171 protein-coding genes, 1 tRNA gene and 4 pseudogenes (2 of these 176 only partly in view) are annotated in these 230,686 nt (G+C 71.6%); 75 read left to right on the top strand and 101 right to left on the bottom strand.

Going from position 1 to position 230,686, the window contains the following annotated elements:
* On the top strand, positions 1-433 hold the 3' portion of the coding sequence (snpA, locus tag HCC61_RS01865) for a snapalysin (RefSeq protein ID WP_169133427.1). 233 nt of this gene lie to the left of the window's left edge; 433 of the gene's 666 nt are visible here — the last part of the coding sequence; its start codon lies off the left edge, out of view; the stop codon is at positions 431-433.
* 524 nt (positions 434-957) lie between these two features.
* Here snpA and pepN read toward each other — a convergent pair.
* The gene (pepN, locus tag HCC61_RS01860) at positions 958-3,540 is read right to left on the bottom strand and encodes an aminopeptidase N (RefSeq protein ID WP_169133426.1); all 2,583 of its coding nucleotides are present in this window, start codon (positions 3,538-3,540) and stop codon (positions 958-960) included.
* Between the two features lie 390 nt (positions 3,541-3,930).
* On the opposite strand from pepN, the gene HCC61_RS01855 reads away from it, so the two are divergent.
* From HCC61_RS01855 to HCC61_RS01845, 3 genes are all read left to right on the top strand, one after another.
* Positions 3,931-5,676 carry a TIGR03767 family metallophosphoesterase gene (locus HCC61_RS01855; protein ID WP_169133425.1) on the top strand — a complete coding sequence of 582 codons (1,746 nt, stop codon included), beginning with the start codon at positions 3,931-3,933 and terminating at the stop codon, positions 5,674-5,676.
* Positions 5,677-6,675: 999 nt separating this feature from the next.
* Positions 6,676-7,773 carry a DMT family transporter gene (locus tag HCC61_RS31140; RefSeq protein ID WP_346776978.1) on the top strand — a complete coding sequence of 366 codons (1,098 nt, stop codon included), beginning with the start codon at positions 6,676-6,678 and terminating at the stop codon, positions 7,771-7,773.
* A gap of 9 nt (positions 7,774-7,782) precedes the next feature.
* Complete coding sequence (locus tag HCC61_RS01845) at positions 7,783-8,928, top strand: serine hydrolase domain-containing protein (protein ID WP_169133424.1); 1,146 nt, start codon at positions 7,783-7,785, stop codon at positions 8,926-8,928.
* 108 nt (positions 8,929-9,036) lie between these two features.
* Here HCC61_RS01845 and HCC61_RS01840 read toward each other — a convergent pair whose 3' ends face one another.
* The 3 genes from HCC61_RS01840 to HCC61_RS01830 all read right to left on the bottom strand — a co-directional run bounded on the left by HCC61_RS01840 (position 9,037) and on the right by HCC61_RS01830 (position 11,046).
* Positions 9,037-10,164 (bottom strand): hypothetical protein, encoded by a 1,128-nt coding sequence (locus HCC61_RS01840; protein ID WP_169133423.1) that lies wholly within the window; start codon positions 10,162-10,164, stop codon positions 9,037-9,039.
* 153 nt (positions 10,165-10,317) lie between these two features.
* A complete protein-coding gene (locus HCC61_RS01835; protein WP_169133422.1) occupies positions 10,318-10,575 on the bottom strand; it encodes a hypothetical protein in 258 nt (85 codons plus the stop codon).
* Positions 10,576-10,752: 177 nt separating this feature from the next.
* The gene (locus HCC61_RS01830; RefSeq protein WP_169133421.1) at positions 10,753-11,046 is read right to left on the bottom strand and encodes a hypothetical protein; all 294 of its coding nucleotides are present in this window, start codon (positions 11,044-11,046) and stop codon (positions 10,753-10,755) included.
* Positions 11,047-11,760: 714 nt separating this feature from the next.
* Here HCC61_RS01830 and HCC61_RS01825 point away from each other — a divergent pair.
* On the top strand, positions 11,761-15,126 hold the full coding sequence (locus tag HCC61_RS01825; protein WP_346776977.1) for a beta-N-acetylglucosaminidase domain-containing protein: 3,366 nt from the start codon (positions 11,761-11,763) through the stop codon (positions 15,124-15,126).
* Positions 15,127-15,247: 121 nt separating this feature from the next.
* Here the strand turns inward: HCC61_RS01825 and HCC61_RS01820 are convergent, their stop codons facing one another.
* Positions 15,248-15,787, bottom strand: a complete 540-nt coding sequence (locus tag HCC61_RS01820) for an HNH endonuclease (protein WP_055485022.1) — start codon at positions 15,785-15,787, stop codon at positions 15,248-15,250.
* Between the two features lie 423 nt (positions 15,788-16,210).
* Here HCC61_RS01820 and HCC61_RS01815 point away from each other — a divergent pair, with 423 nt between their 5' ends.
* From HCC61_RS01815 to HCC61_RS01800, 4 genes are all read left to right on the top strand, one after another.
* On the top strand, positions 16,211-17,356 hold the full coding sequence (locus HCC61_RS01815) for a mechanosensitive ion channel family protein (RefSeq protein ID WP_346777014.1): 1,146 nt from the start codon (positions 16,211-16,213) through the stop codon (positions 17,354-17,356).
* A 240-nt stretch (positions 17,357-17,596) separates the two neighbouring features.
* Complete coding sequence (locus HCC61_RS01810) at positions 17,597-18,907, top strand: ROK family transcriptional regulator (protein WP_169133419.1); 1,311 nt, start codon at positions 17,597-17,599, stop codon at positions 18,905-18,907.
* A 184-nt stretch (positions 18,908-19,091) separates the two neighbouring features.
* Complete coding sequence (locus tag HCC61_RS01805; protein WP_169133418.1) at positions 19,092-20,432, top strand: 6-phospho-beta-glucosidase; 1,341 nt, start codon at positions 19,092-19,094, stop codon at positions 20,430-20,432.
* The gene (locus tag HCC61_RS01800) at positions 20,423-21,559 is read left to right on the top strand and encodes a BadF/BadG/BcrA/BcrD ATPase family protein (RefSeq protein ID WP_169133417.1); all 1,137 of its coding nucleotides are present in this window, start codon (positions 20,423-20,425) and stop codon (positions 21,557-21,559) included. The genes HCC61_RS01805 and HCC61_RS01800 overlap by 10 nt, the downstream gene beginning before the upstream one ends.
* A 58-nt stretch (positions 21,560-21,617) precedes the next feature.
* Here the strand turns inward: HCC61_RS01800 and HCC61_RS31405 are convergent, their stop codons facing one another.
* The 6 genes from HCC61_RS31405 to HCC61_RS01770 all read right to left on the bottom strand — a co-directional run bounded on the left by HCC61_RS31405 (position 21,618) and on the right by HCC61_RS01770 (position 30,691).
* A complete protein-coding gene (locus HCC61_RS31405; RefSeq protein ID WP_346776976.1) occupies positions 21,618-22,343 on the bottom strand; it encodes an FHA domain-containing protein in 726 nt (241 codons plus the stop codon).
* A 1,056-nt stretch (positions 22,344-23,399) separates the two neighbouring features.
* Positions 23,400-24,836 (bottom strand): VWA domain-containing protein, encoded by a 1,437-nt coding sequence (locus tag HCC61_RS01790; RefSeq protein WP_169133415.1) that lies wholly within the window; start codon positions 24,834-24,836, stop codon positions 23,400-23,402.
* 141 nt (positions 24,837-24,977) lie between these two features.
* Positions 24,978-26,513, bottom strand: a complete 1,536-nt coding sequence (locus tag HCC61_RS01785; RefSeq protein ID WP_206321934.1) for a PP2C family serine/threonine-protein phosphatase — start codon at positions 26,511-26,513, stop codon at positions 24,978-24,980.
* 229 nt (positions 26,514-26,742) lie between these two features.
* Entirely contained in the window at positions 26,743-28,077 is a 1,335-nt protein-coding gene (locus HCC61_RS01780; RefSeq protein ID WP_169133413.1) for a hypothetical protein, read from the bottom strand.
* Between the two features lie 644 nt (positions 28,078-28,721).
* The gene (locus HCC61_RS01775; protein WP_169133412.1) at positions 28,722-29,456 is read right to left on the bottom strand and encodes a sulfite exporter TauE/SafE family protein; all 735 of its coding nucleotides are present in this window, start codon (positions 29,454-29,456) and stop codon (positions 28,722-28,724) included.
* 227 nt (positions 29,457-29,683) lie between these two features.
* A complete protein-coding gene (locus HCC61_RS01770) occupies positions 29,684-30,691 on the bottom strand; it encodes a methyltransferase domain-containing protein (RefSeq protein WP_169133411.1) in 1,008 nt (335 codons plus the stop codon).
* Positions 30,692-30,831: 140 nt separating this feature from the next.
* On the opposite strand from HCC61_RS01770, the gene HCC61_RS01765 reads away from it, so the two are divergent.
* Positions 30,832-31,236 (top strand): globin, encoded by a 405-nt coding sequence (locus tag HCC61_RS01765; protein WP_169133410.1) that lies wholly within the window; start codon positions 30,832-30,834, stop codon positions 31,234-31,236.
* A gap of 234 nt (positions 31,237-31,470) precedes the next feature.
* Here the strand turns inward: HCC61_RS01765 and HCC61_RS01760 are convergent, their stop codons facing one another.
* The 7 genes from HCC61_RS01760 to HCC61_RS01730 all read right to left on the bottom strand — a co-directional run bounded on the left by HCC61_RS01760 (position 31,471) and on the right by HCC61_RS01730 (position 41,387).
* The gene (locus HCC61_RS01760; protein WP_169133409.1) at positions 31,471-32,148 is read right to left on the bottom strand and encodes a hypothetical protein; all 678 of its coding nucleotides are present in this window, start codon (positions 32,146-32,148) and stop codon (positions 31,471-31,473) included.
* Entirely contained in the window at positions 32,114-32,563 is a 450-nt protein-coding gene (locus HCC61_RS01755) for a thioesterase family protein (protein WP_346776975.1), read from the bottom strand. The genes HCC61_RS01760 and HCC61_RS01755 overlap by 35 nt, the downstream gene beginning before the upstream one ends.
* A 19-nt stretch (positions 32,564-32,582) precedes the next feature.
* The gene (ettA, locus tag HCC61_RS01750; protein ID WP_169133408.1) at positions 32,583-34,247 is read right to left on the bottom strand and encodes an energy-dependent translational throttle protein EttA; all 1,665 of its coding nucleotides are present in this window, start codon (positions 34,245-34,247) and stop codon (positions 32,583-32,585) included.
* 219 nt (positions 34,248-34,466) lie between these two features.
* The gene (locus tag HCC61_RS01745; RefSeq protein ID WP_169133407.1) at positions 34,467-36,011 is read right to left on the bottom strand and encodes a thioester domain-containing protein; all 1,545 of its coding nucleotides are present in this window, start codon (positions 36,009-36,011) and stop codon (positions 34,467-34,469) included.
* Between the two features lie 211 nt (positions 36,012-36,222).
* Positions 36,223-36,834 carry a single-stranded DNA-binding protein gene (locus HCC61_RS01740; RefSeq protein ID WP_169133406.1) on the bottom strand — a complete coding sequence of 204 codons (612 nt, stop codon included), beginning with the start codon at positions 36,832-36,834 and terminating at the stop codon, positions 36,223-36,225.
* A 201-nt stretch (positions 36,835-37,035) separates the two neighbouring features.
* The gene (locus HCC61_RS01735; RefSeq protein ID WP_169133405.1) at positions 37,036-39,630 is read right to left on the bottom strand and encodes a GTPase; all 2,595 of its coding nucleotides are present in this window, start codon (positions 39,628-39,630) and stop codon (positions 37,036-37,038) included.
* Between the two features lie 5 nt (positions 39,631-39,635).
* Positions 39,636-41,387, bottom strand: coding sequence for a dynamin family protein (locus HCC61_RS01730; RefSeq protein ID WP_169133404.1), 1,752 nt, complete (start codon positions 41,385-41,387; stop codon positions 39,636-39,638).
* 340 nt (positions 41,388-41,727) lie between these two features.
* Between HCC61_RS01730 and HCC61_RS01725 the strand changes: the two genes are divergently transcribed.
* A tRNA-Arg gene (locus HCC61_RS01725) sits at positions 41,728-41,800 on the top strand.
* A gap of 514 nt (positions 41,801-42,314) precedes the next feature.
* Here the strand turns inward: HCC61_RS01725 and HCC61_RS01720 are convergent.
* From HCC61_RS01720 to HCC61_RS01655, 14 genes and pseudogenes are all read right to left on the bottom strand, one after another.
* Positions 42,315-42,671, bottom strand: a pseudogene (locus HCC61_RS01720) (transposase); the annotation flags it as partial.
* A gap of 87 nt (positions 42,672-42,758) precedes the next feature.
* Entirely contained in the window at positions 42,759-43,583 is an 825-nt protein-coding gene (locus tag HCC61_RS01715) for a sugar phosphate isomerase/epimerase (protein ID WP_346776974.1), read from the bottom strand.
* Entirely contained in the window at positions 43,580-44,704 is a 1,125-nt protein-coding gene (locus HCC61_RS01710; RefSeq protein ID WP_346777013.1) for a dihydrodipicolinate synthase family protein, read from the bottom strand. Before HCC61_RS01710 ends, HCC61_RS01715 begins: the two co-directional genes overlap by 4 nt.
* Positions 44,705-44,813: 109 nt before the next feature.
* On the bottom strand, positions 44,814-45,869 hold the full coding sequence (locus tag HCC61_RS01705; protein ID WP_169133402.1) for a 2,3-butanediol dehydrogenase: 1,056 nt from the start codon (positions 45,867-45,869) through the stop codon (positions 44,814-44,816).
* Positions 45,870-45,932: 63 nt separating this feature from the next.
* On the bottom strand, positions 45,933-46,946 hold the full coding sequence (locus HCC61_RS01700) for an aldo/keto reductase (protein ID WP_169133401.1): 1,014 nt from the start codon (positions 46,944-46,946) through the stop codon (positions 45,933-45,935).
* An 86-nt stretch (positions 46,947-47,032) separates the two neighbouring features.
* Complete coding sequence (locus tag HCC61_RS01695) at positions 47,033-48,031, bottom strand: ABC transporter permease (RefSeq protein ID WP_169133400.1); 999 nt, start codon at positions 48,029-48,031, stop codon at positions 47,033-47,035.
* A 1-nt stretch (position 48,032) separates the two neighbouring features.
* Positions 48,033-49,550 carry a sugar ABC transporter ATP-binding protein gene (locus HCC61_RS01690; RefSeq protein WP_169133399.1) on the bottom strand — a complete coding sequence of 506 codons (1,518 nt, stop codon included), beginning with the start codon at positions 49,548-49,550 and terminating at the stop codon, positions 48,033-48,035.
* On the bottom strand, positions 49,547-50,590 hold the full coding sequence (locus HCC61_RS01685) for an ABC transporter permease (protein ID WP_169133398.1): 1,044 nt from the start codon (positions 50,588-50,590) through the stop codon (positions 49,547-49,549). Before HCC61_RS01685 ends, HCC61_RS01690 begins: the two co-directional genes overlap by 4 nt.
* Positions 50,587-51,687 (bottom strand): sugar ABC transporter substrate-binding protein, encoded by a 1,101-nt coding sequence (locus HCC61_RS01680; RefSeq protein WP_169133397.1) that lies wholly within the window; start codon positions 51,685-51,687, stop codon positions 50,587-50,589. Before HCC61_RS01680 ends, HCC61_RS01685 begins: the two co-directional genes overlap by 4 nt.
* Positions 51,688-51,749: 62 nt before the next feature.
* The gene (locus tag HCC61_RS01675; protein WP_169133396.1) at positions 51,750-52,910 is read right to left on the bottom strand and encodes an acyl-CoA dehydrogenase family protein; all 1,161 of its coding nucleotides are present in this window, start codon (positions 52,908-52,910) and stop codon (positions 51,750-51,752) included.
* A gap of 47 nt (positions 52,911-52,957) precedes the next feature.
* Positions 52,958-54,475 (bottom strand): CoA-transferase, encoded by a 1,518-nt coding sequence (locus HCC61_RS01670; RefSeq protein WP_169133395.1) that lies wholly within the window; start codon positions 54,473-54,475, stop codon positions 52,958-52,960.
* Between the two features lie 26 nt (positions 54,476-54,501).
* A complete protein-coding gene (locus HCC61_RS01665) occupies positions 54,502-55,260 on the bottom strand; it encodes an SDR family oxidoreductase (protein WP_169133394.1) in 759 nt (252 codons plus the stop codon).
* Positions 55,261-55,717: 457 nt separating this feature from the next.
* The gene (locus HCC61_RS01660; RefSeq protein ID WP_169133393.1) at positions 55,718-56,551 is read right to left on the bottom strand and encodes an aldo/keto reductase; all 834 of its coding nucleotides are present in this window, start codon (positions 56,549-56,551) and stop codon (positions 55,718-55,720) included.
* 402 nt (positions 56,552-56,953) lie between these two features.
* The gene (locus HCC61_RS01655; RefSeq protein ID WP_206321931.1) at positions 56,954-57,946 is read right to left on the bottom strand and encodes a LacI family DNA-binding transcriptional regulator; all 993 of its coding nucleotides are present in this window, start codon (positions 57,944-57,946) and stop codon (positions 56,954-56,956) included.
* A 445-nt stretch (positions 57,947-58,391) separates the two neighbouring features.
* On the opposite strand from HCC61_RS01655, the gene HCC61_RS01650 reads away from it, so the two are divergent.
* Positions 58,392-59,897, top strand: coding sequence for an aldehyde dehydrogenase family protein (locus HCC61_RS01650; RefSeq protein ID WP_169133391.1), 1,506 nt, complete (start codon positions 58,392-58,394; stop codon positions 59,895-59,897).
* A gap of 136 nt (positions 59,898-60,033) precedes the next feature.
* Positions 60,034-61,650 (top strand): GMC family oxidoreductase N-terminal domain-containing protein, encoded by a 1,617-nt coding sequence (locus tag HCC61_RS31400; protein ID WP_169133390.1) that lies wholly within the window; start codon positions 60,034-60,036, stop codon positions 61,648-61,650.
* Between the two features lie 297 nt (positions 61,651-61,947).
* Here the strand turns inward: HCC61_RS31400 and HCC61_RS01640 are convergent, their stop codons facing one another.
* Positions 61,948-62,535, bottom strand: coding sequence for an NAD(P)H-dependent oxidoreductase (locus HCC61_RS01640; RefSeq protein WP_169133389.1), 588 nt, complete (start codon positions 62,533-62,535; stop codon positions 61,948-61,950).
* An 87-nt stretch (positions 62,536-62,622) separates the two neighbouring features.
* Between HCC61_RS01640 and HCC61_RS01635 the strand changes: the two genes are divergently transcribed.
* Complete coding sequence (locus HCC61_RS01635) at positions 62,623-63,111, top strand: MarR family transcriptional regulator (protein ID WP_169133388.1); 489 nt, start codon at positions 62,623-62,625, stop codon at positions 63,109-63,111.
* Between the two features lie 165 nt (positions 63,112-63,276).
* On the opposite strand, the gene HCC61_RS01630 is transcribed toward HCC61_RS01635, so the two are convergent.
* On the bottom strand, positions 63,277-64,014 hold the full coding sequence (locus HCC61_RS01630; RefSeq protein WP_169133387.1) for an SDR family oxidoreductase: 738 nt from the start codon (positions 64,012-64,014) through the stop codon (positions 63,277-63,279).
* A 586-nt stretch (positions 64,015-64,600) separates the two neighbouring features.
* Complete coding sequence (locus tag HCC61_RS01625; RefSeq protein WP_169133386.1) at positions 64,601-65,935, bottom strand: alpha/beta fold hydrolase; 1,335 nt, start codon at positions 65,933-65,935, stop codon at positions 64,601-64,603.
* A gap of 67 nt (positions 65,936-66,002) precedes the next feature.
* Here HCC61_RS01625 and HCC61_RS01620 point away from each other — a divergent pair, with 67 nt between their 5' ends.
* Complete coding sequence (locus HCC61_RS01620) at positions 66,003-66,620, top strand: TetR-like C-terminal domain-containing protein (RefSeq protein WP_169133385.1); 618 nt, start codon at positions 66,003-66,005, stop codon at positions 66,618-66,620.
* Between the two features lie 73 nt (positions 66,621-66,693).
* Positions 66,694-66,926: pseudogene (locus HCC61_RS30400) on the top strand (VOC family protein); the annotation flags it as partial.
* A gap of 70 nt (positions 66,927-66,996) precedes the next feature.
* Here HCC61_RS30400 and HCC61_RS01610 read toward each other — a convergent pair.
* Together HCC61_RS01610 and HCC61_RS01605 are read right to left on the bottom strand one after the other, a co-directional pair.
* Positions 66,997-67,617 (bottom strand): potassium channel family protein, encoded by a 621-nt coding sequence (locus HCC61_RS01610; protein WP_169133384.1) that lies wholly within the window; start codon positions 67,615-67,617, stop codon positions 66,997-66,999.
* Positions 67,618-68,014: 397 nt separating this feature from the next.
* A complete protein-coding gene (locus HCC61_RS01605; RefSeq protein WP_169133383.1) occupies positions 68,015-68,980 on the bottom strand; it encodes an alpha/beta fold hydrolase in 966 nt (321 codons plus the stop codon).
* Between the two features lie 198 nt (positions 68,981-69,178).
* Here HCC61_RS01605 and HCC61_RS01600 point away from each other — a divergent pair, with 198 nt between their 5' ends.
* Entirely contained in the window at positions 69,179-70,108 is a 930-nt protein-coding gene (locus tag HCC61_RS01600; protein ID WP_169133382.1) for an AraC family transcriptional regulator, read from the top strand.
* 19 nt (positions 70,109-70,127) lie between these two features.
* On the opposite strand, the gene HCC61_RS01595 is transcribed toward HCC61_RS01600, so the two are convergent.
* On the bottom strand, positions 70,128-71,411 hold the full coding sequence (locus HCC61_RS01595; protein ID WP_169133381.1) for a PAS domain S-box protein: 1,284 nt from the start codon (positions 71,409-71,411) through the stop codon (positions 70,128-70,130).
* Positions 71,412-71,829: 418 nt separating this feature from the next.
* On the opposite strand from HCC61_RS01595, the gene HCC61_RS01590 reads away from it, so the two are divergent.
* The 3 genes from HCC61_RS01590 to HCC61_RS01580 are packed head-to-tail and all read left to right on the top strand — an operon-like array spanning position 71,830 to position 76,933.
* Positions 71,830-73,326 (top strand): ATP-grasp domain-containing protein, encoded by a 1,497-nt coding sequence (locus HCC61_RS01590; protein WP_169133380.1) that lies wholly within the window; start codon positions 71,830-71,832, stop codon positions 73,324-73,326.
* Entirely contained in the window at positions 73,323-75,335 is a 2,013-nt protein-coding gene (locus tag HCC61_RS01585; protein WP_169133379.1) for a PEP/pyruvate-binding domain-containing protein, read from the top strand. Before HCC61_RS01590 ends, HCC61_RS01585 begins: the two co-directional genes overlap by 4 nt.
* On the top strand, positions 75,332-76,933 hold the full coding sequence (locus HCC61_RS01580) for an MFS transporter (protein ID WP_346776973.1): 1,602 nt from the start codon (positions 75,332-75,334) through the stop codon (positions 76,931-76,933). The genes HCC61_RS01585 and HCC61_RS01580 overlap by 4 nt, the downstream gene beginning before the upstream one ends.
* A gap of 151 nt (positions 76,934-77,084) precedes the next feature.
* On the opposite strand, the gene HCC61_RS01575 is transcribed toward HCC61_RS01580, so the two are convergent.
* Positions 77,085-77,729, bottom strand: a complete 645-nt coding sequence (locus HCC61_RS01575; RefSeq protein WP_169133378.1) for an HAD family hydrolase — start codon at positions 77,727-77,729, stop codon at positions 77,085-77,087.
* Between the two features lie 362 nt (positions 77,730-78,091).
* Here HCC61_RS01575 and HCC61_RS01570 point away from each other — a divergent pair, with 362 nt between their 5' ends.
* From HCC61_RS01570 to HCC61_RS01545, 6 genes are all read left to right on the top strand, one after another.
* Entirely contained in the window at positions 78,092-79,339 is a 1,248-nt protein-coding gene (locus tag HCC61_RS01570; RefSeq protein WP_346776972.1) for a PP2C family protein-serine/threonine phosphatase, read from the top strand.
* Positions 79,340-79,502: 163 nt separating this feature from the next.
* On the top strand, positions 79,503-80,042 hold the full coding sequence (locus tag HCC61_RS01565; RefSeq protein ID WP_346776971.1) for a sigma-70 family RNA polymerase sigma factor: 540 nt from the start codon (positions 79,503-79,505) through the stop codon (positions 80,040-80,042).
* On the top strand, positions 80,039-80,863 hold the full coding sequence (locus HCC61_RS01560; protein WP_169133377.1) for a zf-HC2 domain-containing protein: 825 nt from the start codon (positions 80,039-80,041) through the stop codon (positions 80,861-80,863). The genes HCC61_RS01565 and HCC61_RS01560 overlap by 4 nt, the downstream gene beginning before the upstream one ends.
* A 20-nt stretch (positions 80,864-80,883) precedes the next feature.
* The gene (locus tag HCC61_RS01555) at positions 80,884-81,693 is read left to right on the top strand and encodes an ABC transporter ATP-binding protein (protein ID WP_169133819.1); all 810 of its coding nucleotides are present in this window, start codon (positions 80,884-80,886) and stop codon (positions 81,691-81,693) included.
* Positions 81,690-83,072, top strand: a complete 1,383-nt coding sequence (locus HCC61_RS01550) for a hypothetical protein (RefSeq protein ID WP_169133376.1) — start codon at positions 81,690-81,692, stop codon at positions 83,070-83,072. The genes HCC61_RS01555 and HCC61_RS01550 overlap by 4 nt, the downstream gene beginning before the upstream one ends.
* Positions 83,069-83,644 (top strand): hypothetical protein, encoded by a 576-nt coding sequence (locus tag HCC61_RS01545; protein WP_169133375.1) that lies wholly within the window; start codon positions 83,069-83,071, stop codon positions 83,642-83,644. The genes HCC61_RS01550 and HCC61_RS01545 overlap by 4 nt, the downstream gene beginning before the upstream one ends.
* A 134-nt stretch (positions 83,645-83,778) precedes the next feature.
* Here the strand turns inward: HCC61_RS01545 and HCC61_RS01540 are convergent, their stop codons facing one another.
* The 8 genes from HCC61_RS01540 to HCC61_RS01505 all read right to left on the bottom strand — a co-directional run bounded on the left by HCC61_RS01540 (position 83,779) and on the right by HCC61_RS01505 (position 93,340).
* The gene (locus HCC61_RS01540; RefSeq protein WP_169133374.1) at positions 83,779-85,284 is read right to left on the bottom strand and encodes a DEAD/DEAH box helicase; all 1,506 of its coding nucleotides are present in this window, start codon (positions 85,282-85,284) and stop codon (positions 83,779-83,781) included.
* A 336-nt stretch (positions 85,285-85,620) separates the two neighbouring features.
* The gene (locus tag HCC61_RS01535) at positions 85,621-85,824 is read right to left on the bottom strand and encodes a cold-shock protein (protein WP_169133373.1); all 204 of its coding nucleotides are present in this window, start codon (positions 85,822-85,824) and stop codon (positions 85,621-85,623) included.
* 341 nt (positions 85,825-86,165) lie between these two features.
* A complete protein-coding gene (locus tag HCC61_RS01530; protein ID WP_169133372.1) occupies positions 86,166-86,516 on the bottom strand; it encodes a MerR family transcriptional regulator in 351 nt (116 codons plus the stop codon).
* Between the two features lie 565 nt (positions 86,517-87,081).
* The gene (locus HCC61_RS01525; protein WP_169133371.1) at positions 87,082-88,992 is read right to left on the bottom strand and encodes a transglycosylase domain-containing protein; all 1,911 of its coding nucleotides are present in this window, start codon (positions 88,990-88,992) and stop codon (positions 87,082-87,084) included.
* A gap of 69 nt (positions 88,993-89,061) precedes the next feature.
* Positions 89,062-90,606, bottom strand: coding sequence for a HAMP domain-containing sensor histidine kinase (locus HCC61_RS01520; RefSeq protein ID WP_346776970.1), 1,545 nt, complete (start codon positions 90,604-90,606; stop codon positions 89,062-89,064).
* An 80-nt stretch (positions 90,607-90,686) separates the two neighbouring features.
* Entirely contained in the window at positions 90,687-91,481 is a 795-nt protein-coding gene (gene cseB, locus HCC61_RS01515; protein ID WP_169133369.1) for a two-component system response regulator CseB, read from the bottom strand.
* Positions 91,478-92,170, bottom strand: coding sequence for a hypothetical protein (locus HCC61_RS01510; protein WP_169133368.1), 693 nt, complete (start codon positions 92,168-92,170; stop codon positions 91,478-91,480). The genes cseB and HCC61_RS01510 overlap by 4 nt, the downstream gene beginning before the upstream one ends.
* A 444-nt stretch (positions 92,171-92,614) precedes the next feature.
* Positions 92,615-93,340, bottom strand: a complete 726-nt coding sequence (locus HCC61_RS01505) for an SIP domain-containing protein (protein ID WP_169133367.1) — start codon at positions 93,338-93,340, stop codon at positions 92,615-92,617.
* 148 nt (positions 93,341-93,488) lie between these two features.
* Between HCC61_RS01505 and HCC61_RS01500 the strand changes: the two genes are divergently transcribed.
* The gene (locus HCC61_RS01500; RefSeq protein ID WP_169133366.1) at positions 93,489-94,184 is read left to right on the top strand and encodes a DUF2470 domain-containing protein; all 696 of its coding nucleotides are present in this window, start codon (positions 93,489-93,491) and stop codon (positions 94,182-94,184) included.
* 163 nt (positions 94,185-94,347) lie between these two features.
* On the opposite strand, the gene HCC61_RS01495 is transcribed toward HCC61_RS01500, so the two are convergent.
* The 10 genes from HCC61_RS01495 to HCC61_RS01450 all read right to left on the bottom strand — a co-directional run bounded on the left by HCC61_RS01495 (position 94,348) and on the right by HCC61_RS01450 (position 108,894).
* Positions 94,348-96,363: a cellulase family glycosylhydrolase gene (locus HCC61_RS01495; RefSeq protein WP_169133365.1), complete on the bottom strand. Its 2,016-nt coding sequence runs from the start codon at positions 96,361-96,363 to the stop codon at positions 94,348-94,350.
* 114 nt (positions 96,364-96,477) lie between these two features.
* A complete protein-coding gene (locus tag HCC61_RS01490) occupies positions 96,478-97,452 on the bottom strand; it encodes an LLM class flavin-dependent oxidoreductase (RefSeq protein WP_346776969.1) in 975 nt (324 codons plus the stop codon).
* A 64-nt stretch (positions 97,453-97,516) separates the two neighbouring features.
* Entirely contained in the window at positions 97,517-97,717 is a 201-nt protein-coding gene (locus HCC61_RS01485; protein WP_169133364.1) for a hypothetical protein, read from the bottom strand.
* A 70-nt stretch (positions 97,718-97,787) separates the two neighbouring features.
* Positions 97,788-100,622: a type 2 lanthipeptide synthetase LanM gene (lanM, locus tag HCC61_RS01480; RefSeq protein ID WP_169133363.1), complete on the bottom strand. Its 2,835-nt coding sequence runs from the start codon at positions 100,620-100,622 to the stop codon at positions 97,788-97,790.
* The gene (locus tag HCC61_RS01475) at positions 100,619-102,802 is read right to left on the bottom strand and encodes a peptidase domain-containing ABC transporter (protein WP_240968345.1); all 2,184 of its coding nucleotides are present in this window, start codon (positions 102,800-102,802) and stop codon (positions 100,619-100,621) included. Before HCC61_RS01475 ends, lanM begins: the two co-directional genes overlap by 4 nt.
* Before the next feature lie 2 nt (positions 102,803-102,804).
* On the bottom strand, positions 102,805-105,951 hold the full coding sequence (locus HCC61_RS01470) for a type 2 lanthipeptide synthetase LanM family protein (RefSeq protein WP_169133362.1): 3,147 nt from the start codon (positions 105,949-105,951) through the stop codon (positions 102,805-102,807).
* Between the two features lie 139 nt (positions 105,952-106,090).
* Entirely contained in the window at positions 106,091-106,246 is a 156-nt protein-coding gene (locus HCC61_RS01465) for a class II lanthipeptide, LchA2/BrtA2 family (protein WP_169133361.1), read from the bottom strand.
* A gap of 58 nt (positions 106,247-106,304) precedes the next feature.
* Complete coding sequence (locus tag HCC61_RS30395; RefSeq protein WP_241058427.1) at positions 106,305-106,469, bottom strand: plantaricin C family lantibiotic; 165 nt, start codon at positions 106,467-106,469, stop codon at positions 106,305-106,307.
* 734 nt (positions 106,470-107,203) lie between these two features.
* Entirely contained in the window at positions 107,204-107,977 is a 774-nt protein-coding gene (locus HCC61_RS01455; RefSeq protein ID WP_169133359.1) for an ABC transporter permease subunit, read from the bottom strand.
* Between the two features lie 2 nt (positions 107,978-107,979).
* Positions 107,980-108,894, bottom strand: a complete 915-nt coding sequence (locus tag HCC61_RS01450) for an ATP-binding cassette domain-containing protein (RefSeq protein WP_169133358.1) — start codon at positions 108,892-108,894, stop codon at positions 107,980-107,982.
* Between the two features lie 365 nt (positions 108,895-109,259).
* Between HCC61_RS01450 and HCC61_RS01445 the strand changes: the two genes are divergently transcribed.
* Together HCC61_RS01445 and HCC61_RS01440 are read left to right on the top strand one after the other, a co-directional pair.
* Positions 109,260-109,919, top strand: a complete 660-nt coding sequence (locus HCC61_RS01445; protein ID WP_169133357.1) for a hypothetical protein — start codon at positions 109,260-109,262, stop codon at positions 109,917-109,919.
* 6 nt (positions 109,920-109,925) lie between these two features.
* Entirely contained in the window at positions 109,926-110,966 is a 1,041-nt protein-coding gene (locus HCC61_RS01440) for an SRPBCC family protein (RefSeq protein WP_169133356.1), read from the top strand.
* Positions 110,967-111,133: 167 nt separating this feature from the next.
* Here the strand turns inward: HCC61_RS01440 and HCC61_RS01435 are convergent, their stop codons facing one another.
* From HCC61_RS01435 to HCC61_RS01425, 3 genes are all read right to left on the bottom strand, one after another.
* Complete coding sequence (locus tag HCC61_RS01435; protein WP_169133355.1) at positions 111,134-111,853, bottom strand: hypothetical protein; 720 nt, start codon at positions 111,851-111,853, stop codon at positions 111,134-111,136.
* Positions 111,854-111,914: 61 nt separating this feature from the next.
* Positions 111,915-112,583: a DUF6114 domain-containing protein gene (locus HCC61_RS30020; protein ID WP_206321926.1), complete on the bottom strand. Its 669-nt coding sequence runs from the start codon at positions 112,581-112,583 to the stop codon at positions 111,915-111,917.
* Positions 112,574-113,194, bottom strand: coding sequence for a DUF6230 family protein (locus HCC61_RS01425; protein ID WP_169133354.1), 621 nt, complete (start codon positions 113,192-113,194; stop codon positions 112,574-112,576). The genes HCC61_RS30020 and HCC61_RS01425 overlap by 10 nt, the downstream gene beginning before the upstream one ends.
* Before the next feature lie 585 nt (positions 113,195-113,779).
* Between HCC61_RS01425 and HCC61_RS01420 the strand changes: the two genes are divergently transcribed.
* The 12 genes from HCC61_RS01420 to HCC61_RS01365 all read left to right on the top strand — a co-directional run bounded on the left by HCC61_RS01420 (position 113,780) and on the right by HCC61_RS01365 (position 131,324).
* On the top strand, positions 113,780-114,904 hold the full coding sequence (locus HCC61_RS01420; RefSeq protein WP_346776968.1) for a LacI family DNA-binding transcriptional regulator: 1,125 nt from the start codon (positions 113,780-113,782) through the stop codon (positions 114,902-114,904).
* Positions 114,905-115,086: 182 nt separating this feature from the next.
* A complete protein-coding gene (locus tag HCC61_RS01415) occupies positions 115,087-116,337 on the top strand; it encodes a sugar ABC transporter substrate-binding protein (RefSeq protein WP_169133352.1) in 1,251 nt (416 codons plus the stop codon).
* Between the two features lie 4 nt (positions 116,338-116,341).
* Positions 116,342-117,373: a sugar ABC transporter permease gene (locus HCC61_RS01410; protein ID WP_169133351.1), complete on the top strand. Its 1,032-nt coding sequence runs from the start codon at positions 116,342-116,344 to the stop codon at positions 117,371-117,373.
* Positions 117,374-117,519: 146 nt separating this feature from the next.
* Positions 117,520-118,296, top strand: a complete 777-nt coding sequence (locus HCC61_RS01405) for a carbohydrate ABC transporter permease (RefSeq protein WP_240968399.1) — start codon at positions 117,520-117,522, stop codon at positions 118,294-118,296.
* Positions 118,297-118,375: 79 nt separating this feature from the next.
* Entirely contained in the window at positions 118,376-120,244 is a 1,869-nt protein-coding gene (locus HCC61_RS01400) for a glycoside hydrolase (protein WP_240968344.1), read from the top strand.
* Positions 120,245-120,261: 17 nt separating this feature from the next.
* Positions 120,262-121,662, top strand: coding sequence for a glucoamylase family protein (locus HCC61_RS01395; protein WP_169133348.1), 1,401 nt, complete (start codon positions 120,262-120,264; stop codon positions 121,660-121,662).
* 127 nt (positions 121,663-121,789) lie between these two features.
* Positions 121,790-123,358, top strand: a complete 1,569-nt coding sequence (locus tag HCC61_RS01390) for a sulfatase (RefSeq protein WP_346776967.1) — start codon at positions 121,790-121,792, stop codon at positions 123,356-123,358.
* Between the two features lie 482 nt (positions 123,359-123,840).
* Entirely contained in the window at positions 123,841-124,719 is an 879-nt protein-coding gene (locus HCC61_RS01385; RefSeq protein ID WP_346777012.1) for a formylglycine-generating enzyme family protein, read from the top strand.
* Positions 124,720-124,838: 119 nt separating this feature from the next.
* Complete coding sequence (locus HCC61_RS01380) at positions 124,839-127,436, top strand: beta-galactosidase (RefSeq protein WP_169133347.1); 2,598 nt, start codon at positions 124,839-124,841, stop codon at positions 127,434-127,436.
* A gap of 238 nt (positions 127,437-127,674) precedes the next feature.
* Positions 127,675-129,330, top strand: a complete 1,656-nt coding sequence (ctaD, locus tag HCC61_RS01375; RefSeq protein ID WP_277349011.1) for a cytochrome c oxidase subunit I — start codon at positions 127,675-127,677, stop codon at positions 129,328-129,330.
* Entirely contained in the window at positions 129,327-129,710 is a 384-nt protein-coding gene (locus HCC61_RS01370; RefSeq protein WP_169133345.1) for a cytochrome c oxidase subunit 4, read from the top strand. Before ctaD ends, HCC61_RS01370 begins: the two co-directional genes overlap by 4 nt.
* 39 nt (positions 129,711-129,749) lie before the next feature.
* The gene (locus tag HCC61_RS01365; protein ID WP_169133344.1) at positions 129,750-131,324 is read left to right on the top strand and encodes a ubiquinol-cytochrome c reductase cytochrome b subunit; all 1,575 of its coding nucleotides are present in this window, start codon (positions 129,750-129,752) and stop codon (positions 131,322-131,324) included.
* A gap of 6 nt (positions 131,325-131,330) precedes the next feature.
* On the opposite strand, the gene HCC61_RS01360 is transcribed toward HCC61_RS01365, so the two are convergent.
* The 6 genes from HCC61_RS01360 to HCC61_RS01335 form a co-directional block, all read right to left on the bottom strand.
* On the bottom strand, positions 131,331-131,948 hold the full coding sequence (locus HCC61_RS01360; protein WP_169133343.1) for an SAM-dependent methyltransferase: 618 nt from the start codon (positions 131,946-131,948) through the stop codon (positions 131,331-131,333).
* A 174-nt stretch (positions 131,949-132,122) separates the two neighbouring features.
* Positions 132,123-133,121 (bottom strand): Ku protein, encoded by a 999-nt coding sequence (locus tag HCC61_RS01355; RefSeq protein ID WP_169133342.1) that lies wholly within the window; start codon positions 133,119-133,121, stop codon positions 132,123-132,125.
* 65 nt (positions 133,122-133,186) lie between these two features.
* Complete coding sequence (locus HCC61_RS01350; RefSeq protein ID WP_346777011.1) at positions 133,187-135,385, bottom strand: catalase; 2,199 nt, start codon at positions 135,383-135,385, stop codon at positions 133,187-133,189.
* A gap of 167 nt (positions 135,386-135,552) precedes the next feature.
* The gene (locus HCC61_RS01345) at positions 135,553-137,187 is read right to left on the bottom strand and encodes a glutamate decarboxylase (RefSeq protein ID WP_240968343.1); all 1,635 of its coding nucleotides are present in this window, start codon (positions 137,185-137,187) and stop codon (positions 135,553-135,555) included.
* Between the two features lie 272 nt (positions 137,188-137,459).
* Entirely contained in the window at positions 137,460-137,927 is a 468-nt protein-coding gene (locus HCC61_RS01340) for a hypothetical protein (RefSeq protein ID WP_346776966.1), read from the bottom strand.
* Positions 137,911-138,447 carry a hypothetical protein gene (locus tag HCC61_RS01335; protein WP_169133341.1) on the bottom strand — a complete coding sequence of 179 codons (537 nt, stop codon included), beginning with the start codon at positions 138,445-138,447 and terminating at the stop codon, positions 137,911-137,913. The genes HCC61_RS01340 and HCC61_RS01335 overlap by 17 nt, the downstream gene beginning before the upstream one ends.
* A 289-nt stretch (positions 138,448-138,736) precedes the next feature.
* On the opposite strand from HCC61_RS01335, the gene efeO reads away from it, so the two are divergent.
* The 8 genes from efeO (at position 138,737) to HCC61_RS01295 (ending at position 152,528) form a co-directional block, all read left to right on the top strand.
* On the top strand, positions 138,737-139,876 hold the full coding sequence (gene efeO, locus HCC61_RS01330) for an iron uptake system protein EfeO (protein WP_169133340.1): 1,140 nt from the start codon (positions 138,737-138,739) through the stop codon (positions 139,874-139,876).
* 13 nt (positions 139,877-139,889) lie between these two features.
* Positions 139,890-141,467 (top strand): iron uptake transporter deferrochelatase/peroxidase subunit, encoded by a 1,578-nt coding sequence (gene efeB / locus HCC61_RS01325; RefSeq protein ID WP_346776965.1) that lies wholly within the window; start codon positions 139,890-139,892, stop codon positions 141,465-141,467.
* A 60-nt stretch (positions 141,468-141,527) separates the two neighbouring features.
* Entirely contained in the window at positions 141,528-142,403 is an 876-nt protein-coding gene (gene efeU, locus HCC61_RS01320) for an iron uptake transporter permease EfeU (protein ID WP_169133339.1), read from the top strand.
* Positions 142,404-143,812: 1,409 nt separating this feature from the next.
* Positions 143,813-144,517 carry a response regulator transcription factor gene (locus HCC61_RS01315; RefSeq protein ID WP_346776964.1) on the top strand — a complete coding sequence of 235 codons (705 nt, stop codon included), beginning with the start codon at positions 143,813-143,815 and terminating at the stop codon, positions 144,515-144,517.
* 168 nt (positions 144,518-144,685) lie between these two features.
* A complete protein-coding gene (locus tag HCC61_RS01310; RefSeq protein ID WP_169133338.1) occupies positions 144,686-148,108 on the top strand; it encodes a GH92 family glycosyl hydrolase in 3,423 nt (1,140 codons plus the stop codon).
* A 44-nt stretch (positions 148,109-148,152) separates the two neighbouring features.
* The gene (locus HCC61_RS01305) at positions 148,153-148,914 is read left to right on the top strand and encodes a beta-phosphoglucomutase family hydrolase (RefSeq protein WP_346776963.1); all 762 of its coding nucleotides are present in this window, start codon (positions 148,153-148,155) and stop codon (positions 148,912-148,914) included.
* Positions 148,911-151,256, top strand: coding sequence for a glycoside hydrolase family 65 protein (locus tag HCC61_RS01300; protein WP_169133336.1), 2,346 nt, complete (start codon positions 148,911-148,913; stop codon positions 151,254-151,256). The genes HCC61_RS01305 and HCC61_RS01300 overlap by 4 nt, the downstream gene beginning before the upstream one ends.
* Positions 151,257-151,691: 435 nt before the next feature.
* Entirely contained in the window at positions 151,692-152,528 is an 837-nt protein-coding gene (locus HCC61_RS01295; protein WP_169133335.1) for a snapalysin family zinc-dependent metalloprotease, read from the top strand.
* Between the two features lie 89 nt (positions 152,529-152,617).
* Here the strand turns inward: HCC61_RS01295 and HCC61_RS01290 are convergent, their stop codons facing one another.
* Positions 152,618-153,259 (bottom strand): GNAT family N-acetyltransferase, encoded by a 642-nt coding sequence (locus HCC61_RS01290; RefSeq protein WP_206321924.1) that lies wholly within the window; start codon positions 153,257-153,259, stop codon positions 152,618-152,620.
* A 345-nt stretch (positions 153,260-153,604) separates the two neighbouring features.
* On the opposite strand from HCC61_RS01290, the gene HCC61_RS01285 reads away from it, so the two are divergent.
* The 4 genes from HCC61_RS01285 to HCC61_RS01270 all read left to right on the top strand — a co-directional run bounded on the left by HCC61_RS01285 (position 153,605) and on the right by HCC61_RS01270 (position 158,602).
* A complete protein-coding gene (locus tag HCC61_RS01285) occupies positions 153,605-154,216 on the top strand; it encodes a TetR/AcrR family transcriptional regulator (RefSeq protein ID WP_169133334.1) in 612 nt (203 codons plus the stop codon).
* 186 nt (positions 154,217-154,402) lie between these two features.
* Entirely contained in the window at positions 154,403-155,152 is a 750-nt protein-coding gene (locus HCC61_RS01280; RefSeq protein ID WP_169133333.1) for an ABC transporter ATP-binding protein, read from the top strand.
* A gap of 5 nt (positions 155,153-155,157) precedes the next feature.
* On the top strand, positions 155,158-157,632 hold the full coding sequence (locus tag HCC61_RS01275; protein ID WP_169133332.1) for an ABC transporter permease: 2,475 nt from the start codon (positions 155,158-155,160) through the stop codon (positions 157,630-157,632).
* A gap of 325 nt (positions 157,633-157,957) precedes the next feature.
* Complete coding sequence (locus HCC61_RS01270) at positions 157,958-158,602, top strand: transglycosylase family protein (RefSeq protein WP_169133331.1); 645 nt, start codon at positions 157,958-157,960, stop codon at positions 158,600-158,602.
* A 371-nt stretch (positions 158,603-158,973) separates the two neighbouring features.
* Here HCC61_RS01270 and HCC61_RS01265 read toward each other — a convergent pair whose 3' ends face one another.
* The gene (locus HCC61_RS01265) at positions 158,974-160,113 is read right to left on the bottom strand and encodes a helix-turn-helix domain-containing protein (protein WP_169133330.1); all 1,140 of its coding nucleotides are present in this window, start codon (positions 160,111-160,113) and stop codon (positions 158,974-158,976) included.
* Between the two features lie 251 nt (positions 160,114-160,364).
* Here HCC61_RS01265 and nhaA point away from each other — a divergent pair, with 251 nt between their 5' ends.
* Genes nhaA through HCC61_RS01250 form a run of 3 tightly spaced genes read left to right on the top strand, consistent with a single transcriptional unit; the run spans position 160,365 to position 163,367 of the window.
* The gene (gene nhaA, locus HCC61_RS01260; RefSeq protein WP_169133329.1) at positions 160,365-161,567 is read left to right on the top strand and encodes a Na+/H+ antiporter NhaA; all 1,203 of its coding nucleotides are present in this window, start codon (positions 160,365-160,367) and stop codon (positions 161,565-161,567) included.
* Positions 161,564-162,862 (top strand): ArsB/NhaD family transporter, encoded by a 1,299-nt coding sequence (locus tag HCC61_RS01255; RefSeq protein ID WP_169133328.1) that lies wholly within the window; start codon positions 161,564-161,566, stop codon positions 162,860-162,862. Before nhaA ends, HCC61_RS01255 begins: the two co-directional genes overlap by 4 nt.
* A gap of 40 nt (positions 162,863-162,902) precedes the next feature.
* Positions 162,903-163,367 carry a CBS domain-containing protein gene (locus tag HCC61_RS01250; RefSeq protein ID WP_169133327.1) on the top strand — a complete coding sequence of 155 codons (465 nt, stop codon included), beginning with the start codon at positions 162,903-162,905 and terminating at the stop codon, positions 163,365-163,367.
* 18 nt (positions 163,368-163,385) lie between these two features.
* Here HCC61_RS01250 and HCC61_RS01245 read toward each other — a convergent pair whose 3' ends face one another.
* A complete protein-coding gene (locus HCC61_RS01245; RefSeq protein ID WP_169133326.1) occupies positions 163,386-163,970 on the bottom strand; it encodes a dihydrofolate reductase family protein in 585 nt (194 codons plus the stop codon).
* Between the two features lie 163 nt (positions 163,971-164,133).
* Here HCC61_RS01245 and HCC61_RS01240 point away from each other — a divergent pair, with 163 nt between their 5' ends.
* Complete coding sequence (locus HCC61_RS01240) at positions 164,134-165,153, top strand: hypothetical protein (RefSeq protein ID WP_169133325.1); 1,020 nt, start codon at positions 164,134-164,136, stop codon at positions 165,151-165,153.
* 577 nt (positions 165,154-165,730) lie between these two features.
* Here HCC61_RS01240 and HCC61_RS01235 read toward each other — a convergent pair.
* The 3 genes from HCC61_RS01235 to HCC61_RS01225 all read right to left on the bottom strand — a co-directional run bounded on the left by HCC61_RS01235 (position 165,731) and on the right by HCC61_RS01225 (position 170,076).
* Positions 165,731-167,947, bottom strand: coding sequence for an FUSC family protein (locus HCC61_RS01235; RefSeq protein WP_169133324.1), 2,217 nt, complete (start codon positions 167,945-167,947; stop codon positions 165,731-165,733).
* Positions 167,948-168,016: 69 nt separating this feature from the next.
* Positions 168,017-168,466 carry a heme-binding protein gene (locus HCC61_RS01230; RefSeq protein ID WP_169133323.1) on the bottom strand — a complete coding sequence of 150 codons (450 nt, stop codon included), beginning with the start codon at positions 168,464-168,466 and terminating at the stop codon, positions 168,017-168,019.
* Complete coding sequence (locus HCC61_RS01225; protein WP_240968342.1) at positions 168,466-170,076, bottom strand: aldehyde dehydrogenase family protein; 1,611 nt, start codon at positions 170,074-170,076, stop codon at positions 168,466-168,468. Before HCC61_RS01225 ends, HCC61_RS01230 begins: the two co-directional genes overlap by 1 nt.
* 182 nt (positions 170,077-170,258) lie before the next feature.
* On the opposite strand from HCC61_RS01225, the gene HCC61_RS01220 reads away from it, so the two are divergent.
* Complete coding sequence (locus HCC61_RS01220) at positions 170,259-172,334, top strand: helix-turn-helix domain-containing protein (protein ID WP_169133321.1); 2,076 nt, start codon at positions 170,259-170,261, stop codon at positions 172,332-172,334.
* On the opposite strand, the gene HCC61_RS01215 is transcribed toward HCC61_RS01220, so the two are convergent.
* Both HCC61_RS01215 and HCC61_RS01210 read right to left on the bottom strand, forming a co-directional pair.
* A complete protein-coding gene (locus HCC61_RS01215; RefSeq protein WP_346776962.1) occupies positions 172,324-174,309 on the bottom strand; it encodes an MFS transporter in 1,986 nt (661 codons plus the stop codon). The genes HCC61_RS01220 and HCC61_RS01215 overlap by 11 nt on opposite strands.
* Positions 174,302-174,946 (bottom strand): RidA family protein, encoded by a 645-nt coding sequence (locus HCC61_RS01210; protein ID WP_169133320.1) that lies wholly within the window; start codon positions 174,944-174,946, stop codon positions 174,302-174,304. The genes HCC61_RS01215 and HCC61_RS01210 overlap by 8 nt, the downstream gene beginning before the upstream one ends.
* Positions 174,947-175,256: 310 nt before the next feature.
* Between HCC61_RS01210 and HCC61_RS01205 the strand changes: the two genes are divergently transcribed.
* From HCC61_RS01205 to HCC61_RS30010, 3 genes are all read left to right on the top strand, one after another.
* Complete coding sequence (locus tag HCC61_RS01205; protein WP_169133319.1) at positions 175,257-177,053, top strand: hypothetical protein; 1,797 nt, start codon at positions 175,257-175,259, stop codon at positions 177,051-177,053.
* Positions 177,054-177,319: 266 nt separating this feature from the next.
* Positions 177,320-178,045, top strand: coding sequence for an iron-containing redox enzyme family protein (locus HCC61_RS01200; protein WP_169133318.1), 726 nt, complete (start codon positions 177,320-177,322; stop codon positions 178,043-178,045).
* Positions 178,046-178,122: 77 nt separating this feature from the next.
* Positions 178,123-180,336, top strand: coding sequence for an FAD-dependent oxidoreductase (locus tag HCC61_RS30010; RefSeq protein WP_206321923.1), 2,214 nt, complete (start codon positions 178,123-178,125; stop codon positions 180,334-180,336).
* A gap of 24 nt (positions 180,337-180,360) precedes the next feature.
* On the opposite strand, the gene HCC61_RS01180 is transcribed toward HCC61_RS30010, so the two are convergent.
* Positions 180,361-181,005, bottom strand: coding sequence for a dihydrofolate reductase family protein (locus tag HCC61_RS01180; RefSeq protein WP_169133807.1), 645 nt, complete (start codon positions 181,003-181,005; stop codon positions 180,361-180,363).
* 310 nt (positions 181,006-181,315) lie between these two features.
* On the opposite strand from HCC61_RS01180, the gene HCC61_RS01175 reads away from it, so the two are divergent.
* Entirely contained in the window at positions 181,316-181,759 is a 444-nt protein-coding gene (locus HCC61_RS01175; protein WP_169133317.1) for a hypothetical protein, read from the top strand.
* A gap of 164 nt (positions 181,760-181,923) precedes the next feature.
* Here the strand turns inward: HCC61_RS01175 and HCC61_RS01170 are convergent, their stop codons facing one another.
* The 9 genes from HCC61_RS01170 to HCC61_RS01130 all read right to left on the bottom strand — a co-directional run bounded on the left by HCC61_RS01170 (position 181,924) and on the right by HCC61_RS01130 (position 191,753).
* Entirely contained in the window at positions 181,924-182,337 is a 414-nt protein-coding gene (locus HCC61_RS01170; protein WP_169133316.1) for a PIN domain-containing protein, read from the bottom strand.
* A complete protein-coding gene (locus HCC61_RS01165) occupies positions 182,334-182,606 on the bottom strand; it encodes a CopG family transcriptional regulator (protein WP_169133315.1) in 273 nt (90 codons plus the stop codon). Before HCC61_RS01165 ends, HCC61_RS01170 begins: the two co-directional genes overlap by 4 nt.
* Before the next feature lie 45 nt (positions 182,607-182,651).
* Positions 182,652-183,629 carry a class I SAM-dependent methyltransferase gene (locus HCC61_RS01160; RefSeq protein ID WP_169133314.1) on the bottom strand — a complete coding sequence of 326 codons (978 nt, stop codon included), beginning with the start codon at positions 183,627-183,629 and terminating at the stop codon, positions 182,652-182,654.
* A 127-nt stretch (positions 183,630-183,756) separates the two neighbouring features.
* Entirely contained in the window at positions 183,757-184,407 is a 651-nt protein-coding gene (locus tag HCC61_RS01155; protein WP_169133313.1) for a class I SAM-dependent methyltransferase, read from the bottom strand.
* A 230-nt stretch (positions 184,408-184,637) separates the two neighbouring features.
* Complete coding sequence (locus HCC61_RS01150; RefSeq protein ID WP_169133312.1) at positions 184,638-186,143, bottom strand: CoA-acylating methylmalonate-semialdehyde dehydrogenase; 1,506 nt, start codon at positions 186,141-186,143, stop codon at positions 184,638-184,640.
* Positions 186,144-186,392: 249 nt separating this feature from the next.
* Positions 186,393-188,270, bottom strand: coding sequence for a 3D-(3,5/4)-trihydroxycyclohexane-1,2-dione acylhydrolase (decyclizing) (gene iolD, locus HCC61_RS01145; RefSeq protein ID WP_169133806.1), 1,878 nt, complete (start codon positions 188,268-188,270; stop codon positions 186,393-186,395).
* 131 nt (positions 188,271-188,401) lie between these two features.
* Positions 188,402-189,409, bottom strand: coding sequence for a 5-deoxy-glucuronate isomerase (gene iolB / locus HCC61_RS01140; RefSeq protein WP_169133311.1), 1,008 nt, complete (start codon positions 189,407-189,409; stop codon positions 188,402-188,404).
* A 175-nt stretch (positions 189,410-189,584) separates the two neighbouring features.
* Positions 189,585-190,466, bottom strand: coding sequence for a deoxyribose-phosphate aldolase (locus tag HCC61_RS01135; protein ID WP_169133310.1), 882 nt, complete (start codon positions 190,464-190,466; stop codon positions 189,585-189,587).
* Between the two features lie 171 nt (positions 190,467-190,637).
* The gene (locus tag HCC61_RS01130; protein ID WP_169133309.1) at positions 190,638-191,753 is read right to left on the bottom strand and encodes a 5-dehydro-2-deoxygluconokinase; all 1,116 of its coding nucleotides are present in this window, start codon (positions 191,751-191,753) and stop codon (positions 190,638-190,640) included.
* 330 nt (positions 191,754-192,083) lie between these two features.
* Here HCC61_RS01130 and HCC61_RS01125 point away from each other — a divergent pair, with 330 nt between their 5' ends.
* From HCC61_RS01125 to HCC61_RS01110, 4 genes are all read left to right on the top strand, one after another.
* A complete protein-coding gene (locus tag HCC61_RS01125) occupies positions 192,084-192,995 on the top strand; it encodes a sugar phosphate isomerase/epimerase (protein WP_346776961.1) in 912 nt (303 codons plus the stop codon).
* Positions 192,996-193,691: 696 nt separating this feature from the next.
* Positions 193,692-193,886: a MerR family transcriptional regulator gene (locus HCC61_RS01120; protein ID WP_169133307.1), complete on the top strand. Its 195-nt coding sequence runs from the start codon at positions 193,692-193,694 to the stop codon at positions 193,884-193,886.
* 172 nt (positions 193,887-194,058) lie between these two features.
* Positions 194,059-194,277: a heavy-metal-associated domain-containing protein gene (locus HCC61_RS01115; protein ID WP_169133306.1), complete on the top strand. Its 219-nt coding sequence runs from the start codon at positions 194,059-194,061 to the stop codon at positions 194,275-194,277.
* 169 nt (positions 194,278-194,446) lie between these two features.
* Complete coding sequence (locus HCC61_RS01110) at positions 194,447-196,909, top strand: heavy metal translocating P-type ATPase (protein WP_169133305.1); 2,463 nt, start codon at positions 194,447-194,449, stop codon at positions 196,907-196,909.
* A 645-nt stretch (positions 196,910-197,554) separates the two neighbouring features.
* Here HCC61_RS01110 and HCC61_RS01105 read toward each other — a convergent pair.
* Entirely contained in the window at positions 197,555-198,844 is a 1,290-nt protein-coding gene (locus tag HCC61_RS01105) for a citrate synthase (protein ID WP_169133304.1), read from the bottom strand.
* A gap of 163 nt (positions 198,845-199,007) precedes the next feature.
* Positions 199,008-201,248, bottom strand: a complete 2,241-nt coding sequence (locus tag HCC61_RS01100) for an ATP-dependent RecD-like DNA helicase (RefSeq protein WP_169133303.1) — start codon at positions 201,246-201,248, stop codon at positions 199,008-199,010.
* A 246-nt stretch (positions 201,249-201,494) separates the two neighbouring features.
* Between HCC61_RS01100 and HCC61_RS01095 the strand changes: the two genes are divergently transcribed.
* From HCC61_RS01095 to rbsD, 4 genes and pseudogenes are all read left to right on the top strand, one after another.
* Positions 201,495-202,502, top strand: coding sequence for a LacI family DNA-binding transcriptional regulator (locus HCC61_RS01095; protein WP_169133302.1), 1,008 nt, complete (start codon positions 201,495-201,497; stop codon positions 202,500-202,502).
* Positions 202,499-204,352 (top strand): sugar ABC transporter ATP-binding protein, encoded by a 1,854-nt coding sequence (locus HCC61_RS01090; protein ID WP_240968340.1) that lies wholly within the window; start codon positions 202,499-202,501, stop codon positions 204,350-204,352. Before HCC61_RS01095 ends, HCC61_RS01090 begins: the two co-directional genes overlap by 4 nt.
* Positions 204,353-204,464: 112 nt before the next feature.
* A pseudogene (locus HCC61_RS01085) lies at positions 204,465-206,423 on the top strand (substrate-binding domain-containing protein).
* A gap of 154 nt (positions 206,424-206,577) precedes the next feature.
* Positions 206,578-206,973: a D-ribose pyranase gene (gene rbsD, locus HCC61_RS01080; protein ID WP_169133301.1), complete on the top strand. Its 396-nt coding sequence runs from the start codon at positions 206,578-206,580 to the stop codon at positions 206,971-206,973.
* A gap of 139 nt (positions 206,974-207,112) precedes the next feature.
* On the opposite strand, the pseudogene HCC61_RS01075 reads toward rbsD, so the two are convergent.
* Both HCC61_RS01075 and HCC61_RS01070 read right to left on the bottom strand, forming a co-directional pair.
* Positions 207,113-207,322 (bottom strand): annotated as a pseudogene (locus HCC61_RS01075) (helix-turn-helix transcriptional regulator); the annotation flags it as partial.
* Complete coding sequence (locus tag HCC61_RS01070; RefSeq protein ID WP_169133300.1) at positions 207,322-207,813, bottom strand: DUF2975 domain-containing protein; 492 nt, start codon at positions 207,811-207,813, stop codon at positions 207,322-207,324. The pseudogene HCC61_RS01075 and the gene HCC61_RS01070, both read right to left, overlap by 1 nt.
* A gap of 212 nt (positions 207,814-208,025) precedes the next feature.
* Between HCC61_RS01070 and HCC61_RS01065 the strand changes: the two genes are divergently transcribed.
* Genes HCC61_RS01065 through HCC61_RS01055 form a run of 3 tightly spaced genes read left to right on the top strand, consistent with a single transcriptional unit; the run spans position 208,026 to position 213,910 of the window.
* Positions 208,026-212,696 carry a DUF6531 domain-containing protein gene (locus HCC61_RS01065; protein ID WP_169133299.1) on the top strand — a complete coding sequence of 1,557 codons (4,671 nt, stop codon included), beginning with the start codon at positions 208,026-208,028 and terminating at the stop codon, positions 212,694-212,696.
* A gap of 13 nt (positions 212,697-212,709) precedes the next feature.
* Complete coding sequence (locus HCC61_RS01060; RefSeq protein ID WP_169133298.1) at positions 212,710-213,285, top strand: hypothetical protein; 576 nt, start codon at positions 212,710-212,712, stop codon at positions 213,283-213,285.
* Positions 213,275-213,910, top strand: a complete 636-nt coding sequence (locus tag HCC61_RS01055; protein WP_169133297.1) for a DUF4291 domain-containing protein — start codon at positions 213,275-213,277, stop codon at positions 213,908-213,910. Before HCC61_RS01060 ends, HCC61_RS01055 begins: the two co-directional genes overlap by 11 nt.
* Before the next feature lie 69 nt (positions 213,911-213,979).
* On the opposite strand, the gene HCC61_RS01050 is transcribed toward HCC61_RS01055, so the two are convergent.
* From HCC61_RS01050 to HCC61_RS00995, 12 genes are all read right to left on the bottom strand, one after another.
* Positions 213,980-214,519 (bottom strand): hypothetical protein, encoded by a 540-nt coding sequence (locus tag HCC61_RS01050; RefSeq protein ID WP_169133296.1) that lies wholly within the window; start codon positions 214,517-214,519, stop codon positions 213,980-213,982.
* Positions 214,520-214,729: 210 nt separating this feature from the next.
* Positions 214,730-215,428: a hypothetical protein gene (locus tag HCC61_RS01045; RefSeq protein ID WP_169133295.1), complete on the bottom strand. Its 699-nt coding sequence runs from the start codon at positions 215,426-215,428 to the stop codon at positions 214,730-214,732.
* Positions 215,429-215,896: 468 nt separating this feature from the next.
* On the bottom strand, positions 215,897-216,760 hold the full coding sequence (locus tag HCC61_RS01040) for a sugar phosphate isomerase/epimerase family protein (protein WP_169133294.1): 864 nt from the start codon (positions 216,758-216,760) through the stop codon (positions 215,897-215,899).
* Positions 216,757-217,935, bottom strand: coding sequence for a dihydrodipicolinate synthase family protein (locus tag HCC61_RS01035; RefSeq protein ID WP_169133293.1), 1,179 nt, complete (start codon positions 217,933-217,935; stop codon positions 216,757-216,759). The genes HCC61_RS01040 and HCC61_RS01035 overlap by 4 nt, the downstream gene beginning before the upstream one ends.
* Positions 217,936-218,026: 91 nt before the next feature.
* A complete protein-coding gene (locus HCC61_RS01030) occupies positions 218,027-219,178 on the bottom strand; it encodes a Gfo/Idh/MocA family oxidoreductase (protein WP_169133292.1) in 1,152 nt (383 codons plus the stop codon).
* A gap of 268 nt (positions 219,179-219,446) precedes the next feature.
* Complete coding sequence (locus tag HCC61_RS01025; protein WP_169133137.1) at positions 219,447-220,292, bottom strand: hypothetical protein; 846 nt, start codon at positions 220,290-220,292, stop codon at positions 219,447-219,449.
* A gap of 6 nt (positions 220,293-220,298) precedes the next feature.
* Positions 220,299-221,321: a carbohydrate ABC transporter permease gene (locus HCC61_RS01020; RefSeq protein WP_346776960.1), complete on the bottom strand. Its 1,023-nt coding sequence runs from the start codon at positions 221,319-221,321 to the stop codon at positions 220,299-220,301.
* The gene (locus HCC61_RS01015) at positions 221,228-222,220 is read right to left on the bottom strand and encodes a sugar ABC transporter permease (RefSeq protein ID WP_169133290.1); all 993 of its coding nucleotides are present in this window, start codon (positions 222,218-222,220) and stop codon (positions 221,228-221,230) included. The genes HCC61_RS01020 and HCC61_RS01015 overlap by 94 nt, the downstream gene beginning before the upstream one ends.
* Positions 222,217-223,542: an ABC transporter substrate-binding protein gene (locus HCC61_RS01010; RefSeq protein ID WP_169133289.1), complete on the bottom strand. Its 1,326-nt coding sequence runs from the start codon at positions 223,540-223,542 to the stop codon at positions 222,217-222,219. The genes HCC61_RS01015 and HCC61_RS01010 overlap by 4 nt, the downstream gene beginning before the upstream one ends.
* Before the next feature lie 110 nt (positions 223,543-223,652).
* Positions 223,653-224,417 (bottom strand): cupin, encoded by a 765-nt coding sequence (locus HCC61_RS01005; RefSeq protein WP_346776959.1) that lies wholly within the window; start codon positions 224,415-224,417, stop codon positions 223,653-223,655.
* On the bottom strand, positions 224,414-225,337 hold the full coding sequence (locus tag HCC61_RS01000) for a PmoA family protein (protein WP_169133803.1): 924 nt from the start codon (positions 225,335-225,337) through the stop codon (positions 224,414-224,416). Before HCC61_RS01000 ends, HCC61_RS01005 begins: the two co-directional genes overlap by 4 nt.
* Positions 225,338-225,399: 62 nt before the next feature.
* A complete protein-coding gene (locus HCC61_RS00995; RefSeq protein ID WP_169133288.1) occupies positions 225,400-226,626 on the bottom strand; it encodes a Gfo/Idh/MocA family oxidoreductase in 1,227 nt (408 codons plus the stop codon).
* 340 nt (positions 226,627-226,966) lie between these two features.
* On the opposite strand from HCC61_RS00995, the gene HCC61_RS00990 reads away from it, so the two are divergent.
* Together HCC61_RS00990 and HCC61_RS00985 are read left to right on the top strand one after the other, a co-directional pair.
* Positions 226,967-228,256 carry a LacI family DNA-binding transcriptional regulator gene (locus HCC61_RS00990; protein ID WP_169133287.1) on the top strand — a complete coding sequence of 430 codons (1,290 nt, stop codon included), beginning with the start codon at positions 226,967-226,969 and terminating at the stop codon, positions 228,254-228,256.
* A gap of 260 nt (positions 228,257-228,516) precedes the next feature.
* On the top strand, positions 228,517-229,380 hold the full coding sequence (locus HCC61_RS00985) for a sugar phosphate isomerase/epimerase family protein (protein WP_169133802.1): 864 nt from the start codon (positions 228,517-228,519) through the stop codon (positions 229,378-229,380).
* A gap of 277 nt (positions 229,381-229,657) precedes the next feature.
* Here the strand turns inward: HCC61_RS00985 and HCC61_RS00980 are convergent, their stop codons facing one another.
* Positions 229,658-230,686, bottom strand: the 3' portion of a protein-coding gene (locus HCC61_RS00980; protein ID WP_169133286.1) for a S28 family serine protease. The gene runs 381 nt beyond the window's last position; only the last 1,029 of its 1,410 coding nucleotides appear in the window; the start codon falls outside the window, past its right edge; the stop codon is at positions 229,658-229,660.

Genomic DNA, 230,686 nt, shown 5'->3' with positions numbered 1-230,686 from the left:
CACCGTCAACTACGACGCGAGCGGAGCCCCCACCTTCGCCAGCCAGATCGCCAACAGCGCGGCTGTGTGGAACTCGGCCGTCTCCAACGTGCAGCTCGCCGAGGGCGGCAGCGCCAGCTTCGACTACCGCGAGGGCGACGACCCGCGTGGTTCGTACGCCTCGACCGACGGCCACGGCGGCGGCTACATCTTCCTGGACTACGCCCAGAACCAGGAGTACGACTCCAACCGCGTCGTCGCCCACGAGACCGGCCACGTGCTCGGCCTGCCGGACCACTACGAGGGTCCGTGCAGCGAGCTGATGTCCGGCGGCGGCCCCGGCCCGTCCTGCACCAACGACAAGCCGGACGCCAACGAGGCGGCCCAGGTGCAGTCGCTGTGGGCCAACGGAGTCGCGAGCGCGGCGTTCGACCAGGCGGCCTTCGCCAAGTAGGCGGACCGGCAACCGAGTCGGGCAGCACCGGCCACGGAGCCGGAGCGGAACAGAGGAACCAGCCAGCACCACACCGGAACAGCGCGACCGATACAACGCACCACTACAACGCACCACGCCTGAAGAACAGCGCAGTCGTACGCACCACGCCTGAAGAACAGCGCAGTCGTACGCACCACGCCTGCAAGACGCACCGCCCGCATCCCCCCACACGGAGGCCCCCGGCACAGGCCGGGGGCCTTCGGGTGCCCTCGGTTCGCGCGGTGCCGTGAACGCCGGTACGAGCAGTGCGCAGTGCCGGCGGGAGCCTTCCGGAGCCGCCGGGCCGGAGTGCCGGGCCTGCCGTCCGCGCGGGGGGCCGCCGGATGTCCGGCACTCCCGGCCCGGAGGCTCCGGGTCCGTCGGCGGCGGCCGGTCACCGGGTAGGACGTCCCGGTGACCGGCCGCCGCAGTGCGCGGGGCGGGCAGCGCCCGCCGGAACGGGGCGGGCCGGCCCGTTCCGGCGGGCGCGGCCCGTCCCTTCGTCAGCCGGCCGCCGCCGCGTCCGCCTTCTGTGCGCGCAGCGCCCGTTCGACGCCCGCGCGCGACTCCGTCACGAGCCGCCGCAGCGCCGCGCCCGGCTCGGCCCGCTCCAGCCACGCGTCGGTCGCGTCGAGCGTCTCCTGGGAGACCTGGAGCGCGGGGTACAGCCCCACCGCGATCTGCTGCGCCATCTCGTGGCTGCGCTGCTCCCAGATGTCCTTGACGACGTCGAAGTACTTCTCCGCGTACGGGGCGAGCAGCTCCCTCTGGTCGGTCTGGAGGAACCCTCCGATGACCGCCTCCTGCACGGCGTTCGGCAGGCCCGTCTCCGCCGCCGCACCGCTGCCGACCACCGACGCCCACGCCTCGGTCTTGGCCTCCTCGGTGGGCCGCGCGGCCCGCGCCATCGCCGCGTAGCGCTCGCCCGCCGAGGTCGCGTCGCGCTCCAGCTCCGCGGCGATCTCCTTGTCGCCCGCACGGCCCGTGGCGGCGAGACGGTGCAGCAGCGCCCAGCGCAGCTCCGTGTCGACGGTCAGGCCCTCGATCGTCTCCTCTCCGCTCAACAGGCCTTCCAGCACGGCCAGTTGGGCGTCCGTACGGGCGGCCGAGGCGAACGCGCGCGTCCACGCGAGCTGGTGGTCGCTGCCGGGCTCCGCGGCGCGCAGCTGCTCGAGTGCCGCCTCGGACCAGCGCAGGAGGCCGGTCTCCCGCCACCCCGGGTCGGCGTACAGGTCGAGGGCGAGCTTGACCTGCCGTTGCAGCGACTGCACCAGACCGATGTCCGGCTCCTTGCCGATGCCGGAGAGCACGAGGTCCAGATAGCCGCGGGCGGACAGCTCCGCGTCGCGCGTCATGTCCCAGGCGGAGGCCCAGCACAGGGCGCGCGGCAGGGACTCCTCGAAGCCCCCGATGTGCCGCTTGACCGTCTCCAGCGAGCGGTCGTCGAGCCGGACCTTGGCGTACGAGAGGTCCCCGTCGTTGAGGAGGATCACGTCCGGGCGCTTGCGTCCCACCCAGTCGTCCACCTCGGTGCGGTCGCCCGTCACGTCCGTCTCGACGCGCTGTACGGACCGCAGCCGGCCGTCCTCCAGGTCGTACCCGCCGACGCGGATGCGGTGCGGCCGCAGCGTCGGCTCACCGGTGGCTCCCGGGGGCAGCGCCGGCGTCTCCTGCCGCACGGCGAAGGAGGTGATGACGCCGTCCGCGTCGGTCTCGATCTCGGGGCGCAGCACGTTGATGCCCGCGGTCTCCAGCCACGCCTTCGACCAGGCCGTCAGATCGCGCCCGGAGGTCTCCTCCAGGGCCCCGAGCAGATCGCTCAGGCGGGTGTTGCCCCACTCGTGCCGCTTGAAGTAGCGCTGCACACCGCTGAAGAAGGCGTCCTCGCCGACGTAGGCGACGAGCTGCTTCAGCACCGACGCGCCCTTGGCGTACGTGATGCCGTCGAAGTTGACCAGCACGTCGTCCAGGTCGCGGATCTCCGCCATGATCGGGTGCGTGGACGGCAGCTGGTCCTGCCGGTAGGCCCAGGTCTTCATCTGGTTGGCGAACGTCGTCCACGCGTGCGGCCAGCGGGAGCCGGGCGCGGCGGCCAGGCAGGCCACCGAGGTGTACGTGGCGAACGACTCGTTGAGCCACAGGTCGTTCCACCACTCCATCGTCACGAGGTCGCCGAACCACATGTGGGCCAGCTCGTGCAGGATCGTCTCCGCGCGCGCCTCGTAGGCGGCGTCGGTGACCTTGGAGCGGAAGACGTACTGGTCGCGGATGGTGACGGCGCCGGCGTTCTCCATGGCGCCGGCGTTGAACTCCGGGACGAAGAGCTGGTCGTACTTGGCGAACGGGTACGGGTAGTCGAACTTCTCCTGGAACCAGTCGAATCCCTGCCGGGTCACCTCGAAGATCGCGTCCGCGTCGAGGTGTTCGGCCAGCGAGGGACGGCAGTAGACGCCCAGCGGGATGGAGCGGCCGCCGCCCTCCCAGGTGGTGTGCACCGAGTGGTACGGGCCGGCCACGATCGCCGTGATGTACGAGGAGATGCGCGGCGTCGGCTCGAAGCGCCACAGCCCGTCCTCGGGCTGTGGGGCCGGGGAGTTCGAGATCACCGTCCAGCCCTCGGGTGCACGCACGGTGAACTGGAACGTGGCCTTCAGATCGGGCTGCTCGAAGCTGGCGAAGACCCGCCGGGCGTCCGGCACCTCGAACTGCGTGTAGAGGTACGCCTGCTGGTCGACCGGGTCGACGAAGCGGTGCAGGCCCTCACCGGTGTTGGTGTAGGCGCAGTCCGCCACGACCAGCAGCTCGTTGGCGCCCTCGGCGAGCCCGTCCAGCGCGATGCGCGAGTCGGCGAAGACCTCGGCCGGGTCCAACGGCCGCCCGTTGAGGGTGATCTCGTGCACCTCGGGGGCCACCAGATCGATGAAGCTGGAGGCCGCCTCCGCGGCCTCGAAGCGGACGAGCGTACGGGAGCGGAAAGTGCCCCCTTCCTGTGCGCCGCTCAGATCCAGTTCGATCCCGTAGGAGTCCACGCGGAGGAGCTGCGCGCGCCGGCGGGCCTCCTCGCGTGTCAGATTCGTGCCAGGCACCTGGTGCTCTCCCCTGCTCTCGCGATCTCACGATGTCGTCGTTCGGACATCCTTCCACGTGGCCACGTTGCGATGTTCCCGCCCGTCCACCGCGCGACCGCAGGCGGGGTGCCACGGACGCGGCACCCGTATGCGGCGAAGTGAACGGCGGATGAGCGGCAGGGCGACGGCCGGCCGGAGGCGGGCAACGGGGAGGAGGCGCGGGTTCCGGATGGTGATCCATGAGTGCCGATGGGCTTGCGGCGTTCCGCCGTCGTTCAGACGCAGGTCACTCCGGATGCCAAACATCCCTGGTGAGCGGGTCGTTCCGAGCCGGCACGCACCGACGGCGGAGGCGCGGCACGGCACGGCACGCGACGACTTCGCGTCATCACAGGAGAGGCAGCCCGCATGGACCGCAGCAGCCGGCGGCAGACCCGTCTGCCCCACCGCCGCACCCTCCTCACGATCGGCGCCGCCGGGGCGGCCTCCGCCCTGGGGGCCGGAACAGTGTTCAACAGCGGCTCCGCCAGTGCCGGCCAGCCGCACAGGGCCGCCGCGTCGCCGGGTGCCTCGGCCCGCGCACGCGCCGCACGCGCACGGGCGCAGGCGCCCGTCACCCGCAACGAACCGGTGGAGCCCTCGCCCGAGGGCACGACGCTCGCCCGGGTCTCCACCCCGCGCGGCAACCCCGACGGCTACCGGCGGCTCGGCGACGGCCCCGGCTGGAAGCGGCTCATACGCACGGACCTCGCGCAGGCACGCGCGGGCCGTACGGAGAAGCGGCGGACGCTCGCGTCCTTCGTGCAGTTCACGGATCTGCACATGGTCGACGTGCAGCACCCGCTGCGCTACGAGTACCTGCGCACCGAGACCACCAGCGCCTGGCGTCCGCAGGAGGCGCTGTCCGTCGCGGGCGCCGTCTCCCTGATCGAGCGGGTCAACCGGCTGCGCGGGGGCCCGGCGACCGGCGAGCCGCTCTCCTTCGTCGTCACGACCGGCGACAACACCGACAACAACTGCCGTGCCGAACTCGACTGGTTCCTCACGGCGATGACCGGCGGACGCATCACGCCGAACACCGGCGACGTCGACGCGTACGAAGGCGTGCAGAACAGCGCGCTGAAGATCTACTGGCAGCCGGAGGACGAACTCCGCGACGATGACAAGGCGTTGGGCTTCCCCCGCATCGACGGCTATCTGAAGGCCTCGATACGCGAGGTCAACAGCCCCGGGCTGGCGCTGCCCTGGTACTCCACCTCCGGCAACCACGACTCCCTGCCCGGGGGTTGCTACGCCGGTGACGGCTTCTTCGCCGACTTCGCCGTCGGCGGGCGGAAGCTGATGGAGCTGGACTCGCAGGCGGAGGCCGCACGCCTGTGGAGCACTGTCGAGGACGGCGGCGACCCGAAGGGCGAACAGCTCAAGGAGGCGCTGCGCTCGCGGATGGACTCCCGCAGGATGCGGCGCGTCACAGCCGACCTGGGACGTGCGCCGTTCACCAGGAAGGACTGGGTGCGCGCCCACATGCGCAAGCGGTACAAGGGCGCGGGCCCCGTGGGGCACGGCTACACCGAGGCCAACCTCGCCGAGGACCGCCTCTACTACACCTTCCGGGTCGCCGAGGGCGTCACGGGCATCAGCCTGGACACGACCCGGCACGACGGCGGCTACCCGGGCAGCGTGGGCGACGCCCAATACGCCTGGCTGGAGCGCCGGTTGAAGGAGGAGCACGACAAGGGCACGTACGTGCTGCTCTTCAGCCACCACACCAGCACCACCATCCCCGACGGCGGCGACCGGCTGATGTCGCTGCTGAACCGCAATCCGCATGTGGTGGCCTGGATCAACGGCCACAGCCACAAGAACCGGATCAGACCGCGCCGTACGTTCTGGGAGGTCTCCACCGCCTCCCACATCGACTTCCCCCAGCTGGCGCGGACGCTGGAGCTAACCGACAACGGGGACGGGACGCTGTCGCTGTTCGCCACGCTCATCGAGTCCTCGGCACCGGCCCGCACCGACTTCCACGACCTCTCACAGACCGGCCTCGCCTCCCTGTACCGCGAACTGGCTCTCAACTCCCCCGGCGCCCGCCAGGACCTGGGCGGCGAGCCGGACGACCGCAACGTGGAGCTGCTGCTGCCGAAGCCGTGAGCGGCTGCCGCCGCGGGTCGGCCGACCGGGCCGTGGGGGTGACAAGGGCGCCACCGCCCGCGGCCGGTGGCGCAGGACCGGCCCCGCTCGCACCGACATCCCTCCGGCGATGCGAGCGGGGCCACTGCGCGGCCCCCGGAACCCGTACCTGAGCAGAACGGCCACCGCACACGCCGCCCCCGGCAGCCACGCGGCGGCCCGCCACGGCCCGGTACGACACGGACGCGAACGCGCGGCCCGGCGCCGGGCCGCCAGCCTCCGGCCGTGGGCCTGCATCCCCGCGATGGGGAGTTGGGCCCGGCGGTGCGAAACGGCGGTGCGGCGGGGGCCACGCCCGCCTTGCGGAGACCCGGCGGCCGGACGGACCCCGGGCAACGCGGGGCTCGCTGCGGCAGCAGTCCGGCCCCAACTCGCGGCCATACACCGCACGTTCGGCCCCACCCGCTCCGGGCACCAGGCGGGACGGACCCATGCGCCCGGCCTCCGGCCGATCACCGGACAGACCCCCGGCATCACGGGACCCACCCCGGAGGGCAGTCCGGCCCCAACTCACGGCCACACACCCCACGTTCGGCCCCACCCGCTCCGGGCACCGGGCGGGACGGACCCATGCACCCGGCCTCCGGCCGATCACCGGACAGACCCCCGGCATCACGGGACCCACCCCGGAGGGCAGTACGGCCCCAACTCACGGCCACACACCCCACGTTCGGCCCCGCCCGCTCCGGGCACCGGGCGGGGGGGCACATGCGAGCGGTGGCTCGGCTACCCGCGGGCGTACCCGGCGGAGAGGGAGCCGGTTCGGGGTTGGGTGGAGTCCGGGCGGCTGCGCGCTGTCGCTCGCGCGGGCCGAGGGGCACAGTGGCAGGCATGGCACGTACCGAGAGCGGCGGAACGACGGGGCGGCCCGCGCCGGAGGGCCCGGAAGGGCGGACACCGGGAGCCGGAACGGGACCCGTGAGCGGGGACGGACCGGTCGCCGGGCACGGAGCGGACCCCGTGTCCGTGCCCCCGGCCGGGCCCGCGCGCGGGCGGGAGCGGCCGCCTGCCCGGCAGGGCGGCCCCGCGCTGATGGTGGTGGCCGGGGCGGCGTGCACCTCGTCCTCCGGCATGTTCATCAAGCTCTCCGAGGTGAACGCGGGCACCGCCGCGTTCCTGCGGTGCGCCCTCGCGCTGGTGGCGCTCGCGCCGATGGCATACCTGGAGTGCCGCCGCCTCGGGCGGCGCCCCGCGCGGCTGCTCGCGCTCGACCTCGCGGCGGGCACGCTGCTCGGCCTCGACTACGTGTGCTGGGTGCAGAGCATCCACGACCTGGGCGCGGGCGTGGCGACGCTGCTGCTCAACGTCCAGCTGATCGTCTTCCCGCTGCTGGCACGGTTCCTGACCGGGGTGCGGATCGCGCGCCGGTTCTGGCCGACCGCGTCCGTACTGCTGGCCGGGCTGGCGCTGGCGGGCGGCGCCGTCGGGCGTGCGGAGCCGGGTACTGACCCGGTCTCGGGAGTGCTGTTCGGCACCGTCGCGGGCGTGGCCTTCGCGGGCTATCTCTTCCTGATACGGCTCGGCGGCGAGGGCGCCGGCGGCCGTGCGGGCGGTTCCCGACTGCCGTCCGCCGCAAGCCCGGAGGAGATCCGGGACACCGCCCGCGCATCGGGCACCGGCACCCGCACCTCGCGCACGGGCACCAGCGCACCCGGCACCAGCGCACCCGGCACCGGCACCGCCGCTTCCGGCACCCGCACCCGCACCCCCGCCCGCTCCCATACCGTGACCCCCGTCTGCGCCGCCACGTTCGCCGCCGCCATCGGCGCCGGTGCGCTCGGGGCGCTGTGGACGGGCGTGGACGTCGACCCCGGCTGGCCGGCGTGGGGGTGGCTGATACCGATGGCCTTCCTCGGCCAGGTCGTGGCCTGGCTGCTGATCAACCCGGCGCTGCCCCGTCTCGCCCCCGACAAGGGGGCCACGCTGCTGCTTCTCCAGCCGGTCCTGGCGCTCCTCTTCGGCGTCGGTTTCCTCGCCGAACGCCCCACTCCCACCCAGTACGCGGGCTGTGTCCTGGTCGTTCTCGCGATATGGCGCACCACGCGTACGGATCATTAGAGTCGTCGCATGTCCGTGCGCTCCACCGTCGTCGCCCTGGTGGCCACCGCCGTGGCGGCCTTCTCCGTGAGTTCCTCGGCGGCCGCGGACGCGGGACACGCGTCCGCGCAGGACGCGATGGACGCCCAGGTCCAACAGGAGGGCGTGCCGGGCGTGTTGGGCCAGGCCCAGGACGGCGGCGGCGTCTGGCACGGCGCCTCGGGCGTCGCCGACACCTCGACGCGCCGGCCGCCCATGCCGCACGACAAGTTCCGCATCGGCAGCCTGACGAAGCCGTTCGTCGCCACCGTGCTGCTCCAGCTGGAGTCGGAGGGCAAGGTCGACCTGGACTCGCCCGTCGAACGCTGGCTGCCCGGCGTCGTGCGGGGCCGCGGCCAGGACGGGCGGCTCGTCACCCTCCGCCAACTCCTCGGGCACACCAGCGGGTTGTACGACTTCACCGCCGATCCCCGCCTGCGGCGCGACTACTTCGGGCCGCGGTTCGCCGCGAACCGCTACGACTCGCACTCCCCCCGGTCCCTGATACGTACGGCCATGTCGCATCCGCGCCGCTTCGCACCCGGCACCGACTGGGGCTACTCCAACACCAATTACGTACTCGCCGGCATGGTGATAGCGAAGGCGACCGGCCACTCGTACGCGCACGAGATCGAACGGCGCGTGATCCGCCCGCTGAAGCTCCACGACACGTCGCTGCCCGGCGACTCCCCCCGGATCCCCGTACCGCACGGGCACGCGTACTCGACGCTCTCCCAGGGCACCGCACAGTCCGGCGACAGGCATGCGCGGACCCCTGTCCACGACGTCACCGCGCTCGACCCATCCCTCGCCGGTGCCTCCGGCGAGATGATCTCCTCAACGGGCGACCTGGTCCGCTTCGTTCGGGCGCTGGTCCGCGGCGACGTGGTGCCGCCGCGGCAGCTGGCCGAGATGAAGTCCACGGTCCCCGCCGACAAGCACAACCGCTACGGGCTGGGACTGACCGAGCACCGCCTCTCCTGCGGGACGACGGTGTGGGGTCACGAGGGCACCATCCAGGGCTCGATCTCGACCGCCGTCACGACGGCCGACGGCTCGCACACCGCCGCGTTCCACCTCAACGGCGACTGGTCGGGCGATACGAAGGAGCTGATCGAGGCGGAGTTCTGCGGTTAGCGAGGGCGCCGCCAACGCGCAGCGAAACGCCCAGCGCACGCGCGCACGCACGGGCCACACGCGGGCGGCCATACGCAGTCGGCCGTGCCCCGCCCACGCCCGCCCACGTCAGCGCGGCGTCACCGTCACGTACTCGGCCGGCTCCCGCTCGACGGCGGTCATCAGCGCCGTGCGCACGATCGCGGCCTGCTGGCCGAGCCCTTCGCGCAGCTTCCCGGGCGTGAGGTGCACGACCGTGATGCCGAGCCCTTCCAGGGCCTCCCGCTTGCGCGCGTACTCGGACCACTGCGCGTCCCCGTCCAGGTGCGGACGGGGCGTGCGGGTGTCCAGTTCGAGTGCGACGGCCTGTTCCGGCCAGTAGGCGTCCACGCCGCCCAGCCGGGGGCCGCCGGGGAGGCGCAGTTCGACGTTCCAGCAGGGATCGGGGAGGCGGTGGCGGAAGACCATCTCGTAGAGCAGTCCCTCGGCAAGGGCGCGGCTCTCCGCCACGAGCGCGTCGACGGCCTCCCGCACATGGGGCCTGCCCAGCAGCCTCGCCCGCAGCAACTCCCCGACCACGGCGCCTGCTTCGCAGTGCCCGTTGCGCACGGACTCCAGCAGCAGCCGCCGTACCACTCCCGCGTCCGTCAGTCCCGCGACGGTGTCGGCGAGCGCGCGCGCCACTGGCGCCACGGGGAGCCCGGTGATCTCCTCGGGGTCCGGCAGGCTCTGGCCGCGCACGATGTGGACGCATCCCGTGGAGCGCGGGCGCCTGGTCCGCGGTACGAGCACGTCGATGCGGTCGAGGGTGCGCAGCGGGGGTGCGCCGGTGAAGCCGTGCAGGGTGAGGGCCGCGAGGCCGGTGATCATCGCGTCCGGCACCTCGGGCGGCGGGCAGTACGGGGCCGCGGAGGCGGCGGAGGCGGCGGCCCCGGAGGGGGTCCGTGCGCGGAGACCGGCTGCGAGGGTGCGGCCCGTACAGTCCACGTTCCCCTGCTGTGCGGGGATCGAGGGGCACTCGCCGCCCGCGTAGAGCAGCGCCGCACGCAGGCGTTCGTCACTGGTCGGGGGGCCGGGCCGGAGCAGATAGACGCCGGGCAGCAGCAGTTGCCAGGGGCCTCCGGGACGGCAGCGCTCGTCGGCGGCTGCCGCGGAGATCCCGTGCTCGCGCAGGGCGGCGGCGGTCAGCAGGCGGGGCTGCGCCTCCTGCGTGAGGTGGCTGAGGGGGCGAGGGGAAAGCGGGGTGTCGTACGTCATGTCCGGGCGATTCCCAGCCCCGTACCGCCATCCAACCTCTGTTACGAGCTCGTCGACAAAGCCGGACAACTCTGCCCTAAAGTACGCACGTTCGACTGCCGATCAGGCTCGCACGGCCGAACCGGCGGACGCGCGTGGGGAGTTCGCCGTCACTCAGTGCTGCTGCTTGCCGTTGCCGGCACGGCCGCTGAGCGTCACCAGCGCCGCGATCAGGAGGAAGATGCCCAGGGGCACCGCGACGAACAGCCCGAGGGTCTCGGCGATGCTGATCCCGGGACCGGGGTCGTCGCCGTCGTCGCGGGCGAAAGCGAATGCGGGGGACGAGACCAGCAGCATCAGCGCGGAGACGGCGGTGACGGTGCCGGCCCGCAGGGCGTACTTCTTGACCTTCGTATCGACCTTGTCGTTCACACCGTCAACATAGCCGACCGCCTCCGGCGTCCCGCCCCGGGGTCCGCCGTGACTGCGGGGCCGGGTCTGCGCGCTCAAGCAGCAGGGGCCGCCGGCCGCCCCTCTGGAGTGGGGCGAGGGCGTCGGCGGCCCCTGTTCTGAGGTCTGGTCCGGATCCGGGGGCCCGAGAGGCCCGCGTCAGATCTCGGTGGTGTCCGCTCCGAAGCTGTTGCCGGTGGGCTCGCTGGTGAGCGGGAGTTCGGCGAGTGGCGGCTCGCTGGTGAGGGGGGCGACGTCGGCGAGGGGCGGTTCGGAGGTCAGCGGCGCCTCGAAGCAGCCGCACGAGCACGAGCCGTCAAGTCCGGAGTCGGGGTGTGAGACACCGGACAGGTCTACCGGCTCGTGCCCCTGTTTGGAGAGTGCCTGCTGTTTCGTGAGCACCTGTCGCGGAAGCGGCGTCAGGACGGCGAGGAGTTCAGCGGACGCGGCCACGGTGGGCCTCCGTTCGTCGACGTCGGATCGGTCAGGTGGAGGGCCCTACCCAGTCGAGCCGCGCGCAGACGTATTCGGGGGCGGAACGTGGCCGAGGTCACGTCTGTCTCCGCAGGCGATTTGCCTGTGTGCGCCCCCGAGAGGCGAACGGACGGCGGGGTTTCGAGCCATCCCGCACGAAATTTTACAGGCCACTCACCCAAGGTCACCACCGGGCGACCGATTTGCCGGACTTCGCCCCTCGCGGTCTCGGCCACCGCCAGCGGACCGGAACGCTCCGTGAACGTACGTACACGGGTCATGCCGCCCTCCGTCGGCGCCGGTTCGCGACGCACCGTCACGGCCCGCACCGCACGGTGGCCGCGAACCCGAACTCCGAACCGCGAACCCCGAACGGACCCGGACCCGGAACCGGAACCCGGCGTCCGCACGTCAGCCTTCACAGAACCCGACGGTCCGTACGGCGCTTCCGCAGACCCCGGAGCCACCGGGGCCGGCCGCCCGCACCCGCCCGCATGCCGCCAACCACCCCGCGAACGGCCCGCGTTGACACGCCCGACACGGCGGTGATGGGCTCTGCGTCCGAAGTGTGCCCGGTGGGCCGCGAGTTCAGCTCTGGTGAACAATGTGACCGATGTGCGCGATCTGAACGGTGAGCGGCGGCCGGCCGTGGCGCCGTGAGGATTTCCGGTACGGGGAGGACGGGAGGACGTCGTGGGCGCAGCGCCCAAGGGGGACAGAGCACGGCGGCGGGCGGGAGCGACGGCCCTGACCGCGGCCGTGATCGGCGGGATTCTCGGCGGCGTGCCCGCGGCTCAGGCCACCGCCGCCCCCGGCCCCGGCGGCCACTCCGCGGGGGCCGCGGACCGGGAGCCCGGCGGCACCAAGGCACGCGACGTCTCCGTACCGCCGGTGTGGCCGCGTCCGCAGTCGCTGCGGCAGCGGGACGGATTCGTCTCCGTGGGCCGCGATGTGACGCTCGTCGCCGACGAGGACACCGACCCCGCCGCTCTCGACGCCTTGCGGGCCGTCCTGCGCGACGCGGGCGCCGTCGACGTCCACGAGGTGCGCAACGGGCAGCCGCTGCCCCGCCGTGCCGGGCTGGTCGTGCGCACGGACTCCGCGACGGCGGCCACCGCCCTCCGCGCGCTGAAGGCGCCGGAGCGGGGCGATCTGCCCCGCGGGGGCTACCGCCTCGCCGTCGGCCGTACGGACGGCCACGACACCGTCGCGCTCGAAGGCGCCGACGCCGACGGCCTGTTCCACGCCGCGCAGACCCTGCGGCAGCTCGTCACGGAACCGGACGACGGCGGGCGGGGCTTCCCTGCCGTTGCCGTGCGGGACTGGCCCACGGCACCCGTCCGCGGCATCACCGAGGGCTTCTACGGCAGTTCGTGGACGCAGCAACAGCGCCTGGAGCAGCTGGACTTCCTCGGCCGCACCAAGCAGAACCGCTATCTCTACGCCTCCACCGACGACCCGTACCGGCAGTCCTCCCGCTGGCGCGACCCGTATCCGGCGGCGCAGCGCGCCGAGTTCCGCGAGCTGGCCGACCGGGCGCGCAGCAACCACGTGAAGCTCGGCTGGGCGGTCGCACCGGGACAGGGGCTGTGCTTCTCCTCCGCCGCCGACCGCCGTGCGCTGCTGCGGAAGCTGGACGCGATGCGGGCCCTGGGCTTCGAGGCGTTCCAGCTGCGCTTCGAGGACGTCAGCTACAGCGAGTGGCACTGCGACGAGGACGCGCAGAGGTACGGCTCGGGCCCGAAGGCCGCGGCACGCGCACACGCCGAACTGGCCGACGACGTGGCGCGGCACCTCGCGCAGCGCCACCCGGACGCGGAGCCCCTGTCGGTGATGCCGACCGAGTTCTACCAGGGCGGCGACACCGCGTACCGCACGGAGCTCGCGGAGCGGCTCTCGCCCGGCGTGCAGGTCGCCTGGACGGGCGTCGGCGTCGTCCCCCGCACCATCACGGGTCGCGAACTGACCGCCGTACGCGACGCGTTCCACCAGCATCCGCTGGTCACGATGGACAACTACCCCGTCAACGACTACGCGCAGGACCGGATCTTCCTCGGCCCGTACCGCGGCCGCGAGCCCGCGGTCGCCGCACGCTCCGCGGCCGTGCTCACCAACGCGATGAAGCAGCCCGCCGCTTCGCGCATCCCGCTGTTCACCGCCGCCGACTACGCCTGGAATCCCAAGGGTTACGACCCGCAGGAGTCCTGGAACGCGGCGATCGACGAGGCCGCGGGCGGCTCCGCGCAGGCGCGGGAGGCCGTGCGCGCGCTCGCGGGCAACGACGCCTCCTCGGTACTCGGCGGCGAGGAATCGGCCTATCTGCGGCCGCTGTTGAAGGACTTCTGGTCCGCCTACGACGCGGCGGCGCCCGAGGACGACCGCTCGCTGAAGCGGCTTCGCCGCGCCGCCGACCGGCTGCGCGGCGCCTTCCGCACGATGCGCACCGCGCAGGACGCCGTCCCCGACGCGCTCGCCCGTGAAGTGCGCCCGTGGCTGGAGGAGTTGGCGCGCCACGGCGAGGCGGGCGAGCAGGCCGTACGCATGCTCACCGCCCAGGCACGCGGCGACGGCGGCGAGGCCTGGGACGCACGGCTGGCCGTGAAGCGGCTGCACGCACGGGACGGAGAGCGCGGCGACCCGTCCGCCACCGTCGGCAAGGGCGTGCTCAAGGACTTCGTGAAGAGCGCGCTGAAGGCCTCCGACAGCTGGACGGGCGCCGGGCGCAAGGGTTCGGGACGCCACCGTGCGACCGCGCACGGCGGCCCCGCGGCACGCCCCGACTCCCCCGCCGAGGCGGCCGTCGACGGCGATCCGGACACCGCCTACCGTGCCGAAGCCGCCCCCGCCGCCGGGTACTTCGCGCCGCGCAGCCCGCTGCCCGGAGCGTCCCTGCCGGGCGGTCTCGGCCGCTACGGAGACCCTTCGGGCGGCTCCGGCTCCGGCTCCGGCTCGGGCTCCGGCTCCGGTTCCGGTTCCGGCGGACCGGACGACGGCTCGGGCAGCGGCACGGGCCAGGGCGGCGGAGAAGGGCAGGACCCCGGGAACAACGGTCCGGGCACGCCGGCGCTCACCGTACGGCTGCCCGAGGAGCGCCCCCTGGAGGCGGTCACCGTGCAGACCGGCCCCGGCTCCGGGACCCGCGCACGCGTCGAGGCCCACGTGCCGGGCGAGGGCTGGCGGCGCCTCGGCCCGCTCTCCGGCAGCGGCTGGACCCAGCGGGAGGCGCACGGCCTGCGCGCCGACGCGCTGCGCCTCGCCTGGGAGCCCGGCTCGGACCAGCCCGTCGTGCACGAGATCACCCCCTGGTACGCCGACCGTCCGGACGCCTCGCTCTCCCTGTCCGAGGACGACGTCTACGCGCCGATCGGCGGCGGCAAGGGCGGCACCACCGCCGAGCTGCACGGGCACCGGCCCTCCGACGTACACGGCAGGGTCACCGCCGAGGCCCCGAAGGGCTTCACGGTGCGCACCCCGCGGCGGACCGTCGTACCGCGCGGCGGCACGGCCCGCGTGCCCGTCGAGATCGAGGCCGACTCGTCCGTGAAGCCCGGCAGTTACCGCATCCCCGTCTCCTTCGGGCAGGAGAAGCGGACGCTGACGGTACGGGCGTTCCCCCGCACCGGCGGACCGGATCTGGCTCGGGACGCGGAGGCCTCGTCGTCCGGCGACGAGACCGGTGACTTCCCCGCGTCCGCCGTCAACGACGGCCGCAAGGACACCCGTTGGTCCTCCCCGGCCGAGGACGGCGAGTGGGTGCAGCTGAAGCTGCGGCACCCGGCGCGGCTGGGCGAGCTGGTGCTGCACTGGCAGGACGCGTACGCCAGGAGCTACCGCGTCCAGGTCTCACCGGACGGCAAGCGCTGGCGGGAGGCGGCGTCCGTACGGCACGGCAAGGGCGGCAGGGAGACGGTCCGCATGGACGCGCCCGCCGACACCCGTTACGTACGCGTGCAGGGCGACGAGCGTGCGACGCGCTTCGGCTACTCGCTCTGGTCGCTCCAGGCCTACGCCGTGCAGGAAGGGGCCGGGCGGGACGAAGGGGCCGGGCGGGAGCGCTGACCGTCTCCTTCCTGCGGGGCCTGCCCGGGCGGGCCCCGCACGCACCGCTGCTGAGAACCCCCGCGAACCCGCCGCGGGAGACCCCTTCGGGAATCCGCTGCGAGAACAACGAAGCCCGGTCTCAGGCAGTAGCTCTGCCTTCGATCCGGGCGAGGGCGTCGTCCGCGCCGTATGGCTGTAGGTACGGCATCCAGCGCGGGTCTCGGTGCCCCGTGCCGATGATCCGCCAGGCCAGGCCGGACGGCGGCGCGGGTTGATGGCGTAGCCGCCAGCCGATCTCGGCGACGTGGCGGTCTGCTTTGACATGGTTGCAGCGGCGGCAGGCCGCCACCACGTTCTCCCAGGTGTGCTGTCCGCCGCGGCTGCGCGGAATGACGTGGTCGACGCTGGTTGCGACACCACCGCAGTACGCGCACCGGCCGCCGTCGCGGGCGAAGAGCGCCCGGCGGGTCAGCGGGACAGTGCCCCGAAAGGGCACCCGCACGAAGCGCTTCAGCCGTACGACGCTGGGTGCGGGTATGACACGGGTCGCGCTGTGCATCAGGGCGCCGGACTCCTCGAGGCTGACCGCCTTGTCGTTGAGCACGAGGATGAGGGCGCGACGTAGCGGTACGACACCGAGCGGCTCGTACGACGCGTTGAGGACCAGGACATGCGGCACGGTGCCTCCTTGTACGTCTGCGGCGCGTGGCTCGCGCCGGGACGATCCGTACTCAGTGTGTCCCCCGCCCTGGTCGTTCCGCCACCACGACCGGGTAACGCCCTGAGCGTGTTTTCAACCACACCCCCTGACTCCCCCTTGAACTTCTGCCCCGCTTCCGAGCAGTCAAGACGTCACGAGCGGTGACGTGAATCGGCCTTCGCGAGGGCCGGTTCACGCCGCCGGGCACCACCGCCGCCGCTTGTGAAGGGCCTGCGCCGTTAGTGTGGTTGCCGCGTCGGGACCCCGCACCGCAGGGTCCCGACGCGGCAAGGCCCTGGCTCTCCCCGCTCGGAAGGTTCTGCTGTGTTCTGGCACCTCGGCGCTGCTTCCCCGTCCGCGCTCGCGGGTTCCCGCCAAGCGGGAGCGGGCACGGGAGACGGCGTGCCCGACGGCCCCACGTCCTTGAGGGACGCGCACGAATCCGCTGCCGACGCCGCCGGGTGGATCGAGCAGAACTGGTCGGAGTGGGTGGCGGCAGGGCTGCGCATCCTGCTCATCGCGATCATCGCGGTCCTGCTGCGGCACGTCATACGCCGTGCCATCAGCAGGCTGATCAAGCGCGTCAACCGCCGCGCCGAGGCCGCCGACAGCGCCAACGCGCTCCGCGGGCTGCTGGTCAACGGCGAGCGCCGGCGGCAGCGTTCGCAGGCCATCGGGTCCGTGCTGCGCAGCATCTCCTCCTTCGTGATCATCGGCACCGCGCTGCTGATGGTCCTCGCCGATTTCGGCATCAACCTGGCCCCGCTGCTGGCCAGCGCCGGCGTCGCCGGTGTCGCACTGGGCTTCGGGGCGCGGGACGTCGTCACGGACCTGCTGGCCGGGATCTTCATGCTGCTTGAGGACCAGTACGGCGTCGGCGACCGCGTCGACGTCGGTGAGATCTCCGGAACCGTCCTGGAGGTCGGGCTGCGCGTGACGCAGCTGCGCGGCGACGGCGGCGAGATCTGGTACATCCGCAACGGCGAGATCAAGCGCGTCGGCAACCTCAGCCAGGGCTGGGCGACCGCGACCGTGGACGTCCAGGTGGCCGCCAGCGAGGACCTCGACCGGGTGCGGGCCGCGATCGTCGCCGCGGGCGAGGAGCTGGGCAGGACCGAGCCCTGGGACGAGCAGCTGTGGGAGCCGGTCGAGGTGCTGGGCCTCGACTCGGTGACGCTCGAGGAGATGGTCGTGCGCGTCTCGGCCAAGACCATGCCGGGCAAGTCGGCCGGTGTGGAGCGCGAGCTGCGCTGGCGGATCAAGCGGGCGCTGGACCGCAGGGGCATCGAGAGCACGGACCAGGCGGCGCCCGCCGGTGACTCGGCGGAGAACGCGGACGGCGGGGACGGGACGGACGCGGCAGAGGGTGTCCTCGCGGCGGAGGCCGTCGCTGCGGCGGAGGGCGCCGGAGCGGCGGACCTGCCGGGTGCGGCCGCGGGCGGCGCCGCGGCCTCCGGGGACCACGGCCACACGCACTCCGGCCATGCGCACTCCGACGCCGGCAAGGCGAACAGCACGGAAGTGCCGCTTCAGAAGAGCCACAAGTAGTCCGCCCGGGCGGGCGGTCGGGCGGGCGGGCGGTTGGGCGGAGCCGGCCCGTGCACCACACGGGCGGCACCGCCGGGGCGCGATGAGCCGGGGGCGGCACCGCGGTCTCCCGCCACCGTCCCGTAATGCGATCTCCATTGACGCCGCCGATCCCCGCGCTCTACCGTCCAACAACTGGAAGGCTTCCTAACAGTGGCGGCACGGTCGGACGGAGCCCGAGGGCCGGAGGCGGAGCACTAAATGGCCGGTACGACACCCGGGACCCCGCGCGTGCTGCGCGCGATGAACGACCGGGCCGCACTCGACCTGCTGCTCGCGGAGGGCCCGCTCTCCAGGGGCCGCATCGGCGAGCTGACGGGCCTCTCCAAGCCGACGGCCTCCCAGTTGCTCGCCCGGCTGGAGACGGCAGGACTGGTCTTCGTCACCGGACGCAGCGAGGGCCGCCCCGGGCCCAACGCCCGCCTCTACGCCGTCAACGGGCGGGCCGCCCACGTCGCCGGTGTGGACGTCACCACCTCCCGCATCCTCGCGGGCGTCGCCGACATCACGGGCCGCATCACCGGCACCTTCGAACTGCCCACCCCCGCCAGGCCCGCGGGCGGCACCCGTCCGGGACCTCCCGAACTCCTCGTACGGGCCGTAGAGGGCGCAGCCGAGGCCGCCGGGGTCGGCCTCTCCGAACTGCACCGCGCGGTCGTCGGCACGCCGGGCGCGTTCGACCCCAGCACGGGGCGGCTGCGCTACGCCTCGCACCTGCCCGGCTGGCACTCCCCCACGCTGCTGGACGAGATGGCCGCGGCGCTGCCGATGCCCGTCGAGTACGACAACGACGTGAACCTCGTCGCCGTCGCCGAGCAGCGCCTCGGAGCGGCCGGCGGACACGACGACTTCGTCCTGCTGTGGAACGAGCAGGGCATAGGCGCGGCGCTCGTCATCGGCGGGCGGCTGCACCGCGGCCGTACGGGCGGCGCGGGCGAGGTCGGCTTCCTGCCGGTCCCCGGCACCCCGCTCGTACGGGATCCCGTACTGCGCAACAGCGGCGGCTTCCAGGCGCTGGCGGGCGCCGGCGCGGTGCTGCGCTGGGCTCATGAACTGGGGCTGCCGTACGACGAGGACGCCGAGCTCCAGACGAGCGCCGTGGCCCTCGTGGCGCGCGCCGCCGCGGAGGCGCCGGAGGAAGCGCGGCTGGAATCGGAGGCGGCGGAGGACGGGCCCGCACGGGTCCCGGACGACGGCGGCCCGCACGCGGAGCTGCTGGGCCGCCTGGCCACCGGCACTGCCGTCGGACTCGCGTCCATGGTGGCCGTGCTCGACCCGCAGCTGATCGTGCTCTCCGGGGGCGTGCTGGCCGCCGGCGGGGAGCGGCTGCGCCGGCTCGTCCAGCGGGAACTGGCCGAACTCGCCGTGCCCAGGCCCTCGTTGAAGCTGGGCACGGTCACCGGGGATCCGGTGCTGCACGGGGCGCTGGAGAGCGCGCTGGCCACGACCCGCGACGAGGTGTTCGACACCTCGCGCGGGCACCTGCCACGGGTGTCGCACGCCGACACGTGAGGCAGGCGGTCACCGGCAGGCGTGCACCGGCAGGCGGCCGCCCGAGCGCGGAAACGGAACTTCGGCACATGCACCTCGGCACACGAACCTCGGCACATGCACTGCGGCACATGCACTGCGGCACACGAACTTCGACACGTGAACTTCGGCGCGTAAGGCCCGACGGAAGGACCGGACGTACGACATGAGACTCGCAGTGGCCGGCGGCGGCTCCACCTACACCCCGGAACTCATCGACGGCTTCGCACGGTTGCGGGACACGCTGCCCGTAAGCGAGCTGACGCTGATCGACCCGGACACCGAGCGGCTGGAGCTGGTGGCGGGGCTCGCCCGCCGCATCTTCGCCGCGCAGGGCCACGACGCGACCGTCACCACGACCGCGGACCCCGAGGCGGGAGTCGACGGCGCCGACGCCGTGCTGCTCCAGCTGCGCGTCGGAGGCCAGGCGGCACGGCAGCTCGACGAGACATGGCCGCTGGAGTGCGGCTGCGTGGGACAGGAGACGACGGGCGCGGGCGGGCTGGCCAAGGCGCTGCGCACCGTGCCCGTCGTGCTCGACATCGCCGAGCGTGTGCGGCGCACCAACCCGGACGCCTGGATCATCGACTTCACCAATCCCGTCGGCATCGTCACCCGCGCCCTGCTCCAGGCCGGTCACAAGGCCCTCGGGCTCTGCAACATGGCGGTCAACCTCCAGCGCAAGTTCGCGAAACTGCTGGACGTCATGCCGGAGGAGATCCACCTCGACCACTACGGGCTCAACCACCTCACGTGGGAGCTTGGCGTACGGCTGGGCGGGCCCGGCGGCACCGACGTGCTGCCGAAGCTGCTGACCGAGCACGTCGACGGCCTGGCGCTGGACGTGCGGATGCCGCGCGGGGTGCTGGAGACCCTCGGCGCCTTCCCCTCGTATTACCTGCGCTATTACTACGCACACGACGAGACGGTGCGGGAGATGCGCGGCAAGCCCTCGCGGGCGGAGGAAGTCGCCGCCATCGAGCGGGAGTTGCTGACGATGTACGGCGATCCGAAGCTGACGGAGAAGCCGGCGCTGCTGAGCCGGCGCGGCGGAGCCTTCTACTCGGAGGCGGCGGTCGCGCTCGCGGCGGCGCTGCTGGGCGGGGACGCGGGCGGCTGGACGGGAGACGGCACGGGAGACGGGGCGGACGCGAGAAGGAGCGGGAGAGGGCCGGGCGGCGCGCGTCCGAGCGTGCAGGTCGTCAACCTGCGCAACGACGGCACCATGCCCTACCTGCCCGACGACGCCGTGATCGAGGTCCCGGCGGAGATCGGCCGGGACGGCGCCGTGGCGCTGCCCGTACCCGCCGCGGGCCCGCTACAGACGGGGCTGGTCGCGCACGTCACCGCGTACGAGGACCTGGCGCTCGACGCGGCCCTGCACGGCGGGCGCGAGCGGGTCTTCAAGGCGCTGCTGGCGCACCCGCTGATCGGGCAGTACGACCGCGCGGACGCGCTGACCGACCGGCTTCTCGCCAGCAACCGGGAGCATCTCGCGTGGGCCTGACCACCTCGGCCTGCCTGGCGATCGACGCGGGCAACACCAAGACGGACGTGGCGGTCGTGGACGTGGGCGGCACCGTGCTCGGCAAGGGGCGCGGCGGCGGATTCCATCCGCAGGCGGCCGGCTTCCAGTCGGCGGTGGACGCGCTGGCGGGGCCCGTGGCGGCGGCGCTGGCGGCGGCGGGCGCCGGACCGGAGACCGCGGCGGCGGTGAGGCCCGGAGGAAGGACCGCGGCGGGAGCGGGGCCCGGAGGAGGAGCCGAGGCGGGAGGTGGAGCCGGGGCGGGAGGTGGAGCCGGGGCGGGAGGTGGAGCCGGGGCGGGAGGTGGAGCCGGGGCGGGGGCCGCCGTCGCACATGTCTCGGCGTGCCTCGCCAACGCCGATCTGCCGCGCGAGGAACGCGAGTTGACCGCCGTACTGAAGGGACGCGGCTGGGGCCGTACGACGCACGTCGCCAACGACACCTTCGCCATCCTGCGCGCCGGGCTGCCCGACGACGGCTCCGTACGCCACGGAGTGGCGGTCGTCTGCGGCGCCGGCGTCAACTGCGCGGGCCAGGACGGCGAGGGCCGCACCCACCGCTTCCTCGCCCTGGGCCGCGTCTCGGGCGACTTCGGCGGCGGAGGCGGACTGGCCGAGGAGGCCGTCTGGTTCGCCGCGCGGGCCGAGGACGGCCGCGGCGAGGACACCCGGCTCGCCCGCGAACTGCCCTGGCACTACGGCCTCACGTCGATGTACGCGCTGATCGAGGCGGTGCACCTGGGAGACCTGCCCCGTGCCCGGATCCACGAGATCACGCCGATCCTCTTCGAGGTCGCATCGGCCGGCGACCCGGTGGCCCGCGCCCTCGTAAAGCGGCAGGCGGACGAACTCGTGACCATGGTGAAGGTCGCCCTCGCACGCCTGGACCTGCTGGAGACCGCCACCCCGGTCCTCCTCGGGGGAAGCGTGGCGGCGGCCCGCCATCCGCTGCTGCACGACCACTTCACGCGCGGGCTGGCCCTCCAGGCGCCGAAGGCCACACCGGAAGTGGTCACCGCACCACCCGTACTGGGCTCGGCCCTGCTCGGACTCGACCACGCCGGCGCCCCGCCCCAGGCCCACGCCCGCCTCCGCGCGCACTACGCGTGAGCGCGCGGGACGGGGCGGACGGGAGCGGACGGGGGCCGGGGCGTACGCGGCGTCCCGGCTAGGTCAGGTGGAGGGTGATCGTCGTCCACGCGCCGACGTGTACGCGGTCGCCGCTCTTGAGCGGCACCGGCACGAAGGGCTGGATCGGGTCCTCGGCACCGTTGATGGTGGTGCCGTTCGTGGAGTCCTGATCGACCACCGACCAGCTGCCGTCGGGCTGTTGCACGAGCACGGCGTGCTGATGCGAGACGCCCGGATCCTCCGGCGTACGGGCCAGATCGATGTCGGGCGCCTCACCCGTGGAGTGGCGGCGGCGGCCGATGGTGACCTGGTTGCCCGTGAGGGGCAGCTGCTGCTCGGGCGAGTACGCGGGCAGGTTGAGGCTCTCCGCCTCCGGGCCGCTGCGGTCCAGCATCGCGGCGAAGTACTCACGGTCGGGCGCGATGACCGCCACCCACGAACCGGACGGCGTGGACTGCTGCATGGGCCCGCCCGGCTGCCCCGGCTGCTGCGGGTATTGCTGCCCCTGGTGAGGCTGCTGCGGCGGGCCCTGATCCGGAGCCTGCCCCGGGAAGGAGCCCGGTCCCGGGCCCTGCCCGAAGCCCTGGTCCGGTCCCTGGCCCGGCCCCGGCCCCGGCCCCTGCCCGGGTTGCCCCGGGAAGGGCGGCGGGCCGGGCGGCTGCGGCTGCTCGTGCTGCGGCGCCACCGGCGGCGAGATCGCCCAGTCACCGCTCGGCGGGGAGGACTGCTGCGGTCCGCCGGGCGGGGGCGGAGGGGGAGCCATGGGCGCGCCCTGACCCGGGCCCTGCCCGATGCCCTGACCCGGACCTTGTCCCGGCCCCTGTCCTGGCCCCTGTCCCGGCCCCTGGTTCTGACCGGGGTATCCGCCCGGGCCCTGCGGGTGCTGATCCGGAGACAGCGACTCGGCGGGCCTGTTGATCTGGGACGGGCTGTTGTTGGGGTCGAAGTCGTACTGCTGGTCGCGGCCGGAGGACGGAGCGCTCGGGAACGGCGGAGGCGGAGGCGGACCGGGCTGGCCCTGCTGCCCCTGCGGGCCCGGGTAACCGTAACCGGGCGGCGGTGGCGGCGGACTCGGCTGACCTCCCTGACCCTGCTGCCCCGGGAAACCGGGCGGCGGCGGAGGCGGACCGGGCTGATCCTGCCCACCCGGACCGCCGGGACCGCCGGGACCGCCCGGCGCACCAGGACCGGGGCCGGGGCCGCCCTGCTGTCCGAACCCGCCGGGCTGCGGCGGCTGATCGGCCGGTACGTACGTCATCGGGGAGTTGGTGAGGAAGTTGTAGCGGCAGCTGTCGCAGAAGGGCGCCTGCCCCTCTCGGGGCTTGCCGCACTGGGGGCACGTCTCGCCCTGCGCCTGCGGGCCCTGCCCGCCGGGGGCACCGGGAGCGCCCGGACCGGGACCGCCCGCGTCGGGACCGCCGAAGCCGCCGGGACCGCCGGGCCCGGGACCCCCGCTGCCCGGCCCGGGGTAGCCGTACCCCTGGGACGGAGGCCCGGAAGGCGCAGGACCGGGACCACCAGGACCGGGACCGGGAGCGCCAGGGCCGGGACCAGGACCAGGACCCGCGCCCGGTCCGCCCGGACCGGACTGCGGCCCGGGGTAGCCGTAACCGCCCCCGGGAACCGGCGGCGAGGGTGACGGCGGCACCGCACCGGCGGGTGCCGCGGACGCGTCGGCCATGCGATGACCGCATACCTCGCACCAGTCGTCGGCGGCCGACTGGTGTCCGTTCGGGCAAGTCGGCATGGTGAGTGCCTCCCCCTCGTACTCCTGGATCTGCGTACCTGCGGCACGGCCCCGAGGGGAGCCGTCGCCTCGTTACCTCTTCACACGGACCGTCTGCGTGGACCGAGTCTCCAGCGTCATCTCGTCGGCGTCGGCAATCTTCGCCTTCAGCCGAACAGTACCGTTCGGGGCGTCGATGACGTCCACCACCTTCGAAAGCAGCTTCGAAGTATGAGTGTTGTCGGAGGCGTCGGCCAACCGTACGGCCCGCCCGAGTTGTGCCGTGGCACCCTCTTCGTCCCCGGCCTTGCGCCGCTCCAGACCGTCCTTGATCGCATCGGCGAGCTCGACCTGGCCGGTGTAGTGGGCGACTTGGGGGTGGATGCCGGTCGTGGCGGCCGGATCGTCCGTCCACACGGCGCGGATCAGACCCTGCGCGAGCGTCCGCGGAAGGCCGCCGCCGTCCGGTGCGGGAAGCGTCAGCGCGGCGCGCGCCGCCAGCATCTCCTGGCCCACCTCGGCGGGCGGCACCTCGACGCACACGTGGTAGTCGCGGGACTCCGCTCCCCACGAACCGGTCGGGTAGTCACCGGAGTTGGGCCCGGCGTCGGTGCGGCGTGCGGTCAGGTCCTCGACGGTGGGCGCGACCTGCTTGACGAACTCGATCTCCGAGCCCTTGGGCGTCCACAGCCGGAGCGCGACGTCCGCGACCTCCTTGCGCATGGCGTTCGCCATCATCTCCGTGAAGTCGGCGGCCAGCCCTTCGGGGAGCGCGACGATGTCGGCGGAGCCGAGCAGCGCCGACGCGATGCCCGTGACCTCCTTGACCTCCCAGTCGGTGCCGACGCCGCGTGCGTCGCAGGTGAAGCGCCCGGCGCACGCGTCGAGGGCGGCCTTCAGGCTCTCCGGGGCCTCGTGCTCGTTCCGCCCGTCCGTGAGCAGTACGCCGTGCCGTATCGGCCCTTCGTGGGTGGCGAGCAGCCTGCCGGCGAGGCGCAGCCAGGTGCCGATGGCCGTGCCGCCGTCCGCACGCAGCCTGCGCAGCGCGGTACGGGCGTCGGCGCGGGTCTCCGGCCCCGCGACCGCCAGCCTGCCGCCCCCGGGGTAGACCTCCTCGGCCGTGTGCCTGCCGGCGACGACCGCGAAGGAGACGCCGTCCTGGAGCGTGTCGATCGCAGCGGCGGTGGCCTCACGCGCGTTGCGCATCTTCGAGGCCGGATCGTCCATCGAGCCGGAGCAGTCGATCATGATCACGACGGCGGTGTCCGTACGGGCGGCTCCGTCAAGGGCGTTGGTACGCACACCACCGGTGCCGCCCCCCGTGCCCGTGCCCGTGCCCGTGGCCGTGGCCGTGCCCTTGGCCGCGCCCGTGCCGGACGGCGGGGAGGCGGCCGCGGGCCCGGCCGCCCCGGACCCGGACGTGACGGTGATGATGGCGTCCACCCGGTGCCCGCCTTCCGGCAGGTGCTCGTTCTGATAGACGTCGACGGAGAACCTCGGCGCCTGCGGCGGCTCGGCGAAATCGGTCATGTTCCGCTCCTGCTCCGTGCGTAGGGAAGCATCGTGGGAGGCGCGAAGACGCCCGGAGCGCCCGCGGCGGTTCCGCTTCCCGCACCGCCCGGCCCCTCGCACGGCTCCTCGCGCGGCGCCCGGCCCGGTGTACGCGCCGCCTCAGTCCGTGACCGCTCCCTCCGACGGAGACGGGAAGGGAATGACGGCCACCGTCGCGTTGTCGTGACCGCCCCCGTCGAGCGCGAACCCGACGAGCCGCTGCGCGGCGTGCAGCGGACGCGTACGGCCGTCGCCGGGCACGACCGCCGCCATCTGCTCGGCGGACTCCGCGTAGTTCCAGAGCCCGTCGGTGCACACGATCACCACGCCGGTGCCCTCCGGTTTGTACGACGCGGTGTGCGGCTCCACTTCGTAGGCGTCCGCCCCGAGCCAGCCCGTGATGGCGTGCGCGCGTGCGTCCGCGTAGGCCTCGTCCTCCGTCATCAGACCGGCCGCGACCATCTGCGCGGCCCACGAGTCGTCCTCGGTCAACCGGGCGGGCGGAGCGCCCTGTTCGTCGGGCACCCAGTAGGCGCGGCTGTCCCCGATCCAGCCGACGGTCAGAATGCCCTCCGCCGTGAGCGCACCGACGATGGTGCAGGCCGGGGCGTTCTTCGAGGGCTCGTTGGGGCCCTCGGCGGCGAGCGCGGTGACCGCTTCGGCGGCCACGACGAGCGCGTTGTGCATGGCCTGCTGCGCGGGCGCCCCCTGCGGCACGGAGTCGCGCATCGACGCCCCCGCGGCGCGGGCGGCGGCGGCCGAGGCGTCGTCGGGGCGCGTCGCGGAGGAGACGCCGTCGCAGACCACGGCGATGGTCGCGGGGGCCCCGGCGGGCGTGACCGCCTCGTACAGCGAGAAGAAGTCCTCGTTGCGGTGGTGGCGCAAACCGCGGTCGCTGGCCGCGGCCACCGACGGCAACGTGCTCTCCATGTGGTCGCGTTCGCGCGGCTGCTTGTGACCGCAGTGGTCGCAGTAGCCGTCGCCGTCCACGGCGCCGGTGCCGCAGGCGACACAACTCGCCGTCTCCATGGGCGAGTCGTCCAGCGTGACGCGGGGATCGGCGGCGCGCGGGTCGGGCGCGGCGGGAGTCCCGGGTGCGCCGGGCACGCCGGGCACGTCCGGTGCGCCGGGCACGTCCGGTGCGCCGGGCACGTCCGGTGCGCCGGGGACGACGGGTCCTCCGGGCGCGACGGGAGCACCGGGCACGCCCGGCGGCGGCTGCTCGTGCGTGGCCGACGGGGGCAGCGGAGGCGGGGGCGACGGCGGCGGTACGGGCGGGCCCTGCACGGGCGGTCCCTGCACCCCGGGCCCCTCGACCGGCGGGCCCTGCACCGGATAGTCGGGCAGCGTGGCCGGAGCTGCTTCCTCCGCCGGTGCCAGCGTGAAGTCCGGCTCGCCCGCCGGCCCGGCAGCGGGCGGCGGGGGCACGGCGGCCGCCGGGGGCGCGGGCGGTGCGGAAGGCGCGGGCGGTACGGAAGGCGCCGGCGGTGCCGAGGGCGCAGGGGGTACGGAGGGCGCGGGCGGCACAGAGGGCGCCGGAGGCACCCCGGCCGCCTGACGGGCCGCCGCCAGATCGGCGCCGCACACCGCGCAGTAGCGTTCCCCCGCCGCCGGCGGCTCGGCGCAGCTCGGACACGCGGACAGTCGATCAAGCATGGTCACACCCACGTCCAGGGGCGGAAGCGGCAAGTCCGTTCCGCCGGTTCATTCCTCTCGGTGCCGGAGCGCGCGAGCCCGGCCGGCCCGCCCGCCTCACCGGCACGCCAACCAGCACGGCCACCGGTACGGCCACCAGCACGTTTACCGGCACACGCGCCGGCAGTCGCTTCGGCACGCGCCTCGGCGCTCCCGCGGTCGGGGCGGCCGGCCCCGCCCCGTTCACCGGTCACGAGTCCGCCACCCCCTCCGCGCGTGCGGGACCGCCGCCCCCGTCCTGCCGCGCAAGCAGTACGTCCTGTGCGGCGTGCTGGTAACGCAGCACCGCGTCCTCGGCCGCCCGCAGATCGCAGGGCGCGCTCCACAGCATGCGGCGTGCCGCGTCGTAACGCTCGATCAGCATCCGGTCCCCCGCCATGCCCTGCTGTGCCACCTTCGCCTTGTACGCGTCCAGGCGCCCGCGCAGTTCCGCCCGTACCGCCAACGGAGCGGTGACGGCGGCGAGTTGGGCCCGCGCACGGTCCAGTTCGTCGTCGGCGCGCTGCTCCAGGCTCTCCAGCAGGGGCGAGAGCCGGTGCCACTGTGAGCGGCGCCGGTACTCGGCGGCGGCCGTCAGCTGCTCGTGCAGCGCCGTGGCGGGCCCGCTCACCGCGGGCACCTCGGAGGCCGCGATCTTCGCCAGCACCTCGCCGCGCGCCTCACGGGCCTCCGCGAGCGTGCGGTCGGCGCGCGACAGCACGTCCCGCAGGTTCATCAGCCGCTGCTCCGAGTCCTGGCGGACGTTGAGCACCGCGTCGATCTCCCGGCGGATGTCCTCCAGTTGGCGCGCCGCGCGGTCGTAACGCGACGTGTCGGGCCTCCCGCCGCCGGGGGCGCTGCTGCCGCCCGCCGGGGTCCAGAAGGCGAGCGGGTCGGAGACCACCTCGCCGCGCAGCGCGGTCAGTTCCTCCGTCGTACGTTCCAGATCGTCACCGGCCGGGTGCTCACCGGGGCGCACGCCGACGGAGTGCGCGAGGGAGCGCACCCGGCGCAGTTCGGCGGCGAGCATGTCTATGCGGGCGGGCAGCGCCGACCAGACCGAGTCGGCGGCCGCGACGACGTCGAGGGCCTGTGCGTACCAGCCGTTCATCCACTCGACGAGCCCGCCGAGCGTCACTTCCTCCGCCAGCCGCGGGCCCTCGCTGCCGTCGGCTCCGCCGGGCGCGGCGCCCTCGGGCAGCACGCTGCCCGGGACCGTACGGGGACCGCGCAGCAGCCGCGTCAGCTCGCCGAGGTCGTCGCGGCTGGGCCAGCGACGGCGCTCACGGACTTCCTGCGCCTTTTCGAGGGCGCCGCTGTAGTGCTCGAAGACGTTCCACAGCCGGGTGATGGCCTCTTCGGCCTCCGCCCAGCGCCGGGCGGTGATTCCGGTGAGGTCGGCGCCTTCGAGCAGGCGGCGGCCCGCGTGGTCCTGGAGCGCGAGCAACGACGACTCGACCGCCTCGTGTTCGGCGGTGAGCCGTTCGAGAGCACGGTCGGCCTCCTCCCGGCTCATCACCGGTCCGGTGGGTCCCGCGGGCCCCATCGATCACCTCGCTGCTTCTGTAGTGGCCTTCTTCAGTGGTGGTCTCTGTGATGGTGTTCCGGTCGCCGGTGCTCTGAAGTCGTGGGCGGGCGGGCCGTGATGCCGGTGCGCCGCCGCACTCCGGTGCCGGTCTCCCGGTCTCCCGGCCGCCCGGACCGCCGGACCCGGCGCTACGGAACGGCGTCGCTCCCCCCGTCGTCCGTACCCATCCTCACCGCGGAACAGCTGCACGGTCGACGACTGCTGTGGAACGACCGGAAGCAGAGGCCGCGATCGTGGCCGCGATCATTGAGGCGGGGGTGACCGCAGGGCGTCGCGGCGGCGGGCGCCCAGGACCGCGCCGCCCGCCCCGAGTACGGCTGTTTCAAGGCTTGTTCGCCCCTCCCCCTGGTCGTCGCCGGACCGCCTTCCCGGCTCACGTCGTGCGATGTGTCCGTCGCAGCGGGTCGGGGTCCCACGGCCAGAGTATGGCCACGGGGAACACCAACCACACTGTTTCCACAGGGATCTTGTTCGGATCGGGATCTGCGCAGGGTCCACCGGAGTCCTTCCCGCGCCCCTCTCCGTTCTCAACACGCCGCGTCCGCGGGCCCGGTTCCCCTCGCGCCGTCGCCCCACCAGGGCCGGGCCGCCCGTCGCCGCGCTCAGGCCAGCAGCCACAGCCCCTTCGCGCCCGTGGCGACACCGCCCGCGAGCGCGAGCCCCAGAATGATGCGGCGCGCCCCCTTCTCGGGCGTACGGGCGGCGAGCAGATGCCCCAGCACGATGCCCGTGCCCATCGTCGCGGCGACCAGCAGCCAGGCGGGGCGGGTGAGTTGGGGCAGCCCCTTGGCGGCTGCGGACATGAGGTTGACGACGAGCCCGTAGAACTGTGCGTTGGGCACGAACTCCCCTGCCGTCCAGCCCGCGTTGACCGCGTACAGGGAGAGCGCCGGACCGCCCGAACCGGCGGCCGAGTTCATGAATCCGCTGGCCGCGCCCGCCGCCACGGCCCCTGCCCTGCCGTGCAGCGCCCGCACGCGGGCACCGCAGATCACCAGCAGCACCGCGGCGGTGATGAGCACGCCCAGGCCGGTCAGCAGCACCGGCTCCGGCAGCCGCAGCGCGAGCCACGCGCCGAGCGGAACGGTGAGGGCGGCGGCGGCGACCAGCGGGACCATCGTGCGCAGCCGCACGTACGGCCAGCTCGTCGCGAGTCCCGCGACACCGATGACGACGCCCGCGCAGTTGACCAGTGCGACGCCCTGCACCGGACCCATCAGCAGCACCAGGCCGGGAGCGGCGAGCATTCCGAAACCGATGCCGGCCAGCCGCTGCACGGAGGACCCGAGCAGCACCGTCCCTCCGAGGAGGGCGAGGTAGGGCCACCCGGTGAGCATCCCTCGAAACTAGACGCCCGGGCGCCGTGACTGGAGGGGGCGATCACCGATTCCCTTCCGGAGTGCGGAAGTTCACATCCGTCGAATGAAGAGCGCGTCAGCCGGAGGGGATTCGTCGGCCGACAGCGGGACGGGCAACGGCGGGGCGGGAAAGGCGGACCGTGGCCGACGGGCCGGGACCGGCGGGCCGGGTCAGGTCGAGACCGGGTCGAGGTCGGGGCACGCGCTCATCCGCCGAGCGGCCAGGTGTGCGGCCCGTCCGGATCGTCGAGCCACGCCCACTGCACGCCGTCGCGAACGGTCAGGCCGTAGCGCTCCCGGTCCGGACGCCCGGCGCAGCGCCACAGCTCGTACACGTCGCACGGATCCAACGGACCCCCGACGAGGCCGAAGAGGAAGTGGAAGGAGTCCTGCCGCTGTGCGTGCCGCGGGACGCCACGCAGGACTCCGGCCCCGGATCGCTCCCCGGTCCGATCCGCCGCCCCGGACCGCGTCGCGGAGGTCGGGGCGGAGGGCGGGGCGGAGGGCGGAGCAGCGCCCCCGCGCAGCGGCACGAAGAACGCCGGCGTCGGCAGGAAGCGCCCCTCCCCGTCGCCCGGTCCGTCCACGCGCAGCGCCACCAGACCGGTGCCCACGGGCGCGAGGATCAGCGCCCCTCGTACGCACTGGGCCAGCCAGGCCGCGGGCACGGCGGGCACCGCACACGTCGCGATCACGCGGTCGTACGGAGCGTTCGCGGGCACCCCGAGCGCACCGTCGCCCGTGACGACCCGCGGCCGGTACCCGGCGGCGGCCAGATGCTCGCGGGCGGCCGTCGTGATGCCCGGATCCAGGTCGACGCTGGTGACGTGGGCGTCGCCGAGGCGGTGGGAGAGCAGCGCCGCGTTGTATCCGGAACCGGTGCCGATCTCCAGCACGCCCATCCCGTCCCGTACGTCCAGGGAGTCCAGCATGCGCGCCATCAGGGACGGCTGGCTGCTGGAGGAGACCAGCTCGCCGTCGCGCACCCGCGTCGCCAGCGGTGTGTCGTCGTAGACGCCTTCCAGCCAGCGCCGCCGTCGTTCCGGGTCGGGGTCGTCCCGCCACAGCCGCTCCCGGCCGCCGCCGGTGACGGCGACGTAGTAGTACGGCACGAACAGCTCGCGCGGCACCTCGGTGAAGGCCACCAGCCACGCCGGATCCGCGAGCGCACCGCCCGCGACGATCTGCCGCACGAGATCCGGAGCACCTGGCATGCCTCCACTGTGCTTCGGGGCGGGCGCACGCGCGAGGCCTGGGGCGGGGCGTGCCACTGCCCCCAGGCCGGCCCTCGCCCCTGGGCCCGTACCGGCCGAGGGCTGATGGCCCCGCGGGTACGTCTGCGACCATGGGGGACGTGATGGAGATTCCACGCGGCAGTTTGCAGACGGAGACCTTCTACGAGCAGGTCGGGGGCGAGGACACCTTCCGCCGGCTGGTCCACCGCTTCTACCAGGGTGTCGCCGAGGATCCGGTGCTGCGGCCCATGTACCCGGAGGAGGACCTCGGCCCCGCCGAGGAGCGGCTGACGCTCTTCCTCATGCAGTACTGGGGCGGCCCCCGCACCTACAGTGACCAGCGGGGGCATCCGCGGCTTCGCATGCGGCACGTGCCGTTCAAGGTCGATCGCGCCGCGCACGACGCGTGGCTGAAGCACATGCGGGCCGCCGTCGACAGCCTGGAGCTGTCCCCCGAGCACGAGCGCCAGCTCTGGGACTACCTGGTGTACGCCGCGGGCTCCATGGTCAACTCCCCGGACTGAGCCGACTCCCGGGACGCTGAGCCAAGTCCCGGGGCTGAGCCGAGTCCCGGGGCTGAGCCAACTCCCCGTACCGTCCCCGCCGTTCAGCGTCCAGCACACCGGAGTCCGCCAACACCCGGACGCGAGGCCGGATTTCGGAACGCGAGAGCCCGGGGACCGCACGGCCCAAAAGGGCGCGCGGCGGAACGCGAACAGGCACCCCCGCGCCCGGTCTCGGGCCCGCCGCGGGCCCGCTCAGACCGGCGTGACGCTCAGCCCCGGCGCCCTGCCCTGGCTGCTCCGCACCACGACCGACCCCGCAGGCGTGCGCAGCCGCAGCCACGGCCCCGCCTTGAGCAGCTTCAACTGCCCCTCCCCCGCGAGGAAACCGAGCGCGTGCGCGGCATGCACGGCCCGCAGCGGCAGCTCGGTCCTGCCCAGCGGACGGGACCAGATCTCCTCGGCGAGCCCGTCGAGCCGCTCGCGGGTACGCTCCTGCTGCCCCAACTTCTCGGCGCGCTCCCGGAATTCACCCACCGCGGCGGCGGCCACGGCCCGTACCGCGTCCGCGGGGACCTCGCCGAACGCCTCCCAGCCCCCGCGCGGCGGCAGCATCCCGGCCCACGGCGGACCCGTCACCGCCGTGGGAACCGCGAAGGCCTCGGCCGGCTCGTCGACGCCCTCCAGCAGTTCGCCCGCCGAGACGGTGACGTCGATCTCGGCGTCGGCGCCGGCGGGCTCCAGCAGACGTGCCGTACGCACCGCGAGCACTTCGAAGCGGGCGGGCTTGGCGAAGATCCCGACCACCCCGCTCCCGGCCTGGATGCGTACGGCCGCGGCCTTCTCCCAGCGCAGCAGCCGCCGCAGGAACGCGTCGAGCCCCGCGGCCTCTCCCGGGTCAGCGAATACGAGACGGGGCTGCCGCGCTGTCATCGAAGTAGTCCTCCAGGAACGCCCGTTCGCCGGCGGTCAGCCGGCGCGGACGCTCCTTCTCCAGGTCGTAGGGGACGATGACGGTCTCCGCCCGCACATAGACCGTCCCCTCGTCCTTGATCTCGTACGCGATGGTCGTCGAGGCCGCGTTCATCTTCGTCACCCACGTCTCGACGGTGACCGGCTCGTACCGGTGGAACAGCGGACGCACATAGTCGATCTCGTGCCGCGCCACCACCGCTCCGGTCTTGAACGGCGGCGGCTCGTCCGGAGACGAGGCCACCGCCTCGCCCGCCAGCCGGAACATGAAGTCGATCCGCGCCTCCTCCAGATAACGGAGGTGCACGACGTTGTTGACGTGCCCGTAGGCGTCCATGTCCGACCAGCGCAGCGGGCACCGGTATATGTGACGCACGTGAACCGATCAGCCTGCCTCAGCCGCGGGTGAGCTTCTTGTACGTCGCGCGGTGCGGGCGCGCGGCGTCCGGGCCCAGCCGCTCGATCTTGTTCTTCTCGTACGACTCGAAGTTCCCCTCGAACCAGAACCACTTGGAGTCGCCCTCGTAGGCCAGGATGTGCGTGGCCACGCGGTCGAGGAACCAGCGGTCGTGGGAGACGACCACGGCGCAGCCGGGGAAGTCCAGCAGCGCGTTCTCCAGCGAGGAGAGGGTCTCGACGTCGAGGTCGTTGGTCGGCTCGTCGAGCAGGAGCAGATTGCCGCCCTGCTTGAGGGTGAGCGCGAGGTTCAGCCGGTTGCGCTCGCCGCCGGAGAGCACGCCCGCGGGCTTCTGCTGGTCCGGGCCCTTGAAGCCGAACGCCGAGACGTACGCGCGCGAAGGCATCTCGACCTGGCCGACGTTGATGTAGTCCAGCTCGTCGGAGACGACGGCCCACAGCGTCTTCTTGCCGTCGATGTTCGCCCGGCTCTGGTCGACGTAGGAGATCTTGACGGAGTCGCCGACCTTGATGACGCCCGAGTCGGGTTCCTCCAGGCCCTGGATCATCTTGAACAGCGTGGTCTTGCCGGCGCCGTTGGGGCCGATCACGCCGACGATTCCGTTGCGCGGCAGCGTGAAGGAGAGGTCGTCGATAAGGACCTTGTCGCCGAACGCCTTGTTGAGGTGCTCGACCTCCACGACGACATTGCCCAGGCGCGGGCCCGGCGGGATCTGGATCTCCTCGAAGTCCAGCTTCCGGGTCTTCTCGGCCTCGGCCGCCATCTCCTCGTAACGGGTAAGCCGCGCACGGGACTTGGCCTGACGGCCCTTCGCGTTGGAGCGGACCCAGTCCAGCTCGTCCTTGAGCCGCTTGGCGCGCTTGGCGTCCTTCTGGCCCTCGACCTTCAGCCGGGACTGCTTCTTCTCCAGGTACGTGGAGTAGTTGCCCTCATACCCGATGGCGCGCCCGCGGTCGAGCTCCATGATCCAGCCGGCCACGTTGTCGAGGAAGTACCTGTCGTGGGTGATGGCGACGACGGTGCCCGGGTACTGCGCGAGGTGCTGCTCCAGCCACTGGACGGACTCGGCGTCCAGATGGTTGGTGGGCTCGTCGAGCAGGAGCAGGTCGGGCTGCTCAAGCAGCAGCTTGCACAGCGCGACGCGGCGCTTCTCACCACCGGAGAGGGTCGTGACGGCCCAGTCGCCGGGCGGGCAGCCCAGCGCGTCCATAGCCTGCTCCAGCTGGGACTCCAGGTCCCAGGCGCCCGCGTGGTCGAGCTGCTCCTGGAGCTTGCCCATCTCCTCCATCAGCTCGTCCGTGTAGTCCGTCGCCATCTGCTCGGCGATCTCGTTGAAGCGGTCGAGCTTGCCCTTCGTGTCCGCGACACCGGCCTCGACGTTCTCCAGCACCGTCTTCGACTCGTCCAGCGGCGGCTCCTGGAGCAGGATGCCGACGCTGTAGCCGGGGGCGAGCTGGGCGTCGCCGTTGGAGGGCTGGTCGAGCCCGGCCATGATGCGCAGCACCGTCGACTTGCCAGCGCCGTTGGGTCCCACGACACCGATCTTCGCGCCGGGCAGGAAGCTCAAGGTGACGTCGTCGAGGATCACCTTGTCTCCGTGCGCCTTGCGCGCCTTGCGAAGGGTGTAGATGTACTCAGCCAAGAGGAACCGTCCGGCAGTCAGTAGGTTTCGGAGCGCGGCCACGCCGCATGGACAGACGACACCCATCTTGCCGCACACGGCGCCCGACCCCGAAACGGGGCGGAGTGCGGGGGCCACCGCATCTCTGTGCGGTGGCCCGGTTCCGTGCGGGTCGCGTGCGCAGCCCGTGGTGGTCTGCGGGACACGGGCCGAGGCGCCCGGAGCGGCCGCCTTCCCGCGTCACCCCTTCTGAACGCCGCCGTCGTCCGGATTCTTCCTGCGCACCACCAGCACGGCCATGGCACCGAGCACCACCAGTCCGACCGCCGTGCCCGCGATCAGCGGGGTGCCGCTCGCGCCCGTATCGGCAAGATCACCGCCGTCGGCGACGGCACTGCTCTCGGCCGCGCCCGCACCGGCGTCGCCGCCGCCCACCGTGGCCGTACGCAGTCCCGGGCCGTCCGCGTCCTCCCCGGCCTCCGTCACCGGCACCGAGCTGCGCGTCGCGCAGTCCAGTACGCCGGTGAAGGTCTTCTCCAGACCGTGCGGGCCGGTGAGCGGTATGCGGTACGCCTGGTCCTCCCGCACCGGCACCGTGAACGTACGGCTGTCCGCCGCGTCCACCGCGTGCTCCCTGCCCGCGAGCCGGAAGCGGAAGGGCCGGTCCCCGGCGTTGGCGACGGTGACGCCGACGCCCTCCCCGGCGCAGCTCTTCTCCGCCTTGACCGCGGGTATCGCCCCCTCCGCGGCCCAGTGGACGTCCGCCGACGCGGAGACCATCGACCTGCTGGACCCGGCGAGTATCTGCGCCTGGCTCCCGGCGTGACCGCCCACTCCTGTGAGGGCCCGCCCGACGGGCACCTTCGTGGCGGCCTGCACGGTGAGCGAGCCCTGACCGGACCGCCGCCCCTGCGGCACGTCGAAGTAGAGCTGTGCGCCGTTCCGTGCGGAGGTCACCGGCTTCCCGTCCCGGCCCACGATCCGGGCGCCCGGCGATCCCGAGCCGGGCGTCTGCGAGACGGCGACGCCGGGCGCGCTCGCACGCACCGTGAAGGGGCCGAGGCGGCTGCCGCTCCTCCGCGGGAGCGTTGCGGGGTCGAGGGACAGCGACGCACGGGGCTCCGCCATCCGCCGTGCCGACCGCTGAAGATGGTCGGCCAGCTTCTCGGCGGCCGGATCGGCCGCCTCGACGCGGACACCGCCGCCCCCGCCCTCGCCGGTGCCTCCGGCGCGGCCGCGCCGCGCGGACGGACCGTCCGTGAAGCGCCATATCGCGACCTGGGTGCCCGCCGCGGCCGTCCGCGGTGAGAGCTTCCCGGCGCGGGCGGTCTTCGCAAGCGCCTGCAAGTCGTCGACCTGCGGATAGGAGTGCCGGAGTATCCAGAGGATCCTGCCTGCCTCCGGATTGTCGTGCAGTGACGTACGGCCCCAGTCGGTCTCCCCGTAACGCGCGTGCTGCTGCGTGGGGTTGTCCACGTCGAGCCCGTACGTCTGGAGCCTGCCGCCTCCGTCGACCGCCATCTCGAAGAGCCCGGCGCCGGTGGTCAGTTCCTCGCCGCTCTCGTGGACGACGGCCTGCCCGTAGGTCTTCAGCCCCTCCAGTGTGGCCGTCGCCCCGCCCTGCCGTGACGGCTCGTCATCGCTCGCCGCGGCGGCCGGAACGGCCGTGGCGGCCGCACCCGCCGTGAGCAGAACGGTGACCAGCGACACGGCTGCGAGACGTCGAGCCGCACGTGCGGCAGCGTGCCCGCTCACGACGGTCACGGCCCCGCGGACAAACCTCATGAATTTCCCCTCCGGGCGGCGCAGACACGACAGTTGAGAGATCACTGCGGCGATCCGGCCGGTCGCGTGCTGCCGTCCCACCGCCAAGCACTGAACCCCCGTCAGCCACGCGGGGATCGTAGGGAGCGGAAGTGTCCTGATCCTCGTCGATCCGGCCGTTGAAGCGTTCCGACTCAAAATCGTTATCAGCGAATCCGGCGGACCGGGACGATCAAGGCCCGCCCGACTGACCTGGAACCTTTGCCTCCGCCCCCGCGTCCGTCTTCGCTCCCGCGCCGGACTTCGCCACCGCCTTCGTCTTCGTCACCGTGCCCGACTTCGCCACCGTGCCGGACTTCGCTCCCGCTGCGGCGTCCGCCCCCGCTGCCGCCCGCGACGCGGACTCCGGAGCACCGGCCAGCGCAGCCGCCGCCTCCTCGGTGCCGCCCTTCCCCTGCTGCCCGTCGACCAGCCCGCGGCGGGCCGGGGACACCCGGACGAAGGCCGAGGTGCCGCGCGAGAGATCGTGCCCGACGGACGACGCCGAGAGCTCGGCGGAGAAGAAGTGCTGCCCGTCGCGGTCGGACTCCCGGACGCGGAACTGGCCCGTCACGATGACCGGTTCGCCGAGCGTCACCGACGAGGCCACGTTCTCCGCCAGCGCACGCCGGGTCCACACCGTGTAGAAGGTCGTCCCGGCGTCCGACCAGACGCGCTCCTGCGCGTCGAACCGCCGCACCGTGCTCGCGAGCCGGAACCGCGCCAGCGGAACCCCCGCCGCCGTGGTGCTGAACTCCACCCGCGTCGCCACGTTCCCCACGACCGTCACATGCGTCTCGTACATCACGCCCCCTGTAGTCCGCCGGCATCTCCGCGATCGCCGGCGCCGGTCTCCGCGCCGTGCCTTCGCACCGCGTGGAGACCACCTTGCCGCGATTCCGAAAAACCCGCTCTGACCTGGGGACAACCATACGACTGTGGACAACTCGGCCACCCGGAAGAGGGGTTCGGCAAGCGCCCGTACCAACCGGCCCCGCTACGGCCCCTACAGCGAGGAGTCGCCCGTCGCGATCACGTACTGCTCACGCACCTCCCGGTAGCGCAGCAGCTCCGCGGCCACCGGCTCCAGCACATGCACCTGCCCGCACCCCGCGACGAGCCGCCGCAGCCGCCACTCCTCACGCCGTCCGTGCTCCGCCGCGGGCCCCCGTGCGGCGAACCGGCACCCCCACGCCAGCAGCGAACCGCCCAGCACACCGCCGATGAGCAGCGCCACACCGACCCACTCGGCCACGAGGTTCACTCCGAGCGCCGCGCACAGCACACAGCCCGCACCGGCCAACTGCGCGACGAAGAAGAGCAGTTGGCCCACGAGCGCGAGGTTCCACCAGAAGGGACGCCGCAGCGCCGGCCGGTTCTCCGAGTGCCGCCCCGTCCGCTTCCCCGCTCTCCTTCCGGAACGCCCCGCTCCACCGCCGGGCGCACCGCCCTCGGAGGACAGACCCTCGGACGACAACCCCTCGACCAACAGGCCCTCGGAGCGGACCGCTTCCGGCTCCGCGCCCACGCGCAGCACCGCGTCCAGCGCCTCCGGCAGTCCGGCGGCACCCCGCCAGGCGGCGTCGCGTACGGACCGGCGCCAGGCATCGGGCAGACCGGCCGCCGCCTGCTCGACGACGGTGCGCACCGCGTGCGCCACCGCCGGCCGCGCCACCCGCGGACCGCCGTCGGACGGCGACTCGGCCCCGCCTGCACCCGCGGATGTCCGCCCGGCCACGGGTGCCGCCTCCGCCCCGGACACGGAGCCGAGGCCCGCCGCGCCGTACCCGTCGCCGTCCCCGAAGAGCGCGTCGACCGCCGCCGCGGCGTCACGCGGATCACCGGCGGCCCCACCGTCCCAGTCGTCCGCCTCCTCCGGGGCGCCGGAGCCCGATTCCGCCGCCTCCTTGCGCGAGCGCCGCTCCTCGTACCAGTGCTGAAGCTGCGCCCAGGGAGTACCGCAGGCGCGCTCCGCATGCCGCAGCCAGGCGCGTTCGGCGGCCTGTCCCGCCGCGTGCGCACCCGCCGCGTGCGCCAGCCGTCCGGAGAACGCCTCGCGCACGTCGTCGGTGAGCACCATCGGCCCGTCCGCGGCCGCCACCCGGCCCGGAGTCACATACTCCGGCCGCAGACTCTCCACGACGACGTCCAGGTCGGCGCTCAGCCGCAGCGACGCCGCCCGGCGTTCGGCGACGAACTCGGCCAGCTCCGTGCGGAGTTCCTCGATGCCCTCGCCCACGAGCGCCGACGTCGCCATGACGCGTGCGCCCGGCTCACCGTGCTCGCCAAGCGCCATTCCGTCCTCGTCCAGGAGCCGCCGCAGGTCGTTCAGTACGGCGCCCGTCGCGTCGCCCGGCAGCCGGTCGGTCTGGTTGAGGACGATGAACGTCACCTCGGCGTATCCGGCCAGCGGACGCAGATACCGCTCGTGCAGCACCGCGTCCGCGTACTTCTCCGGGTCGACCACCCAGACCACCGCGTCCACCAGCCGAAGCAGCCGCTCCACCTGCTCGCGATGGCCCTCCGCGGCGGAGTCGTGGTCGGGCAGGTCGATGAGGACGAGGCCCTCCAGCTCGCTGCGCGCGCCCTCGTCGATACGGCCCCTCCAGTCCGACTCCGGGCGCATCAGACGCCGGGTGGACGGGGGGATGCCGAGCCGGTCGAGCAGCCCGTCGGCCGGTCCCGCGCCCGGGACCTCCCAGGAGCAGGCGACCGGCGTCGCGGTCGTCGGCCTGCGCATGCCCGCCTGGGAGAGCCGCGTACCGGCGAGGGCGTTGAACAGCGAGGACTTGCCGCTTCCGGTGGCGCCGGCGATCGCGACCGTCGTGTAGCGGCGGGAGAGCCGCTCGCGGCCGTCGGCGGCGTCCAGTACGCGGTCGGCCTCGGCGAGCACGCTCCTCGGCAGCCGGGTTCTCGACAGGTCGACAAGTCTGCGCAACGCGACCACGCGGCGCCCGAGCGCGCTCTGCTCCCCGAACGCCTCCTTCTCGTACGGCTCCCGCGGATGCGGCGCCGCGGTCCCCGGCCAACCCGTCAGGGCGGACTGGTCCGGCAACTTGCCCCGCAGCGAGGGCCGTCGGCCGTCGGTGGGCCCCTGACCGTGGGCGCCCCGTCCGTCGGCGAGACCGTCGAAAGCGCCGTCCGCGGTGGCGTCGAAGCCGCCGTCGAACGCGCCGTCCGGTCCCTGGGCGCCGGAGTCCGCTCCCCAGAGGCCGGCCGCTCCCGGCCTGCCCTGGCGTCCGCCGGGCGCCGCACCTCGGGCGCGGCGGGCGATCAGTCCGTCGTCCCAGGCCGCCTCGTCGCCCGCGTCAGTGGCGCCACCTGCGGGAGCGGTCTCAGGCGGTCCACCGCCCTCCACGGCGTCTCCGGGCTCACCTGCCGCGCGGGAGTCACCGGCTTCCGCGGCCCTGCGCACCTCGGCTCGTACCTCGGCACGCACCTCGCCGGTCTCGCTGCCGCGGCCGCTCCCCGCGGACGCGGGCGCCGCACCCGCAGCGCCCGAAGCGCCCGAAGCGCCCGAAGCGCCCGTCGCCGCACGATCGGCTTGCTCTGCGTGTTCCTCATCGCACGTACCGTCGGCCCGGACATCCGCTGTGGACATTGCGGTCACCTCTCCGTATGCGACTGCGACTGCGACAACTTCCGTGCGCCCGGCCCCGAAAGGACCGTCTCCTCCGCCTTGCGCAGCACCGACAGCGCGGCGATCAGATCGACCTGCGGGTCGGGCGCCGTCTCCAGCGCGTCCAGGGGCGCCAGGCGCCGGTCGCGCTCCCCGTAGAGCGCCCGCTCGACGTACGTGGCCAGCAGCCTGATCCCGCACTCGCGCAGCCGCCGGGCGCTGGGCTCCCCGAAGGCGGCCGACAGGTTGCGGTAGGCGCCCGCCGCATGGCTGCCGCCCACGAGCGCCGTGGCGAGCATCGCGGCGGCCTCCTCGGCGTCCCGCCCGAACCCGTGGTCCACGGCGCGCGCCTCCTCCTCGGTCAGCTCCTCCAGGCAGCGCCGCCAGCGGCGTACGAGCAAGTTCATGCGGCCGCGTCCGTCCGCGGCGTCCTGGTGGGCCCGACTGCCCTGCCCCGCGCGGCCGGTGGCGATCTCGGCGATCTCCGTGCCGGGTGCGGCTGGGTCGTGGCGCCAGGCTTCGGCCACGCGCTCGTCGGCACCGGCCACGGAGGAGGCGAGGAGCGTGGTCAGCCCGGCCTCGTATGCGTCCAGTACCTCCTCGCCGCGGCTGTCGACGGGGAATCCGCGCCACAGCGCGTGGGCGTCCCCGGCGTGCAGCTCGCCGACGGCGATGTGCCGGCGGACCCGGTGCCGTGCCTCTTCGTAGGCCTCCTCGATGTGGCCGGTCAGCCGCAGCGCGGCGGCGTGCTGGGCGGCCGAGGCGTTGGCGAGAGCCGCGACGCGGGAGCGCAGCGAGGCGAGCGCACCGGCGGCGGTACGGCGCCCGGCCACCGCGCGGGCCGCCGGGTCGAGCGCGCGCTGGGTCAGCCAGTTGCGCAGACCGGCGACGGCGGTCGCCGGCAGGAGCCCGGATCCGCTTGCGGACTCCGGCAGTTCGGGAACCGTGAAGCGCGGCACGTCGGCCAGGCCCTCGCGGATCAGCAGCGAACCGTACTGCCGTGCCACGTCGGACGCGATCTGGTGCGGCACCCGGTCCAGCACCGTGACGAGCGTGACGTCGTACTCCCTGGCCGTGCGCAGCAGATTCCAGGGCACCGCGTCCGCGTAGCGTGCCGCCGTGGTGACCAGCACCCAGATGTCGGCGGCGCAGAGGAGTTCGGCGGCGAGGTCGCGGTTGGAGGCGACGAGGGAGTCGATGTCGGGTGCGTCGAGCAGGGCCAGTCCCGGTGAGAGCGCGGTGTCGGTCTCGATGCGCAGTGCGGGCTCGGTCTCCTCCTCGTCGTGGCCGTCGCCGAGCAACTCCTCCGGGGCGCATCCCCGTACGCCGTCGTCGGGTGCGCGTACGAGCGGTTCCTGACGGGGCATCCACACCCGGCCCAGGCGCGGCAGTACGCGGTCGCCCGCGAACCAGGGCTCGTCCTCGGGGTGGCAGACGAGCACGGGGGTGCGGGTCGTGGGGCGCAGCACACCGGCCTCGCTCACCCTGCGCCCCACAAGGGAGTTGACGAGTGTCGACTTCCCCGCGCCGGTCGAGCCGCCGACCACGGCGAGCAGCGGCGCCTTCGGCGCGCGCAGCCGCGGCATTAGGTAGTCGTCGAGCTGGGCGAGGAGTTCGTCGCGCGAGCGGCGGGCCCGGTCGGCCCCGGGGAGCGGCAACGGAAAGCGTGCGGCGGCGACGCCTTCGCGGAGCGCCGAGAGCGCGTCTAGCAGTTCGGGCCGTACGTTCAAGATCGCCACATGCGCAGAATGCCCAAATTCAGCCGTATTTTGAAGCGTATCCACGGCTCTGCGGGGCGAAAACAATCGGTTTCAGGCTGCAATAGAGCCATTCGCACCATGTGACCCACAGGTCGAGCCCGTCCCCGTCGGCGCAGCCATAACGACTGAGCAACACCCGCTCGGCTCGTGGCGAAAACCACTGCACGAATCGCACCAGCCTGCGATTATCAGGAGCGCTTCACTGAACCTCCACATGGTGTCGCGGACGTGAAGCACGCAGCGCCAGCCACGGGGACCCCTATCCTTGACCGCGCCACGGTCACCCGGAGGCACGCCCACTCCTCCGCGACCGAGACCGGCCCCCGTAGCTCAGTGGATAGAGCAGGCGCCTTCTAAGCGCTTGGCCGCAGGTTCGAGTCCTGCCGGGGGCGCACGCGAACGCCGTTCTCTACGCACGTAGAGGGCGGCGTTCTCGCTGTTCAGGTACGGGAAGGGAGCATCCGGAGTGAACCGGATCCGATGGCTCCTCGGACGGAGACGTCCGGTCGCCCCCGGCTGAAACCGGGTGTCTACGGTTGATCACCCCATATGCGTCCCACAGCATCTCGGGCGAAGACGCAGGTCGGGCGTCCGTGAGGTGCCTCGGCCAAGCTGAGGTCGGCGAAGACGACGACCGCGTCGCTCTCCGGCTGTGCCCGGTCGTCTCGCGGAGCGGACGATCACAGTGCCGTGCGCGGTGTGCGGCGTCTCGCGTCTCGTTCGTCGCTGAGGATCAGCACCTGGTCGTCAACGGCAGCCTGCCGAGCCGTGCGGCAGCTCGGGCGGCACAGCCGTGTACTCGCGCAGCCGTCGGGAGAGCCGGTACTCGGGCATTGCGCGAGAGCCCCCTCGGCGGGCGTCCGGGGCGAGTGATGATCTGTACGGGTCTGGTGATCACGCGCGGCGCTCGGTGCGGCCAGCGGTGCCGGAGTGCTGACGCCGGACACCCGCGGAGGTGGTCCCCTTCTTGAGGAACCCGGTGTCATCCACGATCAGCACCCCATCACGGCAACCAAGCCGGTCAGCGACGTGGCGTTGCAGGTCATCGCGGACCGCGTCGGCATCCCAGGCCGCGCCGTTCAGCAGGTGCCGGAACCCGGCCGGACCGCGACGACCTGCCCACTCGGCGAGTTGCCGGCCGTTCTTGCGCTCCACACGACCCGGCAGCCCGCGCACGTACTCCCGCATCCGCCACCGCAGATCCGCCCGCGAGAACCGGCCCGCAACCCGCGCGAACTCCGTCTCCAACTCCGCAGCCCACACACCGACTTCATCCCCCCAACCATGCCCGACGCAACGAAAACAGCCAGCTCAGGACACGAACTCTCACTGGAGTACCGGCTCTGTGGTTCACACGACGTGTGCGCGGTACTGCCGGCACACCGCGGTGAGAACCTCCTCGCCCGGCCGGTCCCAGAGCTGCGCATTGAAGATCTCGACTTCGGTGAGTCCGCGGTAACCCGCGTCGTAAACCGCATGCTGGAGGGCTCGCAGGTCGATGCAGCCGTGACCGATCATGCCGCGTCCGGTCAGGACGCCTTCTGGCAGCGGTGTGACCCAGTCGCAGACCTGAAAGCCCGCGATGCGGGGCCCGAGGAGAGAGAGTTCGTCGAACAGTTCTGGGTCCCACCACACGTGATACGCGTCGACGAGTACACCGACCTGGCAGGCCGGGAAGTGCTCAGCGAGCAGCCGGGCCTGGCGCAGCGAGGTGATGACGCTTCGGTCGGAGCAGTACATGGGGTGCATCGGTTCGACAGCGAGCGTCACGCCGTGATCGCCCGCGTGCGGGGCGAGTTCTGCGATTGCGTCGGCGACCATGTGCCGCGCTCCAGCCAGATCCCGGCTGCCCGGCGGCAGCCCGCCGCAGACCAGAGCGAGGGTGCGGGCACCGAGTCGGGCTGCCTCTTCGATGGCCCGGCGGTTGTCGTCGATCCGTGCGCGGCGGGCGGTCTCCTCCGACGCGGGGAAGAACCCGCCCCGGCAGAGACTCGTCACTTCAAGTCCCGTCGAGCGCACCAGGCTTGCCACCTCGTCGATCCCCGTTCGCTGAACGGGTTCGCGCCACAGGCCCACGCCGCCGAGCCCCAGTCGCGCTGCGGCATCGATGAGTTGGGGCAGCGGCCATCGCTTGGCCGTCTGGGAATTGAATGAGAAATGGCTCAGATCGCTCACGAGACCACCCCGTAGATCTGGAGGAGAGTCCGCATGCGAGCAACCGCCAGGTCGGGGTCGCTCAGCACTCCGGCTTGATCGGCGAGGCGGAAGAGTTCGGACAAGTGCGTAAGTGATCGCCCGCTCTGAGCGCCGTCGACCATCGTGAAGTGGTCCTGGTGGCCATTGAGCCACGCCAGAAAGACCACGCCGCACTTGTAGCGGAACGTGGGAGCTGCGAACAGATGCCGCCCCAGTGGGACGGTCCGGTCCATCGCCTCGCGGTAGGCGTCCGTATCGCCGGCGTCCAGCGCCTGAAGTGCGTGCGAGGCGGCCGGCGCGATGGCGGCGAAAACGCCGAGCAGGGCGTCGCTGTATCCCTCTTCATCACCGCGGATCAGGTCGCTGTAGTTGAAGTCGTCGCCCGTGTAGAGACGGACTCCCGCCGGCAGGCGACGGCGCAGCGCGCGCTCACGGTCAGCGTCCAGGATGGAGAGCTTGATGCCGTCGATGCGGGATGCGTGCGTGTGCAGCAGCGAGATGACCGTGTCGGCCGCGGAGTCGAGGTCCGCTGCTCCCCAGTAGGCCTCCAGCTGCGGATCGAACATCTCTCCCAGCCAGTGGAGGATCACGGGCTGGGAAGCCTGGCCGAGGACCTTGTCGTAGACGGCGAGATAGTCCTCGCGGCCCCTTGCGGCGCGGGCGAGGGCGCGGCTGGCCATCATCACCGGTACCGCGCCGGCGTCCTCGGCGACGGAGAGCTGATCGAGGTAGGCGCCGGCGACTTGATCGAGCGTCGGCGTCTGCTGCACGAGCTGGTCGGTGCTGACTCCAGCGACGATGCGACCGCCGACGGTACGGGCCTCAGTTGCGGAACGGCGTATCAGCTCGGCGGCCGTGGCCCAGTCCAGTCCCATCCCGCGCTGGGCGGTGTCCATGGCCTCGGCTACGCCGAAGCCCCACCGCCACAACTCGTGCCGGAACGCCAACGTCCGCTCCCAGTCCAGTACGGCCCGCGACCCGGGAGTGTTCTCGGCAAGCGGGTCGGCGACCACGTGGGCCGCCGCGTAGGCGACGCGGCTGCGAAGCGGGGAACGCGGCGGAGTGAACGGGCCGGGCGACCCGACGCTGTGGGAATCGATCCGCCCACCTGGGACCGGGAGTTGAAGTACGTGTGTGGTCACTGACGCTCCGGCAGATAAGAGGGAAATGAGGAGGGGCTGGGTTCCGTACCTTGAACGGCCGCTGCCATCAGGGGCGCACCAGGATCTTCACCTGGTCTCCGGTGCCGTTGAGCAGGGTCTGGAAGCCTTCGGCCACTAGGTCTTCCAGGTCGATGCGCTTGGTGATGAACTGCTCGACCGGCAGCTTGCCCTCACGCAGGAGATCGATGACCGGTTGGTGGTCTCCGGCGTAGCAAACAGTGCCCACGAGCTGAACTTCCTTGAGCACCAGGGGAAGCATGTCGAGCGTCGCCGGGTGCGCCCGGATGGCGACGTTGACGACCGTGCCGCGGGCCTTGACCGCGCTGATGCAGCCCGCGAGCACCGAGTCGGCGCCGGCGCATTCGAAAGCCACCTCGACTCCCCCGCCTCCCGTCGATTCCCGGATGCGTTCGTCCACGTCCTCGCCGCCGGGGTCGACGACGAGATCCGCGCCTGCGTCGCGAGCCAGTTGCCGGCGGGCTGCGGACGGCTCCACCACGCTGATGTGACCGGCGCCCGTGGCCTTCAGGACGGTGACGATGAGCAATCCGATCGGTCCCGCTCCGAAGACCGCCGCGCGTGCGCCCGGTGCGCATTCCGCCCTGCCCACCGCGTGGTACGCGACGGCCAACGGCTCGATCAGTGCGCCGACTTCGGCGGGCATATCGCCGATGGGGAAGACGAGGTCACGCTCGACGACGATGTACTCGGCCAGCCCTCCGCCGCCGCCTGCCAGTCCGATCGTCGCCGCTTGCCGGCAGCTGTTGTGGTGACCGGCCAGACACGGCGGACAGGTGCGGCACACGATCCTGGGTTCGACGACGACGCGCTCGCCCAGGCTGAGGTCGTCCACCCAAGCGCCCACGTCGGCGACCGTCCCGGCGAATTCGTGTCCCAGGACGACCGGCGACGACTCCCCGGTCATCGGATGGGGCTCACCCGGTGGCGGGCAGAAGACCGGCCCGTCCAGGTACTCGTGCAGATCCGTTCCGCAGATGCCGCACCACTCGACCCGGATCTTCACAGTGCCCGGCAGTACGGACGGTTCCGGGATGTCCTCGATGCGTATGTCTCCCTGCCGGTGGAACCGGGCAGCCCTCATGCCGCTCTCCTGTCTCGTTCCGTTCCGATGGGTTTTCCGCGTGCACGACGGGTGCGGGCCCTGCTAGGGGGTGGGGGCGTCCTCCCGGAGCAGCCCCGCGGCAGCCAGGTCGCTCCACAAGGCGTCCGGGATCTCGGACTCGAACAGCACAGCGCTGTTGTTCTGCTGCTCCGGGCTCCGTGATCCGATGCAGACGCTCGTGACAGCCGGGTGGGCCGCGGCGAACTGGAGGGCCGCGGCGGGCAGCGGCACGTCGTGCTCCCGGCAGACGGCGTGGATCCGCTCCGTCCGTTCGCGCATCTCCCGGGGAGCGGGCCCGTAGTTGAACTTCGCCCCCTCCACCGCCCCGGTGGCCAGGATGCCGCTGTTGTAGACCCCGCCGAGGATCACTCCGACCTCCCTGCTCTCGCAAAGGGGCAGGAGTTCATCGAGCGGGTCCTGTTCCAGCAACGTGTACCTGCCGGCGAGCAGCATGCAGTCCGCATCCGTCTGCCGGAGGGCCTCCAGGCAGATGTCCGCCTCGTTGACGCCGAAGCCGATCGCGGACACGACCTTCTCCTCACGGAGCTTCACCAGTGCGCGGAAGCCGTCGTCGACCGCCTGCCGGAACATCTCGGGCTGGGCGTCGCCGTGGGTGTAGCGGTCGACGTCGTGCATCAGCAGGACGTCGACGTGGTCGGTAAGCATGCGGTGCAGACTCTCCTCGACGGAACGCATGACGCCGTCGTAGGAGTAGTCGTAGGAGGCGCTGAACGGCGCCGGTTGGACCCAGAGGCCGGAGTCGAACGTGCCCGGCTTCGCCGGCTTGAGCCGCCGGCCCACCTTGGTGGAGACGACGTAGTGCTCACGCTCGTAGCCGCGCAGCGCGTGGCCCAGACGGTGCTCACTGAGCCCGTGCCCGTACAGCGGCGCGGTGTCGAAGTAGCGCATCCCGAGATCCCACGCCTGCGACACCATGTCCGTCGCCGAGGAGTCGCTGAACGGGCGGAGGAAATTGCCGATCGGGGCGGCGCCGAAGGACATGGCGGTACAGCGCACGGCGGTTCGTCCCAGTCGGCGGAAGTCGTGAACCTGCATGTGGCGCGCTCCTTCTTCGTGGTCGGACGGTGGTCGTCTCGCGTCGGAGGGCGGCCGGCATGTGGGCTGACCGCCTCGGCTGCCGTTCACGCGACCGCGACTCCTCGCCGCCGCTGGACGGTCACGGCGATCGCCAGGATCACGATGCCGCCGTAGAGGATCGGCTGGAACGCTGCGTCGACGCCGATGAGGTCAAGGCCGACGCGCAGCAGCGCGATGACCAATGCGCCGCACACGGTGCGTCCCACTCCGCCCACTCCCCCGGAGAGGGCTGTGCCGCCGACGATGACGGCCGCGAGCGCGGGAAGCAGCAGCGAATCGGAGGTGGTGGCCCCCGCCGACTGGAGGCGGGCGACCTGAAGTACCGCTGCCAGGCCCGAGAGGCCTCCTGAGGCCGCGAACATGGTCACGACGACGCGCTGAGTGCGGATGCCGCTGTAGGCCGCGGCCCGCTCGTTGAGCCCGACGGCCCGGACGCGGCGCCCGATCGTCAGCGACCGCATGGCGGCCATCAGCATGAGCGCCACCAGCAGCACCAGTGCATAGGAGATCGGGAATCCGAAGATCCTCAAGAAGATCCAGTCGATGCTGCCGGAACCGTGTGTCACCAGGATCGAGTCGGCTCGGGACACGGACAGTGAGAGCCCTGCGAACACACCCAGGAATCCCAGGGTGATGATGAACGACGGCACCTGGGTGCTGACGTGGACGGTCCCGATCAGCAGCCCGCATGCCATCGCGCCCAGTACGGCGACCGGCACGGCGACCGGACCCCAGGAACCGAGGCCCTGCGCGAGGACCACCCCTGCGAGGCTTGCCAGTCCCGCGTTCGACAGATCGATGCGCCCGGTGAGGACGACCAGAGCCTGACCGATCGCGAGCAGAGCCAACGGGGCGGCCTGCTCCAGCAATGAGGCCAGGCTCTGCAACTGGAAGAACGAAGGGTCGTAGCTTCCGACGACGACGAGCAGCACGAGTACGAGGAGCGGCGCGGCGCCGGCTTCGTGAAGGCGAGGCAGCCGTGAACGCCTGGTCGGCCTCTTCTCCGTCCGGGGTTTCGGTGGTGCCGTTGTGCCGGTGGCCATGTCAGACCATCCTTTCGAGGACGTCGGTGCTCGGGGGACGGGCGCCGACGCCGGAATTGAACTCACCTGTGATGCGGCCGTCCTTCATGGTCAGCACGCGGTGGCTCATCGTGATGCCCTCATCGAGGGTGTCGGCGAGCAGCAGGACCGCCAGGCCCCGCTCGGCGAGCCCGCGCACCAGGGCGTACACGTCGGACTTGGCCCCGACATCGAGCCCTCGGGTCGGTGTGTCCAGTACCAGGAGCCGCAGGTCCGGGTCCAGGAGCCACTTGGCCAGCACGACCTTCTGCTGGTTTCCGCCGGAGAGGTCACGAAGGGGGGTTCGGGGAGACGGCGTCTGCACCCGCAGGTCGTCGATCCACCGTGTGACCGTTGCTCGTTCACGGTCCCGGTCCAGGAGCGGGCCCCTGCTGACCTGGCCGGGATGCGCGAGTGTGAGGTTCTCGCGGACGGTCATACCGAGCACCGCTCCGTCGGTCTTCCGCTCGGACGGGACGTAACCGATCCCCGCATGCACGGCGCGCGCCGGTGTTCGGGACCCGAGGCGCTCCCCGTCCAGGGTGATGCTGCCCGACCTCGTCGGAACGGCGCCGAAGATCGCCCGGGCGACGTCTTCCCGTCCGCTCTCCTGAACACCCATGAGGCTCACGACCTCACCGCGTGCGATGGTGAACGAGACGTCCTGGAAGGTCTTGGCGGTGAGGTCGCGCACCACGAGCCGGTCCTCGGGCAGCGGAGGCTTCTGGCGGGATTCGTGGTAGTAGCCGGCGCTCAGGTCCTGGCCGACCATCATCGAGAAGAGGCGGTCGGTGGTGGTCTCCGCCGGCCGGCACTCGCCGACCACCTCGCCGTCCCGCATGACGTAGACGCGGTCGCAGATCTCCAGGACTTCCTCGATGCGGTGGGAGACGAACACGACGCTGGCGCGCTTGCGCAGTTCGCGGACGATGGAGAAGAGCGACTCGATTTCGGACTGCTCCAGCACCGATGTCGGCTCGTCGAGCAGGATGACCGGTTCACCGTCGCCCCGCTCGCCGGAGGCAAGTGCCTTGGCGACTTCGACCAGTTGCCGCTTGGCGAAGGACAGCCGGCTGGTCGGGGTGGAGGCTTGCAGCGAACCACCGACGAGGTCCAGATACCTCTGGGCCCGGCGGTTGAGGTCTCCCCAGCGGTAGAGCCCGAAGCGAAGTGAGGGGCGTTCGTTGCCGAGCAGGACGTTCTCGGCGACGCTGATGTTCTCCAGCAGCGACTGCTCCTGGAAGACCATCGCGACACCGTGGCGGTTCGCGTCGGCGACGCCCTGGAAGCTGACCTCGCAGCCCCCCATCAGCAACTCTCCCGAGTCGGGCCGCTGGAGGCCGCCGAGGATCTTCAGCAGGGTGGACTTCCCGGCGCCGTTCTCCCCGATCAGTCCCAGAACTTCGTGCTGCCGGATCTCCACATCGACATTCCTGAGCGCATGTACTCCGGGGAACGACTTCTCCGCCCGGCGAAGCTCCATGACCGGCGTGGCCGTCATTTGATCACCCGCAGACGCTGCCGGGCCCGCCACATGGTGGCGACGGCCGCGGTCACGACGATGGCCCCCTGGACGGCTTGCTGCACATAGGGGCTGATGCCGGCCAGAACCATGGCGTTGGCGATGGCGACCATCACGATCACTCCGATCACCGAGTGCAGAACTCCGCCGCGGCCACCGGTGAGGAACGTGCCTCCCAGTACCACTCCGGCGATGGACGTGAACAACAGGCCGTTGCCGATGCTGACTTCGCCCACTCCCGACCGGGCGGTCGCCGCCACCGCTGCCAGTCCTGTGGCGGCACCGGCGAGGACGAAGGAAGCAGCCCGGTACCGGCGCACCGGTATGCCGGAGAGCAGCGCCGTCTCTTCGCTGCCGCCGATGACGTACGCGTAGCGGCCGAAGCGCGTGTAGCGCTGCACCACCAGGCCGAAGACCACCACCAGCGCCGCGATCCAGACGATGCCGGGCAGACCGAGCATCTTGTCGACCGCCAGCCCGCGGAAGCGCGGGTCCGTCACCCGTGGTGGCGCCGATCCGAACAGCAGCTGTGCGACGCCGAGGCCGATCTGCCACGTCCCGATCGTGACGATGAAGGACGGAACGCGCAGCAACGCCACGGACGTTCCGGCGAGCAGGCCGATCAGGGCCCCCACCGCGCATCCGGCAGGGATGACCCAGAGGCCGATGTCCATGCCGTTGCGGTCGTTGGCGACCAGGAGGGCCGTGCTCAACGACACGGCCGCCAGGGTCCCTTCGAGTGAGAGGTCGATGCCTCCCATCAGGATGACGAAGGTCAGACCGACGGCCAGCACGACGGGCACGGCGCTCTGCTCGGCCAGCGCGCCCAGATTCCTCGGAGAGAGGAAGGACGGGTTGACGAAGGCCATCACGCCGGTGATGAGCGCGAGAACGCCCAGTACCGGAGCGGGTACGTTGTGCGACCTGAGCGTGGCGCGGGCAGGCGAGGGCTCGACGGGGGCACTCGATTCGGGGCTTTGACGGTCCTGCTTGTCTACCGGGGCCAGCGACGCACTCATCGGATGGGCCCGCCCTGTTGCGACCACAGATCCTTGAAGTGGAACCGCGAGGTGTCGGTGGCAGGCGGCACGGAGGAGGCGTTGGCCCGCGTGATGATCGGCTTCGGCTTGAGGTAGAACGAGCGCCGCTCGCGCGACTCCTTCGCGGGGTTGATCTTTCCGGTGGCAGCCGCGAATCCGATCGACAGCCCGAACCCGCCCTGGGGCACCGCGGAGGACTGGGTCGTGGCGACGTAACCGGTCGACGGGTCCTGCACCTTGTGCACCGTCTCGGCAAGCCCGTCGACGGATGCGATCTCGACCTGCCCTTCCCTGCCGGCGTTCTTGACCGCTCCCAGTGCGCCCAGGCCCATGGAGTCGCTTGCGGCCCAGACACCGTCGATCTTCTTGCCGTACTTCGTCAGATAGTTCTGGGTGACGTTCTGCCCCTTGGTGCGGTCCCATTCCGCGGTCTGACTCGACAGCAGCTTGATGCCGGGGTATTCCTTCAGCGCCTTCTTCAGTCCCTTGTAGCGCTCCTTGGCGGGCGGATTGTCGAGGATTCCCTGTAGAGCGACGATCGAGCCCTTGCCCCCCATCGACTTGAACAGGGCCTTCGCGGTCTCGTAGCCCTGCGGGACACCGTCCACGGACATATGGGCGACCCAGTGCGGCGAGCTGCGCTCCGGGGACAGTCCTGCGGGCCGGTTCCACTGGGTGACCAGCCACGCCCCGGACTTGTCGACGGCCTTGACGATCGCCGGGAGAACCGAGGACTCATTGGGGTCGACGTTCAGTACGACGCACTTACCGCCCTTGGCCAGAATCGACTGGATCTGGCTCAGCTGCTTCGAGGAGTCGCCGTCGCTGGCAATCCACTGGTACTTGCGCTTCAGGCCCTGCGACTTGGCGAAGGCCCGGGCCCCGGCGTCGACCGCGACGTAGTACTCGTTGCTCAGTCCGCGTCCCGACTGAACCAGCGTGACCTCGGACGGCTTGCACTTACCTGAATCGGACGAGGCCGATCCGTCGTCCACGGCCTTGCAGGCGGTGAGCGAGGCAGCGAGGGTTATGAGGGTCACCGGCACCGCGGCGACCGTGAATCGGGGATATGGCATGGCACGTCCTCCTGTTGGTACGAGCCGCGCGGGTCGGCGAGGACCCGGGGCGCGGCGTCCTGTCACCCGCGGGGGCGCAGCAGATCGCGGCTGACGATGAGCCGCTGCACTTCGCTGGTTCCTTCGTAGATCGTTGTGATGCGGGCATCGCGGTACAGGCGTTCCGCCGGCACACCGCGGATGTATCCGGCGCCGCCGAGGATCTGCACGGCGCGGGAGGTGTTGCGGATACTCGCCTCGGAGGCGAACAACTTGGCCATCGAGCAGGCAGGGCCTGCGGGCCGGCCGGTGTCGAGCAACAGGGCGGCGTCCTCCAGGAGGAGCTTTGCGGCCCTGTGATCCACGGTCATGTCGGCGAGTTGGAACGCGACGGACTGGAACGCAGCCAGCGGTTCACCGAACTGACGGCGGCTGACGGCATGTTCGCGGGCGGTGTCCAAGGCTGCCCGCGAAATGCCGTTGGCGAGCGCGCCGATGCCCAGCCGCCCCTTCTCCAGTACGGAGAGCACGGCGCCGAAGCCGGTACCGGCCTCACCCAGGAGAGCGGTCGATGGCAGACGGACGTCCGTGAAGACGAAGCCCCCCACGGGGGAGGCCTTCTGCCCCATCTTCTTCTCGCGGTAGGCGCGTTCGACGCCCGGTGTGTCCACGTCGACCAGGAACATCGACATGCCGCCGCGCTTGCGCTTGCCGGGGTCCGTCACTGCGAGGACCAACGCCACGTCGGCCACCGGCGCGTTGTGAATGTAGATCTTCTCGCCGTTGAGGATCCAGTCGGCACCGTCGCGGCGGGCGCTGGTCTTCACTCCCCCGAGGTCGGATCCCGCGTCGGGTTCGGTCAGTGCGTAACTACAGCGCGTCCGGCCGCTGATGAGCCCGGGCAGGTAGCGGTCCTTCTGCTCGGGCGTGCCGAAGCCGACCAGCAACGAGGCGACCAGTTCCACCAGGCCGCACTGGTCGGCGACGCTGGCGTAACCGTAGGAGAGCTCCTCCATTACGGCGACGTAGTCGCCCACCAGACCTCCGGCACCGCCGTCGGTCTCGGGGACGGTGACCCCCATCAATCCCAACTCGCCCATCTGGGCATAGATCTCCTCGGGGAAACGCTCGGTGCTGTCGAGCTCTTCGACGATCGGTGCGATCTCCTTCGCCGCGAAGTCGCGCACCATGGCGGTGAGAGCCTCACGCTCCGAGGCAGCTTCGGCGGTCGGGTTCGGTGACATCGGTGGGTCCTCCAGGTGTGCGGGCTGATCGCTTGCCGCTGTGTTGCTCAGGGTTTGAAGATTTCTGCCGGCATCGGACGAAGCGACGGATCAATCAGCGGGGTGAAATCCATGAGGTCCAGAACGTCGCGACGTACGTCGATGCCCGGAGCGACCTCGACCAACGTGAGTCCCTCATCGCGGAGTTCGAACACGGCGCGTTCGGTCACGAAGAGAGCTTGCTGTCCCCGCCGGCGTGCGGTGGCGGCATCGAAGGTGACGTGCGAGACCGCCGGTACGAACTTGCGCACCCGGCCTTCGATGACGATCCGCATCTCGCCCGGACGTACGTCCGTCCGCAGGCCCTGAGCGGTGAAGGTGCCGCAGAAGACCAGCTTGTCCGCGGCATGGGCGATGTCGATGAAACCGCCCGGTCCGACTACGGAGGGGCCGACCTTGCTCACGTTGACGTTCCCGTGCTGGTCGGCTTCGGCCATGCCCAGCACGGCCACGTCGAGCATGCCCGTCGCGAAGAAGTCGAACTGCGAGAGGGAGGAGACCAGTGCGTCGGGATGCCGGCTGAGACCGAAGAGGACGCCGGTCTCGGGCACGCCGCCGACAGCCCCCTGCTCGATCGCGAGCTGGACGTCGCGCAGCCGGCCCTCCTCTGCCAGGACATCGACGACTCCCGCGCTCATGCCGTAGCCGACGTTGAGCACGCAGCCTCGCGGTACTTCCAGCGCCGCCCGGCGGGCGACGACGTCCCGCGGTCCTGCCGTCACAGCACGACGGGTCTGCTGCGGGTGTCCGGCAGTACCGGGCTGAACGAAGGCCGGGTCGAACTCGGCCGCATACGTCTGCCACTGGCCGGGGCTGAGGACGGCGATGTCGACCAGGGGACCGGGGACGCTCACCATGCGCGGGTCCTGGCCCCCGGCCGGGACCCGGCGCTTCACCTGCGCGATGACCTTGCCGCCACAACCGCGGGCGGCGGCGGCAACCGCCTGGCTGTCCAAGGAGGCGGCCTCCCCGGCGAAGCTGACGTTGCCCTTCTCGTCCATAGAGCTGCCGCGCACCAGACCGATGTCGACGTGCACTGGGCGGTAGTGCAGATACTCGACCCCGTCGATCTCCACCAGCGTGACGAGGTCGTCCCGCGAGACCTCGTTGAGTCGGCCTCCCTGACGCCGCGGGTCGACGAACGTCCCGAGCCCCACCTGGGAGAAAACGCCCGGGCGCCGGGCACCGCTCTCACGCAGCAGCGCAGCAATGATCCCGGCGGGCAACGAGTAGGCCTCGATGGTTCCTTCGGCGGCCAGAGCCTGCATCGCCGGAGACCACGACCAGTGGCCGCCGATGACGCGGGTGACCATGCCCTCATGCGCGAGGCGGGTCAGCCCGGTCTTCCGGCCGTCACCGATGCCGAGGCCGTGGATCACGGTCAGGTCCCGCGGATGTCCGCTGTCCAGGAAGCGCTCCTCGACGGCGGCGAGTACATCGTCGGCCTCGAGGATGCCGCCGCCAGACCCGCTCATGGCGATCGTCGCGCCGTCCGGGACGGTCTCCGCTGCCGCGGCGGCTGACATTGCGGCAGGGCCCAAGTTCGCACACCTCATGCGACGCTCATTCCGCCGTCGACGGTGACGACCGATCCGGTCGCGAACGAGGAGGCGTCACTTGCGAGGAACCCGACCGCCGCGGCGATCTCGCTCGCGTCGGCGAGACGGTTGAGCAGCTGACGCCCTTCGAGGTAGCGGCGGTATTCCACGGGATCCGCGACATCCGCTGCGATCTTCGAGAAGTACGGGGAGTCGGTGGTGCCGGGTGCGACCGCGTTGACCCGTACTCCCTCAGACGCGTGGTCCACTGCCATGGCCCTGGTGAGACCGAGTACAGCGGCCTTCGAAGCGCAGTACGCGGCCCGCCGTGGCATGCCGATCTGCCCGGCAACCGATGCGACGTTGACCACGGCACCGGAACCCTGAGCGATCATGCGCGGCACGATCGCGCGGCAGCCGAGGAAAGCACCGGTGACATTGGTGGCGAAGAGCGCCTCCCAGTCGGCCGGGCCGGTCTCGAGGACCGTCCCCTGTATGCCGTAGCCGGCGTTGTTGACCAGGACATCCACGCCGCCGAGCAGGTCGGCCTCTTCGAGGACCCGGTCCCAGGCGCCGGGATCGGTCACGTCGCCGACCACGACGGCCACCTGCCAGCCACGTGTCCCGGCCTCCTGGACGAGGGCATCGCACTCCGGCTTGTCCTTGGCCAGCACGACCTGCCGGGCGCCCTCCACCGCGAACAAGCGCACCGTGGCCAGACCTATCCCCGACGTGCCGCCCGTCGTGACGCACACCTTGTGTTTCAGGCTCATCACACCTCCAGTAACCGTTTTCTAACAGCGCCCTGTCTCGCGGGTCAACAGTCGCGCAGGAAGCTCTCGAATTGAGTGCTGGGCTTCATCCCACCAGTTGAGAGCCTCTTGGCTGGTTACCTGGGGGCTGGGGCGAAACAGGCGGCCGAAGTGAGAGAGCGTTTTCTCAATCGTTCAGGCAGCACGAGTGCGAGGGCGTCCCCGGCGATCGGCGGCCGCCCCGGCCGGCAAAGTCGGCCGGGCGTGTGTGCGGCGTCCCGCTCACACGCCCGAGCCGCGCAGCGTCGACGAGTCGGCTCTGTGCGCAAACCGCACTCGTTCAGGCGCCGTTGTGTGCTTCGTGCGACCTGCGGCAGTCGTGTGGCAGCGGCGGCGTGCTCCCCCGATGCGTGGCCCGGCGGTTGCTCAGGTGAGCACGACAGTCGAGGATCGACGATTCACGAGGATCGAAGTCGCCTCAGGGGACGTGACCGAAGTGGTCAGGGTGCGGTCCGGTCCTCTCATCGCGGTCGAGCGTCGCGATCATCTCGATGTCCTCCGCCGTGAGCTCGAAGCTGAAGAGGTCGAAGTTCTCCTCAAGTCGCGTTCGTGTGGCCGACTTGGGAAAGATGATGTCCCCGCGCTGGACGTGCCACCGCAACGCAACCTGAGCCGTCGACCGGCCGAGCCGTTCCGCGATCCGCGCGATTTCGGGATCGTCGAGGATCTTTCCGCGAGCGATCGGGGACCACGCTTGCGTGGCGATGCCATGACGGGCGCCGTAGGCCCTGACATGTTCCTGGGCGAGATACGGGTGCACCTCTATCTGGTTGACCGCCGGCACGATCGCACTCTCCTCGAAGAGGCGGCGCAGATGGTGGGGTTGGAAGTTCGAGACGCCTATCGCTTTGACACGACCGGACCGGTAGATGTCACTCAGGGCCTTCCACGCTTCGACGAAGGTGCCGTCGGCAGACATCGGCCAGTGGATGAGAAAGAGATCCAGGTAGTCCAGACCCATGTCGCGCAAGGTCCGATCGAAGGCCCGCATCGCGTCGTCGTATGCATGGAGCCCGTTGTTCAACTTGCTCGTGACGAAAACGTCCCCCCTGGCGATGCCGGACTCCCGGACCGCTTGGCCGACTTGCTTCTCATTCCCGTACATCTGAGCCGTGTCGATGTGGCGGTACCCGATCTCGAGTGCGGTGAGAGTCGCGTCCTTGGTGGCCTCCGACGCGACCTGGTAGGTGCCGAAGCCAAGCTGCGGTATCCGGACTCCATTGTTGAGCGTGATCTCGGGGACGGTGTTCACGGTGGCTTCCTCCGCGTGTGGGTCGGGCGCGACGCCTCGGCGCCGCTTTCGGGGCCGCGGCATGATCTTGAGGCAGCGGTCGACATGATCATCAGGACACACTTGAGTAAGCGCTCTCTAGCGTGCGCGAGCGGGCAGCGTCAACACCGGTCGAGGAATCTCACGAGCTTGCACCAGGTCGTATGACTGACAACTCACCGAGGACCGAGACCGTGCCCACGCCTAAACAGAAGACGCTTTCTGCTGGGCAGGAATGTGGAGACGCAACGCGCTGTGCTCAGGCACGGCGGACCTCACGCCGAGGCCCGGCGAGGGTCGCGCCTCTCAACCTCGCGGCGTCACTGGGCGCACACACACCCGCTGGCCAGCAGGCCAGGTGCGGGGCTCCGGCACACGAAAGCGCTACGCCTTGGCCGGACCGGTGGATGCGCGGTGAACCACGGCGGCACTGAGCAGCGGCGGTTGTTCGGGCCGCTTCCCGGAGAGCCTGGAAACGAGCATCGACCACGCCTGCGCGCCAAGTTCTTCCTTCGGGCTGACGATCGTCGTCAAGGCAGGGTCGGCGTATTGGGCCATGGCGATGTCGTCGAATCCCGTGACCGACATGTCCTCGGGTGTACGGATCCCCAGTTCGCGGAGGCGAGCGATGGCGCCCAGCGCCGCCAGGTCATTGAAGGCGATCAGCGCGGTCGGGTCGTGACTGAGCGCCTCGTCGGTCGCGGCAAAGCCGGCTGCGATGGTTGCATCCGCGGCGACCATGACCGGGTCGAGGCCCAGGATGCGGGCTTGCTCCACTGCCCGCCAGCGTTCACGGTTCTGCCAAGCGCTCGGAGAGCCCGCGAGATAGACGACGCGTCGGTGCCCCAGAGATGCGAGGTGCTGGCACAGAGACAGCATGGCGGAGAAGTTGTCCACGCCCACCATGGGCAGGTCGACACCGAGTTCCACGCGGTTGACGAGAACGGTGGGGACTGTGCGGGACGCGAGGTGCCGCAGGCTCTCGAGATCCATTCTGGAAGAGAGCACCAGCAGGCCGTCGACTCGCGGAAGGACGTCCAGGCAGGTCCCGAGTTCGTCACCCGGACTCTCCCACTCCGTGACGAGCATGCGGTATCCATCACGGGTCGCTCCGACACTCGTCGCCTTGATGATGTCGTAGAAGTAGGGGTTGGACAGGTCTGGCAGGACCACGCCCACGCAGTGGTGCATCCCCGAGGCAAGACCCTGAGCGGCGCCGTTGGGCTGATATCCGAGGTCGCTCGTGGCTTGCCGCACCCGGTCGGCCATTTCGGAATTGACGCTGGTCGAACCGCTCATGACCCGCGAGACGGTGGCCACCGACACACCGGCGGCATCGGCGACGTCCCTGATCGTGACCCGCCGCTGCTCACTCACCACCCCGGCCTCCCCATCAATCGTCCCTCCGAGGGAGTCCTGTTTCGCCTCGCGCCGACTTGGTCGACCCGTCCTCGATCCTGGCACATCTGATTGCCGTGCTCCGGCCGGGCCGGGAAGCGGAGGCAACACCATCGATCCCTTGCCGGCTGCCCTGCCTGACAGTTGACGAGGTCACCCGTTGCCGCGGCCGCCTCGTCCGTGACCGGCGCCCAGAGCGAGCCGGCCGACCGCGGCCCCTCGGCCATTTCGGGCGGGCACCCCGGGCTGGAGCACGCGCCCCGTGCCACGCCGCGGTGTCCGGAGTGTGGATGCAGTCGGTGGGCCCTAGGAGAGTAACCGTTTTCTACGAACAGGATGCCCATCCCCTTGTTGGCAGGTGAAGGCACTGATAGCTTGCCGTTCATCTTAAATCTAGTCGAGTAATCGCTCTCCGGGAGAGTCCATGATAGCCCCGATCACTGAGCGTGCCGTACGTACGTACGGAGTCTTCATCGATGGCGAGGAGACCCGACCGTCGGGGGAGCTCATCGCCTGCAAGGACCCGGGCACCCAGGAGATGGTCGCCCAGTTCGAGCGTGCCGACGTCGCGCAGGCGCAGGCGGCCGTAGCCGCTGCCCGCCGTGCGTTCGACGAAGGTGACTGGCCGTCTCGTTCAGGTGCGGAACGTGCTGAGGTTCTGCGTGCCCTGGCCTCGCTCATGCGCCGCGACCAGGAAGCCCTCGCTCGGATCGACGCCGAGGAATCAGGTAAGCCCATTCGGCTCGCCCGGGGGGACGTCGCCGCCAGTATCGCCATGACCGAATATGCAGCCGCCCTGGCCGTGACGGCTCACGGTGACGCGCATACCAGCCTCGGGCCGGACTTCACCGGTCTGGTCATCCGTGAGCCGTGCGGAGTCGTCGCAATGATCACTCCGTGGAACTTCCCTCTGTTGCTGCTCATGCAGAAACTGCCGTACGCGCTGGCCGCCGGCTGCACTGCGGTGTGCAAGCCCTCCGAGCTGACCTCGGGCAGCACTCTGGAAATCGCCAGGCTGGCGGCCGAGGCCGGGCTGCCGGCTGGTGTCTTCAACGTCGTCACGGGACCGGGCTCGACAGTGGGGAATCATCTGGCGCGGTCGGAGGATGTCGATGTGCTGTCGTTCACCGGCAGCACCGACGTGGGACGCGCCATCGTCGAGGCGTCGGCCGGCAACCTCAAGCGGCTCTCCCTGGAGCTCGGCGGCAAAGCCGCCAGCATCGTCTTCCCTGATGCCGACCTTGAAGACGCGGTCGACGGGGTGCTCTTCGGGGTGCTCTTCAATCAGGGAGAGTGCTGCGTCTCCGGAGCGCGTCTGCTGGTCCACGAGGATGCGGCCGACCGCTTCGTCCAAGCTCTCGCGGACCGTGTGCGCGAGCTCCGGGTGGGGGTTCCCCTCGACGAAGCGGCAGACATCGGGGCGATGATTCACTCCGCCCACCTGGACAAGGTCCTCGCTTACGTGAGCGGCGCGGAAGCAGAAGGCGCCCGGATCGTCGCCGGCGGAAGCCCGCTCACATCGGGCCCGTTCGAAGCGGGCTGTTTCATGGCCCCCACGATCATCGACGAGGTTTCGCCCACCTCCCGCCTCTTCCAAGAGGAGGTCTTCGGCCCCGTCTTGGCGGTCAGCCGGTTCCGGACACACGACGAGGCGATCGAACTCGCAAACTCCGTCGAGTACGGGCTCGCGAATTCCGTGTGGAGCAAGAACATCGACACCGCCCTGGCCGTGGGCCGACGGCTGCGCAGCGGAACCGTGTGGGTGAACACCACCATCGACGGCGCGCCCCAGCTCCCGGGCGGTGGAGTCAAGAGCAGCGGATACGGCCGGGAGATGGGCGAGGCCGGCTTCGAGGAGTTCACTGAGGTGAAGACCGTCCAGATCCGTTCCGGAAAGCGGACGCCGTTCTTTCGTACTGCGTCCGCGTAACCATTCTGCGAATCCCGCTAGACCACCGACCTGCCAACCGCCGTAGCAGAAGCGGCTGTGGCGACGACCCCGGCTCCTGGGCGATGGCGCCCGGCACGCAAGAGTCCGGAACGGACGAGATTGAGGAGGCTCTCTTGTGGCTCAGCAGCAAGATGACTCATTCGACTACGTGATTGCCGGTGGTGGGACGGCGGGCTGCGTTCTGGCCAATCGGCTGAGCGCGGACCCGTCTGTGCGGGTTCTGCTCCTCGAAGCGGGCCGCTCCGACGCTCACCCGTTCATTCACGTGCCGGCGGGGTTCGCCAAGCTCACCGCGGGCCCGTACCAGTGGGGATTCGTCAGCCAGCCCCAGAAGCACTGCGACGGGCGCGAGATCCCTCTCGCCCAAGGCAAGGTCATAGGCGGAGGCGGCTCTATCAACGCCCAGGTCTTTACTCGGGGCAACCCGAGTGACTACGACCGGTGGGCGAGCGACTACGGCTGCGAGGGATGGTCCGCCAAGGACGTGCAGAAGTACTTCGTGCGCTCGGAACACAACGAGCGGCTTTCCGGTGCTCTGCACGGCGCGGAAGGCCCCCTGGGGGTCTCCGATCCGGTGAACCCGCACCCGTTGTCCAAGGCGTTCGTACGAGCAGGTCAGGAGTTCGGACTGCCGTACAACGGCGACTTCAACGGTGCCGAGCAGTTCGGCGTCGGGCTCTACCAGACGACCACGCGCGACTCGCGGCGCTGCAGCGCCGCGGCCGGCTACCTTCGCACGGTTCGCCATCGGAAGAATCTCGTGGTCAGGACGGCCGCGATGGTCAAGCGAGTCGTCATAGAGCACGGCCGTGCCACGGGGATCGAGACCATCGAGAGGGACGCCTTGCGGCGTTACACCGCTCTTCGCGAGGTGGTCGTGGCCGCGGGAGCGTTCGGCTCCCCGAAGATCCTTCAACTGTCGGGAATCGGGGATCCGGAGGATCTGAAGCAGGCCGGGATCGAGGTCGTCTGCGGACTTCCCGGCGTCGGCAAGAACCTTCAGGACCACTGCGACCTCGACATCATTTACGAGCTGACCTCTTATCAGAGCATGGACCGCTATACGAGGCCACTGCCTGCCACCGCGGCCGCCGCTGTGCAGTACGCGGCGTTCCGGCGAGGCCCCTTCGCCTCGACTGTCGTGGAGGCAGGCGGCTTCAGCTACGGCAACGATCAGGAGACCACTCCGGACTTGCAGTTCCACTTCCTCCCGGCAGCGGGCGTCGAGGCCGGAATCTCAGCGGTGCGCCCTGGCTACGGCTGCACTTTGAACTCCTACTTCCTCCGCCCGGGCAGCCGCGGCACGGTGCGCGTGGTGAACGCCGACCCGCGTGAAGCACCGCTCATCGACCCCAACTACCTTGCTGACGACTACGACGTCGAGATGGCGATCGAGGGTGTCCGGCAAAGCCGCCACATCATGGAGCAGCCGTCGATGGCACCGCACATCAAAGCGGAGCACATCGCCGCCGGGCAGTCCGTGAGGACCAAGGACGACTACGTCGCCTTCGTGCGCCGGCATGGGAGGACCGCCTACCACCCAGTCGGGACGTGCGCCATGGGTGATTCCGACCAGTCGGTCGTCTCGCCGAGTCTCACGGTGAACGGGTTGCAGCGCCTGCGAGTCGTGGACTCCTCCGTGATGCCGCGCATCGTCAGTTCCAACACCCAGGCGCCGACCGTGATGATCGCGGAGAAGGCCAGCGACATGATCCTTGAGGGCGCCAGCTGACCGGCCACCGCGGACGACGGCCGGCCGGCCCCCGGGGACCGCTTGCAGCGGAAGTCCTGCGTGGACCCCATCGCCGCAATAGTCGTATGCGACAGCGTTGTTCCCTCTCCGTCCTCCTCGGCGGTTGGCGCCAACAGCCCGACACCCGTGAGGCGAGATGAGAGAAGCCGATCACCTGCCGGTGATCGCGCCACGGAGGGCCTGGTCCACCGGCAGCCGGAGAGCGGCTTCAACGCCTCCCATGCAGCGTCCGTCAACTCGCCACGGCCTGTCACGTGATCGGTCACGAACCGGGCCTCATGCAGCCGTGGCCGTCCGGGTTTCGGCCTGGCGCACTCCACGCAGCGCGCCGGACCAGGCGATCACCTGGTCGAGCATGCCGCCGAGGGCGGTGTCGAGGCCCTCCTGGGGGACGAAGGCGCCGGTGTGGAACGAGGGGTGCGTCGAGATGGCGGGCTGGGCGCGGACCGTGGCCACCTGGAGTTCGGCGAGGACGAGCCGCAGTGCCTCGGCGGCCCGTGCCCCGGCGACCCAGCCGCCGTAGCTGATGATCCCGGCGGCCTTGTCGTTCCACTCCCGGTAGACGTAGTCCAGGGCGTTCTTCAGGGCTCCGGGGTAGGAGCGGTTGTACTCGGGGACGAGGAACACGTAGCCGTCGAAGCTGTCGATGAGTGCGCCCCAGGTGCGGGTGTGGTCGTGCTGGTACTGCTGGAGGTTCGGGTTGCCGGGCTCGTCGAGGTTGCCGAGGTTGTGGTCGGCGAGGTCGACGAGTTCGTAGTCGGCGCCGCCGTGGGCACGGGCGGCCTGAAGTGCCCAGGCGGCGATCTGGTCGCCGCGTCGTCCGGGGCGGGTGCTTCCGAGGATGAGTGCGATACGAAGCGTCACGGTCTTCCTTCCGGGGAGTTGATGCGTCAACTCTAGTTCGGGTAGAGTTGAAGTGACAACTCCGCTGGTCGCGGTATCCTCGGCGACATGACGGAGACGCCATCGCTGGAACCCGCGGAGTGGGAGTTCTGGGATACCTGGATGCGGGCGCAGCGCCTGCTCGCCAGGGAGCTGGAGCGTGGTCTCCAGCGTGACTGCGACATCTCGAAGGCCGAGTTCAGCGTGCTGGTGACACTGTGGCGGGCCGCTGGCCGCGAGATGCGTGTCGGCGAGCTGTCCGAGTCGCTCGACTGGGACAAGAGCCGCGTCTCACATCAGCTGACGCGGATGGAAAAGCGCGGCTTCGTCAAGCGCACCCAGTACGGGTCCGACGGCCGCCGCGCGGGGATCGGGCTGACCACCGAGGGCTGCCGTGCCGCCCAGAGCGCCGTCCTCGTACACGGCGGCTACATCCGCCGCCACTTCCTCGACTCGCTGACCCCCGAGCAGGCATCGGTCATCCGGGCATGGAGCGAGCAAGCAGTCGATCAACTCGACCCGCATCGCAGCGAGGCTGCCGGCGACGGTGCCTCCTAGACCGCGTCCCACGCCGCTGTCATAGACGCCGCCCCCGCCCCGATACGGCCATGGGCATTCCCGAACAGACCCCAGCGCGGAATCGGGGTGGGGTTACTTTGGGCCGGAGCTGCCATGGAGCGAGAGATCCGGGGCCCGCAAGCGGTGGCAAACCATACCCATCTGTCACCACGGCAGGGGGCCCTCCTCGTTGAAGAACCCGCCCGTCTCGCCGTCATCTCCGACAGTGGCCCAGTGCACCGAGGCGCGGGCACCTTCCTCAGTGCTGCGCACACCTTTGAAATCGTTCAGATCGGTCGCGACGTATCCCGGCGTGACGGCATTGATCTTCACGTGTGCCAGGTCCGGATCGTCGAGGAACGCGTTGGCGTACTTGACCGTCAGCATGTTCACGGCGGTCTTCGTCGCGGAGTACGCGAACGACTCGTGCGAGCGGGCGAACATCGAGCCCTTCTCGGTGGTCTTGGCGAAGATCGCAGAATCGCTGGCGACATTGACGATCCGCGCGGACGAGGACGCGCGCAGCAGTGGCAGCATCGCGTGAATGACTCGGACCAGGCCGAACACGTTGGTCTCGAACTCCTGACGCATGTCCTCGGCCGAGACCTCGATGGCCGGCTTGCGGACAAGCATCCCGGCGTTGTTCACCAGCACGTCCAGGCGGCCGTGCTCACGGCCGATGAACTCTGCCGCGTTCCGGACCGAGAGGTCGTCCGTGACATCGATCTGCAGCGGCCGCACGGAGAGCCCGATCTGCGTCAACTCCGTGGCCGCTTGGACGCCACGCTCGACGTTTCGGCTGCCAAGCAGCACCATGTGACCGCGCTCGGCCAACTGGCGCGCCGTGGCCAGGCCCACGCCCTTGTTGGCGCCGGTGACCAGGGCAATCCGTTCGGTGGGCAACTGTCCAACCCCTCCCGTAGTGCGTGCCGAGAACCCGAGTGGGAGCCATGAGGCCGAGAGCGTGGGCCAAGCCTGCTTCGTAGTTCAGGGATCCCAGCTGTCGATGCCGTAGGTGCTGCGCGCCATGATGTCAGGGAAGATCAGATCACGGCTGTCGGCATGACAAAGGGGCGGCACCGCTACGACGACTCCGCATCGGGGCCTGTGCGAAGACGCAGTGCCGGGCCACTGAGGAGACCTCAGCGACCAACCTGCCGTAGTCCACAACGAGAAGCCGGCCAACCGAACTTCGACCACAGCACACTCACGGCCGCCCCGGCTCTTAGGCCGAACCGGGGCGGCCTGGCTGCTTGCACGCCCGGGCGTACAGACAACCTTCAGGCCGCGTTACCAAGACGGCCGCTCTCCATACATCAACCGCAGTGGAGCGGTACTCAAGAACCACAGACCATCCGTGGACATGAAGGAGTCGGCGCCGCAGGCCGCTCAGGCGCGGTGATATCGGACGGGAGCCGTGATGTCCGCTCCCAGCGCCTTGGCCGCGTGGCGCCCGTGAACCTCGACGGGTGGCTACTTCGTTGCCGGCTCATCTGTGATCGCGGAGAAAGGCCGGGATGTCGGACCGTGTCGGGTAATCGGGCAGGGGTGCGGGCTTGTCCTGGAGGAATGCTGTGATGACGGCCGCTGCTCGTTGATCGTTGTCATCCAGCCCGTTCCATATGTGGTGGCCGACACCGGGCATGTACTGGGTGCGCCGGATGGCGAGGTCGGCGGCGAGGACGGCTGTCTGCCACTGCCGGACCTGGGAGGAGCACTCGGCGATCATCAGCATCGCGGATGTCCGGGAGCGCCTCAGTCTCGGGGCGAGAGAGGGGGAGTTCTTGATCGTCTGCTGGACGCGGAGGCTGGCGGCGGCGCTGAAGGAGAAGTTCTGCGCCGTGTCCTCGACCGGAATTCGGTGCGCGTCCTGCGCGCAGTAGCCGGCTGCGGTGTCGCTGCCGAGGTCGGCGGCCGTGAAGGCGTTGTCACCCTCGGCCTGCCCCACCAGCCCAGTGTCCGGGGTGAGTAACCCGAGCCGCATGAGGCCGAATGCGACGGCGTACCGCGGGGTGTGGGTGGAGCGCGGTCCGGTCATGGGAGGTGCGATGGCGCGTGCCGTCGGTCGACCCTCGTGCCCCGCGGCCCGCGCGGTGGGGCCGTCCATCGGCCCTGGCTCGGCGATGATCGCTCGGTGCAGACGGGCGGCGGTACCTGGATCGGCCAGTGCGTTGGTGAGCACGACCGCACCCGAGGAGAATCCCAGCACGTCGACGCGCCCCCTGCCGAGTCTGTCGACGAAGGCATTGAGGTCGCGGACGGACCGGGTGATCGAGTACTGGTCCATCGGCAGCAGGTGGCTGCGCCCCCCGCCTGCCTGCTCGTAGGCGAATACGTCATGGCCCTCTCCCGCGAGCCGCTGAAGGAAGCGGTGGTCGCGTACCGATATGCCCCGCACCGGCCCGCCGTTGAGGTAGACGAGCGGAACGCGGTGGCGGGGACCGCCGCGGGCGGGCGGGTAGTGGTAGACGGCGACCCGGCTACCGGTGGACAGTTTCCAGTGCTCGGCGGTCACGAACGGCAGGGCGGTCGGGTAGCGACGCGTCGTCGGAGCGCTCGGAACGCACACCGACAGCGTCAGGGCCGCAGCGACGAGCACCGGCAGGAACGGTGCCAGCCGTCCTGGCCAGGACCGGCGGCGGCCCCGCCACAGCGCCGTGGCAACCGCGATCCCGATCGTCGCGGACCACGCGGCGAACCCCGATCCCGCACCGTCGGTGGCGACGGTCAGCGCCAGGAAGACGGCGATCAGGCCCACTACCGCGGTGACAGCCGCCAGCACACGGCTGACGAAGCGGCAGGAACGTATGACGGACTGCGGCACGGCGGTCTCCCCCAGGTTCTGAAACTGCGTTTCAAAACGATGTTAGCAAGAGATTAGACTTCCCCCCGTGGGAAGGCCGAGAACGAACGACGCTGCCGTCAGAGAACGGCTCGTGGCATGCGCGACCGAAATGTTCGCCACCCGTCCCCAGGAGTCGGTCACAGTCCGCGCGTTGGCCACCGCTGCCGGGACATCGACAGCGGCGGTGTACACGTTGTTCCAGGGCAAGGACGGACTGATCCGTGCCGTGCGTGACCGGGCGGTCGGCGGCCTGTTCCAAGAGCTGGCGGCGGTTCCTCCCTCTGATGCCGCCCTCGACGACCTGTACGAACTGGCCGACGCGTATCGCCGCTGGGGACGCGAACACCGCAACCTGTACATGGTGTTGTTCGGCGGGGCGCAGTCCTTCGACCCGTCGGGCAGGGTCGGCGACCGCGACCCCGTGCAGCCGCTCGTTGCGGCGATCGAGCGCGCCGTGGTCGACCACACTTTGGCGGGCGACACCACGATGATCGCCGTCTCGTTGTGGGTCGCCCTGCACGGGCTCGTGACCCTCGAGCTCACCGGCGGTCTTGACGACACCGCAGCCGAGACCGCTTTCCGCTCAACGGTTCACGCAGTACTCCGCGGCTGGGCAACCCCCGCCACGTTCCCCGGCCTTCGACGCAGCAACCTCCCACCGTGAGACTCAGTGGAACATCGCGGGGCCGCCCAGCACCTGCCGACGCCCGTCGAGCTCGTCGGCCTGAGTGTGCTTCGTCCGGCCGGATCCGGTCGCTGTGTGCGTCGACGTCGTTGCCGTCCCGGAACCGAAGACGGCGGCGAAGAACCGTGTGCCCCTCGATCTCGCCACCATCTCCGCGGCACATCAGGCGGAGCTGGTCGACCGCGTCCGGGCCCTCGCTGCGACGCCCGCGCCGTGGGGCCGGGCAGCGTGCCGTGGACGGTCCTCGCCGACCCGGAGGGCCGCGAGTTCTGCATCCTCGCCCCCTCCTGACGCCGAACCTCAACGCCCTCCGGCCGCCCTCCGAGGCAAGCGGTGCCTGGTGTGGGCGCCGGGCTCAACGCCCGGAGTCCGGCTTCCTCTTCGGCCCCGCGGGTCGCTGCCCGGACGAGGAGTCCGGCCCGTTCCCGCCTCCGGTGCGGGCGGGATCTCCGCCCCGGCGGAGTCCGACCTGGACGGCTCCGAGAACGACCTTCAAGGCGACTCCGATGAGCAGGAGGTCTCCGAGCACCTGCACCATGACGATGACCTTCGCCGTCTGAGTCGCGGGAACGATGTCGCCGTAGCCCACGGTGGCGAAGGTCGTGACGGTGAAATACAGCGCATCGGTCCGGGTCAGCGGCTGGTCGAAGGTCTCGACGGCGTTCCTCGCCAGGAGGAAGTAGGACGTCGCGAAGAGCAGGACGAACAGTGAGAAGACCGTCGCGACCGTTTCGAGCGCGCGCAGCCGGGGATGGGCGGAGCGCGCGACCTCGATCGTCTGCCAGGCCAGCAGGCCGGCCACGACGAGAAGGCCGACGGCCAGGCCGATGACGGTGCCGGCGGTGAGCGTGCGGTCCATCGGCAGCGCGTAGTACGCGATGACCAGGAACACGCAGATCGCGACGGTCCGGAGGAGCATCAACGACGTCAGGACGCGGCGCCGCCACCGGGGAAACCGGTCGAAGCTCCGGGCCACGGCCCGTTCACCTCCGCCGGTCACTCAGCCTGCCGTCACTGCGCGAGGTCGCCGAACACCCGGGCCCGCGACCGGACTCGGCGGTCTCGCCCGTCCACGGGCCCGGGCGGAACGAACGGCATGCTCCGGAAGGCGCCGGCGGGAGGGAGATTCACCGTGCGGCCTCCTCATGCACTCCCCGGGGCGCGACCTCCGCGTCCTGCCTACAGGCGTATCGCAGGTCGCCCACCGTGGCCACCGCATCCGGACCGACCGGGTGCCGGCCGTCTTGCGCTGCCGGAGCGGTGACCGGACATCGGGCTCCGCCCGGATGCCTCCGGCGCCGGTCCCTGGGCGGGCGTTGCCCGGGGCGGCCATGGTCCGGCCGCCCCGGGCGAACCATGGCCGCCTGCCGTGATCAGGGCCTGTTCTCGGCCCGGCCCCACGGGGTGTCCATGGTTTCCAGCACGGTCGACGCCTCGTTCCAGGACTTGTCGTCCGGGTAGAGCTCGCTCCGCAGGTACGCCCACACCAGGGCGCGGAGCGCGGCGACCCGTTCGGGGTTCTCGTCGGTGGTCTCCGCCGCGTCGTAGGTGCTGATACCGCCGAAGCCGTGCCCTGCTCCGTACAGCCACAGCAGGCTCTTGCGGCCCGGGGCCAGGCGGTAGGCGTCGGCACGCCAGTCCTTGCGCTCGCTGAAGAACCTGTTCGTGTCGTCGTCGCCGGTGACGACCAGCGCCGGCGTGGTCATCCGGTCGAAGCGGGTGGTGCCGAGGATCGGCCAGTGCTCGGTCGCGTACGGCGCGAGGTCGTCGCCGACGCCGGGCGCCCCGAGGAGCACGCCCGCCCTGATCCGCTCGTCGGGCAGGTGGACCTGGGAGCCGTCGACCGGGTCCGTGACGGTCGAGCCGCAGAGCATCCCCACGGTGTGCCCGCCCATCGAGTGTCCGACCGCGGCGATGCGGCCGCGGTCGATCCGCCCGCTCAGGCCGGGCACGGTCGACTCGATCCGGTCGAGGTGGTCGAGGATCGCGCGCACGTCCTCGACCCGCGTGCGCCAGTAGAGCGGTGCCTCGTAACTGCCGGCCTCGCGCAGTCCGAGGGTCATCGAGTCCAGGTGCGTGGGCTGGATGACGACGAAGCCGTGCGCGGCCCAGAAGTGCGCGAGCGGGCCGTATCCGTACAGGGAGGAGACGAAGTTGGAGGGGCCGTTGCCGTGGGACAGCACGATGACCGGCAGTTCCCCGCCGGTCTCGGGCACGGAGACCTTGATCTGGAGGTCGACGGCGCGGCCGGGGACGGGGACGGTCATCGGGGCGTACGAGACGACGGGAGCGGCCTGGTCGACGGGGAAGCCGGCGGCTTCGGTGAAGGCGGTGCTCATGGTGCTCAACTCCTGTTCCGCGTGCGTTGCTTGCCGGGTGCTCCGGCGGGATCCGGCGTGGACGGGCGGCGGTCGTCAGCGGCCGGGGCGGCGGTGAGGTCCGAGCCGAGGGGTGGTTGTTCCATGTCTCCAGCCTGCGCGCCGGAGGCCGTACGCTGAATGGTTTCCGGTTCGCAATTCTTGTGCGAGAGTACGAGCGTGGCTGTTGACCGTCTGTCCGAGGTGTTCGACCTGGTCGAGGTCCGTGGAGTGCTGTCCGGCGGGTTCGCCGCCCGGGGGCGGTGGTTCGCGCGCGGCGAGGTGCACATCCCGCTGAAGTTCCTCGCCGTTCCGTACGGGCACGTCCGCCTGACCACCGACGGCCTCGATTCGCCGCTGGTCCTCGAACCCGGCGACGTCGCGGTTCTCAACGACCGGTCGTGGATGCGGCTCGACGGCGGCACGGGCGACGAGCCGCCGCGTGAGGTCCTGCCGGACGAGCACTTCTCGTTCACCGTCGACCGTGAGCGGGACGACGTGGTCGTGGGCGGGCGCATCGACCTCACACCGGGCGGCCGGGCGCTGCTGCTCGACGTGCTGCCGCCGGTGACGCACATCGGGCGGTCGGTCCCGGCGACGTCCTCGCTGCGCGCCTGCGTACACCGCATCGTCGACGAGATGACCGGCGGCAAGGCGGGCGCCGCCTTCGCGATCCGCCAGCACGGTCAGCTCCTGCTGCTCGAGGTCCTGCGCGCCTTCATGAGCGACAGCGATCTGCCGCCGGGCTGGCTGGCGGCTCTGCGCGACGAGCGCCTGCGGCCGGCGCTCGACCTCATCCACGACCACCCGGACCGCGCATGGGGCCTGCAAGAACTCGCCCACGCCGCCGCCATGTCGCGCACGACGTTCGCCGTGCGCTTCCGCGAGGTGGCGGGTGCGCCGCCGCTGACGTATCTCACGCGGTGGCGCATGCTCCTCGCCCAGCGGGCACTGCGCGACGGCGACGTGCGGATCGCGTCGCTCGCGGCGGAGCTGGGCTATGCCTCGGAGGCCGCGTTCAGCACAGCCTTCAAACGCGAGGTCGGCGAGGCGCCGCTGCGCTTCAGGAACCGTATGCCCGCCATCACCGGCGACCACGGGGACGGTTGAATCACGCAAGCCCGCACGGCTACGCGGGGCGCGGGGGCCAGGTGCCCGGGGCGAGCACGCCGAGTGCGTAGGCGCGGGCGACGAGGGCGGGCCGGGTCGGGGCGCCCAGGAGGTCGCGCAGCCGGCTGAGGTGGTAGTCGACGGCCTGCCGGGAGAGCTTCAGCGAGGCGGCGATCTCGCCGTTGGTGCTGCCCTCCGCGAGGAGGGAGAGGATGCGCAACTGCGCGGCGGTCAGCGGCGGATGGGCCTCGTGGGCGAGGCCCTGGCCGGTGACGACGGCCCATACGTGGGCGGCGCGGCGGCCCGTCGGGTTCACGGTGGTCAGGTGGAGCCGTACGCGGCGCCGGCGGCCCTCGGCGTCGAGCAGCAGGGCGGAGGTCTCCACACGTCTGACGCGGCGGGCTATCAGCGCCTCCCAGGCCAGGTGCAGCCGGTGCAGTTCGGGAGCGGCGGCGAGCAGGGTGTGCGCGCGGCGTCCGAGGATGTCGGAGAGGCGGGTGCGGAGGAGTTCGGCGGTGGCCGTACTCGCCTGCTCCATACGGCCGTTGACGGACAGCAGCGCGCACGGCAGCCCGCTGTGGTCGCGCAGCGCCCGCAGGTTCTCCTCGGCCTCCCGGCGCTGATGCATGGCCCGGGTGTGCTCGGTGATGTCGACGTAGATGCCGGCCACGCAGGCCCGGCCGTTCTCCTGTACGGGGAAGCGGTGCCCGGCGGCCTGGCCCGTGCTGCCGTCGGAGCGGTGGTAGGTGAGGGTGTGGCGCACGGGCTTGCCGCGGCTGAGGATCTCCTGGTCCAGGGCGCGGAACTGGGCGGCGTCGGCCGGGGAGTCGAGGTCCTCTATGCGGCTGCCGGCGACCTGCTCCGGTGTCGTGCCGTAGAGGTGCGCGTAGGAGTGGTTGGCCCACAGGTAGCACCCGTCGCGGTCGCGCAGGAACGCCGCCGCCGGTGCGTAGTCGGCGAAGTCCGCGAAGGCGGCGTACCGGCGGAGGGCGGCGGGGGGTTCGGGGACCTCGACGGCGAGCCCGCGGTGACCGTGTGAACTGCCGCCCGGCAGGGGCCAGTTCACATCGAAGGTCCTGCCGTCGAACTCGACCGGCCGGTGGGCCTGTTCACGCCGGTGGGCCTCTTCACGGGAGCGCTCCGGCAGGGACGTCTCCTCCCGTACGCGGTCGAGGAAGCGCCGCGCGGTGTCCGGGTCGGCGAAGGCGCCTCCGCCGCTCTCCAGGACGTGCCACCGCTCGTCGGTCTCCCACCAGGCCACGGGGAGGTGCTGGAGCAGTGCTTTCAGACTGGAATCGTCCACGGCGGCCCTTCCGTCCGTCTCCGTCGGACCGGCGGGAGGGTGATCGCGACGCCGCTCCCGCGCGGGTGCCGCCCATGCCCGGCCGGTGCGCCTCGCGGAGCGGGCGGCCGTCCGCGGGGCACGGTCTGTGTGGTCACGGAATCTTCACCATCACCTGCCGATGTCTGCAACTTTGGCATTTGCCTGACCGGGTCCGGCCTCCGGTGGCACCGCGGACCCCGCGCGCCTGATTCCCTTGTGTACGGCGCCAGTTACACCCCGTGAATCTACGCGCGTCGTGCCTTGCGCGCATGTACGTGCGCGCCCGCGCGGTCCGGGGAAGCGCGAACGCGTAACGCCCCGGCCCGCACGGCCGGGTGATGGGAACGGGCCACCGCCCGGCGTCCCGTACCGGACAACCGATGGGAGACGAACTTCTGTGAGCACAGTGCTGTTGGTGCACGCCAAGGGTGGCCCGCCGCTCGGTCACGTCCTCTCCCGGACGGCGGCGAAAGCGGACGTGCACCTGCTGGCGCTCAGCGAGCTGCCGCCGTCGGTCGACGCCTCGGCCGAGGAGCTGTGCGCGTCGGTGGTGACGCCCTCCGGCGCCGAACGGGCCGATCTGGGCTCGCTGATCGTCTCGTCGGCGAGGGCCGTGGGGGCGGACGCGGTGCTCACCTTCTCCGAGTACGCGGTCGTGGCCGTCGCCGAGGCGTGCGAGACGCTCGGCCTCGCCGGGGCGGGAGGCGCCGCCGAACTCGCCCGCGACAAGCGGAAGATGCGGCACGTCTGGCACCGACGCGGCCTGCCGCAGCCGGAGTTCCGGCCCGTCGCCACCCGGGCGGACCTGCACGAGGCCGCCGCCGCGCTGCCCTTCCCCATGCTGCTGAAGGCCGCCTGGAGCGCGGGCTCCACCGCGCACCAGATCATCGGCTCGCCGCAGCAGGCCGACGCCGCGTGGCACTGCTCGCGCCAAGTGATGGCCGAATCGGCTCAGTTGGGTTTCGCGGAGCTCCATGTGGCCGAGGCCGGCGCGCACTTCGTGGTCGAGCAGATCGTGACCGGAGCGACCGAAGGGTGGTTCGACGAGCCCGGCTGGGGCGACTACGTCAGCGTCGAGGGCGTCGTGGCCGGCGGCGTCTTCCACCCGGTCTGCGTCAGCGGCCGCATGCCCACGGTCGAACCGTTCACCGAGCGCGCCAGCATCACGCCCGCACCGCTGCCCGCGAGCCTCCAGGACCGTGTCGTCGCGCTCGCCAGCGAGGCCGTCGACGCCCTCGGCCTGCGCGACTGCGGCACGCACACCGAGATCAAGCTCGGTGCGGGCGGGCAGATGTGGCTGATCGAGACGGCCGCGCGGTTCGGCGGCGCGATGACCGTCCCGCAGATCGAGGAGGTCTTCGGGCTCGACCTCGTCGGCATGCTCGTCGACCATCTGCTGGGCCGCCCGGTCGCCTGGCCCGAGGGCGCCCTCGGGCCTCAGCAGGCGCGGGGCGCGGCGGGCTCCCTCGTCGTCCTCGCGGTGGACGGCGACGGGCACGCCTGGCCGGACCGCAGGGTGTGGGACTTCACCGGCGTACGGGAGGCCGTCGCCCTGAGCGAGGGCAGCGCCCTGTCGGTCGTACGGGAGTCCTCGCTGCCCGACGGCAGCACCGTCCCGGTCTACGAACCGGCGGGCGGTGCCAACACGATGGCCGCCCTGTGCCTGCTCTCCGCCGCCGACGCGCCCACCGTGCTGCGCGACTTCACGGCCCTGGTGGACGCCCTGCCCCGCGTGCTGCCGCCCGCGGTTCCAGTCGGGCCGACGGGCGCGAAGGCCGCCCCGACTCCGGCCCCCGGCTCTGCCCCCGTACCCGCCGTCGCCGTCGTGCCCTCCGTGGCCGCCGCCCTCCCCCGGCTCCGTACGGCCGCCCGCACCGAGGAGGTCCCCGCATGAGCGCCGCCCAACTCGCCGCCGGCGCACCCGTACCCGCGGCCGACCGCACGGTCGTCGGCGAGAACCTGTCGCTGCCGCTGTTCCGCGCGCTGTCCGGCACCCTGGCCGGCCACCCGTACCTCAAGGTCGTCGTCGACCGTGCCGAGGAGACCTGGCACGTGCTCGACACGGCCGCCCACCCCTTCCACGTCGACTACGTCGCCACCCGCATCCTCGGCATGGGCCTGGCCGAACTCGACGCCTCCCTCGACGAGTTCAACGCCTCCGTCTACATGGACCCCGGACGCCGCTTCCTGCTCGGCGTGCTCTCCCTGCACACCGACGAGGACGCCGAGGGCCGCGAACGCACCTTCCTCGTACTGGAGACGACCGAGGCCGACACCATGCACGGCGAACTGCTGGCGTACTTCCACGCGTTCGTACGCGAGCGCGTCGACGCCCGGCTGCCGCTGCTGCTCAAGCCCGCCAACCACGGCCAGGAGGAGGAGCTGGTCGCGGTCAGCGAGCAGCGCGTGCCGCGCATCCTCAGCCACGAGCTGTTCGGCACCCGCACCCGTACGCCGCTCAACACCGGTGAGGCGACGGGCCGTCTGCGCTGCTTCGGCAGCGTCGAGGAGTACGAGGCGGCCGCCGCCGGGCTCGGCTGGTCGGACATCGTCGCCATGCCCTGCCTCCCGGACGACGTGCAGCGGGTCGCCGGATTCGTCAACACCGCGCCCATCACGCCGCTCTCCCACACCAACGTCCTGGCCTCCGGCTGGGGCATCCCCAACGCGATCGTCCGCGACCTGCCGGAGATCGCCGAACGGGACGGTCTGGACGGCGCCTGGGTCCGCTACCGGGTGCGCGAGGACGAGGTCACCCTCGAACGGCTGGAGCACGCCCCCGAGTTGGAGGCGCCGGTCTGGCACCAGCAGCGCATACGGCTCGAACCGCCACTGCTGGAGGACGCGCCCGTCCTCGCCCTGCACCGGCTGCGCAGCGCCGACCGGGACCGCTACGGCACCAAGGCCGCCAACCTCGGCGAGCTGCACCACGTGCTCGACAGCCGCAGCGCCGACCTGACCGCCTTCCACGGACGAGCCCGTCCCCCGCGCGAGAACCTCTACGGGCATCTCGCGGCCCGGCTCGGCCTGAGAGGCCCCTCCCCCGACGAACTCCGCGCCGCCGCCACGTCGTTCGTGGCCGACACGGTCGAGGCGCCCGACGGCGTCGCGCTGCCGTTCTCCCTCCAGCACCGCTTCCTCACCTCCGTACCGGCGCTCCAACAGGGCCTGGGCAAGCTGAAGATGGCGCTCGAACTCGACGCGACCGACGTCCTCGACCCGCTCTGCCTCCAGATCCAGCAGCTGATACGGAACGCGCCGATGCCCGAGTCCGTCGCCCACGAGATCACCCGGGCCTTCCCGGGCCCGCTCGCCGCGGGCCACCGCCTCGTGGTGCGCTCCTCCTCCAACGCCGAGGACCTGCCCGGGTTCTCCGCCGCCGGGGTGTACGACTCCGTCACCACCGCGCGCGGAACCGGTGAACTCCTCGACGCCGTACGCCAGGTGTGGGCCTCGCTGCTCTCGCCGCGCAGCGTGCGCCTCCGTGACCAGGTGGGCATCTCCCTGGACGACACGTACATGGGCGTGATCATCCAGGAGTACGTCCCGGCCGCGCTCGGCGGCGTCCTGGTCACCTGCAACCCGACCCGGCGCGAGGACTTCCGCAACGTCTACCTCAACTGCTCGGCGGGCTCGCCGGAACAGGTCGTCGAGGGATCGGTCCTCCCGCATCAGTACCTCTACAACACCGTTGAGGGCGGCGGCCGTACGGTCGCGCTGGGCTCGCCGATCGAGGGGCAGCCCGACGGGATGCGGTCCCGGCTCGCGGACCTGTCGCTGACCGGGCGGCTGTTGCAGTCGCACTTCAGCGCGCCCGACGTGGACGCCCCGCTCGACATCGAGTGGCTGCTGACCGACCAGGGCGACTTCCGCCTGGTCCAGATCCGTCCGTACGCGCTGTGAGCGCCCGCCTGCCGCGCCTGCGCCGGGGCTCCGCCGCGCGGGCCGCCGCCACCGCGGGCACCGCGACCGCCGTGCCAACCGACGAGAAGACGGCCGTGACGACGGCCGTGACGACCGCCGTGCCCACTCCCGTCGCCCGCCGCATCATCCGTCTCAACTACGGCTTCCAGCTGCTGTTCAACCTGCTGTGGTGGATGCCGGTCTTCTACGCGTACCAGAAGGAGGCGGGCCTCTCCGACGGGCAGATCTTCGGCATCCAGAGCATCTACTACGTCGCGTTCTGCCTCTTCGAGATCCCGACCGGGCTGATCGCCGACCGCATCGGCGCCCGAAACTGCCTGCGGGCAGGGGCCGTCGTGATGACGGCGGCGAACCTCGCACCGGTCTTCAGCCCGTCCTACGGCGGCTTCCTGCTGCACTTCCTCGCGATCGCCGCGGGCCGCTCCCTCACCTCGGGGGCCGCCAGCGCGTATCTGTACGACGCGCTGCGCGCCGAGGGGTGCGACGAGCACTATCTGAAGGCCGAGGGCACGGCGCGTGCGCTGGGGCTCGCCGCGAAGGTGGTGTGCTGGCCGCTGGTCGGGCCGCTGATGGCGCTCGCGCATCCGGCCCCGTATGTGCTGAGCGCCGCGAGCGCGGCGGGCTCCCTGATCTGTGTCGTGGCACTGCCCCGGCTGGCGGCTCCGCGATCCGGTACGGACAGCGGGGACGGTAACGAGCCGTCGTCCGGGGCGAGTTCACCGGGCAAGGCGGGTCGCGTACGGGGAGCACGGCGCCGGGGACGCGGCACCTCGCTGCGTGAGGCAAAGGCCGCGCTGCGCTGCGTCGCCTCCTCACCGTGGCTGGCGCTGGTGATGGTGCAGGGCGTGGGCGTCTTCACGCTGTCCCGGATCTGCCAGGTCAACCTCTTCCAGCCGATCCTGCTCGACCACGGCATCGGAGAGTCCTCACACGGCGGGGTGCTCGCCGCCATGACGGTCGCGGAGGCCGTGGGCTCGGCACGTCCCCAGTGGCTCAGCTGCCGGCTGAGCCCTGTGGCCTGGGTCTCCGTGCTCAGCCTCGCGCTCGCGGGCACGCTGGCGGGCATCACCCTCGGCGGGCCGTGGACGGTGATCGCCCTGCTCTGCCTGTTCGCCGCCGCGACCGGCTTCGCCTACCCGGTGCAGCGCAAGCTGGTCAACGACGCCGTACCGGCCGACGCCCCGCGCACCACGCTGCTGTCGGTCGAGTCGATCGTGGACCGGGCGGTGTGCGCGCTGGCGGCGGTCGCCGTGGGCGCGTACCTCTCCACCGGGCATCTCGACGAACTGCTCTGGCACAGCGCGCTGGCGACCGCGGTCCTGCTCGGCGCATTCCAACTCGTCCTGCGCAGGCGGAAGTCGGCACCCGCCGCCTCCGCAGGCCGGGTGGCGGAGACCGGCCCCACCCGGGAGACCGGCCCCACCCGGGAGACGGGCCCCGCGCACCAGGGGCGCGAGCGTGCCGTACCGACCGCGACCGCAACCACGGCCGGGACCGCAACCGCAACGGCGACCACGACCAGAGGCTCAGCCACCCGGGACGCCGTGACCGGCGCGCACCCAGCGGCCGGGGCGTAGGACCCGCACGCCCGCGCCCCCGGCACGTGCGGGGCACGGGCGTGCGGGGCACGGGCGTGCGGGCGGGGCCGCGGCAGGCGTACGGGAGAGACTCCCGTACGCCGCCGTCGCTATCGCCGTCGGCGTCGCCGTCGCGGCTCGCGACCCTCGCTCAGGAGCCGTCGGCCAGGTCCTCGATCACCCGGGCGGGCAGGAAGGCGGGGCGGCCGGGCTGCCCGACCTGGTAGGCGACGTAGCCGAGCGAGGCGGCGGCGTCGGTCTCCTCGGCGGTCTCGGCCTGGTAGACGAGGCGGCAGCCGTCCGCGTTCTTCTTGGCGCGCTCCCACAGCGCGGGCGCGGGCTTGCTCTCCGCCTCGGTGCGCGGGGTGAGGATCCGGTCGCCGAAGTCCTTCCAGGCGAAGGGAGTTGAGCCCTTCCAGGCCTTGTCGACCTCCTTCTTCAGGGCCGCCGCGCGCTTGGCGTCGGTCTCGCCCCAGGAGGGCGGCACGTTGGTGATCAGGCCGACCTCGATGTCCCGCTCCCGCAGCTCGCGCAGGTAGGCCGCCGCGCCCGGCATATAGCCGGTGCTGTCGTCCTCCGCCGTGTGCACCAGGGTCTCGCCCAGGTCGAACCAGACGACGGCGCAGCCGTGTTGGTCCGCGGCCCGCGCCGCGGCGACCGGCTCCCGCGGCCCCGCCGAGTGCCCGGCCGAGTGCTCGGCCGCGCCGGCCGCCGTGGCCGGCGGGATCGAAGCCAGTGCGGCGGCACCCAGCACGAGGCCGGTACGGAGGATGCTGCGGGAGGCGGGTCTGTTCATGGCGTCGGCGCCTTTCCATCGGGTCCATCGGGACCATCGGGACGCATCACACGATGCGTGCATGTCCGGGGCATGACCCGCGAAGACGCGGGATCGCCGCGTGAGCCTCACGTGTCCGGAAGCACGTGCTTCCTGCCACCGCCCGACCCCCATACCCCCGAACCGCATCGATCACTCGCATCCCCAAGTCCCGCTGGGCGGAGGCGGGTTGGAGCCAAGGGGAGGCTCACCGCGTGAACCGTGGCGGGCACCACCGGACGGAGAGGGGTCACTCATGTGGCGTATCCCCGGGAGGTGCCCGCGCTCGTCGTGAGCGATGGTCGGGACAGGAGTTCTGTTCCGCGAGGGAAGGCGGGCCTCCAGTGGATGAGCGCTGGCGCGGCTCCCGCCGGGAGCTGGTGGATCGCTCGGAGGGGTTCGGGGAGCGGCTGCTCGGACAGCTGCTGGACCGGTCTCACCAGATGCCGCCGCAGCTCATCCCCCCGCTGGTGGCGGAGGAGGCGGCCCGGATCGGAGGCCGCGACGTCTCGATCCACCTTCAGGACTACGGACAGAGCACGTTGGTGCCGCTGCGCGGCCGGGGACTCACGGCGGGTGAGCCGCTGCCCGTCGACGCCTCGCCGGCGGGGGAGGCGTTCCTCGCCAGGCGCATGGTGGAGGAGTGGCGGACCGACGGGCTGCGGGTTCATGTGCCGCTGGTCAACGGCGCCGACGAGATCGGCGTGCTGTCGATCACCATGGACGTCCTGGACGAGGACGACCTGCGGCTCCTGCGGCGGCTGGGGGCCCTGGTCGCGGAGATGCTGATCTCCAAGGCCCGCTACACGGACCGGTTCTTCCAAGCGCGCCGCCATGGCCGGCCGCTGAGCCTTGCCGCGGAGATCCAGTACGCGCAACTTCCTCCGCTGGCGATGTCCACGCCGCAGGTGTCTCTCGCGGCCGTCCTGCAACCTGCGCTCGACGTGGCGGGCGACAGCCTGGACTACGCGCTCAACGACGACATCCTGCATCTGGCGATCATCGACGCGATGGGGCACGGGCTGGAGGCCGCGCTGCTGGCGACCCTCGCCCTCGGAGCCCATCGCCGTGGCCGGCGTGCGGACGTCGGGCTGCGGGAGCTGTACGAGATGATGGACCGCGGCATCAACGGCACCTTCGGGCCCGAGCAGTTCGTGACGGCCCAGATGATGCGCCTGGACGTCTCCACGGGAGATCTCCAGTGGGTCAACGCCGGTCATCCGGCGCCGCTGCTGATCAGGGGCTACCGCGTCATCGAGCGGCTGGAGAGTGAGGACCGGCTGCCCATGGGCTTCGGCCGCCCCGCCCCTCGTACCGCCGCGGCTCAACTCCGGCGCGGAGACCAGGTGTTGTTCTTCACCGACGGCGTCATCGAGGAACGCGGGCCCTCAGGGCAGGAGTTCCGTGAAACCCGCTTGATCGACGCCATCGAGCACATCGGCCCGTCCAGCAGCGGCGTCATCGAAACCGCCCGCAGGCTTGCCACCGCGCTGGAGCGCGCACGGGGCGGCGTGGCCGCCGACGACGCCACCTTGTTCCTCGTCGAATGGCACGGCCGCACGGCCGACCACCTCGCCAGGCTCGACATCTAGCCGGTCACGTCCACGTCCGCCGGCCGGTCACCTCCGCTAGCAGGTCACGTCCGCCGGCCGGTCACGTCCGCGACGTATCGCGGCGGCCTGCGCGCCCCGTTCCCGGGTGACGCGCATCACACCGAATGGAAAACCCGCGGTCCGCCCTCCGCGTCTAGCAGGTGTGAGATCAGTCAAGGCAGCGCTGCACGAGCTGGACGAGGAACGACTCGTCCGCCTGGTGGCCAGGGGCGACCGTGCCGCGTTCGAGGAGCTGTACAGGCGCACGTCGCCGTGGATGGCGGTGCGGCTGCGCCGCCGCTGCGCGGACGAGCAGATCGTCGCCGAGGTCATGCAGGAGACGTATCTGGCGGTGTGGCGAGCGGCGGGTGCGTTCGCCGGGAGCTCGGTCGGAGGGTCGGCCGTCGGCTGGCTGTGGACGATCGCCGCACGCCGCCTCGTCGACGCCTTCCGGCGCCGGGCCCATCACGCGGGACCGCCGCCCGCGGCCGCCTCGCAGACCGTGGTGCCCGCCGCCGAGGAGGAGGTGCTCGCCGCGACCGTCGGCGGCGACGTCGGGGACGCGCTGCGGCGCCTCGCGCCGGAGCTCAGACAGGTGTTGCAGGCCATGGTGCTCGACGGGCTCTCCGTACGGGAGACCGCCGTCCTGCTCGGACTGCCCGAGGGCACGGTCAAGACCCGTGCACGCGAGGCGCTGGCATGAGCCCGGAACACGCGTCGATGCGGATCATCGACGCCTACGCGCGTGGCGACTCGGACATCGCCGCCGACGAAGTGTGGGCCCTGGAGGCCCACTTGGAGAAGTGCGGGGCGTGCCGCGACCGGCTCTCGGCCGCCGTCACGTCCGAGGCGCCCGCGGTCGCGTCGCTCGTCGGCACCGTGTGGTCCGAGCTGGAGCCCCGGCTGGCCACGGCCGTCCCGACGCCGCCGAGGCGCCGCTGGTCGGGACGGCTGTCGGCGTGGATGACGCCGGTGATGGTGCCGTGGCTGGTCATGGCGGTGAGCGTGACGCTGATCGCGCTGCTGCTGGACGTCTCCGGAGTCCGTCCGGGCCTGGGGGACGAGCCGCTGGTGCTGCTGCTCGCACCGCTGCTGCCCGTGTGCGGAGTCGCGGCGTCCTGGTCGCGCGGCCTGGACCCGGCGTACGAACTGACGGCCTCCGCGCCGAGAGCCGGGCTGCAACTGGTGCTGCGGCGCACCGCGGCCGTGCTCGCCGTCGTCATCCCCCCGCTGCTGGTGGGCGGTTGGGCGACGGGGGTGGGAGCGGGGCAGTGGCTGCTGCCCGCTCTCGCCTTCACCTCGGCCGCGCTGGCGCTGAGCACCGTCGTCGGCGTGACGCGCGCCTGCGCCGCCCTGGTGGTCGTGTGGGCCGCCGTGGTCCTGGCGCCGACGCTGGCCACCGGCCGTACGGCCTTCGTCCTCCAGCCGGACGGCATGCCCGTGTGGGGACTGCTCCTCGCGCTCGGCACCGGCGTCGTGGTCGCCCGCAGAGGCGCCTACTCCGTGCTGGGAACCGATCGTTGACACAGGAGAGGAAACAGATGATGCGCGCGGTGAGCGCGGCTGACGTCGCACCGAAGGCCTACGCCTGGGATATCCGGGCAACGGGCCTGAAGGTACGGGTCGGCGCGAAACGGATGGCCGTCGACGGGCTCGACCTGTCGCTGGGAACCGGCGTACACGGCCTCCTCGGACCCAACGGGGCGGGCAAGACCACCCTCATACGGGCACTGGCGACGGTGCTGCGTCCCGCGGCCGGCAGCCTGGAACTGCTCGGGGAGCCCGCCGGCGGCACGGGCGAGGCGCACCGTGCGCTGCGCCGCCGAATCGGCTATCTGCCACAGGAGTTCGGCTACTACAAGCGCTTCACGGTGCGCGAGTTCGTCGAGTACATGGCGTGGCTGAAGGAGGTGCCGAAGGCGGACATCCCCGCGGCCGTGCAGCGCGCCGTGGAGCGCGTGGGCCTCGCGGACCGCGCCGACGACCGGATGAAGACCCTCTCGGGCGGCATGGTGCGGCGCGTGGGCATCGCCCAGGCCGTCGTCAACGACCCGTCGATACTGCTGCTGGACGAGCCGACGGCAGGACTGGACCCGGCGCAGCGGCTGCGCTTCCGCGAACTGCTCCAGGAACTGGGCGCGGACACCTGCGTGGTCGTCTCGACCCACCTGGTGGAGGACGTCGCCGCCGCCTGCACCGACGTCGTGCTCTTCGCCGAGGGCCGGCTGCGCTTCCAGGGCACCCCGGACGACCTGGCCGCTGCGGGCGGCCCCGAGCACGTGGGCGACAGCCCGCTGGAGCGCGGCTACTCGGCGCTGCTCCTCGACTCCGCGCAGGAAAGGGGCACTTGGTGAACGTACGGGTTCTGCGTACCGAGTCGAGAAGGTCCGTCGCCCCCTGGGCCGGGGCCGTGATCCTGGTGAGCGCGCTGGCGTTGCTGTACGGACTGAGCGGTCCGTGGTGGAACGGCACCGCGCGGTGGACGGCGCAGTGGACGTCCATGGCCCTGTGGACCCGCGGCCTGCTGAACTACCTGTGGCCGCTCGCCGTCGGGCTGGGGGCGCTGCAAGGGCTGCGCGACCACCGCTCGGGGATGTCCGAACTGCTGACGAGCACACCGCGTCCCGCCTGGCACCGGGCGGCCGTGCTGGCGGGTTCGTCGGCGCTCACGCTGGCGACGGGCTTCGCGCTCGTCGTCCTCACGGGCGGGGTCCAGGTGCTCTCGAACACCGCGTACACACACCTGGGTTGGCTGCCGATCTCGCTGGTGGCGGGTCTCGCCCTCGTCGCGGGCGCCGTGCTGGGCATGGGCGTCGCGCGGGCCCTGCCGTCCGTGCTCACTCCGCCCGTACTGACCGTGGGCGCTCTTCTCCTAACGGCGCTGCTGCGGCTGTCGACGGACCCGGCCGTGCCGTCGGGCTCGCTGCCGAACCGGGTCACGCTGCTGTCGCCGGCGGTGGACGGGGCGCGCCAGGTGCTGCTGACCCCGTCCGTCTCCGTACATCTCGGGCAGACGCTGTGGCTCCTCGGCATGGCCGGGACGGGCTTCGCGCTGCTGGTCGCCGCGACCCCGCGCGTCCGGCTGCTCGCCCTGACGCCCGTTCTGGGGGGCGCGGCGCTCGCCCTGCTCGTCCTCCCCTCCGCCCCGCGGCAGACGTACGTCGTCGACAAGGAGGCCGCGGCCCCGGTGTGCGACGGGCCGGTGTGCGTGACGAGGACGCACCAGGCGCGGCTGGCCGGACTCGCGGATCCCGGCCGGAAGGCGCTGCGGCTGCTGCACGGAGCCCTGCCGCGCGGCCAGGCGCCGGATTCGGTGCGGGAGAGCACCGCCCTGCGCGGGATCGGCGATCCCGCGCCACGGTCCCGCGAGCATGTGCTCGTCGACTTCGAGGACAAGGTGTTCGACTCCGCGAAGGACGAGGAGCTGACCCGTTCCCTGGTCGCCGTGGGCATCGCGCCGACGTGCCTCGCCCGTAGCGCGAACGAGAGCGGCACGCTCGAAGAGCTCACCGCGCAGAGCATCGCGGCGAGTTGGGTCCTCGGGGACCTCAAGCCGCTCCACGACGCGTACTACTCTCCGGCCGAGCAGATGGCAAAGGCCCGCCCCGTGTGGAAGAAGCTCAAGGCCCTGCCGCGCGACCGACAGCGTGCGCGCATCGCGGCGTTGCACTCCGCGGCGCTCTCCTGCGACATCGACGTGCTCGACGTGCTGGCAGGCGGTGGATCCCGGTGAGATGGGCTCTGCTGTACGCCCGCTCGCGGCAGGTGCCCGCCTCGCTCGCCGCGGTGGTGATCAGCGCGGCGGCGGTGTGGGCACTCGCCCGGGACGGCCACGCGGGCCCGTCCGATCCGCGGCTGCCCGCGCTGGCCCTCACCATGGGGGCCACGGCGGGCTCGATCGGTCTCGGCGGTCAGGACGTCGCGCTGGACCGTACGGCCGCGATCCGCTGGGTACCGCGCAGGACGGTGCACGTGCTGCTGATCGGCGCGGTCGTCGCCGCCGCGCTGACGGCCGTGCAGTCGCTGGGCGAGGACCTGGCAGCCCTCGCGTTCGTCGTACGGGACAGCGCGGGGCTGACGGGACTCGCCGCCGCCGGCGCGGTACTGCTCGGAGCGCGGCACGCGTGGACGCTGCCGGTCGCCTGGCTTGCGTTCACGCTCGTCGCGCCGCCCTCGGCGGACGTGCCGATGCAGGTGATGACGTGGATGCTGCTGCCACCCGGCACGACGGCCGGGACCTGGACGGCCCTGGCCCTCGCGGCCGGCGGTACGACGGCCTACGCCCTCGCGGGCCCGAGGCGGTAGCGGCGATGTGGCGGGCGTGACCCCGACAGGGCCTCCGCCGCCTGCGGTTCGCCGCCTGCGGTTCGCGGGCTGCGGTTCGCGGGCTGTGCGAGGCCTGTCCGCGCTAACACGTGGGCTTTCGGACGCAGGTGGGGCTACGCGGCCGAGTGGGCGGTGGAACGGCGGCGCTCCTGCGCGGACCGGCTCCGCCGTCCGCGGCGCCGGGACGGGCCGGCTCCCCGGGAGTTCCCGGCGGACGGGACAGCGAGGACGACGGGGGTGCCCGAGGGCTCCCGGGCGCCGGTGATGCGGCTCAGTTCGGCTTCGCCGGAGCGGACCCTGGTCACCTGCGCGATGATGTCGGCGTCCGACATGAGGCGGTTCATACTGCGGCGCTGGCCGGGGAGGACCAGGGTGACGACGGTGCCGGACTCGCCGGCGCGGGCGGTGCGGCCGCCGCGGTGCAGGTAGTCCTTGTGGTCGGCCGGCGGATCGACGTTGACCACGAGGTCGAGGTTGTCGACGTGGATGCCGCGGGCCGCGACGTCGGTGGCCACCAGCACGGTCGTGCCGCCGGTCTTGAACTGGGCGAGAGTGCGGTTGCGCTGGGCCTGCGACTTGCCGCCGTGCAGGGCCGAGGCGCGCACCCCCACGGCCAGGAGGTCCTTGACCAGCCGGTCCACCGCACGCTTGGTGTCCAGGAACATGAGCACCCGTCCGTCGCGCGCGGCGATCCGAGTGGTGGTGGCGTGCTTGTCGTCGCCGTGCACGTGCAGCAGATGGTGCTCCATCGTGCTGACCGCTCCTGCCGAGGGGTCGACGGAGTGGACCACCGGGTCGGCCAGATAACGGCGGATCAGCTGATCGACGTTGCGGTCCAGGGTGGCGGAGAAGAGCAGCCGCTGCCCGCCGGGCCGCACCTGGTCGAGCAGGTGGGTCACCTGGGGCATGAAGCCCATGTCGGCCATCTGATCCGCCTCGTCGAGAACGGAGACGGCCACATGGTCCAGCCGGCAGTCGCCCCGCTCGACAAGGTCCTTGAGGCGACCGGGAGTTGCGATGACGACCTCGCTTCCGGCCTGCAACGAGCGCGACTGACGGCTGATCGACATCCCGCCGACAACCGTCGTCAGCCGAAGCCGCAACGACCGGGCGTACGGGGTGAGCGCGTCCGTCACCTGCTGAGCCAGCTCCCGGGTGGGGGCGAGGACGAGCGCCAGCGGCCGCCGGGGCTCGGCACGCTGCCCGGCCGTACGGGCCAGCATGGCCAGGCCGAAGGCAAGGGTCTTTCCGGAGCCCGTGCGTCCACGCCCCAGGACGTCCCGGCCGGCCAGGGCGTCGGGCAGCGTCGCGGCCTGGATCGGGAAGGGCTCGCTCACGCCCTGGGCACGGAGCGTGGCCTGGAGGGGACCGGGCAGGTCGAGCTCGGCGAACGTCTCGACGGCGGGCAGGGGCGCCCTGCTTGTGACGGGCAGCGCGAACTCCTGCGAGGCCCCGGCGCGGGGCCGCCGGCCGTCCGGACGTCCGGTCTTGGCCGTACGCACGGGGGCGCCGCGTCGGGCCGTCCCCGCCGGACGGCTGCGGTTGCGGCCGGATCCGGTGGCGGCCTTCCCGCGGGAGCGGGAGGGGTCGGCGGTGTCGGTGCGAACAGTGCGGTTCATGCAGAACCTTCCTCGATGCGGCACGTATCGAGGAATTGGCGGCAGTAGTGAGCCGCACGAGGATTCGCAAGATCGAGCCGAAGAAAAACGGAAATTACCGGAACGACTGTGGCCCCTGATTACCCGTGAAAAATGCACCGGGCGGCCGATGATGAGAACTCCGGCCGTCGTACGGGTGCGGGCCCGTGGGGCGGGTTTCTTCCGGCCCACGAATCGGTGCTGCGGCAGTGGATCCGCCGCGCGGTGGCCTTCGTGGGAGGCCCGTCGAAACGGGCAGGTGAGAAATGGAGAGAGCTGGGACACACGTTGTGTGCCCCAGCTCGTCCTGCGTCAGCGTCAGGCGGGAACGATGTTCTCGGCCTGGAGGCCCTTCTGGCCCTGCGTGACGTCGAAGTTCACCGTCTGGCCTTCCTGAAGCTCACGGAAACCGGAGGCGGCGATGTTCGAGAAGTGGGCGAACACGTCGAGCCCGCCGCCGTCCTGCTCGATGAAGCCGAAACCCTTTTCCGAGTTGAACCACTTCACGGTGCCAGATGCCATATTGAATCTCCCTTGGGGGGCAGTGCCCGGAGTCCGCACTCTGCGGTCCGGCGTCGCTGCGATGATTTCCCCTCCGGGGTACCGGAAAAAACGCATGCTCAACGGCGGGCGCCGGAGAGGCATTTGAAGTCCTGGGAACCAACTGCAACTGGCGCAACCGTAGCACGGTCAATCCCGGGGAGTACGCCACGTCCCCCGCCGCACCGGCCGGGGCAAGAATCCTTACCGCGCATCAACTGCATTTCTGCGACGGCGAGAAGAGGTATCCATATCCGGTCGGCCCACGCATTCGCCGGCGAACGCCGCCGGGACGGCGACCGACCGGCCCTCCCGGGCGGCGGCTAGCAGGCGTCGGCCGTCGGCTCCGACCGGGTCTCCGGGTCGCGCAGCCGTTCGTTGATGCGCTGGGCCTCTTCGAGCTGGTCTTCGAGAATGATGATGCGGCAGGCCGCCTCAACGGGGGTTCCCTGATCGACCAGTTCGCGGGCCCGGGCGGCAAGTCGCAGTTGGTAGCGGGAGTAGCGGCGGTGTCCGCCCTCCGAGCGGAGCGGAACGATCAGGCGCGCCTCGCCCACGGCTCGCAGGAACGCGGGCGTGGTGTCGAGCATTTCGGCGGCCCGGCCCATCGTGAAGGCGGGGTAGTCGTCGTCGTCGAGATTGCTCGACGGGGAGTCGGGATTGTCTGCGGCCACTTGCACCTCTCGTGAAAACGCGTCGAGGGGCCCTGGCACCGTGCGGTACCAGGGCCCCGAGGGAATCAACACCATCTACCGGCTGTCACTTGGCCGGTGTTCTGTTTCCGCACCGCCGCTTGAAAGGACGGGTACGGGGATCGCAGCTGCGTGACCGGGGACCACCTTCCAATCCGGGGTCTGCGGTACCCGGGCGGACTTCCTGCCCGGGCGATCCTGATGGCGCCTGCCTCCTTCTTTCTTCTTCTTTCCTCTGCTTTCTCTTCCTGCTGTCGACCTGCCCGGCTGCGTGCTTCCTGCGGCCCCTGGTGAGCCGCGGTGCCCGGCGGTCAGCGAGGGTGCCGATCACTTCCGGCCCCGCCGCTCCACCGCCGTGCCGCAACCTGCTGGTCCTGTCTCCACGGCAGTTCGTCATCTGCCGTGCCTTCTCGACCTCTTGGCTACGAGGCAAGACCCTAACCCCGGCAAGCCCTCATGTCTACTCTGGCCGTAACAGATTTTCTGTGGGGGGCGATGGCGAAGTCTTCTGGTTCCCATGCCCCGAAAGCTGCACCGCACGGGCAGATCAGCGCCGCGTCACGGGGGCGGTCTCGCCGGGCGGCACGGCGTCCGTCCCGGGCCGCCACTGCCCCGCCGCCGCGGCCTCGCCCAGGAACGAGGACCAGATCGCGGCGGGGGCCTTTCGGGCCGCGGCGTCCAGCGTCCGCTGCTCGCGGGTCTTCGGATCCTCGCCGAACGTGCCGACTGCGGTGACCAGCCGTCGCGAGCTGCCGACGTACCACGCCGCCTTGCCGTCGTCGGAGGCACCGGAGACGGCCGAGACGGCGGAGAGGGAACGCGCGGCCGAGGGCAGCCCGGCGGTCCTGCCGCCCCCCGCGCCGCCGGGGACGAGGCCCGTGCTGAGGCTCGCCGACACCGCCCGTGCCGTCTTCGCGCTGACCGCGGTGCCGCCCGTGGCGTGCGGCAGCTCCACGCTCTCCGTGCCGCGACGGGCGGACCGGACGACCGCGGGCGTGACCTTCGTGCCGTCGTTGCCGAGCGTGGCGTAGACACCGGCGAGCTCCAGGGCGCTGGTGCCCATGAGGCCGAGCGAGAGGGTGCGCGGCCGGGTCGTGAAGCCGTTCGCTTCCGGGTCCATGCCCAGGGCGACCGCGGTGCGCTTGACGTCACGGGCGTGGCCGGCCGGTGTACGGGCCTCGTCGCCGTGCTCCAGCTTCGCCGCGAGGGTGAGCGGGGCGAAGGCGGCGCCCGCCTGGTAGTCGGTGCGGGTGGCGTTGCTGAGGTAGTGCTTCGCGTAGTCGCGGCCCCCGTAGAGGGCCAGCACCCTGCCGCTGCGGGGGCTCACCGAGACGGCTCCGGTCTGCGTACCGGCTTGCGCGGCGGGCGACTTGGGGTCCCGCGCGCCGTCGGCGCGGCCGTCGGCCCGGCCGTCGGCGGCGCGTTCCAGCGCGCGCTGCCGCCCGGGGTCGATGTTGAGCGTGACGGTCCAGCCCCCGGCTGCGAGGCGCTGTTCGCTGACGCCCGCCTCGGCCAGCTCCCGGTTGGCGGCGTCGACGAGGTAGCCGTCCTGTCCGCCGAGTCCCCGTGGGGGCTCCGGCGCGCGCGGTGCGGGGAAGCGCATCCGGCGCTGCTCCGCCCGGTCGAGGACTCCCATCTCGGTCATGTTGGCGAGCACGTAGCGCCAGCGCCTGCGCACCAGCTTCCGGGACTCCGGGGTCGCGACGGCCCAGTCGTACTGGCTGGGTGCCTGCACCAGCGCCGCCAGGTAGGCGCCCTCCGCGACCGTCAGGTCCTCGACGTCCTTGCCGTAGTACGCGCGGGACGCGGCCTGTATCCCGTAGGCGAGGCGGCCGAAGTAGCTGGTGTTCAGATACCCGGCGAGGATGTCGTCCTTGGTCTCCTGGCCGTCCACCTTCAGGGAGATGACCATCTCCTTCACCTTGCGGGTGACGGTCCGCTCCTGGCTGAGGTAGTAGTTCTTCACGTACTGCTGCGTGATGGTCGAGCCGCCCTGCGTGCCCTGCCCGGTCAGCGTGCTGAACACTCCGCGGGCCATGCCGACGGGGTCGACGCCGTGACTGTCGTAGAAGGACATGTCCTCGGCGGCGACGAACGCGTACCGCACGCCCTTCGGCACCCTCTTCAGCGGCACCGATTCGCGGTTGACCTCGCCGGTGCGGGCGATCCGCGTCCCGTCGCGGTACAGGTAGACGTTGCTATCGGCCTCGGCCTGCTCGTTGGGCAGCGGGACGTCGATGACGGCGTACAGGACGGCGAAGGCGCCGGCCGTGCCCGTCAGGAGCGTCAGGGCGAGGGCGAGCAGCCGTCGCCAGGAGAGGAGCCGGCGCAGTCCGCTGCGGGAGCGGTCCGCCCCGGCCGCTCTCCCCTCTCTCCCTCTCCCCTGCCCGTGCCGCCCTCGTGCCGCTCCCTGCGCGTGCCTTCCGGGGTGGGCGGGCCTGAGCCGCTTGATCCGCATGGCGCCATCGTGGGCGGCGAAGATCTTGCGCGGCCCGGGGCCGGGCCTCTGCCGCCGCTCGAAGACGTATCAGCCGTGTATCGGCCGCGGCTCCGGCGGGCGGTCGCCGGGCGCGGCGGCGTCCGGGCCGCCGGGCCCGTACGGCTCGGGCTGCCCGTACGGCTCGGACTGCAAGTGCGGCTCGGACTGCAAGTGCGGCTCGGGCTCTGGCTGCGGCGGTGGCCCGGACTGCGCGTGCGGCTCGGGCTCCGCGTCAGGTCCGGCGGGCTCCCCGCGGTCGGGGAGCCGGAGTGTGGCGACCGCACCGCCGTCCGGCGCGTTGCCGAACTCGAGCGCCGCGCCGATGACTTCGGCCTGCCCCATGGCGATGGTCAGGCCGAGGCCGTGACCCCTGCCTCGCTCGCGCACTCCGGTACGGAACCGCTGCGGCCCCGAGTCCAGCAGGTCCGCCGGATATCCGGGGCCGTGGTCGCGCACGGTCACCGTCCTTCCGTCGGCCGCAACCTCGGCCAGCACGGGCGGCCTGCCGTGGCGGTGGGCGTTGACGAACAGGTTGGCCACGATGCGCTCCAGCCTGCGCGGGTCCGTCCACACCTTCGAGTCGCCGTGGGCAATGGTGCCGCCGCCGGTGCCGTCACCGTCGGAAGTGGTGCCGCCGCCGGTGCCGTCACCGTCGGAAGTGGTGCCGCCGTCGCCAGTGGGCTGTCCGCCGCCGCCCGCCGTGACGACGTCGACGGACAGTCCGGTGCGCCGGGCCGCGTTCTCGACGAGGGCCGCCACGCCGCACAGCGAGGCATCGGCGTGCTCGGCCCCCGCGTCCAGCCGTGAGATCTCCAGCAGGTCCTCGATGAGGGTGCTGAGCGCCCGTACACGGTCGCGTACGTACTCCGACGGCCGCCCCTCCGGGAGCAGTTCGGCCGCCGTGACCAGACCCATCAGGGGCGTACGAAGCTCGTGCGCCACGTCGGCGGTGAACCGCTGCTCGCTGCGCAGCCGTTCCTGAAGGGCCGCGGCCATCGAGTCGACGGCACCGGAGATCTCGGCGATCTCGTCGTGGGGCCGTACGGCGGCCGGGCCTCCGGAGACCCGGGCGTCGAGATCCCCCGCGGCGATCCGCCGTGCGATGCCCGCGGCCGCGCGGAGCCTGCGGCTCATCCGCCCCGCGGTCAGCACTCCCAGGGGCAGCACGACCGCCGTGGTCAGGAGTCCCGCGAGGACGATGTTCCGGTCCAGCGCGTCGAGGTTGCGGACCGCCGCTGTCATGTCGAGGCGTACGGCGATCACTTGGCGGCCCGCGGGCCGCGCCGCCCACATCGCGGGACCGCCGCGCCCCGCAGCCGCACCCGCGCCCCCACCCGCGCCCGCCTCGGCTCCGGAGGAGAACTGCGTGCCCCGGTGGCCCTCGCGTACCAGTGCGCGCAACCCGGAGGGCAGCCCGCGCGGATCCAGCGTGGCGCCCGAGCCGCGCACGGTGCCGGTGCGCTCGTAGCCGACGGCGGCACGGTCCAGGGTGGTGCGGGCGGCCTCCCGCGCCTGCGACAACTCCCGGTCCCACGAGGCGTGGTGCACCAGCACGCCGACCGCGACGGCGACGGCGAAGGTCGCAGCGGTCACCAGGCCCGCGATGCGCCGGCGCAGCGCGCGGGGCGGCCCGGTGGCCCCTTGCGCTCCGCCCGTCGCCCTCAGCCGCATCGTCAGCGTCGCAGCTTGTAGCCGAACCCGCGTACGGTCTCGATGCGTTCGGCGCCGATCTTCGCCCGCAGCCGCTGCACATGCAGATCGACCACGCGCGTATCGCCGTGCCAGGCGTGGTCCCAGACCTGGTCGAGCAGGGTGCGGCGCTCCAGCACCACACCGGGCGACGCGGCGAGTACGAGCAGCAGGCGCAGTTCGGTCGGGGTGAGGGCGAGCGGCGCTCCGGCCCGGCGCACCTCCATGCCGAGGGTGTCGATGGTCAGGTCGCCGAAGACGAGGGTGCGCGGCGGGGGTGCCGGCCGCTGACGTCCGGGTGCGGGTCCGGGTCCCTCGCGTCCCGCGACGGGCGGGAAGGAGGCCCGGCGCAGCAGCGAACGTATCCGCGCGACGAGCACCGGGCTCTCGCACGGCTTCACCACGTAGTCGTCGGCGCCCGCTTCGAGGCCGGCGACGATGTCGAGGGCGTCACCGCGCGCCGACATCATCAGCACGGGCGCCAGGCTCAGTTCGCGTATCCGGCGGCACAGCCCGATGCCGTCGAGCTCGGGGAGCATGACGTCCAGCAGCAGCAGGTCGGGCCGCCGTTCGCGGAAGACCTCCAGCCCGGTGAGGCCGTCGGCGGCGGTCGAGACGGTGAAGCCGTACCGCTCCAGTGCCATGCACACGGTGCAGCGGATCACCTCGTCGTCCTCGACGAGCAGGATGTGCGCCTCGGTCACCGCCGCGGCCGACGGCTCGGGCGCGGGGCCGGGCCGCGGGTACGGCTGCGGCTGCGGGTCCGCGGGCGCCGTCATCGCGCCGGTTCCGGAGCCGGGGAGTCGGGGTGTTGCGCCGAGGGCTCGGCGGGGGCCTGCGGCTCGTGCGGGTTCTGCGCGTTCTGCGGGTTCTGCGGGTTCTGCGGGTTCTGCGCGGCGACGGCGGCGAGCACCTTGCCGTTCCAGCGGTATCTGGTGGTGTACGGGCCCTCCCTGCCGGTCGCCGTGATCACCAGGTCCCTGCCGATGGTCTCGCCGGTCAGCCCCGGCTCTCCCCAGTGACTCAGCACCGGTCTGACCTGTCCGCCGGAGGCCCGGTAGACGCTGAGCAGGGTCTGGCCGATCCTCGCGGCGTCCACGGCCACGATGACCTCGTCTCGACCGTCACCGGTCAAGTCCCGGTAGACGGGGCTGCGTTGGGAGCAGGCGCTGCCGCGGCAGTCCTGCATCAGCTTGCGGACCAGATCGGGCACGTTGGGGTCGTTCTCCAGCAGCTCCCTGACCGGCAGGCCCTTGAGACCGTCCGCGGGCACGGCGACGCCCTTGACCGGCGGGTACGGGCTCAGTTCCGGCGCCGCGGGCGCCGCGGACGGTGAACTGCCGGGCCACAGCGGCGAAGCGCTGGCCGGCGGCGACAGGCGGGAGGCCGCTCCCTCGTCGCGCGCTCCGGTGTCGGAGGCGCAGCCGGTCAACGACGCTGCCGTCACCGAAAGCCCGACGGCGGCCACGAGAACCGCCGCGGCGGTGCCTCGGGGGCGTCGCGCCGCGGCTTGCCGCGAACGACCGGTGCGCAACGGGTGCATAGGCGGGTCAGCCTAGCCGGGGGCGTGCGGCGATCCTCCGGAAGCCGGGAATTGGCTGCGCACACGGGAGATCAGGTCCTCGACGGACGGCTGACGGGTCGTCGGGGGCGGCGCCGAGGGCAGGGGCCCGTCGTCCGCCGCCCGGCGCGGTGTGCGTCCCGGTCCGGGTCCCGGCCTGGCCCCGGCCGGGCGGCGGACCGACCGGCGGACCGGTCGGCGCCCGTTGCAAGACTTCAAGTCCCCGCTGCGGGACCGGAGTTCGGCAGACGCCTGCCTGCCGATCGTGAATCGCGTGCCGATCGTCAATCGCGTGGCGGCCCCGAATCGCCGTGCCGACCGACCGCCAACCGCGGGCCCGGCCGCGCGAGTTCACAGTCCGGTACGGCCGGTCGCCCAGTACGGCTGGGTGCGTACGGCACGCCGGTCGAGCCCGTGGCGCGTGCGCAGCGCTTGGCGCTGCCGCTGTATCGAGCCGCCGTGCCCGGCGAGATAGGCGACCCGGGGGGCAAGCGAGCGGATGCGCTCACCGGCTTCGCCGAGCCACTCGTCCAGGGCGGCGCCGGGCTCCTCGGCCGCGGGCAGTACGACCGCCTCGGGGAGCAGCCCGGTGACGTATTCGCGGTCCGGCGGCTCGGTCTCCACGGCGACGAGCAGTCGCGTGCTCTCGGCGTTCGCCTGCTCGGTCAGTGCAGCCATCAGTCCAAGGGTGCTCGCGTCCCCCATGGCCAGCGCCGCGGAGGGCGAGGTCCAGCGGAAGCCTCTCGCGGAGTCCAGCCCGCACCAGACGACTTCGCTGCCCGGCGCGAGCGATTCGATCAGGCTGAGTCCGGGGGCGTCGGTCCGGCCGTGGTCGTGGACCACGACCGTGACCGTCCCGGCGTCGGGATCGTGCGACTCGGGCGTGTAGTGGCGGAAGTCGTTCTCTCCCACGCGGAAGGCGGTGACATCGCACGGGGAGACGTCCCGGGACCGCAACGAAGGGCTGTGGAAGGCGATTCGCAGCAGCGAGGGAGAGGGTCGTTCGACGGCGGTCACCTCTGCGGCGAACCCGCGGCGCTGCGCGTACTCGGCCAGGACCTTCGGAACTCGCGCCATCTGTCGCCTCCTTGACGTGACTGCGGCACGCACCGCCGGAGATGCACTTCAGAGATACAGGGTTCTCGTGCTTAGGTTAGCCTAACCTAAGCACGCCACGTCCGAGTGGTCACACGCCCAGCCCGACCGCAGACCCTGGAGGACTGAGATGCGCCCCTTCCGCCCCCGCGTCACAGAGCCCACGCCCGCCGAACGCGTGCGGTCGATCCTTGCCTCGGCTCATTCGATGACGGTGGTGAGCGACGGAGTCCACGCCGAAGTGCACCGGCTCCACGACTCGACGGGCAACGTCCACCTCCACGCGCCGTCCGAAATCCCCCTCCCCGAGGGCGAGTTGCGCATCCCGGTGAGACTGGAGCTGACCGACGTCGCCCCCACGCCGGTACGGGAGCGGCTGCGCGCCCGAGTCACCGTGACGGGGTTGCTTCCGGCCCCGTACGACAGCGGGAGCGGGAGCACGTGCATGGAGTTCGGGCAGGCGGTCCTGGAGGACTCCCGCGGACGCTCGTACGTGACGCTGGAGGAATTGCAGGAGCTCGCCCCCGACCCGCTGGCCACCTGCGAGGCCGCGATGCTGATGCATCTCCTCGACGGCCACGGCGAGTCGATCCCGCTGCTGCTGCGTCTCGTGCGGCCGCGGCCCGACCGCGGCATGGTGCGCGCCGTTCCGGTGGCTCTGGACCGTTACGGCCTGACGCTGCGCCTCGAGTATCCCGGCATGCATCGCGACGCCCGGGTGTCGTTCTCGACGCCCGTGACCGACCCCGACCAGGTCGACTGCCGGATCCAGGCCCTCCTGGACGCCGCACGCCGGGCCTCCCACTCCAACCACCTGCCGGCCTGAGCGCCGCGCACCACGGACGGACGGCCCGGACGCAGCGGACGGCGTCCCCCGCGCAGGATTCGCGGGGGACGCGGTCGCGTCGCTCACCCGGTGCGGCCGGGCGCCGGCGGGCACCGGGCGCACGCGAATCCGGCCGGGGACGCGAATTCGCCTGTCAGGGCCGTCAGTTCAGATCCCTGCACAGCAGGGCCGACGGAGATCCCGACGACCCCGCGCGGCGGGTGAAGGCGATTCCGGCGGCGTACTCGCCGTCGGCGCACTGTCCCTTGAGGTGGCCGTGTGCGAAGTCGCCGCCCTTCGCGTCCGGCGGGCGGGCGTCGGACCGGTCGAACCACACGGTCCTGCCGCCGGTGCCGAGCGCGTGCTTCGCCTCGGTGCACAGGGCCGAGGACACCGCTGCCCCCCGCACGCTGTAGCCGGTCAGGAACCGGCCGGACGGGCACTGGAACTTGGTGTATCCGCTCGCCCAGTCCTGCCCCGGTTCCACGTGGCGTTCGTCGGTGACCACCTCGTGGGCGCCGCCGGGCGCGGACAGGCCGCGGGCGTCGGTGTCGGTGCACAGCCCTCTCGCGCCCGTGTGGCTGAGACCGATCAGCCGCTGGTCGTCCGGGCACGCTGCCTTGCGCCCTCCGCTGTCCCAGTCGCCCTGCTCGCGCATCCGCAGGGACGCGACGAAGTCCCCGTGGTCCGGGCTCAGCATCGACCAGCGGTCCGTGGCGGGTATCGCGCCCGTGCGCGCGGGCGCGTTCACGAGGCGCTTCCAGGCTCCGGCCCGCCAGTCGCCGCCGTCGAGGACGCCGGTGCGCCGGCCCGCGGAGTCCCAGCGCAGCAGGCCCCAGCCGTTGTCGCTTCCCTTCTCGTTCCAGCCGACGAGCGGCCAGTACGCGAAGTCCGCGTCCGTCTCGGCGAGGAAGGCGGTGAAGTTGCGGAACCAGGCGCGCTCCTTCCCGTCGGTCTCCTCCGGGCCGCCGGCCCCGAATTCGCTGATCCATACGGGCGCGGTGAAGTGCCGGTCCTGCTGCGAGGCGACGTAGAAGGCCTGCCGCCGCAGCACGTCGTACAGTTCGGCGCGGCCGAAGTCGCGGTAGCGGGGGTCGGAGGTCTCGCCGATGCCGGTGGCGCCGCTGTGGTTCGGTCCCGTGTAGCCGTAGAAGTGCGCGGAGTAGACGAGCTTTCCGGAGCGCACGAGCGTGTGGGAGAGGCGCTGGACGGGTTCGAGGGTGGGGCGGCCGTGTGGGAGGCCGTCGATGGGAAGGCCGGTCCAGTTGATCCCCTCGACGATCACGAGCAGGTCCGGATCGGCCTCCTGGAGGATGCGGTCCCCGAGGTGCTGTGACGCGGCGAACCAGTCGTGGCTGTCGCCCTGGCCCCAGTTGGGGTCGTCGAGCGCCGAGCGGCGCACCTCGTTGTAGAGGTCGGCGCCGGCGACGCGGGGGTTCTTCGCGTAGCGGCGGGCCATGAACAGCCAGTCGTTCTCCCAGGTCTCGGTCGTCTGGCTGGCGTTCCAGCGCTCGTTGCCGTCCACGCCGCAGCACCAACGCGTCGTGTTGGTGTGGTTGTTGAGGATCACGGCGAAGCCGGCGTCGGTGAGGGCCTCCACGGCCGCGTCGTAGACCTGGAGCGGCGTCCTGCCCTTCAGCAACGGATTGGCGGCCACCGAGGCGTCGGAGACCGGGTGTTCGTCGTGGATCATCTCGTTGGAGAAGGGGAGGCGGACGCTGTTCAGGCCGAGTTCGCCGAACCCGGCGACGATCTCCTTCATCGGCGTACGGTCCAGTCCCAGCGGTATCCGGCCGGAGTTCTCCCCGGAGTGGTGGTTCGCCGGGTCCTCGGGGTCTCCGGAGCCGGTCCAAGTGCCGCTCGCGCCATGCCAGTTGCCGGACTTCAGCTTGAAGCGGTCGCCGTCGGCGTCGACGATGTAGCGGCCCCTGGTGCTCAGGGGCGGCGTCCACTTCTCCGGCCCCGGCGCCGTTCCCGGCGCGGAGACCGGAGTGGTCTTCGACGGGGAATCCCTCGTGGGCGCGGGAGATTCCGGCGCGGATGCCGGCGGGGAGCCCCGCGTCGGCGGAGCGGCGGCGCGGGACGACGCCGGCGGCTCGGTCACGCCCGTGGCCTGGGGACCGGCCACGAGGCCGGCAAGCAGACCGAGAACGACGGTGGTCGGCGCTGATCTGAACATGGACCTCTTCACAGTCACACGCTTCCCACGAGACACACGCCTCATCCACGTGTGGCGGAGATCGGGGGCCGATCGCCCTACCCCGCAAGGGAGTTGGGCAGGCCGGCCCTGCGCTCAACCGCCCTGTGCGGGCGCCGCCTCCAGGATCTCCAGCAGGTCCTGTGCCGCCGCCCGCGGCCCCTCGACGAGGCCGACGCCCGTGGCGTTGAGCACCACCTCGTCGACGCCGATCGCGCGGTACTCCTCCAGCCTCTCGTGTATCTCCGCGGCCGTTCCGTACAGGAACACCCCGCCGTCCACGAGCTTCACGGCGTCGCCCGGGTCGCCGTCCCCGGACACCGCGATCCCGGCCCTCTTCAACGCGGCCTGATAGTGGGGGGCCTGGATGTGCGTACCGCACGAGGCGCCCGCCAGGTCCTCGGCCTTGCGGCCGGGACCGGACAGCGCGACGGGCACGATGGCGGTGACCGTCGCGGGCTTGTCCCACTGCCGCTCCTCGGCGCCCTTGCGCATGGCGGGCATCAGGATCCCGTCCAGATACGACGCCGAGCCAAGCCAGGTGATGGCGACGTCGGCGAGCTCGCCCGCGAGGGCGGCCATCTTCTCGCGGAGCACGCCGAGCCCCACGGACACCGGGGCCTGCTTGTATTCGAGGAGCCTGGACACTCCGGGGAAGTGGTCGCCCCCGTCGTTCTCCACGGTCTCGCCGTGCAGCAGTCCGCGCACCGTGCGGACGTACTCACGGCACGCGCCCAACTGGCTCGCGTACGGCCCGCCCAGGAAACTGCGCTGCGCCTGAAGGCCGCCGGGCCCGAATCCGGCGACGACGGAGCGGCCCGTCGAGAGCGCGACGGAACGGGCTTCGATCGCCGCCTGGTACGGGGAGCGCAGCGGCATCAGCGTGACGCCGAATCCGCTGGGGACCCTGATGCCGATCCCCGCAAGCCAGTTGATCAGGTGGTGACTGTCCAGCAGCATTCCGTGGCCCTGCCAGAGCCGGTCGGCGCAGGTCCAGTTCACGAGATTCGCGAACGGGACCACCTGTTCCGGCCGTACCGGACCGAAGGGGAGAAGTATCGAGAGCCGCACCCCGGGACATCCTTTCGTCAGAACACGCACGCGCGCACGATGCGCTCCCCTTGGACCGTGACGGCTACGACTGCTTGCGGTCGAACTTCACGAAGGCGCCCAGCGCGAGCACCACGGTCAGTACGCCGATGACGGCCGCCAGCACATAGTTCTCGCTGTATGCGGTCGTGATGGCGATGGCGCCGCCCACCGCGACGATGACGCCCCAACTGCCCTTGTACTTCTTCACTGACGACCTCCCGGTGCCGTATGGCTCATTGCTCATTGCTCGTTGCCTGTTCCTCATTGCCGTACCGCGTGTACTGCCTGCATCGCTGCTGCCGTACTGCTCTCCGTCATCCGGAAACGCCGCCGCAGGAAAGGGCGACGGGAATGTGGAAATCTTCGGGTCCGGATTCCCGGCCGGTGACGGCGAGTTGAAGCATCGCGTCCGTGTCGCCGATTCCGGACCAGCCGAACATGTAACCGAGAAGAGATGTGCGTCCCCCGGCCCCCGTGAAGAAGCCGTTCGCACGGATCGTGTCCAGCACGCGTTCCTGATAGTCCTGCGCGCGGGAGATCAGCGACCTGTCTCCGAGAATGCGTCCGGCCGCGATCAGCGACTGCACGACGCCGCTGCTGCCGTGGCATACCGAGAGATCGAGCGGCCGTCCTTCCGGAATGCGGGTCGCCTTGCTCACGAGTGCGTCGAGACGCGCGCCCGACAGCCATTCCCTGCGGCCCGCCGCGGTGAGGATCTCGGCGGAGGCGAGCAGCAGGCCGGCGGCGCCGTTGCACCAGCCCGCGTAGGGGCTTTCGACACCGGATTCCGAGCGTGCGACCAGCCAGCGAGCGGACTCGTCCACCAGCCGGGGATCGTCCAGCGCCCTTCCCGCACGGGCGCACGCCCACCGGAGCCCGAGTTCGCCGTGTGCGACGTCGAACCACTCGGCGGTCCGCGGCGCCGCCAGGTGGGCCAGGGTCAGCTCGCGCAGCCGCGCGATCCGGTCCCCGCCGCACAGGTCGCCGTCGCACAGCTCCCCGCCGCCCGCACCGCCCGCACCCGCCCGGGACAGCAGCACCATCAGCAGCCCGGCAGGGCCGTTGGCCAGGTCGTTCTCCAACTCGCCCGATTCCGCCCGCTCTTCGAGCCGCTCGAAGATCCGCGCCAGCCAGCCGTCCTCCACTTCGTCCGGCCGCGCCAGCAGCGTCGAGGCGGCCCCGGTGAAGACGGACTCGGGCGTCTGCATCAGGGATTCGCCGTAGCGGGCGAGCAGGCTGCCCAGGCCCCGGCGGGCGCTCGCGTACGCGGCCCGCGCGTCCTTGTCGTGGCGTGCAGCGCGCCGGAGGAACGTCACGATGCCGCCGGAGTCGTGGAAGGAGACGAAGTTCCCGGCGGTCATCGTCGGTGCGTTCCGCTCGGGGCCGATGCCGCACAGCCAGCCCGTCTCCCGCCCGTCCGGGCCGTCGAAGGGCACGGATACGGCGTCGATCCTCCGCGCGATCCCCGGCCACCACTTCCCGGCGCGTGCACGGGTCAGCGACAGCTGCCCGAACAGGCTCTCCGAGGAGAGCCCCGCGGGATCGTCCTCGGCCACGGCCTCGCCGAAGCACTCCTCCAGGAGGAAGTGGTGGTAGAGGTCCGTGCGGGCCGAGTTGAGCTCCACTCCCCTGCGTGCCGTCCCGATCGGCGTCGTCCGGTAGACGCCGGGGAAACTGCTTGCGGGCGTGGCCAGTTCGGTGGAGTCGCTACGGGTGACGAAGTAGGGGACGTTCCCCGAGAACAGCGCGGCCCGCTCTTCCCTGCGGGCGTATTCGGCGGCCTCCGGGGACAGGTACTCTGGCATGTTCTTCAGAAGTCCGAGCAGCCGCGCGGCCTCCTCCGGGTCCCGCAGGTATTTCGGATGCGTGAAGGCGTCCAGGAATCTGCTGTAGACCATCGTCGACCGCAGCAGGCTCCGTACGGGCATCTCCGGATAGGCGTCGAGGATCTTCAAGACGCCGTCGCCGCGCACGAATTCCAGCGCGTCGAAGTATCCCTCCAGGGTGTCGGCGAAATACTCCGTGGCCGACAGACGCCGGTCCCCGAGCCGGGCGACGTTGCCGTGGTGCTTGTATGTGACGGGCTCCCATTCGACGCGGATGTCGTCCGTCGCGCTGTTTCGCACCGCCGGCCTCGTGAGGTTCTTCGACTTCTGGTCGCCCGCGACGCCGACGCCCGCCATGTTGATGTCGATGGGAGAGGTCGGGTCGACCATCGGCACGAGCATCGTGGAGACCACGGAGAGCTTCATGTGATTCATGATCACGTGGGGCAGCGAGTCGTTCTCCACGCCCGCGTCGGCCCGCGTCATCGTCTCGGTGTCGATGACACACGGGTTCTCGCCGCACGCCAGCACGTTCTCGTCGTGGAGGTCGGATGCGCCGATGGCGCCCAGCACCGCGCACAGGGCGCCGAACCGGTAGAAGTAGCGGGCGGGTTGACGCCCGGATTCCATCGCCGCCGATTCCACGAACTGCTGCCACCCGTGCGATCCCGACGTCACCGAGACCGGTACGCACTCACGCAGCGAATGCTTCAGAAACGTGTCGGCCGCCGCGAAGAGGTCCTTCACGAAACGGTCCGAGACCAGGGTCCGCGGCTTGAAGACGAGCCTCGTGCCCCCGGCGAGCCGCACATGGACGACCTGCCGGTTGTCGTTGTGGGGATCCGAGCCCGAGAAGACGATCTTCTTCAGCCCGCCGCTCTCCGACGGCACAAGCCCGGCGGCCTTCAGCTCGGCCTCGTCCCGTGCGTACGACTCGAAGACATCGGCGTACGCCCGGAGCGAGTTGCGCACGATCGTGCCGGCGCGCTGCTTCAGCACTGGGTGCCTGCCGGTGATCTCCCGGCAGTGGTCCGCGTCGCCGAGGTGCTCGCGGAAGAGCGTCAGCGCCTCGTCGCTCTCGCCCGTCATCGGCAGCCCGCGCCTCTCCCGGAAGGCGTGGAACTCGCCGATCAGCGTGCGGAACGACTGCTGCTCGACGGCGGCGACCAGCCCGTGCCACGCGTCGTCCAGCAGATCCTCCAGACGGCCGGGACCGGCGACCGGCGCGATCTTCTCCCGCAGCGCCGAGCCGGCGTCGCCGCGTGGCGCGAGGTGTTCGTAGAAGGGCAGGAAGGCCGGGATCGACACTCGGGGTACGGTCACGCCCGCTCACCTCCGGCGAACAGCTCCGGGGCCTTCTCGGCGTAGAGGTCCGTGTACACCGCGCCCGAGCCCAGGAGTTGGGCGTGACTGCCCTGCTCGACGACGCGTCCGTCGTCCAGCACGTAGATGTGGTCGGCGGATTTGATGGTGGCCAGGCGGTGCGCGATGATCACCTGCGTCGAGCCGATGTGCTCGATGATCTCCCCGACGCGCCGCTCGTTGACGGTGTCCAGCGCGGACGTGGCCTCGTCCATCACGAGGATCGGCGGGTTCTGGAGCAGCGCCCGTACGATCGCGAGCCGCTGGCGCTGACCGCCGGAGAAGTTCGCGCCCATCTCCGAGACCAGCGTCTTCAGCCCCATGGGCAGGTCTTCGAGGAAGTCGAGGATGCCCACGCCCGCGCAGTATTCGCGCACCACCTCGGGGGCGATGTCCTGGCCGAGCGTCAGGTTCTCCAGGATCGTCCGGTTGTGCAGGTGGATCTCCTGCGGGATGTAGCCGATCTGCCGCCGCAGCGCGTTCTTGTCGTAGTGGCGCTGCTCGACGTCGCCGAACCGGATGACGCCCCGGGTGGGCTCGTAGAGGCCGCAGATGATCCTGCCCAGCGTGGACTTGCCCGAGCCGGACGGCCCTACGAGCGCGACCTTCGAGCCGGCCGGTATGTCCAGCGAGACGTTGCGCACGACGAAGTCGCTGTGCCTCGTGTACTGGAAGCTGACGTCCTCCAGCTGTATCGCCGTCGACAGCAGATCGGTGAGCGTGCCGCCGGGATCCTCCGGCTCGGTCTTGACGATGTCGTTCAGCCTGGCCATGTAGCGGGAGGCCTCGGTGAATTCGGTGTACGTCTGGAACACCGACGTCGACAGCGAGAAGTACGTCGCCGAGACGGCCTGCACCGCGATCGCCGCGCCCAGCGAGATGTAGCCGTGGCTGACGAAGTAGAGGCTGGTCAGCAGCAGGATCATCGGGCCGAACATCTGCGTCGTCGTGGTCACGCCCGAGATGCGGCCCTGCTGCATGCGCATGCGGTCCTTCATCGCGTCGAGCGACGACGTGTAGACCTTGCTCCAGGTCTCGACGAACTCGTGGGCGTAGCCGCCCATCTTGATGGTGGGTATCGAGACGATCGCGTCCAGCTGCGTCGACTGGCTCTTGCTCAACTGGCTTATCTCGGCGTCGACGTACTCCATCAGCCGCGGGCGCGTACGCCACAGGTAGGCCGCGTTGAGCAGGAAGAGCGCGACGGCGATCAGGCCGAGCCGCCACTCGACGTAGAAGAGATAGCCCGTCACGCACAGCAGGGTTCCGACGTCGAGGATGCCCTGCGCCACGCGCGAGGAGAGCAGGTCGCGGATCATGTTGACGCTGTTGAGCCGGAAGAGCAGCTCTCCCGGCTGCCGCACCGTGAAGAACTTGTACGGCAGGAAGAGCAGCTTGGTGAACGTGGTGCTCATCAGATGCTTGCCGAGCAGCGCCACCACCGACGACAGCACCATGACCCGGACCACGTGCAGCGCGAGATAGGCGACGGCCACGCCCGCGACGGCGGCGAGCACCAGTGACAGGTCGTCGAGGCCGTGCCAGTGCTTCTGCCGGTCGACGGCCCACTCCGTCAGCATGGGGATGCCCAGGATCGCCCCGTAGCCGCTGAAGGACAGCAGCCCGACGAGGGCGATCTTCTTGGGCGAGCCCTCCGCGAAGAGGGAGATGCCGCGCCACTCCGCCAGCGGCTTCTGCTTCGACTTCTCGAAGTCCGGGCCCACTTCGGCGGATACGACGATCCCGCTGAAGCCGTCGTCGAGTTCGTCGCGGCTGAGGCGGCGCCTGCCCACGGCCGGGTCCATGACGGTGGCTTTGCTGCCGTCGAACTTCTCGAGGACGACGAAGTGGTAGTCCTCCCAGTAGATGATCACCGGCGAGGTGAACTTCTCCAGCGCCGCGACGTCCTTGGCGCGGAAGAGCTTCGTCTCCATGCCGCGCGTGCGCAGGAACCGCGCGAGCTGACCGGCGCTCAGCCCGTCCCGGCCGGCGTCCATGGCGTCGCGCGCGGTGGAGATGTCCTCGGCGCGGCCGTAGTAGCGCAGCAGCGAGACCGTGCAGCACAGCCCGCACTCGGTCTGCGTGACCTGCGTGACCGTCGGCATGCGGCGCATCGCCTTGCGTCCCCCGGTGAGTCCCATGGCTATCGGCTCTCGCAGGTGAGGGTGACCGGGGAGACGTGGAGGCCCGGGTCGATGCGATTGACCAGGTGCAGCACGATGCCGGCGGTGCCGACCATCAGGCTGTTGGTATGGGCGTAGCGGCTCCGGCTGTCGCTGATCTTCCGTCTGAAGACGTCGGGTTGGAGCCATCTGGCCTCGATCTCACCGACCTCGTCGCACAGCGTCGGGTCCACGGTCGACGCGAGCTTCGCCAGCACGTCGTGGTTGCCGAGGTCGCCGTGGCACCACGTCATGTTGCGGCCGAAGCCGTGGCGGATGAGGTTGCCGACGGCCACGTCGCGCATGGCCGGTACGACCTCGTCGTCCGACACGGAGGCGTACTCGGAGAGCGCCAGGGCGATACCGGTCGCGCCGTGGCACCAGCCGGTCGAGAACGACCACGGCGTGGCCACGTTGGAGAACCAGTTGCCTTCGCTCGTGTCGTAGAAGCCCTGAAGCCGGTCGACGAGCGACTTGAGAGCGGACTTGACCGGGCCGCGCTGCGCCTCCGGTACGCGCGGGCAGGCGCTGCTCAGCGCATGGATGAGGCCGCTGACGCCGTGTGCGAACCCGGACTGCGCCAGTACGGACTCCGGGGCCGGTACGGACTCCTGGCCCCGGCCACCGCCCGCGCCCACGCCCGCGCCCGCGCCACCGCCGAGCGCCCGTACGAGCGTGGCGGTGAGCGACGCGAGCGAGTCCTCGGCATGCGGCCCGCCGATCGCGGTGAGGCACGACATCACACCCGCGACGCCCCCGACGACGTCCACCGGCAGCTCTTCCGCGGGGATGCCGCGGACCTGGTCGAGCACCAGCGGCACCGCGCCCTGCGCGGCCCGCACCCAGTCGTCGTTCTCCAGCAGCCGGCCCGCCGACGCCAGGGCGAAGAGGATTCCGGCCATGCCCGTGAACCCGCCGAATCCGGCCTGCTGGATGCTGCGCGTCTCGTAGCGGTGACCGGCGAGGATCCCGGCCATGGTCGAGAAGATCTGCGCGGACACCTCGCGGTACTCGCGTTCGTCCAGGGCCCGTCCGGCCGCCGCCAGGGCCAGCGCCGGGCCGACCCGGCCCGTGTAGAGGTCGTATCCCAGCACCCCCGGCGGCCAGGGCCTGTTGGCCGAAGCGGAGGCGAGCGGGCCGATCCAGGTGCGGGGCAGGTGGGCGAACTTGTCCGGCAGCGACGTGGCCGCCAGATCGCCGGACAGCTCCCTGGCGAGCGCGATCAAGCCGTCGCGGGACTGTGCGGCGGAGCGCCGCGACGGCGTGGCGTCCGCACCGCCGACCCCACCCCTGTCCGTGCCGCTGCCCGCACCGCCGTCCGTGCCGCGGGAGCCGGGGACGCGGTCCGAACTGCCGGAGCTCGTCAGGTGGTTGTCGGGGAAGCGCGACGAGAAGGCCGAGTAGATCAGTCTCAGCTGCTCGCGGAGCGCGGCCTCCGACATGGCCGCGGTCTTCGCCAACGCCCGCTCCACGGGCGTCTCTTCGAACTCCGCGCCGACCGCGGCGCCGTCGCCGTCCGTCAGCGAGACCCCGCCCGCGGCCACGGTGAAGTAGGGGATGTCGCGCTCCGCGAGCTGGCGCACCTCGGACGCGACGATGTTCCGCGACGAGGTCTTGCTGGCGATCGCTATCCGCTTCAGCAGGGCCAGATACGGGGCGAAGTCGTCGAGGGCGCCCGCCGAGGAGGTCATCCGCAGCGTCTGCGCGTACAGGGCCGTCGGGTTGTGCACGTAGCGCACCCGCACCCCCGAGGCCGCCTCGCGCAGCAGCCTCTCCCATGTCCCGTGGTCGGCCGCCACCGCGCGGAAGACCCTGGAGAACCCGGCCGCCATGCGGGCGCCGAGCCCGTGAATCTCCTCCTCGGAGAGCGCGCTGACGACCGTGCGGCGCTCCTGTGCCTCCTGCGCACGTATCACCAGGCGGACGGAGTCGGTGTACGGGTTCTCGAAGAGGATGCTCTTGAACGGCGAGGCGCCGCGGCCCTGGTCGCCGAGGAAGCCGAGGTCCACGTGGCCGGCGTCCTCGCCCTTGCCGACCATGACGAGCGGCAGTATCCCGACGCCGTAGACGGACTGGCCGATGGTGTCGTAGGCGTTGCCGGGGGCCTCCGGAGTGGGGCCCGCGTGGACGCGCGCGGGGTGGAGGATCGTCTCCAGGTCGATGGGCACGGGACCGCGGCGGGTCGGCAGGATGTTCTCGAAGTGCATGTCGCGGGCGTTGAGGAGGTAGAAGACGGCGGCGAGTTCGCCGCTGGCGTCCATGAACTCCGCGGACATGTCCGAGACTTCCTCGGCCTCGATGTACTCGACGTATCCGTAGTGGTCGCGCTCCAGTACGGCCGCGGCGGCCAGCGAGGTGCCGAAGCGGGCGTTGAGCTCGCGGGCGACGGTCTCGTAGGCGGCCTCGCAGGAGACGTCGCGCGGCTTGTAGACCAGCTTCTTCCCGGATGCGAACTCGAGGACGGAGACGCTGCGGCCGTGGTTGTGCGCGTCCCCCTCGGAGAATCCGCACGAGACGATCCTGTCGTCGGCGCCGATGCCGAAGGCCGCCGAGACGGCCTCCCGGTCGGCGGTGAGCCGGCCGCACAACTCCTCGATCGCTTCCGTCTCATTGCGTACGAGAACGCGCGTGAGGTCCTGTAACACCGGGAACGAAAGTCCGCTCACGTCCTCGAAGGACGAGCGCCGCGACTGCTCGACGAAGTATTCATAGCGCTCCTGCGGGGTTTCGCCCCGCAGTGTCCCTTTCTCCCGCGCGTGGTTGACCGAGACGACCAGCGGCCTCGTGTACACCTCGCGCACCCGGCTCTCGGCGCGGTCGAGCACCTGCCTCAGCGCGGCGTCCCGGTCATGGAAGAGATTCCCGTGATCCGCGAGAGGGTCGTTGTCCGCGACAGCGGCGGCGACGTTTCTGATGATTCGCTGGAAGGGATAGCGCTCCGGGGCGGCGAGCCATTCCGCGACGGTACGGCGTGCTCCCTCGCCGGCGGCGCCGGAAACGGCCCGCGCGGGCACGACGACCTTTTTCAGGACTCCGGCCACCTGGTCGTCGAACTGCGCCAGCGGCGCGATTGTTTCTTCGACTTCGACGCTGTCGAACTCCGGATAGAACTCGGCTTGAGATATCACGGTGAAGCTGCTCCCACTTTTCGCGAGATGTCGTAGAAACGGGCCGGAGTCAAGGCCGCGGAATGGAGGCCCGGCTCGGGACGGGCCTCCACTCCGCTTGAGCACTGCTACATGACCGCCGCGAACGGCGAGGTCAGGTTCAGCACTGGCTGGTGCACTTCGTGGTGGGGCAGATCGCCGCGGTCGCCAGCGTGACGGTGGCGACGCACCACGGGCCGGTACCGCCGTAGGTGTCGGCGTCGCTCAGCTCGACGAGCTCGTCCTCGTCGTATCCACCGAGAATGTCCTCGCTCATGATGACCTCTTTTCTTGGTTTTCTCTTGGTTTTCTGTTGTTTTCGCTGCCGGGTTCGGTCAGTTGCAGTTGGGCTGGCACTCGACGGTCAGGGTGCACCAGCCGCCGGTGTTGGTCAGAGCGTCCGAGAGGGAGAAGGTGTTCGTGGTGCAGGCGCCGTATGCGACACCCTCGAAGTCCTGCTCGGCAATCTCTTCAACCAGCGAAACGTCGCCCTTGTACACGACTGATCTCCATTCTTCGAGTACGTGATCCGGATTGATTCGCCCATACTGAAGGATGGTTCCGACCGTGTTTTCAGATTTCCTGCGGGCCGTCCCCCAGCGGTGCGAGCAGAACAGTATGGGCTTCACCGTTCGGTCACAACGATTCATCACGCGTGAGCCACATCACATGACATACGTCAGTTGACACCGTCGCGGTACGGCGGAGGAAGCGGGCCATTCCGAATGTTATGCAGGGCGTGTGCAACGCCCGCCGGATCACTCAAGTCACCCTGCTTTACACGGCGTTCACACACCGCCGGCCTGGCGCTTTTCTTCGGGATCACTTCCGCCGCATTGCCGGAGCAGATCATTCCGAATGTTATTCAAGCCCTGCCTTCAGCATGGAGCGGAGCATTCCGCTCCGGAGGAACGGCGCGGATGGCGAGACGTTCCGCGGGACCGCAGCGCTCACTCCGTCTTCACCGCAGCCTCGTTTGCGGATTCGTTTACCGCCCATCCGGTCCTTTGCTCCCGTGATGGGCAATGTGCCGGAATGGTACGGGAGTTGCGGCCCGGGAAGGCCACGCGCCCTCGCCGCCCCGGGGAACCGTGATCACGCCGATGCCCCAGCGGCGGCCGCGCACGGGCACCGCTGAGGCATCGGCGGACATGAGGTGCCGGGCGCCGGAAATCAGACGCCGCCGGCCTCGGACCTCCCCCGTCAGGCACCGTCCCGCCTCGGACCTCCCCCATCAGGCGTCCCGGCTGCGCACCGCCGCATACCCCGCACCCACGGCCAGTACGGCCCATGCGGCGAGCACCGCCATGCCCGTCCACGGCGTGAGGATCGTGTCCCCTGCCGGCGGCTCCCTGCGCAGGATGAGCCCGCCGGCCAGGTCCGGCAGGAACTGGGCGGCCTTCTGCACTCCGGGAATGGAGTTGAGGATCGTCGAGATCATGAAGAACAGCGGCACCAGGATGCCCATGGTGAGCGCGGAGCTGCGCAGCACGCTCGCGAGACCCATGGAGAACGCGCAGATCAGCGTCATGTACAGCACTCCGCCGGTCAGCGCGCGCAGCACTCCCTCGTCGGTGAGGGAGACGGCCGCCTCGCCGCCCATGGTCAGCTGCGTGGCGAGGAAGCTCGCCGTCACCACGACGACGGACAGCGCCGCCGCCGTGCCGATGCCGGTCAGCATCTTCGCGGCGTAGAACACCCCGCGCCGCGGCACCGCGGTCAGCGAACTGCGGATCGTGCCGGTCGAGTACTCGCTGCTCACGCTCAGCACGCCGAACACGACGAGCGCGATCATGCCGAGCTTCAGTCCGCTGAAGCCCGACGCGACGGGGTCGAAGCGGGCCCGCGCAGGCGCGATCATGTCCGCGTACACGCCCTTCATGACGTACCCGAAGAGAAGGGCGACGGAGATGCTCATGACTGAGTAGAGGGCCAGGCTCCACACGGTGGAGCGCAGCGTGCGGATCTTGGTCCACTCGAAGGCCACCGCTGCTGTCGTGTCCGCCATGTTCAGCGCACCTCCTGAGTGGCGCGGTAGTCCACCGAGTCGGCGGTGAGCTGCATGAACGCCTCTTCCAGCGAGGCCGTGCGCGGGCTGATCTCGTAGACGGTCACCTGGTGCTGCGCCGCCAGCGACCCCACGGTCTCCAATGTGGTGCCGACCGCTTCGAGCACGCCGCCGGGCCCGTCGTCGGTGTGCACGCCCTGCTCGGCGAGCACGTCCCGCATGCGCTCCGGTTCGGGCGTGCGGATCAGGATGTACGAGCGGGAGTTACGGGCGATGAAGTCCTCGACGGAGGTGTCCGCGAGGAGCCGTCCCTGCCCGATCACGATCAAGTGCTCGGCGGTCAGGGCCATTTCGCTCATCAGGTGGCTGGAGACGAAGACCGTACGGCCCTCCGCGGCGAGCTTCTTCATCAGCTCGCGGATCCACAGGATGCCCTCCGGGTCGAGGCCGTTGACGGGTTCGTCGAACAGCAGCACCTCAGGGTCGCCGAGCAGGGCGGCCGCGACACCGAGGCGCTGCGCCATGCCCAGCGAGAAGCCGCCGGCCCGCTTCTTCGCGGTGTCGCCGAGCCCCACGGTCTTCAGCACCTCGCCGACCCGCCGGTCCGGGATGCGGTTGCTGCGGGCCAGGCCCAGCAGGTGCCCGTACGCGGTACGTCCGCCGTGCAGGGCCTTGGCCTCCAGCAGCACGCCGACCTTGGTAAGGGGCCGGGTCAGCTCCCGGTACGGCTTGCCGTCGATGAGGACGTGTCCGGCCGTCGGCTCGTCGAGTCCGACCACGGCGCGCATGGTCGTGGACTTGCCCGCCCCGTTCGGGCCGAGGAAGCCGGTCACCCGGCCCGGCTCCACCCGGAAGGAGAGCCCGTCGACCGCGACGGTCTCCCCGTAACGCTTCGTCAGATTCTGAACTTCGATCATTGCCCCGTTCCCCTGTTCCCCTTGGTCGGGCCTGCGACGGCACACACGTGTCCGGGGTCGTCCCCGGAGGCGGGCGTCGCGGCGTTGGAAAGTCGTCGGCGGCGCAGGAGGTCGCTCCCTGTCTCTCGCCGCCGGATCGGCGCGGGACATCCTTGCACGGCCGCACGGACCACGGGCCGGTTTCGCGGGAGCACCGGGACCGGCGGTGCCGCGGCGGCGCCCCGGTCGCCCCCTGCCGCGGCACCCGCACGGACCATACGGGCGGGCCCCGTAGGGCCTTCTGTGTCTTCATGTAGGCATGACGTCCGCCGCAGGTCACGGGCCCGGCGCCCAGAGCGCAACCGGGCAGGACGGGATGTGTGCCCATGAGTGAAAGCACGAAGGCCGCCCTGGCAGCGAGCGTCGCCGCCGGGTATCTCCTCGGCAGACGGCGCAAGACGAAGCTGGCGATGGCCCTGGCCGCGTATCTGGCGAGCAAGAGGCTCAAGACCGGGCCGCAGGAACTGCTCGCCATGGGGGCCGGCAGGCTCGGCAGTTCCCCGCAGGTCTCCCAGCTGATCGAGCAGTTGCGCGGCGAGGTGCTGGACGTGGGACGCCAGGCGCTCAAGGCGGCGGCGGACCGCAGGCTCAGCGGCTTCGCCGACTCGCTCGCCGACCGTACGAGATCCCTGAACGAACTGCTCGACGCGGCAGTGCAGGACGAGACCGAAGAAGGCACGGAGGACGAGGAAGGTGAGGAGGAGGCGGCGGGAGGCCGGGAGGAATCCGGGCGCGCCCGGTCCCGTACGGAGCAACGGCCCGCGAGACCCCGCAGACCGCGGCGCGGCGAGGCGGGCGGGACAGCCGGTGCCGGCGGGGAGCAGGCGGCCGTCGGGAGGACGGCCGGGAAGAGCGCCAAGAACGCGAGGAAGACCGCGAAGAAGAACTCGCAGAAGGCACCCGCGAGAAGGGCGCCCGCGAAGAAGGCGGCCGGGAGAAGCGCCGCTCGCAAACCGCCCGCCGAGCCGTCCCCTCGCCGGAGGTAGAAGGCCATGCCGGATACGAAGACCGAAGCGGGCAAGGGAAGTTCGGGTTCGCCGGACGGCTCCGGGCTCGACAGGGTCCGCGAGGAGCTGACCAAGTTCCTGCTCGCGAAGGCCAACAACCTCGTCAGCTCCGCGGGAAAGAAGACGGGTGAGTTCGCGAAGAAGGCCGCGTCGGGAGGGGACGGGGCCGGGGCCGGACTCGCCGATTCGGTCGGCGACGTGCTGAAGGGCGAGTCCCCGGCGAAGGCGCTCGGCGGCCAGGTGGCCAAGGGCGTGAAGGACAAGACCCTGGGGAAGGTCCAGGAGCTCTTCTCGGGCGGTGGGAAGGCCGGGGAGAAGAAGGTCACGAACATCGTCGAAGTGCTCGACGTGGGGCTGCCGTTGCGCAGGGTGTACGACCACTGGACGGAGTTCGAGGAGTTCAGCGGCTTCATGAAGGGCGTGGTCGAGGCGTCGCGTCCGGACGACGACGAGGACGACGGCGTCACCTCCGACTGGACGCTCAAGGTGGGCCCCTCCAAGCGCAGTTGGCAGGCGACCGTGCTGGAGCAGGTGCCCGACGAGCGCATCGTCTGGGAGACCAAGGGCGAGACGAAGACGCACGGCGCGGTCTCCTTCCACCGGCTCGCCCCGGACCTGACGCGGGTCGTGGTCGTCGTCGAGTACACGCCCGGCGGGTTCCTGGAGAAGACGGCCAACCTGTGGCGCGCGCAGGGCCGCAGGCTCCGCCTCGACCTGAAGCACTTCCAGCGTTACGTGACGCTGGGCGTACAGGAGGTGCCGGAGGGCTGGCGCGGCGAGATCCGCGAGGGGGAGCTCGTACGCAGCCACGAGGACGCGCTCGCCCAGGAGGAAGAGGAAGAAGAGGACGAGGAGGGCGGGCAGGAGGGCGGCGGCGCACACCGCGGCCGCGGGCGCGCCCGACGCGAGGACGAGGAAGGGGAGTTCGAAGACGAGGAAGAGTACGCGGACGAGGACGGCGGCGCAGGACGGTCCGAGGACGAGTACGGGGAGTACGAAGAGGAAGAGGACGAGGAGACCCGGTAGGCGGCGGCTGCGCCCCGGGACCCTCTGGCCCTCGACGCCCCCGCGGTGAGCGGTCGGCGGCGAGGCGAGGAGGGCCAGAGGACGGACGTCGGCCGTACGTCCACGCGGCGGCCCCGGGTGGGGGATCCCTGCTCGGCCAGGGCGGGTTCAGGGCCGCGCGAGCGTGGTCAGGATTCGACGGCCACGTCCGCGCCGGTGTCGGTCGTGTCGCTGATCTCGTAGACGGCGCTGAACTCGGAACTCGTGGCGCTGGTCGGGCAGCCGAAGCCGCCCTCCACCTTCACGGGGACCTCGGTGGCGTCGAAGGTCAGCTTCGACGGCGAGCCGTTGGTCCAGTCGCCCGTGGCGGTGGCCGCCTCGTCGGGCGCGGCGGTCACGGTGCACTCGGCGAGGCCGCTGGTCTTCAGCACGAAACCGCCCGACGGCATGGTGAGTCCAGCGGTGCTGGGATCGCCGTGCTGCATGGACACCTTCCAGTCGCCGCTGGTCGTCACGGTGGCGTCGACGCCCGGCAGGCTGGTCGTGCACGAGTCGTACGTCGGCGCACCGACCGCGGACTCGACGGGCCCTGCGTCGTCGTGGTTGCCGGGTGCCGCGGGGATCTTGCCGGAGGCCTCGGAGACGGTGCAGGTCACCGTCACCGATCCGGCGGTGAAGGTGGCGTCGCCGGAGAGCTTCGCGGCGTACTCGTCGCCGGCGGGCGTGACCGTCGTCGATCCGGCCGCCGCACCGCCGCCGGACGCGGGTGCGCCGGCAGCCGTACCGCCGGGCGCCGCACCGCCGCTCGCGCTCGCCGTCGCGGTACCGGCGAGCACGAGGGCGGCAGCGGCCGAGACTCCGGCCACGACTGCCCGTAAGACCAGCGGGCGAGGGGGACTTGTGCTCATCATGCTGCTCCTTCGCTGCATACGTGGGGGTGGTGCAGGGGATGCGATGGCACTCGTGCGCTCAGTCCTGCCCTCGCCCGCGCGGGGCGTCGCCGCGAGGCGGCGGGAAGGGGTCGTCGTCGACTCCGAAGGCCGCGGCGAGAGAGGAGTCGCCGGAGCCGGGCCGCGGCTCGGGCGCGGACGACGGCCTCGGTGCGGGCACCGCCGAGCCTGCCGCCGTGCCCGGATCGCCGGCCGCCCCCGCCGTACCGGACGTACGGGAGGAGACGGATGCCGGCGCCTCGGAGTGGAAGGCCACGGACTGCGCGGCCGTCTCCGCGAACACGGCGTCACCGGCGTTCCCGGCGCTCCCGTCCGCCTCCGTCTCACCCGGCGGCTGAGCGGGCAGCGGCCGCCACGCGAACATCAGCGCGCCGCCGACGACGCCCAGCAGCGTGCCGATCATGAACCCGCCGAGGTTCGACAGCACCAGCGCCGCCGAGGCCAGGATGACGGTGATGATGCCCGCGAGCCCGCGGTACTGGGGCGAGAACCACCCGCTGAACCCCAGCACGACCATGATCGCCGCGAGCACGACCGTGGGGACACCGGCCGTGCCCTGATGCAGCATCACCTTCATCGGCGCCAGCGGCAGCACACCGATCTCCACACCCGAGACGACGGTGAACAGGCCGCCCCAGAACGGCCGTCCGCGTCGCCAGCCGCGCCAGCGGCGCCAGATCAGAAGCATTCCTTGGTGCCCTTGTTCACTTTCATGCTCAGGTTGTTGAGCCTGAACTTGCCGGCGTTGGTGGCCCAAGCTGTCTGCTGGAGCTTCGTTATGTGGACGTCGTCGGCCTGCTGCCCGAAGAGGTCCTGGAGCCCGCGCCCGCCCTTGGGGCCCTTGTCGAGGGTGGAGGCGTCCCGGCCGATCTCGATCTTGTTGAAGGACGCGTTGCCGCCGAGCTGCGTCGCGTCGACGAACAGGTCGTCGGCCTGTACCGGCTTCTTGCCCGTACCCGCGGTGAGGTTGAGCGAGATGCTGCCGATGACGGGCAGGTCGGTGACGACCGACTGGCACAGGTCGTGCATCTCCGCCGTCTTGATGGCGGTGACCGCGACGGGGATCAGCTTGTCCCTGGCGTTGCGGTCCACGCTGCCGTACTGCGCGAAGCCGTCGCCGTCGAGGCTGGACGCCGACACCTTGAACTGCTGTCCCGATACGGCGAACGACGCTGCGAGCGCCCCGTTCGCCAGCGCGATCGCCAGTGCCGCGGTTACGGCGACGCCCGGAACGCACAGCACGGCGAATCTCCGCCAACTCGTGCGTCCCGTCAGCTTTCTGCCGTGCGCATCCTTCATGGTTGTCCCCTTGTGAGAGCGAATGGCGTGGTGACCGTGGTGTGGGGGATGTGAAGCACGTGCGTGGTGCGAGGGGGGATCGCACAGAAGGAGGCCCTACTGTGCGGAAGAGTTACCGGCGAGTCAGGTTATGGACACCGGACCTGCACGGCAAGGTTTCGCGCAGACAACTTTCCGCCGAACGCCCGCTCTTGGGCCCGGCGCACCGATTCGGCACCGGCCGCCGACCGGGCTCGCGCACACCACGGCACCTCTGAACAGGCCTGCACGAGCTGGGGTTACCGCAAGTAGCGAAAGCGGTTCCCCGGGCCGCGCGCTGAAGAAGAGCCCCGGACGGCACCGCGGGCGCGGTCAGAGCGGTGCGAGGCCCCGCGCGCAGTGGCCGAAAACGGCCCCAACGCGGGCGAGTTGAGTCGGTGACTTCGGTGAACGGGCCGCCGGGGACCGCGCAGCGCACGGCCCCGCGCGGAAGGGGATGGAGCGCACGTAGGACTTCTTGCCGCCGATTCAGCGCCCGACGTACGATGAATGCGCTTTCAATCCAGCGGCCTCCACGGCCTGAGCAAGGCAGGAGAGCATGGTCGCGTGAATGCTCCCACCGTGTATGACGTCGCCGGACAAGCAGGCGTCTCGATCGCGACGGTCTCGCGAGTCTATCGGGCACCCGACTCGGTGCGCGCCGGTACGCGGGAGAGGGTCCTGGAGGCCGCCCGCGAGCTGGGCTATGTGCCCAGCGGCAACGCAAGGGGCCTGGCCAGCCGCAACACCCGCGTGCTGGGCCTGTGCTTCCCCGACTACGCCGACCCCGACGCCGAGGACCCGGACTCCGACTACGGCGACGACGCGGAGTTGATGCTCTACTCCGACGAGATAATCCGCGGCATGGAGCGCGCGGCCCGCCGCCACGGCTACGCCCTGCTTATCGCGGCGTCCCTCGCCGAGGGCCCCCGGAGCCTGGTCGCCGACGTCGCCGGGCGCGTGGACGGCTTCGCCGTGCTCGCCCGCACGGTGCCGACCGAGGAACTCGAGGTCATCTCGCGGCGGCTGCCGGTGGTGATGCTCGCGGGCCCGCGCGAGGACGCACCCCTCGACCATCTCGATCACGTGGAAGTGGCCAACTTCGACGGCGAACTCGCCCTCACCAGGCACCTCATCGCCGATCACGGCCTGGTGCGGCTGGCCTTCGCGGGGAGCGCGGAGGACTCCCCGGACGGCGAGGCCCGCTTCCGCGGCTTCCAGGCGGCGCATCTGGAGGCGGGGCTGCCGGTCCCCGAGCGTCCCGATGTGCTCTCCGGTCTGACGCAGGCGGAGGGCGAGCGCGCGGTGGCGCATCTGCTGGACCGGGGCGGGGAGACGCCCGAGGCCGTGGCCTTCGCCAACGACCAGATGGCGGTCGGCGCGCTCTCGGAGCTGCGCCGCCGCGGGGTGCGCGTCCCGGAGGACCTCGCGGTGGTGGGCTTCGACGGGATTCCCCTCGGGCGCCTGGTGACGCCGGCGCTCACGACCGTACGGCAGCCGATGCGGAAGATCGGCGAGACGGCGGTGGAACTGCTGGTGGCGAGGCTGGGGGACCGTGCCCGGGAACCGGTCTCGCAGGTGCTGCCGGTGTCGTTGATCCGGCGGGCCAGCTGCGGGTGCGGCACGGACGGCGGCTCCGCCGGGGGCACTTCGGGCGGCGCTTCCCGCGGTCCTTCCGTTACACAGTCGTAATCTTCCCGACTCTTGCACGCCCGGACCGTCGCTCACAGAGTATGTATGCGCTTACAGCCTGCGCGCTGACAACCTGCCTTACGGACCGGTCCTCCCGCGGACCCGGTCACCGAAGCCGCCGGCCCCCGGCCGGCGCACGCGTCTCCCGGTTCGACGCTCCGCACACGAGGAGGAGCCCCTCCATGCAGCCCATGACACGCATCGCCGCCGCCACCGCGGCAACGACCGCCCTCGCGCTGCTGCTCTCCGGCTGCGGCAGCGGCGGCACCGAGCAGACCTCGGCCAAGGACAAGCAGACCCTCACCGTCTGGGGCATGGGCGAGGAGGGGAAGCATCTGGCCAAGCTGGGCGAGGAGTTCAACAAGTCGCACCCCAACATCACCGTGAAGGTCACCCCGGTCGGCTGGGACGTCGTACACCAGAAGCTGGTCTCGGCCGTCGCGGCGGGCGAGCTGCCCGACATGGCCCAGATGGGCAGCACGATGCTGGGCGAGTTCATCGAGCTCGACGCGCTGGAGCCGGTGGACACCAAGACGTTCAAGAAGGACGACTTCTTCCCCGCGGCCTGGAACGGCGGCGTGAAGAACGGCAAGGCCTACGGCGTCCCCTGGTACGTCGACACCCGCGCCCTCTACTACCGCACGGACCTCGCCGGCAAGGCCGGAGTCAAGTCCGCACCGGCCACGTGGAAGGACCAGCGCGACCTCGCCAAGGCCTACCAGGACAAGGCCGGCACCAAGTGGGGCACGTACAACCAGCCCGCCAACACCGGCGCCTGGCAGACCTGGCTGCCCTTCCTCTACTCCGCGGGCGGCGAACTGCTCGACAAGTCCGGCAAGCCCGCCCTCGACTCCCCCGAGTCCGTGACGGCGCTGAAGGAGTACGCGGGCTACTTCGACGACGGACTCTCCCGCAAGAGCTCGCCGCCCGACTACGACGTCGTCAAGGACTTCGGCTCCGGCGACGCCCCGATGTTCATCTCCGGTCCCTGGATCGTGCAGAACATCCAGGACCAGCAGCCGCAGCTGAAGGGCAAGTACGCCACCGCCCCGCTGCCCGCCGGAAAGTCGTCCACCTCCTGGGTCGGCGGCGCCAGCCTCGTGACCTTCAAGGACAGCGGGCACAAGGCCGCCGCGAAGGAGTTCACGAAGTACCTCACCGGTGCCGGGCAGCAGGCCCACTGGTACGAGATCGCCAAGTCGCTGCCCGCCAACCAGGCCGCCTGGGACGAGCCCGCGCTGAAGAACGCGCCCGAGCAGCTGGACGCCTTCGAGGAGCAGCTCAAGACCGCGAAGACCGTGCCGCCGCTCGCCAAGTGGGAGGAGCTCGCCGCCAAGATCGACGAAGGCGTGGCGCGGGTCTCCCAGAAGGGCGAGTCCCCCGAGAAGACCGCCGCCTGGATACAGAAGGCCGCCGAGGGCCTGGTGGGCTGAGCACATGGCGACGACGACCCCATCCCGGCGGGGGGTCCCGGACCGTGCCGCGAAGGCGCGGTCCGGGGCCGGGGCCGGTGCCCGTACCGGAGCACGGGCCCGGGGCCTCGCCAGGGCGGGCCGCGGCCGGGGCGGCGCGGGTCCTCGCAAGGACCGGCTCAGCGTGCAGAACCTCCCGGGATGGATGTTCTCGACGCCCTTCCTGGCGCTGTTCCTGACGTTCATGGCGGTGCCGATCGTCGCGACGTTCGTGATGAGCTTCACCGACTTCGGGCTGCCGAACGTCGCGGACCCCTTCTCCGCCGAGTTCACCGGCCTCCAGAACTACACCCGGCTCTTCGGGGACGAGCGCTTCCTGACCGCGCTGTTCAACACCTTCTACTTCGTCGTCGTGGGCGTGCCGCTCACGGTCGGCGCCGGGCTGTTCGCCGCGGTGCTGCTCAACCGGGGCGTAGGGCGGCTGCGGACGTTCTTCCGCGTGGGCTTCTACGCGCCGGTCGTGACCAGCATCGTCGCCGTGGCCGTGGTATGGCGCTTCGTACTGGATCCGGCGGACGGCCTGATCTCCGGTCTCGCCGCCGAAGTGGGCCTGCATTCGCCGGACTTCCTCGGCTCCAAGCTCCTCGCGATGCCGTCGCTGATCGTGATGGCCGTGTGGCGCAACCTGGGCACGGCGATGGTCCTCTTCCTCGCCGGTCTCCAGGGCATCCCCACCGAGGTGCGGGAGGCGGCGCGGCTGGACGGCGCCTCCGTGTGGCAGGAGTTCCGCCGGATCACCGTCCCGCTGCTGCGGCCGACGATGCTCTACGTCAGCGTCATGACGACCATCGGCTTCCTGAACGTCTTCGAGGAGCCGTTCGTGATGACCGAGGGCGGCCCGGACAACGCCACGCTGACCGTCTCGCTCGACATGTACGAGCAGGGCTTCAAGTTCTTCCACATGGGCTACGCGAGCGCGATGGCGTACGTGCTGTTCACGGTCATCCTCGCGGTCACCCTGCTCCAGCTCCGCCTGCTGAAGGACAAGACCCGATGACCGCGCACCCGACCGCGCCGACGCCCGCGGCCCCCTCCTCGGGCAAGCCCCCGCACAAGTCCTCGCGCAGGTCCGCGCCCACGCCCTCGTCCGCCGGTGCCCGGCCCGCCCGCCGCGGACTGCTGCTGGGTGCGCTGTGGGCGGGGATGATCGTGATGGTCGCGCCCTTCCTGTGGATGGCGCTGTCCGCCTTCAAGTCGGAGAAGGACCTCGGCGCCACCCCGACGGTGTGGATACCCGAGGAGTGGACGCTGGTCCACTTCGAGAAGCTGATCAGACTGCTCGACGTCGGCGCCCACTTCTTCAACTCGACGCTCGTCGCCGTCGTCGTCACGGCCTGCAATCTGGTCTTCTGCTCGATGCTCGGCTACGCCCTCGCCAAGCTGAACTTCGCAGGAAAGCGGCCGGTGTTCGCGCTGGTGATGTGCGCGCTGATGGTGCCGGGCAACCTGATGCTGATGCCGATGTTCGTGATGGTCAGCAAGATGGGCCTGATCGACTCGTACGCGGCGCTCATCCTGCCGTTCGCGGCCGGGGCGTTCGGCGTCTTCCTGATGCGGCAGTTCATGACGGCCATACCGGACGAGCTGCTGGAGGCGGCCCGCATCGACGGCGCCGGCGAGTGGTTCATCTTCTGGCGGATCGCGATGCCGCTGGTCAAGCCCGCTCTCGCCACGCTCGCGATCTTCACCTTCCTCCAGTCCTGGAACAACTTCCTCTGGCCGCTGGTGGCCACCAACGACCCGGAGAAGTACACGCTCCCGGTGGCGCTCGCCACCTTCGCCATCGACCCGACGAAGACCAACGGCTCCAACGGGGTGCTGATGGCGGGAGCGTTCCTCGTCGTGCTGCCCGTGCTGCTGGTCTTCATCCTGCTCCAGCGCTACTTCACCCAGGGCATCGCCACCGCGGGCCTCAAGTAGGCCCGTACGAACCGCGGACCGGACCACAGCAGCCCCGTACCAGCCGTGTATGCGCATCCATCGAGAGGTGACCCCCGCCATGACCGAGAAGAACGCCGCTCGCCTCGACTGGGAGCAGCGCATCGGCCTCCCCAGCGACGAGCCCCTGACCGGCACCGCCGGTCTGCCCGCCCCCACGGGGCTGCGCTCCGAGGACGGCACCGGCCATGTGCTGCTCGACTGGCGGCCGGTGGAGGGCGCGTTGGGGTATCTCGTGCACCGCGCCGACACCGTGGACGGCCCGTACGAACCGCTCGACCACCAGGGCGGCGACGTGCTCGCCGTGCCCGCGCCCCCGTACGCGGACTCGCTCGTCGAGCCGGGCCAGGGCTACTGGTACAAGGTCGCCACCTGGACGGACGCCGGGGCGGGCGCGCTCACTTCGGAACCTGTGCGCGGCTGCCCCAGGGCACCCGGCACGCGGCCGCCCACCGTCACGGTCTCGGTCGACGCCGCCGCGGCGCCGGTTCCGCTGCCGCCCGTGTGGAACCGGATGATCGGCGCCGAGCATCTGTCGATGCTGGTGTGGGACGAGCCGGGGCCGGGCGGCGCGGACGTGGCGGCGGAGTACGCCGAAGCGCTCGGCATCGTCCGCGACGAGCTGGGCGTGCGCACCGTACGGGCACACGGCACCTTCCTGCCCGAGTGCGTGAGCGTGGGCGACGACGGCTCCTTCGACTTCTCCGGGCTCGACGAGGTCTACGACCGCTTCCTCGCCACCGGTCTCAAGCCGGTGGTCGAACTCTCCTTCATGCCCGAGGAGTTGGCGGCCGAGCCCGACTACACCATCTTCGAGTACAAGGGCATCGCCTCCGTACCGCGCAGCTGGGAGCGGTGGGGCGAGCTGTGCCGCGCGCTGACGGCGCACCTGCGGGAGCGCTACGGCGCGGACGAGGTGGCGACCTGGGAGTTCGAGGTCTGGAACGAGGCCAACCTGGAGGTCTTCTGGAACGGCACCCAGGCCCAGTACCACCTGCTCTACGAGACCGCCGTGCGCGCCGTGAAGAGCGTCGACCCGCGCATCAGGGTCGGCGGCCCGGGCTCGGCGGCGGCCAAGTGGGTCGGCCCGCTGCTGGAGCACTGCCGCGAGAACGACGTGCCGGTCGACTTCGTCTCCACGCACACCTACGGCAACGCGCCGCTGGACTTCCGCCCCGAGACCCGCTCCTTCGCCGAGGCCACGGGCAGGCCCGAGCCGGAGATCCTGTGGACGGAGTGGGGCGTGACCCCCACCCACTTCCACCGCGTCAGCGACTCCGTCTTCTCCGCGCCGTTCGTGCTGCGCGGCATGAAGAGCGCGCTGGCCTCGACCGACGCACTCGCGTACTGGGTGGCGACCGACCACTTCGAGGAACTGGGCCGTCCGCCGCGGCTGTTCCACGGCGGCTTCGGGCTGCTGACCGTCGGCAATCTGCGCAAGCCGCGCTTCTGGGCACTGCGCATGCTCACTCAGCTGGAGGGCGGACGCGTCCCGGCGGCGGTGACCGGCGACGGCGCCGAGGCGCTGGTGGAGTCGCTCGCCACGCGCACGGACGGCGCCGGGAGCGTCGACGTCCTGTGCTGGAACGGCACCCTCGACCAGACGAAGACCGACGGCGCGCCCTCGCTGGACCGCGAGGCCCGAGTGGAGGTCAACGGCCTCGCGCCGGGCGCGGATTACTCGGTCACGCTGCGCCGCGTGGACGAGACGCACTCCAACATCAAGGCCGTCTGGGACGCCATGGACGGCGGCCACAGCGACTGGCCGAACGACCGTCAGTGGGCCGGACTCCGCGCCGCCGACGAGCTGTCCGAGGAGCACGCCGGCACCGTCACCGCCGACGCCGGCGGCACGCTCACCCTCACCGTCGAACTGCCCATGCCCGGCATCCGCGCGCTGCGCCTCACCCGGACCCGGCACACCTCGTGACGAAGGAGCGCACCACCATGAAACGACGGACCATTCTCGCGGCCGGTGCGGGCGCGTCGGCCGCGCTCGCCCTCGGTGCCGCGCCCACGCCCGCCTGGGCCCGCAGCCGCACCACGACCGCACGGCTGCACCGCTGGTTCCGTGACACCTACGCCTCCATCGAGGCCATGCACTCGGACCTGGGGCTCGCCGCCGACAAGATCGACGTGAGCGGCGCCAAGCCGAAGCGCAGCGTCCAGACCTCGCCCACCAACATCGGCTGCGGCATCTGGTCGACGGTCGCCGCCGCCGGTCTCGGCGTGATCAGCGACCGTACGATGCGCAAGCGGCTCGCGGGCACGGTCGCGTCGGTGGAGAAGCTGGAGCGCGCCAAGGGCTTCTGGCTCAACTGGTACGACGCGGACACCGGCAAGGTGCTCACCGAGTGGCCCGAAACCGGCGACGAGGTACGGCCGTTCCTGTCGTCCGTCGACAACGCCTGGCTGATCACGGGCCTGCGCATCGCCGCCGCGGCCGACCCGTCGCTGGCTCCGCGCGTCGCCGGGCTGCTCGCGGACGCCGACTGGTCCTTCTACTACACCCCATACGACGAGGACGACCCCGCACAGCACCCCGGCCAGATACACGGCGGCTACTGGACGGACGACGGCACCTTCACCGGGCACTGGTACGGGGCGCTCAACACCGAGCCCCGGATGGCCAGTTACCTCGGCATCGCGGACGGCAGCCTGCCCGGCGAGCACTACTGGCGCACGTTCCGCACGCTGGTCCCCGAGAACGAGCAAGAGCAGAAGCCGGAGGGCGAGTACGTCACGGTCGACGGCGTGCGCCTCTGGCGCGGCCACTACACCTACCGCGGCCGGAAGCTGATCCCCACCTGGGGCGGCTCGATGTTCGAGGCGCTGATGGTGCCGCTGTTCGTGCCCGAGGGCGAGTGGTCGCCCAGGGCGTGGGGCGTGACGCACAAGCGCTACATCCGCAGCCACATCGAGCACGGCCTGGAGGAGGAGAAGCTGGGCTACTGGGGCTTCTCCCCCGCCAACATCCCCTCCGGCGGCTACAGCGAGTACGGCGTCGACGCGATCGGCATGACCGTGGACGGCTACTTCTCCAAGGGCGTCGTCACGCCTCACGCGTCGTTCCTGGCCATGCAGTTCGAGCCGGAAGAGGCCGTCGCCAACCTGCGCGGACTCACCCGGGACTTCGGCGCCTACCACGACGGGCTGGGCTTCCGCGACTCCGTCGACGTGCGCGAGGGCACGGTCAGCGACTTCATGCTGGCGCTGGACCAGGGCATGGTCGCCGCGGGCCTCGCCCAGGTGCTGCGCCCCGGCCTGCTCCAGAAGGCCTTCCGCTCGGGCGGCTTCGCGCGGAACGTACGGCCGCTGCTGGCCAAGGAGGACTTCGGCATAGGCTGAATCCACGGCGGCGGCCAGGGCCCGTCCCGGCGAGGCCGCCCGCCGGCCCCCGTACGCCGGGGCAGCGCCGGTGGCACATCCCCGGCGCTGTCCCGGCCCGCAGCCTCCGCCACCCGGAAGGGCCCACGTGACGCAGCCCGCGCAATCCGCCGAACAGCAAGTGCGCCCCAACATCGTGCTGTTCATGACGGACGACCACGCCGTCCCCGCGATCGGCGCGTACGGCAGCGTGCTCAACCGGACCCCCGCGGTCGACGGGCTCGCGGAGGAGGGCATGCGCTTCGGCAACGCCTTCTGCACCAACGCGATCTGCTCGCCCGCCCGCGCGACCCTGCTGACCGGCACGTACAGCCACGTCAACGGCATGACCTCGCTGGAGAGCCCGGAGCACACCTTCGACGCGACACAGCCCGGCTTCCCCGAACTCCTCCGACAGGCCGGCTACCAGACCGCGATCTTCGGCAAGTGGCATCTGGGCCACGGCGGCCGCAGCGACCCCCGCGGCTTCGACCACTGGGAGATCCTGCCGGAGCACGGCGTCTACCACGACCCGACGTTCCTGACCGCCGACGGCGAGCGCACCTACCGGGGCTACGTCACGGACATCATCACCGAACTCGCCCTGAACTGGCTGGACAAGCGCGACCCCGGGCGCCCCTTCGCGCTGCTCGTGCAGCACAAGGCGCCGCACCGCCACTTCGAGCCCGCCGAGCGCCACCGCCACCTCTACGCCCACGAGGACGTGCCCGCTCCCCCGACCCTCCACGACGACCTCGACGACCGCGCGACCGCGGCGCGCGAGGCACGGCTCGGCATGGCCGACCTGGTGGCCGACGACCTCAAGTCGCCCGTGCCGGAGGGGCTTTCGGAGCGCGAGGAGCGCGAGTGGCGCTATCAGCGCTACATCAAGGACTATCTGCGGGTGGTCGCGGCGCTGGACGAGAACGTCGGCCGCGTACTGCACTACCTGGACGTCTCCGGGCTCGCGGAGGACACCGCCGTCGCCTACACCTCCGACCACGGCTTCTTCCTCGGCGAACACGGCTGGTTCGACAAGCGGTTCATGTACGACCCGGCGATGCGCATTCCGCTGGTGATGCGCTGGCCCGGTGTCGTCGCGCCCGGCTCCGTCAGCGAAGACCTCGTGGCGAACGTGGACTTCGCGCCGACGCTGCTGGACATCGCGGGCGTCGAGCCGCCCGGGCGGATGCAGGGCCGCAGCCTGCTGCCGCTGCTGCGCGGACAGACGCCCGGCGACTGGCGCACCGGGGTCTACTACCGCTACTACATGCACCTCGACCGCGACCACAACGTGCAGGCCAGCTACGGCATCCGCACCCGCACGCACAAGCTGATCCGCTATCCCGGGCACGGCTCCGGAGCCGCGGGCGCCTCCGCGGAGCGGCGCGAGCCGGAGTGGGAGCTCTTCGACCTCGTGCGAGACCCGGACGAGCTGCACAACCGCTACGGGGATCCCCAATACGCGGATGTGGCCGAGGAGTTGACCGAGCAGCTCGCGAAGCTCCAGGAGAGTTACGGGGACACGCCCGAGGGTGTGCTTCCCGCCGGAACCGGCCGGGCTCCCGGCCGAGATCCCGATTCCGGCGCAGGCGCAGGCCCAGACCCCGGCTCCGGCTCCGCCCCAGGCCCCGGCTCCGGCTCCGCCCCAGGCCCCGGCTCCGGCCCGCTCCCATGAGGGAGCCGGAGCGGGACACCGCGGTGGCCGGTGCGTGCTGTGCCCCGGCGCGGGCGGCGACCGGCACCACGGACCCGGCGGACACGGTCCCGACCGGCACCACGGGATCGGGCCGCAGCGCCGCGGGTCATGACACCGCCGGTACCGGCGCTGCCGGTCCGGACCGCGGAGTCCCGGCCCACGACGGTCCCGCACGGGGTGGTGCCGCACAGGGCGGTCCGGCGCGCAGCGGTCCCGCGCAGGGCGGTCCCACGCAGGGTGATCCGGCCCAGGACGGTCCGACGCACAGCGGTCCCGCGCACAGCGGTCCCGCGCAGGGCGGTCCCGCACAGGGTGATCCGGCCCAGGACGGTCAGGCCCAGGACGGTCCGGCGCGCAGCGGTCCGGCGCAAGACGGTCCCGCACAGGACGGTCCGGCGCGCAGCGGCCCCACGCAGGACGGCCCCGCGCACAGCGGCCCCACGCAGGGTGGTCCCGCGCATGTGCCGCACGGCGGCTGGCGCCGACTGCCCGGCGGCGCCTTCCTGATGGGCTGCGACGACGCCCCGTATCCGGCCGACGGCGAGGGCCCCGTGCGCGAGGTGACGCTCGCCCCGTTCCGGCTCGCTGCGACCGCCGTCACCACCGCCGAGTTCGCGGCCTTCACCGCGGCGACGGGCCACCGTACGGACGCCGAGCGATACGGCTGGTCGTTCGTCTTCGGCGGCTTCCTGCCGCCGGACTTCCCACCGACGCGCGCCGCTGCCGCCGCGCCCTGGTGGCGGCAGGTGTACGGGGCGGACTGGCGCCGCCCGGAGGGCCCGGGCTCGTCGGCGGACGGCCGCGAGGACCACCCGGTGGTGCACGTCTCCCACAACGACGCGCTCGCGTACTGCACTTGGGCCGGTGCGCGGCTGCCCGCCGAGGCCGAGTGGGAGTACGGGGCACGCGGCGGGCTGACCGGCATGCCCTACCCGTGGGGCGACGAGCGCGAGCCGCACGGCGCGTACCGGATGAACATCTGGCGCGGCTCCTTCCCGGACCGCAACACCGCCGCCGACGGCCACGCCGGCACCTGCCCCGTGGACGCGTTTCCCGCGAACGGCCACGGCCTGTTCAACATGACGGGCAACGTCTGGGAGTGGTGCGCGGACCCGTTCACCACCGGTCCGGACCGCGACGCGGGCTCCGGCGCGGACCGCGACGCGGACCCCGGTGCGGGCGCCGGCTCCGGCCCCGGCCCCGGCCCCGACTCCCGTGCGCTGCGCGGCGGTTCGCACCTGTGCCACGAGTCGTACTGCCTGCGCTACCGCACCTCCGCGCGCATGGGGAACTCCCCCGACTCCTCCTCCGGGAACACCGGTTTCCGCATCGCCCGCTGACGTGGCGCGAAGCGGCTGAACTGCCGCCCACCGACCTCTTGTACGCGCTTCCTGTAAGCGCATACAGTCTCGCGCACCAGCGGCACCCCGAGCCGCCACGGACCTCACGGAGCCCAGCCATGACGTCACTTCCGGCAGACATGCGCCGCCGCGCCGTACTGGGCGGTGCCGGGGCGATCGCCGTCGCCGCCGCAGGAGGAACCGGCTCCGGAGCCGTGCCCGCTGCGGCGGCGTCCGCCACGGCGAGCGGCGCACAGCCGCACGGACGGACGGGACCGCACCCGTCCGTCTCGTACGACCGCAAGCGGCTGCTGATCGACGGCGAGCCGGTGCTCGTACTCGCGGGCGAGATCCACTACTTCCGTCTCAAGCGCTCCGACTGGCAGTCCCGGCTCGACCTCGCCAAGGAGGCGGGGCTCAACACCATCGCCACGTACATCCCCTGGATGTGGCACGAGACAGCCGACGGCTCCATCGACGTCACCGGCAGGACCCGCGCGGAGCGCGACCTCGGCGCCTTCCTGGACCTGTGCGTCGACAACGGCTTCCATGTCCTCGCCCGGCCGGGCCCGTTCACGATGGCGGAGCTGAAGGGCGAGGGCGTGCCACGGCGCGTACGGGAGAAGCACCCGGAGATCGTGCCGAAGGGCTGGGACGGCGAGAAGGACACGGCGCAGACGATCGACTATCTCGCGCCCGCCTTCCTCAAGGAGGTGCGGCGCTGGTACGACGCCGTGATCCCGGTGATCGCGAAGCGCAGGCACCGCAGGGGAAGGCACGGCGTGATCGCCTGCCAGCTCGACAACGAGATCGGCATGCTGCCGTGGGTCAGCAACCACCCCGCGCTGACGGACGGCACGCTCAAGGCGTTCAACTCCTGGCTGGACGAGGCCTACGGCTCGAAGCTCGGCGAGCGCTATCCCTTCGCGGACAAGCCCGCCGACGAGCGCGACGCCGCCATCCGCGCCCCCAAGGACTCCTACGCGCCCGCCCTGATGCATGATCTGGGCGCCTTCACCCGCGACCGCTTCGCCCGTTACGTCACGGCGCTGCGGGAGTGCGCGGAGGGCAACGGGCTGACGGGCATCCCGTTCGTCGTCAACATCCACGGCACCTCCGACGGCGGCGCGAAGAAGTTCCCCATCGGGATCAGCCAGCTGATGGAGACCTGGTCCGGCCGTCCGGGGATCTTCGCGGGCACCGACTTCTACCTGGGCGGTCTCACCGTCAAGAACGTCACCGACCTGTATCTCGTCAACGCCTTCACGGAGGCCGTGCAGGACGCCGACCAGCCGCTGGGCGCCCTGGAGTTCGACGCCGGGCACGCCGACTACGGCGACAACCTCGACAACCAGGAGGACGCGGAGAGCGGCGATCTGAAGACGCGGCTGTGCGTCGCACAGGGCGTGAAGCTCATCAACTACTACTTGTTCGCGGGCGGCTTCAACCCGAAGCTGGACAAGCCCGTGGGCGACGGCAACGACCGCATCGGCATCACCGGCGAGCGGCACGGCTTCTCCGCCCCCGTCGACCCCGAGGGCCGCCGCAATCTGAGCTACGAGCCGCTGAAGAGGTCCGTGCACGCCGTCGGCGGACTCGCCCGCACGCTGGCCGGGATGGTGCCCGAGCACGACGGCGTGGCCCTCGGCTTCGTCCCCGACCACTATCTGACGGAGTACCACCCGCCGGAGCGGGCGAGCGTCGACGCGATCCTCTCCGACATCGAGGACACCCGCGGCTTCGGCCCGCGCGGCGCCCTGTCCCGCGCCATGCTGCTCGGCGGCTTCCGCTACGGCGCGGTCGATGTGCAGTCCGAGCGCCTCGATCCCGCCCGTACGCCCGTACTGGCGCTGGCGACCGGCAAGAACCTCGCGACGAAGGTGCAGCGCGAGCTCGTCCGCTATCTGAAGGCCGGCGGCAGGCTGCTGCTGTCCGGACGCGTCCCCGAGGAGGACATGGCGGGCGAGGCCAGTACGGAGCTGCGGGACGCGCTGGGCCTGCGGGTGGGCGAGACCCTCACCGACGCGGACCGCTTCTGGCTCTCGGCGACCGCGCACGGCTGGGCCGCGCCGCGTGCCGAAATCCGCGTCGCCAAGGCGCAGTTGTGCACGGCGGGCAGGGGCGACACGGTGCTGCGCGAGGTCTCCACCGGCAAGGGCTGCGGCTTCGACATCCCGCTCGGCAAGGGCCGCGCGGTCGTCGTCACCACCGACTACCGCTGCGACCTGGACTTCTGGCGCCGGGCGCTGAAGACCCTCGGGGCCACCCCGGACATCACCCACACCGCCGCCGACCCGGGGCTCGTCCTGCTCACCACCCGCGCCACCGGCGGGGACGGCGGCGAGGACGGCGGCGAAGAGGGGGACGGCGGCGGGCGGCTGCTGCACGCGCTCAACGTCACCTCCGGGCTGGACCAGGAGTTCACCGTCTCCGAGAGGGGCAGGGCGCTCTTCGCCGGCGAGCGGCTGCGCGTGCCGGGCCGTAGCGGTGCGATGCTGCCGCTGGGCCTGCGGGCGGGCGGCGGCCGCATCGCGTACGCCACCGCCGAGATCACCGGCGTCGAGAGGGGCCGCGTCTCCTTCCGCGCGGTGGGCGGCGCGGAGTCCGTCGTCGCGGTCGACGGCGCCGCCGGATGCCAGGGCGCGAAGGTCTCGCGTGAGGGCGGCCGTACGGTACTGCGCGTACGGCGGCCGGAGTTCACGGTGCGCCTGGGCTGAGACCGGGACCGCGACCGGGCCCCATGCGTCCGGGTGACCGCGGTCCCGCCCACCGGCGTGGCAGCCCCACCGCCCGGGGCACCTTCTTCAGGGTGTTCCAGCATGCACGGCGCCGCGCCGGGCACCCGGCTCCGCGGCAGCCGGGCGGGGAGGCCATCGGGTGGACACAGCAGCAGAGGACGCGGCGGTACGAGACGAGGGAGCGCCGGACACCCGCCCGCCTGCGGGAGACCGGCGTCTGGCGCTGGGAAAGCGGCTGCTGACCTATCTCAGCACCACCGATCACAAGGTGATCGGCAACATGTATCTCGCCACCTCGTTCGCCTTCTTCCTCGCCGCCGGCCTGATGGCGATGCTGATGCGGGCCGAACTGGCAAGTCCGGGGCTCCAGGTGGTCTCGTCCCAGCAGTACAACGAGCTGTTCACCACGCACGGCACCATCATGATGCTGCTGTTCGCGACGCCGACGTTCACCGGATTCGCCAACGTCGTCATGCCGTTGCAGATCGGCGCACCCGACGTGGCCTTCCCCAGGCTCAACGCCTTCACCTACTGGGTGTTCCTGTTCGGCGGGCTGATGGTCCTCAGCGGCTTCCTGACCCCGGAGGGCTCGGCGTCCTTCGGCTGGTTCGCGTACGCGCCGCTCAACAGCTCGACGTTCTCGCCGGGTTCGGGCGGCGACCTGTGGGTGATGGGGCTCGTGGTCGCGGGCCTCAGCACGATCCTCGGCTCGGTCAACTTCATCACCACGATCGTGTGTCTGCGCGCCCCGGGCATGACGGTCTTCCGGATGCCGCTGTTCACCTGGAACGTGCTGTTCACCTCGATCCTCGCGCTGCTCGCCTTCCCCGTGCTGACGGCGGCGCTGCTGGCGCTGGAGGCCGACCGCAAGTACGGGGCGCACATCTTCGACGCCGCCAACGGCGGTTCGATCCTCTGGCAGCACCTGTTCTGGTTCTTCGGGCATCCCGAGGTCTACATCGTGGCGCTGCCCTTCTTCGGCGTCGTCACGGAGATCATCCCGGTCTTCAGCCGCAAACCGCTCTTCGGCTACATCGGGCTGATCGCGGCGACCTGCACCATCACGGGGCTGTCGGCGACCGTCTGGGCCCACCACATGTTCGCGACGGGCGCGGTGCTGCTGCCGTTCTTCTCGCTGATGTCGTTCCTGATCGCGGTGCCCACGGGCGTGAAGTTCTTCAACTGGATCGGCACGATGCGGCACGGCTCGCTGTCGTTCGAGACGCCGATGCTGTGGGCCGTGGGCTTCCTGGTGACGTTCCTGCTGGGCGGGATGACGGGTGTGCTGGTCGCCTCGCCGCCGCTGGACTTCCACACCACCGACAGCTATTTCATCGTCGCCCACCTGCACTACGTGCTCTTCGGCACCATCGTCTTCGCGACCTTCGGCGGCTTCTACTTCTGGTGGCCGAAGATGACGGGGAAGATGCTCGACGAACGCCTGGGGAAGATCCACTTCTGGGCGCTCTTCACGGGCTTCCAGGGCACGTTCCTCGTGCAGCACTGGCTCGGCGCCGAGGGGATGCCCCGCCGTTACGCGGACTATCTGCCGTCCGACGGCTTCACCGTCCTCAACATGATCTCGTCGTTCAGCTCCTTCCTCCTGGGCCTGTCGACGCTGCCGTTCCTCTACAACGTGTGGCGCACCTCCCGGCACGGCAAGCGCGTCACCGAGGACGACCCCTGGGGCTGGGGCCGTTCGCTGGAGTGGGCCACGTCCTGCCCGCCGCCGCGGCACAACTTCGAAGCGCTGCCCCGCATCCGCTCCGAGTCCCCGGCCTTCGACCTGCACCATCCGGAGATCTCCCGCGCGTCCGCGGGGCCGCCGCAGACGCCGGGGAGTCCGCCGGAGCCACGGGGGGCGCGGCCATGAAGGTCGAGGCGCTGCTCTTCACCGGCGTCGCCGCGTTCTTCGCGGCCGTGGCCGCCGGTTACGTGCCCTTCTCCGAGGACCCCGCGGGGAACGCGGCGCTGCTGATCTCCTGTCTGATGTCCTCGCTCATCGCGTTCTTCCTGTGGATGCAGTACCGGCGGCGCGGCACGCGCGCGCAGGACCGCCCGGACGCGGCCGTGCGCGACACCGCGGGACCCCTCGCGTTCTTCCCGCCGCGCAGCTACTACCCCGTCTTCACCGCGCTGGGCACGGCCGTCGCCGGGCTCGGCGTGATCTTCGGGATGTGGCTCTTCCTCATCGGCGTCGGGATCGTCGCCCCGGGCGTCGCCGGATTCGTCTTCCAGCACAACGACCGCTGACCCGCTGCGCAGCAGCAGGAGGAGAGAGGAGGAGGACGGATGCTCCCGCAGCGGAGGACAGCGCGTCCCGGGGCGAGGGCGGGCCGCGCGGCCGAGAGCGGCTTCAAGTATCTCGACGCCCGGATGCCGGCCGCCGAGGGCGGCTCGCTCGTACGCAAGGCCTTCCCCGACCACTGGTCGTTCCTGCTCGGCGAACTGGCGCTCTACAGCCTCGTGTTGCTCCTCCTGACCGGCGTCTTCCTCACCTTCTTCTTCCACCCCACCTCGACCGAGCTGCGCTACACGGGCTCGTACGTGCCGATGCGCGGGCAGCTGGTCTCCGAGGCGTACGACTCGACGCTGCACATCAGCTTCGACGTGCGCGGCGGCCTGCTGATCCGTCAGGTGCACCACTGGGCGGCGCTGGTGTTCATCACGGCGATCGGCGTGCACATGATGCGGGTGTTCTTCACCGGCGCATTCCGCAAGCCCCGCGAGATCAACTGGGTGGTCGGCGTCACCCTGTTCGTGCTCGCCGTGGTCGAGGGCTTCTGCGGCTACTCGCTGCCCGACGACCTGCTCTCCGGCACCGGGCTGCGGGTCGTGCAGAGCCTGCTGCTGTCGATCCCCGTCGTCGGCACGTACCTGAGCCTCTTCCTCTTCGGCGGCGAGTATCCGGGCACGGAGATCATCCCGCGGCTCTACACGGTGCACATCCTGCTGATCCCGGCGCTGCTGGTCGCCCTGGTGGTGCTCCACCTCATCCTGGTCGTCTACCTCAAGCACACCCAGTGGGGCGGCCCCGGCCGTACGAAGGGGAACGTGGTGGGGCAGCCGATGTTCCCCCAGTTCACCGCGAAGTCCGCCGGGCTCCAGATGATGGTCTTCGGCCTGACCACGGTGCTCGCGGGCGTCGCGCAGATCAACCCCGTCTGGAATTACGGCCCTTACCGCACCGACCAGGTCAGCACCGGCTCGCAGCCCGACTGGTACATCGGCTTCCTCGAAGGGTCGCTGCGCCTGATGCCGCCGTTCGAGACGACGGTGTGGGGCCACACCTTCATGTGGAACATCCTGGTGCCGACCGTGATCCTGCCGGCCCTGCTCTTCACGGCGATCTATCTCTATCCGTTCCTGGAGAGATGGCTGACGGGCGACGACCGGGAGCACCACCTGTGCGACAGGCCCCGCGAACGCCCCGCCCGCACGGCCTTCGGCGTCGCCGGGATCACCTTCTACGGGGTGCTGCTGCTGGCCGGCGGCAACGACGTCATCGCCACGATGTTCGGCGTCTCCCTCAACGCTCTGACGTGGACCTTCCGGGGTGCTCTCGTACTGGCCCCGGTGATCGCGTTCATGGTGACCCGTCGGCTGTGCGTGGCGCTGCGGGCCCACGACTTCGAGCGCATCCGGGAGGGCGAGGAGACCGGCGAGGTGCGGCAGACCCTGGAGGGCGGGATGGAGCCCGGGCACCGTCCGCTGCCGTACGCGAAGCAGTACACGCTGCTGATGCGCGAGCGGCCCCGTCCCCTCGAACTCCCGGCGGCGCGGGGCTCGGACGGGCGTCCGCCGGGACGGGTGCAGCGGCTGCGCGGCGCGCTGAGCCGCTGGTACTTCGGGGACCGCGTCGGCTGACCGCGGTCAGACGAGCCCTTCGAGCACGGCCGTCGAGTGCGGGCCGCGCCCGACGCCGTCCGGGCGCCCCAGCACGTGCAGCGTGAAGTCCGGGTCGCGGCAGTCGGTCAGCAGCGTCAGCCCCGGAACCGCGCTGAGCACGGGGGCGAGGGCGCGGCCCGTGCGGTGGTGCTCGGGGGCGGGATGGTTCCAGTGCACGGTGACGAGGGTGCCGCCGGGTTCGAGGGCGTCGACCGTACGGTTGAGCACCTCGCGCAGCGAGCGGTCGTCGAAGTAGTAGAGCAGCTCGGAGAGCACGATCAGGTCGAAGCGGCTCTCGGGCCACTCGTCGGGTATGGCCAGCCGGCGGACCCGTACATGCGGGAGGTGACGGGTGCGGGCGGCGGTCAGCTCGGCAGCGGCGGCGACGCGGTCGGTGGCCAGGAGGCTGTCGCAGCGTTCGGCGAGGGCCGTGGTGAGGACGCCGACCGAGCAGCCGGGCTCGAAGGCGCTGCGGTAGCGGCGCCGCGGCAGGGCCGCGAGGGTGTGGTCGTACTTGCGCCGCGCGTACCACTGCCCGTCGAGGCTCCACGGATCCGGGGAGTCGCTGTAGAGCTGCTCGAAGTAGGCGTCGGGAGTGTTCATCGCGGTACCACCTCGCGTGCTCAGCCGTTCCCCAGAGCTTCGCATCGGGTGATGAAAGGTGCATCTCAGACCGGACCGCGCCCGTCCAGGCCCGCGCCGTCACGCCCCTCGCGTGCCGCGTGCCCGCCTGCCCGAGGTCCCCGGGCCCGTCGCAGGTGCCGGCTCACGCGCCGGTCAGGACGCCGCCTTCCTCGGGCGGCCGTCGCTGAGGGCCCGGACGAGCTGCTGCCGGTTCATCCGCGAGCGGCCCTGGACGTCGTGCTCCGTGGCCAGCTCGTACAGGTCCCGCTTGCTCAGCTCGGACAGCCGCCGGCCGCCGTCACCGCCGCCGCCCCTGCCGCCGGGGCCGCGCCCCCCGTTCCGCTTGCGCGGGCGACGGGCCTCCCCCCTGCGGGAGCCCGCCTGGTCGACGCTGCGCCGCAGCGCGTCCTCCAGGTCGACCACGTTGGTGGCCTCGGGGGGCTTCTCCTCGGCGACGACCTCCTTGCCGTCCCGCTTGGCCTCGACGAGCTGCCGCACCTTCGTCTCGTAGGTGTCCTCGTACTCCTCGGGACGCCAGTCCATCGCCATCGCGTCGATCAGCTGCCGCGCGCTGTGGAGCTCCTCGCTGCGCCCGGACTCCCGGCCCGGCAGCCTCGGAAGCTCCCGCTCCGGGTCGCGGACCTCGTCGGCCCAGTGCAGGGTGTGCAGCTCCAGCGCCTCGTCGCCGGCGCGCAGCGCGACGAGGTACTCCCTGGCGTGCATCACGAAGGTCGCGATCCCGGCCCTGCCGGACTCGTCGAGCGCCGTGAACAGCAGCCGGTAGACCCGCGCGTACTCGTCGCTCCTGGGCGCCAGGTAGTAGGTCCGGCTGAAGTACGCGGGCTCGACCTCATCGAGGTCGACGAAGCCGCCGACCTCGATGACCTGCGACCTTCCCGGCGCGATCTCCTCCAGCTCCTCGCGCTCGACGACCACGTACTCGCCGCCGCCCACGTCGTAGCCCTTGACGATGTCGTCGTACTCGACGCGCTTGCCGGTGCGCTCGCTGACGCGGCGGTTGCGGACCCTGTCGCCCGTACCGCGCTGGAGCTGGTGGAAGTGGATCGCATGGTCCTCGACGGCGGCGAAGAGCTGCACGGGAACGGTCACCAGACCGAAGGTGATCACTCCGCTCCAGATCGGGCGGGCCATTGTCACTCCTCCCTCTCCCCGCGCGGCGGCTGTGCTGTCCGGCCGGGTAACCCCGTCGGGGCGCTTCACTCCGCCCGCTGCGCCGCCGGGAACCGCGCCCACACCCTGTGCTGCCGCAGCAGCCCCGCGATCTGCTCGAAGAGCGTCCGCGGATCGCTGTCGATCACGACACCGGGCGACTGCTCGTGGCAGCCCGCCGCGGCGAGCACGTCGCCGCTGCCCTTGAGCCCGCCGAGCGCCTTGGCGTGCCGGTACGCCTCGGCGAGCAGGGTCAGCACCCTCGGGTCGGCGCCGAGACCGTCGGGCCCGTCCTGGCCGGCCTTCGCGTCACGGGCCCCGTATGCGTCGTCACCGGGCGCGGGCACGCCGGTAAGCACGATCGCGTCGAACTCCACGGAGCGCGCGTTGGCGAACGTGCGCTGCACCGTGATCCCGTCCGCGAGATGCCCGCCCTTCGACGCGATCACCAGCGGCACCATCCCGGCGTCCAGCACCGAGCGGCGCAGCGTGCGTACGGCGTCCAGGTCGCTGTCCCCGTCGGCGACGATGCCCACGACGCGTCCCGTCACCGGCCACTCACCGCCGATCTGGGAGAGCGCCGGGCTCGGTGCCACGTCGGCGAGCGGCCCCGAGGCGGCGGGCACGGGCAGCCCGAGACCGGCGGCGACCTGGGCGCACAGGCCGGGGTCGATGTCGGCGAGGACCCGCAGGTTGCGCTCCTTGACGGTGTCCTCGTAGCACTTGCTCAACTCGAAGGTGTACGCGGCGATCACGTGCTCGCGCTCAACGGGCGTCAGCGAGAGATAGAAGCGCCGGGGCTGGCTGGTGTGGTCGCCGAACGACGCCGGCGCCTCGCGCACCTTCGCCGCTCCCGGCTGCGTCTCGACGGGTGTCTCGACGTATCCGCGCTCGGCCGCGCCGGCCAGGAACGGGCAGCCGCCGTCGAGGGAGTTGGGCCGGTAGGGGGCGACACCGGAGTGCACGGCGGTCTGGTGCATGCCGTCGCGCAGCATGTCGTTGACCGGCGCATGCGGGCGGTTGACGGGGATCTGCGCGAAGTTCGGGCCGCCGAGCCTGCTGATCTGCGTGTCGATGTACGAGAAGAGCCGCCCGGCCAGCAGCGGGTCGTCGGTGACGTCGATGCCGGGCACGAGATGGCCCGGGTGGAAGGCGACCTGCTCGGTCTCCGCGAAGAAGTCCGACGGATTCGCGTCGAGCGTCAGCAGGCCGATGGGCTGTACGGGAGCCATCTCCTCCGGAACGATCTTCGTCGGGTCGAGCAGGTCGATGCCCTCGAAGGTCTGCTCCGGGTTGTCGGGGAAGGTCTGGACGCCCAGCTCCCACTCGGGGAAGGCACCGGACTCGATGGCGTCGGCGAGGTCCCTGCGGTGGAAGTCCGGGTCGACGCCGTTGATGATCTGCGCCTCCTCCCACAGCAGGGAGTGCACACCGGCCTTGGGCTTCCAGTGGAACTTCGCCAGCGTCGTCTTCCCCGCGGCGTCCACAAGGCGGAAGGTGTGGACGCCGAAGCCCTCCATCGTCCGGTACGAGCGCGGCAGGGCCCGGTCGGACATGTTCCAGATGGTGTGGTGCGTGGCCTCGGTGTGCAGCGAGACGAAGTCCCAGAAGGTGTCGTGCGCGCTCTGGGCCTGCGGGATCTCCCGGTCGGGGTGCGGCTTCGCGGCGTGGATGACGTCGGGGAACTTGATGGCGTCCTGGATGAAGAAGACCGGGATGTTGTTGCCGACGAGGTCGAAGGTCCCCTCGGACGTGTAGAACTTCGTCGCGAAGCCGCGGGTGTCCCGCACCGCGTCCGCCGAGCCCCGTGAGCCCAGCACCGTGGAGAACCGTACGAAGACCGGCGTCTCGGCGCCCTCGGCGAGGAAGGCCGCCTTGCTCACGGTGGCGGCCGTGCCGTAGCCGCGGAAGACTCCGTGCGCGGCGGCGCCCCGCGCGTGCACCACGCGCTCCGGGATCCGCTCGTGGTCGAAGTGCGTGATCTTCTCCCGGAGATGGTGGTCCTGGAGGAGCACGGGCCCGCGCTCGCCCGCCTTGAGCGAGTGGTCGCCGTCCGGGAGCCGCAGCCCCTGAGCGGTGGTCAGCCACGGCCCGCTCTGCGCCAGCACCGCGCGGTCGGCGCCGGTGGCCTCGCCCGTCGGGGAGTAGACCTCGGGCCCCTCCTGGTCCGGCTTGGGGGGCAGCGGATCGCGTGGCGTGGTGGGCTCCTCCAGCACCGGAGCCTCGGGGGCGGGCCGCCCCGGGATCTCCGATTCGCGTGCCGTACGGTCCCTGCTGTCCTGAGCGCGCCGAGAGTCTGCCACCGGTCCTCCAACGAGGAGATCTGGGATGGTTCATGGGGATTTCCGTCGGCCCGGGGTAACCGCCGGGATCATGCTCAAACGGAAGGACCCGGTACGGACCCGGTGCCCCTTCAGTGGTGGAAGGCGGTCGCCACCGACGCGGGACGCCCCAACGGGCAGCTCTGGGCGCGCAGTTCGGGCAGCAGCAGGCTCATGTCGTCCATGAACAGGTCGGCGAGATCCGCGGTGAAGCCGTTGCGGCACACGATCCGCAGCACGGCGAGGTCCTGACGGTTCGGCGGGAAGACGTACGCGGGCACCAGCCAGCCGCGCTCGCGCAGCCGCCGCGAGACGTCGAAGACGTCGTACGCCTTGACCTCCGGCCCCGTCGTGAAGGCGAAGACGGGCAGCTGGTCGCCGCGGGTCAGCATCCGGAAGTCGCCCGTCTCCCCGATGCGGCGGGCCAGCGAGCGCGCCACGTCGCGCGCCGCCTGCTGTACGGCGCGGAAGCCGCTGCGGCCCAGCCGCAGAAAGGTGTAGTACTGCGCGGCGACCTGCGCGCCGGGCCGGGAGAAGTTCAGCGCGAAGGTGGGCATGTCGCCGCCGAGGTAGTTGACCCGGAAGACCAGCTCCTCCGGCAGTGCATCAGCGGAGCGCCACAGCGCCCAGCCCACCCCGGGGTAGACCAGGCCGTACTTGTGCCCCGAGGTGTTGACGGAGGCGACCCGCGGCAGCCGGAAGTCCCATACCAGGTCCTCGTCGAGGAAGGGCGCGATCATCCCGCCCGACGCACCGTCCACATGGACCGGCACATCGAGGCCCGTACGGTCCTGAAGGCCGTCGAGAGCGGCGCACACCTCGGCGACCGGCTCGTACGACCCGTCGAAGGTGGAGCCGAGCACCGCCACGACGCCGATGGTGTTCTCGTCGCACAGCTGCGCCGCGGCCTGCGGATCGATGTGGAAGCGCTCGCCCTCCATGGGGACCTGACGGGCGTCCACCTCCCAGAAGTCGCAGAACTTCTCCCAGCACACCTGGACGTTGGAGCCCATCACCAGATTCGGGCGCGCGGCCGACGGGTAGCGGTCGCCGGCGCCGCGGGCCCAGCGGCGCTTGAGCGCCATGCCCGCGAGCATGCACGCCTCGCTGGACCCGGTCGTGGAGCAGCCGACGACGGCGGAGGGGTCGGGGGCGTTCCACAGGTCGGCGAGCATCGCCACGCAGCGCCGCTCCAGCTCGGCGGTGCGCGGGTACTCGTCCTTGTCGACCATGTTCTTGTCCCGGCACATGGCCATCAGTTCGCCTGCCTGCGGCTCCATCCACGTGGTGACGAAAGTGGCCAGGTTGAGGCGGGAGTTGCCGTCCAGCATCAGCTCGTCGTGCACGAGCTGGCGGGCGGCGTCGGGGGCCATCGGTCCGTCCGGGAGGAGGTGGCGGGGCGGTTCCGTGGTCATCCCGCTGACGGGGTTCGCCTCGCCGTAGAAGGGGTTGACGGAGACGGACGCGGACCTCGTGCTTCCGGGGCGCCGGTCGCGTCCGGCGTGCCCGGCACGTCCGGCACCTCCGGCACGTCCGGCACGTCCGGCCGGTTGCGGGCGTCCGTGTCCGTCACGGGACGGCACCGGGGAGCCGTCGGGTGTGCTCCCGGTCCCGGTGCCTGAGCGGGCGTCGGTGCCGGTGCCGGTTCCGGTTCCGGTGCCTGAGCGGGCGTCGGTGGGGGTGCCGGTTCGGGTGCGGGCGTCGGTCCGGCCCTTGTGCAGCGCCATGTGTCCGTGCCTCCCGGGCGGCGGTCGCGGATGCCCTTCTCCCGCGAACCTACGGCCGCACGCGCCGTCCGGCCCGCCGGGCTGCGCCGGCCGGGGGGCCGCCCGCCCCTCTCCGTGGATGCTGCTCGCCACGCACTCCCCGGAGGAGGCGAGGCACCGGCCGACGGCGGAGTCGCCCCGGCCGACCGGACGCACCGTCACGGACGCCGGTGAACTCATGGCGTGCCCGCGGGGATCCGCATCGGGCTGCCGCGGGCGGCCGCCGCGACGCTTCAGAGAACGTCCGGCGACCGACCGTGGCCCGGCCGGCGGCGGCGCACGGTGAGAATCAGCAGGACGGTGGAGACGACGGCCACCGCCTGCGCGACGAGGGCGACGGTCTTGTCGCCGTTCCACAGCGGCTCGTACATGTCGGGGAACGGGCCCAGTTGGCCGATGTCGGCGTAGCGGTAGATCAGCAGCAGCGCGAGTCCGCCGGCCGCGACGACGAAGGCGAAGAGGTCGGCGGGCAGCCGACGCCACACCAGCACGAGGAGCGCGGCGAGGGCGCCGAGCGCGGCCTCCAGCCGGAAGAGATCGCCCTGGCTGACGGAGGCGGCTACCCCGTCGTACGTGGGCGCGAGGTGGGCGTGCACATAGGCGTTCACCGCCAGACCGGCCGCGGCCAGCAGCCGGGCGGCACCCCGCATGAAGCGGTGCGAGGCGCGCGCCGGGCGCCGCCGGTCAGTAACCGCCGCCACCGCCGCCGTCCTTCGCCTTCTTCTTGATCTCCTTGCCGGCGGGGTCCAGCACGTACCACTTGGCTCCGAACTGGTCGAGTCCCTGGCCGTTGGTCTGGGAGGCCTTCTGATCGCCCTGGTAGTAGTACAGCGGACGTCCGTTGTAGGTGACCTGGGTCTTGCCGTCGCTGCGCTTGGACGTGCCGAGCAGGCCCTCCTCCACACCGCCGCTGCCCGCAACCGCCTTGCCCTTGACCACCATCGGCGGCCACGCCTGCGAACAGCCGCCGGAGCACGTCGACTTGGGGCCCTCGTCCTTCTCGAAACGGTAGAGGGTCTTGTCCTGCCCGCCGGCGAGGATCTTCCCCAGGTCCGTCGAACGGGCCGTCACCGTCTTGGCCTTGGCGCTCGCCGAGGTGCCGCCGCCTCCGCCGCCGCCCTCGTCGCCGCCGCCACCGCACCCGGCGGTCAGCACGAGCAGCGCCACGGCGACCGCGGCGAGGGCAGCCCTCCCGGCCCCGGTCCCGCTGCCGTCTCCCATCGGGCCTCCTCGCGCCGGCTGTCCTCCTCCTCACCGCTCACTACAGCCCAGGCGCCGGTGACCTGCCACTTCCCGGGGGCCGTTCCGCGTACGGGCCCGACGGCCGGGGGCGCGGAGGCGGCCCCGTGCTACCTTCACGGGTTAGGTAAGCCTTGCTTAAATGGCGTCCGCCCTGTATCACTCACATCCGTACAGCCGCGTACGTCCGCGCACCCACCGCGCACCCACCGCGCGCTCACGCACACGGCACCGAACCACCGAACCTGCCGCCGGCCAACGGGAGATCAGCATGTCCGCCTCCGCACGCAGCCGAACTCTCATAGCCGGCACGGCAGTTCCCCTGCTGGCCGCCGCCGTGCTGACCGGCTGCGCGGAGAAGCAGAAGGCGGGCGGCCACGGCGGCGTGCAGGTCGCCGCGGGCGACTCCTCCTGCAAGGTCTCTGACACCGAGTTCCCCGCGGGCCACGTCCGCCTCCACATCGAGAACAAGGGCACCAAGGTCACCGAGGTCTACGTCTACGCGCCCGGCGACCGCATCGTCACCGAGCGGGAGAACATCGGCCCCGGCACGAAGGCGGACATCACCACCGAGGTCGAGGCCGGGAAGTACGAGATCGCCTGCAAGCCCGGCATGAAGGGCGACGGCATCCGCCAGAAGGTGACCGCCACCGGCAAGGGGGCCGACCGCAAGCGCAACCCGAAGCTGGACGCCGCCGTCGCCGGGTACCGCGCATACGTGCAGAAGCAGGCCGACCAAACGGTGCCCGCGGCGCAGAAGTTCGCGGACGCCGTCGAGGACGGCGACGTCGCGGAGGCGAAGAAGCGGTACGCCGTCTCCCGCGTCGGCTGGGAGCGCACGGAGCCGGTGGCGGAGTCCTTCGGCGACATCGACCCCAAGGTCGACGTCCGGGCGGACGGCCTGGAGGAAGGCCAGAAGTGGACGGGCTGGCACAAGCTGGAGAAGTCCCTGTGGGAGGAGAAGAAGATCTCCGCGGAGGACAAGAAGCTGGCCGGGAAGCTGATGAAGGACCTCAAGGACTGGCAGAACCGCGTCGGCAAGGCCCGTATCACCCCGACCAGCATGGCCAACGGCGCCAAGGAGCTCCTCGACGAGGTGGCCACCGGAAAGGTCACCGGCGAGGAGGAGCGCTACAGCCACACCGACCTCGTCGACTTCGAGGCCAACGTGGACGGCGCGGAGAAGGCCTACGAGCTGCTGAAGCCGGTGACGGAGAAGAAGGACGCGCAGCTCGCGAAGGACCTGGACGAGCAGTTCGCCGCGATCGGGAAGAACCTCGACGAACACCGGAAGGGCGACGGCTTCGTCTCGTACGACACCGTCGGCAAGGGCGACCGCAAGAAGCTCTCGAACGCGGTGAACGCACTGGCCGAACCGCTCTCGCGGCTCGCCGCGACGGTCGCGTCATAAGGGGGCGCGATCGGTGACGGCGGAAGGCAGCCACCCCGGTAACGGGCGGGAGAAGCCGCGGCCCGGAGAACGGGAGGGGCGCGAGGAGCCGGAACGGCACGGGAAACCGGAGCAGCGCGAGGAGCCGGAACGGCACGGGAAACCGGAGCAGCGCGAGGAGCCGGAACGGCACGGGAAGCCGGAGCGACGCGAGGAGCCGGAGGAGCGCGCGAAACCGGAGCGGCCCCGAGAGCCGGAGCGGGCGGATCAGCAGACCGCTGGCGGCTCCGGCTGCCCCGCGCACCCCGACTCGGGGAACGCCGCGCACTCCGGGAACCCGTCGCACCCCTCGCACCCGGCGTCCCCTTCGCATCCCGGCCGCCGCGCCCTGCTCGGCTGGGGCGGCGCGGGCCTCGCGCTCGGCGCGGCCGCGGCGGGAGGCACCGCGGCGGCACTGGGGTACGGAAACGACGCCGAGCCGGTCTCAGCCGACTCCTCCTCGGCCGTGCCCTTCCACGGCGAGCACCAGGCCGGTATCGCCACCGCCGTACAGGACCGGCTGCACTTCGCGGCGTTCGACGTCCTCACGGACGACCGTGCGGCGCTGGCGGACCTGTTGCAGCGGTGGTCGCACGCGGCCGCCCGCATGACCGCGGGCGACACGGTCGGCACGGGAGCGGTCGGCGGCCCGGGCGAGGCGCCGCCCGACGACACGGGCGAGGCGCTGGGCCTGCCGCCCTCGCGGCTCACCCTGACCTTCGGCATCGGCCCGTCCCTCTTCGAGGACGACAAGGGCAAGGACCGCTTCGGGCTGAAGAAGCACCGGCCCGGCGCCCTGCCCGACCTTCCGCACTTCCCCGGCGACGACCTCGACGAGAAGCGCAGCGACGGCGACCTGTGCGTACAGGCGTGCGCGGACGACCCGCAGGTCGCGGTGCACGCCATCCGCAACCTGGCGCGGATCGGCTTCGGCAAGGTGTCCGTCCGCTGGTCGCAGCTGGGCTTCGGCAAGACCTCCTCCACGACGCCGCACGCGCTGACGCCCCGCAACCTCTTCGGCTTCAAGGACGGCACGCGCAACATCTCCGGCGACGACGGCGCCGCGCTGCGGCGGCACGTCTGGGCGGGCGGGAAGGACGGCCCGGAGTGGATGGCGGGCGGCTCGTACCTCGTGGCCCGGCGTATCCGGATGAACATCGAGATCTGGGACCGCACTCCGCTGTCCGAACAGGAGATGATCATCGGCCGCAGCAAGGGCGAGGGCGCCCCCGCGGGGCGCAGGCGCGAACGCGACGAGCCGCGGCTGTCCGCCATGGCGCCCGCTTCGCACGTGCGGCTGGCGCATCCGGACTCCAACGGCGGCGTCCGCATTCTGCGCCGCGGCTACAACTTCACCGACGGTACGGACGGTCTCGGCCGCCTGGAGGCCGGGCTGTTCTTCCTCGCGTACCAGCGGGACGTGCGGGAGGGCTTCATCCCGCTCCAGCGGCGGCTGGCGAGGGAGGACACGGAGCTCAACGAGTACATCCAGCACGTGGGTTCGGCGGTGTTCGCGGTGCCGCCGGGCGTCCGCGACTCCGGCGACTGGTGGGCACGGCGGCTCTTCTCCTGACCTGACCCGCGCCCGACGGCACCTCGAAGGCAACCCGACTGCACACGGAAGGAAACCGGCGTGTTCGGCAACTACTTGATCGGTCTGCGCGAAGGGCTGGAGGCCAGCCTGGTCGTGTGCATCCTCGTCGCGTACCTCGTCAAGACGGACAACCGGGCGAAGCTGCCGCCGGTCTGGACGGGCGTGGGCATCGCCGTGGGTGTGAGCCTGGCGTTCGGCGCGGGGCTCCAATTCGGCACGCAGGAGCTGACGTTCACCGCTCAGGAGGCCATCGGCGGCTCGCTGTCGATCGCCGCCGTCGGCCTCGTGACGTGGATGGTCTTCTGGATGCGGCGCACCGCCCGCCATCTCAAGGCCGAGCTGGAGGGCAAGCTCGACGCGGCGCTCGCGATGGGCTCGGGTGCGCTGGTGACGACGGCGCTCCTCGCGGTGGGACGCGAGGGAATCGAGACGTCCCTGTTCGTATGGCGGTCGGTGGACGCCGCCGACGACGGCGTACGGCCGCTGATCGGCGCGCTGCTGGGCATCGTGACCGCGATCGTCATGGGCTGGCTCTTCTACAGGGGCGCGCTGCGGATCAACCTCGCCAGGTTCTTCACGTGGACGGGAGGCGTGCTGATCGTCGTCGCGGCGGGCGTCCTCGCCTACGGCGTCCACGACCTCCAGGAGGCGCGCTTCCTCGGCGGCCTGGAGAACAAGGCGTTCGACGTCAGTTCCGCGGTCCCGGTGGACAGTTGGTACGGGATCCTCCTCAAGGGCACGATCAACTTCCAGCCGGACCCGACCGTCGTGCAGGCGTGCGTGTGGGTGGTGTACGCGGTGCCGGTGCTGTTCCTCTTCCTGCGCGGGCCCGAGCGGCGGTCCGAGCGCCCGAACGCGCAGACCACCCCTGAACAGCCCCCACCCACCCCGAACCACGACACCCCGGTCCCCTGACCCTTCGCTCCGCGCGGCCCCTGCGCGGGCGGGCCCGCGTCCCAGACCGGGGGCCAACTCGCCCCGGTACGGGGCGACATGAGCCCGGCCCGGGGCACACGGCGGTCGATGGGACCGGGCGGGCCCAGCCGACGCACCGACACCGAACCCGAACCCCGGACCCGCCGCACCCCTGTGCCGCCGCGCCGCGCCGGCGGCGCCGAGCGCCCAACTCGCCCCCGCACGCGACGACATGAGCCCGCCCCCGGGGTCACGCGAAGACGACAACGGCGCCGCCAAACCGGGCCGCTGACAACCGACACCTGCTCCCGAGCCCGGCCGTCGCATGGGGCAGCCCGTTCGGACTGCGCCCGGAGGCAGGGCCAACTCGCCCCGGCGGACGGCAATATGAGCCGACCCAGGCACGCCGGGCCGACACCGGCGCGCCAAGCCGGGCCCGCTGGCGGCGGACACCAGCTCCCGACCGCGGCCTCGACACCTCGCGGGTGGCCCCGGCCCGCGACCGCCCGGCGGCCCGCCGCCCGCAGCGACGCCCCGGGCTCGCCCAACTCACCCCGGTAAGCCACGACATGAGCCCCGGGCCGGGGCACACGGCAGTCGATGGGCCCCGTGGGCCGAGCCGACGCACCGACGCCGGACCCGAACCCCGGACCCGCCGCACCCCTGTGCCGCCGCGCCGCCGCGCAGGCGCGCAGGCGGTCCGGGTCCGCGACCGGCGGCCCATTCGGAACCGGGCCGCGCCCCGGCGCAGGCGCGCGAACGGCCCCCGGCCCGCGTCCCGGGCCCCCGGGGGGCCAACTCACCCCAGTACCCGGCGACATGAGCCCGGGGTCCGTCCCGGGCTCGCCCAACTCACCCCCGCACGCCGCAACATGAGCCCCGAACCCGCGCCCGGTCCGGCAGCCGGGCCGGGCGGCCTCGGCGCGCCCCGCGCGCCGGGCCGGGCGGCCGACGGCCGCCACCCCTCACGCACCGCACCGCGCAGCACCCGCACCGCGCAGCGCCCGCACCGCGCAGCACCCCCGCCCCCGCCCCCCAATCAGGATTGCCCCCCGCCGCACGGGGAATGCAGCAAACATCGCCGACCTCCGTGCCGAGATCGCCGCGAACCGCAAGGGAGCCGACGTTTCCGCGGCACGGTCCGGACGGACCTACACCCCCGCTCTCCGATCTTCACAAACTCCGGCCCGGAAACTTTCCGCGCTTTCAGTGGTATTGACCCCTGAAACCTCAAGGCCGCCTCAAAATGTCTTTTCCAAATCGGTCATACGCACAGAACCACGCCCCACTCGGGCAGCGGAGAGCGTTGACGGCCATTGACCCGGCAGTTGGGGCATGGAACTCTACGTTCGTTGGCCGATGACCAGTGAAGCCGAAGCGGGGGCTTTGTCAAAATGAATACTCGTATTGTGATCGGCGACGAGAGACGTCTTTACTCGGAAGCCATCGCGGCGACGCTCAATCTTGTCCACGATTTCGAAGTCGTGGCGACCGTCAACAACAGCCGGGAAATAGTTCCCACCGTTCTGCGGACGCTTCCCGCAGTAACCGTACTGGGCACCGACACGAAGGGCCGCGCCGGGCGCTGCCTGGCGGACGAATTGCGGTCCGCGGTCCCCCGGTGCCGAATCGCCGTGATCGGCACGAGCCCCGGCGCACCGGCCAGACGCCAGGAGGCGGCGGCTCCGGGATTGCTGAAGGTGGTGCCCGACAATGCGGCACTGCCGCAACTGGTGAATGCGATACGCGGCCTCGTCGTCACCACGGCGAACACCACGGCGAACACCGCGCAAACCGCGCACGCCGCCAGGACCGCGAACACCCCGAGCGCCGCGCACAATTCAGCCAAAGGCGCCGCTCAGGCCGCCGCGCCCGGCCCGATCCACTCCGCCGCACTCCTGCGGCAGCCCCCGTGCGGCGGCAGATCTCTCAGCACCCGGGAAAAGGAAGTCCTGCGGCTCACGGCCGGCGGGGCGCCCGTACGGGAAATCGCCGCGGAACTCTTCCTCTCCCCCGGCACCGTACGGAATGTCACCTCCAGTGCGATCAAGAAACTCGGCGGCCGCAACCGTTTCGACGCCGCCTGCATAGCCAGCAAGCGGGGCTGGCTCTGAACTTCCGGGCGGCCCGGCCGTGCAGTCGTCCGGCCGGACCGCCCGGATTCCAGCCCGGGTTGTGGCAGTCGTGACCATGCGCACCCTTGACACCACAGTGCGCACGGACATTACTTGTTCTCTGCGCCACCAGACGGACAACGATGTCAACACCCGGGGAGAAGCCACGTGCGGCACAGTCAGCCAGGCAGATCATGGGCCGCGCTCCTCCTGTCGGCACTCCTGGTGGTGACGGCGCAGGGCGCGGCCTCGGCCTCCCAGCCGCAGCGGCCACGGCAGCCGCACTCCTCCCCGGACCGTCCGTCCGCGTCCGGTTCCTCCTTCAGCTCCTCCTTCGAGAAGGGCGACCCCGCACCCGACTGGAAGGACAGCGTCGAGACCGCGCCCGACGGCGAGAAGAAGACCCACGGCGTGCACCGCGACTCGGCGCCCGGCACCCCCGGCATGAGCAGCCACACCGGCTCGGGCCCGGACAAGACCCCCGCCTCGAAGGACAAGGCGGGGTTCAGCGGCACGCACTCGCTGCGCTACGCCGGCGAGCACACCGCGAGCGGCCGCGGCTACTCCTACAACCGCGTCTTCGACGTGAACGTCCGTGTGAGCGCCCGTACTTCGCTCTCGTACAAGATCTTCCCCGAGCTGCCGAAGACCGATCTGGACTACCCGGCCACCCACGCTGCGGTCGATCTCGCCTTCACCGACGGCACTTACCTCAGCGACCTCGGCGCCAGGGACCAGCACGGCGACGCGCTGACGCCGCGCGGCCAGGCCGCCGCCAAGACGATGTACGCGAACCAGTGGAACGACCGGCGTTCGCGGATCGGCGCGGTGGCGGCCGGCAAGACCGTCGACCGGATCCTCGTCGCGTACGACTCCCCGAAGGGCGGCAGCAGCTTCCGCGGCTGGGTCGACGACGTGTCGGTCGGCCCGAAGGCGCCGGAGAAGCGCCGCGCCCATCTCTCCGACTACGCCGAGACCACCCGCGGCACCAACTCCAGCGGCGACTTCTCCCGCGGCAACACCTTCCCGGCGACGGCGCTGCCCGGCGGCTTCAACTTCTGGACGCCCGTCACCAACGCCGGTTCCACGGACTGGCTCTACGAGTACGCCCGTAAGAACAACGACGACAATCTCCCCACCCTCCAGGCCTTCGGCGCCAGCCACGAGCCCAGTCCGTGGATGGGCGACCGGCAGACCTTCCAGGTGATGCCGTCCGCCGCCGCGGGCAAGCCGGACGCGTCCCGCAAGGCGCGCGCGCTGCCCTTCCACCACAGCAACGAGACGGCCAGGCCGCACTATTACGGCGTCACCACCGACAGCGGCCTGAAGACCCGGATCACGCCGACCGACCACGCGGCGATGATGCGCTTCACCTTTCCCGGCGACGACGCCAACCTCATCTTCGACAACGTCGACAACCGCGGCGGCCTCACGCTCGACAAGGACAAGGGCACCGTCAGCGGCTTCTCCGACGTCAAGAGCGGGCTGTCGGTGGGCGCCACGCGGATGTTCGTCTACGCCCGCTTCGACTCGCCCGTGGACGGCGGGGGCCGGCTGGAGGGCGGCGGCGGCAAGGACGTCACCGGGTACCTGCGCTTCAAGGCCGGCTCGGACCGTACGGTCACGATGCGCATCGCCACGTCGCTGATCAGCGTCGACCAGGCGAAGGCCAACCTCGAGCGCGAGATCCCCGAGCAAAGGACCTTCGGTCAGGTGCGCGACCGCGCGCAGGACAAGTGGGACGACCTGCTGGGGCGGATAGAGGTGGAGGGGGCGAGCCGCGACCAGCTCACCACCCTCTACTCCAGCCTCTACCGGCTCTACCTCTACCCCAACTCCGGTGCGGAGACCGTCGGTTCGCGCAAGCGCTACGCGAGCCCCTTCTCGAAGCCCACCGGCGAGGACACCCCGACGCACACCGGCTCGAAGATCGTCGACGGGGACGTCTACGTCAACAACGGCTTCTGGGACACCTACCGGACGACCTGGCCCGCGTACTCCTTCCTCACCCCGAAGCGCGCGGGGACGATGGCCGACGGCTTCGTGCAGCAGTACAAGGACGGCGGCTGGATCTCCCGCTGGTCCTCGCCGGGCTACGCGGACCTGATGACCGGCACCAGCTCCGACGTGGCCTTCGCGGACGCCTACGGCAAGGGCGTGAAGTTCGACGCCGAGGCGGCCTACGACGCGGCGGTCAAGAACGCCACCGTCGCGCCCCCGCAGTCCGGGGTGGGCCGCAAGGGCATGGCCACCTCGCCCTTCCTCGGCTACACCAGCACGGCCACGGGCGAGGGCATGTCCTGGGCGCTGGAGGGATATCTCAACGACTTCGGCATCGCCCGCATGGGCAAGGCGCTGTACCGCAAGACCCACAAGGCCCGCTACAAGGCGGAGTCGGCCTACTTCCTCGGCCGCGCCCGCAACTACGTGAAGCACTTCGACGACCGGATCGGCTTCTTCCAGGGCAAGGACGGGGACGGCAACTGGCGCCTGCCACCGGGGGAGTTCGACCCGCGGGTGTGGGGCCACGACTACACCGAGACCAACGCGTGGAGCTTCGCCTTCACCGCGCCCCAGGACACCAGGGGACTGGCGAATCTCTACGGCGGCCGTCCCGGGCTCGCGAAGAAGCTCGACGAGTACTTCTCCACGCCGGAGACCGCGTCGAAGGAGTTCGCGGGCTCCTACGGCGACGTAATCCACGAGATGACCGAGGCCCGCGACGTGCGGATGGGCATGTACGGGCACAGCAACCAGCCCTCGCACCACATCGCCTACGCCTACGACGCGGCGGGGCAGCCGTGGAAGACCCAGCAGAAGGTCCGCGAAGTGCTCTCGCGCCTCTACCTCGGCAGTGAGATCGGCCAGGGCTACCCCGGCGACGAGGACAACGGCGAGATGTCCGCGTGGTATGTCTTCAGCGCCCTCGGCTTCTATCCGCTGGTGATGGGAGCGCCCGAATACGCCGTCGGATCACCGCAGTTCACCAAGGCGACCGTCCATCTCGAAGGCGGGCGCGACCTCGTGGTGAAGGCGCCGCGCAACAGCAAGCGGAACGTCTATGTGCAGGGGCTGAAAGTCGACGGCAAGCCCTGGCACTCCACGGCGCTGCCGCACCGGATGCTCGCCGACGGCGGCACCCTCGAATTCGACATGGGCCCCAAGCCGTCGAAGTGGGGCACGGGCGAGAAGAACGCGCCGACGTCCATCACCAAGGACGCCAGGGTGCCCTCGCCGCCCGGCGACGTGACCGTGCCGTCGGACGACCAGCCGCTCCTGGACGACACCTCCGGGACCCGTGCGGCCTTCTCCCGCACGGAGTTGCCGGTGAAGCCCGGCGCACGCGGCAAGCGGATCGCCTCCTACACGCTCACCTCCGCCGACGCGAAGGACGCCCCGCACGGCTGGACCCTGGAGGCGTCCGACGACGGCAAGCGGTGGAAGAAGATCGACCGCCGCGAGGGCGAGAGCTTCCGCTGGGACAGGCAGACCCGCGTCTTCGCCGTCGGCCGCCCCGGCACGTACGGGCACTACCGGCTGGTGCCCGCCGGGCCCTCCTCGGTGCTCTCGGAGATCGAACTCCTCGGCTGAGCGGGGGCAGGCATGCCCCGGCGGCAGCTGGGGACCCGGGCGCGGTGATGTACCTGGGTCTGCCCGAGTCCGTACGTGCCTGTCTCTTCGACCTCGACGGCGTGATCACGAAGACGGCCGTGGTGCACAAGGCCGCCTGGAAGGAGACCTTCGACGACTTCCTGCGCGGCCGTGACGGCGAGGGCTTCCGCCCGTTCGGCGACGACGACTACGACCGCTACGTGGACGGCCGCCCGCGCGCCGACGGCGTGCGGGCCTTCCTGGACTCCCGCGGCATCCGGCTGCCGGAGGGCGGCGAGGACGACCCGCCGGACCGCCTCAGCGTGCACGGCCTCGGCAACCGCAAGAACGAGCTGCTGCTGGAGAAGATCCGCAAGGAGGGCGTGGAGGCGTACCCGGCTTCGGTCCGCTATGTGCGGGCCGTGCGGGACGCGGGACTGCGCACCGCCGTCGTCTCCTCCAGCCGCAACTGCCGCGACGTGCTGGCCTCCGTGGGCATCGAGGAGCTCTTCGACGTACGGATCGACGGCGTCGTGGCCGCCGAGCGCTCGCTGCCCGGCAAGCCGGCTCCCGACACGTTCCTCGCCGCGGCCCGCGACCTCGGCGTGGACGCCGCCGCCTCCGCGGTCTTCGAGGACGCCCTGGCCGGGATGGACGCGGGACGGTCCGGCCACTTCGGGTACGTCGTCGGCGTCGACCGCGTCGGCCAGGCCCGTGAACTGCGCGAACACGGCGCGGACACCGTCGTGACGGACCTGGAGGAACTGCTCCTGCCCGATGCCGCCGACCTGGAGGGCCCCCCGTGATCACCCACCGTGCGTACGCCTGCGAGCCCTGGGCGCTGCGCGAGACCGGGCTCAACCTGGACGTGCTGCCCCAGAGCGAGTCCGTCTTCGCCCTCTCCAACGGCCACGTCGGCTGGCGGGGCAACCTCGACGAGGGCGAGCCGCACGGCCTGCCCGGCTCGTACCTCAACGGCGTGCACGAGCTGCACCCGCTGCCGTACGCCGAGGCGGGCTACGGCTACCCCGAGTCGGGCCAGACCGTCATCAACGTCACCAACGGCAAGGTCGTGCGGCTCCTCGTCGACGACGAGCCGTTCGACGTGCGCTACGGGCGGCTGCGCTCCCACGAGCGCGTACTGGACATGCGCAGCGGACTGCTGCGCCGCACCTGCGAGTGGACGTCGCCCGCGGGCAGCACGGTGCGGGTGCGCTCCACGCGGCTGGTCTCCTTCACCCAACGCGCCATCGCCGCCGTCGCATTCGAGGTGGAGCCGCTGGACGACGAGGTGCGCGTGGTCGTGCAGTCGGAACTCGTCGCCAACGAGCAGCTGCCCGATCTGAAGGGCGACCCGCGTGCCGCCGCCGCGCTCGAATCGCCCCTGGACCCCGAGGAGAACCTCGCCGCGGGCAACCGGCTGCGCCTGGTGCACTGCACGCGCCGCAGCGGGCTGCGGGTAGCCGCCGCCGCGGACCACGTGGTCAAGGGGCCCGAGTCCACGCGTACTTCGAGTGAGAGCGGCGAGGACGTCAGCCGCCTCACGGTCACCTCGGTGCTGCGGCCCGGTGCACCGCTGCGGGTGGAGAAGACGGTCTCCTACGGCTGGTCGAGCGTGCGCTCGCTGCCCGCCGTGCGCGACCAGGTCGACGCCGCGCTCGCCGGGGCGTGCAGCACCGGCTGGGACGGGCTCGTGGCACAGCAGCGCGCCTATCTCGACGACTTCTGGGCGCGTTCCGACGTGGAGGTGGACGGCGACGCGGAGATCCAGCAGGCCGTGCGCTTCGGGCTGTTCCACGTCCTTCAGGCGGGTGCGCGCGCCGAGCAGCGCGCCATCCCCGCGAAGGGCCTCACCGGCTCCGGCTACGACGGCCACTCGTTCTGGGACACCGAGACGTTCGTGCTGGCGCTGCTGACCTACACCTCGCCGCACTCGGTGGCCGAGGCGCTGCGCTGGCGGTACGACACGCTGCCCGCGGCGCGGGAACGGGCGAAGCAACTCGGGCTGCGCGGGGCCGCGTTCCCGTGGCGCACGATCGACGGCTCGGAGTGCTCCGCGTACTGGCCGGCGGGCACGGCCGCCTTCCACGTCAACGCCGACATCGCCGACGCCGTCGTGCGGTACGTGACGGCCACGGGCGACGACGAGTTCGAACGGGACACCGGAGTGCCGATCCTGATCGAGACCGCGCGCCTGTGGCACTCCCTCGGCCACCACGACCACCAGGGCGCCTTCCACTTCGACGGGGTGACCGGCCCCGACGAGTACAGCGCCGTCGCGGACGACAACATCTATACGAACCTGATGGCGCGCGCGAACATGCGGGAGGCCGCCAACGCCGTGGACCGCCACCCCGCCCAGGCCGCGGCCTTCGGCGTCGACGACGAGGAGACTGCCGCCTGGCGGGACGCCGCGGACGCCGTGGCCCTCCCGTACAACGAGGACCTCAAAGTGCACGAGCAGTCCGCCGACTTCACCGGCCACCAGATCTGGGACTTCGCGGGCACGGAGCCCGACCAGTACCCGCTGCTGCTGCACTTCCCGTACTTCGAGCTTTACCGCAAGCAGGTCGTCAAGCAGGCCGACCTGGTGCTGGCGATGTGCCGGCACGGCGAGGAGTTCGACGACGAGCAGAAGGCCCGCAACTTCGAGTACTACGAGCAGCTGACGGTGCGCGACTCCTCCCTCTCGGCGTGCTGGCAGGCCGTGATGGCCGCCGAGACCGGTCATCTGCGCCTGGCCTACGACTACTTGGGCGAGACGGCGCTGATGGACCTGGCCGATCTGGAGAACAACACCCGGGACGGACTGCACATCGCCTCCCTCGCGGGCATCTGGACGGCGCTCGTCGCGGGCTTCGGCGGGATGCGGCACGCCGAGGGCACCCTGGAGTTCGCGCCCAAGCTGCCGGAACGGCTGACGCGGCTCGCGTTCACCGTGCAGATGCTGGGGCGGCGGCTGCGGGTCGAGATGCGCAACTCGACGGCCACGTACACGCTGATCGAAGGCTCGCCGCTGGAGATCTGCCACTACGGCGAACGCTTCACGGTGCACAGCAAGGAGCCCCGCACGCGCAAGGTGCGGCGGGTGCCGCCCCGGCCCGAGCCGAAGCAGCCGCCGGGGCGGCGGCCCACGAGCAGGGGCTAGGGCGAGTCCGCAGAAACCGGCGGGGCCGGGGCGGCAGGAGCCGCCGGGGACCGGCTCGGGGCCGGCTCGGGGCCGGCTCGGGTCGGCGGGCGCGGGCACCGCGCGGCGGGGCCGGTGGCGGGCGGCACCGCGCGGCGGGGGCCGGTGGCGGGCGCCGCGGACCGCGACTTCGGACCCCCGTTCCCTGCAATCGCACCTCCGTTTCCTGCAAGTGGTCAAAACCCCTGCGCGATCGGCGGACTTCGGGGCACCATGCGTACGCCGCCGTGGCGGCAGGCCTTCATGCGGCGCGCGGTCCTCACCGGCGCGCCGCCCTTCGTGTGACGCACCGCCCCTCGTGGCTCCGCCGCCCCCGCGGCGTCGCCGGCTCGGGGTCGCGTCCGCGTAGGACCCGGCAGCACCACATCGCCCCATGACCACGCAGGGAGACGCACGATGCGCACCGGACTCGTCGGATTCGCCGGACTCGGGAGACGGGCGGCGGCGGCAGGCGTGCCGCTGGCCCTGTTCGCGGTGACGGCATGCGGCGGCCCCCAGGACCCCGGCGCCGGGCCGCCCTCGGACGAGCGGAGCATCTCCTCCGTCGACGAGTCCTCCAGGGACACGGGCGGCCCCGGCTCGGGACCGGGTTCGGTGCGGGAGTCGGGCCAACTCCCGTCCAGGGACGGCGACTCGCGCAGATCGGGAGTCGTCGGGGAGTCGGCCGGGCCGGGCGGCGAGCTGGGCCCCGAGGACGGACGCGTCCCCGCACAGTGGCCCGAGGACGACGTGACCGGGAGCGTCCCGCGCACGCCACCGGAGTCGGCCCGTGGCGGCTCCCTCGGCGGCTCCGGACGCGGCGACGCCGTACAGCTGACCTACGACGCGCGCGCGGCGGGCGGCTACACGCGAGCGATACGGGCCGCGGCCGAGTCCTGGAACGACCGGGTGCCCGAGATCGAGCTGCGCCCCGCGGGCGACGGGACCGAGGCCGACATCCGCATCGTCGTCACCAAGGGCTGGCCCGGCGCCGCTCCCCAGGGGCCCGTCCTCGGCAAGGGCACCGTCTTCATCGGCGGCAGGGCGCTCGCCCAGGGGTACGACGGAATACGCATCGTGGCCCACGAGTTCGGCCACCTGCTCGGCCTGGAGGACGACCAGCCTGGGCCCTGCTCCAGCCTGATGTCGGGCAAGTCGCCGGGGCCGCGCTGCACCGACGCGGACCCGGACGCAGCCGAAGTCCGTGAGGTGCGGCGCAAGTTCGGGGCGGAGACAGGGGGTTCCGTCCGCTGAGGAGCCGTTCCCGGCCGGGCCGGGGCCGGAACGGGACCGGGCCGGGGCGGGACCGGGCCGGGGCGGGACCGCGCCGGAACGGGGCCGGGTCAGGGGTTCCAGATCATCGTCTGCTGGTGTACCCGCCTGCCGTCGTGGCGGATCCCGGGGACCAGCGGATTGGACCCGTACTTGGCGAAGCCCACGCGTTCGAAGAACCGCACGGCCCTGGTGTTCTCCGCCAGGGTCAGCAGATGACAACCCGGTGAGCCGTTCTCCCGGAGGCGGCGGAACCACGCGCCCATCAGCTCGTCGGACGCCCCGGTCCCCCGCGCCTCCGGCAGCACGTTGATGTGCAGGTGCGCGGGCCAGCGGTCGTCGGTGAAGTCCGACGCCGTCGGCTCGCCCCGGAGCGCGGCACGGGTCAGGTCGAGCACGCTGCGCGCGAGGAAGGCCGCGGGACGTGGCCGCAGCATGAGCCGGTACCTCCTGATGGCCCGCGCGATCCGCTCGCTCTCGCGCGGAAACCGCGAGTGGTCGAGGCATCCCGCGAGATAGCCGACGAGGACCCCGTCGACCTCGGCGACGAACAGCGACTCCGGTTCCAGGTCCATGTACGCCTTGAGGTAGATCGCCGCCTCCGACTCCTCGTGCCCCCACATCGAGGCCGTCGGGGCGCCCTCCCCCGCCTTGCGGAACAGGCGGCGCAGCTCGGCGCGGTCGCCCTCCGCGAAAGTACGGATCACCGTCACGACGGCCCCACGCTCGCTTCCGTTCTGGTGCGTCTGCGTTCCGGCGTCGCCTGCCCCGGTGTCCGCCGGGCACCCGGTGTGCCGATCACCCCGGTGTGCCACCGGCCGCCGGGGCCGGCTCCGTCCAGCTTCCCACCCGGGCGGGGCTGGCGCGCAGCGCCGCGGGGGCGTACGTTGAGCGTAGTTGGGCGTTCGACCAAGCCGGACGCCCAAGCCAAGCGACCAAAGTGACCCAGCCGGATGCCCGAGTCGTACATGCGGCAGACGTGGGCCCGGCCCAGGAGGACGGCGCAGCCGCGCACGAGCGCCCACGCCCGTTCCCGCACAGCACCGAGTGGAGCGAGCATGACCCCGACATCCGCGGAACGCGGGCACGAGACCCGGCGGCGACTGCTCGACGCCGCGGCGCAGCTGATCGTCGAGGACGGCTGGGGCTCGGTGACCACGCGGCGGGTGGCGGACCGGGCCGGACTGCGGCCCGGCCTGGTCCACTACCACTTCTCCACCGTCGCCGATCTGCTGATCGAGGCCGCGCTGGACGCCGCACAGCGCGAGATGGAGCGCGCGGCGGAGGCGATGGCGCGGGCGGACGATCCGTCGCAGGGCGTGGCGCAACTGCTGGGGATGGTGGCGGAGTACAGCGCCGAGGACCCCACGACGGTGCTGTTCAGCGAGATGATGCTCGCCTCGACACGGCAGGAGCGGCTGCGCGCACGGCTGGCGGAGATGCTGGGCGAATGGCGTGCGGGGGTCGCCGAGTGGCTGCGGACCGCCAATGCCGGTACGGACGGGGGCAGTTCGGGGAGCACGGACGACGCGGAGGCCACCGCGCTGCTGCTGGGCGCCGCGATCGACGGGCTCGTGCTGCACCGTCTCATCGACCCGTCGGCCACGAGGATCTCCGTGGCGGGCCCTCTTTCGCGTCTCGCCCGCATCGCCCCCGCGACCGATGCCTGATGACCCGCCCCGGAGACGGGCGCCCGGCGGACAGCGCCCGATGAACGGTCCGTACGGCGAACACAGCCCGTACCGCGACGGCGGACACGGACCGTACGGCGAGCACGAGCCGCGAGACGAGCACGAGCCGAGCGGGCCGTACGAGCCGCACGGCAGTCACAGACCGGACGAACAGGGGAGGAAGCCGTGACGAACACGAGCACAGCGCACACCCGCACCGGTGCCGCGCTCCGGGGCGGTGCGAAGCTGCACGGTCTGTCGAAGAGGTATGGGACCGGGGAGGCCGCCGTCGCCGCACTCGACGGGGTCGATCTGGAGCTGGACGCGGGTGAGTTGACGGTCGTGCTGGGGCCGAGCGGCTCGGGCAAGACGACGCTGCTGAACGTGCTGGGCGGCATCGAGCCGGCGAGCGGCGGTTCGCTGGAGGTCGCGGGCGTGGATCTGACCGGCAGGAACCCTCGCGAGCTGGCCGGCTTCCGGCGCGACCACGTCGGCTTCGTCTTCCAGTTCTTCAATCTGGTGCCCACGCTGACGGCCCGCGAGAACGTCGAGGTGATGGTCGAGCTGACGGGCCGCGGCGAACGGCGCGATGTCGCCGGGCTGTTGGAGTCCGTGGGGCTCGGCGACCGTGTCGACCGCTTCCCCGCACAGCTCTCCGGCGGCCAGCAGCAGCGCGTGGCGCTGGCCCGCGCCCTCGCCACCGACCCCGATCTGCTGCTCGCGGACGAACCCACCGGCGCCCTGGACGTGTCGACGGGCAAGGCCGTGCTGCGGCTGCTCCAGGAGACCAACCGCCGAGGGCGCGGTGTCCTGATGGTCACGCACAACGCCGCCGTCGCGCGGATGGCCCACCGGGTGGTGACCATGCGGGACGGACGTGTCGACTCGGTCGAGCGCAACTCCCGGCCCGCCGACGCCACCGACGTGGACTGGTGAGCGGCATGCACAGGGTCCTGCTCGCGAAGACGCGGCGTGATCTGCGGCGCCGGCTGCCCCAGTTCGCGGCGATCGGCGTGACCGTGATGGTCGGCGTGCTCCTGTTCGTCTCCGGTTACGACGCCTACCGCAATCTGGGGTCCAGCTACGAACACACCTATTCGCGGCTGCACTTCGCAGATCTGACCGCCTCGGGCGGCGACGCGCGGAAGGTCGCCGCCGCGGCACGCTCGGCGGACGGCGTCGAGTACGTGTCAACTCGTACGCAGGGCCGGCTCCCTGTCCGTGCCGGCGGCACGGAAGTGCTGGGCCGGGTCACGGGAACGCCCGCGGGCAGCCGGCCCGACGTGAACAGGGTCGACGTCGTCTCGGGGCACCGTCCGCGGGCGGGCGACACCTCCGGGGTGCTGGTGGAGCGGCACACCGCGCGGACCTTCGGGCTGTCGCCCGGGGACACGGTGCGGATGCACGACGATTCGCGCTGGCGCAAGGCGACGGTGCGGGGAGTGGCCGACTCTCCCGAGTATCTGTGGCCCGCCCTCACCCGCCAGCAAGTCCTCGGAGATCCGCACGACTTCGCGGTGTTCTTCGCGCCCGAGGCGTCCGTACACAAGCTGGCAGGGCGCACGCCGCAGACCCTCGTACGGCTGAGCGACGCGGCCCGAGGCGACGAGGCCGCGACCGACGCCGTCACCCGCCGCCTCCGCGCCGCAGGCGCCACGGACGTGCAGCCGCGGTCGGAGCAGCCATCGGACGCCGCGCTGAACGAGGACCTCGACGGCTTCTCGCAGCTGTCCGTCGCCTTCCCCGTGCTGTTCCTGTCGGCGGCCGCCGTGGCCGCGTACGTGCTGATCACGCGGCTGGTGCTGTCCGAGCGCACGGTCATCGCCACGTTCCTCGCGGCGGGAGCGCCGCGCGGCACCGTGGCGCGGCACTACCTCGGTCACGGGGTGCTCGCGGGCACTGGCGGTGCCGTGCTGGGCGTCACGCTGGGGGCGGTGGCGACCACGGCGATGACGCACGCCTACACCGCCGAACTCGGCATCCCCTACACCCTCGTGGAGCGGCGGCCATGGGTGATGGCGGCGGGCCTGCTCTTCGGAGTGGCCGTGGGACTGGTGGGCGGCGCCGCCCCGGCGTGGGCGACGACACGCACCGCACCCGCCGAGTCCATGCGCGGCGACGGCGGCACGCTGGGCCCGCCGGGCCCCTGGAGCAGGCTGCTGGCGCGGGCGCGGCGGCTGCCGCTGACACTGCGGCTGGCCCTGCGCGAGCTGGGCCGCAGCCGCCGCCGGACGCTGGCGACGATGCTGGGCGGTGTGCTCGCGCTGGTGCTGGTGCTGGCGTCCGCGGGGCTGGCGACGAGCATGAAGGCCGCCATGGACACGCAGTTCGGCACGGTCCAGCGGGAGGACGCCACGGTCACGACGGCCGCCGGTGCCGGTCCGGGCGCCGGTTCGGACGCCGATCGGGGCGCCGGTCCGGGCGCTGATCACGCCGCCAGCCGGGACACCGCCGGTCTGGCCCGTGCGCTGCGATCCGTCGACGGGGTGGCCGCCGTCGAGCCCACGACGACCGCGCGGGTCACGGCGACGGCCAACGGCGAGTCGTACGGCACCCCGCTGACGGGGTACCGGCCGCACACCGCCATGCACGGCTTCCGCACGCCCGGCGGTGCGGAGCGGCGGCTCCCCGCGGACGGGGTCCTGGCGGGCAAGGCGCTCGCCGCCCGGCTGCACCTGTCCACCGGCGACCGGTTCACGGTGCGCACCGCGGACGGCGGGCAGCGGCGGGTGCGGCTGTCGGGCCTGGTCGACGAGCCCATGGGCAGCGCGCTGTACGGCACGCAGGCCACCGTCGAGGCGGCGACCGGCCTCGGGACCAACGGCTACGCGCTGCGCTTCACCTCCAGCCCTGCCACGTCCGGCTCCGCAGCCTCGGGACCGGGCACCCCGGGACCCGCCGGATCCTCCTCGCACGACCGGATCCGCGAGGAGGTCACCGCGCTGGACGGCGTCGTCGCATACGCCGACTCGAAGGCCGTCAAGCGGCAGACCGACCGCTACATGACGCTCTTCCGGGTGTTCGTCGGCGTGATGCTGCTGCTGGGCGGCGTGCTGGCGCTGACGGTCATTCACGTGACGATGACCGTCAACATCGCAGAACGCACGAATGAGTTGGCCACTCTGCGCGCTTCCGGCGTGCCGCTGCGCCGCATAGCCGGGCTGCTCGCCGCCGAGAATCTGACGGCCACGGTGCTGGCCCTGCCCGTCGGCCTCGCCGCGGGCTTCGCGGCGGCCCGGGCGTCGCTGGAGTCGTTCTCCAGCGACATGCTGTCGATGCGGCTGGAGATCGGCTGGCCGGTCGTAGCGGGGGCGGCGGCAGCTGTGCTGGCCGCGTCGCTGCTCTCCCAGCTTCCGGCCGTACGGGCGGTGCAGCGCCTCGATGTCGCCCGCGTCGTGCGGGAGCGCGCGGGCTGACGGCCCGAGGGACGGGGCGGGCCGCCGGTGGTGACGAGCTGACCGCCGCCGGTCCGGTGCCGCCGCCGGTCCGGTACCGGCGGCGGCCGTGCCACCCGGGCGGTGTGACCCTTCTCTCCGCAGGTGCCCCGCGGAAGCCCGGTTGTCTGTTTCGCACCCGTCCGGGTGACCTGGGCCGATGGCGATTCCCGGGCGGTTTCCGGGAGTTGAGGGATCACTCGTGGCGGTTTTTGCCCGTACGGGACGGTGTGCTTACGGTCGCCATCGCTCGACACGTTCGCCATGGAAGCTGTGGCGAACTCCGCGATCGTTAGGAAACACTCACATGCTGTTCTCCGGAAACGGCCGTAACCGCGGGCCTGCGAAGGCCGCACGCCTCGCCGTCCTCGGCGGCGTCGCAAGCGCCGCCGTCGCCCTCCCGATGGTGACCGCGCCCGGGGCCCAGGCCGCCTCGACCGGCACCTGGGAGAAGGTCGCCGAGTGCGAGTCCAGTGGCAACTGGCAGGCCGACACGGGCAACGGCCACTACGGCGGCCTCCAGTTCTCCGACTCGAGCTGGAAGGCGGCGGGCGGTACGAAGTACGCGCCGCGCGCCGACCAGGCGACCAAGGAACAACAGATCGCCACCGCCGAGAAGTTGCTCGACCGGCAGGGCCCGGGCGCCTGGGCGTGCGCCGGTCAGGCGGGGCTGAGCGCCGACGACGGCGCGACACCGGCCGGCGGTTCGTCACCCGGCGGCGCATCGGACGACGACTCGTCCTCCGGAGGCTCCTCGTCCGGCGGCACGTCGTCGGGCGGCGGCTCGCACTCCTCCGGCAAGGGCGGCTACACCGTGAAGCCCGGCGACACCCTCGGCTCCATCGCCGAGTCCCACGGCGTCGGCCTGAAGAAGGTGTACGAGAACAACAAGTCCGTCATCGGCGGCGACGTCGACGTGATCCACCCGGGGCAGAAGCTGCAAATCGGCTGAGCCCTCCCCTCCGGCCCCGGCCCCGACGTGGGCCGGGCCGGGCCCCGGCTGCCGACTCCCGGCAGCCGGCCGTCCCGCGAGAAGAGCGCCGGGAACACACCGGGCCGATGCCCTCACCCCCGTCGAGGGCATCGGCCCGGTGTCCGGGCGCCTCGCGGCGCACGCCCATCGTGACACCCGAGCCCGCCGGCGCACATTGCCAGAATCCGGCAATGTCGGCGGGCTTCTGACGTCCTGTGAGCGACGGCGCCACGCGCAGGCGATGCCCGCGCGCGTGCCGCGTCCCGGAACACTTCACCACATGAGTGTGACAACCGCCGCCCCCCGGCGGGCACTTCCCCGCGGAGAGATCCGGCCGCCCCGTCGAGCCCTCACAGCTCCTTCGCGGGCCATCCCAGCAGCCGGGCCCCCATGACCGCCGCCTCCAGCGTGAAGCGCTGCAACGGATCGGCCGGGCTGTAGCCGGTGAGGGTGCGGATGCGCTCCAGGCGGTACGAGAGCGTGCGCACGCTCAGGCCCAGCCGCCGCGCCGCCTCGGCGTTGACATAGCCGGACGCGGCGCACACCGTCAGCGTCTCCAGCAGCGGCTCCGCTCCGCCGCGCGCCTTCGTCAGCGGCCCGAGCACGGTCCCGACCAGATCGGCCATCGCGCCCCGGTCCCGCAGCAGCACGGGGAAGACCAGCAGCTCGGAGGCGTTCATCCGCACTCCGTCCAGGGCGAGCCGGTCCGCGAGTTCGAGGGCGCCGAGCGCCTCCTCATAGCTGCGTACGATGCCGCCCGCGCCCGCGTGCTCCCGCCCCACGGCCGTGCGCCGCGCCCCGGGACAGCCCGCGCCCGGGCTCTCCGCGAGGCTCACGAAGTGCTCCAGCACGTCGCGGTCGCCGCTGGCGGCGATGCACACCAGACGTCCCTCCTTGGTCGACAGCAGCACGTCCCGCGGCCCGAAGCGCCCCAGCAGCTCCCGTTCGATGCGGCGCACCGTGCGGTGCACGTCGTCGTACTTCTCCTCCCCCACGGCCACCGCGACCGTGTGCACGCCCGCCAGCCGCAGCCCGAACCGCTGCGCGCGCTCGGCGAGGCTGCCCATGTCGCTGCGCCCGTGCAGCAGATCGTCGACGAACTCCCGCCGCTCGCCCTCCTCCTGGCGCACCGCCAGCCGCTGCGCGCGCTCGTGCCCCTCCCCCACCGCGGCGAGGGCGATCTCGACGGCGCCGAGCACCGCGTCTCCCGTACGGGCGCGCTCGGCCGCCGTGCCGGCGCGGTCGACTCCGGGCAGCGAGCCCCACAGCCGGCGCGTGCGCCCGAGGCACAGGCCGACGAGCTCGCGCAGCGCGAGGCCGCGTTCCGCCGCCCGCTCCCCGAACGCGCGGCACGCCTCCAGCTCGTCCCGTCGCGGCCTGCGCCCGGTCTCGGACGCGTCGGCCAGCAGCTCCGCATAGCGGCCGAGGAACTCCTCGGTCCCGCCGCCTCCGTCGTCTCCCCCGCACGGGCGCGGTCTGCTCTCGTCCACCGGGACAGCGTATGGGAGCAGCGAAGACGCGTGGGAACGGAAGTACGAGGCACGGTACGGTGGGCCCACCACCTCGCCGTATCGGTGCCGTGCCGGACCTCGTGCCGGATGCCGTGCCCGATGGCGTGACGGTTCGCGTGACCGATGTCGCAGGCGGCGTCACGTCCGGCGGGGTGCTGGTGTGCCGGGAAGTCTGGTCGGCGGCGTCTGCGGACGTCCCTGTCCCCTCGCGCCACCAGGAGCGTCCACGCATGTTCCCGCGGTCGACCCCCCGCCTCGCCCAAGTCCTGCGCACCGAGACCACCGGCGGCATCGTGCTGCTCGCGGCGACGCTCGCCGCGCTCGCCTGGGCGAACTCACCGCTCAGCGGCTCGTACGAGACCGCGGGCTCCTTCCGCTTCGGCGTCACGTCGCTGGGTCTCGAGATGTCCGTACGCCACTGGGCGTCCGAGGGCCTGCTCACCGTCTTCTTCTTCGTGGCCGGGGCGGAGCTGAAACGGGAGCTGGTCACGGGCGAGCTGCGCAGACCCGCCGCGGCGGCGCTGCCGGTCGTCGCCGCGGCCGCCGGTACGGCGTTGCCCGCGGCCGTCTACCTCGCCGTCAGCCACGCGGGCGGCGGCGGCCTGGGCGGCTGGGCCGTGCCGATGGCCACCGACATCGCCTTCGCGCTCGGCGTGCTGGCCGTCATCGGGTCCCATCTGCCGCCCGCGCTACGGGCGTTCCTGCTCACGCTCGCCGTCGTCGACGACCTCGGCGCGATCCTCGTCATCGCCGTCTTCTTCACCTCGGGCATCCACTGGGCGCCGCTGGCCGGCGCCCTGGCCGGGCTGGTGCTCTTCCGGGTGCTCCACGCCCGCCTGCACGTGCGCGGCTGGTACGTGTACGTGCCGCTGGCGGTGGCCGTGTGGGCGCTGACGCACAACAGCGGCGTGCACGCCACGGTCGCCGGTGTCGCCATGGGCATGCTGCTGAGGCCTTCGGCGGCCGGTCGTGCCGAGCACCTGCTGCGTCCGCTCTCGGCGGGCGTCGCCGTTCCGCTCTTCGCGCTCTTCGCCGCGGGCGTGACGGTCTCGGGCCCGGCGCTCGCGGGGATGTTCCGGCAGCCGGAGTCGCTGGGCGTCCTTCTCGGCCTGTTCGCGGGCAAGTTCGCGGGCGTCTTCGGCGGCACGTATCTGACGGCCCGCTTCACACGGGCCCGCCTCGATCCCGCGCTCGCCTGGCCCGACATCGCGGGTGTCTCGGCGCTCGCCGGTATCGGCTTCACGGTGTCGCTGCTGGTGACGGAGCTGGCGTTCACGGACCCCGGCACGGCGGAGAGCGTGAAGGCGGCGGTGCTGACGGGCTCGCTGGCAGCGGCGGCAGTGGCGTGCGCGGTGCTGAAGACCCGCGACGTCCGCTACAGGGCCGCGCGGGACGCGCAGGACGCGAGCGAGAACACGGAGTCGGTGTCGTGAACGACTGGCACAGCTGGGCCGCGATCGCCGTCTTCATCGGCGCCTACGCTCTGATCGTCAGCGAGAAGATCCACCGGGTCGCGGCCGCACTGGGCGGCGCGGCCCTGATGCTGGCGATCGGCGCGACCGACGACGAGGCCGCGTTCTACTCGCAGAGGACCGGCATCGACTGGAACGTCGTCTTCCTGCTGCTCGGCATGATGGTGATCGTCGGCGTGCTGCGGAAGACCGGCATGTTCGAGTACCTGGCGATCTGGTCGGTGAAGCGGGCACGCGGCAGGCCCTTCCGGGTCATGGCGATGCTGATCGCGATCACCTCCGTGGCCTCCGCGCTGCTGGACAACGTCACCACCGTGCTGCTGATCGCCCCCGTCACGCTGCTGGTGTGCGAACGCCTCGCGCTGCCCGCCGCACCCTTCCTGATCGCCGAGGTCATGGCGTCCAACATCGGCGGCACCGCCACCCTCGTGGGAGACCCGCCGAACATCATCATCGCCAGCCGCGCCGGGCTGACCTTCAACGACTTCGTCGTCCATCTGACGCCGCTCGCCGTGGTGTTGACGCTGGTGCTCATCGCCCTGTGCCGGCTGCTGTTCCGCGACGCGTTCGTGCACGACGAGAAGCGCGCGGCCGAGGTGATGGCGCTGGAGGAGCGCGAGGCGATCCGTGACCGGCGGCTGCTGGTGCAGGGCCTGATCGTGCTGGGGCTGGTCGTCGCGGGCTTCGTGCTGCATCCCGTGCTGCACTTCGAGCCGAGCGTCGTCGCCCTGCTGGGTGCCGGGCTGCTCGTCGCCGTCTCCTCGGTGCGGACCGGCGAGGTCCTCTCCGAGGTCGAGTGGCCGACGCTCGCCTTCTTCGCCGGACTGTTCGTGATGATCGGCGGGCTCATCGGCACAGGCGTCGTCGGCGAGGCGTCGAAGGCGCTGGCGGGCGCGATCGGGCAGCGGGAGCTGGGCGGTTCGATGCTGATGCTGGGCGGCTCGGCGGTGCTGTCGGCGGTGGTCGACAACATTCCGTACGTCGCCACGATGGCGCCCGTCACCGCCGATCTCGTCCACAGCATGGGCGGCGGCAGCGACCACGTCATGTGGTGGGCGCTGACGCTGGGCGCGGACCTCGGCGGGAACGCCACCGCGATCGGCGCGAGCGCCAACGTCGTGGTGCTCGGCATCGCAGAACGCAACCGGACGCCCATCACCTTCTGGCACTTCACCAAGTACGGTCTCGTCGTCACCGCCGTGACGGTCGCGCTGGCGGCGGTGTACGTGTGGCTGCGGTACTTCGCCCTGGCCTGATGATCCGCGGCAGCGGTCGAGATGGAGTTGGGAGTCCGTCGTGCGCGCATGTGATCTGGCCGTCCCATACGAGTCGGTCACCGTCGGCAGCGACGCCCTGGAGGCGGCACGGCTGATGGCCGGGCACCGGCTTCCCGCGCTGATCGTGCTCGGCGAAGGCGGCGAGCCGCGGGCGATCCTGCCCGCCTCTCAGATGCTCAAGACGCTGGTGCCGCCGTACGTGCTGGAGGACCCGGCCCTCGCGGCCGTCGTCGACGAGGAGCACGCCGACCGGCTCGCCGAGGCGCTGGAGGGCCACCGCGTCGGCGACTGCCTGCCGCCCGACGCCGGGCCGCCGCCCGTGGCGGACGCCGACGACACGCTGCTGGAGGTCGCCGCGCTGATGGCGCGGGTGCACAGCCCGCTCGTGGCGGTGACCGCCACGGGCGGTGGCGGGGGCACGGAACTGCTGGGCGTCGTCACCGCCTCGCACCTGCTCGGCGCGCTGCTCCTCAGCGGCGACTGAGCCCGGAGCGGTCGCGGGTCAGAGGACGGCCCGGCCGGGCGCCGTGCGCGTGTAGTGCAGCAGCACGACGCCGTTGCCGAAGGTGCGGGTGCCGGCGAGCGCGAGGGGAGTCCTCGCGTCCGACGGTTCGAAGAAGGGCCTGCCGCCGCCGAGGATCACGGGGTGCACGTACACGCGGTACTCGTCGATCAGGTCGTGCCTGCGGAAGGCCTCCGCCAGCACGGAGCCGCCGATGCTCATGTCGCCGCCGGGCCCGCGCTTCAGCTCGCGGATCCTCGCGGGGTCGACCTCCCGCTCGACGGTCGTCTCCGGATCGTCCGCCCGCTCCAGCGTCCTGGAGAAGACGATCTTGGGTGTCTCCCGCCAGATTCCGGCGAACTCCGCCTCGGGCCCGGAGCTGGCCGGATCGGCGTCGGCGTTCGGCCAGACCCGGGACATCAGCTCGTAGTTGACGCGCCCCATCAGGAAGGCGCTCAGGCCCCGCAGTTGCTCGTTGAAGTGGGTGTGCAGCTCGTCGTCGACCATGTGCCAGTCGAGCCCGCCGTCCGGGCCCTCGAAGCAGCCGTCCAGCGACAGCGACACCGGCAGAACGATCTTCCTCATGCTCCGGTCCCTTCGTCGTACGAATGCCGACCGGGGCGCGGCGCGCAACTCATCGCCCGCGGCGTCACGGACCGCTCCTGCCGGGCCGCTTGCGGCCGATCCGCCACAGCGGTGGACCGCGCGCCGCCGCGGCGTGCCCGCCGGGCCGCCCGGGAGCGCCACCGTGAGGCTGACGGCTGTGAATTCCGGTGCGGACGGGACGGGCGGTGCGGGGGACGGAGCGCGGGACGGGACGGAGGGCGGGACGGAGGCCGAGGGCGGGGCGGAGGCCGAGGGCGGGGCGGGCGGTGCGCTCACGGTGCGGCTGCCGGTGGAGCTGATGCGGCCGAAGCCGGTCGAGGCCGTGCCCGGCGGCCCGGGCTGGCACCACTCCGTGAAACTCGACGGCTGGCGCGTCGCCCTCGCCGTCACCACCCGGGGCGTACGGATCCACTCGCGCAGCAAGCGTGACGTGACCCGCCAGTTCCCCGAACTCGCCGAAGCCGCCGGGCAGTTGGGCACGGGAACCGTCATCGACGGCGAAGTGGTCGTGTGGAACGAGCAGGAGGGACGCTTCGACTTCGAGGCCGTGCAGTCCAGGGGCCTGGCGAAACGGGCCCGCAGGACTCCCGGGGCCATCCTGGTCGCCTTCGACGTGCTCGCCGCGCCGTACACCGATCTGCGGTCCGAGCCGCTGAGCACGCGCTGGCCGCGGCTGCTGAGCATCGCGGGACAGGCGGGCCCGGAGATCCAGTCGGTGCTCGCCACGGACGACGCGGCACGTGCCCGGGAGTGGATGCGGGACATGAGGCCGCAGGGCGTCGAGGGCATCGTCTCCAAACGCTGGGACTCCCCCTACCGTCCGGGCGAACCACGCGCCGCCTGGCGGAAGGTGAGATCGGCGGACACCGTCGACGCGCGCCTCGCCGGGGTCACCGGACCGGAGCGGCGGCCCTGGGGCGCCGTCGTCGACCTGCCCGACGGGCGCCGCGCCGTGACCACGCCCCGGCTCGCACCGGTCGCCGCGGCGCAGCTGGGCGGCGCCGTCGCCGGGCGGCTCGGCGAGGAGACCGAGGACGACCGACTCGACGTACGGTGGCGGCCGTTGAGGGCCGCGACGGCCGAGCCGCTGACCGTCGAGGTACGGGTGCGGACGGGCCGCGTACCGCTGGTTCGATACGTGCGCCTGCGCGCAGACGTCTGACGGCCTGACCCCCGCCCTCCTGCGCGGATCCCCGCGCCCGGCCTGCACGCCCGCGATTGCGCGTACGGCTTGCGCGCGCGACTTGGCGTTGGGCTTGCATGCCCGGCCCGCGCACCCGACTTGGACGTCCGCGGCTTGCGCGCCTGACTTGCGTGCCCATTGCGCGTCCGGCTTGCGTGCCCGGGCTGGCCCTCCAACTTGCGTGCACGGCTTGCGCGTTCAGCTTGCGTACTCGGATCGCGTGCCCGCCGCGTCCACGACGTCGGGGTCGCGGCCGAGTACGAGGTGTCCGATGCGGCGGTCGCCGCCACCAGCGGGTGGACGCCGGAGTGCGTGAGTGCCGCCGCCGCTTCGAGCACGTACGTACGGGCGTCCTCCGGCGGGTACGCCGAGCGCAGCGCGGCCAGGCACTTCTCCAGGCCGGGGCGGCGGCGCCGAACGCCCCCCCAGGTGCCGGTGATGTGCCAGCCCAGATCGTAGTGCGAGGGCGAAACGGCCACGCCCAGGCGGAGTTGGAGCCGACTTGCGCGTACGGCTCCGCGTACCGCCTACGCCTGCGGTCGGCCGGACCCGCGCGTCAGCGCGAGGCCGCGTCCGCCAGGTCCTCCGCCGCGTCCGTCAGCAGGTCCGCCGTGCGCAGCGCCACCGAGGGGGACGGGCGGTCCGACTCCAGCTCCCACCAGCGCGACAGCGCGTCGTGCACCGGGCCCCAGTCGGGGGTGCGGCCCTCGCGGACCGCCGCCACCGCGTCCGGCAGCGCGGTCCGCACGGCCTCCGAGTAGTCGGCGGCGCCCGCGCTGGGCTCCGCGTCGCGGTCCGGCAGATGGGCCTCCAGCAGCATCGTGACCCGGCCCAGGGTGACCATCGCGGACTGTGCCGCCGACGCCGAGCGCCGCGACAGACCGCCACGGTGACGTACGGGTTCGGCGCCCGCCCTCGTCGCCGTCTGGTCCCATTCCTGGCGCGCGGCACGCGTGTCGAGCAGCGCCTCGCGGACCTTGCGGTACGGATGCGCGGGGGCGGGCGTGCCGACGACGCCCGCCGCGGGACCCGCCGGTCCGGCGAAGCAGTCGAAGACGGCGACGGTGTAACTCCCCGTCGCCTCAAGCCAGTCGGCGAGCCGGCCCCTCAACTGCGGTGTCTCCCACGCCGGGAAGAGCGCATAGCTGAGCATGGCCAGCGCACCGCCGAGCGCCGTCAGCCAGATCCGCTCCAGCACGGTCTGCGACCACGTCGAGCCGGCGGTGCCCAGCAGGAAGACGACGTAAGCGCCGATGCACGCCGAGGTGATGGCGTAGCCGGTGCGCATCAGCAGGTACATGCAGCCGGCGCTGGCCACCGCCAGCACGGCGCTCGCGTACGGCGGCGGATGCGCCAGCGCGGTCAGGGTGCCCGCGAGCCCCACCCCGAAGAGCGTCCCGACGACGCGCGCCACGCCCCGCTCGTACGTACGGGAGAAGTCGGGCCGCATCACCATCACGGCCGTCAGCGGCGCCCAGTAGCCGTGCTCGGGCGGCAGCGCCTTGCCCAGCAGATAGCTCGCGGCGACGACGGCGGCGACGCGCAGCGCGTGCCTGCATACCGGGGACGACCAGCGCAGCTCGCGCCGGAAGGTGCGCAGCGCGACGGGCGCGAGCACCGCGAGCGACGGCTGGCTGAGGTGGCGCGGCGGCACGGGCTGCGCGGGCCGGGCGTCCGCCTCGGTGTCGGCGTAGACGTCGGCGTCCTCGACGCTGTCGGGCCGCGCGGGCATCTGCCAGGTCGCGCGGGGGAACAGCGGCAGGGAGCGGGTGACCTCGACCGGTTCCTGCGCGGCGTCGACGGCGTCCTGGGTGAGGGCGATCAGCCGCATCGCGGCCTTGCGCGCCGGGCCGCTCAACACCGGTCCGGTCTCGGGGACTTGGAGCACGTCGAGGGCGTCCTCGGGCAGGCGCACGCGCTCGCCGCGGCGGACCGCGCGAGCGGTCGCGTCCAGCACGGTCGCGGCCGCCTGGAGCAACTCCCTTACGCGGTCCCGCTCACGGCCCACCATCGGCGCACCGACGACGGGGTCGGCGAGCGAGGCGAGCACCGGCCGGAAGCGCTCGGCCAGGCCCCGGTACCCGCCGAGCTGACGCGGGCGGCGGCGGGCCTGGCGGGGTGTCACGGCGGCGGCGCTGCGGGCCTCCATCAGCGGCTTGGGGTCGAAGGACGCACCGGGGTCGTGGCGCAGCCGGCGCGCGTAGTCGGAGACGGCGGCGAGGGCGTCGGCCAGCGCGTCGCGGCGCTCGCCCCACGGCCGTACGGGCACGAGCACGATCAGCGCGGCCTGCACGCAGCCGCCCGCCGCGATGAGCAACGCGTGGACGAGGGCGCCGAGCACGGTGGTCGGCAGCGTGACGGTCACGAGCATGCAGGCCACCGTCGAGGACGCCACGACGCCCGCGGTCGGCCCCAGCCCCCAGGCCAGACCGGAGGCGAACGCCCAGGCGGCGAGGAGCAGTACGAAGGCGGCGGGATGCGCGACGACCAGATAGCCGACGAACGTCGACAGGGCCAGCGCCGCACCCGCGCACAGCGCCAGCACCGGGCGCGGACGCCAGCTGCGCTGGAACGTCGCCACCCCCGAGGAGAACGCGCCGAACGCCGACGCCACCGCGAGCCCGGGCGACCCCAGCGACAGCGTCACCAGCACGATGATCGCGACACCGGCGGCGGCACGCAGCGCGATGAGCGGCGTCAGCTTGGCACGCTCGACCGACAGTCCGGACCGCGCCGTCTCCCCGAACGCACGGAACCAGGGCAGGACTCGCATGCCGTCGAGCTTACGGGGGCGTGCCGGGGCCAACCCCCGAGGTCACAGGGGGGAACGGGGTGCCGGTGGTCACATCTCCCGCGCGGCCACCTTCGCCTCGAACGCGGCGAGCGCGGCGGCACCGACCGCCTTGTCCTGTTCTCCGTTGCCGCCGCTGACCCCGACCGCGCCCACGACCTGCCCCTCGTACACGACGGGAAAGCCCCCGACGAAGGCGGCGAACCGTCCCGGATGCATGTGCTGGATGCCGAAGGCCTCGTTGCCGGGCAGCGCGGGCCCGTTGGGCTCCTCGTTGAACAGGTGGGTGGAGCGCTGGTGTCCGGCCGCGGTGAACGCCTTGGCGACGGCGATCTCCACGCCCGTCAGGCGGGCTCCCGTCATCCGGTGCAGCGCCACGGGATGCGCGCCGTCGTCGGCGATGCAGATCGTCTGCTTCACACCGATCCGCTCGGCCTCCGCCTCCGCGGCCTCCAGCATGATCAGGGCGTCCTCGAGGGTCAGGCGGTGCTGGGTGTACATCAGCTCTCCTGGTAGTCGCAGTACACGGTCTTGGTGTCGGTGACGAAGTCGAGGGCACCGCGGCCCCCTTCGGGGAACGCGCCGGAGCTGGAGGCGCCCCAGCCGCCGAAGGGAGGCGCCACGCCGTTCCCGGTCGTACGGTCGTTGACCTTGACCACGCCGCACCGGACCTCGCGCATGAAGCGGCCCGCCGTGCCCAGATCGCGGGTGTGCACGGCCGAGACCAGGCCGTGCGGTGTGGAGTTGACGACGCGGATGCCCTCGCCGGTCCCGTCGACGGGGACGACGGCGAGCACCGGACCGAAGATCTCAGCGGTGACCGCGGGGTGGTCCTCGGGGACGTCCTCCAGCAGTACGGGCACGACCCAGTGGCCGTCCGGGTCGAGGCCGGGCAGCAGCGTCCCCTCGGCGGTGACCTTCGCGCCCTGCTCGCGGGCGGAGTCGACGAGCGCGGTGAGCCGGTCGCGGCGGTCGCGGGTGGCGACCGGCCCGAGGCCGGCCTCGCCGTCGTCGCCGCGGCCCACTCGCAGCGCCGTGACCTGCTCGCGCAGCAGCCCGGAGAACTCCTCCAGCACGGAACGGTCCACGAGCACCCGGTCCGTGGCCGTGCACACCTGGCCCGACAGACCGAAGGCGCCGCCCGCCACGGCCGCGGCGGCGCGCGGAAGGTCGGCGTCGGCGCAGACGAGGGCCGCGTTGTGGCCGCCGAGTTCGAACTGGCGCCGGGCGGGCGGGTTCGCCGTGCGCTGGAGGTGAGCGCCGACGGCGTCGGAACCGGTGAAGGTGACGGCACGCACCTGGCTCGCGCCGACGAGGGCCGACATCGCGTCGTGCGAGTCGCCGTGCAGCACCGGCAGCACCTCTTCGGGCACACCGGCGCGGTGGCAGGCCCCGGCCAGATACTCGCCGCAGGCGGCGGCCACCGGTGAGGGCTTGAAGACCACCGCGTTGCCCGCGGCGAGCGCCGGGGCGATCTTGCGCGCGGCCAGCGAGACGGGGAAGTTCCACGGCGTGATCGCGACGACGACGCCGAGCGGAACGCGCATCGTCCACGCCGACAGCGAAGCCGACTCCCGGGGGTAGGTGACGCCCTCGACCATGAAGGCCAGCTGCGCGGAGAGCCTGAACTGCTCGACGGTCTTGCCCACTTCGCCCTTGGCGGCGCTCAGCGGTTTGCCCTGCTCGCGGGTGATCAGCCGGGCCAGGGTGCCGGCTTCGTCCTCAAGCAGGTCGGCGGCGCGGCCGAGCACCTGGGCGCGGCGGCCGGCAGGCAGGGCCGCCCAGGCCGTCGCGGCCTCGTCGGCGCGTGCGACCGCCTCGGCGGCCGAGGCGGGGGTGGCGGCCGTGAACGTGCCGACGGTCCGGGAGGGCTCGGCCGGATCGGTCGAGACGACGGTCCCGGCGGCGACGGCAGTATCGGGGGCGACGGAGGTATCCGTGGAGACGGCGGTGGGGGGCTGCGCGTCCGGTTCGGGGCCGTGAGCGGGACCGTGACCGGGGCCGTGAGCGGGGCCGTGAGCGGGGCCGCTTGCGTCCGCTTCCGGACCTGTGCCGTCCGTCCGCGGGCCGGTGACGCCCTCCCGGACTGGGCTTTCCTGCGATCTCGACAAGTCGGCCTCCTGTTCCGCATGGTTGGTGTGCAGTGATGAACGGCACCGGGTGACGGTCGCTGTGGCCGCAGCATCCGCCGGCGCCGTGGGGCGCATCCGCCAGACGTACTCGCAGTCTTCGCCCGGCCCGGCAGGGACCGCTTCGTACATTCCGCACCCACGCCGCTGAAGGATGTAGGCACATGGCACACTCCCCGGACCCCTCCCGCTCCCCGGCACTCTCGCCGGATCCGGCCCAGGACCCGGCCCCGGCACCGGACCCAGGACCCGGCCCGGACCGGGTTCCGGCCCCCGCCCACGAACCCGGTCACGTGCACGCGTACGACCCCGCGCACGATCCCGCGCACCACCCGGAGACGGGCGAGGTGCTCGGTGAGCGGCTCACCGTCGGGGCGCTGCTCGGGGAACCCGTGCTGCGCGGCCGGCTGCTCGGCGGCGAGGCCGGGCTGCACCAGCCGGTCACCTGGTGTCTTCCGCTCTCGGAGGTCGAAGGGGAGCGCGAGCGCGGGGGCGGGGATCTGCTCGGCGTGGCCGTGCACGCCCCGGCGGGCAGGTTCCGTACGGCGGAGCACGCGAGCGCCGTGGTGGAGGACCTGGCCAGGCGCGGCGCGGCCGCGCTGCTGGTGCGACCGCGCGCGGGGAGCGGCGGCGGGGCCGCCGCCGACCTGGCCGGTGCCGTCCGCGCCGCCGACGGTGCGGGGCTCCCCCTCGTGGGGCTGCCGTCGGAGGCCGACTACCGCAGCATCGGCCGCCTGGTGGCGGTGAAGACCCTGGCCGGGTCGGCGCACGTGCTGGAGTACAGCGTGCGTGTGCACCGCACGCTCAGCGAGGTGTTCACCGCCGGTACGGGACTGCCCGCGCTCGCGCACGCCATGGCGGGCCTCGCCCAGGCCGGGCTGGTGATCCTCGACGCCGACGGCGAAGTGCTGGCGTCGGCGGGCAACGGGGAGCGGGCCGCGGAGACCGGGACCGTGCACAGCGGGACGGCGGACAACGGGACCGCGGACAACGGGACCGGGGAGGCCGGGGCCCGGGAGGCGGGGGACGCCGGGGAGGACAGGACAGGAGACGTCGGGGCAGGCGCAGGGGACGCGCACGGGCTGGCCGCTCATCTGCCGCCACGCGCCGGCCGGCAGGGCGGCGGCCACGGCGAACACGGGGCGCGCGACGTGGTGTTCCGCACGGCGCGGGGCGCCACCGTGCACGCCGTCGTCGCACCGTTCGGGGTGGCGGGCGCCGTGTACGGCACAGTCGCCGTCGTCGAGCCCGTCGTACCGGCCGAGCCGCACGACCTGGCGCAGCACCGGGTGATCGTGGAACAGGGGGCGCCGCTGATCGCCTCCGAGCTGCTGCGGCAGCGGTCGGTGGCCGAGGCGGAGGAGCGTGCGCGGGACGACTTCCTGGACACGCTGGTGCACGGTCGCTTCACCGACGTACACGAACTGGAGGCCCGCTCCCGGCACTACAGATTCGACATGCGGGCCCGGCACGCGGTCTTCGCCGCGGCGGTGCCCCCGCTCGAAGGGGCGCGGGCGCAGAGCCTGCTGCGGGTCGTCGGGGGACTGAACGGTGCGGCCGGTCCCGGCGGGACCGCAGGTGCCGCCGGCGGCCTCACCCTCGCCGCGTACGTGGGCAAACTGCTTGTCGTCGTACGGCAGTTGGCGTCACCCGGCTCCTCAAAGCACTTCGACGCCTCGGCGCAGCAGGAGGAGATACGGTCCTTCGGCGAGGTCGTGCACAAGGCGGTGCGCAACCACCTGGGCGCCGAGGCCCAGGTCGCGCACGGCCGCGGCGCGGTGGGCGCCGCGGGCGTCGCGGAGAGCTACCGCGAGGCCCGCATCGCGCTGGAGCTGTCACGCCGCGTTGACGTGCCCATCGTGTGCGGCTACGACAGGCTGCGGGTGTTCGCCGCGATCGAGGCGGCCGCCTCCGGCGAGCAGGGACGCGCCTTCGCCGAGGAGATCCTCCAGCCGCTGCGGCGGGCCGACGGGCAGACGGGCAACCTGGAGCAGGTCGTCCTCGCGTACATCGCCGAGTCGGGCAATCTCAACGCCGCCGCGCGCCGCCTCCAGCTGCACCGCAACACCATGCTCTACAAACTCGAACGTGCCTCGCGGGCGCTTCAGATGGACATGCGTTCCTCGGAGACCCAGTTCACGGTGTGGCTGGCGCACTGCATCCACACGCTCAACGACTCGCTGCGGGTGCTCGACGTGGAGCTGGCACCGCCGGTGCCGGGCGAGGGCGTCACTGGCTGAGGGTCGCCTCCCGGGCGTCACCGCCGGTGTTCCGTACGACGCGGCCCGGCGGTGCGGAACCCGCGCACGCGGTCACGGCGCCGAGCGCCACCACCGCCGCGCACACGGAGAACAGTTCCACCAGGTCCCCGGGGCGCGCCCCGAGCAGCGCGACGAGCGCCGAGCCCAGTGCCGTACCGCCGAAGCGCACCAGATTGAACAGTCCGAGCCCGGCCCCGGAGGCACCGGCCCGCGAGCGCGAAGCGCCCGTGGCGGCCGGAGTCTGCACACACGCCACTCCGCAGCCGACCACCAGCAGCGCGGCGAGCACCGGCACCGGCCCGCCGCCAGCTCCCACGGCGACGGCGAGCCCCAACTGCCCCGTCATCAGGGCCAGCAGCCCGCCGAGCATGACCGGGCGCCCGCCGAGGCGTTCCGTGCCGATCCCCGCGACGGGCGCCAGCAGCGCCATCGCCAGCGGAAGGGCCAGCACCGTCATCCCCGCCGTGCCCGTGGAGAGTCCGCACCCACGCACCAGATGCAGGGGAGCCGCGAGCAGGGTCGCGCCGAGGGCGAACATCTGCACGGCGACGGCGACCGCGGACCGCACATAGCGCCCGTCGAGCAGATCGCGCGGAGGCAGGAACGCATCCGCCCGTCCCGTCTCCGTACGTATGAACAAGACCAGCGCGCACACCCCCGCGGCCGCCACAGCCCACACCGCCGGCGAGTGGGCGCCCAGCGCGGGAAGCGAGGAGAGCGCCCCGAGCAGCAGACCCGCGCCGCAGGTGAGGAGCGCGGCACCACGCCACTCCAGCGGCTCGGACGAGGCGCGCTCGGACGGAGCGCGCTCGGACGGAGCGCGCTCGGACGGGGCGCGCGGAACGTCTCCGGCGGTACGTGGCGGCTTCGGCAGCAGGCGCAGCCCGGCGAGCACCGAGAGCAGCGACAGCGGCACGATCGGCCAGAACACCGCCTGCCAGCCCGCGAATTCGGCGAGCAGCCCGCCCGCGACGGGCCCGAGGGTCTGGCCCGCGCCGTTCGCGGCCGCCCACAGTGAGAGGGCGCGGCCGCGCCGCCGCGCGCCCATCGCCCGTACGACGAGCACCATCACGGCGGGCAGCACCGGCGCCGCGGACACGCCCTGCACCAGCCGGAACGCGACGAGTACGGGCAGCGATCCCGCGAAGGCGGCCCCTGCGGAGCCCGCCGCCATGCCCAGCATCGCCAGGCAGAAGACCCTGCGGTGCCCGAAGCGGTCGCCGAGCCAGCCGGAGACCGGCATCAGCATCGCGAAGACGACGGTGAAGGAGGTGGCGACCAACACCCCTGCGGTGAGCGGCGCGTGGAGGCCGCGGAGGATGTCGGCCATCGGGACGTTGACGACCGTGTTGGCCATGGTGGTCGTCGTCGTGGCCGTCAGCAGAGGCAGCAGGGCGAGGGACGCGCGAGCGTCACGTCCGCCGCCGCCCCGGGCGTCCCGGACCTCCCGGACGTCCAACTCGTCCTCGCCGCCCGCGTCGTAGCGGTCATCGCGGCCGTCGCCCCCGTCGTAGCGGCCGCGGCCGTCGCGGCCGTCCCGGGCCTCCCCGGCCTCCCGGACGTCCCCGGCGTCCCCGGACTCCCCGGACTCCCGGACGTCCCCGGCGTCCCCGGCCTCCCCGGCCTCCCCGGCCTCCCCGGCCTCCCCGGCCTCCCCGGCCTCCCGGACGTTCCCGGCGTCCCCGGCGTCCCCGGCGTCCAACTCGTCCTCGCCGCCCGCGTCATCGCGGCCGTCGCGGCCGTCGCGGCCGTCGCGGCCGTCGTAGCGGTCGCGGTCGTCGTAGCGGTCGCGGTCGTCGTAGCGGTCGCGGTCGTCGTAGCGGTCGCGGTCGTCGTAGCGGTCGCGGTCGTCGTAGCGGTCGCGGTCGTCGTAGCGGTCGCGGTCGTCGCGATCCTCGCGGTTCTCGCGACTCGTGCCGGACGCGGCTACCCGGGGTGCGTCCGCCTCAGCCACGGCGGTCGTTCGCCGGTCCGCCCGCGGGCAGGTCGTCCGGCACGTCATCCGTTACGACGTCCGGCACGTCGGTACGCACATCGACCGGGTCCGCAGGGCCAGCCGGGGCAGCCGGGCCCGCAGGGTCCGCAAGGCCGGCCGGGCCGGCCGCCGACTCCCGTACGGACGCCGTGAGTTCGACCTCCACGGGCGCGCCCGACGGCAGCGACCGCACGCCGATCGCGCTGCGCGCGGGCAGGGCCGTCACCGTGGGCTCATCCGCACCGGACCGCGCCGCATGGTCCGCGAGCGCCTCCGCGAGCCCGTCGGATGCGCCGTCCGCCACCGCCGACAGCTCGGTGAAGCCCTCGGCGCACGCCACGTAGACGGTCATGCGCAGACAGCGCCGCAGCCGCGAACTCCCCGGTATCGCCTCGGTGATGGCCGCGAGCGCGTTGCGCGCGGCGAGGCCCGCGGCCTGCCGTGCCGTCGCGGCGTCCACTCCGGAGCCGACGAGCCCCCGCACGGTGAGCCGGTCGCCGTCGCGCGGCGTCATCCCCGCGCTCACCGCGATGCCGCCGTCCACGACGGCCGCCGCGTACCGGCCCTGGGGCCGCGGCGGTGCCGCCTTCCCGCTCGCCCTCGTCGCCTCTGCCACCACGGCACTATGCGGTACGGAACGGCCCGGCCGCCATGTGCGGAATTCACGGAACCCCGTGGGCCGGTTGGGCAATGCGCACACACACTCCGGGATTTGGCGGCGCCGCTTGTCTTGGCAGCGGAATTTCCCGGGACATAACGTCGGCGTAACTCATCCAGAAGAGCACAGGGTGCACAAATAATGTGCGCCGCACTGTGCACCATTGCCTCTTGGCCGAAACGCGTCACCTCGCGAGCATGCCGCGCATCCATTCATCCACCAAGAGCCGGCTGCCGAAGCCTTCGAACGCCGAGTAGGGAGTGCGGACGTGGAATTGACTGCTGCGCACTGGATCTATCTCGCCGGAATAGTGGTGATCATCGGTGTGATGGTCGCCCGTAAGAACGTCGTGGTGCCCGCCGTCGTGGCCACGCTCGTCACCGCCTGGGTCTTCACCGGAAGCATGGTGAAGGGCCTCACGTCCGTCTTCTCCGCGAGCCTCACGGCCGCGTCCGAACTCTTCAGCATCTTCCTGATCATCGCGCTGATCACGGCGCTGCTCGGGGCGCTGCGTGCGATGGGTGCGGAACGGCGCATGGTCAAGCCGTTCCAGATGCTGATGCGCAACGGCAGGATCGCCTTCTTCTCCCTCGTCGGCGTCACGTACGTCATCAGCCTCTTCTTCTGGCCCACTCCCGCCGTGCCGCTCATCGGCGCCATCCTCCTTCCCGCGGCGATACGTGCCGGGCTGCCCGCGATCGGCGGTGCCGCGGCCATCGCCGTAGCCGGGCAGGGCATGGCGCTCTCCAGCGACTACGTCATCCAGGTCGCACCCGGCCTGTCCGCGAAGGCGGCCGGCACGTCCACGGGCACCGTCGCCGACCGGGCCATGGTGCTGTCCCTGATCATCGGCGCGGTCGCCGTCGCCCTCGTCTACTGGCGTACGAGGAAGAGCATCACGCCCGCGAGCGCGGAGAACCTCGCCCGCTGGGAGCAGACAGCAGACGGCGGGCTGCTGGAGGGCGAGGACGAGGACCTGGTCGTCGCGGAGGCGCGCAGCCTCGCGGGCGACGACGAGGACCTGGTCGTCGTGGAGCCGCGCAGCCTCGCGGGCGAGGACTGCGCGGCGGGGTCCGGGTCCGGTGCCGGTGCCAAGAAGGCCGTGGCGGCCGCGTCCGGTGGCGGTGCCAAGAAGACCGTGGCGGCCGCGGCCTCGGGCGGCGGCGCCGGAGGAGGCGGCGCGGGCAGCACCGGCCCGAGCACGGACACCGGCACGAGTACAGCTACGAGTACGGACACAGGTACGGGCACGGGCACCACCACGGAGGTGCTCGCCCCGCCCGCTCCCCCGCCCCCGTCGACCGGCCACGACTGGGCGGCCGAGCAGCCCGCCGTACCGCCGGGCCGGGGCCACCCGGTCAAGCGGTCCAAGCTGTTCGCCGCGCTCGTGCCCCTTGCTTTCCTCGCGGTGGTCATCTACATGCTGCTCGGCAAGTTCACTTCGCTGGTCCCGCCGGTGGAGGAGAACGACGGCGCGGCGCTCGTGGGCGGCGTGGCCCTTCTGCTGCTGCTCGCCGCGACGCTCGCCCTGGACGGCGTGCAGGGGCTGACGACGTCCGCCCAGCACGTCGTCGACGGGCTGGTCTTCGCCTTCCGCGCCATGGGCGTCGTCGTTCCCATCGCGGGCTTCTTCTTCATCGGCAACGAGGAGTTCGCCGGGGAGATCCTCGGTCTCGGCGACGGCGAGAAGGCGCCGGCGCTCCTCTTCGACCTCGTCACGTCGGGTCAGCACTACATCCCGCACAACGAGTTCATCCTCTCCTTCGCGATCCTCGTCATCGGCATGATCACCGGCCTTGAGGGCTCCGGCTTCTCCGGTCTGCCGCTGGTCGGTTCGCTCTCGGGCGCTCTCGGACCGGCGTCCGGCGTCGATCCGTCGACGCTCGCGGTCGTGGGGCAGATGGGCTCGGTGTGGACCGGCGGCGGTGTGCTGATCGCCTGGTCGTCGCTGCTGGCCGTCGCGGGAGTGGCCCGGGTTCCGGTGCAGGACCTGGTGCGTCGGTGCTTCCTGCCCGTCGTGATCGGTCTGGTGGTGGCCACGGCGGCGTCCGTCGTCCTGTACTGAACGGAAGGCCCCTGCCTGAACGGCGGCCCTGACTGAACGGCGGCCCCGCTGAACCGGCGGCCCCGAAGACGGCCGCGGCCCGAACCGGGCCGCGGCCGCCCGCCGTTCGGCAGGGGCCGCCCCAATTCCCGGCTTCTCGGGGATTCCCTGGACGACATGCACTGTGAAAGCGCTCTTTCCTGTGCAGAATCGCCGTCCTTTCCCACGCCCCGCCCGCCCTACGGTGAAAATCCAAGTCGACCAGAGGCACGGAAGGACAGCCAGCAGTGACCGAGATCCTTTCGAAAGACGAATTCCGCAGCGCGCTCCAGGAGGCCATCAAGGGCCGTGAGGCGAAGAACGCCTCCTTCAGCGCGGCCTGGGCGGACGGAAGTCTCAAGCGAGAGCACTTCGCGCGCTGGGCGGAGAACCACTACCACTACGTCGGACCGTTCGCCGACTACCTCTCCTACGTCTACGCGAACACCCCCGAAGAGTGCACCGGCGCAAAGGACTTCACCCTCCAGAACATGTACGAGGAGGAACTGGCCGACATCCGCCACACCGACCTCCTCATCCGCTTCGCGGAGGCCTGCGGCACCACCCGCGAACGCGTCGAGGACCCCTCCAACATGAATCCGGTGACGCGCGGCCTCCAGTCGTGGTGCTACGCCGTCGCCATGCGCGAGCACTTCGTCGTCGCCACCGCCGCCCTCGTCGTGGGCCTGGAGTCGCAGGTGCCGAGCATCTACAAGAAGCAGATCGTCCCCCTGCGCGGGTCCTACGGATTCACGGAGGACGAGATCGAGTTCTTCGACCTGCACATCACCTCCGATGTCGTGCACGGCGAACGCGGCTACCAGATCGTCCTGGACCACGCCGACACCCCGGCGCTCCAGCAGCGCTGCCTCCAGTTCGTCAGGTGGGCCGCCGAGATGCGCTTCTCCTACACGCAGGCTCTGTACGACTACTACGTACGGCCCGATCTGGAGCCCGCGACGGCGGCGGCGTAGCAACGGACCGCGCGGCGGCGCCCGTTGAGGGAGGCGCGCCGCCGCGTGGCGGAGACGAACAGGCGGCGGAGGCCGGGATGTCGGATCGGGACGGGGTGGACCGGGTGGCGGGTGTGGACTGGGTGTACGTCGCGGAGCTCACGGAGCTGAGCCGCCGCAAGAGGAAGCTCGTGGAGGCCGGCGGCGAGCGCATCGCCCTCTTCTTCGCCGGCGGCGAGGTCTTCGCCCTCCAGGACACCTGCGTGCACAAGGACCGCCAGCTTTCGAAGGGCACGGTGCTGGACGGCAAGGTCGTCTGCCCGGGCCACCAATGGATCTTCGACCTGAGTACGGGGCAGGCGGGCGACCGCGGCGAATGCCAGCCCACATACCCCGTGAAGACGGAGAACGGGCGGGTGTGGGTGCTGCCGCGCCGCCGGCGGATGCAGCAGCCCGCTTCCCCGGCGACCGCGGTGGAATCCGGGGACCTGGGGCGGCCCGGACCCGGCCGCGTCGTGATGATCGGCGCGGGCGTGACCGCCGCCGTGGCGGCCCAGACGCTGCGCAGGCGCGGTTACACCGGAGGCATCACCATCGTCGGCCAGGAGCCGCACCTGCCGTATCAACGGCCCCCGCTCACAAAGGAGTTCCTCGCCGGGGCCGGGGACCGTACGGATCTGTGCGTACTGACCCGCGAATGGTGCGACGAGCACGGCGTCGAACTGCGCCTCGGCACGGCGGTGCACCGCATCGACACGGACGGCCCGGCGGATGCGGCGACGGACGCGGTAGCGGCGGCGACGGATGAGGCGGCCGGGCCGGACGGGACGGCGGCCCCGGACCAGGCGCCCGGAGGGCCCGGCGCCGCCCGGTACGCCGTGCTGGAGGACGGCGGCCGCCTGCACGCGGACGCCTTCCTGCTGGCCACGGGCGCACGTGCCCGCCGGCTGCCCGGCGTCGAGGGCGAGCGCGTGATCCATCTGCGCGGCGTCGACGACGCGGAACGCCTTCGCGCCCGGCTGCGCCCCGGGGCACGCGTCGTCATCGTCGGGGCGGGCTTCGTGGGCTCCGAAGTCGCCTCGACGGCAAGGGCGTCGGGCGCGTCCGTCGTCGTACTGGAACAGGGCGCGGTCCCGCTCGAACGCGCCCTGGGCGCCCGCATGGGCGAGATCTGCGCCCGTATCCAGCGCAAGGCCGGAGTCGAACTGCACACGGGACAGACGGTCTCCTCGTACGAGGAGACGTCCGCGGGCGCCGTCGTCTGCACCGCCGAGGGGCTGCGGGTGGAGGGCGACGTGGTCGTGGTCGCCGTCGGCGCCGTGCCCGACACCGGCGTCGCGGAGCGTTCGGGGGTCGCGGTCGCCGACGGCGTTCTCGTGGACGAGCACTGCCGTACGAACGTTCCGGGCGTCTACGCGGCGGGCGACGTGGCGAACCAGCAACACCCCCTCTTCGGCCGCCGGTTGAGGGTGGAGCACTTCGACAACGCCGGCCGGCAGGCGGCCACGGCGGCACGCGACATGCTGGGTGAGGAGACCGCGCACGACGATCCGCACTGGTTCTGGTCCGACCAGTTCGACCTGAACCTCCAGCAGTGCGGCCACACCGAGGGCACCGACCGGATGGTGATCCGCGGCTCCACGGAGGCCGCCGACTTCACGGCCTTCTACCTCGAACGGGGAGTGCTGCGGGCCGCGTTCACCATCGGGCGCGGAGGCGACGTGCTCGCCGCCAAGGACCTCATCGCCGCGCGCGCCGCCCCGGACCCGGACGTGCTGTGCGACGAGGACGCGGACCTGGCGGAACTCGCCGCGGCGTACACGGCCGCGAGCCCGGAGCCACGACGGGAGCCCCGAGAGGAGCCCGGACGGGAACCGCTTGGACCGGAGCCGCAGGAGCAGCGGCCCGGCGGACCCGCCACGGCCGCCGCCACCGTTCAGGCTCCCGCTCATGCTCCCGTTCAGGCTCCCGACGTCCCGTACATACGCGTCGCACGCTCCGGCCAGGTCCCCGAGGGCGTCGTGCGCCGCTTCTTCGCCGGCGACGTGGAACTCGCCGTCGCCCGCCACGAGGGCACGGTCCACGTCAGCTCCAACTACTGCACCCACCTTGACTGCCTGCTCTCCTCCGGCAAGGTCACCCAGGACGGCCTGCTGTGCTCCTGCCACGGCAGCGTCTTCGACTTCGCCACGGGAGAGCCCCTCTCACCGCCCGCGACCAGGCCGATCCGCATCCACCCCTCGAAGGAGGAGAACGGCGAGATCCTGGTCGCCCTCGCCCCGGACGAACCCGCACACCGCCGACGGCGATGACGCCCGCCGGACGACAGCCGGGACTCAGCCGTGGTCCTTCTTGTTCCAGAGCTGATGGGTAAGGCCACTTGGGGAGGTGACCGACTCGACGGTGAAGCGGTCTTCGACGCCGCTCGCCCCCTCCCAGAGGGATACGCCCCGACCGAGGGTGACCGGCACAATCACCAGGTGCATGAAGTCGATCAGGTCGGCCTGAAGGAACTGACGCACGATGGAAGGTCCCCCGCCGATGCGGACGTCGAGACCGCCCGCAGCCTCCTGGGCCTGGCGAAGCACCTCGTGCGGTGACCCGTCCACGAAACGGAAACTCGTCCCGTTGGAAAAGTCGATCGTCGGATGTGGATGGTGGCTCATGACGAACACCGGTGTGTGAAACGGCGGCTCATCGCCCCACCAGCCCCGCCACCCGTCGTCGGGCCAATCACCGGTCTGCGGGCCGAACTTGCGGCGTCCCATGACCTCGGCGCCGATGCCCTGGCCCCACATGCTGGTCAGAGCACGGTCCAGCGTGACGGGAGCATCCACCTTGTCGACCCCGTGGATGACCCGGCCGTCGAACCACGTGAACAGCCGCTCCGCACCGCCGATCGGGGCGTCGAACGTCACATGGTCGCCGGCGGCATAGCCATCGAGGGAGATGTTCATGTTGTGGATCCGGGTTCGGGGCACGACGGTTCCTTCCACGATCGGGTGGATCGATAACGCATGAACCGACCGATGGGGACGGCCGGACTCATCGCTGAGGTGGGGATAGGCCCCCGGAGAATCCACCGGCTGGCAGGCGGGCCGTAGCCCTGCCGTGCCTGGAGTATCGGGAGAGCTGACTGCTCCCGACGACCAATCACGAATCGAGGCCGCGATGCCGCATCTTGCGCGACGAAACCCTTCCACCAGCCGTGCTCGCGTCCCGGGCGGGCCGAGTGCTGCGCCCGGTGATCAGTTCCCTCCAGCACCGGTGCGTGCCGCATTCACACTGTGGGTGACGGCTGTTGCCGCTGGAGTCTTCGAAACGATCCTGGCAGTAGGCAGATTGGTGGCCGACAGCTCGGACTCCACGGGTGAGATCGCCGTAGGTCTTGCGGTCCGGCTCCCAGTCTTCGCCGCTGCGCTCCTGGTCGCGCTCCGGATGCGCCGCGGCCACGGGTGGGCCCGGATCGCTCTGGCGCTCGGCCTCGGTGTGGTCGGTATGGCGTCGATGCTCATTGAGCCGATCCAGGCCCTGGCCGAGGGCCGCATCATGGGCATGGAGCCTGCGCAGATCGAGACCATCGACCTGGCATTCGGGGCCAGCCGAGTGCTGCACGTGGCTGCGGTACTCGCCGCCGTGGTCCTGATGTTCGTCCCCGCAGCCAACAGCTACTTCCGGCTACAGCCGACCCCGCGCCACTCAACGGCGACCGGGCCGCACCCAGAATCACACTGAGCGCGCCTCCGGCGAAGTGCAGTGCGCGTACGTCGTACCCGAGGAGCGGGGCGGCGGCCGGTAGCCGCGCCGCCGGTGGTCCCGCCCCTACCGGCGGCGTGGGAGGCGAACGCGGCGACCCTTACGGCGAGTTGGGATCCGGGGCCCCGCAGGACGCTTCCGGCTCAGACCTTGATGACGGTGACCCGCTCACCGCACAGCGCGACGAGGTCGTCGGGGTCCGAGGTGAGCACCGTGACCGGTCCGGGTGCGGCGAGCGCGGTGGCGCACAGTATGGCGTCGATGGCGTGCTTGTGGCCGTGCACCCCGGCCTCGGCGAGCAACTCCGAGGCGTGGCGGGCGATTTCCTCGGTGACCGGTTCGACGACGAGACGGGAGAGCGTCCATTCGAGCGCCGGCCGCTTGATCCTCGGGTGCACGACTTCGACGAGCGTGACGGCACTGGTGACGACGCGCATGTCGTCCGCCCGTGCCAGCGCAAGCCAGGAGGTGACTCCGCGGTCGCGCAATACGGCCTTCGCCAGACCTTCGCTGTCGAGGACCAGGGTGCCCCCCGGCACCGCGAGCGGACGCGTCACGCGGCGTCCGTCCCCTGATCACCACGGCGCCGCTGTTCCGCCCTGGTGCGGTGCAGCTCTTCGCGCCTGGCCTGAATCTCTTCTTCGGTGATCGGACCATGATCGGCTTCGGCCACGGAGATCAGCTCGCTGAGATCGTCCCGTTCGATCTGCCGGGCCACGGCAGCGGCCACGTACGCGGACAGACCCGAACTCCCGCTTCGCGAGCGGGCGGCGTCCGCGATGTCGCGCGGCATGGTGATGGAGTACTTTCTGGTGGGCTCACTCATGCCACTTATGCTACCAAGCATGCTACCGACACCGGAGAGGCATGCTCACTCGAAGCGCGCCACCGCCGTCATCGTGGGCCGCATGTTCCGTACGCCCGGGAGCCGGTGGACGACGGGTGCCAGCACGCCGTGGTAGAGGCCACGGCCGCGGGGGACCGGGAGTTCGCGGACGTCGCGGATCCGCGGGTGGAATCCGCGGACCGTGTCCAGCTCGCCCGCGTCCAGGCCCCACGGCATCGGCGGCGGCCGGTAGCCGTGGGGCGTACGCATGTCGCCGCTCTGCGTGCGTGCGCTGAACCACTTCGGCACCGCGTCGAAGACGAGCGCGCCGCCGGGGAAGCCCTCCGCGCAGCCGGCGACCAACTCCCGTACCTCTTCGGGCCGCAGATACATCAGCAGCCCCTGGGCGGTGATCAGCACACCGCGGTCGGGGTCGACCTCGTCGCGCCACGACAGGTCGAGCGCGGACTGGGCGAGGGTGCGGCGGCGTTCGCCGTCCGCGTCCGGCAGCAGCCGGGCGCGGACCGCCGCGGTCTCCGGAAGCTCCACGCACAGCCAGCGCGCCCGCCCGTTGTCCACCCGCCAGAACTGTGTCTCCAGGCCCTCGGCGAGCGTGACGACCGTCCCGTCCGGGTGCTCCGCGAGGAAGTCGCGCACCGCCGTGTCGAACGTGCGGACCCGCAGCGCATGGCCCTGCGCGAGCAGCGGATTGGGCTCGCCGAAGGTCTCCGTGAACGGGTAGTCGATGTCCCGTACCAGCTCCACGGCCCTGGGGTCCTTGAGCACGGTGCCGGGCTGTCCGGCCTCGTAGGCGCGCTGCCACAGGTTCCACAGCAGCGTCTCCGGCACCGCGCCGAGACGCACGGACGGGCCGCCGTCCCCGGCGCCTTCGAAGGCCCCGGCGCCTTCGGAGGCCCCGGCGGCCCCCGCGTTCCCGGCGCCCCCGGCCTTGCCCTCGTCCCCGCTGCGGCCCTCGCTCCCGGTCCTGCCTCCGCCGGCGGCCCGGTTCTCGTCCTCGGCCATATCCCCGCTCCCCTCGTGCCCGGGTCCGGGCTTGCGGCCCCCCGGCTCCCGGCTTGTGGCGCCCGTCCGGGCAGCCGCTTCGTGTACGGCCCATTCAACACCGGTACGGGGGCGGGGCGGAGGGCCCCTACGGCTTGCGGGCGAGCAGGAACGCCTGCGGCGTCGTCTCCATGCCGCGGTCGTCGGGCTCACGGGACAGCCGGGCCTGTACGGGCAGCCCGGCCTCGGCCAGCAGTGCGGCCACGTCGCCGGGCTGCCGCCGGTGGAAGTCGAGGGAGACGGGGTGGCCGAGCGGGCGCGCCAGGTAGACGGGCTCGTCGCCGATCTGGAACGAGAGCAGCAGATGTCCGCCGGGTACGAGCAGCCGCTCGAACTCGGCGAAGACCTCCGGCAGTTGATCGTCCGTGGTGTGGATTATCGAGTGCCAGGCCACTATTCCGGCGAGGGAGCCGTCCGCCTGGCCGACGGCCGTCATCGTGCCCTCCTCGAAGCGCAGGTCAGGGCTGAACTCGCGGGCCAGCTCCACCATGCGCGGCGACAGGTCGATCCCGTACGCCGAGAGCCCCAGCTCGTGCAGATGCGCCGTCACCGAGCCCGTACCGCATCCCACATCGGCGACCCGTCCGCCGCCCGCGGCCAGCACCAGCTCGGCGAACGCGGAGAGCATCGACCGGTCCAGCGGCTTGGCCGACAGCTCGTGGTGGAAGCGGTCGGCGTAGTCCACGGCAAGGGCGTCGTAGAACGTACGCGTGGCGCTCAGATGATCCGGTCCGGTCACAGCCGGGGACGATAACAGCCCTACGGGCAGGGCCGGTTGGGCGGCCGGGGCCTCGCCGGGACCCCTCGGAGAAGGGCCCCGGCCCCTGCGGGACTCCCGGCCCGCCCTTGCCTTACGGAGCCGACGACATCACCACGTGGCGGCCGCCAAGAGGCGTTCGCCGAGAGACGCTCGCCAACCGGCCGCCACTGCAAGGCCGTCACCACGAGACCGTCACCACGAGGCCGCCCCTACGACGACGTCGGGAAGCCCAGGTTGACCCCGCCGCTCTCGGCCGGGTCCGGCCACCGCGTGGTGACGACCTTGCCGCGCGTATAGAAGGCCACGCCGTCGTTGCCGTAGATGTGCAGGTCGCCGAAGAGGGAGTCCTTCCAGCCGCCGAAGGAGTGGTAGCCGACCGGCACCGGGATGGGCACGTTGATGCCCACCATGCCCGCCTCGACGTCCAGTTGGAAGCGGCGGGCGGCGCCGCCGTCGCGGGTGAAGACGGCGGTCCCGTTGCCCCACCTGCTGCCGTTGATGAGCTCGATCGCCTCGTCGTAGCTCTCGGCCCGCACGACGCACAGCACCGGGCCGAAGATCTCGTCGCGGTAGGCGTCCATGTCCGGGGAGACGTTGTCGAGCAGCGAGACGCCGAGGTAGAAGCCGTCCGCGCACTCGGGGTGGCCGTCGACGGTGTAGCCGGTGCCGTCCACGACGACGTCGGCGCCCTGTTCGCGCGCTCCGCCCACGTACGAGGCGACCTTGTCGCGGTGCTCGCGCGTGATCAGCGGGCCCATCTCGGAGGACGGGTCGTCGCCGGGTCCGATGCGGAGCTTGTGCGCACGGTCGGCGATCTTCGCCACCAGTTCGTCGCCCGCGTCGCCGACCGCGACGACGACGGAGACGGCCATACAGCGCTCTCCGGCCGAGCCGTAGGCGGCGCTGACGGCGTTATCGGCGGCGAAGTCCAGGTCGGCGTCCGGCAGTACGAGCATGTGGTTCTTCGCGCCGCCCAGGGCCTGCACCCGCTTGCCGTGCGCGACGGCCTCCGACTGGATGTACTTCGCGATCGGCGTCGACCCGACGAAGCTGACGGCCGCCACGTCCGGATGGGTCAGCAGCCGGTCGACGGCGGTCCTGTCGCCGTTGACGACGTTGAGCACGCCCTCCGGCAGCCCTGCCTCGGCGGCGAGTTCGGCCAGCCGGTACGGCGCTGACGGGTCCTTCTCGCTGGGCTTCAGCACGAAGGTGTTACCGCAGGCGATCGCGAGCGGGAACATCCACATCGGCACCATCGCGGGGAAGTTGAACGGCGTGATGCCCGCGACGACGCCGAGCGGTTGCCGGAGCGACGAGACGTCGACGCGCGTCGAGACCTGCGTGGACAGCTCACCCTTGAGCAACGTGGGGATGCCGCAGGCCAGTTCGAGGATCTCCATGCCGCGGGCGACCTCGCCGAGCGCGTCGGAGTGCACCTTGCCGTGCTCGGCGGTGATGAGCGCCGCGATCTCGTCGCGGTGCGCGTCCAGCAGTTCGCGGTACTTGAACAGGAACGCGGTGCGCTTCGCGAGCGAGCTCTGCGACCACTCCGCGTAGGCACGGCGGGCTGAGCCGACGGCCGAGTCGACCTCCTCCACCGAGGCGAAGGCGACCTGGCGGGCCCGTTCGCCGATGGCGGGGTTGTATACGGGGCCTGTGTTTCCGGATGCGGACTCGACGGCCTTGCCGTCGATCCAATGTCCGAGGGTCTTCATATCCGTGGCTCTGCTTTCTGTGGTGGGTACGGGGCTGGGGGCGGGGCCGTGACTGAGTCCGGGACGAGGGCCGGGGTCCGGACGAGGGCCGGGCCGGAACGAGAGCGGGAGCCGGGGCGGGAGCGGCGGGTCGCGGGCCGGTGCGCACCCGACGGCACCCGGCCGCATCCGGCCGGAGGCCCGACTGCCCGCTCACGCACGGCCGTTCGCGACCGGCCGTGCAACATGTGGCCGTTCACAGATGACCGTTCACAAGTGGCGGCGCCTTGCCGCCGCATGGCGTTCGTACTCCTCGCGTGCCTTGCGCGCCGCCGGGCGGCCGGAGGTCTCCGCGACGACCACGTCCCACCAGGCGGCCGCCCCCGGCGGCGCCGGAGCCGACGTGCCGGTCTCGGTCTCGACGTACACGCACGTCGCACGCTCGGAGGCGCGCGCCTGCGCGAGGGCGTTGCGCAACTCGCCGACGGTCTCCGCCCGTACGACGTCCATGCCCAGCGAGGCCGCGTTGGCCGCCAGGTCGACGGGCAGCGGATCGCCCGTGTACGAGCCGTCGGCCGCGCGGTAGCGGTAGGCGGTGCCGAAGCGCTCGGCGCCGGTCTGCTCGGAGAGGCCGCCGATGGAGGCGTAGCCGTGGTTCTGCACCAGCACCACGTTGATGTCGAGCCCCTCCTGCACGGCGGTGACGATCTCGCCGGGCAGCATCAGGTACGTGCCGTCGCCCACCAGCGCCCACACGGGGCGGTCCGGGGCGGCGAGCCGCACGCCGATGGCGCCGGGGATCTCGTAACCCATGCAGGAGTAGCCGTACTCCAGGTGGTACTGGCGCGGCGAGCGGGCCCGCCACAGCTTGTGCAGGTCGCCGGGCATGGAGCCCGCCGCGTTGATGACGACGTCGTCGTCGCCGACCACGCCGTCCAGGGCGCCGATCACCTGGCTCTGGGTGGGGCGGGCGCCCTCGTCCTTGGCGGCGTAGGCGGAGTCGACGGCACGCTCCCAACTCGCCTTGCCCGCCGCGTACTCCTCCTCGTAGGAGGCCGGGACCCGGTGGCCCAGCAGCGCGCCCGACAGCGCCTCCAGACCGGCGCGCGCGTCGGCGACGAGCGTCGTCGCGCTCATCTTGTGCGCGTCGAAGGCGGCGATGTTGAGGTTGACGAAGCGGACGCCGGGCTCGGCGAAGAGGGTGTTCGAGGCGGTGGTGAAGTCGCTGTAGCGGGTGCCGACTCCGATGACGAGATCGGCCTTACGCGCCAGATCGTCCGCGACGGCCGTGCCGGTGTGACCGATCGCGCCCACGTCGCACGGGTGGTCGTGGCGCAGCGCCCCCTTGCCCGCCTGGGTGCTGGCGACGGGGATGCCGGTGGCGTCGGCCAGCGCCCGCAACGCGGCCTCGGCCTCGCTGTGGTGGATGCCGCCGCCCGCGACGATCAGCGGCCTGCGGGCGTCGAGCACGGCGGTGGCGGCGGCCGCCACCTCGGCGGCCTCCGGCGCCGGCCGCCGCACCCGCCACACGCGCTCGTCGAAGAACTCCACCGGCCAGTCGTACGCCTCCGCCTGCACGTCCTGCGGCAGCGCCAGGGTGACGGCGCCGGTCTCCACCGGGTCCGCGAGGACGCGCATGGCCTGGAGGGCGGCGGGGATCAGCGCCTCGGGCCGCTGTACGCGGTCGAACCAGCGGGAGACGGGCCGCAGCGCGTCGTTGACCGACACGTCGCCCGCGTACGCCACTTCGAGCTGCTGTAGCACCGGGTCGGCGGTGCGGGTCGCGAAGATGTCGCCGGGCAGCAGCAGTACGGGCAGCCGGTTGACGGTGGCGAGGGCCGCGCCGGTGACGAGGTTGGTGGCGCCGGGACCGATGGAGGTGGTGACGGCGTGGGCGGAGAGGCGGTTGCTCTGGCGTGCGTAGCCGACGGCTGCGTGCACCATGGCCTGCTCGTTGCGGCCCTGGAGGTAGCGCAGCGGCGCGTCGTCGCCCTGGCCGCTCTCGACGAGGGCCTGCCCGATGCCCGCGACGTTGCCGTGGCCGAAGATGCCCCAGCAGGCGCCGATCAGCCGGTGGCGCCGCCCGTCCCGCTCCGTGTACTGGGCGGCGAGGAAGCGCACCAGCGCCTGTGCGACGGTCAGCCGCACGGTCCGCGGCCCGCCGGGTCCGGCCGGTTCCGGTGCACCCGCGGGTGTGCCCGCCGTTGTGCCCGCCGGTGTGCCCGCTTCGGCTGCTCCGCCCGGACCGGCCGGTCCGGATGCCGAGTTCACTTGCGCTGTCACTCGCCCGTCTCCCCTTCCACTGTCGGTGCGTGGTAGAGCGGCAGCCTTGGATCGACAGGCTGCTCGTCCCAGCTGCCTCGGATCCAGGCGTGGTCTGGATGGTCGCAGATAAGCCACGCACGCTCCAGACCCGGTCCGGCCATCACGTTCAGGTAGTACATGTCGTGACCGGGCGCGGCGATGGACGGGCCGTGCCAGCCGTCGGGGATCAGCACGGCGTCGCCGTCGCGCACCTCGGCGAGCACGTCGGTGCCGCTGCGCGGGCCGGACGGCGAGACCCGCTGGTAGCCGAGGCCCGGAATGTCCGCGGCGCCGGCGCCCGCACGGTGCGGGGCGATCTCGAAGTAGTAGATCTCCTCCAACTCGCTCTCCACACCCGGGCGGTCCTCGTCGTGCTTGTGCGGCGGGTACGAGGACCAGTTGCCGCCCGGTGTCAGCACCTCCACCGCGATCAGCTGGTCGGCCTCGAAGACTCCGGCCGCGGCGAAGTTGTTGACCTGGCGCGAGCAGTTGCCGCGGCCGCGCAGCTCAACGGGAACGGCGGAGGCCGGTCCGTACCGTGCGGGCAGCCGGCGGGTGCAGCGGGCGCCGGTCAGCGCGAAGCGTCCACCGCCGGCGCTGGTGACTCGCACGTCGGCGTCGCGCGGCACGTACGCGAAGTCGCTGACACCGTCGAACACGCTTGTACGGCCGTGCAGTTCGAACGTCTCGCGCTCGGCGGCGACCGTGCACCCGCCGCTGAGCGGCAGCACGATCCACTCGCTGTCGCCCGCGGCGAACTCGTGGGTTCCGCCGGGCTCCAGCTCCAGGACGCGCAGCGAGGAGTAGCCCCATTGGGCCCGCCGCGGGTCGATGTCGAGGGCGTACGGGCCGGAGCCCGCGGTGCCCGCCGGGAGGTGGAACCCGCCGCCGGAGCGGGTGCCCGCCCCGTCCGTGCCCGTGCCTGTGCCTGTGCCGCTTGCGCTCGTGCTCGTGCTCGTGCTCGTGCTCGTGCTGCCCGTCATGCTCGCCATCCTTGCCGCATCGCCCTGTGCCGACTCCCCGTCCCCGGGCCCGTACCCGCAGGTCCCGTACCCGCAAGTGCCCTCGCAGGTCCCGTACTCCCGGGTCCCGTACCCGCAGGTCCCGTACCCGCAGGTCCCGTACCCGCAGTGTCCGCACCCGCGGTGCCCGTGCGGTTCACAGCAGCCCCACCGCCGTGTCCACGGCGCCCGCGACGTCGCCGTCCGCCGGGTAGAGCAGGGACCGTCCGACGACGAGTCCCCGCACGGTGGGCATCCGCAGCGCCGTGCGCCACTTCTCGTACGCGCCCTCCTGATCGCCGTTCGTCTCGCCGCCCAGCAGCACCACCGGCAGCGTGGACGTCTCGCACACCCGCGCCATGTCCTCGGGGTCCTCGGAGACGGGAAGCTTCAGCCAGCTGTACGCGGAGGTGCCGCCGAGGCCCGAGGCGATCGCGACGGAACGGATGATCGCCTCGGCGCTGAGGTCGTTGCGGACCCTGCCCGCCACGCGGCGCGAGATGAACGGCTCGATGAAGACCGGCAGCCGCCGTCCCGCCATGTCGTCAACCGCGCGCGCCGTCGCATGCATCGTGGCCAGCGAGCCCGCGTCGTGGAGGTCGATCCGCAGCAGCGCCTTGCCCGCGTCGAAGCGCAGCCGTTCGATGTCCTGGGCCCGGTATCCGGTGAAGCGGTCGTCGAGTTCGTACGAGGCTCCGGCCAGCCCGCCGCGGTTCATCGATCCCATGACGATCTTGTTCTCGAGCGCCCCGAGGAGCAGCAGGTCCTCCAGGATGTCGGCCGTGGCCAGCACGCCGTCGACCCCGGCCCGTGACAGGGCCGTCGTCAGCCGCTCCAGCAGCCGCGCGCGGTCGGCCATGGCCAGTTCGTCGCCGCCGACGCCCAGTGCCCCGCGGGCCGGATGGTCGGCGGCGACGATCATCAGCCGGCCGCTGTCCCCGACGAGGGGGCGTCTGGCGCGTCTGGCGGCAGCCTCAGCGATCGCCTCCGGGTGCCGGGCCCGTACGGCGACGAGGTCGCGAATGCTGATGCTGCTCAAGGGAGTTGCTCGCTTTCATGGCCGGGTCACGGCCGGTCGGCAGGCGGGGGGGGCGAGTGCGGGACGGGCACGGGACGAACGCGGGACGGGCGCGGGACGGGCGCGGGCGCGAGGCCGTCGCGGGGGTGGCAGGAGGAGGAGACGGCGGGGCCCCGGCCCGGGCCACCGCGGCTAGCCCCGCATCAGCTGCTCGACCTCGTCCGCCGTGGGCATCGCGGCGGAGCAGGCCAGCCGGGAGGCGACGAGGGCGCCCGCGGCGTTCGCGTACCGCATCACGTACTCCACGTCCCAGCCGGCGAGCAGCCCGTGGCACAGGGAGCCGCCGAAGGAGTCCCCGGCGCCGAGGCCGTTGACGACCTCGACCGGGTGCGGAGGCACCTCGGTACGGGTGCCGTCACGGTGTGCGGCGAGCACGCCCTTGGGTCCCTGCTTGACGACGGCGAGTTCGACACCGGCCTCCAGCAGGGCGTCGGCGCACGCCTGCGGTTCGCGCGTGCCGGTGGCGACTTCGCACTCGTCGAGGTTGCCGACGGCGACGGTGGCGTTCGCGAGCGCCTGACGGTAGTACGGCCGGGCCTCCGCCATGACCTCGTCCGCGGTGAGGTCGCCCGCGTCCGAGGTCTCCCCCGCCCCCGCGGGCCCGGCCGCCGAGCCCTCCTTGCCCCAGAACATCGGCCGCCAGTCCATGTCGAAGACGGTGGCGGTCTGCGGACCCGCGCCGTCGGCGCCCCCGGGATGTCCCGTACGGCCGCCCGTATCCCCCGTACGGCGCCCGGCACGGGATTCCAGCGCGGCGAGCGTCGTCGTACGGCTGGGCTCCGCGCACAGCCCGGTGCCCGTGACCCAGAAGATCCGCGCGGCTCCGATGGCGTCCAAGTCCAGGTCGTCCGGGCCGAGTTCGAGGTCGGGGGCCTTCGGCTCGCGGTAGAAGTACAGCGGGAAGTCGTCCGGCGGGAAGATCTCGCAGAAGGTCACGGGCGTGGGATACCTGTCGACGGGCGTGACCCAGCGGTCGTCCACGCCGAAGCCCCGCAGGGCCTGATGGCAGTACTCGCCGAACGGATCGTTCCCCGTACGGCTGACGACCGCGCTCCCGCGTCCGAGCCGCGCGGCGGCCACGGCCACATTGGTCGCGGATCCGCCGAGGAACTTCCCGAACGTCTCGACCTGCGGCAGCGGCACCCCCGTCTGGAGCGGGTAGATGTCGACGCCGATGCGGCCCATCGTGATGACGTCGTACGGCTCTTCCGTGGCGGCCTCGGATGCCGTGCCTGGCGTGGATGCCATGGATGCCCTTTCGTGGGTCGTGCCGGGTGCCGGGTGCGCCGGGTGCCGGATCGTGGGGCGTCGGGCGTGGGCCGAGCCGGGTCGTTCCCTCGGCGGCCTCCTCATCGTCGGGGCGAGCGGCGAAAGGTGTCAATGATTTGTCCTTACATACTGACGTCCTGCCGGAGAGAGCGGGCTCGGTACGTCCGTATGAAACGTTGTCCTTACATTCCCTTGACATTGGCGGCGCCCGGGGAGTTGGCTCGCCCCGTCGTCCCCCGCCCCCGTCGTCCCCCGTCAAATCCGTCTGCCGTGACACGTAAGACACGTACGTACAGCGAGGAGCCCTCCGTGACTTCTGCGACCCCGTCCCTCGACCGCATCCGGGTCGGCTCGGCGCCCGACTCCTGGGGCGTCTGGTTCCCGGACGACCCCGAGCAGGTGCCGTGGCGGCGCTTCCTCGACGAGGTCGCACAGGCCGGCTACGAGTGGATCGAACTGGGCCCCTACGGCTACCTCCCCACCGACCCGGCACGCCTCACCGACGAGGTGCAGTCCCGCGGCCTCAAGGTCTCCGCGGGCACGGTGTTCACCTCGCTGCACCGCGGTCCGGAGGTATGGGACGCCACATGGGAGCACGTCGGCCAAGTCGCCGCGCTCACAAGGGCGATGGGCGCGGACAACCTCGTCGTCATCCCGTCCTTCTGGCGCGACGACAAGACCGCCGAGGAGATCGAGCCCCGCGAACTCACCGCCGAGCAGTGGCATCACCTCGCGAGCGGCACCGAGCGGCTGGCCCGCGAGGTACGGGAGCAGTACGGCCTGGAGATCATGGTGCATCCGCACGCGGACACCCACATCGACACCGAGGAACACGTCGAGCGCTTCCTCGACGCGACGGACTCCGGCCTGGTCAACCTCTGCCTGGACACGGGGCATTACGCGTACTGCGGCGGCAACAGCGTCAAGCTGATCGAGACCTACGGCGAGCGCATCGGCTATCTCCACCTCAAGCAGGTCGACCCGGCGATCCTCTCCGACGTGGTGGAGAAGGGCACGCCCTTCGGACCCGCGGTGCGGCAGGGCGTGATGTGCGAACCGCCGCTGGGCGTACCGGCGATGGAGCCCGTACTGACCGCCGCGCAGGGCCTGGGCGTGGACCTCTTCGCGATCGTCGAACAGGACATGTACCCCTGCCCACCGGACCAGCCCCTCCCGATCGCCCAACGCACGAGGCGCTTCCTCCGCGGCTGCGGCGCCTGACCGGCCCCCTCCGCGCGGGCCGCGCGAGGCGAAGCGGCACGAGGCGCCGCACCCCAGCCGACCGTCGATGCGGCCCAACTGCGCGCGCAGCGCGGGCAGTGCGCGCGCTGCGGCGCGAGGTCCGAGGGTCGCCTGCACGACCCTCGGCCGCAGCCCGGTGGACACGAGAGCCGCCAGAGCGGGGCGGCAACGGGGCAACCGATACGGGCCCCGCGGGGCGGTTCGGCGGTCGCGCCGCCGAGGTCCGCATTGCCCAAACGCAGCCGCGCCTGCGCACGGTGGCACGCCCCACCGGGGCGCAGTCCAACCGCCGCACGCAGCGCGGGCAGTGCGCGCGCTGCGGCGCGAGGCCCGAGACGGCGGGCGACAGCCCGCGGTGACGTCCCCCCTCCCCCCGGCGGCGGGCGACCGGCGGGCGCGGCCCAACTGGCGCCCCGCGCGCAGGTACTGCGCGCAGCGCACGTACCCGCCCGCGGCGGGACCCGCCGCGCGCGCAACGTTCGGGGAACCGCGCGCGCCAGCGCGCCCCGTGTCGGGGGCCTGTCACGACCGTCACCGTTGTACGGGCGCCATGTCACAGAGCCTCAACAGGCCCTCTCCGCCGGTCACTCAGTGTCGTTCACCGCGCACAGGCTGATGATCGACAGCTGGCGACGCCGATGCAGTCGCTTCTGTGATCCTGTGGGAGGTGCCGAGTTGGCCGATCGACGACTCTGGTCGTACAAGGACATCGCCGCGCACATCGGAGTCCGTACGGACACGGTGCGCTCGTACCGCAAGCACGGCCTGCTGCCGCCGCCCGACCATGTGGAGGGCGGCAGACCGTACTGGTACGCGGACACGGTACGGACGTGGGTCATGCGCCGCCCCGGCCACCGGGGCGGCCGGTGAGGGGGCGCGGGCGCGTGGCCCCGAGCGCCGGCGGACCCGGGCGCCGGGCCCGGGCCTCTGTCATATTCGTACGCACGCACCCGCCCCCCGCAGCACGGGAGGGAATACCTAGGGGGGGTATAGTGTTCTCGTCTCCGTACGTCACCGGAGCACCAGGTACCAGGGAGCGAAGATGAGCACTGTCACCACCACGTACAAGGTCAGCGGCATGAGCTGCGGGCACTGCGAGAGCGCCGTCTCCGACGAGATCTCCGGGATCGAGGGCGTGACCTCGGTGAAGGCCGTCGCATCCACCGGCGAGGTCACGGTCACCTCCGCGACGGAGCCGGACGACGAGGCGGTACGCACCGCGGTCGACGAGGCCGGTTTCGAACTCGCCGGACGCGCATAGCCGTCCGGTCGCCCGGTCGCCCGGTCGCCCGGCCCCGCGGTCACACGGCCCCGGCCCCGCGACCCCGCGGCGGACCAGCGACACCGGCACCACCGCCGTACACCCTCGTACGCCTCGTACGCCCCGTACCCCACGTACACCCAGCCCCGTCCCTCCCGGGAGCATCACCATGACCGGCACCACCGGAACCACCGCACAGCAGACACCCGCCGCCGGCGGGCCGCGCGCGGACGACCACCGGGTGGAGCTGTCCATCGGCGGCATGACCTGTGCCTCGTGCGCGGCCCGGGTGGAGAAGAAGCTGAACCGGATGGACGGCGTCTCGGCGAGCGTCAACTACGCGACGGAGAAGGCGCGGATCTCCTACGCCGACGCGGTCTCCGTCGACGACCTCATCGCCACGGTGGAGCGGACGGGTTACTCCGCGCAGCCGCCACCGCCACCCACCCCCGGCCCCCGCGAAGCGGCCACAACGCAGGACACGAGGGAGGTCACGACATCGGACCGCACCGCCGGCACCGCCCCCGCCCCGGGCCGGACAACGGACCCGCCCGGTGACACCACGGCGGATCCCAAGGCGGATCCCACGGCGGACTCCACAGCAGACCCCACCGCGGACCCCACGCCCTCCGCGACCGGCGAACTCGCCGCCCTGTACCGGCGCTTCCTCGTCACGCTCGTGCTGTCCGTGCCGGTGGTGTTGCTGTCGATGGTGCCGCCGCTCCAGTTCGACAACTGGCAGTGGCTCTCGCTCGTACTCGCCTCCCCCGTGGTCGTCTGGGGCGGACTGCCCTTCCACCGCGCCACGTGGACGAACCTGCGCCACGGCGCCGCCACCATGGACACCCTGATCACGGTCGGCACGCTCGCGGCGTACGGCTGGTCGCTGTGGGCGCTGTTCTTCGGGGACGCCGGAATGCCGGGCATGCGCCACGGCTTCGAGTTCGCCCTCTCCCCCGGTTCCGGCGGCGCCTCCTCGGCCCTCTATCTCGAAGTGGCCGCGGGAGTCACGACGTTCCTGCTGCTGGGGCGGTATCTGGAGGCACGCGCCAAGCGGAAGGCGGGCGCGGCGCTGCGTGCGCTGATGCAACTCGGCGCGAAGGACGTGGCGGTGCTGCGCGACGGCGGCGAGCAACGGATCCCCGTGTCACGGCTGGCAGTCGGCGACCGCTTCGTCGTACGGCCCGGAGAGACCGTCGCCACGGACGGCACCGTCGACGAGGGCGGCTCGGCGCTGGACACCTCGATGCTCACGGGCGAGTCGGTGCCGGTCGACGTGGGCCCGGGAGACGCCGTGACGGGTGCGACGGTCAACGTCTCCGGACGGCTCGTCGTGACCGCCACCCGCGTCGGCTCCGACACCCAACTCGCCCGCATGGCACGGATGGTGGAGGACGCGCAGAGCGGCAAGGCGGCGGTGCAGCGGCTCGCCGACCGGGTGTCCGCCGTGTTCGTGCCGGTGGTGCTGGTGCTGGCGGCGGCGACCCTCGTGGGCTGGCTGCTGGCTGCCGGCGGCGTCGCCCCGGCCTTCACCGCCGCAGTGGCCGTGCTGATCATCGCCTGCCCGTGCGCGCTGGGACTCGCGACGCCGACCGCCTTGATGGTGGGTACGGGGCGCGGCGCTCAGCTCGGCATCCTGATCAAGGGCCCGGAGGTGCTGGAGTCCACGCGCCGCGTCGACACCGTCGTACTCGACAAGACGGGCACCGTTACCACCGGCCGCATGGAGCTACAGGATGTCGTCCCCGGCGAGGGCGTCACGGCGGATGAACTGCTGCGCCTGGCCGGAGCGTTGGAGGACGCCTCCGAACACCCCATCGCACGCGCCATCGCGCGGGGCGCGCGGGAGCGCGCCGGCGCGGGGGCACAGCCGCTGCCCGCCCCGGAAGCCTTCGAGAACCTCGCGGGCCTCGGGGTGCGGGGCACCGTGGAGGGCCGCGAGATCCAGGTCGGGCGGGCGACGGACGGGCTGCCGCCGGAGCTCGAAGAGGCGAGGGCCGCGGCCGGGGCGGCGGGCCGTACAGCGGTCACGGTCGCCTGGGACGGAACGGTGCGCGGCGTGCTGACCGTCGCGGACACGGTGAAGGACACCAGCGCCGAGGCCGTACGGGCACTGCGCGAACTGGGCCTGAAGCCCGTGCTGTTGACGGGCGACAACAGGGCGGTGGCGGAGGCGGTCGCCCGCAGCGTCGGCATCACACCGTCCGGGGACACGGTCCGCGCCGGAGTGCTGCCCGAGGACAAGGCGGGCGAGGTACGCCGGCTCCAGGCGGAGGGACGCACCGTCGCGATGGTCGGCGACGGCGTCAACGACGCGGCGGCGCTGGCGAGCGCCGACCTGGGCCTGGCGATGGGCACCGGCACGGACGCCGCGATCGAGGCGGGCGATCTGACGCTCGTACGGGGCGACTTGAGGGTCGCGGCGGACGCGATCCGCCTGGCCCGCAGGACGCTCGCGACCATCAAGGGCAACCTGTGGTGGGCCTTCGGCTACAACGTCGCAGCGCTTCCGCTCGCCGCCGCCGGCTTCCTCAACCCGATGATCGCGGGGGCGGCGATGGCCTTCTCCTCGGTCTTCGTGGTCACCAACAGCCTGCGCCTGCGCCGTTTCCGGCCCCGCCGCTCCTCCTGAACAGGCCCCGCCCCGCCCGTCCTCCTGAACAGATCGGCCTCGCTCCGCCCCTCCACAAAGTGCGGCCGTAAAGACCCCTCCACAGAGTGCGGCGTAAAGGAAGGGTGAAGATGATGTGACGCCCGTCAACTCCGATACCCATACGGGCCACCCTTGGTGCGGGAAAATCCGGAATGACGAACTCCACCGTTCCGCACCGCATATGGGGATACCGACCTGTGGGGATACCGGCGCCGCACCGGCACACCGAAAAGCGCCCCGCCGACGAGGTCCCCCCACGGGCCTGTCGACGGGGCGCTTCCGTTTCCCGGTCACGGATTCCCCCCACGGGATCCTGGCCGGGTGCTTACTGGCTGCGCGTGCGGACGGGAGGGCCGCTCAAAGCTCCCCGCGCACGCTCACCGAACTGCTTCACCGGGTCCGTCCCCCAAAGACGCACTCGGCAGTAGTGGCGGCGACTCCGCCGGGGGCCGCTGCCACCCGGTTAGACGTCCGACCCTGGACAATGGTTACCCCCCAATTTCTGTGACCTGTGTCTCTCCAGGGATCTGCTCATACGGAAGGCCCCGATCCGCTTGGATGGGGCCTTCCGCGGACGTCTCTCAGAGGGGCGTCACGCACTGTACAGCAAACGTCACCCGTGAGTCAGCGGGATTCGATGGGCACATACTCCCGCTCGACGACGCCCGTGTAGATCTGGCGCGGGCGGCCGATGCGCGAACCCGGCTCCTTGATCATCTCGTGCCACTGGGCGATCCAGCCCGGCAGCCTGCCGAGAGCGAACAGCACGGTGAACATGCTGGTCGGGAAGCCCATCGCCCGGTAGATCAGGCCGGTGTAGAAGTCGACGTTCGGGTAGAGCTTGCGCTCCACGAAGTAGTCGTCGCTGAGGGCGTGTTCCTCCAGCTTGAGGGCGATGTCGAGAAGCTCGTCGCTCTTGCCGAGAGCGGAGAGCACATCGTGCGCCGCGGCCTTGATGATCTGCGCCCGGGGGTCGAAGTTCTTGTAGACGCGGTGGCCGAAGCCCATCAGCTTTACGCCGTCCTCCTTGTCCTTCACCTTGCGGATGAAGGTGTCGACGTCGGAGCCCGACGCCTGGATGCCCTGGAGCATCTCGAGGACGCTCTGGTTGGCGCCGCCGTGCAGCGGGCCCCACAGGGCGTTGATGCCCGCGGAGATCGAGGCGAACATGTTCGCCTGCGAGGAGCCGACGAGCCGGACCGTCGAGGTCGAGCAGTTCTGCTCGTGGTCGGCGTGGAGGATCAGCAGCTTGTCGAGGGCGTTGACGACGACGGGGTCGAGCTCGAACTCCGCGGCGGGGACGGAGAAGGTCATGCGCAGGAAGTTCTCGACGTAGCCCAGGTCGTTGCGCGGGTAGACCACGGGGTGGCCGATGGCCTTCTTGTAGGCGTACGCCGCGATCGTCGGCAGCTTCGCCAGCAGCCTTATCGTCGACAGGTGCCGCTGCTCCTCGTCGAACGGGTTGTGGCTGTCCTGGTAGAAGGTCGAGAGCGCGCTGACCACCGAGGAGAGCATCGCCATCGGGTGTGCGTCGCGCGGGAAGCCGTCGTAGAAGCGCTTCACGTCTTCGTGCAGCAGGGTGTGGCGGGTGACCTCGTCCTTGAAGGACGCCTGCTGGTCGACGGTGGGAAGTTCGCCGTGGATCAGAAGGTAGGCCGTCTCCAGGAACGTGCCGCGCTCGGCCAGCTGCTCGATCGGGTAGCCGCGATAGCGCAGGATCCCGCCCTCACCGTCGAGATAGGTGATGGCCGACTTGTACGCGGCGGTGTTGCCGTATCCCGAATCCAGGGTCACCAGACCGGTCTCGGCGCGCAGCTTGCCGATGTCGAAGCCTCGGTCGCCGACCGTGCTGTCGACCACGGGGTAGGTGTACTCGTCGTCCCCGTACCGAAGTACTACAGAGTTGTCGCTCACGTCTTCCCTCACCGACGTAGTGCCTCTTCTTCGAGGTGCCCTGACCCTTTCCACTGTCTCCCACCGAGCGCTGTGCGGTGCACTCGGGGTCGGCCAAAGGGCTCTGTGATGGCACGCAGTGCCGTCTTCTTCTCAACATCCTGCACCCTCCACGCGGCGGCGGTCACCCCCCGGAACCGCTGTCGCTGCCGGGGAGTGTCACGGCACCTCGCAGACGGTGATCCAGGGCGGTGCACCGGCGGCCGGCCGAGACCGTACGGACTGCCTGCCCTATCGCCCTCCGCGATCCCACGAGCACCACCAGACGCTTTGCCCGGGTGACGGCGGTATAAAGCAGATTGCGCTGGAGCATCATCCAGGCACCCGTCGTGACGGGAATCACCACCGCGGGATACTCGCTGCCCTGCGAGCGGTGGATGGTCACCGCGTAGGCGTGGGCCAGCTCGTCCAGCTCGTCGAAGTCGTAGGCCACCTCTTCGTCCTCGTCCGTACGGACCGTCAGGCGCTGGTCCTCCGTGTGCAGCGCGGTGACGACGCCGACCGTGCCGTTGAAGACGCCGCAGGCGCCCTTCTCGTAGTTGTTGCGGATCTGGGTGACCTTGTCGCCGACGCGGAAGACCCGGCCGCCGAAGCGCTTTTCGGGGACGTCGGGCCTGGCGGGGGTCACCGCCTGCTGAAGCAGCCCGTTGAGCGTGCCGGCGCCGGCCGGGCCGCGGTGCATGGGCGTGAGCACCTGCACGTCGCGGCGGGGATCGAGGCCGAACTTCGCGGGGATGCGACGGGCGACGACGTCGACGGTCAGCTTCCCGGCCTCCTCCGAGTCGTCCTCGGCGAAGAGGAAGAAGTCACTCAGGCCGTGGGTGACCGGCTGTGCCCCCGAGTTGATGCGGTGCGCGTTGGTCACCACGCCGGACTGCCGGGCCTGCCGGAAGATCCGCTTCAGCCGCACCGAAGGGACCGGCCCGGGCTCCGCGAGCAGATCCCGCAGCACCTCGCCCGCGCCCACCGACGGCAGCTGGTCCACGTCCCCCACGAGCAGCAGATGTGCGCCCGGCGGAACCGCCTTGATCAGCTTGTTGGCCAGGAGCAGGTCCAGCATCGACGCCTCGTCGACGACCACCAGGTCCGCTTCGAGCGGGCGGTCGCGGTCGAACGCGGCGTCGCCGCCGGGCTTCAGCTCCAGCAGCCGGTGCACCGTGGAGGCCTCCGCGCCCGTCAGCTCCGAAAGCCGCTTGGCCGCCCGGCCCGTGGGCGCCGCGAGCACCACCCGCGCCTTCTTCGCACGCGCCAGCTCCACCACCGAGCGCACCGTGAAGGACTTGCCGCAGCCCGGGCCGCCCGTGAGCACCGCGACCTTCTCACTGAGGGCCAGCCGAACCGCCTCGCGCTGCTCCGGTGCCAGCCGCGCCCCCGTACGCTCCGCGAGCCAGCCCAGCGCCGCCTCCCAGTCGACGTCCTGGAACACGGGCAGCCGGTCCTCCTGTGCGTGCAGCAGCCGGCGGATCTGTCCGGCGAGCGACAGCTCCGCGCGGTGGAACGGCACGAGATACACGGCCGTGAGCGGCTGCCCGTCCTCGCCCGGCACCGTCTCCCGCACCACGCCCTCCTCCTCGGCCGCGAGCATGCCCAGGCAGTCGATGACGAGACCCGTGTCGACCTGGAGCAGCTTCACCGCGTCGGAGATCAGCCGCTCCTCGGGGAGATAGCAGTGGCCCTGGTCCGTGGACTGCGAAAGGGCGTACTGGAGGCCGGACTTGACGCGCTCCGGACTGTCGTGCGGGATGCCGACGGCCTGGGCGATGCGGTCGGCGGTGAGGAAGCCGATGCCCCATACGTCGGAGGCCAGCCGGTACGGCTGGTTCTTCACCACGGAGATCGAGGCGTCGCCGTACTTCTTGTAGATCCGCACGGCGATGGAGGTGGAGACGCCGACGCCCTGGAGGAAGACCATCACCTCCTTGATGGCCTTCTGCTCCTCCCAGGCCGCCGCGATCTTCTCCGTGCGCTTCGGGCCGAGGCCCGGGACCTCGATCAGCCTGCGCGGGCCGGCCTCGATGACCTCCAGCGTGTCCGTCCCGAAGTGGTCGACGATGCGCTCGGCGATGCGCGGGCCGATGCCCTTGATCAGGCCGGAGCCGAGATAGCGGCGGATGCCCTGGACGGTGGCCGGCAGCACCGTCGTGTAGTTCTCCACGGTGAACTGGCGGCCGTACTGCGGGTGCGAGCCCCAGCGGCCCTCCATGCGCAGCGACTCCCCCACCTGCGCGCCCAGCAACGAGCCGACGACCGTGAGCAGTTCGCCGCCGCGGCCGGAGTCGACCCTGGCCACGGTGTATCCCGTGTCCTCGCTGGTGAAGGTGATGCGCTCGAGCACGCCCTCGAGCACCGCGTTCTGGAAGGACATGTGACAGACCGTAAACCCGGCCGCCGACAATCCGGCAAGCCTGTGGAAAACCCGGCCGGGCGGCTGCGCCGGGCCTCGGTCACAGCGTCGGTCACGGCTCCCGCCGCGTTCCGCGGCCGCGCCTCGGGCCCAAGTCACGATCACATTCCGACCCCTTGTGCGAAGACGGCCCCCTCGCTTCTCATGGCGGATGTAATCGTTACCACCGGATCCTCACCGGACCACGAAGCAAGGCGGGCACGGCAGTTGACCAGCATCAAGGACGTCGCATCCCGTGCGGGGGTCTCGGTCGCCACGGTCTCCCGGGTGCTCAACGACCACCCGGCCGTACGCCCCGGCACCCGTACCCGAGTGCTGAGCGCCGTCACCGCGCTCGGCTACCGCCCCAACGCCGTGGCCCGCTCCCTGAGGACGCACCAGACGCACACCCTCGGGCTCGTCATCAGCGACGTGCTCAATCCGTTCTTCACCGAACTGGCCCGCGCCGTCGAGGACGCGGCCAGGGAGCGCGGCTACAGCGTCGTCATCGGGAACGCCGACGAACGCGCGGAGCTTCAGGAACACCACGTGCGCACGCTCCTGGAGCGCCGCATCGACGGGCTGCTGGTCTCCCCCACCGACGGCGGCAACGCCGTGATCCGCGACGCCGCCGCCGCGGGCACGCCCATGGTCTTCGTCGACCGCTGGATACGCGGCCTAGACGTGCCCGTCGTGCACGCCGACGGACGCGCCGCCGTGCACGACCTCGTCGCGCATCTCCACGAGCTGGGCCACCGGCGTCTCGCCATCATCGGCGGCCCCAGCGAGACCACCACGGGCGACGAGCGCGTGGCCGCCTTCCGTGCCGCGCTCAAGGCGCACGGGATGCCGCTGCCTCCCGAGTACACCGGCCAGGGCGACTTCCAGACCGAGAGCGGCAGACGTGCGACCGCCGCCTTCCTCGACCTGCCCGAGCCACCCGATGTCGTCTTCGCCGCCGACAACCTGATGGCGCTCGGCGCGATGGACGAACTGCGCCACCGCGGAATGCGCGTGCCCCACGACATCGCGCTCGCCGCGTTCGACGACATCCCCTGGTTCCTGCACACCGATCCGCCGATCACGGCGATCGCGCAGCCCACGGGCGAGCTGGGCCACCGCGCCGTCGAGGCGCTGATCGACATCGTCGAGGGACGGATCGCGGAATCCGTCACCCTCACCGCCCGCCTTGTCACGCGCCGCTCCTGCGGCGAGAGCGAAGGGAACGGCCGTTGACCCCCCTGACCGAGCCCGGCGCCCCGCCTTCACCGGCGCGGGAACTGCTGCGCACCGAGGGCATCCGCAAGACGTTCCCCGGCGTCGTCGCCCTCGACGGCGTCGACTTCGCCCTGCGCGAGGGCGAAGTCCACGTGCTGCTGGGCGAGAACGGCGCCGGGAAGAGCACCCTCATCAAGATCCTCTCCGGGGTCCACCGCGCCGGTTCGGGGCGCGTGCTGCGCGACGGGAGTCCCGTGCGCATCCACGACGCGGGAGACGCGGAGCGGCTCGGAATCGCCACCATGCACCAGGAGTTCAACCTGGTGCCCCGGCTCAGCGTCGCCGAGAACATCTTCCTCGGCAGGCAGCCGCGGCGCTTCGGGCTGGTGGACCGCGCCCGCATGGAGGCCGACGCCGCCGAGGTGCTCGCACGCGTGGGCGTGGACATCGCGCCGGACGTGCCCGTCGGCGAACTCGGCGTCGCACGCTCGCAGATGGTCGAGATCGCGAAGGCGCTGAGCCTGAGCGCCCGCGTACTGATCATGGACGAGCCGACGTCGGCGCTCACCGCCGACGAGGCGGAGAAGCTCTTCGGCCTCGTACGGCGACTGCGGGCCGACGGCGTCGGCATCGTCTTCATCACCCACCACCTGGAGGAGATCGCCGCGATCGGCGACCGCGTGACGGTGCTGCGCGACGGGCGCAGCGTGGGCGAGGCGCCGGCCTCGGCGTCGCGTGACGAACTCGTACGGATGATGGTGGGGCGCAGCATCGAGCAGCAGTACCCGCGGCAGACGGGTGCGGGCGGCACGTCCGGCACGACGGACAGCGCCTCCGGCGGCACGGACGGGAGCGCGGGCGGTGCGGACCGGAGCGCGGGCGGAGGTGACGGTGCGGGCACCGGCGGAGGTGACGGTGCGGGCGGTGGCCCGCCGCTGCTGCGGGTCTCCGGGCTCACCCGCGCGGGCAGCTTCTCCGGCGTCGGCTTCGAGCTGCGCGCGGGCGAAGTCGTGGGCCTCGCGGGGCTCGTGGGCGCCGGACGTACGGAGGTGGCACGCGCGGTCTTCGGCGCCGACCCGTACGACTCGGGCACCGTCGAGGTGCTGGGCGAGCGGCTGCGCAAGGGCGACATCAACGCCGCGCTCGCCGCCGGCGTCGGCCTCGTCCCCGAGGACCGCAAGGGCCAGGGCCTGCTGCCCGACTCCTCCGTACGGGACAACCTCGGTCTGGTCACGCTGGCCCGTGCCAGCCGCGCGGGCTTCGTGAACCTCTCCGGGCAGGAGGAGTCCGCGGGCCGCATCGCGGAACGGCTGGGCGTCCGCATGTCGGGGCTCGGCCAGCGGATGAGCACGCTCTCCGGCGGCAACCAGCAGAAGGTCGTCATCGGCAAGTGGCTGCTCGCGCAGAGCAGGGTGCTGATCCTCGACGAGCCGACGCGCGGCATCGACGTCGGCGCGAAGGTCGAGATCTACGAACTCGTCAACGAACTCACGGCGTCCGGGCACGCCGTGCTGATGATCTCCAGCGACCTCCCCGAGGTGCTGGGCATGAGCGACCGCGTCCTCGTGATGGCCCAGGGCCGCATCGCGGGCGAACTCGGCGCGCGGGAGGCCACGCAGGACGCGGTGATGCGGCTGGCCGTCGGCACGGCGCACGGGCCGGACCCGTCCCCTCCGCCGACGAAGGCGGAGGACGGGATCCAGGACGGGGACGCGACCCGGGACGAGGACAAAGCCAAGGACGAGGGCAGGACCGGGCCCGGGACCAAGGGCACGGCCAAGGACAAGGCCACGGCCCAGAACAAGAGCAAGGGCAAGGACAAGGGCAAGGGCAAGGCCCAGGACAAGGAGGGCCTCCGTGGCCACTGACATCCACAGCAGCAGGGGGCACGGCCTCGGCAAGAAGTCCTCGGACGGCCCCGACGGCCCGAAGGGTCCCGACGGGCGGGGCCCCGGCGGCAGTTGGCGCGACGCCCCGCCGCTGCTGCGCAAGCTGCTGCTGGAGAACGGCGCGCTGAGCGGACTCGCCGTGCTCGTCATCGCGCTGGCCGTGATGTCGCCCGACTTCCTCGGCACGCAGAACCTGCTGAACGTCGGCGTACAGGCCGCGGTCACGGCGATCCTCGCCTTCGGCGTGACCTTCGTCGTCGTAGCGGGCGGAATCGACCTGTCCGTGGGTTCGGTTGCGGCGCTCTCGGCGATCATGCTCGGCTGGACCTCCACCAAGGAGGGCCTGCCGGTCTGGCTCTCGGTGCTGCTCGCGGTCGGTACGGGCGTCGCCTGCGGCCTCGTCAGCGGCGGGCTCATCGCGTACGGAAAGCTGCCGCCGTTCATCGCGACCCTCGCGATGCTCTCGGTGGGGCGCGGACTGTCGCTCGTGCTCTCCGACGGCACGCCCATCGCCCTGCCCGCGTCCGTCGCGACGGTCGGCGAGACGCTCGGCGGCTGGTTCCCGGTGCCGGTGCTGGTGCTGGTGGTGATGGGCGGGCTCACCGCGCTGGTGCTGGCCCGCACCTACAGCGGCCGTGCGATGTACGCGATCGGCGGCAACGAGGAGGCGGCGCGGCTCTCGGGGATCCGGGTGCGGCGCCAGAAGCTCGTCATCTACGCGCTGTCCGGCGCGTTCGCCGCCGTCGCCGGGATCGTGCTGGCCTCGCGGCTGGCGTCGGCGCAGCCGCAGGCGGCGACGGGTTACGAACTGGACGCCATCGCCGCCGTGGTGATCGGCGGAGCGAGCCTCTCCGGGGGCGTCGGAAAGGCGTCCGGGACGCTCGTCGGCGCCCTGATACTCGCCATCCTCCGCAATGGTCTGAATCTGCTCGAAGTCTCCATCTTCTGGCAGCAAGTCGTCATTGGGGCGGTGATTGCCCTCGCCGTACTACTCGATACACTCCGTCGTCGCGCATGACCCCTGTGCACCGGAAGACGGGCACGCGGTCGAGCACTTCGGTCACTTCGTTCATTTCGTTCACTGCCGTCGACTGCAAGGAATGCAGCAATGAGCAAGCGCAAGAGCACGATCGCCGTAGTGAGTGCTGCGGCTCTGATATGCGCGGCCGCCACCGGATGCGGAAGCGGCTCCGGCGGGTCCGGGGAGAAGAAGGACATCAAGCTGGGCCTCGCCCTCTCCACCCTGGACAATCCTTTCTTCGTGGAGATGAAGAAGGGCGCCGAGGCCGAGGCCAAGTCCCAGGGAGTCTCCCTCAACGTCCAGGACGCACAGGACGACGCGTCCCAACAGGCCAATCAGCTCCAGAACTTCACCAGCCAGAACGTGAAGTCGATCATCATCAACCCCGTCGACTCCGACGCGGCGGCGCCCTCCGTCAAGGCCGCCGACAACGCGGGGATCCCGGTCGTCGCGGTGGACCGCACGGTCAACAAGGCGAAGATCGCCACGACCGTCGCGTCCGACAACGTCTCCGGCGGCCAGAAGGCGGCCAGGGAACTCGCGAAGCAGCTCGGCGAGCAGGGCAGCGTCCTCGTGCTCCGCGGCCAGCCCGGCACCTCCGCCTCGCGCGAGCGCGGCAAGGGCTTCATGTCGGCGATCAAGAAGTACCCGAAGATCAAGATCGTCGGTAAGCAGGCCGCCGACTTCGACCGTGCCAAGGGTCTCGACGTCACCACCAACCTCCTCCAGTCCCACCCGGAGGCCACCGGCATCTTCGCCGAGAACGACGAGATGGCGCTGGGCGCGATCAAGGCGCTGAGCGGCAGGGCCGGGAAGCAGGTCAAGGTCGTCGGCTTCGACGGCACCCCCGACGGCTTCAAGGCCATCAAGAAGGGCACCCTCAACACCTCGATCGCCCAACAGCCCGCCGAGCTGGGCAAGATGGCCGTACGGAACGCGATCCGCAAGGTCAAGGGCAGCGACCCGGACAAGGAGATCATGGTCCCGGTCGTGACCGTGGACAAGAAGAACGTCGACCGGTACTCCTGACCGGCCGTACGAACGCCCGCCCCGGGCCCGCCCCGGTCCGCGCCCCTCTCGGCGATGGCCGACGGGCGGGCAGACCGACGGGGGCGGGCAGGCGGGCAGGCGGGCGGAGCACAGTGAAGCACCGACGACAGCAGAAGAAGGAGCCAGACCCCGAATGAAGAAGTCGGGAATCCTCAACCGTCATCTCGCGGGCGCACTGGCCATGCTGGGCCACACCGACGGCGTCGTGGTCTGCGACGCGGGCCTGCCGATACCCGTCGGGCCGGGCCTGATGGTCGTCGACCTCGCCTTCCGGCCGGGGGTGCCGCCGTTCGCAGAGGTCCTCGACGGTCTGCTGGACGAGCTCGAAGTCGAGGCGGCCACGGCCGCGTCCGAGGTCGAGGACGCCAACCCGGAGACGTCGGCGCTGCTGCACGAGCGCTTCCCCGACCTCGAACTCGTCCCGCACGACCAGTTCAAGGCCCGTACGCGCCACGCCCGTCTCGTCGTGCGCACGGGCGAGGTCAAGCCGTACGCGAACGTGATGTTGCGGTGCGGGGTGCCCTTCTAGCGCCGGCCTTCTAGCGCCGGCCTTCGAGGGGCGCGCGGGGGACGGCGCCGGTGGCGCCGTCCCCCTTCCGTCCGTCCTCGTCGCGGCTGCCGTCGTGCCGGCCGTCCGCGTCCCGGCCGCTCTGGTCCCGTCCGTCCCCGTCGTCCCCCGCCTCCCAGCGCAGCAGGTCTCCCGGCTGGCAGTCGAGCGCCTCGCAGAGCGCGGCGAGGGTCGCGAAGCGAACCGCCTTGGCACGGCCGTTCTTGAGCACCGCGAGGTTGGCGGGCGTGATCCCCACGCGGTCCGCCAGCTCGCCCACGGACATCTTCCGCCTGGCCAGCATCACGTCGATGTCGACGGCGATCGGCATCAGATCACCTCGTCCAACTCGGCCTCCATCCGCGCCGCTTCGACATCTCGCGCGACGGCCTGGGCGAGCAGCATCCGCAGCACGAGCACGATGAGCGCGACCCCCAGGATGGCCACGCCGATCCCTCCCATGATGACGGTGACGCCGGGGTCGGCCCGCTGGCCGGGCGCGTTGACGACCGTGACCGCGAACCACACGAGGGCGGCCGCCACGATCGCGCCGATCACGACGTCCACGTACCGGAAGGCGGCGTGGGAGAACACGGTTCCGCATCGCACCATCGTCACCAGCCGCCATACGCAGACCAGCACGACCTGCACCGTCACCAGGCCCACGATCGTGATCACGCGCAGCGCGGTCAGCGGGAGCGAGCCGTCCTCCGGGTCGTTGCCGCTGGCCAACGTCCACGCCATCAATGCCTGTACGAGCACGGTGCCGACGGACAGCACCACGATCACGGCGCGCAGCGCGTGCACTGCCAGCTTTCCCATCGCCCCTCCTCCACTCGAACCGCGATGGAAATCTATCGAGAATCGATAGCCTTTGGCAAGTCTCCAAGGCGCCGTGCGGCGAGCCGTCGGCCCGGGCGCGGCCCTGGGCGAACTCGCCCTGGAGCAGGGAGGGTTGACCGCGTCTAAACTGAGTTCGCTGGTTCTGGCTGTTCGCCGCGGGGGCGGCGTTGGAGCTTGGGGGGTACGGGGGATTGGGTTACGTTCTGCCGGGCTGGCTGGATGAGATCCTCGATTTCATCGGGATCAACTGGCCCAACGTGGACGAGGACGACTACCGCGAGATGGCCGATGCCATGCGGGAGTTCGCCGAGAAGTTCGAGGGGCACGGCGGCGAGGCGCACGCTGCGGTGAACCGGATCCTGGCTTCCAGCGAGGGCTACGCGGTCGATGCCCTCAAGGAGCACTGGGGCAAGGTCAAGGGGTCCCACCTGGACAAGGTCCCCGAGGTGTCGCGGCTGTTCGCGACGGCGTGCGACGTGGTCGCGGACATCGTCTACGGGATGAAGGTCAAGGCCGAGATCGAACTCGGGGCGATGGCGGCCTCGATCGGTATCTCGATCGGGCTGTCCGTGGTCACCGGTGGTCTGTCGGCGCTGATCGGCGCGGCGGAGACAGCCGCGATGCGGGAGTTGATCCGCCGCATCATCAAGGAGGCCGAAGAGGAGATCGTCTCCCGGCTGATGGCCGAGGTCACCGAACCGGTCACCGGCAAGCTGGAGAAGATGACCGAGGACATGATCCTCGATCTCGCCGACGACGCGATCCACCTGCCGCCCGGCGAAGGCGGTGGTGGCGGGGATGCCGGTGGTGATGCCGGCGGGGGCGGCGGCGGTCACGGTGGCGGCGGCAAGGGCGCCATGAACCTGGCGTCAGCGGACGGGCCCTCCGGCGGTGGGGGCACCGGCGGCACCGGCGGAGGCGGCCGGATGCGCATCGATCCCGACGAGTTCGACGACGGCGCCGAGAAGCTCTCCCGCCATGGCTCCGACCTGCACACCAACTCCCTTGCTCCACTGGGCCGTGCGAAGGGCGCCTTCGGCCGCGCCCGCGGCCGCGACCCCTTCACGCAGGCCTTCGACGGCGTCCTGCACGGCGCCATCAACGGCACCGAGAAGGCCCTGAAGAAGGTCGCCAAACACGTCGGCGAGGGCGTGCCGGGCGGGGTCCGCTCGATGGCGAAACGCCACCGCGACAACGAGAGCTCCGTCGCCGACTCGATGAAGGCGATCACCTCGCGCAGCGACGGCAGGGGTCCCGGCGGCCTGCCGAGCGGGCCCGACCCAGCAGGCAAGAACTCCGGCGGCAAGCACAAGCCGCCCTCGCCCGAGCTGTCCGCCAAGGGCCGCAACGCCGGCGACAGGTGCCTGGGCGGCGACCCGATCGACATGGCCACCGGCGAGGTCTTCCAGCACCAGACCGACCTCGCCCTCCCTGGCGTGCTGCCGCTCGTGCTCGAGCGCACCCACATCTCCGGCTACCGCAACGGTCGCTTCTACGGCCCCTCTTGGGCGTCCACCCTCGATGAGCGCCTCGAAACCGCCGAGGACGGCAAAGAGTTGTGGTGGCACCGCGTCGACGGCTCGTCGCTGCGCTACGGGCACGTACCGGACATGATCGGCGAGCAGGTCCATCCATACGAGGGCCACCGCATCCCGCTGACCTGCGTGCAGGGTTCCAGCGGCTGGGACCTCGCCGTCACCGATCCGCGTACGGGCCTGACCCGCCGGTTCCTCCCGCCCGGGGACGGCACGCAGGGCGTCTGGTGGCTGACGGAGGTCGAGGACCGCAACGGCAACGGCATCAGCGTCGACCGCGAGGCGGACGGCACCCCTACGGCGGTCCGCCACGACGGCGGCTACCACGTCGAGGTCACCACCGACGACGGCCTCGTATCCGCCGTCGCCGTCCGTACCCCCGACGGCCCGGTACAGGTGAAGGCGTACGCCTACGACGAGGACCGCAACCTGACGCACATCGTCAACTCGTCAGGTCTGCCGATGGTGTTCGGCTACGACGCCGACCACCGCATCACCTCGTGGACCGACCGCAACGATTCCACCTACCAGTTCGTCTACGACGAGCGCGGCCGCGTCACGCGCACGGTCGGCCCGGAGGGCTACCTCTCTTCCCAGCTCGAGTACGACTCCACCCGACGCGTCACCCGCTACACCGACTCGCTCGGTGCGGTCACCGCCTACCACCTCAATCACCTCGGCCAAGTCGTCGCCGAGACGGATCCGCTGGGCAACACGGTCCACAGTGAATGGGACCGCCACGACAACCTGCTCTCCCGTACAGACGCGCTGGGCCACACGACCCGCTTGGAATGGGCCGAGAACCACGTCGACTTGATAACGGTCCACCGCGCCGACGGCACCCGCACGACGACCACTTACAACGGACAGCACCTGCCGACCGAGATCGCACTCCCCGACGGGGCCATGTGGCGCCAGGAGTTCGACGGCCGCGGCAACTGCACGAAGGTGGTCTCCCCCGACGGAGCCGTCACTCGCTTCACCCATGACGCGACCGGCGCCGTCACCTCCAGCACCGACGCCCGCGACCAGCAGACGCGCATCACGAACAATCCGGCGGGGCTGGCCGTCACCCTCACGGACCCGGGCGGATCCGAGACGGCATGCGTCCGGGACTCCTTCGGCAGGACCACGGCGGTCACGGATGCCGTGGGAGCCACCACCCGGTTGGAGTGGACGGTCGAAGGCAAGCCCTCACGCCGTGTGGCCCCGGACGGCGGCGAACAAGCCTGGACTTGGGACGGAGAAGGCAACTGCCTCTCGCACACAGGTCCTGACGGCGGCGAAACCCACTTCGAGTACACGCACTTCGACCGGCTGGTCTCACGCACCACGCCCGACGGTGCGATCCATGCCTTCACTTACGACACCGAGCTGCGCCTGACCCGGGTCATCGACCCTCACGGGCTCACTTGGGACTACGTCTACGACCGTGCGGGCCGCCTCGTCGCCGAATCCGACTTCGACGACCGCGAGATCGCCTATCAGCACGACGCCGCAGGACGTCTGGCATCCCGCGTCACACCGCTCGGGGAGACCGTCCGTTACGAGCGCGACGAACTCGGCCGCGCAGTCAGCAAAGATGCAGCCGGGACGGTCACCCGCTACACCTTCGATCCGCTCGGCCGGCTCCTTCGCGCGGAGTCGCCGACCTCCACTCTCGCCTCCCAGTACGACGTCTACGGGCGCCTGCTGGCGGAGACAGTCGACGGGCGCACCGTCCGGAACGAGTACGACGAACTCGGCCGTCGGGTATCCCGGACCACACCGACGGGGGCACTGACCACCTTCACCTACGACATGGCCGGGAACCGCAATTCGCTGGCGACGGACGGGCATTCGGTCGACTTCGTCCACGACCGGATGGGACGGGAGGTGGAGCGGGCCTTCGGCGATGCCGTGGGGCTGACCTCGGCCTGGGACCCGCTGGGCCGCCTCACGAGCCAGGAGCTGACGAAGAGTACCCGTACTCAGCGGTCACGCTCTTACGCTTACGGACCGGACAATCAACTCGCCTCCGTCGCCGAGGTGGTCACCGGGTCAAGTCGGCATATGGAGCTGGACCCGGTCGGGCGTCCCCTCACGGTCTCGGCGGACGGCTGGACGGAGTCCTACGCCTACGACCGGGCCGGCAACCAGATCGAGGGAACGTGGCCCGAAGGCGCAGGGCACACAACAGCCCGCGGCCGGCGCATCTATTCAGGTACGCAAATCGTCTCCGCCGGAGCGGTGCGCTACGAACACGACGACGCCGGGCGCATGACCCTGCGGCAGAAGGCCCGCCTCTCGCGCAAGCCGGACACCTGGCGCTACGAGTGGGACGTCGAGAACCGGCTGACCGCCTGCACCACACCCGACGGCACACGCTGGACCTACGCCTACGACCCTCTCGGCCGCCGCACCGCCAAGTACCGCCACAGAGCAGACGGTTCGCGTGCCGACGCGGTCTACTTCGCCTGGGACGGCACACGCCTCGCCGAGGAGTCCGACTCCGTCACCGGCGTCACCCTTACCTGGGACCATGAAGGGCACCGGCCCCTGACCCAGTACGAACGCAAACCCCTCACCCAGGGCCAAGTCGACTCCCGCTTCTTCGCGATCGTCACCGACCTGGTCGGCACGCCCACCGAACTCGTCGACGAACAGGGCGACATCGCGTGGCACACCCGCACGACCGTGTGGGGCACCACCACTTGGAACCGCGACGCCACCGCGTACACGCCTCTCCGCTTCCCCGGCCAGTACGCCGACCCGGAAACGGGCCTGCACTACAACCACTTCCGCCACTACGACCCGGACACCGCCCGCTACGTCTCACCCGACCCGCTAGGCCTCGCACCCGCGCCCAACCCGACCGCCTACGTTCTCAATCCGCACAGCTCGCTCGACCCGCTCGGCCTGGCCTCGTGCGACAGCGACACGGTGACGGTGTACCGCAAGCAGACCAGCCATCCGCTCAGCCAGCGGGTGCATATCGGTGAGAACGGAGAAGTCGTGATCGGTGGGAAGGGGAAGCTGTACCTCAACATGAGCGGCGACATCAGCCACACGACGGACTTCAGAGGCGACAGCGGTCAGATCATTGCGTTCGACGTGAGCCGTGAGTACAGGGACTCTCTGAGAGACGCAGCTCTGCCGCAGGACAAGAGCGATCACCCCGACGGGGACGCGTTCACCAAGGCAGAGTGGAGGCAGCTCCTGAAGGAGTACCCCGAGATCTCCGACCCGACCAAGGGGCCCGACCTCTACGGGGTCTCCGACAAGCTGCTCGGAGACTTGAGAGCAAACATCGTTCCCGGCTCAGGCCGAGTCATCCAAGAAGGTTGAGACAGCAGCGCACATGATTCACGACCTCGACAGTGTCCAGGCGGAGCTCGAACGTCTCCGTACCGGAGCGGACGCGGACCTGGTTCCCCCCGTACTCTCCGTTTTCGTCGTGGAGATCGAGGGCGATCCGCACGAGTACGAGCAGGCTCTCAAGGACGTCATGGACGTCGCGTTGGGACTCGGTCTCACAGAGGAATTCGAGGGAGAAGACGTCCCGGTCGAAGCAGTGCCCGACTGGTTCGTAACCGTCAGCTCGGCGGATCCGTCCCGGGCCCCCTCGGCCGCCCGCCGCGGCCGCGAGCAGTATCTGGCCCGTGTGGCAAGCGGCCCGTGGCCGGTCCAGGAGTGGTTGTACCGGTTCTGCCCCGAGGAGGATTCCAGGGGCTGGGCCTGGTGGGATCTGACTCACCCGTCCAAAGGGACCGTTCACATCTGGGTGGACAGCTGGGGAGAGGACTTCTTCGGCTGCGACGATCTCCGCTGGCTCGCGTACGCGGCAGGCGCGAGGAACGTGGCCGGTCCCGAACTCCGTAGCGCCGAATCATGGAAGAAGGACCCCCGGACGCCGGAGAACGGCAATGCGCGCTGATACGTCCACGAGTGAACGAGAACGAGTACGGGTTCTGAGGGCGCGTTACGACGACTCCTCGATCACGGTTTACCAGGCATACCCGAAGGAGATCGCCGGACCGGCACTCGCATCCGGCACGTTCGTGCCTCCCTTCAAGAGGGAGCGAATGACGTGGATCAAGCCTTCGTTCCTGTGGATGATGTACCGATCGGGATGGGCGGAGAAGGCGGGGCAGGAACGGGTGCTGTCCATCGAGATCACACGCGAGGGCCTGGAATGGGCTCTCGCCCATGCCACCCTTAGCCACTTCTCCCCTGAAACGCATACCGACGAGGACAGTTGGCGAGCACAAGTCAGAGAGGCTCCGGTACGCGTGCAATGGGACCCCGACCGGTCTCTCGAACTCGCCCCACTGGCCACCCGGGCCATCCAGATCGGCCTCTCGGGAGAGGCCGTCGAGCGCTATGTCGACTCCTGGATCGTTTCCATCACCGACATCACGGAACACGTCCGTGATGTTCATTCCACCGTCCAAGCAGGTCTGCTGACGGAGGCAGGCGCGAAACTCCCGGTCGAGTCGGCCTATCCCCTGCCGGAATCCATTCGCCGGCGGATCGGGGCGGACGCGACGCCCGGAGAATGAGCGAGCCCGAGGAGACCGCGGAACGTCGACGAGCAGCGATCTGTACCGCCGTCACGCACGTTCGGGCGTTCAGCGGCTCCAGCCGCCGGGGCCCCCGGGGGCCTCCTGGTAGCGCGGGTCGTAGCCCCACTGGCGCTGGATTTCGTCGGCGAACCTCAACGCCCGCTCCGCTTCCGGGATTCCGGGGAGGGGGGCTTCGGTGCTCTCCGTCGGGGACGGTTCGGGCGAGGGGGTGCTCGGGGGCGGTGTCGTGGCGGGGGCGGGTTTCGGGGGCGCCTTCGTCTTGGACGGCTCGGGAGAGGAGGGCGGCGGCAACGGCGGCAGGGGTTCGTGGGGGATGGGCGTGGCGGACGGTCTGTTCTGGGAGACCGGCCCCTCGTCGTCGCTGCCGCCCTGTAGCAGGAACCCCGTCGATATCCCGGCGCAGGCGACGAGCAGAGCGGCGCTCAGGGTGAGCCGCGCCGGGACGCGGACGCGGCCGATGCGGAAGTTCAGCCGGAACGCCGGCGGAGCCGGGTACGAGACGCGATAGAGATCACGGCCGCATTCCCGGCAGGACTCTGACGTTTCGGGCGACAGCGATCCGCATCGCGGGCATGTGGTCGGCATGCGCACACTCCAGAACAGGCTTCGGGGTCACCACTATCCGCTTACGCACGTGCACTCGCGGACACTAGCGGTTTCACCGCGAGCAACAAGACCCCCGGAAGGGGGTACGCCGCACGCCGCACGCTCGACGGCTCCGTCCCCAACTCGTCTACGGGGAAAGGGAGTTGCCGGACCTGCGCACGCGGGCCCGTGTCCGCCCCGCGTGAGCGGTCAGTACCCGTCGGAGCCGTCGCCCTCGGAGTAGTCGCCCGAGCCGTCGTCCTCCGAGTACTCATCCGAGCCGTCGTCCGAGTACTCGTCCGACCCGTCGCTCCACTCGTCGCCCTCCGAGTAGTCGCCCGACCCGTCGCCCTCCGAGTAGTCGCCCGACCAGTACTCCTCGGAATCGCGGTAGGACTCGTAGTAGCCCTCGTCGTGGCCCCACCAGTGCCCCCTCATTCCGTGGGCGAACCCCGGCCCGCGCTCCCCGTCACGGGATCGGCCGGGGTCGCGCGTCGGAGAGCTGCTCGGGGAGCTGCTCGGGGAGGGCGTGGCCGAGGGAGTCTCCGGCGGCTGCGTCGTGGCGGGGGCGTGCTTCGGCGGCGCCTTCGTCTTCGAGGGTTCGGCGGAGGAGGGCGGCGCCGACGGCGTGGGGAGCACAGGCCGGGTGACCGCGACGGGCGGGGTCTTGGAGACCGGTTCCTGCGGCTCGTCGCCGCCTTCCAGCAGCAGGGCCGTCGCCACCCCCGCGCCGGCGAGGACCAGCGAAAGGCTCAGGGCGAGCCGGATCGGGACACGGCTGATGGCGTAGCTCAGCCGGAACCCGGCCGGAGCGGGATACGAGACGCGGTAGAGATCACGGCCGCACTCCCGGCAGGCCTCGGACGTTTCGGGCGACAGCGATCCGCATCGCGGGCAGGTCGTCGTCATGCGCGGCCCCCAGAGCAGTGTTCAGGATCAGGAAGATCCGCCGTTGTGCACGTGCACGAGCGGACCCTAGCCGCCTTACTACCGGTAACAAGCCCTCTCTGAGCCAATCATCAACGGCCGGCGGCCGAATGACGCCGGGGGCCGCCCGCGGCGATCACCGGACAACGTCCGTACGGCAGAGGGGAGTTCAGGAGCCCGCCGGGAGACCGCGATTCCGGGCGGCGGGGTCCGCAAGGCCCCTGGCCAGTGCCGACGGGGATCGAGGGGGATCGAGGGGGCCCGGCTGCCGTGCTCCAACGGCCGGGCCCCATTCCCCCCTCGGCCCCTTGATTCCCCCGGTGAGGGTGCCGAGCATCCCGTAAGACCCACACCGCACAGGAACGGTTGCACCCGTACCGGAATTTGTTATTCAGGTGCGTAATGCCTCTTCCCGGCTGTTCAGGACCGGTCCGTGCGGTCCGTGGGCGTTCAGCGCGCTTGGGGCTGCCGGGGCGCGGCGTGACGCACGTACCGCTCCGCCGTCTCCGCGAGGACCTCCGTGCCGTCGCGGGCCCACAGCGCCGGGTTGAAGATCTCCACCTCCACGGGCCCGTCGTAGCCCGCGGCGTCGACCAGCTCGTGGAAGGCGCGCAAGTCCACGGCGCCGTCGCCGAGTTGGCCCCGCCCGAGGAGCACGCCCTCCGGCAGCGGCGTCACCCAGTCCGCGAGCTGGAAGGCCGCCAGCCGCCCGCCCGCGCCGGCCCGCGCGATGCCCTCCGGCGCCCGGTCGTCCCACCACACGTGGTACGTGTCGACGACGACGCCGACCTGCTCGGGCGGGAAGCGTTCCGCCAGGTCAAGCGCCTGCGCGAGCGTGGAGACCACGCAGCGGTCGGAGGCGAACATCGGGTGCAGCGGCTCGATCGCCAGGCGCACGCCGCGCTCCCCCGCGTACGGGGCGAGTACGGCGAGGGCGTCCGCGATGCGCTCCCGCGCGCCCGCGAGGTCGCGCCCGCCGTCGGGCAGGCCGCCCGAGACGAGGACGAGGGTGTCCGTGCCGAGGGTGGCGGCCTCGTCGATCGCGGCGCGGTTGTCGTCGAGCGCGCGGCGCCGACCGCCGGGGTCGACTGCCGTGAGGAAGCCGCCACGGCACAGCGAGGTGACGGTCAGGCCCGCGTCCCGTACGAGCCGGGCCGCGGCGTGCGTGCCGTACTCCTGGACGGGCTCGCGCCACAGGCCCACCCCGGGGACGCCCAGCTTGCCGCAGGCGGCGGCGAGTTCGGGCAGGGCGAGCTGCTTGACGGTCTGCTGGTTGACGGAGAAGCGGGCGAGCCCCGCGGCGGGTGCGCTCATGCCCGGACTCCGTGCAGCTGGAGCAGCCGGCGCACACGGTCCTCGGCCAGGCCCGGATCGGGGAACAGGCCGAGCCCGTCGGCCAGTTGGTACGCCCGCGCCAGGTGCGGCAGCGAGCGTGCCGACTGCATGCCGCCGACCATGACGAAGTGCTCCTGGTGGCCCGCGAGCCATGCGAGGAAGACGACGCCCGTCTTGTAGAAGCGGGTCGGCGCGCGGAAGAGGTGCCGGGAGAGGGCGACGGTCGGGTCCAGTACGGAACGGAAGCCCTCGGTGTCGCCCGCGTCCAGGCGTCGCACGGCGTCGGCCGCGAGCGGGGCGAGCGGGTCGAAGACACCGAGCAGGGCGTGGCTGAAGCCGTGCCCGTCGCCCTCGATCAGTCCGGGGTAGTCGAAGTCGTCGCCGGTGTAGCAGCGCACCCCGTCTGGGAGGCGGCGGCGCAGGGCCACTTCGCGTTCGGCGTCGAGCAGGGAGACCTTCACGCCGTCGACCTTGCCGGGGTGGTCCTCGATGATCCGCAGGAAGGTGCCGGTGGCGGCGTCGAGGTCGGTGCTGCCCCAGTAGCCCTCAAGGGCCGGGTCGAACATGGGCCCGAGCCAGTGCAGTACGACGGGCTCCGCGGACTGGCGGAGCAGGTGGCCGTAGACGTCCAGATAGTCCTCGGGGCCGCGGGCGGTGGCCGCGAGCGCGCGGGAGGCCATGAGGACGGGCTGCGCCCCGGACTTCTCCACGACCTCGGCCTGCTCCTCGTACGCACCGCGTACATCCGCCAAGTCGTGTGCGCCCGGTGGCAGTTGGTCGGTGCCGACGCCGCAGGCGACGTGTCCGCCGACGGCCCGTGCCTCGGCCGCGGAGCGTTCGGCCAGCTCGGCCGCCGCCGCCCAGTCCAGGCCCATGCCGCGCTGTGCGGTGTCCATGGCCTCCGCCACACACAGGCCGTGCGACCACAGATGGCGGCGGAAGGCGAGCGTCGCGTCCCAGTCGAGGGCGGCGGACCGGCCGCCCGGCTCCCCCTCGCCGTCGCGGAACCTGTCGGCGACGACGTGCGCGGCGGCGAACACGGTGCGCGCGGCGGGGAGTCGGCCACCGCCGGGCGGCCGTGCGACCGCGTCGGCGGGCTCGGCGCGCGGCTCGTACGTACGCAACGCCCCGTTCTCATCGGGCAGTCGGATCACAGCGTCTCTTCCCCTCGTCGGACGACCGATGACTGTGGCGACCGTGGACGACCGGTCCCGTGCGCACGGCGCGGCGACGGCTCGGCCGGGGTCACAGCGACAGCTCGGGCACGGGCAGCCGCAGGCCCTCCGCCGAGGAGCGCAGGCCCAGTTCGGCCAGCTGCACGCCGCGCGCGCCCGCGAGCAGGTCCCACCCGTACGGGCCGCCGAGCGCGACGTGGCGGAGGAAGAGCTCCCACTGCGCCTTGAAGCCGTTGTCGAACTCCCCGTTGTCCGGGACCTCTTGCCACTGCTCGCGGAAGGACTCCGTGGCGGGCAGGTCCGGATTCCACACGGGCTTGGGCGTGCCCGACCGGTGCTGTGCGCGGCAGCGGCGCAGCCCCGCGACGGCCGAGCCCTCGGTGCCGTCGACCTGGAACTCGACGAGCTCGTCGCGGTTGACCCGCACCGCCCAGGAGGAGTTGATCTGCGCGACGACGCCGCCTTCGAGCTCGAAGATGCCGTACGCGGAGTCGTCGGCGGTGGCGTCGTAGGGCTGCCCCTGCTCGTCCCAGCGGCGCGGGATGTGCGTCGCGGCGTGCGCCTGCACGGACGTCACTCGGCCGAACAGCCCGTGCAGCACGTACTCCCAGTGCGGGAACATGTCTACGACGATGCCGCCGCCGTCCTCCGCGCGGTAGTTCCACGAGGGGCGCTGCGCCTCCTGCCAGTCGCCTTCGAAGACCCAGTAGCCGAACTCGCCGCGCACGGACAGGATCCGCCCGAAGAAGCCGCCGTCGACGAGGCGTTTGAGCTTGAGCAGTCCCGGCAGGAACAGCTTGTCCTGTACGACGCCGTGCTTGACGCCGGCCTCGTGAGCGAGCCGGGCCAGGCCGAGCGCGCCGTCGAGTCCGGTGGCGGTGGGCTTCTCGGTGTAGATGTGCTTGCCCGCGGCTACGGCCTTGCGCAGGGCGGCCTCGCGGGCGCTGGTGACCTGGGAGTCGAAGTAGACGTCGATGCTCGCGTCGGTCAGCACGGCGTCGAGGTCGGTGGTCCACTCGTCCAGGCCGTGCCGCTCGGCTATCGCCTTGAGAGCGAGGTCGCGGCGGCCGACGAGCACCGGCTCGGGCCACAGCGCGGTGCCGTCGCCGAGGTCGATGCCGCCGTTCTCGCGGATGGCGAGGATCGAACGTACGAGGTGCTGGCGGTACCCCATGCGTCCGGTCACGCCGTTCATGGCGATGCGCACCGTTCTGCGTGTCACGTGGTCGTCTCCTTCGGATCCGCGTCATCGGGTCGGGCACTGGATGGAGCGATGTGGAGATGTGGGGCGATGTGGGGCGATGTGGGGCGATGTGGAGATGGTGCAGGAGGCGCTTTCGGAGGCCGCGCAGCAAGCGCTTTCCATCCCGGACAGCTTGCCGCCGCGTGGCGGGCCCGGCAAGGCCCCCGGGCGCGGGCGGACCGTGGGCGGGCGCGGCGGGACCGTGGGCGGGCGGTGCGGGCGGTGCGGGCGGTGCGGGCGGTGCCACTCATCCGTCCCGCTCCCCGCGCAGTTCGACGGCCGTCAGTGCGAGGGCCAGCGGTCCGGGCAGCAGGAAGAGCACGGGCGGCAGCGACCAGGCGGCCACGCCCGCCGTGCACAGGGCGAGTACGACCAGGCCGCTGCCGGGCAGGTCGGCGAACGTACGGCGGGCGCCGGCCCGTACGGCCGGTGCCCAGCCCGGCGGCTCCGGCGGGCCGGGCACCGCGCCGGACCGCGCGGCTCCCGTACGCCCCGAGTCCGCACACCCCAACTCCGCACACCCCAACTCCGTACGCCCCGAGTCCGTACGCTCCGAGTCCGTACGCTCCGAGTCCGTACGCTCCGAGTCCGTACGCTCCGAGTCCGTACGCTCCGAGTCCGTACGCTCCGAGTGCGCCCGCCCCGACTCCGCCTGCTCCAGGTCCGTATCGCCGCGCAGCGCGCACGACCGCAGCCCGGCGACGGCCGCCGCGACGGCCACCGCCGCCAGACCGGTGGCGAAGGGCACGGCGCCGGGAAGGCCTGCCGTGGCGAGCCCCGCGTCGGCGGCGACCACGGCGGTGAACGCCAGCATCACGGCGCCCGCCGCCCAGTCGCCCGGCCGCGCCAGCCGTCGGCGCAGGGCGGCGGCATAGCGTCCGGCCGTGCACGGTTCGTCCAGCAGCCGGCGGCGCCTGAGCAGCGCACACGCCGTGGACAGTGCCGCCGGGAACGTGACCAGCGGCAGTGCGGCGACGGCAGCGGCCAGCCCGAGGGACAGCACGTCGGCGAAGAGCTCGAAGCGCGCTCCGAACAGATCGCCGCGTTCCGGGCGCGTCCGCGAAGTGCCCGCGCCTGTCCGCGAATTGCTCACGACCGGTCAGCCTTTCAGCCCGGAGTTGGCCATGCCCTCGACGAGCAGCCGCTGGAAGGCCAGGAAGAACAGCACGATGGGCAGCAGCGCGAACACCGACATCGCGAACATCGGCCCGTACGCGGACTGACTCGACGTGTCGACGAACGTACGCAAGGCGAGTGTGAGTGTGTACTTGTCCGGTTCGAAGAGATAGATGAGCTGGGTGAAGAAGTCGTTCCAGGTCCAGATGAAGGTGAAGATCGCGGTGGTGATCAGCGCCGGCCTGGTCAGCGGGAGCACGACCCGGACGAAGATGCGGAACGGTCCGCACCCGTCGATCTTCGCCGCCTCGTCCAGCTCGCGCGGAAGTCCGCGCATGAACTGCACGATGAGGAAGACGAAGAAGGCGTCCGTGGCGAGGAACTTGGGCAGCACCATCGGCCAGAAGGTGTTCACCATGCCGAGCTGGTTGAAGACGATGTACTGCGGGATGAGCACCGCGTGGTGCGGCAGCATGATCGTGGCGATCATGAACGCGAACAGCGGCCCGCGCATGGTGAACCGCAGCCGCGCGAAGGCGTAGGCGGCGAGCGAGCAGCTGAGCACATTGCCCAGTACGGCGCCCAGCGAGATCGTCAGCGAGTTGCCGAACAGCCTGAGCAGCGTGACGCCTTCGATGCCCTCGGCGGCGGTCGCGTAGTTCTCGGTGGCCAGCCGCGACGGCAACAGGGCGAGGCTGGCGAGGACTTCGTCCGCCGGCTTGAAGGACGTGGCGACCAGCCAGGCCAACGGGTAGAGCAGCACGACGAGTACGGCCGCGGCCCCGGCGTGCAGCGCGACGCGCCGCCACGGCACCCGCCGGCGTCCCGGTCCGCGCGCGGACCCGCGGGCGGGCACGCGGTCCGGCGGGGCGGGGGGCCTCCGGTCCGTGTCTCGGGTGGTGGTGAGGGACATCAGCCGGCCTCCTCGTTCGCGTAGAAGACCCAGGACCTGGACGTACGGAAGAGCACCGCGGTGACGATCGCGATGGCGAGCAGCAGCATCCACGCGAGGGCCGAGGCGTAGCCCATGTGCGAGGCGGTGAAGCCCCGTTCGTAGAGATAGAGGGTGTAGAAGAGCGTGGAGTCGGCGGGCCCGCCCCTGCCGCCGCTGATCGCGAAGGCCGGGGTGAAGACCTGGAAGGCCTGGATGGTCTGGAGCACCAGGTTGAAGAAGAGGACCGGGGAGAGCATCGGCAGCGTGATCGAGGCGAACTTCCGCCAGGGGCGCGCCCCGTCCACGTCGGCCGCCTCGTAGAGGTCCTGCGGTATCTGCTGGAGCCCGGCCAGGAAGATGACCATGGGCGCCCCGAACTGCCATACGGTCAGCAGCGCGACGCTCAGCAGCGCCCAGCCCGGCCGGTTGACCCAGCCGCCCAGGTGCAGGCCGAGACCGCCGAGGAGGTTGTCCACGGTGCCGCCGTCGTTGAAGACCGCCCGCCAGACGAGCGCGATGCTCATGGACGCGCCGAGCAGCGAGGGCGCGTAGAAGGCGGAGCGGTAGAAGGCCCTGCCGCGGCGCATCGACTTCAGGGCGAGGGCGGCGGCGAGTGCGAGCGCCAACTGGAGCGGTACGGCGACGAGTACGTACAGCAGGGTGTTGGCGACCGAGCGGAGCAGCCGGGGGTCCTCGGTGAACATCTGCCGGTAGTTGCGCAGTCCGACCCACGACGGCGGGTCGAAGAGGTTGTAGTCCGTGAAGGAGAGATAGAGCGAGACCGCCATGGGGAGGAGGGTGAGGACGGTGGCGCCCAGCACCCACGGGGAGAGGAACACCCAGGCGGCGCCCTGGCGTTCGCGGCGGGGCGGGCGTCCGGGCGGGCGTCCGGGCGCACGGCGGGCGGTGCCTGCTCCGGTGGCGCTCCGTGCTCCGGTGTCCGCGGTGCTCGTGGAGGGTCCGGTGCTCATGGCCTCAGCTCCGCTCGCGCCTCGGTGACGAATTGCTCGGCCGCCTCGCGTGGTGACAGCTTCTCGAACGACACCTGGTCGTAGTCGCGTTGGAAGGTCGACTGAAGTCCGTTGTCTCCGCGCGGCGGTGCGGCCGGGGGCGGTTCGAGCTTCCCGCGCAGCGACGTCTGGAGCCCTGCCACCTGCTTCTGGAAGCCGGTGACGTGGGAGAGCACCCTGCGGCGCTGTGTGCTGTTGACGGGCGTGCCGCGGTCGACGCCGAGGATGTCGGCTGCCTTGTCGGAGTTGAGCAGGAAGTCGATGAACTGCGCCGCCTCCCGCGGGTGTTCACTCCCCGCGGAGATACCGAGCAGCATCGACGGCTTGTAGTACTGCCCGTAGGTGCCGTCCTCGCCCGTGGGCGTCGGGGCGATGGCGAGCCGGTCGCCGTACATCGCCTCGTAACCGGCGGACGGCGCGTCCCAGTTGAACTCAGCCGTGGACCTCTTGCGCCCCATCGGGGCGTCCTCCACCGACCCCGACATCTGGGTGGTGTCCGTGGCGGGGCTGACCAGTCCCTCCTTGCGCAGCGCCGAGGTGAAGGACCACCAGCGCGCCAGGTCCTTTGCGGAGAAGGCGAGTTGGCCGTCCCTGCCGTAGAGCTGCTTGCCCCGCCCGCGCAGCCAGATCTCGAACTGGTCCTCGGCCGCCCCGGGATCCGTCATCACGTGCGGGCCGTGCTCCTTCTTCACCTCGCGCAGCGCGCGCACCCAGTCCTGCCAACTCCAGCCCGCCCGTGGCGCCTTGGCCCCGGCCGCGCGCCATGCGGCCTTGTCGTAGGCGACGGTCTGGGTGCCGACGCCCATCGGCAGCGCGTACTGGACGCCGCCGACCTGCCCCGTCCTCAGCATCTTCGGATCCATCTCGCCGGTGGGCAGTTCCTTGCGCTGCCGGGCCAGATCGAGCATCACGCCCGCGCCCGCGTACTGGCTGATCTGCCGGTAGTCGAGCTGGATGAGGTCCGGTACGTCACTGCCCGCGGCCTGGGTGGCGAGCTTCTGCTTGTAGGCGTCGTAGGTGGCGTAGGAGGTCTGGATGCGGATGCCGGGGTGGGCGCGCTCGAAGGCGGCGACGGCCTTCTCTGTGCGGGCCGCGCGGTCCGCGTTGCCCCACCACGTGAAGCGCAGGGTGACCTTGTCTCCGGATCCGGATCCGGATCCGGCTTCGTCTCCGGATCCGGCTTCCGCTGTCGCGGAGGCGCCGCCGCCGCAGCCTGCGAGCGAGGCGCACAGGGCGAGCGCGACGGCTGCGGCGCGGTACGCCCTGGTCCTGGGTACGGCCATGGGATGCACCTTTCCGTGCGGCGTGTCGGTGCGTCGGGGGCGGGCGGGGTTCCGGGACACGTCCGGGGCCCGGGGCCGGGCTCTTCCCCGAACTCCCGGACGGACAGGGGCTATTCGCCGCCGTAGGGCAGCGTCACACCGGGCAGTTCGTACTCGTCGCGGCGTCCGCACATCCCGTAGCCGCCTCTGCGTGTGGGCTCCGCCGAGCGGACCCGCCCGGCGGACAGATGGGAGGCGTCGCCCTCGGCGAGGGCGGCGAGCTGCCGCCCGGTGCGTTCGGCCGCCGCGAGCGCGCCGTCCCGCCAACGCGGCTCCCACGCCGCCACTTTGGGGGCGACGATGCGCGCGGCGGCCCGGTGGAAGGCGTGCAGGGGTTCCGCGTCGCCGTCCTTCAGCGCGTCCTTCAGCCGCAGGAATCCCTCGACGGCGAGGTCGCGCCGCTCGCGTGCCGCGCGTTCGGCGTCGGGGCCCTCCTTGGCGGGCAGCGCCGCGGCGGCCGCGTAGGCGCCGGGGTCGTCCAGGACCTCGGGCGGGAAGGTGAACACGGCGTCTCCCGCCTCGGGCAGGCCGCTGTTCTGCATCAGCACCGTCACCCGCAGGCCGCCGGACCCGCGCACCATCCGGTGCACCGTGCCGGGCGTGAACCAGGCGATCACGCCCGGTTCGAGCGGGGTCTGGGTGAAGCCGTCCTCGACGGTCAGCGTCTGCACCGTGCCCTGGCCCGCCGTGACGACGTAAGCCTCCGTGCACGCGAGGTGGATGTGCGGGCTGCCGCCGCACACTCCGTCGGCGGCCTCCCAGTCGTAGGCGCTGATGTGCGACAGGCCGATGCCGCCGGGCAGCTTGCCGCCTCCGCCGGATGGCTTGCCGCTCACCACGCCGCCCCCTTCAGCATCCGCTCGACCCCGTCCACGTCCCGTGCGCCGTCCGCGACCAGCACCCGGTAGCGGTACGAGAAGGACTCCCCCGGCTGGAGGGCGAACTCCTCGAAGAAGGCCCAGGAGAAGGCGACCGTCGGCACCGGCTCGGAGCGTACGAACCAGTGCGAGGCGTGCACCGACTCCTCGTTGCCGGGCGCGTGCGCGAAGACGAGCGTCGAGTGGGCGTCCACGTCGTCGTGTTCGCCGACGAAGGCGATCCACGGATGCCCGGACGCCGGCTGTCCCATCAACTCCTCGTCGGTGCACGGCCCGTCCGGTGACAGCACCTGGCCGCCGGTGAAGTCGCGGGGGCCGCGCCAGTGCAGTCCCGTATAGCCGGCCATCTCACGGCCGTGCGTGGTGGGCGAGCCGAAGTGCAGTGGTTCGCCACGGGTGTTGGTCAGTTCGATGGACCAGTCGACCGCGTACGTGCCGCCCCGGGCGTCCGCCGAGTGGACCGCGACGGTGCGCCGCTCGCGCGCCCACTCCTCGCCGCCGTTCTCGATCCAGGTCAGCAGCTCGGTGAAGTCCAGCCTGTCGTCCGCCACTTCGAAGGTCTCGAAGGCGTCGTGCCGCATGGAGCCCACGAGTTCGTGGCGGGGCAGATAACCCTCGCCGTGCACATAGGAGTTGCCGCCCCAGAAGTTCTGGCCCGACAGATGGCTGGCGGTCATCTGGAGGCCCTTGTGCCAGCGGTGGTCGTTGGGCCGGTAGCCGGAGACCGGGTTGCCGCCGAGGGTGCGCAGCGGATGGACGTACGGCTTGCGCGACTCGAAGGCCACAGGGTCGGGGGCGTAGACGTAGGTGAGGAGTTCGCTGCCGCCCGCCGCCACGCGGATGCGCTCACCGTGGGTGTGGGTGACGGTGACCGGCAGATGTCCGCCGCCGGAGCGGCCGGAGGCATGGGGGGCGCTGGCGGTGGACGCGCTGGGGGCGCTCATCGGTGCTCCTTCGGTGCCCAGTCGGGATGGTCGCCGTGCATGGCCAGGTAGAAGGGGTCCTCGGGTGTGATCTCACCCTGGTGTACGGGCGCGGCCGTGAAGGCCGACTTGTAGAGCGCGGCGAGGAATTCGAGGGTGCGGCGGGCGTCCTGGCCGCTGCCCGGGGGGCGTTCGCCCTTCTCCATCGCGTCGAGGAAGCCGCCGAGCTGGGCGGCGTGCGAGCTGGGCACGTCGGCCGCGGGCGTGCGCCAGTGCGTGGTCCGCTCCTGCTGCTCGCGCACGTGCGGGGCCGCGGTGTACGCCCAGTCGTCGTTGCCGTAGCCGTACAGATGCGTCAACTCCACTGTGGCATCGGCGCAGTCGACGCGGATGCGGCTGACCTCGTCCGGGCTGAGCACGCTGTTGACGACGGTGGCGACGGCGCCGTTCTCGAAGCGCACGAGCGCGGCCGAGACGTCCTCGCTCTCCACGTCGTGCACCAGGCGGCCCGCCATGGCGCGTATCTCGCTCCAGTCGCCGAGGAGATGGAGCAGCAGATCCATCTGGTGGATGCCGTGGCCCATGGTGGGTCCGCCGCCCTCGGTGGCCCAACGGCCGCGCCATGGAACGGAGTAGTAGTCGGCGTCCCGGTACCAGGTGGTCTGGCAGTGGGCCACCAGGGGCTCGCCGAGCCGGCCGGAGCGCAGCAGCCCGCGGGCGTGTGCGGCACCCGAGCCGTAGCGGTGCTGGAAGACGACGGAGGCGTACGGGCCGCCGGCGGCGCCTGCCGCATCCGCGCCGCCCGCGCCGCCGTTGCCGGTACGGATGCCGGTGCCGGTGCCGGTGCCGGTGCCGACCGTTCCGGCGCCGTTGCCGTCGCCGCCGTCCTCCTCCGCCGCGACGGCGTCGAACTCGGCGAGCGAGAGGCACAGCGGCTTCTCGCACAGCACCCACGCCCCGGCTCGCAGCGCCGCGCGTATCTGCTCGGCGTGCAGGGACGGCGGCGTACCGATGAGGACCAGGTCGGGCCGTTCGGCCACGAGCATCTCCGTGATGCCCGGGTAGCCGGTCACACCGTCACCGGCGAGGTCGAGGAAGGCGGCGAGACGTCGCTCGTCGACGTCGGCCGCGCCGACGAGCCGCACCCGCCGTGCGTGGGCGCGCAGTGCTTGCAGATGACTTCCGGAGACTATGCCGCCGGTTCCGACGACAGCCGCGCGTACGGGAGTTTGATCGACTGGCATACAGCAGGGGCTCCAACCACCGATAGAAAGCGCTTGCCGTCCGAGGACACTAAGGCTGCTTGATATGACAGGACAAGACCCGTGCACGACCGGACGGATACGTGCCGCCGAAAACCGACCGGGGAACCGGTTGCGGCCACGGAAGGACACGCGGAGTGAGAACATGGGCGCGCCGGGCGACAGGGGCGCGCGGCCGTGCCGCGTGCGCTGCACCGATGCGCCGATGCACCCGCGCGCCAACTGCGCGGCTGCATCGCGGACTTGTGCACGACGGCCGCCCGGCGACCGCCCGGCGGCATCACTGAGACATGACGGCTGACTGTGGACAACGGAGGACTGGATGGCAGTGACTCTGGCCGATGTGGCGACGCGAGCAGGAGTCTCCGCAGCGACCGTCTCGCGCGTGCTGAGCGGCAACTACCCCGTCGCGAGCGCCACTCGGACACGGGTGATGCGCGCGGTCGAGGAGCTCCAGTACGTCGTCAACGGCCCCGCCAGCGCACTTGCCGCCGCCACCTCCGACCTCGTCGGCGTGCTCGTCAACGACATCGCCGACCCGTTCTTCGGCATCATCGCGAGCGCCGTGCAGAGCGAGATGGGCACCGGCGCCCAGGGCGGCGCGGGCGGCCAGAAGCTCGCGGTCGTATGCAACACCGGCGGCTCCACGGAGAGCGAACTGACCTATCTCACGCACCTCCAGCGCCAGCGCGCCGCAGCCGTCGTGCTGACCGGCAGCGGCGTCGAGGACGAGAAGCACGGCGCCGCGCTCGCCAGCCGGCTGCGCCGCCTCGCGGCCGGTGGCACCCGCATCGTGCTGTGCGGGCGCCCGCCGCTCGCACCGCCGGAGAGCAAGCCGCGGGAGGAGCCGCAACGGGGCGGGCCCGGGGCCGGAACGGAGAGCGGGACAGGAGCGGGGAGCGGGACCGGGAACGGGAACGGGAACGGGAGCGGGAGCGGGAACGGGAGCGGGAGCGGGAACGGGAGCGGGAGCGGGAGCGGAACCGAGGAGCAGGCGACGGGACCGCGGGACGAGGAGCACCAGGGGCCCGGCGCCGCCGGTGACGGCATAGTCACCATCGCCTTCGACAACCGGGGCGGCAGCCGCCGCCTCACCGAGCACCTCCTCTCCCTCGGCCACCGCAGCATCGGCTACGTGACCGGCCCGGCCGACCGCACCACCACCCGCGACCGGCTGGAGGGCCACCGGCTCGCACTGCGCGCCGGGGCTCCCGAACTCCTCGCCCAGGCAGAGCAGTTCACCGTCCACGGCGGCGCGTACGACCGCTCCTCCGGCTACGACGGCGCGCTCGAACTGCTGCGCCGCGTACCCGACCTGACCGCCGTCCTCGCCGCCAACGACACCGTCGCGCTCGGCATCTGCGCCGCGCTGCGCGACCAGGGGCTGCGCATCCCCGAGGACGTCTCCGTCGCGGGCTTCGACGACCTGCCCTTCAGCGCCGACGCCTCCCCCACGCTCACCACCGTCCGCATCCCGCTGCACGACGCGGGCGCCCGCGCGGGGCGGCTCGCCCTGGGCCGCGAGACGCCGCCGCCCGGCGGGGTCGCGACCGTACGCACCGAACTGATGGCCCGCGGCTCCACGGCACCGCCCTCGGGGCGCAGAGGCTGACGGAGCCGACGGGGCTGAAGGAGCTGTCGGGGGTGGCGGGGGTGAAGGGGCCGACGGGCTGAACGGGCCGCAGGGAGACGGGCGGCGGTTTGCGGGCCGGTCGCGGCGTCGCGGCGCGGGTCCGGACCCGCTTCCTGCGACCGCCCGTTCCGCCCGCCGTGAGCTGCACGGCCTCCGCTCACACCCCCGGCGCGGGGCACACGTGATCAGTTGACGCCCGGAGCTTGTACGAGCACAGCCGCATCTGGTCCGCTGTGCTCATGCGACTCGCCTTCTCCACCCTCGGCATCCCCTCCCTTCCGGTTCCCGAAGCCGTACGTCTCGCCGCCGACTCCGGTTTCGAGGGCCTGGAGCTGCGCGCGCATCCGGAGGAGCCCGTGCATCCGGGCCTGACCCTGGCCGAGCGCGTCGACGTCGTGGAGGAGTTCAAGGCGGCGGGCGTGGAGGTCCTCGCGATCGCCGGTTATGCGAAGGTCGCCTCGCCGGGCGACGACGACGCCGTACTCACCGAGGTGCAGGAACTCCTGGAACTGGCACGGGACTTGGGCGCCTCGTTCGTAAGGGTCTTCCCCGGCGGCGGCGACGCGGGCCCCAAGGAGGCCGACGCGACGGCCGCCCGCAGGCTGGCCGCGCTGGCGCCCCTCGCCGCGGACCTGGGGGTGCGGCTGCTGCTGGAGACGCACGACTCGCACAGCACGGGCGAGGACGCGGCGCGCGTGCTCGCCGCCGTCGGCCACGCGTCGGCGGGTGCGCTGTGGGACGTGCTGCACACCTGGCGCGCCGGTGAGGACCCGGGCACCAGTCACCGTCTGCTCGCGCCCTTCCTCGGCTATGTGCAGGTCAAGGACGTCGCTTCGGCGGACGGCACCACGCCGCTTCCGCCCGGGGAGGGCGTGCTGCCGCTGCGGGACGTGGTACGGCTGCTGACGCACGCGGGCGACGCGAAGGACCCCATCGGCGCCGTGGGGAGCGGGGGGAGTCACGCGACGGGCGCGCGGTCCGGCCCGTCGCGCGGGTGGCTGTGCTGGGAGTACGAGAAGCGCTGGTATCCGCAGGTGCCGGAGCTGCCCGCGCTGCTCCCGGGCGTACGGGACCACTTGCGGGGCCTGATGTCCGAAGGGTGAGGCGGGCCCGCGGCTCGCGAAAACGAATGCCGGTGCCCGGCCGGGGCATGTCCGCCCCGGCCGGGCACCGTTCGTGCGGGCGGCCCGAGTCGGGCGAGGCCATGGGGCGGAGCGGGGCGGGGGCTGACAGATAACGGATGACGACTGACGGATGACAGATGACGGATTTCAACATCCGTCATCTGTCATCCGCCGTCTGTCATCTGACAGCCGCCAACTGCCAACTGCCATCCCACAGCCGTCACGCCCCGCCCCGCAGGGCCTTCCACTTACGCGCCTACGGACGCATCATCCGGTCGCGCTCGGCCGGACGGTCCAGATCCGAGTCGTACTTCGTGAGCCGCTTCGGCTGCGCACCGTCCGCGGGTTCGACGCCTGCCCACTTCAGCAGTGCGCTCGTCGCCGCGGCCCTGTCCTTCTTGCTCAGCAGGGCGATGCTCGCGCCGTGGTTGGCGCCGGGCGCCTTGTACACGTGCGCGTCCTCGGTCCCCTTGCCGACGCGGAACGGCTCGGCGCTCCACGGGTCGTTCTGCCCGTTGACGAAGAGCATCTGCGACGACCGGGTGCGCACCCAGTTGTCGACGTCCTTCATCGCCTTCGAGTCGAACTTCATCGGGATGTCCCGCGGCACGTACGTACGCGGCTTGTTGAGCCCCGGGTACTTGCGCACGTCGTCCAGGAGCGGCGACTCGTAGTCGGGCGAGCCCATCTGCGTACCGGCCTGGTAGTAGTACGGCGTGTAGGGCTCGATGCCCTGGTCGGCGCCGGCCTCCCAGCCGCCGATCTCGTTGCCCCAGTCCCACAGTTCCTGGGTCTTGGCCTTGGTGGAGGGAACCTTGTCGCACTCCTCGGGCTCCAGGTGGTACTGCCAGAAGCCCCACACCAGGTCCTGCGCGACGAGTTCGAAGGCCTTGTCCGCGCTGCCGGCCAGCTTGAAGGTGTAATTCTCCTTCTTCGCCAGCGCCTTGAGCTTCTTCACCATCTCGCCGCGGCGTTCGAAGATCTCGTGCTGGGCGGCGTTGAGCCGGTCGCGGCACTTATCGGAGCCGACCTTCTCGAAGAAGTCGTAGTACGCCGAATCCTCGTCGTTGTTCACGTCGTTGGGCGCGACGTAGGCGACGGTGCCGTTCATGTCCTTGGGGTAGAAGCGGCGGTAATACGTCGCCGTCATTCCGCCCTTGCTGCCGCCCGTCGAGACCCAGTGCTTGCCGTAGATCTTGTTCAGGGCCTTGAAGATGCGGTGCTGGTCGCTTGCCGCCTGCCAGATGTCGAGCTTCGACCAGTCGGCCGGGTCGGGACGGGACGG

The sequence above is a fragment of the Streptomyces sp. HNM0575 genome, from assembly GCF_012726265.1.
Classification (GTDB): Bacteria; Actinomycetota; Actinomycetes; order Streptomycetales; family Streptomycetaceae; genus Streptomyces.
Note: the sequence above shows the minus strand (reverse complement) of the source record. Positions and strands in the feature narration are given on the sequence as shown.

Excerpts from the sequence above, each read along its gene's own strand:
- HCC61_RS01670 (WP_169133395.1), bottom strand. The coding sequence starts at position 54,475 with ATGTCAGCCGCCGCGGCAGCGGAGACCGTCCCGGACGGCGCGACGATC.
- iolB (WP_169133311.1), bottom strand. The coding sequence starts at position 189,409 with ATGACGGGCAGCACGAGCACGAGCACGAGCACGAGCACGAGCGCAAGC.
- HCC61_RS01010 (WP_169133289.1), bottom strand. The coding sequence starts at position 223,542 with ATGGCCGTACCCAGGACCAGGGCGTACCGCGCCGCAGCCGTCGCGCTC.
- cseB (WP_169133369.1), bottom strand. The coding sequence starts at position 91,481 with ATGACGGCGCCCGCGGACCCGCAGCCGCAGCCGTACCCGCGGCCCGGC.
- HCC61_RS01695 (WP_169133400.1), bottom strand. The coding sequence starts at position 48,031 with ATGGCCACCGGCACAACGGCACCACCGAAACCCCGGACGGAGAAGAGG.
- HCC61_RS01675 (WP_169133396.1), bottom strand. The coding sequence starts at position 52,910 with ATGTCACCGAACCCGACCGCCGAAGCTGCCTCGGAGCGTGAGGCTCTC.
- HCC61_RS01425 (WP_169133354.1), bottom strand. The coding sequence starts at position 113,194 with ATGAAGGATGCGCACGGCAGAAAGCTGACGGGACGCACGAGTTGGCGG.
- HCC61_RS01060 (WP_169133298.1), top strand. The coding sequence starts at position 212,710 with ATGATTCACGACCTCGACAGTGTCCAGGCGGAGCTCGAACGTCTCCGT.
- HCC61_RS01605 (WP_169133383.1), bottom strand. The coding sequence starts at position 68,980 with ATGAGCACCGCCTTCACCGAAGCCGCCGGCTTCCCCGTCGACCAGGCC.
- HCC61_RS01665 (WP_169133394.1), bottom strand. The coding sequence starts at position 55,260 with ATGAGCCTGAAACACAAGGTGTGCGTCACGACGGGCGGCACGTCGGGG.
- HCC61_RS01230 (WP_169133323.1), bottom strand. The coding sequence starts at position 168,466 with ATGTACACCCAGCACCGCCTGACCCTCGAGGACGCCCTGATCATGCTG.
- HCC61_RS01335 (WP_169133341.1), bottom strand. The coding sequence starts at position 138,447 with ATGGGAGACGGCAGCGGGACCGGGGCCGGGAGGGCTGCCCTCGCCGCG.
- HCC61_RS01810 (WP_169133419.1), top strand. The coding sequence starts at position 17,597 with ATGGCCGGTACGACACCCGGGACCCCGCGCGTGCTGCGCGCGATGAAC.
- HCC61_RS01735 (WP_169133405.1), bottom strand. The coding sequence starts at position 39,630 with ATGTCCACAGCGGATGTCCGGGCCGACGGTACGTGCGATGAGGAACAC.
- HCC61_RS01410 (WP_169133351.1), top strand. The coding sequence starts at position 116,342 with ATGGCGACGACGACCCCATCCCGGCGGGGGGTCCCGGACCGTGCCGCG.
- HCC61_RS01845 (WP_169133424.1), top strand. The coding sequence starts at position 7,783 with ATGTCCGTGCGCTCCACCGTCGTCGCCCTGGTGGCCACCGCCGTGGCG.
- HCC61_RS01805 (WP_169133418.1), top strand. The coding sequence starts at position 19,092 with ATGAGACTCGCAGTGGCCGGCGGCGGCTCCACCTACACCCCGGAACTC.
- HCC61_RS01285 (WP_169133334.1), top strand. The coding sequence starts at position 153,605 with ATGACCCCGACATCCGCGGAACGCGGGCACGAGACCCGGCGGCGACTG.
- HCC61_RS01110 (WP_169133305.1), top strand. The coding sequence starts at position 194,447 with ATGACCGGCACCACCGGAACCACCGCACAGCAGACACCCGCCGCCGGC.
- HCC61_RS30010 (WP_206321923.1), top strand. The coding sequence starts at position 178,123 with ATGTCGGATCGGGACGGGGTGGACCGGGTGGCGGGTGTGGACTGGGTG.
- HCC61_RS01785 (WP_206321934.1), bottom strand. The coding sequence starts at position 26,513 with ATGCTTGATCGACTGTCCGCGTGTCCGAGCTGCGCCGAGCCGCCGGCG.
- HCC61_RS01585 (WP_169133379.1), top strand. The coding sequence starts at position 73,323 with ATGAGCGCCGCCCAACTCGCCGCCGGCGCACCCGTACCCGCGGCCGAC.
- HCC61_RS01855 (WP_169133425.1), top strand. The coding sequence starts at position 3,931 with ATGGACCGCAGCAGCCGGCGGCAGACCCGTCTGCCCCACCGCCGCACC.
- HCC61_RS01045 (WP_169133295.1), bottom strand. The coding sequence starts at position 215,428 with ATGACGACGACCTGCCCGCGATGCGGATCGCTGTCGCCCGAAACGTCC.
- nhaA (WP_169133329.1), top strand. The coding sequence starts at position 160,365 with ATGTTCCCGCGGTCGACCCCCCGCCTCGCCCAAGTCCTGCGCACCGAG.
- HCC61_RS01705 (WP_169133402.1), bottom strand. The coding sequence starts at position 45,869 with ATGAGGGCTGCCCGGTTCCACCGGCAGGGAGACATACGCATCGAGGAC.
- HCC61_RS01450 (WP_169133358.1), bottom strand. The coding sequence starts at position 108,894 with ATGATCGAAGTTCAGAATCTGACGAAGCGTTACGGGGAGACCGTCGCG.
- HCC61_RS01840 (WP_169133423.1), bottom strand. The coding sequence starts at position 10,164 with ATGACGTACGACACCCCGCTTTCCCCTCGCCCCCTCAGCCACCTCACG.
- HCC61_RS01790 (WP_169133415.1), bottom strand. The coding sequence starts at position 24,836 with ATGACCGATTTCGCCGAGCCGCCGCAGGCGCCGAGGTTCTCCGTCGAC.
- HCC61_RS31405 (WP_346776976.1), bottom strand. The coding sequence starts at position 22,343 with ATGGCTCCCCCTCCGCCCCCGCCCGGCGGACCGCAGCAGTCCTCCCCG.
- HCC61_RS01440 (WP_169133356.1), top strand. The coding sequence starts at position 109,926 with ATGCCGGATACGAAGACCGAAGCGGGCAAGGGAAGTTCGGGTTCGCCG.
- HCC61_RS01345 (WP_240968343.1), bottom strand. The coding sequence starts at position 137,187 with ATGGCGCTGCACAAGGGCCGGACCGACGCCCGCACCCGAACCGGCACC.
- HCC61_RS01295 (WP_169133335.1), top strand. The coding sequence starts at position 151,692 with ATGCGCACCGGACTCGTCGGATTCGCCGGACTCGGGAGACGGGCGGCG.
- HCC61_RS01365 (WP_169133344.1), top strand. The coding sequence starts at position 129,750 with ATGCTCCCGCAGCGGAGGACAGCGCGTCCCGGGGCGAGGGCGGGCCGC.
- HCC61_RS01535 (WP_169133373.1), bottom strand. The coding sequence starts at position 85,824 with ATGGCATCTGGCACCGTGAAGTGGTTCAACTCGGAAAAGGGTTTCGGC.
- HCC61_RS00990 (WP_169133287.1), top strand. The coding sequence starts at position 226,967 with ATGGCAGTGACTCTGGCCGATGTGGCGACGCGAGCAGGAGTCTCCGCA.
- HCC61_RS01740 (WP_169133406.1), bottom strand. The coding sequence starts at position 36,834 with ATGTACGAGACGCATGTGACGGTCGTGGGGAACGTGGCGACGCGGGTG.
- HCC61_RS01650 (WP_169133391.1), top strand. The coding sequence starts at position 58,392 with ATGATAGCCCCGATCACTGAGCGTGCCGTACGTACGTACGGAGTCTTC.
- HCC61_RS01400 (WP_240968344.1), top strand. The coding sequence starts at position 118,376 with ATGACCGAGAAGAACGCCGCTCGCCTCGACTGGGAGCAGCGCATCGGC.
- HCC61_RS01540 (WP_169133374.1), bottom strand. The coding sequence starts at position 85,284 with ATGAACCGCACTGTTCGCACCGACACCGCCGACCCCTCCCGCTCCCGC.
- HCC61_RS01680 (WP_169133397.1), bottom strand. The coding sequence starts at position 51,687 with ATGCCATATCCCCGATTCACGGTCGCCGCGGTGCCGGTGACCCTCATA.
- HCC61_RS00995 (WP_169133288.1), bottom strand. The coding sequence starts at position 226,626 with ATGCCAGTCGATCAAACTCCCGTACGCGCGGCTGTCGTCGGAACCGGC.
- HCC61_RS01685 (WP_169133398.1), bottom strand. The coding sequence starts at position 50,590 with ATGAGTGCGTCGCTGGCCCCGGTAGACAAGCAGGACCGTCAAAGCCCC.
- HCC61_RS01150 (WP_169133312.1), bottom strand. The coding sequence starts at position 186,143 with ATGAAGACCCTCGGACATTGGATCGACGGCAAGGCCGTCGAGTCCGCA.
- HCC61_RS01165 (WP_169133315.1), bottom strand. The coding sequence starts at position 182,606 with ATGAGTGAGCCCACCAGAAAGTACTCCATCACCATGCCGCGCGACATC.
- HCC61_RS01040 (WP_169133294.1), bottom strand. The coding sequence starts at position 216,760 with ATGAGCGCACCCGCCGCGGGGCTCGCCCGCTTCTCCGTCAACCAGCAG.
- HCC61_RS01235 (WP_169133324.1), bottom strand. The coding sequence starts at position 167,947 with ATGCGAGTCCTGCCCTGGTTCCGTGCGTTCGGGGAGACGGCGCGGTCC.
- HCC61_RS01275 (WP_169133332.1), top strand. The coding sequence starts at position 155,158 with ATGCACAGGGTCCTGCTCGCGAAGACGCGGCGTGATCTGCGGCGCCGG.
- HCC61_RS01780 (WP_169133413.1), bottom strand. The coding sequence starts at position 28,077 with ATGGGGCCCGCGGGACCCACCGGACCGGTGATGAGCCGGGAGGAGGCC.
- HCC61_RS01465 (WP_169133361.1), bottom strand. The coding sequence starts at position 106,246 with ATGAGCGAGGACATTCTCGGTGGATACGACGAGGACGAGCTCGTCGAG.
- HCC61_RS01525 (WP_169133371.1), bottom strand. The coding sequence starts at position 88,992 with ATGCGGATCAAGCGGCTCAGGCCCGCCCACCCCGGAAGGCACGCGCAG.
- HCC61_RS01560 (WP_169133377.1), top strand. The coding sequence starts at position 80,039 with ATGAGCCCGGAACACGCGTCGATGCGGATCATCGACGCCTACGCGCGT.
- HCC61_RS01775 (WP_169133412.1), bottom strand. The coding sequence starts at position 29,456 with ATGCTCACCGGGTGGCCCTACCTCGCCCTCCTCGGAGGGACGGTGCTG.
- HCC61_RS01690 (WP_169133399.1), bottom strand. The coding sequence starts at position 49,550 with ATGACGGCCACGCCGGTCATGGAGCTTCGCCGGGCGGAGAAGTCGTTC.
- HCC61_RS00985 (WP_169133802.1), top strand. The coding sequence starts at position 228,517 with ATGCGACTCGCCTTCTCCACCCTCGGCATCCCCTCCCTTCCGGTTCCC.
- HCC61_RS01635 (WP_169133388.1), top strand. The coding sequence starts at position 62,623 with ATGACGGAGACGCCATCGCTGGAACCCGCGGAGTGGGAGTTCTGGGAT.
- HCC61_RS01055 (WP_169133297.1), top strand. The coding sequence starts at position 213,275 with ATGCGCGCTGATACGTCCACGAGTGAACGAGAACGAGTACGGGTTCTG.
- HCC61_RS01015 (WP_169133290.1), bottom strand. The coding sequence starts at position 222,220 with ATGAGCACCGGACCCTCCACGAGCACCGCGGACACCGGAGCACGGAGC.
- HCC61_RS01760 (WP_169133409.1), bottom strand. The coding sequence starts at position 32,148 with ATGACAGCGCGGCAGCCCCGTCTCGTATTCGCTGACCCGGGAGAGGCC.
- HCC61_RS01130 (WP_169133309.1), bottom strand. The coding sequence starts at position 191,753 with ATGGCATCCACGCCAGGCACGGCATCCGAGGCCGCCACGGAAGAGCCG.
- HCC61_RS01495 (WP_169133365.1), bottom strand. The coding sequence starts at position 96,363 with ATGTTCAGATCAGCGCCGACCACCGTCGTTCTCGGTCTGCTTGCCGGC.
- HCC61_RS01505 (WP_169133367.1), bottom strand. The coding sequence starts at position 93,340 with ATGGCGCGAGTTCCGAAGGTCCTGGCCGAGTACGCGCAGCGCCGCGGG.
- HCC61_RS01355 (WP_169133342.1), bottom strand. The coding sequence starts at position 133,121 with ATGGCCCGCCCGATCTGGAGCGGAGTGATCACCTTCGGTCTGGTGACC.
- HCC61_RS01415 (WP_169133352.1), top strand. The coding sequence starts at position 115,087 with ATGCAGCCCATGACACGCATCGCCGCCGCCACCGCGGCAACGACCGCC.
- HCC61_RS01115 (WP_169133306.1), top strand. The coding sequence starts at position 194,059 with ATGAGCACTGTCACCACCACGTACAAGGTCAGCGGCATGAGCTGCGGG.
- HCC61_RS01455 (WP_169133359.1), bottom strand. The coding sequence starts at position 107,977 with ATGGCGGACACGACAGCAGCGGTGGCCTTCGAGTGGACCAAGATCCGC.
- HCC61_RS01700 (WP_169133401.1), bottom strand. The coding sequence starts at position 46,946 with ATGCAGGTTCACGACTTCCGCCGACTGGGACGAACCGCCGTGCGCTGT.
- HCC61_RS01370 (WP_169133345.1), top strand. The coding sequence starts at position 129,327 with ATGAAGGTCGAGGCGCTGCTCTTCACCGGCGTCGCCGCGTTCTTCGCG.
- efeO (WP_169133340.1), top strand. The coding sequence starts at position 138,737 with ATGTCCGCCTCCGCACGCAGCCGAACTCTCATAGCCGGCACGGCAGTT.
- HCC61_RS01395 (WP_169133348.1), top strand. The coding sequence starts at position 120,262 with ATGAAACGACGGACCATTCTCGCGGCCGGTGCGGGCGCGTCGGCCGCG.
- HCC61_RS01245 (WP_169133326.1), bottom strand. The coding sequence starts at position 163,970 with ATGAGGAAGATCGTTCTGCCGGTGTCGCTGTCGCTGGACGGCTGCTTC.
- HCC61_RS01475 (WP_240968345.1), bottom strand. The coding sequence starts at position 102,802 with ATGGGACTCACCGGGGGACGCAAGGCGATGCGCCGCATGCCGACGGTC.
- HCC61_RS01360 (WP_169133343.1), bottom strand. The coding sequence starts at position 131,948 with ATGAACACTCCCGACGCCTACTTCGAGCAGCTCTACAGCGACTCCCCG.
- HCC61_RS01380 (WP_169133347.1), top strand. The coding sequence starts at position 124,839 with ATGACGTCACTTCCGGCAGACATGCGCCGCCGCGCCGTACTGGGCGGT.
- HCC61_RS01435 (WP_169133355.1), bottom strand. The coding sequence starts at position 111,853 with ATGAGCACAAGTCCCCCTCGCCCGCTGGTCTTACGGGCAGTCGTGGCC.
- HCC61_RS01050 (WP_169133296.1), bottom strand. The coding sequence starts at position 214,519 with ATGCCGACCACATGCCCGCGATGCGGATCGCTGTCGCCCGAAACGTCA.
- HCC61_RS01100 (WP_169133303.1), bottom strand. The coding sequence starts at position 201,248 with ATGTCCTTCCAGAACGCGGTGCTCGAGGGCGTGCTCGAGCGCATCACC.
- HCC61_RS01445 (WP_169133357.1), top strand. The coding sequence starts at position 109,260 with ATGAGTGAAAGCACGAAGGCCGCCCTGGCAGCGAGCGTCGCCGCCGGG.
- HCC61_RS01575 (WP_169133378.1), bottom strand. The coding sequence starts at position 77,729 with ATGAACAGACCCGCCTCCCGCAGCATCCTCCGTACCGGCCTCGTGCTG.
- HCC61_RS01270 (WP_169133331.1), top strand. The coding sequence starts at position 157,958 with ATGCTGTTCTCCGGAAACGGCCGTAACCGCGGGCCTGCGAAGGCCGCA.
- HCC61_RS01500 (WP_169133366.1), top strand. The coding sequence starts at position 93,489 with ATGCGCCCCTTCCGCCCCCGCGTCACAGAGCCCACGCCCGCCGAACGC.
- HCC61_RS01745 (WP_169133407.1), bottom strand. The coding sequence starts at position 36,011 with ATGAGGTTTGTCCGCGGGGCCGTGACCGTCGTGAGCGGGCACGCTGCC.
- HCC61_RS01555 (WP_169133819.1), top strand. The coding sequence starts at position 80,884 with ATGCGCGCGGTGAGCGCGGCTGACGTCGCACCGAAGGCCTACGCCTGG.
- HCC61_RS01485 (WP_169133364.1), bottom strand. The coding sequence starts at position 97,717 with ATGAGCAATGAGCCATACGGCACCGGGAGGTCGTCAGTGAAGAAGTAC.
- HCC61_RS30020 (WP_206321926.1), bottom strand. The coding sequence starts at position 112,583 with ATGCTTCTGATCTGGCGCCGCTGGCGCGGCTGGCGACGCGGACGGCCG.
- rbsD (WP_169133301.1), top strand. The coding sequence starts at position 206,578 with ATGAAGAAGTCGGGAATCCTCAACCGTCATCTCGCGGGCGCACTGGCC.
- HCC61_RS01160 (WP_169133314.1), bottom strand. The coding sequence starts at position 183,629 with ATGGCCGAGGACGAGAACCGGGCCGCCGGCGGAGGCAGGACCGGGAGC.
- HCC61_RS01770 (WP_169133411.1), bottom strand. The coding sequence starts at position 30,691 with ATGCCAGGTGCTCCGGATCTCGTGCGGCAGATCGTCGCGGGCGGTGCG.
- HCC61_RS01070 (WP_169133300.1), bottom strand. The coding sequence starts at position 207,813 with ATGGGAAAGCTGGCAGTGCACGCGCTGCGCGCCGTGATCGTGGTGCTG.
- HCC61_RS01405 (WP_240968399.1), top strand. The coding sequence starts at position 117,520 with ATGATCGTGATGGTCGCGCCCTTCCTGTGGATGGCGCTGTCCGCCTTC.
- HCC61_RS01220 (WP_169133321.1), top strand. The coding sequence starts at position 170,259 with ATGGCACACTCCCCGGACCCCTCCCGCTCCCCGGCACTCTCGCCGGAT.